147 protein-coding genes and 1 riboswitch (2 of these 148 only partly in view) are annotated in these 230,686 nt (G+C 47.1%); of the genes, 126 read left to right on the top strand and 21 right to left on the bottom strand.

Features of this window, described 5'->3' with window-relative positions; genetic code table 11:
• From J2Z66_RS00935 to J2Z66_RS00920, 4 genes are all read left to right on the top strand, one after another.
• On the top strand, positions 1-547 hold the end of the coding sequence (locus J2Z66_RS00935) for an ABC transporter substrate-binding protein (RefSeq protein WP_245375210.1). Its footprint begins 1,067 nt before the window's first position; only the last 547 of its 1,614 coding nucleotides appear in the window; its start codon lies off the left edge, out of view; the stop codon is at positions 545-547.
• A gap of 93 nt (positions 548-640) precedes the next feature.
• Entirely contained in the window at positions 641-2,623 is a 1,983-nt protein-coding gene (locus J2Z66_RS00930; RefSeq protein WP_209968708.1) for an ABC transporter permease subunit, read from the top strand.
• A 106-nt stretch (positions 2,624-2,729) separates the two neighbouring features.
• Complete coding sequence (locus J2Z66_RS00925) at positions 2,730-3,560, top strand: carbohydrate ABC transporter permease (RefSeq protein ID WP_209968705.1); 831 nt, start codon at positions 2,730-2,732, stop codon at positions 3,558-3,560.
• 387 nt (positions 3,561-3,947) lie between these two features.
• Positions 3,948-11,270 (top strand): DUF4838 domain-containing protein, encoded by a 7,323-nt coding sequence (locus J2Z66_RS00920; protein ID WP_209968702.1) that lies wholly within the window; start codon positions 3,948-3,950, stop codon positions 11,268-11,270.
• A gap of 159 nt (positions 11,271-11,429) precedes the next feature.
• Here the strand turns inward: J2Z66_RS00920 and J2Z66_RS00915 are convergent, their stop codons facing one another.
• Entirely contained in the window at positions 11,430-12,296 is an 867-nt protein-coding gene (locus J2Z66_RS00915) for a helix-turn-helix transcriptional regulator (protein WP_209968699.1), read from the bottom strand.
• A gap of 184 nt (positions 12,297-12,480) precedes the next feature.
• On the opposite strand from J2Z66_RS00915, the gene J2Z66_RS00910 reads away from it, so the two are divergent.
• The 10 genes from J2Z66_RS00910 (at position 12,481) to J2Z66_RS00865 (ending at position 28,756) form a co-directional block, all read left to right on the top strand.
• Positions 12,481-13,266, top strand: a complete 786-nt coding sequence (locus tag J2Z66_RS00910) for an amidohydrolase family protein (RefSeq protein WP_209968697.1) — start codon at positions 12,481-12,483, stop codon at positions 13,264-13,266.
• Positions 13,263-14,033, top strand: coding sequence for an amidohydrolase family protein (locus J2Z66_RS00905; RefSeq protein WP_209968694.1), 771 nt, complete (start codon positions 13,263-13,265; stop codon positions 14,031-14,033). The genes J2Z66_RS00910 and J2Z66_RS00905 overlap by 4 nt, the downstream gene beginning before the upstream one ends.
• A gap of 77 nt (positions 14,034-14,110) precedes the next feature.
• Positions 14,111-15,421 (top strand): neutral/alkaline non-lysosomal ceramidase N-terminal domain-containing protein, encoded by a 1,311-nt coding sequence (locus J2Z66_RS00900; protein WP_209968691.1) that lies wholly within the window; start codon positions 14,111-14,113, stop codon positions 15,419-15,421.
• A 111-nt stretch (positions 15,422-15,532) separates the two neighbouring features.
• On the top strand, positions 15,533-17,200 hold the full coding sequence (locus J2Z66_RS00895) for an extracellular solute-binding protein (protein WP_209968688.1): 1,668 nt from the start codon (positions 15,533-15,535) through the stop codon (positions 17,198-17,200).
• Positions 17,201-17,279: 79 nt separating this feature from the next.
• Complete coding sequence (locus tag J2Z66_RS00890; protein ID WP_209968685.1) at positions 17,280-19,175, top strand: ligand-binding sensor domain-containing protein; 1,896 nt, start codon at positions 17,280-17,282, stop codon at positions 19,173-19,175.
• A gap of 13 nt (positions 19,176-19,188) precedes the next feature.
• Positions 19,189-20,133: an ABC transporter permease gene (locus J2Z66_RS00885; protein ID WP_209968683.1), complete on the top strand. Its 945-nt coding sequence runs from the start codon at positions 19,189-19,191 to the stop codon at positions 20,131-20,133.
• An 18-nt stretch (positions 20,134-20,151) separates the two neighbouring features.
• Positions 20,152-21,033, top strand: coding sequence for a carbohydrate ABC transporter permease (locus tag J2Z66_RS00880; RefSeq protein ID WP_209968680.1), 882 nt, complete (start codon positions 20,152-20,154; stop codon positions 21,031-21,033).
• Positions 21,034-21,197: 164 nt separating this feature from the next.
• On the top strand, positions 21,198-26,297 hold the full coding sequence (locus J2Z66_RS00875) for an S-layer homology domain-containing protein (protein WP_209968677.1): 5,100 nt from the start codon (positions 21,198-21,200) through the stop codon (positions 26,295-26,297).
• 478 nt (positions 26,298-26,775) lie between these two features.
• Positions 26,776-28,140 (top strand): MATE family efflux transporter, encoded by a 1,365-nt coding sequence (locus tag J2Z66_RS00870; protein WP_376774351.1) that lies wholly within the window; start codon positions 26,776-26,778, stop codon positions 28,138-28,140.
• A 16-nt stretch (positions 28,141-28,156) separates the two neighbouring features.
• Complete coding sequence (locus J2Z66_RS00865; protein WP_209968675.1) at positions 28,157-28,756, top strand: TetR/AcrR family transcriptional regulator; 600 nt, start codon at positions 28,157-28,159, stop codon at positions 28,754-28,756.
• 239 nt (positions 28,757-28,995) lie between these two features.
• Here the strand turns inward: J2Z66_RS00865 and J2Z66_RS00860 are convergent, their stop codons facing one another.
• Both J2Z66_RS00860 and J2Z66_RS00855 read right to left on the bottom strand, forming a co-directional pair.
• Positions 28,996-30,393, bottom strand: a complete 1,398-nt coding sequence (locus J2Z66_RS00860; protein WP_245375183.1) for a right-handed parallel beta-helix repeat-containing protein — start codon at positions 30,391-30,393, stop codon at positions 28,996-28,998.
• A 768-nt stretch (positions 30,394-31,161) separates the two neighbouring features.
• Complete coding sequence (locus tag J2Z66_RS00855) at positions 31,162-32,031, bottom strand: AraC family transcriptional regulator (protein WP_209968672.1); 870 nt, start codon at positions 32,029-32,031, stop codon at positions 31,162-31,164.
• A 239-nt stretch (positions 32,032-32,270) separates the two neighbouring features.
• On the opposite strand from J2Z66_RS00855, the gene J2Z66_RS00850 reads away from it, so the two are divergent.
• The 3 genes from J2Z66_RS00850 (at position 32,271) to J2Z66_RS00840 (ending at position 36,320) form a co-directional block, all read left to right on the top strand.
• Positions 32,271-33,293 (top strand): helix-turn-helix domain-containing protein, encoded by a 1,023-nt coding sequence (locus J2Z66_RS00850; protein ID WP_209968669.1) that lies wholly within the window; start codon positions 32,271-32,273, stop codon positions 33,291-33,293.
• A 165-nt stretch (positions 33,294-33,458) separates the two neighbouring features.
• Positions 33,459-34,460, top strand: a complete 1,002-nt coding sequence (locus J2Z66_RS00845; RefSeq protein ID WP_209968667.1) for an ABC transporter substrate-binding protein — start codon at positions 33,459-33,461, stop codon at positions 34,458-34,460.
• A 144-nt stretch (positions 34,461-34,604) separates the two neighbouring features.
• Positions 34,605-36,320: an ABC transporter ATP-binding protein gene (locus J2Z66_RS00840; RefSeq protein WP_209968665.1), complete on the top strand. Its 1,716-nt coding sequence runs from the start codon at positions 34,605-34,607 to the stop codon at positions 36,318-36,320.
• Between the two features lie 513 nt (positions 36,321-36,833).
• Here the strand turns inward: J2Z66_RS00840 and J2Z66_RS43295 are convergent.
• Positions 36,834-36,968: a hypothetical protein gene (locus J2Z66_RS43295; RefSeq protein ID WP_281068771.1), complete on the bottom strand. Its 135-nt coding sequence runs from the start codon at positions 36,966-36,968 to the stop codon at positions 36,834-36,836.
• A gap of 288 nt (positions 36,969-37,256) precedes the next feature.
• On the opposite strand from J2Z66_RS43295, the gene J2Z66_RS00835 reads away from it, so the two are divergent.
• From J2Z66_RS00835 to dgoD, 24 genes are all read left to right on the top strand, one after another.
• Positions 37,257-39,710 (top strand): helix-turn-helix domain-containing protein, encoded by a 2,454-nt coding sequence (locus J2Z66_RS00835; RefSeq protein ID WP_209968663.1) that lies wholly within the window; start codon positions 37,257-37,259, stop codon positions 39,708-39,710.
• A 229-nt stretch (positions 39,711-39,939) separates the two neighbouring features.
• On the top strand, positions 39,940-41,496 hold the full coding sequence (locus tag J2Z66_RS00830) for an extracellular solute-binding protein (RefSeq protein WP_209968660.1): 1,557 nt from the start codon (positions 39,940-39,942) through the stop codon (positions 41,494-41,496).
• Positions 41,497-41,625: 129 nt separating this feature from the next.
• A complete protein-coding gene (locus J2Z66_RS00825; RefSeq protein WP_312894322.1) occupies positions 41,626-42,540 on the top strand; it encodes an ABC transporter permease in 915 nt (304 codons plus the stop codon).
• Between the two features lie 14 nt (positions 42,541-42,554).
• Entirely contained in the window at positions 42,555-43,445 is an 891-nt protein-coding gene (locus tag J2Z66_RS00820) for a carbohydrate ABC transporter permease (protein ID WP_209968657.1), read from the top strand.
• A 147-nt stretch (positions 43,446-43,592) separates the two neighbouring features.
• A complete protein-coding gene (locus J2Z66_RS00815; RefSeq protein ID WP_209968654.1) occupies positions 43,593-44,738 on the top strand; it encodes a trans-sulfuration enzyme family protein in 1,146 nt (381 codons plus the stop codon).
• Positions 44,739-45,038: 300 nt separating this feature from the next.
• A complete protein-coding gene (locus J2Z66_RS00810; RefSeq protein WP_209968651.1) occupies positions 45,039-46,136 on the top strand; it encodes a sialidase family protein in 1,098 nt (365 codons plus the stop codon).
• A gap of 47 nt (positions 46,137-46,183) precedes the next feature.
• Positions 46,184-46,921 carry a hypothetical protein gene (locus J2Z66_RS00805; RefSeq protein ID WP_209968649.1) on the top strand — a complete coding sequence of 246 codons (738 nt, stop codon included), beginning with the start codon at positions 46,184-46,186 and terminating at the stop codon, positions 46,919-46,921.
• A 158-nt stretch (positions 46,922-47,079) separates the two neighbouring features.
• Positions 47,080-49,413, top strand: coding sequence for an AraC family transcriptional regulator (locus J2Z66_RS00800; protein ID WP_209968646.1), 2,334 nt, complete (start codon positions 47,080-47,082; stop codon positions 49,411-49,413).
• Positions 49,410-51,680 carry a helix-turn-helix transcriptional regulator gene (locus tag J2Z66_RS00795; RefSeq protein ID WP_209968643.1) on the top strand — a complete coding sequence of 757 codons (2,271 nt, stop codon included), beginning with the start codon at positions 49,410-49,412 and terminating at the stop codon, positions 51,678-51,680. Before J2Z66_RS00800 ends, J2Z66_RS00795 begins: the two co-directional genes overlap by 4 nt.
• 244 nt (positions 51,681-51,924) lie before the next feature.
• Positions 51,925-53,538: an extracellular solute-binding protein gene (locus J2Z66_RS00790; protein WP_209968640.1), complete on the top strand. Its 1,614-nt coding sequence runs from the start codon at positions 51,925-51,927 to the stop codon at positions 53,536-53,538.
• Between the two features lie 84 nt (positions 53,539-53,622).
• The gene (locus J2Z66_RS00785; protein ID WP_245375182.1) at positions 53,623-54,537 is read left to right on the top strand and encodes an ABC transporter permease; all 915 of its coding nucleotides are present in this window, start codon (positions 53,623-53,625) and stop codon (positions 54,535-54,537) included.
• The gene (locus J2Z66_RS00780; protein ID WP_245375181.1) at positions 54,531-55,421 is read left to right on the top strand and encodes a carbohydrate ABC transporter permease; all 891 of its coding nucleotides are present in this window, start codon (positions 54,531-54,533) and stop codon (positions 55,419-55,421) included. Before J2Z66_RS00785 ends, J2Z66_RS00780 begins: the two co-directional genes overlap by 7 nt.
• A gap of 12 nt (positions 55,422-55,433) precedes the next feature.
• On the top strand, positions 55,434-58,187 hold the full coding sequence (locus J2Z66_RS00775) for an FG-GAP-like repeat-containing protein (protein WP_209968637.1): 2,754 nt from the start codon (positions 55,434-55,436) through the stop codon (positions 58,185-58,187).
• A gap of 30 nt (positions 58,188-58,217) precedes the next feature.
• Entirely contained in the window at positions 58,218-59,555 is a 1,338-nt protein-coding gene (locus tag J2Z66_RS43710; protein ID WP_209968635.1) for an amidohydrolase family protein, read from the top strand.
• A gap of 42 nt (positions 59,556-59,597) precedes the next feature.
• Positions 59,598-60,359: an HpcH/HpaI aldolase family protein gene (locus tag J2Z66_RS00765; protein ID WP_209968632.1), complete on the top strand. Its 762-nt coding sequence runs from the start codon at positions 59,598-59,600 to the stop codon at positions 60,357-60,359.
• 44 nt (positions 60,360-60,403) lie between these two features.
• Positions 60,404-62,113, top strand: coding sequence for a hypothetical protein (locus J2Z66_RS00760; protein WP_209968630.1), 1,710 nt, complete (start codon positions 60,404-60,406; stop codon positions 62,111-62,113).
• Positions 62,114-62,373: 260 nt separating this feature from the next.
• A complete protein-coding gene (locus tag J2Z66_RS00755) occupies positions 62,374-68,493 on the top strand; it encodes an S-layer homology domain-containing protein (protein WP_209968627.1) in 6,120 nt (2,039 codons plus the stop codon).
• 286 nt (positions 68,494-68,779) lie between these two features.
• Positions 68,780-69,877, top strand: coding sequence for a pyridoxal-phosphate dependent enzyme (locus J2Z66_RS00750; protein WP_209968624.1), 1,098 nt, complete (start codon positions 68,780-68,782; stop codon positions 69,875-69,877).
• A gap of 25 nt (positions 69,878-69,902) precedes the next feature.
• A complete protein-coding gene (locus J2Z66_RS00745) occupies positions 69,903-70,895 on the top strand; it encodes a Gfo/Idh/MocA family protein (protein ID WP_209968621.1) in 993 nt (330 codons plus the stop codon).
• Positions 70,896-70,955: 60 nt separating this feature from the next.
• The gene (locus J2Z66_RS00740) at positions 70,956-71,708 is read left to right on the top strand and encodes an MBL fold metallo-hydrolase (RefSeq protein WP_209968618.1); all 753 of its coding nucleotides are present in this window, start codon (positions 70,956-70,958) and stop codon (positions 71,706-71,708) included.
• A 67-nt stretch (positions 71,709-71,775) separates the two neighbouring features.
• Positions 71,776-72,780, top strand: a complete 1,005-nt coding sequence (locus J2Z66_RS00735) for a succinylglutamate desuccinylase/aspartoacylase family protein (RefSeq protein WP_209968616.1) — start codon at positions 71,776-71,778, stop codon at positions 72,778-72,780.
• Between the two features lie 174 nt (positions 72,781-72,954).
• A complete protein-coding gene (locus J2Z66_RS00730; RefSeq protein WP_209968613.1) occupies positions 72,955-74,346 on the top strand; it encodes an MFS transporter in 1,392 nt (463 codons plus the stop codon).
• Positions 74,347-74,791: 445 nt separating this feature from the next.
• Positions 74,792-74,929, top strand: coding sequence for a hypothetical protein (locus J2Z66_RS00725; RefSeq protein WP_209968610.1), 138 nt, complete (start codon positions 74,792-74,794; stop codon positions 74,927-74,929).
• A 429-nt stretch (positions 74,930-75,358) separates the two neighbouring features.
• Positions 75,359-76,522 carry a galactonate dehydratase gene (gene dgoD, locus J2Z66_RS00720; RefSeq protein ID WP_209968605.1) on the top strand — a complete coding sequence of 388 codons (1,164 nt, stop codon included), beginning with the start codon at positions 75,359-75,361 and terminating at the stop codon, positions 76,520-76,522.
• Between the two features lie 660 nt (positions 76,523-77,182).
• Here dgoD and J2Z66_RS00715 read toward each other — a convergent pair.
• Entirely contained in the window at positions 77,183-79,771 is a 2,589-nt protein-coding gene (locus J2Z66_RS00715) for a helix-turn-helix domain-containing protein (RefSeq protein ID WP_209968602.1), read from the bottom strand.
• A 287-nt stretch (positions 79,772-80,058) separates the two neighbouring features.
• On the opposite strand from J2Z66_RS00715, the gene J2Z66_RS00710 reads away from it, so the two are divergent.
• The 6 genes from J2Z66_RS00710 (at position 80,059) to J2Z66_RS00685 (ending at position 87,198) form a co-directional block, all read left to right on the top strand.
• Positions 80,059-81,033 carry an ABC transporter permease gene (locus J2Z66_RS00710; RefSeq protein ID WP_209968600.1) on the top strand — a complete coding sequence of 325 codons (975 nt, stop codon included), beginning with the start codon at positions 80,059-80,061 and terminating at the stop codon, positions 81,031-81,033.
• A gap of 14 nt (positions 81,034-81,047) precedes the next feature.
• Positions 81,048-81,917 (top strand): carbohydrate ABC transporter permease, encoded by an 870-nt coding sequence (locus J2Z66_RS00705; RefSeq protein ID WP_209968598.1) that lies wholly within the window; start codon positions 81,048-81,050, stop codon positions 81,915-81,917.
• A gap of 54 nt (positions 81,918-81,971) precedes the next feature.
• The gene (locus J2Z66_RS00700; RefSeq protein WP_209968596.1) at positions 81,972-83,534 is read left to right on the top strand and encodes an extracellular solute-binding protein; all 1,563 of its coding nucleotides are present in this window, start codon (positions 81,972-81,974) and stop codon (positions 83,532-83,534) included.
• A 282-nt stretch (positions 83,535-83,816) separates the two neighbouring features.
• Positions 83,817-85,532, top strand: coding sequence for an alpha/beta hydrolase family protein (locus tag J2Z66_RS00695; RefSeq protein WP_209968594.1), 1,716 nt, complete (start codon positions 83,817-83,819; stop codon positions 85,530-85,532).
• Between the two features lie 314 nt (positions 85,533-85,846).
• A complete protein-coding gene (locus tag J2Z66_RS00690) occupies positions 85,847-86,818 on the top strand; it encodes a Gfo/Idh/MocA family protein (RefSeq protein ID WP_209968590.1) in 972 nt (323 codons plus the stop codon).
• A 173-nt stretch (positions 86,819-86,991) separates the two neighbouring features.
• A complete protein-coding gene (locus J2Z66_RS00685) occupies positions 86,992-87,198 on the top strand; it encodes a twin-arginine translocase TatA/TatE family subunit (protein ID WP_209968587.1) in 207 nt (68 codons plus the stop codon).
• A 176-nt stretch (positions 87,199-87,374) separates the two neighbouring features.
• Here the strand turns inward: J2Z66_RS00685 and J2Z66_RS00680 are convergent, their stop codons facing one another.
• A complete protein-coding gene (locus J2Z66_RS00680; RefSeq protein ID WP_209968584.1) occupies positions 87,375-88,661 on the bottom strand; it encodes a neutral/alkaline non-lysosomal ceramidase N-terminal domain-containing protein in 1,287 nt (428 codons plus the stop codon).
• A gap of 169 nt (positions 88,662-88,830) precedes the next feature.
• Here J2Z66_RS00680 and J2Z66_RS00675 point away from each other — a divergent pair, with 169 nt between their 5' ends.
• From J2Z66_RS00675 to J2Z66_RS00525, 31 genes are all read left to right on the top strand, one after another.
• Positions 88,831-89,727, top strand: a complete 897-nt coding sequence (locus J2Z66_RS00675; protein ID WP_209968581.1) for a GNAT family N-acetyltransferase — start codon at positions 88,831-88,833, stop codon at positions 89,725-89,727.
• 94 nt (positions 89,728-89,821) lie between these two features.
• Positions 89,822-90,712 (top strand): AraC family transcriptional regulator, encoded by an 891-nt coding sequence (locus tag J2Z66_RS00670; protein WP_209968579.1) that lies wholly within the window; start codon positions 89,822-89,824, stop codon positions 90,710-90,712.
• 1,043 nt (positions 90,713-91,755) lie between these two features.
• On the top strand, positions 91,756-97,896 hold the full coding sequence (locus J2Z66_RS00665) for a DUF4838 domain-containing protein (protein WP_209968577.1): 6,141 nt from the start codon (positions 91,756-91,758) through the stop codon (positions 97,894-97,896).
• A gap of 439 nt (positions 97,897-98,335) precedes the next feature.
• On the top strand, positions 98,336-99,235 hold the full coding sequence (locus J2Z66_RS00660; RefSeq protein ID WP_209968574.1) for a GNAT family N-acetyltransferase: 900 nt from the start codon (positions 98,336-98,338) through the stop codon (positions 99,233-99,235).
• Positions 99,236-99,267: 32 nt separating this feature from the next.
• Positions 99,268-100,686 carry a hypothetical protein gene (locus tag J2Z66_RS00655; protein ID WP_209968571.1) on the top strand — a complete coding sequence of 473 codons (1,419 nt, stop codon included), beginning with the start codon at positions 99,268-99,270 and terminating at the stop codon, positions 100,684-100,686.
• A gap of 36 nt (positions 100,687-100,722) precedes the next feature.
• Positions 100,723-102,759, top strand: coding sequence for a hypothetical protein (locus J2Z66_RS00650; protein ID WP_209968568.1), 2,037 nt, complete (start codon positions 100,723-100,725; stop codon positions 102,757-102,759).
• A 100-nt stretch (positions 102,760-102,859) separates the two neighbouring features.
• Positions 102,860-103,201: an MlrC C-terminal domain-containing protein gene (locus J2Z66_RS00645; RefSeq protein WP_245375180.1), complete on the top strand. Its 342-nt coding sequence runs from the start codon at positions 102,860-102,862 to the stop codon at positions 103,199-103,201.
• 432 nt (positions 103,202-103,633) lie between these two features.
• The gene (locus J2Z66_RS00640) at positions 103,634-104,614 is read left to right on the top strand and encodes a LacI family DNA-binding transcriptional regulator (protein WP_209968564.1); all 981 of its coding nucleotides are present in this window, start codon (positions 103,634-103,636) and stop codon (positions 104,612-104,614) included.
• A 1,026-nt stretch (positions 104,615-105,640) separates the two neighbouring features.
• Positions 105,641-107,107 (top strand): ABC transporter substrate-binding protein, encoded by a 1,467-nt coding sequence (locus J2Z66_RS00635; RefSeq protein ID WP_209968561.1) that lies wholly within the window; start codon positions 105,641-105,643, stop codon positions 107,105-107,107.
• A 67-nt stretch (positions 107,108-107,174) separates the two neighbouring features.
• Positions 107,175-108,131: a carbohydrate ABC transporter permease gene (locus J2Z66_RS00630; protein WP_245375179.1), complete on the top strand. Its 957-nt coding sequence runs from the start codon at positions 107,175-107,177 to the stop codon at positions 108,129-108,131.
• 33 nt (positions 108,132-108,164) lie between these two features.
• Positions 108,165-109,004 carry a carbohydrate ABC transporter permease gene (locus J2Z66_RS00625; RefSeq protein ID WP_209968559.1) on the top strand — a complete coding sequence of 280 codons (840 nt, stop codon included), beginning with the start codon at positions 108,165-108,167 and terminating at the stop codon, positions 109,002-109,004.
• A gap of 32 nt (positions 109,005-109,036) precedes the next feature.
• A complete protein-coding gene (locus J2Z66_RS00620) occupies positions 109,037-109,762 on the top strand; it encodes an SDR family NAD(P)-dependent oxidoreductase (RefSeq protein ID WP_209968556.1) in 726 nt (241 codons plus the stop codon).
• A 306-nt stretch (positions 109,763-110,068) separates the two neighbouring features.
• A complete protein-coding gene (locus J2Z66_RS00615) occupies positions 110,069-115,426 on the top strand; it encodes a DUF4838 domain-containing protein (protein ID WP_209968553.1) in 5,358 nt (1,785 codons plus the stop codon).
• Between the two features lie 136 nt (positions 115,427-115,562).
• The gene (locus J2Z66_RS00610) at positions 115,563-117,449 is read left to right on the top strand and encodes a right-handed parallel beta-helix repeat-containing protein (protein ID WP_209968550.1); all 1,887 of its coding nucleotides are present in this window, start codon (positions 115,563-115,565) and stop codon (positions 117,447-117,449) included.
• A gap of 544 nt (positions 117,450-117,993) precedes the next feature.
• Positions 117,994-118,266, top strand: coding sequence for a hypothetical protein (locus J2Z66_RS00605; protein ID WP_209968547.1), 273 nt, complete (start codon positions 117,994-117,996; stop codon positions 118,264-118,266).
• Positions 118,267-118,722: 456 nt separating this feature from the next.
• The gene (locus J2Z66_RS00600; protein WP_209968545.1) at positions 118,723-119,715 is read left to right on the top strand and encodes a LacI family DNA-binding transcriptional regulator; all 993 of its coding nucleotides are present in this window, start codon (positions 118,723-118,725) and stop codon (positions 119,713-119,715) included.
• A 246-nt stretch (positions 119,716-119,961) separates the two neighbouring features.
• Positions 119,962-121,425, top strand: coding sequence for an ABC transporter substrate-binding protein (locus tag J2Z66_RS00595; protein WP_209968542.1), 1,464 nt, complete (start codon positions 119,962-119,964; stop codon positions 121,423-121,425).
• A gap of 85 nt (positions 121,426-121,510) precedes the next feature.
• Positions 121,511-122,467 (top strand): carbohydrate ABC transporter permease, encoded by a 957-nt coding sequence (locus tag J2Z66_RS00590; protein WP_245375178.1) that lies wholly within the window; start codon positions 121,511-121,513, stop codon positions 122,465-122,467.
• Between the two features lie 33 nt (positions 122,468-122,500).
• Positions 122,501-123,340, top strand: a complete 840-nt coding sequence (locus tag J2Z66_RS00585) for a carbohydrate ABC transporter permease (protein ID WP_209968539.1) — start codon at positions 122,501-122,503, stop codon at positions 123,338-123,340.
• Positions 123,341-123,423: 83 nt separating this feature from the next.
• The gene (locus J2Z66_RS00580; protein ID WP_209968536.1) at positions 123,424-124,152 is read left to right on the top strand and encodes an SDR family NAD(P)-dependent oxidoreductase; all 729 of its coding nucleotides are present in this window, start codon (positions 123,424-123,426) and stop codon (positions 124,150-124,152) included.
• Positions 124,153-124,367: 215 nt separating this feature from the next.
• Positions 124,368-128,195: an S-layer homology domain-containing protein gene (locus tag J2Z66_RS00575; RefSeq protein WP_209968533.1), complete on the top strand. Its 3,828-nt coding sequence runs from the start codon at positions 124,368-124,370 to the stop codon at positions 128,193-128,195.
• Positions 128,196-128,233: 38 nt separating this feature from the next.
• Positions 128,234-132,169: an S-layer homology domain-containing protein gene (locus tag J2Z66_RS00570; protein WP_209968530.1), complete on the top strand. Its 3,936-nt coding sequence runs from the start codon at positions 128,234-128,236 to the stop codon at positions 132,167-132,169.
• Positions 132,170-132,235: 66 nt separating this feature from the next.
• A complete protein-coding gene (locus tag J2Z66_RS00565) occupies positions 132,236-134,038 on the top strand; it encodes a putative phage tail protein (protein ID WP_209968526.1) in 1,803 nt (600 codons plus the stop codon).
• 19 nt (positions 134,039-134,057) lie between these two features.
• Positions 134,058-134,837, top strand: coding sequence for a creatininase family protein (locus tag J2Z66_RS00560; protein ID WP_209968522.1), 780 nt, complete (start codon positions 134,058-134,060; stop codon positions 134,835-134,837).
• Positions 134,837-135,958, top strand: coding sequence for a hypothetical protein (locus tag J2Z66_RS00555; protein WP_209968519.1), 1,122 nt, complete (start codon positions 134,837-134,839; stop codon positions 135,956-135,958). The genes J2Z66_RS00560 and J2Z66_RS00555 overlap by 1 nt, the downstream gene beginning before the upstream one ends.
• A gap of 25 nt (positions 135,959-135,983) precedes the next feature.
• Complete coding sequence (locus J2Z66_RS00550; protein ID WP_209968516.1) at positions 135,984-136,352, top strand: RidA family protein; 369 nt, start codon at positions 135,984-135,986, stop codon at positions 136,350-136,352.
• Positions 136,353-136,435: 83 nt separating this feature from the next.
• Complete coding sequence (locus J2Z66_RS00545; RefSeq protein ID WP_245375177.1) at positions 136,436-137,893, top strand: M81 family metallopeptidase; 1,458 nt, start codon at positions 136,436-136,438, stop codon at positions 137,891-137,893.
• A gap of 60 nt (positions 137,894-137,953) precedes the next feature.
• Positions 137,954-139,165 carry a glycine C-acetyltransferase gene (locus tag J2Z66_RS00540; RefSeq protein WP_209968514.1) on the top strand — a complete coding sequence of 404 codons (1,212 nt, stop codon included), beginning with the start codon at positions 137,954-137,956 and terminating at the stop codon, positions 139,163-139,165.
• Positions 139,143-139,898: an SDR family NAD(P)-dependent oxidoreductase gene (locus J2Z66_RS00535; RefSeq protein ID WP_209968511.1), complete on the top strand. Its 756-nt coding sequence runs from the start codon at positions 139,143-139,145 to the stop codon at positions 139,896-139,898. The genes J2Z66_RS00540 and J2Z66_RS00535 overlap by 23 nt, the downstream gene beginning before the upstream one ends.
• Before the next feature lie 174 nt (positions 139,899-140,072).
• The gene (locus tag J2Z66_RS00530; protein ID WP_209968510.1) at positions 140,073-141,059 is read left to right on the top strand and encodes a LacI family DNA-binding transcriptional regulator; all 987 of its coding nucleotides are present in this window, start codon (positions 140,073-140,075) and stop codon (positions 141,057-141,059) included.
• A gap of 216 nt (positions 141,060-141,275) precedes the next feature.
• Entirely contained in the window at positions 141,276-142,733 is a 1,458-nt protein-coding gene (locus J2Z66_RS00525) for a M81 family metallopeptidase (RefSeq protein WP_209968507.1), read from the top strand.
• Positions 142,734-142,926: 193 nt separating this feature from the next.
• Here J2Z66_RS00525 and J2Z66_RS00520 read toward each other — a convergent pair whose 3' ends face one another.
• The 3 genes from J2Z66_RS00520 to J2Z66_RS00510 form a co-directional block, all read right to left on the bottom strand.
• On the bottom strand, positions 142,927-143,544 hold the full coding sequence (locus tag J2Z66_RS00520) for a class D sortase (RefSeq protein ID WP_245375203.1): 618 nt from the start codon (positions 143,542-143,544) through the stop codon (positions 142,927-142,929).
• Between the two features lie 436 nt (positions 143,545-143,980).
• Positions 143,981-145,558 (bottom strand): hypothetical protein, encoded by a 1,578-nt coding sequence (locus J2Z66_RS00515; RefSeq protein WP_209968502.1) that lies wholly within the window; start codon positions 145,556-145,558, stop codon positions 143,981-143,983.
• Positions 145,559-145,577: 19 nt separating this feature from the next.
• On the bottom strand, positions 145,578-146,819 hold the full coding sequence (locus J2Z66_RS00510) for a hypothetical protein (protein WP_209968499.1): 1,242 nt from the start codon (positions 146,817-146,819) through the stop codon (positions 145,578-145,580).
• Positions 146,820-146,964: 145 nt separating this feature from the next.
• On the opposite strand from J2Z66_RS00510, the gene J2Z66_RS00505 reads away from it, so the two are divergent.
• The 5 genes from J2Z66_RS00505 to J2Z66_RS00485 all read left to right on the top strand — a co-directional run bounded on the left by J2Z66_RS00505 (position 146,965) and on the right by J2Z66_RS00485 (position 153,560).
• Positions 146,965-149,202 carry a helix-turn-helix domain-containing protein gene (locus J2Z66_RS00505; RefSeq protein WP_209968495.1) on the top strand — a complete coding sequence of 746 codons (2,238 nt, stop codon included), beginning with the start codon at positions 146,965-146,967 and terminating at the stop codon, positions 149,200-149,202.
• A 187-nt stretch (positions 149,203-149,389) separates the two neighbouring features.
• Positions 149,390-150,703 carry an ABC transporter substrate-binding protein gene (locus J2Z66_RS00500; protein ID WP_209968492.1) on the top strand — a complete coding sequence of 438 codons (1,314 nt, stop codon included), beginning with the start codon at positions 149,390-149,392 and terminating at the stop codon, positions 150,701-150,703.
• A 4-nt stretch (positions 150,704-150,707) separates the two neighbouring features.
• Positions 150,708-151,607 (top strand): carbohydrate ABC transporter permease, encoded by a 900-nt coding sequence (locus J2Z66_RS00495; RefSeq protein ID WP_209968489.1) that lies wholly within the window; start codon positions 150,708-150,710, stop codon positions 151,605-151,607.
• 12 nt (positions 151,608-151,619) lie between these two features.
• On the top strand, positions 151,620-152,444 hold the full coding sequence (locus J2Z66_RS00490) for a carbohydrate ABC transporter permease (RefSeq protein ID WP_209968486.1): 825 nt from the start codon (positions 151,620-151,622) through the stop codon (positions 152,442-152,444).
• A gap of 147 nt (positions 152,445-152,591) precedes the next feature.
• On the top strand, positions 152,592-153,560 hold the full coding sequence (locus J2Z66_RS00485) for an AraC family transcriptional regulator (RefSeq protein WP_209968484.1): 969 nt from the start codon (positions 152,592-152,594) through the stop codon (positions 153,558-153,560).
• 6 nt (positions 153,561-153,566) lie between these two features.
• Here the strand turns inward: J2Z66_RS00485 and J2Z66_RS00480 are convergent, their stop codons facing one another.
• The 3 genes from J2Z66_RS00480 to J2Z66_RS00470 all read right to left on the bottom strand — a co-directional run bounded on the left by J2Z66_RS00480 (position 153,567) and on the right by J2Z66_RS00470 (position 157,238).
• Positions 153,567-154,622 (bottom strand): Gfo/Idh/MocA family protein, encoded by a 1,056-nt coding sequence (locus tag J2Z66_RS00480; protein WP_209968481.1) that lies wholly within the window; start codon positions 154,620-154,622, stop codon positions 153,567-153,569.
• A 516-nt stretch (positions 154,623-155,138) separates the two neighbouring features.
• Entirely contained in the window at positions 155,139-156,209 is a 1,071-nt protein-coding gene (locus J2Z66_RS00475) for a copper amine oxidase N-terminal domain-containing protein (protein WP_209968479.1), read from the bottom strand.
• A gap of 141 nt (positions 156,210-156,350) precedes the next feature.
• On the bottom strand, positions 156,351-157,238 hold the full coding sequence (locus tag J2Z66_RS00470) for an AraC family transcriptional regulator (RefSeq protein WP_209968476.1): 888 nt from the start codon (positions 157,236-157,238) through the stop codon (positions 156,351-156,353).
• 159 nt (positions 157,239-157,397) lie between these two features.
• Between J2Z66_RS00470 and J2Z66_RS00465 the strand changes: the two genes are divergently transcribed.
• Both J2Z66_RS00465 and J2Z66_RS00460 read left to right on the top strand, forming a co-directional pair.
• The gene (locus J2Z66_RS00465) at positions 157,398-158,408 is read left to right on the top strand and encodes a Gfo/Idh/MocA family protein (protein ID WP_209968473.1); all 1,011 of its coding nucleotides are present in this window, start codon (positions 157,398-157,400) and stop codon (positions 158,406-158,408) included.
• A gap of 100 nt (positions 158,409-158,508) precedes the next feature.
• On the top strand, positions 158,509-159,333 hold the full coding sequence (locus tag J2Z66_RS00460; RefSeq protein ID WP_209968471.1) for a sugar phosphate isomerase/epimerase family protein: 825 nt from the start codon (positions 158,509-158,511) through the stop codon (positions 159,331-159,333).
• 90 nt (positions 159,334-159,423) lie between these two features.
• Here the strand turns inward: J2Z66_RS00460 and J2Z66_RS00455 are convergent, their stop codons facing one another.
• Both J2Z66_RS00455 and J2Z66_RS00450 read right to left on the bottom strand, forming a co-directional pair.
• Positions 159,424-159,813 (bottom strand): RidA family protein, encoded by a 390-nt coding sequence (locus tag J2Z66_RS00455; RefSeq protein ID WP_209968468.1) that lies wholly within the window; start codon positions 159,811-159,813, stop codon positions 159,424-159,426.
• A 123-nt stretch (positions 159,814-159,936) separates the two neighbouring features.
• A complete protein-coding gene (locus J2Z66_RS00450; RefSeq protein WP_209968465.1) occupies positions 159,937-161,547 on the bottom strand; it encodes a PucR family transcriptional regulator in 1,611 nt (536 codons plus the stop codon).
• 167 nt (positions 161,548-161,714) lie between these two features.
• Between J2Z66_RS00450 and J2Z66_RS00445 the strand changes: the two genes are divergently transcribed.
• Both J2Z66_RS00445 and J2Z66_RS00440 read left to right on the top strand, forming a co-directional pair.
• Positions 161,715-162,872 carry a serine hydrolase domain-containing protein gene (locus J2Z66_RS00445; protein WP_209968463.1) on the top strand — a complete coding sequence of 386 codons (1,158 nt, stop codon included), beginning with the start codon at positions 161,715-161,717 and terminating at the stop codon, positions 162,870-162,872.
• 591 nt (positions 162,873-163,463) lie between these two features.
• On the top strand, positions 163,464-164,720 hold the full coding sequence (locus J2Z66_RS00440; protein ID WP_209969477.1) for an ATP-binding protein: 1,257 nt from the start codon (positions 163,464-163,466) through the stop codon (positions 164,718-164,720).
• Between the two features lie 4 nt (positions 164,721-164,724).
• On the opposite strand, the gene J2Z66_RS00435 is transcribed toward J2Z66_RS00440, so the two are convergent.
• Positions 164,725-165,000, bottom strand: coding sequence for a helix-turn-helix transcriptional regulator (locus J2Z66_RS00435; RefSeq protein ID WP_209968461.1), 276 nt, complete (start codon positions 164,998-165,000; stop codon positions 164,725-164,727).
• A gap of 17 nt (positions 165,001-165,017) precedes the next feature.
• Positions 165,018-165,100: riboswitch (cyclic di-GMP riboswitch) on the bottom strand.
• A gap of 348 nt (positions 165,101-165,448) precedes the next feature.
• On the opposite strand from J2Z66_RS00435, the gene J2Z66_RS43705 reads away from it, so the two are divergent.
• The 7 genes from J2Z66_RS43705 to J2Z66_RS00400 all read left to right on the top strand — a co-directional run bounded on the left by J2Z66_RS43705 (position 165,449) and on the right by J2Z66_RS00400 (position 176,983).
• Positions 165,449-166,735: an RCC1 domain-containing protein gene (locus tag J2Z66_RS43705; RefSeq protein WP_312894341.1), complete on the top strand. Its 1,287-nt coding sequence runs from the start codon at positions 165,449-165,451 to the stop codon at positions 166,733-166,735.
• A 232-nt stretch (positions 166,736-166,967) separates the two neighbouring features.
• Positions 166,968-171,518 (top strand): DUF4838 domain-containing protein, encoded by a 4,551-nt coding sequence (locus J2Z66_RS00425; protein ID WP_209968455.1) that lies wholly within the window; start codon positions 166,968-166,970, stop codon positions 171,516-171,518.
• 216 nt (positions 171,519-171,734) lie between these two features.
• Entirely contained in the window at positions 171,735-173,072 is a 1,338-nt protein-coding gene (locus tag J2Z66_RS00420; RefSeq protein WP_209968452.1) for a neutral/alkaline non-lysosomal ceramidase N-terminal domain-containing protein, read from the top strand.
• Between the two features lie 29 nt (positions 173,073-173,101).
• Entirely contained in the window at positions 173,102-173,491 is a 390-nt protein-coding gene (locus tag J2Z66_RS00415) for a RidA family protein (protein ID WP_209968449.1), read from the top strand.
• Between the two features lie 11 nt (positions 173,492-173,502).
• The gene (locus tag J2Z66_RS00410; protein WP_209968446.1) at positions 173,503-174,948 is read left to right on the top strand and encodes a hypothetical protein; all 1,446 of its coding nucleotides are present in this window, start codon (positions 173,503-173,505) and stop codon (positions 174,946-174,948) included.
• Positions 174,945-175,136 (top strand): hypothetical protein, encoded by a 192-nt coding sequence (locus J2Z66_RS00405; protein ID WP_209968443.1) that lies wholly within the window; start codon positions 174,945-174,947, stop codon positions 175,134-175,136. The genes J2Z66_RS00410 and J2Z66_RS00405 overlap by 4 nt, the downstream gene beginning before the upstream one ends.
• A 935-nt stretch (positions 175,137-176,071) precedes the next feature.
• A complete protein-coding gene (locus J2Z66_RS00400; RefSeq protein ID WP_209968441.1) occupies positions 176,072-176,983 on the top strand; it encodes an AraC family transcriptional regulator in 912 nt (303 codons plus the stop codon).
• An 82-nt stretch (positions 176,984-177,065) separates the two neighbouring features.
• Here J2Z66_RS00400 and J2Z66_RS00395 read toward each other — a convergent pair whose 3' ends face one another.
• Positions 177,066-177,965 (bottom strand): AraC family transcriptional regulator, encoded by a 900-nt coding sequence (locus J2Z66_RS00395; protein ID WP_209968438.1) that lies wholly within the window; start codon positions 177,963-177,965, stop codon positions 177,066-177,068.
• Between the two features lie 224 nt (positions 177,966-178,189).
• Here J2Z66_RS00395 and J2Z66_RS00390 point away from each other — a divergent pair, with 224 nt between their 5' ends.
• The 17 genes from J2Z66_RS00390 (at position 178,190) to pyc (ending at position 203,924) form a co-directional block, all read left to right on the top strand.
• Positions 178,190-181,174, top strand: coding sequence for an extracellular solute-binding protein (locus J2Z66_RS00390; protein ID WP_209968435.1), 2,985 nt, complete (start codon positions 178,190-178,192; stop codon positions 181,172-181,174).
• On the top strand, positions 181,171-182,157 hold the full coding sequence (locus J2Z66_RS00385; RefSeq protein WP_209968433.1) for a carbohydrate ABC transporter permease: 987 nt from the start codon (positions 181,171-181,173) through the stop codon (positions 182,155-182,157). The genes J2Z66_RS00390 and J2Z66_RS00385 overlap by 4 nt, the downstream gene beginning before the upstream one ends.
• Positions 182,158-182,159: 2 nt before the next feature.
• Positions 182,160-183,029, top strand: a complete 870-nt coding sequence (locus J2Z66_RS00380; protein WP_209968430.1) for a carbohydrate ABC transporter permease — start codon at positions 182,160-182,162, stop codon at positions 183,027-183,029.
• A gap of 11 nt (positions 183,030-183,040) precedes the next feature.
• Positions 183,041-185,134, top strand: a complete 2,094-nt coding sequence (locus J2Z66_RS00375; protein WP_209968429.1) for a YIP1 family protein — start codon at positions 183,041-183,043, stop codon at positions 185,132-185,134.
• The gene (locus tag J2Z66_RS00370) at positions 185,118-187,382 is read left to right on the top strand and encodes a DUF5696 domain-containing protein (protein ID WP_209968426.1); all 2,265 of its coding nucleotides are present in this window, start codon (positions 185,118-185,120) and stop codon (positions 187,380-187,382) included. The genes J2Z66_RS00375 and J2Z66_RS00370 overlap by 17 nt, the downstream gene beginning before the upstream one ends.
• Positions 187,382-188,233 carry a carbohydrate ABC transporter permease gene (locus J2Z66_RS00365; RefSeq protein ID WP_209968423.1) on the top strand — a complete coding sequence of 284 codons (852 nt, stop codon included), beginning with the start codon at positions 187,382-187,384 and terminating at the stop codon, positions 188,231-188,233. Before J2Z66_RS00370 ends, J2Z66_RS00365 begins: the two co-directional genes overlap by 1 nt.
• The gene (locus J2Z66_RS00360; protein WP_209968421.1) at positions 188,214-189,161 is read left to right on the top strand and encodes a carbohydrate ABC transporter permease; all 948 of its coding nucleotides are present in this window, start codon (positions 188,214-188,216) and stop codon (positions 189,159-189,161) included. Before J2Z66_RS00365 ends, J2Z66_RS00360 begins: the two co-directional genes overlap by 20 nt.
• Positions 189,162-189,329: 168 nt before the next feature.
• Positions 189,330-190,697, top strand: a complete 1,368-nt coding sequence (locus J2Z66_RS00355; RefSeq protein WP_209968418.1) for an ABC transporter substrate-binding protein — start codon at positions 189,330-189,332, stop codon at positions 190,695-190,697.
• Between the two features lie 56 nt (positions 190,698-190,753).
• The gene (locus J2Z66_RS00350; protein WP_209968416.1) at positions 190,754-192,475 is read left to right on the top strand and encodes a putative phage tail protein; all 1,722 of its coding nucleotides are present in this window, start codon (positions 190,754-190,756) and stop codon (positions 192,473-192,475) included.
• Between the two features lie 48 nt (positions 192,476-192,523).
• Positions 192,524-193,633, top strand: coding sequence for a sialidase family protein (locus J2Z66_RS00345; RefSeq protein WP_209968413.1), 1,110 nt, complete (start codon positions 192,524-192,526; stop codon positions 193,631-193,633).
• Between the two features lie 73 nt (positions 193,634-193,706).
• The gene (locus tag J2Z66_RS00340) at positions 193,707-194,423 is read left to right on the top strand and encodes a hypothetical protein (RefSeq protein WP_209968412.1); all 717 of its coding nucleotides are present in this window, start codon (positions 193,707-193,709) and stop codon (positions 194,421-194,423) included.
• Between the two features lie 87 nt (positions 194,424-194,510).
• Positions 194,511-195,512 carry an alcohol dehydrogenase catalytic domain-containing protein gene (locus J2Z66_RS00335; protein WP_209968409.1) on the top strand — a complete coding sequence of 334 codons (1,002 nt, stop codon included), beginning with the start codon at positions 194,511-194,513 and terminating at the stop codon, positions 195,510-195,512.
• The gene (locus J2Z66_RS00330) at positions 195,509-196,663 is read left to right on the top strand and encodes an alpha/beta hydrolase family protein (protein WP_209968406.1); all 1,155 of its coding nucleotides are present in this window, start codon (positions 195,509-195,511) and stop codon (positions 196,661-196,663) included. Before J2Z66_RS00335 ends, J2Z66_RS00330 begins: the two co-directional genes overlap by 4 nt.
• An 81-nt stretch (positions 196,664-196,744) precedes the next feature.
• Complete coding sequence (locus tag J2Z66_RS00325) at positions 196,745-198,880, top strand: alpha-L-rhamnosidase-related protein (protein WP_209968403.1); 2,136 nt, start codon at positions 196,745-196,747, stop codon at positions 198,878-198,880.
• A 46-nt stretch (positions 198,881-198,926) separates the two neighbouring features.
• Positions 198,927-199,313: a VOC family protein gene (locus J2Z66_RS00320; RefSeq protein WP_209968400.1), complete on the top strand. Its 387-nt coding sequence runs from the start codon at positions 198,927-198,929 to the stop codon at positions 199,311-199,313.
• A gap of 234 nt (positions 199,314-199,547) precedes the next feature.
• The gene (locus tag J2Z66_RS00315; RefSeq protein ID WP_209968397.1) at positions 199,548-199,709 is read left to right on the top strand and encodes a hypothetical protein; all 162 of its coding nucleotides are present in this window, start codon (positions 199,548-199,550) and stop codon (positions 199,707-199,709) included.
• 747 nt (positions 199,710-200,456) lie between these two features.
• Complete coding sequence (gene pyc, locus J2Z66_RS00310) at positions 200,457-203,924, top strand: pyruvate carboxylase (RefSeq protein ID WP_209968394.1); 3,468 nt, start codon at positions 200,457-200,459, stop codon at positions 203,922-203,924.
• A 688-nt stretch (positions 203,925-204,612) separates the two neighbouring features.
• On the opposite strand, the gene J2Z66_RS42335 is transcribed toward pyc, so the two are convergent.
• Positions 204,613-204,699: a putative holin-like toxin gene (locus J2Z66_RS42335; protein ID WP_281068775.1), complete on the bottom strand. Its 87-nt coding sequence runs from the start codon at positions 204,697-204,699 to the stop codon at positions 204,613-204,615.
• Positions 204,700-204,907: 208 nt separating this feature from the next.
• Here J2Z66_RS42335 and J2Z66_RS00305 point away from each other — a divergent pair, with 208 nt between their 5' ends.
• The 3 genes from J2Z66_RS00305 to J2Z66_RS00295 all read left to right on the top strand — a co-directional run bounded on the left by J2Z66_RS00305 (position 204,908) and on the right by J2Z66_RS00295 (position 207,664).
• Complete coding sequence (locus J2Z66_RS00305) at positions 204,908-205,456, top strand: hypothetical protein (RefSeq protein WP_245375174.1); 549 nt, start codon at positions 204,908-204,910, stop codon at positions 205,454-205,456.
• Positions 205,457-205,583: 127 nt separating this feature from the next.
• Positions 205,584-207,032, top strand: coding sequence for a leucyl aminopeptidase (locus J2Z66_RS00300; protein WP_209968392.1), 1,449 nt, complete (start codon positions 205,584-205,586; stop codon positions 207,030-207,032).
• 179 nt (positions 207,033-207,211) lie between these two features.
• Positions 207,212-207,664, top strand: coding sequence for an OsmC family protein (locus J2Z66_RS00295; RefSeq protein ID WP_209968389.1), 453 nt, complete (start codon positions 207,212-207,214; stop codon positions 207,662-207,664).
• Positions 207,665-207,824: 160 nt separating this feature from the next.
• On the opposite strand, the gene trhO is transcribed toward J2Z66_RS00295, so the two are convergent.
• Positions 207,825-208,706, bottom strand: a complete 882-nt coding sequence (trhO, locus tag J2Z66_RS00290; RefSeq protein WP_209969474.1) for an oxygen-dependent tRNA uridine(34) hydroxylase TrhO — start codon at positions 208,704-208,706, stop codon at positions 207,825-207,827.
• 220 nt (positions 208,707-208,926) lie between these two features.
• Here trhO and J2Z66_RS00285 point away from each other — a divergent pair, with 220 nt between their 5' ends.
• The 5 genes from J2Z66_RS00285 (at position 208,927) to J2Z66_RS00265 (ending at position 211,151) form a co-directional block, all read left to right on the top strand.
• The gene (locus tag J2Z66_RS00285; protein ID WP_209968387.1) at positions 208,927-209,283 is read left to right on the top strand and encodes a HesB/IscA family protein; all 357 of its coding nucleotides are present in this window, start codon (positions 208,927-208,929) and stop codon (positions 209,281-209,283) included.
• 42 nt (positions 209,284-209,325) lie between these two features.
• Complete coding sequence (locus J2Z66_RS00280; protein WP_209969471.1) at positions 209,326-209,709, top strand: globin domain-containing protein; 384 nt, start codon at positions 209,326-209,328, stop codon at positions 209,707-209,709.
• A gap of 12 nt (positions 209,710-209,721) precedes the next feature.
• Positions 209,722-209,988, top strand: a complete 267-nt coding sequence (locus J2Z66_RS00275) for a HesB/YadR/YfhF family protein (RefSeq protein WP_312894339.1) — start codon at positions 209,722-209,724, stop codon at positions 209,986-209,988.
• Positions 209,985-210,245, top strand: coding sequence for a DUF1450 domain-containing protein (locus J2Z66_RS00270; protein ID WP_312894321.1), 261 nt, complete (start codon positions 209,985-209,987; stop codon positions 210,243-210,245). The genes J2Z66_RS00275 and J2Z66_RS00270 overlap by 4 nt, the downstream gene beginning before the upstream one ends.
• A 141-nt stretch (positions 210,246-210,386) precedes the next feature.
• Entirely contained in the window at positions 210,387-211,151 is a 765-nt protein-coding gene (locus J2Z66_RS00265) for a sugar phosphate isomerase/epimerase family protein (RefSeq protein WP_209968377.1), read from the top strand.
• Between the two features lie 526 nt (positions 211,152-211,677).
• Here the strand turns inward: J2Z66_RS00265 and J2Z66_RS00260 are convergent.
• Positions 211,678-212,133, bottom strand: coding sequence for a hypothetical protein (locus J2Z66_RS00260; RefSeq protein WP_209968374.1), 456 nt, complete (start codon positions 212,131-212,133; stop codon positions 211,678-211,680).
• A 500-nt stretch (positions 212,134-212,633) separates the two neighbouring features.
• Here J2Z66_RS00260 and J2Z66_RS00255 point away from each other — a divergent pair, with 500 nt between their 5' ends.
• Positions 212,634-215,882, top strand: coding sequence for an alpha-mannosidase (locus J2Z66_RS00255; protein WP_209968371.1), 3,249 nt, complete (start codon positions 212,634-212,636; stop codon positions 215,880-215,882).
• A 440-nt stretch (positions 215,883-216,322) separates the two neighbouring features.
• Positions 216,323-220,795: an S-layer homology domain-containing protein gene (locus tag J2Z66_RS00250; protein ID WP_209968368.1), complete on the top strand. Its 4,473-nt coding sequence runs from the start codon at positions 216,323-216,325 to the stop codon at positions 220,793-220,795.
• Positions 220,796-220,915: 120 nt separating this feature from the next.
• Here the strand turns inward: J2Z66_RS00250 and J2Z66_RS00245 are convergent, their stop codons facing one another.
• Positions 220,916-221,809, bottom strand: coding sequence for an AraC family transcriptional regulator (locus J2Z66_RS00245; protein WP_209968365.1), 894 nt, complete (start codon positions 221,807-221,809; stop codon positions 220,916-220,918).
• A gap of 340 nt (positions 221,810-222,149) precedes the next feature.
• On the opposite strand from J2Z66_RS00245, the gene J2Z66_RS00240 reads away from it, so the two are divergent.
• Together J2Z66_RS00240 and J2Z66_RS00235 are read left to right on the top strand one after the other, a co-directional pair.
• Positions 222,150-224,081, top strand: a complete 1,932-nt coding sequence (locus J2Z66_RS00240) for a hypothetical protein (RefSeq protein ID WP_209968362.1) — start codon at positions 222,150-222,152, stop codon at positions 224,079-224,081.
• 27 nt (positions 224,082-224,108) lie between these two features.
• Positions 224,109-225,482 (top strand): ABC transporter substrate-binding protein, encoded by a 1,374-nt coding sequence (locus J2Z66_RS00235; protein ID WP_209968359.1) that lies wholly within the window; start codon positions 224,109-224,111, stop codon positions 225,480-225,482.
• 67 nt (positions 225,483-225,549) lie between these two features.
• Here J2Z66_RS00235 and J2Z66_RS00230 read toward each other — a convergent pair whose 3' ends face one another.
• On the bottom strand, positions 225,550-226,434 hold the full coding sequence (locus tag J2Z66_RS00230) for a helix-turn-helix transcriptional regulator (RefSeq protein WP_209968356.1): 885 nt from the start codon (positions 226,432-226,434) through the stop codon (positions 225,550-225,552).
• 427 nt (positions 226,435-226,861) lie between these two features.
• Here J2Z66_RS00230 and J2Z66_RS00225 point away from each other — a divergent pair, with 427 nt between their 5' ends.
• From J2Z66_RS00225 to J2Z66_RS00215, 3 genes are all read left to right on the top strand, one after another.
• Positions 226,862-228,229 (top strand): ABC transporter substrate-binding protein, encoded by a 1,368-nt coding sequence (locus J2Z66_RS00225; RefSeq protein WP_209968354.1) that lies wholly within the window; start codon positions 226,862-226,864, stop codon positions 228,227-228,229.
• A gap of 242 nt (positions 228,230-228,471) precedes the next feature.
• Positions 228,472-229,608, top strand: coding sequence for an ABC transporter ATP-binding protein (locus J2Z66_RS00220; protein WP_209968352.1), 1,137 nt, complete (start codon positions 228,472-228,474; stop codon positions 229,606-229,608).
• Positions 229,605-230,686, top strand: the 5' end (the start) of a protein-coding gene (locus J2Z66_RS00215; protein WP_209968349.1) for an extracellular solute-binding protein. Its footprint extends 2,137 nt past the window's final position; the window shows 1,082 of its 3,219 coding nt (coding positions 1-1,082); its start codon is at positions 229,605-229,607; its stop codon lies beyond the right edge, outside the window. The genes J2Z66_RS00220 and J2Z66_RS00215 overlap by 4 nt, the downstream gene beginning before the upstream one ends.

Genomic DNA, 230,686 nt, shown 5'->3' with positions numbered 1-230,686 from the left:
ACAAATTAAAGATTCAGGTGCGTTGAAGCCATTTGAGTGGGGGACTTTTGAAAATCCACCTATGGTTGGCTCCCTTGTTCAAGGACCTGTACGCAGCGTGGAATCAGCAACAGGGGAATATATCAGTATTGTGGATAAAAACCAGGAGCAAAGCGACATGGTACTGGATTTCGTGATGTTCTGGCTCTCCAAGCCGGGGTACCAAGCATGGGTAGACGGTCAGGTGAAGGCCAATAAGTTTATCCCGGGCGGTCCTATTATGATCAAAGGTGTCGAGGTTCCAGAAGATATCAAGGAGCTGTTTGGTAATGTAAAGATGCTAGGGAATGCAGAAATCGTGCTGAATAACCTTTTGTTAACGAGAGTAGCAGATGTGGATAAAGCAAACTTTAATCTGTACAAGGAAGCGTTGGAAGGGAAAATAACCCCTGAGGATTTTGGCAAAAAGCTGCAGGAATCCTGGACCAAAAATTTCGACGAAATAATTAAACAAGCTGGTTTGACCGCAGATAATATTGAACATCCAGACAGAGCGCCAGGGAAGTAGGCTGGTCTGGTCAAATAGGTCATTTGCTCAAAATGGCCTATTTGATTTCATTGTATAGGAGCCTAGGATTGGAATTATGTGGAGGGGGAAGAAATGTCTAATCTAATGAAGGAACGCAGCTCATCACCCAACAGAAAAGGCAGCCGGAGGTTATGGATCGGAATCATTATTCTTATCCTGCTGGCGAGTTCGGTATATTTGGTGATGGATGCGTCAAAAGGCAGACCCTATGAGGTAGGCGGTTCCTTAAGCGGAGTGAAAATATTCAAGGCCGTAGAGCTGCAGGAGGGCACAACACTTGCGATAACGACTGACAGCAGGCTGCTCTTGCTTGATGGAACTCAAATTCAAATCGAAAAAGAAATAAAGGGTACAATCACAGACATGGCCGTGTCAACGGATCGCTCCCACATTTATGTGGGTACGAATGACCGGAACGTATATGTATTAGATCCTCTACTGCAAGAGATCGGCAGCTTTCCGGTGAATGGTAAAGTGATTGGGCTCGATGCAACGATAGATGGTGGCATTAACGTCGCATATGGAATCGGTCAGTATACGAATAAATTTTGGGTGGGGCAGTTTGATGAAGCGGGAAATGCCATATTCAAAACCAAAGTCGGCATTGATGTGACTACGATTACAACGGGTAAGGATGGCTCTTATTTTGGTACTGTGGATTCGAAGGTGGGGCTATTGTCTCCAGATGGAAAGGAGCTGTGGCGAACCAATTTAATTCAACCGATCACCCGGCTTAGTCTGAACGCCAACCAGGAATTGCTGGCAGCAGATGAGAGAGGGAATGTATCCCTGCTGTCCGCAAAGGGGAAGGTGATTTGGACGCAGTCTCTATCTGCTTATCCTATTACTATGCTGGATGAGGCTAAGCAATCCGGCCATATAATTGTAGGAGATAAGGATGGGAGCTTATTTATTCTTAATACATGGGGAAATGTGCTTTATCAAGCCAATTTCAATAAAGGTGCAATCAGCAGTTTGATCCATAATGATGAGAAGGAACTTATCGTGATAACGGATCAAGGCAGAGATTTGACGATTAATCTCCATCAAGCACTGCAGGCAAACACCCAAAATAAGATCAAAACAGGCTTGATCATCATGGATCTTATCTTAGTACTCACTGCTATTGGGATCAGCATTTCTTCGGTTCCTGCTTGGCGCAAGGCGGCTATTCAATTTGGACGAAGATTAAAGCGCTCAAGGACAGCCTATTTGCTGCTGCTGCCTTCCATCGCGCTTATTATTGTGTTTAATATTACGCCTACACTTATGGCGGTGTTTTATTCGTTTACTAACTTTAGTTTGAAGGAACCTCTTAAAGTGATTGGCTTGGCTAATTTTGTGAAATTAGGGTCGGATTCATTCTTTTGGGTCGGCATGTGGAACATGATCCTGATTATTGTGACATCCATTCTTAAAGAACTCACGATGCCGCTTCTTGCTGCAGAGCTAATCTTCTGGTTAAGAAGCAGCAAGTTAAAATATGTGTTTCGCACGGCTTTTGTAGTGCCCAGTATTGTGCCAGGAGTTGTGGTGGTTTTATTATGGAAAATGATGTATGAGCCCGAAACGGGTTTGATTAATCAGTTTTTAGGGGTACTTGGACTGGGCGCTTTACAGCATGCATGGCTGGGGGATGAAAATCTGGCTATCTGGAGTATTATCGCAGCCGGATTTCCGTTTATCAGCGTTTTCGCTTTTCTGATTTATTTTGGCGGTTTGATTGGGATCAGCAGAGATATTTATGATTCGTCTGCTATCGATGGCATCAATGCCTGGGGACGTTTTTGGAAAATTGATGTGCCACTCATTCGTCCGCAAATTAGGCTTATTTTATTTTTTACCTTCATTGGCAGCATACAAGGCTTTGCTAATATTTTCATATTTACACGGGGCGGACCTGGGACAGCGACTTATGTGCCTGGCCTGCAAATGTACAATCAAATTTCGAGCGCCAACTTCGGCTACGCTTCGGCCATCGGTGTCGTACTGGCCATTCTGGTTCTGGCTGGCAGTATACTCAATGTTCGATTCTCGAAACAGGAAAGGGAGTGATTGGATGAGTTGGAGTTCCGGCAGTAGTTGGGGTGAGCGTTCTGGTAAAAGCTCTGATAAAAACTCGGATAAAAATGTTGACCGTAAAAGGGGCAGGAAGCTTTACATGAAATCAGCAGTAAGCTATGGCACGCTTGTTGTGCTGTTATTGCTTTCATTTATTCCTATTTTCATGATGATCTCGATGTCCCTGCGTGACAGCTTGATGATCTATGGGGATTTTTGGAGCTTGCCTTGGCCGCCTAAATGGGAAAACTATTCTTTCGCATTAATTGATCTGACCGTACCGATTTTGCGCACGATCTATCTATGTGTAATCTCTATTGTGGGCATCATGATTTTCGCCACACTCAGCGGGTATGCTTTTGCCCGACTTACCTTTGTTGGCAGAAATATGTTGTTTTTCATCGTCGTTCTGATGATGACGGTTCCAGGAGTGCTGCTGCTGACACCTAACTTTATTTTGGCAGATTTCCTGCATTTGAAAAATAGCCTGGAAGGGTTAGCCGTGTTTTATATCGGGGGTGGGCAATTGTTTGCCATTTTCCTGTTAAGCACCTTTTTTCAGTCCCAGCCGGAGGAAATGTTTGAAGCTGCCAGGATGGAAGGGGCATCCGAGTTTCGCTGTGTATGGGCAATTGCCATCCCGCTAGCCCGCCCCATTCTGATTACGATCGGGATTATGAATTTCCTTTCGATCTATAACGATTTGATCTGGCCTATTCTGCTAATCAGCACGCCAAATCTGCAGACGATCTCCATGGCACTTGCGAATTATGCCCCGAATGCGGGGAACGCCGTGGGGCAAATGTCCCGTCCGGATCTTGGCATTATTACATCGGGGTATGCTTTTGCTTCGATACCGTTATTGTTTTTATTTACTTTTGGCATGAGATATTTTATTGAAGGGTTAACTTCAGGTTCGGTCAAGGCGTAAGCAATAAATGCAAATAAATCGGCTGACGTTGCAAAGCTTTAAACAAGCATTATCCCTATAATGAAAAGGTAGAGCAACGAAGAAACTAGATACCGCCATATAAAAACTGCAAAAGCACTTCATTTTCCAACTATGTGACTGAGTGCTACCAACCCCTGTAAATACCTTCAGGATTTAGAGAATTACGCGTTTTACGCAAGTGTGGGCTGTGCCTAGGTGCGCAGCTAAACACATTTAACCTACTGTCACTTTCCAAAAATTGTATGCGCTCTCAGGAGAGGTGTAGATTATGAAAGGAGTTGATAAAAAATGTAGGAAGAAAAATAACGTGATTTTCCTGTACGTCTAAAGGATTAGGATCGAAAAATAAAAATAAGGAGGCGTCCCATGGTTTCGAAAAAAAATAGCAAGAACATGTTTAAGCTATTTTTAATGTTTTGTCTAATTTTTTCTTCTTATGGTTCAGCAATCGCCACGGTATTTGGTGCAGAGGCTGGTCCGAATGCTGGTCCTTATGCTGCACTGGATACACCCTCCGCAGCTCAGACACGTTTTTCTGATTTGGAGGGCCACTGGGCTGCACCCATATTGACAGCCTGGACGAATTCGGGTTTTACCCAGGGTTATCAAGATGGTACATTTAAGCCGAATCAAACGGTGACCCGGGGTGAAGCGGCTGCTTTGGTTAACCGCTCCTTTGGATTTAGCGAACAGACACAGATTGATTTCTCTGATCTAACGGCTGCCGATTGGGCATATAATGATATTTCCAAAGCAGTAAAAGCTGGGTACTTGGAAGGGTATGCTGACGGCACAATCGGCTTCAAGAAAGCGATCAGCAGACAAGAAGCCGCTGTAATTCTGGCTCGTTTACTGCAATTGGACATCCAGGCAGTGAGCGATGCTGCGAATGTTTTTACAGATACGAAGCAGATGGCGTTGTGGAGCAAGGGAGCTATAGCAGCTGTTGCAGCCGCCCACCTCATGGAAGGTTATGAGGACGGAAGCTTCAAGCCGGAAGTCCTGATCACGCGTGCGGAGGTTATAGCGACCTTGGATCGCGCACTAAAGTCAAGAAAAACACAAGAATATGATAAAGCGGGCACCTACGGACCTGCTGCTGCCGACGTTGTTCAGACAATTAGCGGTAATGTTGCTATCCTGACTTCCGGTGTGACGCTGCAGAATATGAAGATTGCAGGAGATTTAATGTTAGCCGAAGGCATTAAAGAGGGAGAAGTTTTCCTTCGGAATGTAACCGTTCTCGGCAAGACAACCGTAAAGGGCGGGGGAGTTAACAGCATTCACGTTGACAACAGCGTGCTGGCTACCGTTACCGTGAATAAAGCAGCGGGCACTGTACGCATTGTTGCTGAGGGAACGACAACGATAGCTGAGGTGGTTATCAAATCTTCGGTTATTTTAGAGCAACCCGGCTTGAAAAGCACTGCTGCGTTCAGCTTGATTAAGCTTACAGATGCGCTTCCAGCAGGCTCAAAGGTCAAATTGATTGGCCATTTCGGCAAGGTAGAAGCTGCGTCAAAAGGGATTAGTATCGAATTCCCGGAAGGCATAATCGATCAATTCTCGGCTGGTGAATTAGCGGTGGATACAAGCATTCAAATCGGGAAAGAAGCCAAGATTATTTCCATGGTTTTGGATGCCATACTTAAGATAATGGGGCAGGGAGTTATCGAAAAGGCGACCTTGAGCGCGAAAGCGAAGGGGACTTCGTTCGAGACGCAACCTTTGAAATTGGAGGGCGCTGGCGCCCCTGTTGGAAATCGTGCAGGGTATGTAGGCAGTGGAGGCACAGAAGGCAGCGGAGGGAACGAAACGGAAGCGCCCGCACAAATTTCTTCGGTATCTGCAGTTAACGGGACTGTAAGCGTTACACTCAATAAGGTTCCGGATATCGCGCCAACGATCGGTGATTTTACCGTGCAGGAAGTTATCAACCTTACCGCTTCCAAATCGGTTAAACCGATTGTTGTTGAGTGGGATGCAAGCTCGATAACAGCTTCATTAACGATTCCGGCTGTCTCGACAAAGGCGTTCGAACAGTCCGTTGTTTATCAGGTAAGCTATAAAGGGGCCCAGGCTGTGGATTCCCTGGCTTTTACTGTAGAAGATGGCATTGTGATTGTCGAGAATGGGGAAGCAAGAGCCGTGATCGTCATTCCGACAGATGCCAGCCAGCAAATTGTTGGAGCGGCCAATGCGCTGAATGAATATGTGAAGAAATCCACAGGAGCGAATATAGTGACGAAAACCGTTGCGGAGATACCGGGCATGACACCATCGGTTACCGATGCTGTGTATATTTATCTCGGTGTTAGCCAGACAACGGATGAAGCAGCCCATAATGCACTGCTGCAGGGGCTTGATGGCGATGGCTTTATCATCGATCCGCAAGAGGAAGTCATTACGATCAAAGGGCCTACACCTTGGGGCACGGAATTTGGTGTGTATGAGTTTCTGGAGCGTTATGTCGGCATACGCTGGCTGATGCCAGGACCCGATGGCGAGGATGTGCCGCAGCAGCAAACCCTTGCCATTTCCCGGGATATCGTTCGTAACAACCCGGCAGCGACATCCCGATTATTTTTTGGCACGGAAATTCAAAGCTCTTATGTCAAGTGGGCTAGGTACAACCGGCTGCATGATAAAATTCGTTTTCATCACAATATGCCCTACCTGTTTGATCCGGTAGTGTTTGCCGATCGTCCTGATTTCTATCCGGGCGGGGTTATTCCTACACATCCTTACGCTTGGCAGCCTTGCTTCTCCAATCCGGATACGGTTACGGCTGCGATTAACAGAATCAATGATTATTTTACTGCGAACCCGAATGAAGTATCGTTCTCGCTCGGGATTAATGATAGTGAAAATTATTGTGAGAGCGATCCGAATCATCCGAATCACCCTGGAGAGTTGAACTCTGTAGGCAAGCAGAATATGTCCGATATTTATTATAATTGGGTGAATCAGGTGGTGGCAGGCGTACTGCAGGTGCATCCCGATAAATATTTTGGACTGTTGGCTTACTTAAATGTGTATGATCCGCCGACGTTCAGCCTGAATGCTCATGTCATTCCTTATGTGACATACGACCGGATGACTTGGCTCGATCCTACAGTTGGAAGTGCAGGTAAAAACCATATGGATAGCTGGCAGCAGAAGGCGACGAATATGGGCTGGTATGAATATTTGTTCGGCTGGCCGTATACACTTCCGCGGGTATACCCGCACGAGATGGCGGCTAATTACGCTTATGCCAAGGATAACGCGGTTATCGCACATGTAGCAGAGCTGGCTCCGCACTTCGGTGAAGGACCGAAAAACTGGCTGTCCACGAAGCTGCAGTGGGATCCGGATCAGAATGTCGATGTACTCTTGAATGACTGGTACGTGCGGGCGGTCGGTGAAGAAGCGGCACCGTATTTGCAGCAGTATTATGAGCATTGGGAAACGTTCTGGACGACACGCGTATTCACAACGAATTGGTATAAACAGTGGGCTGGTTCCGTGGATATGCCCCCTTATCTGCCTTTCTACGATTCTTCCTTCTTAACTGAGATTACCGCACAGGAAATGGAGGATAGCCGGGACCTGATGGAGCAGGTGGTGGCCAAAGCGCAGACGGACAAACAAAAGGCTCGGGCTGAGGTGCTGATGCGCGCCTTCGAGTACTACGAAGCCTCGGCGCTTAGCTATCCACGGGAGAATGGGGTGACGCCTCCGGCCAATACGACTCAGGCGCTTGCGCTGCTTGAAGAAAGCGTCGAAAGTATGGAGCTCGCGCAGCGGCGAGATGAGCTGCTGGAGCAGTTTAGATCTGATCCTGTATTGATGCCTCCGACGAATGGCTATAACGGTACAACTTGGTCGGGGATGAGCAACAGCATGTTCACTGCGTTAATAGATTGGGTGAAACAGGAAGCGGTTGGTGGAGCTGTCAGGCAGCGGCTAGCCCAGCTCGAAGCTACCAGCTTGATGCCGATCGTTCGCGACAACGCACGTTTGCTGTTGGCTATTGCGGGGGATGAACCGAATCTATTTCCCAATGGTTCGTTTGAAACCGGGGGGGCAGCAGATGCCCTTGCAGCTCCGCCATGGTGGTATTGGGGAATCGATCAACCCGGTGAAACGGTACAGCGCACGAATTCACTTGCCCATACAGGGGACTACAGTATCTTGACGACAGGACTATCACCCGGTGGTGTGGCCCTCGATGATATTGAGCTTCCGCTCGGCAAATATGCGGCTATTTATTATTACTACATGCCGGCCGAGGCAGAAACAACGGGCATGGTTTCCTTGTTTCACAACGTGCAGGGTGAACAGGGCGGCGTCATTGCCAACCTTGATGGAGCTCTGCATTCGCCGGAAGCAACCAAAGGACGCTGGGTAGCCTCCAGTTATATATTTGAGGTAACTGAACTGGTGAACGGGAAAATAGTCGGCAACCATCAGATGGGCATTAAGCAGATGGGATTTGCAGCGGGCGAGCAATTGTATATCGACGATCTGGCTTTGTATCGATTAAGCGGCCCGCCTGAGATTGCTTCGGTGCAAGCGGAGAATGGCAAGGTGCTGGCCGTGTTTGATCCAGCGTTATCGCAGACTCCACTCATCAGCGACTTTAATGTCCAATGGAAGATCAACGGCGGTGCAGCGGTATCCGTTACGCCATCTGCTTTGTCATGGGATGCAGCAACGAAAACCGTATCATTAACGATTCCCTTTGTTCCCTCAGGGGGAAGTGACAAGTCTGTCGTCATGAGTGCCGCCTACAAAGGCCAAACTGCTGTAGCTGCAGCACCATTCATCGTGACCGCAGGCAGCCAAATGAATCTGCTGCATAATCCGTCCTTCGAATCCGGCTCTGCCAATCATTTGGAGGAGGTGCCCTCATGGGCGTATTTCACCAATGCGTTTGGTACGACAAGCCGCACGAAGGAACAAGCCCGCACAGGTGCATACAGCCTGATTGCTACCGGCATAGCACCGGCAGGGGGAGTCATTCAGCAGGCTCTTGTGGAGCCTGGTGTGTATGAAGCCGAGCTTTACTTCTATACGCCGGAGGATTCCATAACAGAAGGAACGATCAATTGGTGGCATGATTTGAAGGATGACAACAATCAAATCGTCGGCAGGGTAATCACTGGGCAGACTTCCGCCATATCCGGCAAGGGAAACTGGACAGCACTGCGAACGACCTTCGAGATTACGGAAGCATCAAATGTGAGTCGTGTGGATTTTGGTTTTTATTTGTGGAACTTCAAGTCGGGTGAAAAGATGTATATAGATGATGTTTCCCTGCGTAAATTGAGCAGTCCCACAAAGATGGTTTCAGCACAAGCAGGCAATGGCAGCGTGCAGGCGGTTTTCAGTCCGGGGCCAGCGAGTCTTGCTCTTGAAGATTTTACCGTTCAGTGGACGATCAATGGCAGCGCTGCCGTGTCCGTAACGCCAACTGCCCTGTCATGGGATGCAGCCACTCAAACCGTAACTCTAACTACTCCTTATGTACCAGCAGGGGCGAGTGATAAGTCTGTGGTCGTTAGTGTAGCTTACAAGAGTGCGGCACCTGTCGAAGCTGCTCCGTTTGTAGTTCCAGCTGGCAGCAGTGACTTAAATGCACTTCATAACCCGTCCTTCGAAATCGGGGATGCGGGTAATATGAGTGATGTGCCGTCGTGGGTGTTTTTCACCAATGAACTTGGCACGAAAAGCCGGACAAAAGAACAAGCTCGCACAGGCGAATACAGTCTGGTGACAACCGGCATATCGCCTTCAGGCGGAGTGATCCAGAACGCATTGGTGGAGCCTGGCACCTATGAAGCTGAGCTGTACTTCTACACACCAGTGGATTCAGAGACGCTAGGAAAGCTGAACTGGTGGATCGATCTGAATGATTCTAGCAACCAACTTGTGAGTAGGGTGATTACGCCTCAAATTGCTGCCTCTACAGGTAAAGGAAGCTGGACAGCGATGCGGACGACCTTCGAAGTCACGGAAGCGTCGGATGTGAGCCAAGTTAATTTTGCTTTCTATATCTGGAATTTCAGTACGGGAGAAAAGCTGTACATCGATGATGTTTCCTTGCGCAAATTGAGCGGTCCTGAGCAGATCACCTCAGCACAAGCCAGCAATGGTAGCCTGCAAGCGGTTTTCGATTCTGCACCAGCGCAAAGCCCAGTGCTTTCAGACTTTATGGTGCAATGGAAGGTTGATGGGGGAGCAGCGGAAGTGGTAACGCCAACGTCCATGACATGGGATGCGGTTTCCCTCAAGGCATCGTTAGTGCTGCCGAACGTTCCAGCGGGGGAAAGTGACAAGAGCGTGGTTGTCAGTGTCTCATACAAAGGTAAGGCTGCAGTCGAAGCTGCTCCGTTTGTAGTGCATGCGGCTAGCACGATCTTGAATCTGCTAGATAACCCGTCCTTCGAAATCGGGGATGCGGGTGATCTGAGTGATTTGCCATCATGGGTGTTTTTCACCAATGAAGTAGGCACGAGAAGCAGGACAAAAGAACAAGCCCGCACAGGCGAATACAGCCTGGTGACAACCGGCATCTCACCTTCAGGTGGAGTGATCCAGAGTGCTTTGGTGGAGCCTGGCACCTATGAAGCTGAGCTGTACTTCTACACGCCAGTGGATTCAGAGACGCTAGGAAAGCTGAACTGGTGGATCGATCTGAATGATTCTAGCAACCAGCTTGTGAGCAGGGTGATTACGCCGCAGATAGCTGCTGTTACAGGAAAAGGAAGCTGGACGGCGATGCGGACGACCTTCGAGGTAACGGAAGCGTCGGATGTGAGCCAAGTTAATTTTGCTTTCTATATCTGGAATTTCAGTACGGGAGAAAAGCTGTACATCGATGATGTTTCCTTGCGCAAATTGAGCGGTCCTGAGCAGATCACCTCAGCACAAGCCAGCAATGGTAGCCTGCAAGCGGTTTTCGATTCTGCACCAGCGCAAAGCCCAGTGCTTTCAGACTTTATGGTGCAATGGAAGGTTGATGGGGGAGCAGCGGAAGTGGTAACGCCAACGTCCATGACATGGGATGCGGTTTCCCTCAAGGCATCGTTAGTGCTGCCGAACGTTCCAGCGGGGGAAAGTGACAAGAGCGTGGTTGTCAGTGTGTCGTACAAGGGTAAGGCTGCAGTCGAAGCAGCTCCGTTTATAGTGCCTGCGGTTAGCACCGTCTTGAACCTGCTAGATAACCCCTCCTTCGAAATCGGGGATGCGGGTAATCTGAGTGATTTGCCGTCATGGGTGTTTTTCACCAATGAACTAGGCACGAAAAGCCGTACAACAGAACAAGCCCGCACGGGCGAATACAGTCTTGTGACAACCGGCATCTCGCCTTCAGGCGGAGTGATCCAGAACGCTTTGGTAGAGCCTGGTGTGTATGAAGCTGAGCTGTACTTCTACACGCCAGTGGATTCAGAGACGCTAGGAAAGCTGAACTGGTGGATCGATCTGAATGATTCTAGCAACCAGCTTGTGAGCAGGGTGATTACGCCGCAGATAGCTGCTGTTACAGGAAAAGGAAGCTGGACGGCGATGCGGACGACCTTCGAGGTAACGGAAGCGTCGGATGTGAGCCAAATTAACTTTGCTTTTTATATCTGGGGTTTCGGTACCGGAGAAAAACTGTACATCGATGATGTTTCCTTGCGAAAATTAAGCGAGTTTTAAAAAGTTTTTTAAACAGTCGGATAGGCGTGCTGACTGGCCTCGATACGATTCAAATAAGCTTCATTAAAAGAGGACCTAGCCATATTGGCTAGGTCCTTTTTTGAAAAAAACAAAATTTGTATAATATGTAAGATTAAGAAGGTTATTTATTATCCGATCTCAGTGCTGAGTATTACGATATTCGCTAGGCGTGACCTTTTTCAGGTTTTGGAATACACGTGAGAAGGTACGGACGGATTCAAATCCGGATTCAGCGGCTATGTCGATAATCGACATGTGGGTGGATGTCAGCAGATTAACTGCAGACTCAATGCGCAGTTGATGAAGATAACTGAGAAAGCTTGTTCCCATATATTGTTTGAAAAGTCGGCTAACATATGAAACGCTTACATCGAAATGCTCAGACAAACTTTCCAGAGAAACCTTGTCAGTGTAATGAATATGCAGATAATGCAAAATGGGCCAGATAGGCTGCTTTATTGCAGGCTCCTGTAAAGTTTCGGCAGATTGCACATTGCTGACAGCACGTATGAATCTCAAGAGTGCTTCAAGTACCATGGCGCAGATAATGCTGTTGCGGCCTGGGCTGGGCAGTGTCGGGTTGCTTTCCAACAGAAGCTTGTGGAATATATCGCTCATCCATTTGGTTTCTTCTGAAGAAAGCTCAACAAAGGAAGGGAACTGTGAGCCGATTTTGTAAAGCAGGCTGCACCATTCGGAATCGTAGGAGGTGTTCAGCAGGATGTTAATATCGAACGTGCAGCAGTATTTCAGTATTGGATGTCCGGCATCGCACTGAATACCATGCAAATGATTTGGCAGCATAAAGGAGGCAACGCCTGGGCTGAGCCGGTGTGCTTTTCCATTCACGATTTCTGTACCGCTTCCTTCAATCACCAATGAGAGCTCCACATGTTCATGAAAATGCAGGGGAGTTGAAATGATTTCATACATCCCACAATATAATGGCAGAGGCCCCTGTTTCGGATTATCAGACAAATCCATGTGCTCTGGGATGTTAGTCATTTAATAAACCTCCAGTAAAATAATGGCCGATAAAATCCCATATTTGACGCGCTTCACATATACTTCCATTATATCATATAGGAAATGAGGAGGAAATGCTCCCCATTCGAAAAGCAATAAGCTTGAGGGGGTTAAAAGAAGAGCAAAAATAATAATAATAATTTATGGGGGAGTGTGTATACAGGTGAACAAGTTGATCATCGACAGTCATCTGCACGTATTTTTCTCGCAGTCACAGCCGTGGCGTCCGCAAGTGGAGGAGACGCTGCACCATATGGAAATGGCAGGAATCAAGCAAACGTGTCTTTTGCCAAATCCGCAATGGACGGGGACTTATTTTCCAAGTAAGGATGAGATGCTTTTTCAGGCGGAAGCGCTTTCAGAAATCACGAATGCCTTTCCCGGCCGCTTTCTTCCGTTGTTGTTCATTTGTCCGCTGCTGCCATACGACTTTACGCTTGATTTGATGGAACAATACATACTGAAGGGGCCGCTTATTGGGGCGAAATTTCACGTCTCTCTGTATGCGGATGATGACAGGTATGAACCCATCTACAACTATTTGGAGCGGCATGATCTCCCGCTGCTGTTCCACGCTTGGTATAAAACGGTCGAGAACTACGCTTACGAATCGACCCCTTCCCAAATCGCGGAGGTGGCGAGGAGGCATCCGGACTTGCGAATTTTGATGGCTCACCTTACAGGGAGTAAGCTGCGCGGAATTATGGATATCAAAAAATATCCGAATGTATGTATCGACACCTCGGGTTCGCAGCCGGAGGAAGGGTATTTACAGCGGGCGCTTGAGGAGCTTGGGCCGGATCGAGTGCTGTATGGTTCCGATTACCCGATACGTGCATTCTCCACGCAGCTGGCACGAATCGAGTCGGTTGATATGAGCGAGGAAGTGCGGGAAAAAGTATTGCAGTGCAATGCGCAGCGATTTTTCCACAAGGGGGCGGCACAATGAGAAAAGTCTCCTCGCTGATTGATATGTCCGTATGGACGGGACAGTGGCCGTTTACCAAGCAGCGGTTCACTCAGTTGGTAGAGCTTCGGGAGCGGCTGGAATCACTTCAGGTGGCAAAGGCTTTCGTAGCACCAACGGAAGCTATTCTGGAACAGGACCCGTCAAGGGCGAACAAGGAGCTGCTTGCAGGTGTCAAGGACGACTTTTTCTCTCCTGTGCCGATTGTAGACTTGTCCTATGCGAATTGGGATGAGAATGTGGCAAGGGCTGCTGACGACGCACGGGTGCAAATAGTGAAGCTGCTGCCGAACTACCACATGTATGAGGTGCATGAAAAAAGGTTCGAGCCGCTTGTAAAGCTGACCGGTCAGCATAGGCTGATCATCTCGATCCAAATGCGCGTCGAAGATATGCGCGGTCAGCACCCGCTTATGCTGGTGAAGGATATCGACATTGTACAAGTAGTTAAGATGATGGCTTATTTCCCGGAACAGCGCTTTATTGTTAGCAACCTGTACATACACGAGGTGCCGGAGGCGCTGTTGTCACTCGACAACGTCTGGATTGATATATCCAGCCTGGAGGAGCCCGATACCGTCAAGCAGCTGAAGCAAAACAAGAAGTTCGATAAAGTGCTGTTTGCTACGCATAGCCCGTTCTATATCCCTGAAGCCTCCTTCAGTAAGCTGAAAGTAACGGATGCGACTCAGGAAGACGTCGATGCAATTGCATTTGGGAACGCAGCCAAACTACTGAATTGGCGATAGGCACTGGGTGAGTGAGTCAACGCGAAAGACACCAAATCCACGCTGAAAGACACCAGAAGGGAAGCGGGTGGAAAATAGTGAAGGTGAACAACGCTCTTGATATCGGCACCGCCAAAATGGACATCACTCCTGACGAACCGCTTCATCTGATCATGACGAGCGATTCTCCGCGAACGAGTAAAGGAGTCAAGCATCGCCTCCATGCCCGTGTACTTATAATACGCGTGGAAGAAAAGGATGGAAGGCAGCACAACTCGATATTCATCTCTGTTGATATCATTTTTTTTCCCCAGTCATGTGTCGACAGCCTGCGCTCGCAAATTGCCAAGCGATGGGGGATTGACATGGAGGCGATCGTGCTGCATGCGACCCATACGCATTCAGCGCCGTATCCGGTATACGGATTCGATGCATCGGCCATAGACAGCTCGTATGATGCTGAATTTGATGGTTACATGGGCTTTGTCGAGAAGGCGATCATCGAAGGAATCGGACAGGCGATGACCGATATGCAGCCCGTGCTGGCAGAGCGGGGGAGCGGTACGTGCACATTCGCTTCGAACCGGCGCAAGCTTGTGGACGGACAGTGGCTGATGGCGCCGGATGAGAACGGGCCGATTGACCCGGAAGTTACGGTCATTCGGTTTCAAAAGCCTGACGGCGAGGTTAAGGCACTACTTGTCCACTACACATGCCACCCGACTACGACGTATGAAGATTATTATTCATCCGATTATCCCGGAGCGGCGATGGATGCTATCGAGCAGCAGCATGATGGTGACGTTGTATCTTTGTTTATGCAAGGCTGCTGCGGGGATGTTCGCCCTGGCCTCATCCGGGATGGTCTTTATTGCGAAGGAAGTGATGCAGAGGTTCGGAAATTGGCCAGTGAGCTAACGCAAGAGGTGATGGCGGTTGTCCGTCGTCCGATGAGGCGGCTCGAATCTGCTTCGTTTCTGGCCTGTCATCGAGTGATAGAGCTGCCCTACCGGTACATGCCAACTTTGGAAGAGCTTAAGGCAAGCGTGAATGATCCAGGCATGATGGGAAGCTGGAGCCGTTCTTTACTCGCTAATCCACAAAGCATGAAGCCCTTGGAAACATTAGAAATAACCTATATCCGTCTGTTTGATAAATTGGCGATCGTGGCAATGAATGCGGAGATGGTTATCGAATATGGTCATTTTATGAAGGAAATATCAGCAGGGGCCATCATTCCGCTCGGCTACAGCAATGGAAATATAGGCTATGTCCCGACTGAAAGGCAGCTGGAGGAAGGTGGCTATGAGGGTCGCAGTTTCTTTTTTATTCAAGGCAGACCGTCGCCCTTTGACCCCGTCATTGAACGGTTGGTGAAGGAGGCAATCGTTGATTTGATTACAGGATAGGATAATGACGATAAGTGAAAATCTGTGTTTGAATGCATTTGTTATTATTTTTTATAAATTTTAGTTATTATCTTGGTTGTTATTTCTAAAATATTGAAAGGATGTTGTTAAATGACAGGAATAAAAACAAATCTGTTCCGTTCCATGCTGTTAGCTATCACATTGCTTATGGGAGTCATAATTTCGGCCTGCTCAAGTGGCGGGGAGTCTGGCGATTCTGAGAAAAATACGGGAACTGTTGCTCCGGAGGCAACAAGCACATCTAGCAGCTCCGCAAAAGTAGAGGAACCGCGCATCAAGTTGAAAATGTTTATGGGTGATTCCGGCGTTCCGCATCCGGATGGCGTGGATCCAAGCGATAACCCGTTTATCAATATCGTTAAAGATTATGCGAACGTTGACCTCGACATGGAAGTGCCCAGTTATCAGGATTTCCAAACGAAGTTCAACCTGCTGCTCTCCTCTGGTCAGCTGCCTGACATTGTGCATAGCTGGTTCATTGACGAGACGGACCAACGTGCCAGAGAAGGCGCTTTTATCGACTTGAAGAAATATTACGATAATTCACCGCAGCTGCAGAAATACGTGACTCCTGAGATGATGGAGCTGGCGAAAGACAAGGTGTCAGGAAATTACTGGCGTATCCCGATGGCAGCGCAAAACACCCCGCAGGGTACCGGTATTGCCGTCCGTTATGATCTTGTTATGAAATACAATAACAACAAATGGCCAGAGACGATTGATGAATGGGTCAATATGATGCGTACGATGAAAAAAGCCGAGCCCGACTCGATTATTTTGTCCAACCGTGTCAGCGGTGACTACACATTCTCTTATGGCGGGACACCGATTTTTAACATGTTCGGCGCAGCTCCCTATACGTACCGTGTAAATGGCGGCAAAGCAGTCAGTACATTTACATTGCCGGAATACCGTGCAGCAGTCGAGCTGTATAAGCAGCTTTATGACGAAGGAATTGTGGATAAGGAGTTTGCCGTCAATGATAATGCTAAATATTACGAAAAGGTAAAAAATAAAAACGTGCTCTGGGAGTACAACTCGGCGGATCAATATGTTCCAGGCGGCGTACCGAAGAAGCCGGAAGATAAGACGAAGGAATGGCTTTGGGCGCCACCACTGAAAACATATCCGTCCGTATTAAAAGATGTGAAATATACGCTGCCATACCGCTGGATGCCAATCGCAGGCCATGGAGTCTACATTTCTGCTAAATCAAAAGATCCCGACCGGGCCTGGAAAGTGATCGAAGGATTTGCTTCCGACGAGCTTCATGAGGCGGTTTTCTGGGGGAAAGAAGGCGAGACGTATACGGTGAACGATGGCAAAAGAGTTCCGATCGTTGAGAAGCTTGCTGATAAAAGCCGTACTTGGGCGCTGCATCTTGGTATCGTCTTCGGGTTCGCAGATGGTAAAGAAGTGACGCAGGCACAAGCAGAAATGGTGCAGGACCCGGCCGAGCTGAAACGGATGTACGACGCGATGAAGATGCTGAATGATCAGGCGATGGAGACCGGACTTGGGTTAGACAACTTCGTTGTTCTATCTGACGAAGTGGCAAAAAAACGCCCTGAAGAGGCGAAGTTCATTTCCAAAGCTACAGTTGAAGCGATCATGGGCAAAATTACGATGCAGGAGTTCGATCAGCGGGTGCAGGAGTTTGAGAAGAAATTCGGATTTATTTATGAGGAATATACGAAATATTTGACCGAGCATAAGGAAGAATTACTGAAGGCTGGCGTGAAGGAAGCTGGCTGGTAGGATGAATCTGGAAGGTATCCGAAGTTAGAAGGTAAAAGGTAGAAGGTAGAAGGTATGGTTCAATAGGAGAATAGAATGTTTGGCTGCTGGCTGCGCGACCTTGAAGTCTCGTGCAGCCAGTTATGGCTCCATCGTAACAGACAGGATACCAATCACTACTATTATTTTTAATTTGCCTAAGAGAGGAATTAGAAGATTTATGGGGGCTAATGTTAAACATTACACCGCAGTAGCTGAGCCATGCCGCAATTTTAATATTTTGGGGATGACGGTTTTTATCGATCCGCAAGACGGGCGCGAGAAGTTCGTATTATCCAATTGCATCGAAGGCTCAACGGGCAATCTTATATTCATCGACACGGAGACAGGTAGGGGAGAGGTGCTGCAGCTGCCCGGGGATACCGGAGCATGGGCATTGTTATATCTGCCGCAGTACGGGCGGCTGCTTGTTGGCACCTGCGAGAGCTATGGCTACTTGCATAGCCTTGATCTGAAATCGCGAACGTGGGCAAAGCCGCTTCGGCATGAGAATGAGCTTTACATATGGAATTTGGCCCTTGGTTCGGACGGAATGGTGTATGGTGGCACTTATCCGGGATGCCTGCTGCTGCGGTACGATCCCGAGAGGCATACGCTTGATTCGATGGGCCGTGTCTCGGACAATCCACGCGACCAATATAGCAGAACCGTATATGGCGGGGTGCCGGGACATATGGTCATTATTGGAGGCTATGACAGCTCGTTTCTTCGTGCTTACCATATCGGGACTCGATCCTTTTTCGATTTTGGAACGCCTGGGGCGGAAGTGCGACAAATTACGGATGATTTTATTTGTACGGAATATAACGGCAGCTTTGAGTTTTTCGACCCCAAAACCTTTTCTCCTATATCGGGTGAAGGGCTGATCGAACAATTGGAAATGAACAGGCTAGCTCTTCCGGACGGCAGTAATCGTCCTATAATCAAGCTGGCTAGTGGAAGCTGGGCGGGCGTATGCGGACAGGACTACTTTCTTGCGGATGCGGATGGAGGAAGGCTTGATCTGCGAAGTATCCCCGTCCCCACGCCTCCAACCGCCATTCACACAGTTATCGCGGATGATAACGGAATGATCTGGGGGGCGACTGAGTTCGGCCAGACGATATTCAGCTGCAATCCGGAGGACGGCACCTACTGGAATTCATCTAACGTCTGCAATAGCGGAGGTGAAGTATATGGCATGCAGCTGTTGGAAAGCAAGCTGTATCTCTCCGCCTACGCTGGTGGCGATCATATTGTTTATGATCCGCAGCAGCCATGGGACCAGTTGAACAACATTAATCCGAAGACGCTGCGCTCAGTCGCTCCGGACCTGATCAGGCCGACCGGCCGGACCAATCTTGGACCGGATGGCGGCATATGGACGGGCTGGTCGGCCAGCTACGGCACCTACGGAGGCGGTCTCTCACGTATCGATCCAAGCACACAGGAGGTAAGTTCGTGGTACGATCCTATTCCCGGTCAACAGGTGAGTGGTCTTACTGCAGATAAGAAGCATATCTACTTTGCGACGAATGGATATGCAAGCGGGCTGCCGTATAACGACGATGTAAACTGCCATTTCGCCGTTTGGTCGCCAGAAGGCCGTGTTGTGTTCAAACACGCTTTCCCTCAAGGCGTTAAGCTCGGATTTGTGCTGGCCGTCGGCGGAAGAGTGCTCGTTCCTGCTGGTAGCGAAATGCATCTGTTCGACACTCACTCGATGGCCTTTGTTGATAGCATCGATATGGAGCAATCAAGTGGTGCGCTTGTCGCGTTGGACAGCGAACGTGCAGCCGTGTTTGGGAAAGATCTGCTCGTGCTTAACGTCCGAACGGGCCGGTTGGAGCGTAACTGTGAGCTGCCTGGGCATGTCCATACGGCGGCTTTGACGAAGAGCGGCGATTTGTACTTTGCTTGGAAAACCATTTTGTATAGACTAAACGCCAAACTATAGGAGGCTGTAATGTATGAATGTCGCGCTTGAAACATCGCCTGCACCACCTAAGAAGAAGCGCAAAAGAGTGTATCGAAAAACATTGTTTTCCCTTTATTTGCTGCTGGCTCCCGTATTTATTTTGTCATTTGTTTTTAAGTACATTCCGATTTACGGAATCATTATTGCATTCGAAGACTTTTCTCCATTTAAAGGATTTTTCAACAGTCCCTGGGTTGGTCTCAAGCATATTAAGTACTTTTTGACCGATGAGACATTTTGGATGGTGATGAAAAATACGCTGATATTGAACTTCTACGATATCGTATTTGGCTTTACAGCGCCGATCATATTCGCGATTCTGGCGAACGAGATCATGAACAAGTCGTTCAAACGGGTGACACAGACGATCTCTTATTTACCGCATTTTCTTTCGTGGGTAGTCGTTTCAGGTATATTTTATCAAATGTTGTCTCCATCAACCGGACTTGTGAATGAACTGATCAAGTGGTTCGGAGGTACGGAAATTTTCTTTATGACGGAAAAAGATTTTTTTCGGGGCATTCTCGTTTCTGCAGGCTTATGGAAGGAGATCGGCTGGTCGGCCATTTTATATTTTGCAGTCATCGCTGGTATAGACTCCAGCTTATACGAAGCTGCCAGCATCGACGGAGCGGGGCGGGTACGCCAAATATGGCATATTACGCTGCCGGGCATGGTACCGATGATTGTTTTACTGCTGCTGCTGCGCTTGGGAAGCATATTTGATGTTGGTTTTGAACGGGTTTTTACGATGCAGAATGCGCTCGTGCTTGATGAATCGGACGTAATGAGCACGTATATATACCGCTTAGGTCTCGAAAGGGCCCAGTACAGCTTGACGACTGCCATCGGATTTGTTCAAAGCCTGCTTGGTTTTTTAATGCTGGTTACGGCTAACAAGCTGTCGAAAAAAACGACAGGCATGGGACTTTATTAGGAAGCAGGAGGAACGGCTATGGTACACAGATCAACGTCAAGAAAAATATTCGAAGTAGTCAATTACTTACTCTTCATTTTGTTCTGCATCTCAATTATCGTACCTTTTATCAATGCAATCGCCATCTCGCTCAGCAGCTATGACGCTCTTGAACAGGGCAAAGTAGGGTTGTGGCCGAAGGAATTTACTTGGGAATCCTACAAAAACCTGGCCTACAGCAAGCAGTTCCTGCGGACGTTATTTAATACCATCTTTTTGACTGTAGTCAACACGACGCTTGTGATTATTTTATCGCTGGCCGCAGGCTATGCCATGTCGCATAAGCATCTGCTCGGGCGCGGATTCCTGTTCATTTATTTGATCATTCCGATGTATTTCAGCGGTGGCTTGATTCCTACTTATTTGCTGATTAACGGTTTGGGCATGAACAACACTTACTGGGCTCTTATATTGCCGGCGGTGGTAAACATTTTTTACATTATTGTTTTCCGCAATCAGATTAACCAGCTGCCACAGGAGCTTATGGAATCAGCAGAAATCGATGGTGCCAGCGAATCGCGCATTTTGTTCAATATTATCGTCCCGCTTGTCCTGCCTATGGCGATGGCGTTTGTCGTATTCAGCGCAGTCTCCTACTGGAACGAATGGTTCGGCGTGCTGATCTACATTCGTGACCGTTCGATGTGGACGCTGCAGTTCCAGGTGCGCGACATCTTGATTAACTCGGCTCTGGTCGATTCGACCACGCAGAAAGTGCTGGCCAGCCAGGCACCGAAGGTACATCCGGAAAACCTGAAGATGGCAGCGCTTATGCTGACTATTTTACCGATTATTGCGGTGTATCCATTCGTACAAAAATACTTCATTCACGGGCAATTGGTCGGTGCGGTGAAAGGGTAAGCAGCTCGCGGGCTCTATCTTAAGGGAAAGGAGGTGGTTTACGATCTGTTGGAGATAGATTCGCAAAAATGTCATCTATTCTTCAAATCACCAGGTCACCAGGTCACCAGGGAATGAGGCAAGCCCGGTTAGTCCTTATTTAAAACATGAAGGGAGTAGAGTACATGATGAAAAAGAAGCTGATCAGCCAATTATTGATATTCATGATTGTTTGTTCTTCAATGATTATTCCGGCAGGATCTGCAAAAGTTCAGGCCGCTGCCGAGCTTCTGCCAAACGCTGATTTCGAGGAAGTTGTAAGCGCCAAGCCCGGGCAGTGGGTGGAGGGAGCCAGCGGCTCTGTCACGTCCATTTCTGATAGCGTTTACGTTCGCAGCGGCAATTACAGCGTCAAACTGGACGATACCAGCGCTATCACTTCGACAGAAATAGAGAGCGCTCACATTCCAGTTACACCGGGGACAACATATCGTGCGAGTGTATATGCGTATGACGTGGAGGGAACATCCCAATTTTATCTGCAATATTGGAACAGTTCCAATGAGCGCATCGGTGCTCAGTACGTAAGCAACCCGTCACAGAACCAGTGGAACCGGCTCGAAATTGTGGGGGAAGCGCCAGCCGGCACTACTTATGCAACGCTGCTGCTTTATTTGCATATGACCAATGTGGGCACCTCCTATTTTGACAACGCATCGCTGCAGGCAGCGCTGTCTGCATCAGACCCGAATTTCGGCTTTGAGGATGTTATAAGTGGAAAGCCGGGCAATTGGAGCGATTTCGAAGGAAACAGTCTCTATCAATCCGTCACGGATATCGTCTACTCGGGAACGTACAGTGTTAAGCTGGATGATCCTTCACCCGTCCATGCGACTGGCATGCGCAGTGTACATTTGCCGATAACGCCGGGGGAGGCATATCGCGCCTCCGTTATGAACTATAACGTTTCAGGTGTATCCCAATTGTATCTTGAATACTGGAACAGTTCCGATGAGCGGATCGACGTGGTGGTTGGTACGAACTCAGCGTCAGGCAGCTGGCAGCAGCTTGTCCTTAACCGCGCTGCACCTCCGGATGCAGCCTATGCGACGATTCTTTTATATTTGCATGGTACTAACATCGGCAGTGCCTATTTCGATGAAGCTGTGTTCGGACCTGCCCCAACCGAGCCGCTTCGTGAATTTCCGCTTCTTGTGAATGATCATCCGCGTCTTTTTTTCACCAGCAGTGATCTTCCCGCTCTCCGCGCGAAAGCCAACGATGATGTCCATACTGCATTTGGCCTGACCGGCAAACAAATATGGACATCACTGGAAAACAAAGCCCGGCCTTACTTGGATGAAACGGACTTCACCATCCATTATTATGATGAGTTTAGAGTTACATTCCCCCTGCCACCGGAGCAGCCTGGACCGATTCCGAATCCGCCGGGTTTTGAAACGATCGGATACCCTTATTGGACAGCGATGAGCAGAGCGATCGAGGATCGGCTGGAAGCGCTCAGTCTGGCGTACGTCATTACTCAGGAGCAGGCTTTTGCTGATAAGGCCAAGCAGTACCTGCTTGCGATGACGACCTGGGATTCATGGACGGATGTTGGCAGTCAATGTGAAGGCATAACCTGTCTGGACACAGCTCACATCACACTAGGTGTCAGCATGGCTTATGATACTTTGTACGATTTGTTGACAGAGGTGGAACGGACGCAGATCGAAAACGCGCTGGAGTCCAAGGGATTGATTCCGCTTTACATCGATTCAACGGGAAGGGTAGACAACAATATTGAAGCCTTGCGCGCTATCGCTCTTGGTGTGGGAGCAACGGCCGTGCTTGGCAAGCTGCCAAATGCGAATAAATACTTGACCAGAGCGGCTAACTATTATCAGTGGTATATGGATTCACGGATGTCTTCCGGCCAACAGGAAGGATTAATGTATTCGGCCTATACTATGGATAATATGATGAGGGCGATCGACAGCATTTCGCGGGCAACAGGGCTTTCGGAGTTCATCGATCATCCCTACCTGAATGATTTTATCGTCCGCTGGCTGACTTATTTCCTGGTGCCGGGAGGCGGCGATTGGGCTAAATTCTCCGATTCGCAATATGGCAGCTATTCCGTGCCGACACTGAGTGTTATCAACAATAGACTTCAGGATGGCCATGCAGGCTGGTACATGGATGAAACGAGGACGGAATCGGATCTATTTATGCGCTTCCTGTATTTTAATCCGCAGCCAGTGATTACGCAGCCTGATGATTGGCCTGCATCTGCAGTGCTTGATGAAATCGGGTGGGCGGCACTCCGTTCAGGCTGGGAAAATGATGATACGCTGTTCGCCTTCACCAGCAACAATTCCCGGCTGGGGCACAATCATTACGACCAGAACAGCTTCCAGATCGGTATCAACCGCTCCTGGATTGCGGCTGATCCTGGATATCAGGATTATACGCCGGGTCCGGCGAATGATTTCACTGTGCGGATGGGTCATAGCACGATTCAAGTCGATGGCCAGGGGCAGTCGGAATTGGGTGGGGGCAGCTTAACGAAGGGCATGCTGTCTCCGACTTATGATTACGTGAAAGGCTCGGCTGCGGGGGCTTATACAAGCCCGAAGCTGGAGAAATTCGACCGCCATATCGTCTATATGAAGCCTGACTATTTCGTTATGTTCGATGACTTGAAAGCAGATATACCCCGAACATTCGATTGGGTGCTTTACAATGGCGGCCTGTCTGAAATGGCAGTTGATGGACAGACGGTGCCCTTCGGACAGACAACACAGGGGAACAATTTATATGTGAACAACGGCAGGGCGGCCTTAACGGCAAAATTTCTGAGCTCCAGTCCGATGCCGATTACGACACAGCTTTACCCGGGTGCGGAAAGCTACGGCTATTCCTCGAAAGTATCGAGCGGAGCCCCGGCAACTGATTTCCGGTACTTGACTGTGCTGAAGGCGGCTCCTGTTCACGTTGAAGGCCAGTACCGGGCAACAGAGCTGCTGCCGCCACTCGAGACATCCAGCAAGCTGGTCAAAGTCGTCGAGGCCGCCAACACACAGCTGGTTTTTTACCGGGCGGATACGGTTGGAGATTACATGACGCTCGAATTTAATGTCGATGAAGCCGGAACCTATGCGCTCGATACGATGTTCATTCAGTCCCCCTCCTACGGAAAGGTGCAGACTTATCTGGATGGCCAGCAGATTGGGGGCGTATATGATGGCTACAATGCTGAGGTTCAGGCGGCAGGCCCATTCCATCATGGCGATGTAACGCTTCAGGCGGGAACACATACGATTCGTTATGAAATTGTTGGCAAAAACGCAGCTTCCGACAACTACTTCTTGGGAGTTGATACGATCAAGCTTACCCTTGCCGGGTCCGGCGGCGATCCTGAGCCGCAGATCGAGAAGGAGATTGCTGCAGAGCGGGTACAGGGCATTGGGGCAATCGGTGCAAAAATTGAACGGGAAGACAATGATGCCACAACCGACTATGTCCTATTCAAAACAGAAGGCTCCGAGTATTTAATAGAAGGAATTCATAGTGATGCCGATCAATCGGTCGTTAGCCGCAAGGGAACCGGCGATGTCACGGGGTATAAATTAAGCGGCGGCACCTTCCTTCAAGATGACTGTGTCGTGCTATTGCAGGGAGAAGAGCCGTTCAATGCTGCCTTTGATTTCATCGCAGATACGATGGAATGGCAAGGAATCGTGGAGCTTAAGCAAGCTCAATCCTTGCAATTGCATGCCTCTTCTGCAGGGCAGGTTATGCTTGACGGTAATCAGCTTGGCAGTAGCGAATACAGCTTCGATCCAGCCAATAAACTGTTAACGATCCAGCTATCCGCTGGCGTATATCAGATCGTTGTGTCGGAGGAGACTACACCATCGCCAACAACAACACCGACTCCAACGCCATCACCAACTTCAACACCGGTGCCAACATCCACGCCAACACCATCGCCAACTCCAAGCATGCCGCCCGCGAACTCTTCATCAGGCAAAGGTATTGGAGAAGGCAGTGACCACGGAGCTGAAGGAAGAAGCAAAATACGTGATATTTCCACTGATGAGCTGAAGGCTGCCAAGGATGGGAAGATCGAAATCGTCTTATCAGCCGACACTGGAGAAATCATTCTACCCAGCGATGCTGGAAAAATGCTCAATGGGAACCGCTTGATGGTTACGGCTGGAGATGTGAGAGTAGAAATAACCAGCGAATTATTGATGCATGCAGCAGCAGGGGCGAGTGAGAGTGAGGGTAAGCAGGGCAGATTTTCGCTCAAAATGGCAGCCCTTTCGACAAGCGACGCTAATCAGATGCTGGGTAGAGCGGCAGGCAATATTTACGCTCAGCTGAATGCGGCTAGTCCGGTATATGACATCGCGGTATCGTTAATTACGGCTGATGGACGTCGAATTGCCATTGGCAAATTTGATCATCTACTGAAGGTCGGGTTCAAGATACCGTCGAATGCGGATAGGCAGCTGCTTGGTATTTACCTCGTTGGTGAAGCCGGGCAGCTGGAATATAAGGGTGGAGCAATTGAAGGAAATTGGATGGAAACGACGGGAATAACTGATGTGACCGAAATGACCAAAATGATGAAAAAGACGGAAACGAAAGAAGGATTAGCTGGTAGGTATGCTTTGTTGGAATATGATAAAACGTTTTTAGATATTCCAGCGGGTTTCTGGGCGGCGAAAGTGATCAAGGTGCTTTCCGCTCATCATTTGATCGAGGGAGTGGACGATGAGCACTTTGCCCCACAGCGTCCGATTACCAGAGCGGAGTTCACTGCGCTGCTTGTACGTATCCTTGGGGTGAATGAGCAGGCTGACGTGCCTTTCTCCGATGTCCAGCCTGGCGATTGGTATGCAGCTGCGATTGCTTCTGCGGTCAAAGCCGGCCTGGTGAACGGTGTAAGCGGCAACCGTTTTGCGCCAAATGAACCGGTTAGCCGCGAGCAAATGGCCGTACTGCTGCTGCGTGCTTATGAATGGAAAACTGGGAAGAAACTATCAAATGAAGTAAAGGTGACTGGTATTACAAGTGTGATTACAAGTGGTGCAGGATTCAAGGAATTTGTGGATCAAGCTGATGCAAGCGAATGGGCGCGGCCTTTCATCCAGGCAGCTGCGGAAAACGGAATTGTCCAGGGCAAGCTAAATAGCCGATTTGCTCCGAAGGATGCAACCAGTCGCGCCGAGATCGCACAAGCAGTTTACAACCTGTTGGAAAAAATCAAATAAAGCTTCATGAAAAAGCTGGGGCAGTAGAGTGAGATTGGTGGTAGAACGTAGAACCCTTTTGAACCCTTTTCCCTTGGTCAAAACAGATTTTAGATGGGGGAAAGGTTTGGTCGAGGTGTACTACCGCCGGTAACGATGTTTTTCATCGTTAAACGATGAAATTTTTAGGAAGAAGGCTCGTTAGTGATGTTTTTCATCACTAACGAGCCTTCTTGTCGTGTTTGAGGCCCTCTTCGGCCTCGATAACGATGTTTTTCATCACTAAACGCTACCGAAATTTTTAGGAACAGTGCTCTTTAGTGATGTTTTTCATCATTAAAGTGCGCACCCATCAGCCAAACATCGCTGAGCCAGATTCTGTAGACTGTACGGAGTGTACTCAGTCAAGATTTCAGTCAAGATTTGTATCTCTTTTGTTCTTATGCTATAATACAAACCGAACGTTCAGTATGTAATCGGAAAGCTACCGGGGGAGTGCATGATGAAAGAACAACAAACGCTACATTTACTGGATACACAATCCGTTGGGCAAGCATTCCTTCGATATTTGATCCCATCCATGCTTGGGATGCTGCTGGTTGCTGTCAATATTGTGGTCGATGGTGTAATGGTTGGCAACAAGCTGGGATCAACGGCGTTGGCTGGGCTAGGGATTGCAAGTCCTGTGTATTCGCTTTTTGTGGCGATGTCGCTCTGGATTGGTATTGGCGGTGCAACCGTGTATTCTCATGCCTTGGGGGCCAAGGATCGGCTTAGGGCGCAGACGGTTTTTACGTATTCGGTGACGATTATTTTTGTGGCTACACTGGTGATAGGAATCACTGCATTTATTTTTCGGGATCCGCTTATATATGGACTTGGGGCCAATGCAGAGACGTATCCTTATGCTTCCGCCTATATGAAGGTCATGCTGATGTTTGGCTTTGTATTTACGGTGGAAAATGCGCTGAGTGTATTTGTCCGCAATGACGGCAACCCGAATCTGTCGATGGTGGCACATATTACCTTTGCGCTGTCCAATATTGTTATCAATTACATCATTTTATATGTACTTGAATTAGGGGTTGCCAGTGTTGCATTCGGTACGATTCTCGCAGCTTTCCTGGGATTGCTTGTGTTGCTAACGCATTTTCTCAAAAAGGCAAATCAGTTAAAGCTGCGGCGTATCAAATGGGACAAGACTCTGCTGATTACGGTTATTGTTATCGGGTTTCCAAGCTTTTTGGCCGAGGTCGGGCTTTCGGTTTTTACGATATCTCATAATCTTTCGTTGGAGCGGATTGCAGGGACAGACGGGGTTGCCGCGTTTTCCATTATGAATTATATTCATAGCATTATTTTATTAACATTTCTGGGAATGGGCTCGGCGATACAACCACTGATCAGTTATTATCATGGCGGCAAACAGGACGAACGTAAACGGCGTACGATCCGGATCGCGGTCCAGACAGCGCTGGGGGCGGGAGTGGCCCTGCTATTGATTGTGCAAATGGCTGCTGTTCCGATTGTTGGTATTTTTGGCAGCTTTAGTGATGGAGTGACGGATCTTGCGGTGAGCGGATTGAGGATATTCGTGATGGCTTACCTGTTTATGGGGATTAATTTCGTGATGATGACCTATTTCCAATCGATTGGCAGCGTGAGAATGGCGACCTGGATTACAGCAGCGCGTGAAATGATTCTAATGCTAGCGATAATTTTGATACTTCCGAAGCTCATCGGGATTACGGGTGTTTGGCTGGCTGTTCCTTTGTCAGAATGTATGGTACTAATCACCATTGTCATTTATTATAAAAGACATGCACAATCTGAGAAAAATCCGTTACGCAAGGCCGATATCTGAAAAGGGGCTGGAGCAGTTGAATAAAAAGCAGTTGCAGAGCGAGCAAACTAAAAAAAAGGTGGCTGAAGCTGCGCGGGCATTGTTTGGTCAAAAAGGGTATGCAGCCACTTCGATTGAAGATATTGTAGCAGCTACCGGAAGCAGCAAAGGCAACATCTATTATCACTTTCAAAGCAAAGAGGGGCTATTCCTGCATCTTTTGGACGAATGGGACCGGGAGTGGAAGCAGCAGTGGAGTGAGAAAGAGCAGCTCTATACTACCATAGAAGAGAAACTGTATGGTTTTGCGGAGCACCTGGTTGCCAACGATCTAAATCACCCGCTGACCAAAGCGACGGATGAATTTATAACTAGTGAGTGGGAAAGAAGCGATGTGCAAGAAAATGTAGCTAATTACCTCACAGAGCATATTCAGTTCAACCAGGAGATGCTGCAGCAGGCGATGGAGGCGGGCGAGCTGAAATCTGATGACGCCTGGACGCTTGGTTTTATTCTGGAGGGGCTGCTTATGGGACTTGGGGAAATGTCCAAACGTACCTCAAACAACGAATCGACATTAAATATGTATCAAAAAGCGATTCATGTGTTTCTTCATGGCACAGTGGGAAAGAATTGAACAGTCATTAAGGGCCCGAATTAGTCCTGGACAGATTTAGGACAGATCTATGATTGGTCCCTGAATGGTCCAGGACAGATCCATGAATGGTCCAAGACAAATCCAAGACAGATCCAGGACAAATTCAAGAATGATCCTAGATTAGCCCTGGACTTGTCCTGCTTTTCCTAAATTCGTCCGGAATGTAAATAGTCCTGAATAGTCCCGAGAGGATAGCAGCTACGGCTATTACTGCCGGATTACATGCCGAACCAGGTCCAATACGGAACCGATGTATAATTGATCTGAATCGTCTCATTCGGCTCCAGCGTGATCGTACCGGACTGCATCCCAGCAATACCTTGCCCGTTTTTACCGATCCAGGTTACGCCTCCTCCATGAATCAACACCTGGCAGGTGGCTGAATATGAATTGGCAAAGACCACGCCCGATGCCGGAACGGCTGGCTGCGGACTGATGGCTCCTATGGGATTAAAGCCCATGCAGTCCTTTATTTTACCCTTTTTTCCCACTGCTGTATCCAGGTACACTGCCCCTGTCAAATTGTTCTTTAAATCGCTATCGGCTACCAGATATTCGTCAGCCCCCGCAAGCAGCTTTATGCCATATCCCTGTGTAGCAGCCAGATCCTGCGTATACCGGCAGGAGGAAACTCCACGTATGATGGTTCGTTTTACATTTTCCCCGACAACAATTCCGGCATAGGTCCCCGCATACAAAAGGGAATTCAAAGCATAGATGCCGCCATTCACTTTAACCCCGTCAGCCAGAATCGTCATTCCCGAACCCGCATTCCATACCACAATACAGTTGTTGATATCGACCTTCTGATTGTATGGGGTAATGTAAATCCCTTCGCGATTGTTCAGTGCAGTCTGGCTCGGATTGCTGCCGGCATATTCAATAAAACTGTCGGAAATGCAAATATTTGCACCGTTGGAGTCCAGTAAAATACCGTAACCCAAATTTGTGCCAATCGACAGCTGCTCCAGCAGCACATCGTAAATATGATCTGTCTGCTTGTCCAATGCCCCAATCCATACGCCATGTCCGCCATTGTTGAACGATTCGCATTTGGTCATGTACAAGCCGCCCGTTCCCCGGTAAAAATAGAAGCCGGACCCGCCGTTATTCATGGAGTACACGTTAGAGAACGTCATATTGCTAATCGCAACCCGCACACCGTCTCGCACATTGTCCATAACCATACTATCAACAAACCAGGCTCCCGCGATATTTCCTTCCAGGAGTAATCCGATGTCCTGGTTTCGAATATATAAATTTTCGAAATGAAATCCCATGCCCGATGCTGCACTGTATATCCCGTAACCTCCTGCTGTCGCGGGGACCGAGCGGTCTATGGTTATATTACGCAGCAGTACCTGGCTTAAATCGTTATTGTACGTAATGATTGGGGTTGTTGCATCCATTCCGATGAGCGCCGTATTTTGCGGGTCGCTGCCGACCATGGCTACCCGGCTGTTATTGACCAACCCTGTAACCATATACTTTCCGGCAGGAAAATAAACACTTCTGATCTCCGTTGGGGATACTACAGCAGCATTAAGCGCTGCTTGTATGGCCGCGGTATCATTTGTTACTCCGTCTCCTTTGGCTCCAAATTGCTTTACATCCATTAGCAGGATCATTCCCTTCTTGGTATGTTTGGTAGTCCAGGCAGCTTTAGCAAGTTGTTAGTAATAATATATAATTAGCGGTATCTATATTCAATTCCACTTTGTTGTGAGGAAAGTATACATTTTTGCGGTGGAGTATGAAAAGTGACTTGTGGCGCTCTTGAGGTGCGTGTTCGTGACGTGGGAGCGTTGCGGAGGTAAGGGGCGTGGGCTCCAGCCGCTGTTAAAGATTTGTTCCCTTGAATGAAATGGATGATGAGGTAGGAACAAATCTTTAAAGGCGGACGCTATTGCTCTTCCTCCCACACCCCTTACCTCTCTTTAGCTACAATCGCACGAACACCAAGCTCAAACGGACAACCAGCAAGGGTCTCCCTCTTGATTAGAGGAGATTTCCTAACGGGTGCAGGAGCTGGAGATGAAGAGCCCACGCAACTGAGAGAAGCTGATGCTTTAACGATGAAAAACATCGTCTTAAATGGCGTACGCTCATTTCAGCGGAGGGCGGGCTGCTACTAACCCGCATCCTCCCCTGATTCCTTTCCGCTCAGCCCCAAAGTGCCGAACCTGCCACGATCAAATGGATAACGAACTGCCAGTAGAAGTTACTTTCCTGGCCAATAGTTCATAAAAAAAAGACCCGGCTGCCTGCAGCCGGACCTGAACCTGATAAGTACCAAAGAAAGCGTATACATATAGCCCTGTGCAACACCGGGCACCGGCTCTCGCGGTATAAAATTTAGAATGTGTTTGAGACTCTGAATCTGTTTAGGAATTGAGGTAGATAGTACGATACTGGCCCGGAGGGATGCCAATTTGTTCGCGAAATACTTTGGAGAAATATTTGCCGTTCTGATAACCGATTTCCTGGGCGATGGACTCCAGATTTTCGTTCGTGTTCAAGAGCAGCTCGATGGCACGCTTCATGCGGGTTTTGGTAAAGTGCTGCATAATCGTGGTGCCGGTGTGTTGATGGAACGAGCGGGTGAGATGGAATTTAGACACCTGCAGCCGGTTCGCCAATTCATCTAGACCGGTTAAGGTCCGGTAATCGCTGTCAATAAGGTCAACCACCCGTTTAATCGAATCGGGTAAAGGAGAGGGGGTGCAGGTATTGTGATGGGCAGACCGGTATAATTCCGTCAGGAATTGGTAAGCTGCGCCTGCAGACTGGAAGCCGTCTACCAGATGACCTTGGCAGGCTTCCCAAAAAAGACGAACCAAATAGCGAATAACGAACGAATCGGGTTCGAATACGGTGACGCTGCCTAACTGCTGGCGGATAACGGACCAGCATTTGTTCACATGCTCTCCACTGAGAACGATAAAGAGAGAGAGCCAGCCTTCGTCTTCTCCTGGATAATAGTACTCATGATCGCTAGGTACATCTACAAGAAATGCTTTGCCTGTTTCAAGCGTGTAAAGCTGCTCCCCAATTCTGATCATGCCCTTACCTTTCAAAGTATATTGAAAGATAAAATTGCCTGCCTGCCCGCGTTTCAGCCCGTTCCATATATACGGAGTGAAATTCACCTCCGAGCAGCCAATGGATTTTAATAAAGCAGGTGCTCCGGGCGGAGATTCGCCAAAATTAAAAATATGGGCGTCCTGCGGAAGATCAAAGTAATGGGTTTTCAACGTTGTATACCCCCATTGCTATGAATTGAAATTGAAGGTAAATCAAACTGATTATACAATAGAAACAGGCAATTAAACAAGAAGTGCGGGACAAACACCTGTCAGCGGAGGGGAGGCCAATTTGTCCTTGCAACAATGCGAATCAGAGTTCAGTGTGGATTTATTTTGAATGAAGCTTGTTTCACTGCTGATAATCTTTTATAATGATAATCGTTATCAATTGAAAATGGGAGGTACAGATGCATCCATATGCGAAGTCTTCAACAGCGGCGGGTTCTCCTGATATACAGCGGCTATTTAACGTTTATTATGATTCCATGTTCCTGTCGCGGCAGCCATCGGCGGGCTCGGAAATGATGCAGATGGATCAAGCAGCTGGCGAAGGAAAGATCAGGCGAATGGCCACAGCTTCGGGCATGGAAATTGTCGAGTCCGATTTCTGTATGAGAAAGGATAGCCGTATTCAGATGCAATCTTCCGCTGCTATGGCAGAGTTAAGTTTTTGTATGCAGGGCAGCGGAGAGGTGGAGGTCGCGGAACACAAGAAGCACGAGCTGCTGCAGGACAGTTGTTCGCTCCAGCTGATCCGTGATTTTTCCGCTTCTTTTGGCTATGAAGGAGGAAAGGACTTTCGTTCTGTGGCCATTGGAATTCCTGTGGCATTATTCGATTATTATGTTGGCGGGTTTGAAAAAAAAGATAACCTGAGCTTCGCAGCTTTACTGCGTTCGAAATCGTTCAGGATGTTCCGCAAACCGGTGGATTCAGTAACCACCCGGCTGCTGCATGAGCTTATAAACTGTCCTTATACACATGGAATGCGTGAGTTATTTGTTGAGAGTAGAGCTCTTGAGCTGATTTACAGGTATCTGGAAATTTTCCTGCTTGAGCTGGACGGCAGCAGAAGGCAGTCATCACAGCTATCTCGTACGGAGCAGGGTAAAATTGGCGAGGCCAAGCAGCTGCTGCTGCACAGAATGGAGTCACCGCCCTCCTTACTGGAATTAGCGAGGCTGGTCGGACTCAATGATTACAAGCTGAAGGTGGGCTTTAAGGAGATGTATGGCAAAAGCGTCTACGCTTATCTGCGCGACAGGCGCATGGAGAAGGCCTGGGAGCTAATGAGCTATAGCGGGATGAACGTCAGTCAAGCCGCGGGGATGGTTGGCTATGCGAATTTCAGTCATTTCGCGGCAGCATTTCATAAGCAGTTTGGTTTCAATCCTTCTGAATTGAGCAGCGGGAAAATTTCGAAACCATAGCAGTGGAGGAGCGGGATCCGGAATTGTATTTCCGGCTTTTTTTTGCGCAAATAAAATCCGTCAGCCATCATATTCTCCGTTTGCGGGTAGTCCATAGCTTCCGTCAGATGATATTCTTATCCTCGTTCTAGTGAGAATAATTATCAATGAAGGGGTGGAATGGCTATGATTCAATTGAACAAAATTTCGTATGTGGGAATCTTTCTCTTGTTTGTTTTGCTGCTGGCCGGCTGCAGCAATTCAGAAGGGAATACGACACCAAAACAGGAACAAGAGGGGACAACTCCAGAGGCCACGGTTAAAGTGCAAGAAGCTGAGGGGCAACAAACTCGTAAGGTCATGGATGCCAAAGGGGAGGTCACTATCCCTGCCAATCCGCAGCGGATTGCGGATATTTCGGGTTCGACCGAAGAACTGCTGATACTTGGCTTCAAGCCGATACTGAGTGGCAATACCGACATGGCCGATCCTACCCTGCTTACACCTATTGTGAAAGAAAAGCTTGGAAAGAGTACGAGCACAGCAGGATGGTTCCAAACAGAGATTAATCTGGAAGCATTAGTAGCGGCCAGCCCTGACTTGATCCTGGCCGGACCGACCCAGGAAAAAGTTTATGAGCAGCTGGAGAAGATTGCTCCGACTATAAGAGTGCCCTTTGGCTTCAATGCGTTTCGGGACCGCTTCGCTTTTGTAGCCGAGGTTATGGACAAGACAACAGAGATGAAGAGCTGGCTGAAATCCTATGAAGAGCGTGCAGCCGATTTGCACAGCCAGATTGAGGCGGTTACCGGACAGGAGACGTTTGCTGTCATCGAAGCTACTCAAAAGGAAATTCGCATTTATTCCCGTACAGGCGTTGCCGCTATCCTATTTAATGACCTGTCTTTGCCGATGGCGCCGGGAACACCCGAGCCTGACCCATGGGGAGGAAAGGTGACGAGTCTGGAGGCTCTGGCAAGCTTTGATGCGGATCATATTTTACTGCTGGCGGAAAATGATCAGAATGTGCTAGAGCAGAATGACATCTGGAGCAATCTGAGAGCGGTCCGGTCCGGACACGTGTATCGCATGACTACCCGGCAGAACTATAATGAAGCCTTTTTCGCGCTAGGCAAGCTTGCTGTTATGGAGCAGATTAGCGGAGACATTTTGCAAAAAAAGAACTAAAAACGGGTAACACTCCAGCATTTCTTAAAAATAAGTTGACAATGATAATCGTTATCAATTAAATTAGGAGCATGGAGCAAATCTTAGCCAGACAGGCTGGTTCCTTATCTATAGCCCAAAGAACGAAGGGGGAGCTGACTCTGAATGCTGAGACGCTTTTATGCTTATTACCGTCCTTATAAAAGATTGTTTATTCTTGATTTCTCATGTGCCATTCTAGCTGCGCTGCTTGAGCTTGTTTTTCCGCTTGCCCTTAACAGGGTCGTTGATGATCTGCTTCCAAGCGGCAACTGGAAATGGATTCTGTTCGCTTGTCTGGGTCTTCTGGGTATTTATATCATCAGTTCGGCGCTTCATTATGTAGTGACCTACTGGGGGCATAAGCTGGGCATCAACATCGAGTCGGACATGCGCAAAAAGCTGTTTGACCGCATACAGAAACTGTCGTTCCGGTTCTTCGATAATAACAAAACGGGCCACCTCGTTTCCCGTATGACCAACGACCTAATGGATATTGGGGAAATTGCCCACCACGGGCCAGAGGATTTATTTATTGCCATCATGACCCTGCTGGGAGCGTTCGGCATCATGCTTGGCATCAACTGGAAGCTGGCGGTCCTGACCTTTATTATCGTTCCGTTCATGATTTATTTGTCGATGTATTTTGGCGGTAAAATGTCACGTGCCTTCAACCGTATGTTTAGAGATATTGCAGACTTTAACGCGCGTGTGGAGAACAATGTCAGCGGCATTCGTGTTGTTCAGGCATTTGCCAACGAGAATCATGAAATCAACCGGTTTGCGGAAAATAATGAGCGATTCCGGCTAACGAAGCTGCTAACTTACCGTATTATGGCCTGGAACTCCTCGATCAGCTTCATTCTGATGAAATTTGTATCGCTGTTTGTGCTTGTATGTGGAACCTGGTTTGTTATCCAGGGGCAGATGACTTATGGAGAATTTATTGCTTTTCTGCTGCTGTCCAATGTGTTTCTGGCACCGATCGAGCAGATCAGCTCCGTTATTGAGACCTATCCGAAAGGCATTGCCGGCTTTAAGCGTTACCTGGAGCTTCTCGAAACGGCGCCTGATATAGACGACCTTCCTGATGCGAAGCCGGCCTCCAACCTGCGCGGAGATATCGAATTCCACGGCGTTAGCTTTGGTTATGAGAACAAGGAGCAGGTACTGCAAAATGTCAATCTGTCTGTGCGATCAGGGGAAAGCATAGCGCTAGTCGGCCCATCGGGAGGAGGTAAATCGACGCTGTGCAGTCTGCTGCCGCGCTTCTATGATGTGGATAGCGGCTCCATTACCATCGACGGCATAGACATCCGTCAGATGACGCTGGAATCTTTGCGTTCCCATATTGGGATCGTACAGCAGGATGTGTTCCTCTTCGACGGGACGATCCGTGACAATATTGCCTACGGCAAGCTGCATGCACCTGAGGAGGAAATCTGGCAGGCCGCAAGACGCGCGCAGCTCGAGGAATTGATCCTTTCCCAGCCGGAAGGTCTGGACACGATGATCGGCGAGCGCGGCGTGAAGCTCTCTGGCGGCCAGAAGCAGCGTCTGTCCATCGCCCGGATGTTTCTGAAAAATCCGCCGATTCTTATTCTGGATGAAGCGACCTCTGCGCTTGATACAGAAACGGAGGCAGCCATCCAACTTGCCCTCTCGGAGCTGTCCCGGGGGAGGACGACACTGGTCATAGCGCACCGTCTGGCCACAATCAAGGATGCCGACCGCATCCTGGTGGTAGCTGACCAGGGCATTGCTGAGCAGGGAACCCACGAGGAGCTGACTGCTGTTGGCGGGGTTTACAGCCGCCTGCACCGGGCACAATTTGGGGCTTAAAGCTCCAGCATGAAGCTGAGTTTGTAGCCAAGCATTAGGCCAAGCTTAGGTCAAACTATCGGCCAAACTATAGGTCAAAGAGTGAATCTCATAGCACTTCCTCAACGGAGTTGTACAAGTCATCTTTCTGACTTAGGACAGCTCCGTTTTTGTGATTTTTTGATGCAGAGCCTCGATTAGAAGCATACATGTAGGGAGAGCGCAGTCAGTCTGCGAGTAGTTTTTCCAGTAGCCAGCGCCCTCGATCCGATTTGGGCAAGTTGCTCCCAAGTTGCCCCCGAGGTATTTCGAGTTGATTCGGGTGTCTCGGGTGTCTCGGGGTCGCTAGGTTGCCTGCTGCGCTATCGACTTAACGATGTTTTTCATCGTTAAAGTAAGTGTTCCAGGTCAATCCGTCACTTTAATGATGTTTTTCATCGCTAAAAGAGGCCGGATGGCCCCTCTGGGTGTACAAAAGGGATTTTAACGATGTTTTTCATCGTTATCTCAAGTTTGAGGAGGGGGCACAGCGTTTTAACGATGAAAAACATCGTTAAAGAAGCCGCTAAGCCGCTGTTCATCCCAAGAATCTGAAGATGCGCCCGGATCTACGCGAGCCCCAGCAACTACGCCTGCATCTATACCCGGATCTGCCCCCAGCCCCAGCAACTACGCCTGCAACTATACCCGGATCTGCCCCAGCCCCAGCATCTAAGCCTGCATCTATACCCACATCTACGCCTACGCTTGCCCCGCGCCCAAGTCAACGCCCAATGGGGAATCTCCTTCAGCCAAGGGAGAGAATTCTTGCTGGCTGCCCTTTTGGGATTTACCTGCTGGCTCTACCGAAACGACGCTCCGATGTGTTAGTATAATAAATATCTTGCGCTATCGGCCAATATAGATAGCGCTTACAATGGAGTGCAAGTAATGCTTTGGGAAAGAGGGACAAGTTACATGGAATTCTTGCGCAGGGTGAATCATCGGCTGCTGGCTCCAAGAAGAAGCCAAAATTTTTATTACAAGTTGATCAGCTATACGCTGCTGATTTCTCTTTTGCCTATTCTGATTATGAGTATCGTCATTTATCATAATGCCAAAAATACGATGCAGCAGGAGCTGCAGGTTGCCAAGCAGGAGTATTTGAAGCAGACTGTCAGGGCTATCGAAATGATTATTAATCAAATTAACGGAAGCTTTAAGCAGTTGGCTTTGGATAAAACGATACGCAACTTTGAAAGCTTTCCGCGCGGCTCCTATTATGAAGAGCTGAAAGGTGAGCTGATTGAGGAGGACTTGCCCATATTGGGCAGCTATTTGACCAGCAAAGCGACGATGTCGTGGAATTTGTCTTTCTTAAAGCAGTCTAACGATTTTATCAATTCGATTTATTTCTACGATAAGTGGAAGAATGTGCTCATTACATCCGAAGGTTTGCAGTATACGCGTGAAAGCTTTTACGACAAGGGTTGGGATGAATTCTCGGCAGCCGGGCATGCTTTCCCGATGTTTATGGATTTGCGCAAGGCCAGGCAGGATGACGGGAGATTGATAGAGGTGATTCCTATCGTTTATCGTTCGTCTGTGGATGGCAACTTTCTGGTCATTAATTTGGATGCGGGGCTGATTTACCAAAGCTTTGTTAATAAGCTGGAGCATAAATCGGACAATGTTTTTTTCGTTTTATCCGGCAGCGGCCAATTGATGCTGTACGACCGTTCGAGCGGACTTAGCCAGTCGGTGAACGAGGATGCTGGTTTGCGCGCCCGTCTCGGGCAAGCTTCTAATCAAGCTTCTGATCCTACATCTGGTCCTACTTCTAATCAAGCTTCCGCTCCTACTTCCGAGCAAGCCTCCGAGCAAACCTTTGAAGGCAAGTATGAAGGGAAACGCATGCTGGTCACATACATGACCTCGGATATACTTGGCTGGACCTTTATTTCTGCGACAAGTCTGGACGAGCTGTATAGGAGCGTCTCCAATATCAAGGGAATTATTGTTCTTACGTGCTTCCTGTTGGTTACGTTTACGATTCTGCTTGCACTCATTACGAGCAAAAGGATTTACAATCCGATTTTCCATTTGACCCAGTATATCAAAAATAAAGATCAAAACTTCAGCAATCCGGAGTTTCCATCGTCCAGAAGCTCCAATGAGCTTGCGATGATTCGCAGCAGTCTAGAGGAGGCTTTCGAGGATCGGGTAAGCTTGCAGGTGCGGCTCAAGGAGAGTGTTCCAGCTTACAGGGAAATTTTTATGCGTTCACTGATTTTAAAGCCGGGCAGCAGAGAAGAGATTATGGACCGTATGCAGTTTCTAGGCTTAAATCTGGCGCTTGATGGCTTGATGCTTATGGCTGTTGCTCTTGAGGAAACGGACGAGCTAACATCCGATGTGGAGCATTATAATATTAAAAAGCTGCAAATTATCGACATGATGGAAGCCATTATTCCGGCCGAACACAGCAGGCTTATAATGGAAATGTCGGACGGCTTCTTCGTCGGCATTATTAATTGCGATGAGGAAGCCTTCATGGAGCATATGCTTTTCGCCGAGCAGATGATTCAGGAGGCGGAGCAGCTTCTTGGGCTGAAATGCTCCATAGGCATCGGCACCTATTGCCGGGATATTTATGAGCTGAAGCATGCTTATCGCGAGGCGCGGGAGGCGCTGCGTTATCGCAGTATAACCGGGCTTTGCGAGGTGATTTATATTGAGGATGTCAGATTAGAGGGCACCCCTGTATTTGTTTATCCGAAGGATAAAGAAACGGTGCTGAACGGTTATCTGATCAATGGCGAGACCGAGCAGGCGCTGCGGGTTTTTGCGGAGATTACCCAGGAAATTCAGTCACAGCAGGGCAAGGTGCATTATCGGCAAATCCAGCAGGCATTCTTTCAATTGTTTGGCATCCTTGTTACAACAACGAGCGATCTGCGCTTGGATTTGAACCGTATTTTGCAGGAGAAAGAGAATTTGTACAGTGTGCTGCTGCAAAAAAAGGATGTGAGCGAGGTTGTCAGCTGGCTGGAAGAGGTCATTGGGCTGCTCTCCAAGCATATTGGCGGCGCATTTAAAGAGAAATATAATCGTCATGTCGATCAGGTCATAGATATCCTGGAGCAGGATTGCGGCAGCAATATGTCACTTGCCGTGGCAGCGGATAAGCTGCGTATAACCCCGTCCTATTTAAGCCGCATTTTCAAAGAAAAGACGGGAGAGTCGTTCTCTGAGTATTTGACCCGCAAGCGCATTGACAAAAGCAAGAAGCTTCTGCTCGAAACCGGGCTGAAAATTAAAGAAATCGGCGATGAAGTCGGCTATCACAAAACTACCTATTTCATTAAGCTGTTCAAGGATTTCACAGGAACAACTCCAGGTGAATACCGCAAAATGCATATAGAAGAATAAGCGAAAGCCGTGAAAGCCGCGGTATCTCTACCTGTGACATCATACCTTCTTTGATATGATGTCATAGGAATGGATATGAATGCCTAATATGAGGCATTTCCGATCTAGCCCGCTGGACTTACAATTAGAGTATTCAATTGCTGCTTTAGCGCCGGTCGGCCGAACGAACGGAATTGAACGATAGGATGGAATGAAACCGTTTTCTAATGATAGGGGAGGGGTTAAGTCAATGAACAAAAAGCTTCTAATATCCATCGCAATTTTAAGCCTTATGATCACAACTATGATCGGATGCTCGACGAAGGAATCGGGTGGTTCTACGCAATCACCAGAGACAACGGCCAAAGGAACGAATGGGGAAGAGAAAAAGATAGAAAAAGTATACGTTTACAACAATACAGGGGTGTTGTCTGTTACCTCGGATACGAGCAAACCGGAAGCGATCGAAGAGGTTAGACAATATATTAAGGAGAAAACCGGAATTGAAGTGATCGGGATTGTACCCCCGAGAGGCTCAGAAGCTGACAAATTAAATATTTTGCTCGCTTCCAATGAACCGCTGGATCTGTTTATGGGGTCCATGGCAGAGCATCAGGTAAAGGGAGCAGCCCAGCCGCTGAACGAGTTAATGGATAAATACGGGGAAAACGTTAAAAAGTTTTGGCCAGAAGAGTGGGCAACCTCATGGGATGCTGTATCCACAACGGACGGTAAAATATGGGCGATACCCGAGCTGCCGTCAATCGCAGGCGATACCGTACTGATCAGAACCGACTGGCTGAAAAAATTGAATCTGCAAATGCCCAAAACAATGGATGAATACGAAGTTGTACTAAAGGCATTCAAGGACAATGATCCGGCAGGAGCAGGCCAAACCATTCCGATGTTAACTAACCTGAGTGGTCTCAACAATGCGCTGGCAGCAGGCTTTATGGATGTGGGCTATGGCAATTGGCTGGATTCGGATGGCAAAGTGAAGCCGGTTGTGCTCAACCCGGGTTATAAGGATTTTGTGGCGAAAATGGCTGATTGGTACAAGAAGGGATACATCTATAAAGAAGCGTTCTCGATCAACAAAAATCAAATGATCGATTTGGTGAAGCAAAATCGCGTAGCTACGGGTGCAATCTGGTACACAAGGGTTTTGGCGAATGATAGTGTTCTGCGGGAAACGAACCCGGATGCCAAATATGAAGTGGCCGCTGATTTGCAAGGACCCAAAGGCCTGATTACAACAACTTCAAGCGTCAGCAGCAACGGGCAGATGATCAGCAAAAATGCTCAGAACCCAGAAGCAGCAATGAAATACGTCAATTGGATACAATCCGATCTGGAAAATTTCTTTATCGCCATGTTCGGTATTAAAGGAAAGCACTGGGAATACGTGGATGAAGAAAAAAAGATTATTAAAAAATTAAATCGCGATTACCTCGGCGAGCTGCTTGCTGGCTCCTCATTTGCCCAGACGGTGAAATATCAGCAGGAGGATCCGGTATCTGAGCCGCAATTCGTCTATATCCGTAATTATTTGACCGACATGTCACGGGTGAAAAAGCCGGCTACCTTCGAGGTGGATTTCCGCTTCGACCAGAAGGCAATATCCGATAATATTCCTACACTGGCTGATATCAACCGGATGATTGAAGAAGAAGTTGTCAAATTTATTATGGGGGCCAGACCTTTGGCTGATTATGACAAGTTCCTGCAGGAATTGAATAAGGCGGGGCTGGAGAAGTGGATTGAAGTGTACACCGACCAATACAACAAAGCTAGTGCATCCAAATAAGCAGTCCCTTCAATAGGATCAGACATGTATCAGGCATTGGGGCATGGCTCCAGATCACCAGATCTGCAAATCTCCATGCTGCAATGCCTGATACGGTGTGCAAATGACAGAAAGCGGGGCTGAACTTCCGTGAAATCACACACGTTGAGAAATATAAATAAGCATCGCTTATTTTATATGCTGGTAATACCGGGAATTCTATATTTTTTAGTTTTTCATTATATACCTATGTATGGAGTTATTATTGCGTTTAAGGATATTTCGCCCTTTGATGGGCTGAAGGGTATTTTTCAATCAGAATGGGTTGGGCTGAAGCATTTTAGAAATTTTATGGGCTCCTATTACTTCTGGAATATTATTGGAAATACGCTGACAATCAGCTTTTACAAGCTATTATTCGGCTTTCCTGCACCTGTTATTTTGGCTCTGATGATTAATGAAGTTAGGCATACACTGTTCAAAAAAATGGTGCAAACCGTCTCCTACCTGCCGCATTTTATATCGATGGTTGTGCTTGCAGGGCTTGTGACGACAATTTTGAATGTAGACGGGTTTATGAACGGGATTTTGCAGGCCGTTGGTTTGGAAAAAATCATTTTTATGACGGACACGCATTACTTCCGGCCGATGCTGGTCATTACGAGCATTTGGAAGGAGGTGGGCTGGAGTAGTATCATTTACCTGGCTGCCATTGCGGGTGTGGATCAGCAGCTGTATGAAGCGGCACGAGTGGATGGTGCGGGGAGATTTCGGCAAATGTGGAATATAACGATTCCCGGTATTAGCCATATGATCGTGATCTTGTTTATTTTGGCGATCGGTGGCATTATGGATGCTGGCTTCGAGCAGATTTTCCTGCTATATTCGCCTCCAGTGTACGGCGTGTCGGATATTATTGATACTTATGTGTACCGCAAAGGGCTTGTAGAAGTGCAGTATTCTTTTGCAGCAGCAGTTGGCTTGTTTAAATCTGTGATTGCTGTAGTGCTTATTTTGGGTGCAAATTACATTGCCAAAAAATTCGACCAGGAAGGGATATGGTAGAAAGGTGGAAATCGATGCAGCCAGGTAAAACAACCCTTAGTGAAAAAGTGTTCCAAACCTTCAATTATTCCGCTCTGTCGGTGCTCACCCTGCTGTTTATTATTCCTTTCCTGGTCGTTGTTTCTACCTCCATGGTCGGGGAGAGCGAATTGATTCGCAGAGGGAGCTTTATACTTATTCCCGATAAGCTTGATTTTGCTGCCTACAAGGTGCTGCTGGGGCAAGGCTCCGTTCTGTACAATGCCTACGGCATCACGCTGCTTAGAGTCACGATCGGGACGACGCTTAATTTGATTTTTACCTCGATGCTTGCTTATGGATTGGCGCGTAAATCGCTGCCTGGCCGGAATTTTTTCATCACGATGGTTGTGATTACGATGCTCTTCGGAGGTGGTCTCGTCCCGACTTATTTACTGCTGAAGTATTTATATTTGATCAATACGTTCTGGGTCATGATTGTCCCGAGCCTTATCAGCGCCTGGAACTTCATCATTATGAAAGGCTTCTTCTCGCAATTACCAGAGAGCCTGGAGGAATCTGCGACGATAGACGGGGCCTCCCCTTTGAAGATTTTGACCCGTATCGTAGTTCCACTGAGCATGCCGACGTTTGCCACAATTGGGCTTTTCTATGCCGTGGGGCACTGGAATGCCTGGTTCGATGCGACCATTTATATCAATGACGTGAACAAGATGCCGATGCAGGTGCTGATGCGGCGTGTCGTGCTGACGATGACGAGTCAGGATTTAAGCTCGGAGATTATGGGGACTTTGTCCAGCAAGCCTACCTCGCAGAGTTTGCGCGGAGCGATGATCGTGGTCACGACGCTGCCGATTATTTTTGTGTATCCCTTTTTGCAAAAGCATTTCGTCAAAGGGGTTTTGACCGGATCTATTAAAGGCTAGAAGGCTAGAAGGCTAGAAGGCTAGGAGACTAGAAGACTAGAAATATAGAAATATAATATAGAAAATGTTTAGATGTATATAAGGAGCAGGATACGTGTACAACAGGATAGAAGTATACAGTGGCAAAATAAATATGAAGGAGCGGGGATGTTGAATTCGTACAGCCGTAAAGAGGATATCTGCACGCATTTGGGCGATGATTATGAGCGTTATTTGGGCGCGATAGTTCCTCCAATTTTCCAAAATACGCTATTTACCCAGAAAACGTCCGATCAGGGTTATTCCTACACGAGGGAAAGCAACCCGACGATTGAAATCGCCGAGAAGAAAATAGCAGCACTGGAAGAAGGGGAGGCGGCCAAATGCTTTTCCTCCGGCATGGCGGCTGTAAGCGCCGCTGTTATGCACTGGTTGTCCAAGGACGACCATATCATTTGTATTAAAAGCGTCTACCCGCGGGCGAGGGAGCTGCTTGATAGCTACTTGCGGAAATTCGGGATTGAAATCACCTATGTTTCCGGCGCCGCTGTAGAAGAGTTCGAGCAAGCGATACAGCCTAATACGAAGCTTATTTATTTGGAAAGCCCCTCATCGCTTATTTTTGCGATGCAGGATCTGGCCGCTGTTGCCAAGCTGGCTCAGGCCTATGGCATTGCCACAGTCATCGACAACACCTGGGCGACTCCGCTGTTTCAGAATCCCCTTAACTTCGGGATCGACATGGTCATTCATTCCGCGACGAAATATCTCGGTGGCCACAGCGATATTCTGGGTGGGGCGATCGTAAGCCGGGCGGAGGTTCTGGAGGAGCTGAACTTCCGGGAAAGAGGCTTGTTCGGAGCGGTCATGGATCCTCATCAGGCATGGCTGCTGATTCGCAGTCTGCGCACGCTTCCGGTGCGGATGCTGCAGCACCAGCAAAGCAGCTTGGCGATGGCGACTTTTTTGGAGCGGCACGAGGCGGTTTCGCAGGTTTTCTATCCGGGCTTGCCCAGTCATCCGCAATATGAGCTCGGACAGAAGCAAATGAGTGGCTACTCGGGCGTAATGGGCTTTATCGTCAATCGCTCCTATGAACAGATTATGGAAGCGCTGCGCGGATTGAAGCTATATGAGATCGGACCAAGCTGGGGCGGCTTCGAAAGCTTGATAGGACCTATGAAGGTTGATGAGCAGCTCGCGTGGCATCTGGGCATACCGCAGGGAGCAGGCCTGGTCCGGATTTCTGTAGGACTTGAGCATATTGATTCTTTAATCGGCGATCTGGAGCAAGGCTTAAATGGTTTGGTTTAAATGGTTTGGTATAAAAACTAACAAATCACGGCTCTGGTGAGGCTGTCTGGCTGTCAATTAACTGTTAGCAACTCAAAAAAGTGTTCAAAGCAACCTCTACTGGCAGTCTGTTTGAGCGTGTGCTTCATTTAACGATGTTTTTCATCGTTAAAGTAAGGATTGGAGCGGACCTGGTGCTTTTAACGATGAAAAACATCGTTAAGTAGCAGATACTCTCGGTCGTGCGCGCTGGAGGGGGCGTTCTTCAGTCCTAGCGGAATTATCTTATAAAAAAATAGATATAAAAGGAGACGATCAGAAATGCAAAAAAAGGGCAATGTTGTGCTGGATCTACGTCCTACACCAGGAAATCCGCGTAATAGTGAAGGGGCTTTCCTCAATTTAAAGGATGGCCGGGTGCTTCTTGTGTACAGCCGGTTTATCGGCGGGTCCTACCATGATGACGCAAAGGCATGTATCGCCGCTCGTGTTTCGGAGGATCAGGGCGATACATGGAGCGACGATGAAATTATCGCCGTTCCAGAGGAATACAACGCGCTTAATATTATGAGTGTTTCACTGTTGAGAATGGGGAATGAAGATATCGGCTTGTTCTATGTTATTCGTCAAGGCTGGCACGACACACGGCTTCACTTAAGACGGTCATCCGATGAAGGGAAAACGTGGGGAGAGCCTGTCTGCTGTGTACCTTGTCTCGGATACTATGTGACTAACAATGACCGGGTAATCAGGCTGAAGTCAGGCAGATTATTGGTCCCTGCTGCTTTTCACAAGATCCGTGGAAACAACACAACCGATTGGAGCGGCTTTGATGAGAAGGGGCATGCCTTTTTCTTCATCTCGGATGATGATGGAACGACTTGGAGGCAAGGCGAGCAATCTTGTTCCATGCCGGTAACATGGTCAAGAAGCGGTCTGCAGGAGCCAGGGGCCATAGAGCTTGCGAGTGGCGTGGTCTGGTCCTGGTCCAGAACCGATCAGGGCATGCAGTATGAAATGTTCTCCTTGGACGGGGGGGATACCTGGACGCCGCCGGCGCCTTCCAAGTTCACTTCACCGGCATCACCATTATCCATGAAGCGGATTCCGGGAAGCGGACATTTATTGGCGGTTTGGAACCCGATTCCTAATTATCAGACCCGGCCTATTGATCATGTTACTTCCTGGGGACGCACTCCGTTGGTCGGGGCTGTGAGCAAGGATGAGGGCAAGACGTGGGAACAATTTTTTGCCGCCGAGCTGGAGGAAGAGCAGGGTGGAGGCTATTGCTATACGGCCATTCATTTTGTGGAGGATGCTTTTCTTCTTGCTTACTGCGCGGGTGAACCTGAGGATGGCGCCTGCTTAACGCGGCTCAAAGTCCGCAAAATTAATTTTACTGAAATGAGTAGTGAATAGCAGCTAATTGAAAAGTAATAAGAAAAGAAAAGGGGATAAGAGATCTTATGACTGATACTAAGAATGAAATGCTGCCCATACATTATGGCTTATCGTTTATTGCGGGGAAATGGACAGAGAATTCAGTTCGGCTGTGGATAGAATCCAGGGTGCGTCTGATCGATGAGGCGACCGGGAACGTGGAGGATTATTACCAGTGTGCTTCTTGTAAAAGTGAAGATACGTTTGCCGAGAAGGATTTATTTTATCAGGACAATTATGATTTCACGCCAATCTTCGGCCCTGAGTACGGGGTCATATTCCGGCGCAAGGCGTATTTAAACGATAATTACAGATCGGTTCAGAAGGTAGACAAAATGTGGGACGGGCCCAACTATAAGATCAAGCAGCCGCAATTTTGCCAGCTCTTGTTGACCAACGCGGAAATACGCCGTGCTACGAATGAAGGTCTGCCGCTGGTTGCGCAGACCGAACTATATAATCCTGCTCTGCAGCTGAGAGCCATCATCGAATATCCAGTGAAAACGATGAATATTCATGACAGCAAGGATTTATATCAGACGGACACCGGCCCGCTGCTGTTCCCTGATATTTCGGTTCGCTACGACCGGCTGGTCGATTCGCTAAGCTTGGCATATGCAGCATTTAATGTGGATCATTTTACTGATTTTGTGATTGAACGTCCTACAACGGTCTATGCCAATACGCAGCAGCAGTCTGAAGTTCACCATTACTCCGAAATAGTAAGCCTGCAGGCGGTTAACAGGCTGTATTCCGTTATATAGCTTTCGCGATACTGCTTCAATATGCAGAATAAGAATACAATTAGCTGGTGCCTGAAGAGGTGCCGGCTATTTGTTTTATGATTCCACGTATTTGCAGGATATGGTATAATAACTCTAAATTTCAATTAGTGCTTTGGCTCTTTGCCGGTGGGGGGAATATGTTGAACAGGTTCTTGTACACCTACATTTCTTACTTTTTGATTATTCTCATAGCGTCATCCATTGTAGTTATTAATTTGGCCAGAACTTCACATATCTCGAACGAACAAGATAAGGCTTATTACGAATCCAATCTGATCGTAGTGAAGGATATCATAGAAACTACAGTCGGCAATGTCAGAAATCTATTTCTGCAAATGGCCAACAATAACAGGCTTGAGAGCTTTAGATTTGAGCAGCAGCTCACTGAGGGAAGCGGAACTGGTGAAGACGGCTTGCAGAAAGAGCGCCTGCAATCATTTGCTGCCTACGAAGCGATCAATGAGCTCTTCCATTATAAAAATATGGTGAAGGGACTTCAACTAGCCGGGGTTTTTTATAAACAGGAGGATTTTGTTATTGATAATTTCTCCACCTATCCGGCAGACGAATATTTTAAACAAATACTGAAAATAACCGGGTTTGATAAAAATAATTGGTACGGCTTGGCCAGCTCCTATCAAAATTTTAACATCCTGCCTTATGATAGCGGTTTCTTTAACGGAAAAGCCTTTACAGGCACTACTTTCTACAAAACGATTCCTGCGAACGACTCCAATGTTCAAGGCATGATTTTTGCTGTTATGAGCAGAGACATTTTCACGAATGCCCTGGATGCACTGAGCACGGACGGGCAAACCTATGGTCTCATCCTGGATGAGAATAACCAAATTGTAGCAAGCACTGGCAATTACAGCGGGGCTACTCCCATACTGCCTTATACATCCCTTGAAGAACAAGGAGGTTCCGGACAACACGGAGCGGATGGGTATGATTACTACGTCGCCAAGATCAATTCCATTCCCTGGAAAGTGGTGTTGGTGAATCAGCCGCTTGCTTCTTCATTCAATGGACTGTGGTTTTCCCAGTCTTATATGCTGCTTTTCGCAATCATTTTGCTTGCAAGCCTGGCAATTGCTTATTTGTTATCCCGTTACAGCTACAAACCGCTGCAGCAGTTGTATTATTCGATGATCCCCACTTATGACCCTGCCAAGTCCCCACAGCGTATTTCCGGCAATGCCTTTGGTGAAATTGAAAGCCGGATAGTCGGGATGAAAGAACAGCAGGCTGCTCTGATTAAACAAATCCATCCGTACAACCAAAGCATTAAGCACAGCTTTCTATACAGCATCATCAAGAAGGAAGAGCTGCTCAAATATGAAGAGGTGCTGGACGATTTTGAACATAAATGGGCAGGCGGGGAAGCCGCCTTTACTCTTGTAATACGCACTTCTGTGCATATAGAAGAACGAGTGGCTAGTCAAATCATGGCCAAAGTTCAAAGATGGATTAGAACCAAGACCCTCATTTTCAATGCTGTACATGATTACTCAGGTCAGCTCGTTTTGTTAGCCTGGCTGCCGCAAGGCCTTGCGGATCAAGAGGGATACTATCGTGAATGGATTCAACAATTCAGCGAATACACAGGTAATTTGGAAAGCAAATACAAGACCCGGATTTTTATTGGCATAAGCGGACTTTGTTATTCGATGAATGCTATTACGCAGTCAGTTGAGCATGCCCTTATATCCTTAAGGAATAATACGCTGTTTAGCAAGCTTCAATATGTTGGCGGGGAGTCGCCAGAAACCACAGAAACCGGAGAAGCAGCAGAAGCAGCAGCAGAAATGGCATCTAGGCCGCTGCCGCTGCCAATCAAGATGAAATTATTGCATCATCTCAAGATGAAGGAATTTGAGCAGATCGCGGGGATGATGCAGTCACTTCTTCCTCAGTCTGGCGATTCCGGTGATGCTCAGCCCACTTATGCTGTCAACGGGCAAATGCTTTATTTCGAGCTAATTGCTATTGCGCTTAAACATATGGAGGACAGCCAAATGGACAATTCCATCATGGACAAGTCAAGGTTCAGCCGTGCGGAAAGCATTGAGGATGTCCTTCAGCTGTATAAGGAAATTTGCGCCAGCAACGCCGATATCTCCAGCAAAGATACGAAGAAGGAGATCATTGCTTTTATCAATGAGCAATTTGCAAGCCCGGATATGTCTCTGCAGATGGTCAAGGAGCAATTTCATATTTCCTTTGCGCTGATTACAAGAATGGTGAAAAGTGAAACCGGGTTTGGATTTCTGGAATATGTAAGCAGACTCCGGGTTGATTATGCGAAAGCACTGCTGAAGCAAAATGAAGGCAGCATCTCCAGGATCAGAGAAATCAGCGGCTTTAACGACGATAGTACATTTATTAAAGTATTTAAAAAATATGAAGGCGTAACACCTGGTGATTACAAAAGAAATCCAGTTCTTGGGGACAGGCAGGCCAGAAAATGAAACCATTCCAACGCTACTCCATAGCCAAAAACAAGCTGTTCGTTCAATTTTTTCTCTTTTTCACCCTGATGTTTTTAGCTGTGCTGATGTTGTTTGGCTCTTTTAGTTACCTATATTCCAAGCAGATTATTGATAAGAAGAATGAGCGGCTGTATCGAAGCATGATCACCAACGCTAAGGAGGCCATTGAGAGCAGGCTAAGAAGCCTGAATGATACATCGGTATTTTTATTGAGCGATAGAAGAGTTCAAAAGCTGATTCTGGAGAAGGATCTGGATAACAGCAGCTTGGACATTTTTGAAATTGTAAACGACCTTAAGGGAATCAGCTATACGAATCCTAGTATCGAGCATGTGTCCCTCTATTTGGGGAACGCCGATCGTGTACTCAAAATCTCGGGCATGGAAGCCTCAGCCGATTATTTGAAGAGCTTGTATCAGCAAAACTATGCCGGCTTTGAAGATATATTAAGCAATGTGCCGCTGTGGAACCATTTTTATTATTTAGAGCCGGAACAGGTCGTTGTCAACAACCGCCATACGAAGGCGATGACCTTCATAAAAACATTAACAACCGATACCTCGGTCATCCAGGCAGGGGTGCTTTTTATTATTAACAACAGCTGGCTTGATGAGATTTTGCCTGCGACGGACTTGAACAAGCACACCTATGCCTTTATTCGGGACAGTGCCAACCATACCATTATTGCCGGAAGCTCAGCACTTCCCGCGAAGGAAGACACAGATCCCCGCAATAGCTTTGTGTTCAGCGAGAAGATCAAGGATGCCCCCTGGGAAATGACGATGGTTTTTCCGAAAAGCTCTATTTTCTTTTTAAAGGAATATACACGTTCGTTTGTGATCGTTATGCTTTTATTTATTTTCGCAGGGCTCCTGTTGGCTTTTGGTCTATCCTTTAGCAACTACAGGCCAGTGAATAGAATTCTACGTTTTATTGAACGAAATCCCGATGAAAAGGCGACGGAGCTGCATCTGACAGATGAGTACACCCGGATAAGGAGATATTTGGAAAATGAGAGGGAACGGACAGCGAAGCTGAGTGGTAAGCTGGCTTTACATAGGGGGATGTACAGAGACAGCAGCCTGTCCCGGTTATTAACCGGTATGCCCATTGGACGCCAAGACTTTAAATTCATGACGGAGGAGCACTCTTTTCCGGAGCATCATGCGGGCTTTCTGGTGATCGCCTATCAGATCAGGCAGGAGCCGGCTGAGGAGTCTGTGCTGACAGCCGAGTTTGCGGAGACCTTCCCGTCAGCGGGGACTTCGGGATCAAGCAATGATCAAGTAGGCTGGGCCTTGACCGAATATGCCCAAAGCCATGCTATCCATACTTATCAGCTGGCAGGGGACACAGGCAAGCAGCTTGTACTGCTCTGCTTAAGCAAAGAGGAGCAGCGTGCTCAGCTTATTAGCGATTTGCAAGCGATCCAGAGGGGCTTCGTGGAAGAAAAGGGTATCGGCTTATATGTAGGCGTAGGGACACTTGTCTCTACTATGGATCATATTTATTTATCCTGCAGGCAGTCTGTGCATGCTCTGAGCTTTGCTGCTGCAAGTGGTATTCACCAAGTCATCGAATACGAGACATTGTCTGGTTTGCCACCCTTGCATCCCGAATTTATGACTTACCCGCATGAATTTGAGGCCAAGCTGTTGAACGGCTTTAAGATGAGAGATGCTGCAGGGATTACAGAAATGATAACTACTCTGGTCCAGGAGCGGTTGCAAGATGTGCAGGATAAAGCCTTGAGCTTGTTCGCATTGCAGTGTCTGTACTATGAACTATGCGCAGCCATGCTACGAGGGGTGGCAGCTCTTGATCCCGGTTATGCAAAGCTGGATATCAGCTATATAGAACAGCACTATAGTCTCATGGAGCTTCATCTGTATGCGGCCAAAGCTTTGGAGAAAATAGGCCATAGCCCAAACAGTGAAGAGGGCGATGCGATCGAGCATCAGGTCTATCAATTTATCGAAGCTAACTACTGCAAGCCTAAGCTGACTTTAAATTACATAGCTGAGGAATTGAACACTTCACCTTATGTAATTTCCAAAAGCATGCGAATCGACATACAAGATTATGTGAACCGGAAAAGAATAGATTACGCCCTGCATCTGCTGAAAGAAGGCTCTTACTCAGTCGGTCAAATTTCCACGATGTCCGGCTTCACCAATGAGAATGTGTTTATTCGAGTTTTCAAGCGTTATGAAGGGATAACACCAGGCCAATATAGGAAAAAGTAATCCAAATAAGCTGTTTTTGCAAAAGTATATAAGTAAAAAATAGTCGATTCAGCTCCGGATCAAGTGGAGTTTTCCCTTGATGGAGCAAGGAAATGGGATGATTTCACCTATCAAATTACCCTCATTAACAAAGGTTAGACGGGGGTGATACAATCATTCGTGAGAGCGCTCTCAAAACGGATTGATGCTGATTCGATCCATTTTTCGATCCATCCCAATAACTTTAATAAAGGGGTTATGTCCGATGACAAGAAGAACACCTATTATCAGGCTTTCTGTCTTTATGCTAGCTATGTTCATCCTGCTGGCAGGCTGCAGCACGGCAAAAAATCCGGGCGATAACGCAAGCAGCAGTCCCGGGAGTTCAACAAAGCCTACAGCAGGCCAGTCCGCTGAGCCGGCAGAAATCAGTATCTTTACCATTGACAGTCCTTATGTAAAAAAGAATTATGATCAGGATTTGCCCGTATTTAAAGAAATTGAAAAAAACTTGAATGTCAAATTGAAGTGGCAGCTGATGCCATCCGCAGGCTTTGAGGATGCTTTGAAAATCAAGCTTTCCGCGGGAGCCGACATGCCGGACATCTTCGCGACCTGGCAGCAAAGCCCGGAGGAGCTTGGGAAAAATGGGGCGGTGGTGGCCTTGAGTGATTATTTTGACACCACCATGCCGAATACGAAAAAAGCGATTGAAAGCAATCCGGTTCTGAAAGCGGCTGTCACCTCGCCTGACGGGAAGGTCTATTTCCTGCCCTCTGTCAATCAGCCTCCCAAAATGGGCTGGTTAATCAGGCAGGACTGGCTGGATACGCTGAATTTGAAGGTACCGGAAACGATGGACGAATTCTATGAAGTGCTAAAAGCGTTCCGGGATCTAGATCCGAACGGAAATAAGAAGAAAGACGAAGTACCCGCAGCCTTTAACTATGTGAATTACGTCTGGTTTTATTTGATGCATGCTTATGGGATTAATACCGCACAACCATGGGATTATCTCGGCCAAGACGAGAATGGTCAATTTTACACTTATTTGACAAGACCGGAATTCAAGGAAACAATGGCCTTTGCAAGCAAGCTGTACACAGAAAAATTAATGAATCAGGACATTCTGAATGTGTCGGCGGAAGGCTATCAGAAGCTAATTACGGATAATAGAACAGGGGTTATTTTTGATGCTCTCGGTCCCGACTATCTGAACAAGATTAAAGAAGCCAATCCCGGCCTCGATGCCAAGTGGACCGTAATGCTGCCGCTTAAGGGACCTCGGGGCGACCGGGGAATGCGCTCCTACAGCGGATTAGACGGGGAGTTCTTTGTCTCCAAAAACAGCAAAAACGTTGAAGCTGCCACCCGGTTTATAGACTATATTTTTGCCGATCCTGAGGGATCGAGCTTAGTCAATTGGGGAATTAAGGGGATGTCTTATGAAGAAGAGGGGGGTGTCAAGCAATCTACTGATTTTGTATTGAACAATCCGGAAGGCCTAACTCCAAGTGATGTGCTTCTTTCCCTGGGGGTACAGCCTGTACTTCCCAAAATTATTGATCCTTCGGCACATGAGAAAATTTCGGAAATACAACTAAAGGATCATCCCTGGATAACAGAGGGGATAAAAAGATATGAAGAGGCCGGGGTTATCCGGGATCCGGAAAAGAGATACCGCTTTACTTCTGAAGAATCGGGCCAGATCAAAGATATACACACGCAGCTGGAAACATATATTAGTGAAACATTAGCGAAAATATTAGTTGGCAACAAACCGATTGATGAGTTTGACAGCTTCGTTAAGACGTTAAACGACAAAGGTATCGACAAAATGGTAGAAATTTACCAGAAAGTTGATGCCAGAAGTAAATAAACACTGCTTGAAAACATCTATGGAATGCTGCTGAAGAGCAGTATTCCATAGATGAAACTAAAGAGAAGTCAGGGAGAAGCCCATATGAAATTGCTATCGATGCGGTTCAAGGAAGTTTATAGAGAGCGTGAATTATTTTTCTTATTGGCTCCTGCGATACTGCTTCTGATCCTATTTTCTTACATTCCAATGTATGGATTAATTATAGCGTTTAAGGATCTGAAGCCCGGACTTACGATATTTAACAGTCCTTGGGTCGGCTTGAAATGGTTCGATCAATTTCTCCATTCTCCATATTTCTGGAGATCATTAAAAAACACCTTTGTGATCAGCGTATTATCTTTGCTGGTTCAATTTCCTCTACCCATTATCTTTGCCTTGGCCATCAATGAAATCAGAGGGAAGTACTTCAAGAGAATTACACAGTCGATTAGCTATTTCCCCTATTTTATGTCCACAGTTGTTGTTGTAGGGATGATGTATAATTTTCTAAGCGTAGATAGCGGCATCGTCAATACGATACTGAGAGAGCTCGGCATGGAGCCGATCAATTTTTTTAACAGCGAGCAGTGGTTTAAGCCCTTGTACATTTTTTCGGGATTATGGCAGAATCTCGGCTGGAATGCGATTATTTTCCTGGCAGCATTGACCGCCGTTGATCCAACCTTATATGAGGCTGCGAAGATCGATGGTGCAAGCCGCGTGCAGCAAATGAGATACATTTCAATCCCGGGCATATTTACTACAATTATGATTCTTCTGTTGTTAAACCTGGGCAGCATTTTAAATGTCGGTTTCGAGAAAATTGTTTTGATGTACAATCCGACGACTTATGGGGTCGCCGATGTAGTGTCGACGTATGTTTACAGGCTTGGCATTCAGGGCGGAGAATACAGCTTTGCTACAGCAGTCGGCCTTTTTAATCAAGTTCTGAATTTTATGCTGCTGTTGTTTTTCAATCATATGAGCAAAAGAGCAGGAGCGGAAAGCTTATGGTAATCAACAAACGAATACGTACGGATGCAGGGATGGATATTGCCGTTTATTTCATAGCCATAGTTACTATTATCCTAACATTTTACCCCTTTCTTTATGTGTTCAGCATGTCTGTTAGTGATCCCGGAGCTGTAGTTTCGGGCAGGATCAAGCTGTTCCCTGTCGGATTCAGCCTTGAGTCGTATAAGCTGATTTTTCAGAGTGCTGAAATATGGAGAAAGCTTGGCAACACGATCTGGATTGTTGTTGTAGGTACCTTATTGAACATTATAACAACGGTGCTTGCCTCGTACCCCTTGTCGAGAGATGAAATGCCATTTAAGCGATTTTTTATGGTTTTGATCACATTTACGATGTTTTTTAGCGGAGGTATGATCCCTTCCTATTTGTTGATTAAGTCTCTGGGCCTCATTAATTCCCTGTGGTCTCTGGTACTTCCTGGAGCGGTAAGCGCGTGGTATATCATTATTGCGAGAACTTTCTTTAAAACCATACCCGCCAGCCTGATCGAATCAGCAAAAATCGACGGCAGTAGACATATAGGCATCTTGATTAGAATCATTATCCCGCTGTCTATGCCCATTATCGCTGTTGTTGCTTTATATGGGGCGGTTAGTTACTGGAACTCTTATTTCTCTGCCTTAATCTACATCATGGATACGGATAAGCATCCCCTGCAGCTGTATTTAATGAAAATACTTGTGTCCGGAGAATCAGGCAAAATGATCAATGAGATGCAAAGCTTGTCCTACGGGGAAAAGGCCTCCTACCAGGAGCAATTGAAATACGCCATCATTATTTTCTCTATTTTGCCAATCATTGGCCTCTATCCCTTACTGCAAAAGTATTTTGTCAAGGGAATGATGGTGGGGTCTGTTAAAGAATAAGAAATTGACATTATGGAAGGAATGACAGAAGTGCTTAACAGGAAAATAACAGATAGCGGATTTGACCAATTTAGGCTTGGCACATTTGGCAATGCAGGCCACAATCTCTATGTATCAAAACAGGGAATCATTCAGCGTATCCATCATTTCGATATGAACGGAGACGGCTACGTCGATCTGCCCTTCGTGAATTCCCATGATGACGAAACGCGGGTTCCGGCCTACCTGTATGTGAATCCGCTGGAAAACGGGGAGCGGATTGAGCTGCCGACTGATGGCGCTTATGCGGCTGCGGTGGGCGATCTCACGAATAACGGCTTTGACGATGTGGTCATTGCCAATCAATACGATGGCGTGTCCAACGAAGTCTACGCTCAGATTTATTACGGCTCGGAAGAAGGACTAAGCTCCAAATACAGACTGCAGCTGTGGGCGCCAGCCTGTAAAGATGTGGAGATCGGCGACTTCAACGGCGATGGCCGGAAGGATATTGCCTTCATCAGCAGGGAGCAATTGCGCATTTTTTATCAGGATGAGCATGGCTTTAAGGCGAACGGGTTCGTTGATATCCCGCTGTCTCATGATCTTGATTCGCTTGCTGCGCAGGATCTGGACGGAGACGGGTATGAGGAGCTTGTTATTCGCTCCAAAGACAATTCGGTCCGGGTGTATTGGGGTGGACCTGACGGCATACAGGCGGACCGCCATACCCGGATTGATCCGGAGCTGACGGGTTCGGGAAGCATCGAAGCAGGCATCGATCAGGCCGCAAGCGGAGCCGGCGCAGGAACGCTGACTGTATATGCGGTGCCTGAGGCTCTGCGTCTCAAAATCGTGGCTCTGCAGAACAGGCCGCATCTCTTTCTTGGCCAGGAAGACAAGGCCTTGTTCCTCTCTTGTGGGGCGGATAGAACGCTGAAATGCGTGCTGGCGCTTGAGAGTGGCTCCTGCATCAGTGCGGCGGTCGGTGACATTAACGGCAACGGCTATGAGGATATCGTGATTGCCTCCAGACAAGCGGATGAAAGCGGCGGACAGTTCTCGTGGATTTACTGGGGCTCAGAATCCGGCTACTCCAATGAACGCCGTACAAAGGTGGCGACAACAAGTGTCAATGATGTCAAGCTCGGTGATCTAAGTGGCAGCGGCTGCAGCGATGTGGTCTTTTGTCAGGATAAAACAGAGCGGATGTACAGTTTCGAATCGCTGATTTATAAGGGCACAGCGGGAGGAATTGATCCCGAGCCTGTACGATTGCCAACGCATTGTGCGATGGATGTTTTTATTATGAGAGCTCCGGCACAGGACAGATCCCAGGTGTTGTTTATCAACCATTTGTCCAACCGGATTCTGGGGGATGTCCCCACTTATTTCTATACCGGCGGGCCTGATGGCTTTAAGGCGGATCGCCGTACGGAGCTGCCTAGCTGGGCAGCTACGGAAGTGAAAATGGCCGATTTCAATGATAACGGGTATCCGGATATTTTTATCGCCAACTGCAATGAGAACGCCATGCACCTGGAAAGAGGGTCCTATATTTACTACGGCGGTACGGATGGCTATACGGAAGATCGCAGGATTGAGCTTCCTACGCGCTTCAATATGAGCGGCTGTGTGGCGGACTTGAACCAGGACGGATATCTGGATCTTGTGACCGTAGGCCATAACAATGATGAACTGCTTATTTTCTATGGCAGTGAAGACGGATTTGCTTCCGAGCCTACGCGGATCAAACTAGAATTTCCGGGCTTTCATATGACACAGCCAAGATATATGACGCTTGGAGACTTCAACCGGAATGGCTGGCTGGATATAGTCGTGCCGGATTGCGGCAATTCAGGGCGGACCCTTATCTTGTGGGGCGGACCGGATGGATATTCGAATGATCGCTTCACCGCGCTTCTGTCCGGGCCGACCGTATCGTCAAGAGCGGCCGATCTGAACGGGAACGGCTGGCTGGACCTTGTTGTCGGCGGGACTACCGGCGACGATCCGGGGGATCCGTACCGGACCTTTGTGTATATTTATTGGGGAGGACCTGAAGGATTTTCCAATGCGCGCAGGACGCAACTGCCCGCAAACTTTGCGGTTGATATGACGATTGCCGATTTTAATAATGATGGCATTCTGGACATTTTCGTCGCCTGCTATCATGGGCTGCGGACGCGTGATTTGAACTCTTATTTATATTGGGGAAAGGAGGGCGGTTATTACTCGGCTGATAACTGCACCCGTCTATTCCATCATTCCGCTTCGGGAGCGCTCGCGGCAGATTTCAACGAGGACGGCTACATCGATCTGGCTGTTACGAATCACAAAACATATGGCAATCATCCGGGACAGTCCTACGTCTGGTGGAACGGACCCGAGGGCTTCTCCGAACGGAACCGCACGAGTCTGCCGACGCTTGGGCCACATGGCATCACCCATTCCGATATCGGCAACCTGATGGATCGGGGGCCGGAGGAAATATATGAATCCCGGTATATCCGGATTCCTGATGGCGAAGTGGTCACTGGGATAGCCTGGACCGGTGAAATCCCGCACAAAACGTGGGTGAAGGCACAGCTCCGTACCGCTGATCAGCAGGAAGCGCTGCAGAGCGCAAGCTGGATGGGTCCTGATGGCGAGGGCACCTGGTTTGAACAAAGCGGCGATAGTCTCCAGCAACCGTGTTCTGGACGCTGGTTGCAATACCGGCTGGTGCTTGGCGCTGTCAATGACTGCGGTACTCCTCGGATTAGCAGGGTGGACATCGCTTTGTAGGAGGCTATTAGAATAAGGAGGTATGGATAAGTGAGCAGCCATTATGATTCACTAAGACTAATAATTGAGTCGTTACCGGTAATCGATAGTCATGATCATATCATACATCCGGATATTATGACTCATGGAAGAAATCAGGATATGAGTATCCCAATTTCTTTACTGATCGAAACGATTACTGGACCGGAAAATCGTATCGCTTTGTTATCGTCAGGCATGCCCGCAAGCCTGCTCAATGATATCGTCTCTGGACGGATGGAAACGATAGCTTCGCGGAAGTCTTTGCTGCATTATATGCATAATATTGAAAATACCGTGTCCTATAATTGGATGGCGCGAGGTATGGAGGAGCTCTACGGCTTTGATGTACGAAAACTGAATGAAAATAACTGGGATTCGTTAGAGAATAGGATGCAGAAGGCTTATGAAAACCGCTATGAATGGATGGTCGAGGTGTTTGACCGATTGCAAATCCGTACTTCCCTATTGAATATGGGGACTGACGCAGGTGCTTATTACTACGGAGGTTATTTGCAGCAATTATCGCAAGCAGATTTGGCATCTGATCAGCGCTGTTTTACGCGAATTGCTACTTTCGATTCATATGCCATGGATCCTTTTGCAGCAGTCACGGAAAAGTACGCTCAACTCGTTAACGTTTCCTACAACTCTTTGGAAGAATACGAAATATTTTTGGAGAAACTAGCTGATTTCTTTGTTACAAAGTACAGCGTCAAAGGATTTAAATTTAGTGAAGCCTACTTCCGCCGGTTAGATTACGATGAGATCGATAAAGAAACGGCTCGCAAAGCATTCAAGAAAGAACGAACAGAGGAAGAAAAGAAACAGTTGAGCAATTACATTTCTTATCGAATATTGGAACTCGCTGAAAAACACCAGATTCCTGTCCAGTTTCATACTGGGATGCGCTGGGGAGAGCTGTCATTGCAGGATCTCAACCCCATCTACATGGAAGGGACTCTAAAACGCTTTCCCAATGTCAACTTTGAATTCATGCATGGCGGGTATCCGCATCTTGGAGAAATGTCGGTAATAGCAGCCAACACACCTAACGTATTTATCAACATGAGTTATTTGACGATAATTTCTTACGAGGCGGCTGCGCAGTGGCTCAGCGTATGTTTGGATATGGTGCCGTCCAATAAAATTACATTTGGCTGCGATGTTTTTCATTTGGAAACCTTGTATGGCGGCACTATGTATGTCAAGGATTTGATCGCTAAAGTATTGATTCAAAAAATTGAAAATCGTCTCCTTACAGAAGAACAGGCGGTGTCAATAGCAGGGAAATTATTGCATGACAACGCTAATCGTTTGTTCTCACTTGGTTTCACATGCCTAAATTAATAGTATGCTTTTCTACTAAGAAAACGGGAAGGGTGGTCGAGAGTGGCAGGAATTGACTTGGCGGCTAAGCTGAATCGTAGGGAAAAAGTGTTTACTACCATGATCTCTCATACGACATGGACAGGAATTATTCCGGTATTGAAGAAGCGAAACCTAGATTTTGTCTTGTTCGAGATGGAACATAGCCATTACGATTGGCGAGATTTAGAGGGATTGTTACGAATGTGCAAGATGCTTGATCTGCCCTCAGTTGTTCGAGTCACGGACATTGCTTATCATCAAATTTCGTTATTTCTAGACATGGGTGCAACCGGTGTTCTTATTCCGCGCATTGAACGGTTCGAACAGCTAGAACAGGTGATCAATATGGTTAGACTGCCCCCTGTAGGGCAGAAGGGGGTAGGCGGCTATGATTTCTCCGTAGGTGATCTCACTGCCAAACTGGCTAATTACAACAAGGAAAAACTAATTCTGATTCAGATTGAACGGGAAAAAGCGATTCCTGAATTGGATAAAATGCTGGCAACAGGGGAAGTTGCTGGAGTCATCGTTGGACCTTTTGACCTGTCCGTTTCCCTTGGTATTCCTGGAGAATTCGATCATCCCCAGTTTCTCGAAGCCGTTCAGAATGTAATACGAATTTGTGATGAAAGAAAAGTTTCCTGCGGTATGTTTTTGGGAGAAGAAGCCAATATTCGACACTGGCGGGGTCAGGGTATGAATTTGATTTGGAGCGGAAGCGACATGAGTTTCTTCATAAATGGTTACAATCAACTATGCGATACGATCGATAGTATAAAGTGATATGAAGCTAAGAAGCTAAGCTAGTGGAGGGGGATTTCACAAATATGGGACACGATTCTAGAGAAACGGTGATCTTCTCGGATATGACGCAAGTCATTCCTGAGAGCGGCATAAGTTATCGTGTGAAAGCCGAGGCGTGGCAAGCAGCTGAGTATACTACCGAGGAATTTGATGGAGTGATGCTTTGGGGGCATGGAACGATGACCTTGCCAGAACTGCAGCTAAAAGTTAAATTAAACGGTTGGTACAACATATATATTGGTCTTCTCAACACCGTATCTACTGAAGGGACACTGTCACGAACGATCTTTCGTCTGACTGATGAAAGATATGGTGAAACGTTAAGCCATACATTTCATGGTGATTTCGCTTCTGCCCCGTATGTGCTGGAAAGCGAATGGAAGTGTGCAGATATGACGGATCAAGACATTTTTATCAAGCATCCTGAAGAAGGTACTCCCTCACTTTCACAGATAGCTTATTTTAAATTTGTACCTTTAGATGGGGAAGAGATTCGTGATGTATGTCAACGGGCAGCACACGGGAAGACGGTTATCGCCTTGCATGACTGTCATTCCGCCTTATGTTACAACAATCCGCAAAGTTCAGCGGGTATGGCTAGCGAGATTGAGCCGTTTGCCCACAAAGATTTCACTCATGTGATGTTGGAATATTATTTGGATTTGGAAAATTCGCAAACCAATCAGGATATGTTTTGGAGCATGCGGGACTATGAATGCTATGCCGGGTTTGGCGATCAAAACTTTTTTAATTCGATCGAAGGGTTTAAAGACCGGGGTGAGAACTTCTACAAGGAAGTAGCAGCATATGCACATGAATTAGGTTTGAAAATCGGCTTTTCATACCGTATGAACCCTTTCGGTGCACAACCACCTTGGGATATCGGATTTAACTCTCCCTTATTTGCTGATCGTCCCGATCTTCGTTGCGTGGATTATAATGGCGAACAAATAGGAAGGCTGAGCTATGCTTACTCCGAAGTATGTGATACAGTGGTTAACTTATTTAGAAGCATGATATTGTCTGGTGCAGATGGTGTGCATATGTTGTTCTGTCGCGGCGTCCCTAACCTGCTATATGAACAGCCCCTGGTTGATGCTTTTGTCAAGGAGACAGGAATGAACCCCTTCTCTTTGGACGAAGAGGATCCTGTTTTTATCCAATTTAGGGCCAATTATTTTAGTCGTATCTTTATTGAGCGCGTTCGGAAAGTGATTGATGATACGGCACTCGAAATGGGACGAAAAGATCGTCCTTTTCTCTCGATTTCTGCACTTGCAGACCGGCGTACAAACTTGTTTTTTGCATTGGATCTAGAAGATCTTGCCAAACGTAAGGTGATTGATATCGCTGTCGGTTATCCATCCATTATGCGTACACCTGATGATTTTAAATATAATGAATTTGGTACTGTCGATCTGGATTTTTATGCAAGTTTGGCTCAGACTTATGGGATTATTAGTTGTGCAGATCTCATCCCGCGACGTGACGGACCCGATGATACGCGGCGCAAAGCACTCGAAGCATATGATAAGGGGCTATCCGGAGTAGCCATATGGGACTGCAATAGTTATATGAATAGACAGAATTTCCGACCCGTAATTTCGCGGCTAGGCTCCCCTGACAAGCTTATGAATATGAAGCCCAATGGATCAGAGTATATGCGATATACACGGATGCTGCGGCTCAATGGTTTGAAATTGGATAAATACAACCCTTGGTGGGGACTCTGATGCGAATGTGTTTATCCGGACGTTCAAGCGGTATAAAAAGATGACGCCGGGTCAATTCCGGAAAAAGTATATGCGTAAAAAATAGACGATTTACACCCGGCCGAGCCGGCAGTCCGATGCATGAAAAACCGCGGTATATCAACGAAAAAACGGCCGCAGACGATAAGTTTATCGCGCAAATCGCGCGCATTAACAAAGGTCTGCGGCGATGATAAGCTGGAACCTGTAAGCGCATTCAAAAAATAAAAGGAGGAATTAAAATGAAAACGATGACGAGGAGACTCCTGTCTCTGCTTCTCATCACCGCCATGTGCCTTCCCTTTCTGCCGACGGCCATGGCAGCTGTCCGTCTCGAGGAGACGGAGCTGCACAAGCTGGTGGGGGCCTACGCTACCACCGGCAATCCCGAGACCCAGAGCGCCATCTTCCCCGAGGCGCAGATCGCCAACCAGGCATCCAGCTATACGCTGGACGCACAGCCCGGCACTCTTTCCCTGGACTTCGGTGTGGCCGCCAATGTCCGCCGATTGGAGTTGACGGCGGCTTCCGCCGGCAGCCGTCTGACCGGGGAGGACTACGAGATCTGGCTGGGCACCGAGAACTTCGGTAAGCATTACTTCGGCTCCGCCGTCCCGGAGAAGCGGACCCAGACCGCCCGGCTCTCTCCGCAGGACTACAGCTTCCGTGCCGAGACGCGTGACGGCCGGACGGTGCATGTGTTCACCTTCAAGCACAACGCCGCTGCCCGGTATCTGATCGTCCGGCAGACAAAGAGCTATACCCCCGCCGCCTTTGTGCTATCGAATTTGGGCCGGGACGTGCGAGCCTTCGGCAATTATGCCGTCACGGGGGAGGACTTTGCGCGGACGACCGCCGCTTCCGTCCCGGTGACCACGGATTTCCTGGAAGACGATGCGGGGGGAGCGGGCGGCTTTTCCCAACTGGGAGCGGGGGCCTTCACCGCCCTTGATGTGCCTGGCGCCAGCCTCACCCTGGATATGGGCGGGCCCATGGCCGTTAAGTCACTGCTGCTGCGGGCAAGCGACGAGGCAGCGCCGGTCGACGGGGCCAGCCTTGCGCTCTACGTGAGCGACGACGGGAAGCTGTACACGCGGCAGGAGCGTTTCACGACGGAGCAGGAGGTCACGGCCGGCCGCCGGACGCTGCGCGTCACGGTTCTCTCGGATGCGGGTGTCCCTGCCACCCTCGTCGGCCGCTATTTCAAACTCTCCTACATAGGGGGGACGGGGGGCGGGACTTTCCGGATTCTCAATCCCCGGCAGGACATACAGGCCGCCTACGACCCCTTCGGACTGGCGGGCTCTGACCCTTTCCGGCGTAATATCCACAACGGCTCCATTTCCGTCGCGTATTTCGACGGCCGTTTTAAGGGTGAATACGGACAGGCCGCGCTGGACAAGCGCAACGAGCTGTCCGTGGAGGATTTTATCCCGTGGTATCTGGACAATCTCAACAACAACTTCAACTACCTGTACCGCTGGGACAACCTCGGGGAATCCTACGCGGCTGACGACAGGAACATTAGCACGGCCATCAAGCTCCCCTCCGAGCTGCCGGTGAACAACGTCACCATCATCGGCACCCGAACCCTGCCCTCCCGGCTGACGACGGCGGACTGGCGGATTTCCTACTCCACCGACATGCGCAATTTTACGGTCATTGATCCCTCGCAGATCGACGGCGAGACGGTGACGGAGAACGGCATGCCCGCCTTTCTGCTGCGCTTCCCGGAGATACAGGCCAGCACCATCCTGGTATATAACGTCTACGCCAAGAACGGCGTGCCCATCGGCAGCGACTATTTTCCGGTGAAGTCGGACGCCAGCTCCTTCAAAGCCGGGCTGACCGTTCCGACGGACGGGGTGTTCTACGCGCCGCCCACTGCCGTCACGGGCCGCACCGGGGAGCCGCTGTCGGAGCAGCCGCAGAACCGTCTGCTGCTGGACATGGGGGAGACTGTCTGCCCCCGCTCCTTTACGCTGCCCGTCTCTGACGGGGCCGCGCCGGATGACATGGATTTCGCGATCTCCTATTATGACCAGACCACAGGAGATTTCCTGCCACTCACCGGCTGGACGGTGACGGCGGGGGAGGGCGTCCACCTCTTCACCTTGCCCGAGGGGACGATGCTGACCCGCTATCTGCTGGTGCAGGCAGCGGACGGGGCTTATTTCGACCGGCTGACCGGAAGCGCTACGGTGAACACCGACCCGTACGCCCTGCCCGGCGTATCTCGTGTCATTCCGCGGAATCCCGACGCCCGCGGTGGTTTCGTGCAGTCTTCGGGGCTGCTGCCGACGGGACTTTCAAAGCCCGCCGGACAGATTTGGACCGAGATTACGGCGGAGACGACGCCCGAAGCGATGTTCGCCACCGCTTTGGCAAACGGTGTATCCATCGGATGGGCCTACCGGGTTAAAGATGCTTACGATCTGGACGATGCTTCCTTGCGCCAAAGCGCCATGCTCTGGTGGAACAGCGGCACCAAGACGTTCAGCCGCGTGGTACTGACCGCGGCACAGGCCGCCGATACCCGCCTAACTGCCGACGATTTCTATGTCTCCACTTCCACTGACGGCAAGAATTTCACACCTGTGAATCGCTCCAGCCTCACCGTAACCCCGGAAACGTTGGAGGGAGACATCCACCGGTTTACACTGGATTTTCCCAGCATCAGCGCCAGCCATCTGATGATCTACACCAAATATTCTCTGGGAGAGCTGGAGGCTCTGCCTGCGGGGAAAAATCACTTCAAGGCACTTCCCCTGCCGGACAACATGGCCGTGTACGATGTGATTCCCGAGGACTACACCGTCCCTGTGACCCCGACCGCGAAGCTGCTGGCGCAAAACGAAGCGCCGCTGGGGGAAGATCCCATCAAGCGGAGCCGGCTGATCTTCGACCGTCAGAATCTCTCGCTGGGACTTTCCAACAGCGGCGGTGAGCCGATATCCCGCATCCTGCTATTGGGAGCGGGTGAGGGCGTGCCTGTCTCTGCCTCGGCCTCCGACTATCGCGTCTGGGTCAGCGACGACAATCTGAGCTTCCGGCCCGTGACATTCTTTAGCGTATCCGTCGCGTCCGCAAACGGCAAAACCCAGCTGAATTTTGACGTAAACAGGCTGACATCGCCCTACATCAAGCTCCAGTACACAGGTCCCACCGGCGACAGCTTCCTGCTGGCCGACCCGGATACAGACATACTGGCCTTCACCCTCACCGAGAAGAGCATGGTGGATACCATGTACCGCCATGCGGCCATGATCGGTTACGCGGAAAACGACCGCCTCCCGGCCTCAGGAACCGGGGAGCGCTTCGGCAGCGATGAGGCCTTCGCCTTCGACTGGAATCTGCGCAGCCTCGTGGCCGATCTGGGAGAGAGCCGTTCGGTTAACTACATCAAGCTCTTCGATCTGGATGGAGAGAACCGGCTGGCCGCGCAGGATCTGAGCGTCTGGCTCAGCGACGACAACATTCACTATGAAAGGGTGAAGGATTTCGCCCTCCGCCGGAGTGGCAACGAGTACCATCTGTACAATTTCGAGGGAACGGCTCGCTATGTTAAGGTGCACCAGACCCATTTCGAAACCAATGCGGCCATCCCCGGCATGAAGGCGTTTGATTTTTTCGCCACCTTCACCGGCTCCAACCTGCAGCGGATGATGGAGGTGTACCGGATGCCGCTGTTCTCGAAGACGAGCCAGACCAATGTATTCCCTTATGGTCAGGGACAGTGGAGCGACTATAAGGACATCTACCTGCAAAGCGACAACGGCGCTATGGATACCGGCCTTGCCTATCTTAGCTACGAGGAGTTGGGGATTCCGGCTCTAATATCCCAGGGCAAGCTCCGGGCGGATCTCGCCGACGTGCGTTTTGCCGACACAACCGGACGGCTCCTGCCCTGCTACGACGACGGGAAGGGCTTCTTTGTAAGGCTGTCCGCCATCCCGGCGACCGGCGCACAGATTGTTTTCTACTTCGGCAATCCGCTGGCCCAGAGCGTCAGCGATGGCATGCAGACCCTGCAGGTGGACTTCGGCGGCAGAACCATCAGTTTCGCCAACTTCGGCATGGGGGACAGCAAGGCCGCGATGCTGGCCGACGGGCGGATGATGATTGCCAACCACGGCTGGCACACCGAGGGTGCACCCCGCGAGGTGCAGGTGGCCTTCTCGGAGAATAACGGTCAGACCTTCGGGGCGTATCAACGGGTCACCTTTAACGGCAATGACGCGATGGACGGCCTGCTAGCCCTCCCGAACGGCGAGGTGATGCTGACCTATACGTGGTTTGAAAAGGACGGCGGCTACGGTCACTATACGAACGCCGAGCTGACCAATTTCCAGGTTTACGCCATGACTTCCAAGAACGGTGTCACCGAATGGAACGAGCCGGTCAAAATCGACACCGGCTATGCCTACAACCTGGCCACCTCCAATCCGATCCTGGCGTCGGACGGGAGCATCTATGTTCCCGTGGCGCCGATGATCTCCGACCATGGCGCGGGCGGCATCTGCCTGATGCGCTCTACCGACGGCGGACAGACCTGGACGAATGTCACCGGTATTGTCAAATCGGATTTTGAAGGCTTTGAGTCAGGCTTCAGCGAGGCCGCGGTAGTGGAGCTGCGCCCCGGCGTACTGCGGATCTATTACCGTCAGGGCGCGGACGAGAGCATCAACAGACTGGGGGAGATCACCTCCTACGACAATGGGGATACCTGGACGGAGCCCGGACAGTCTCCATTCTATGCAACTGCAACCCAGCCCGCCCTGTATCGCGCCGAGAGCGGCCGCATCTATCTCATGTGGGCGGGGCACAACGGTACCGGCTCCCACACGTATCAGCGTATGCCAATCACCATGGTCTATTCCGATGACGGCGGCGAGAGCTGGCAGGGCTACCAGGAGATTTCGGGGCGCATGCTTTTCAATGTCCCCTTCGGCTCTCCGCAGGCGATGCAGCCCGACTTCAGCATCGCGCCCGACGGCAGCCTGTACGTTATGATCTGGATGCGGGGCACCATCTACAGCAGTGCCGCAAACGGAGCCTGGTTCGCCTTCCGGATGGAGGACTTCGACCGCTGGGTGGCGGAGAACACCGGCGCGTTCGACGACTTTGAACAGCCCTCCTCCGTCAAGGGCAACTACTGGTACGAGATCGGCCCCAGCGTGGGCGTGTCCGACCTGAGGGCTGCGTCCGGATTGCGCGCCCTGCGCGTATCCGATACCAGCACCATCGACAATGCGATGGCCGCCCGGAACTTTATGGGTGTGCACAAGGGTGAGGTTCGCTTCTCGCTGAACTTTCATTCCGCGGACAGCGGGCTGCGGCTGGGACTTTGGGAGAGCCTGCCCTCGTTCCCCGACAACGCCGGGTTGATGTTCGAGATGGATGTGGACAAAGCGGGCGCGCTCTCCATGCGGCTGCCGGACGGCAGTCTGGCTCCCACGGGGGTGACCCTTACCCGGGACGCCTGGCACACTTTCTCCCTGCGGTTCGACGTGTCCGCAGCCAGCCTGGCCCTCTATGTGGACGGCAAGCTGGCCGCTCAGCTGCCCGCTGTGGAGCAGCAGAGTGTCATCGCCTATTTCGCGGCCTATTCCATGAGCGCTGCAGAAACCGGCACGGAATTTTATCTGGACAACTTTATGGTCATCGATGGGAGGGACGCCTCCCTCAGGCTGGCAACGTCGACAACGCCAACCGAACCGGTCGAGCCGACCAAGCCAACCGAACCGACCAAGCCGACCAAGCCGACAGAACCGGTCGAGCAGACCAAGCCAACCGAACCGGTTGAGCCAACCAAGCCGGCCACCCCGGGAAAGAAGCCCGAACCGCCTGTCACAGCGCCGGACGCTCCCGCGAAAATGACCGACACCGCTGGTCACTGGGGCAAGGAAGCCATTGACTATGTGCTTAGCAGAGGTTTGTTCACCGGCGTCACGGGGACGACCTTCTCCCCCGATACCGAGATGACCCGTGCGATGGCCTGGACGGTGCTGGCGCGGCTTGACGGCCAGACAACAGAAGGCGGAGAGAGTTGGTATGCATGGGCGCAGGCCTGGGCTAAGGAAAACGACATTTCCGACGGCTCCATACCGAATGGGAACGTCACCCGCGAACAGCTCATTACCATGTTGTATCGCTATTTCGGTACGCCGACCGCAAGCCGTGACCTGAGCGGATTCAAGGATGCGAACCGGGTCAGCGGCTGGGCTTCGGACGCGGTACAGTGGGCTGTACAGAACGGTCTGCTTGTCGGATACAACGGCGCGCTGAATCCCAAAAATAACATCACTCGCGCCGAAGTCGCGACGATCCTGATGCGCTTTATCAAGCTGACCAGAAGCTAAACGGTATAGGGATACTGAGAAACGCAAATGCGTTTCTCAGTACGCCCGGGCGTTCAAACGGTATGTGACGCGATGCCTGCTTATATTCAAGGATATGAATACGCAGGGGTCAAATGGGTTGCCGGCTCAAAGCACAACGACACGAAGCCCACAAAGGTTATTGACCTTTTTTTAGGCTTTTGCTATACTTTAATTGAATTAATTGGTTAGACCATAGTATATATTATTTGACTTCCAGACTGGTGTGCAAGAGAAATTAACGGCGTAAAGCAAAGGATGGAGACCGATGATAAGAAGCAATAAAAGCGGCATCTGGAAATACGAAGCTCTGCTTCCGAACATTTCCACAGACAATCAAGTGACACTTGGAGAGGGCAATACACCGCTTGTCAAAAGCCGGAATATCGGGCGTGAGCTTGGCTTGAATCATTTATATTATAAATTGGAATCTGCGAATCCGACCGGTTCTTATAAGGACCGCATAGCGGCAGTAGGGGTGTCATGGGCTTTGGAGCAGGGAAAAGAAGCTTGTATTGGCACAACCTCTGGCAATGCGGGTGCTTCTATTGCTGCTTATGCAGCCAGTTCGGGATTACCATACCATTTGCTTGTACTGGAAAGTATTCTTGAAGCTAAGCTGATGCAGGTCGTTGTGTACGATGCACAGGTTAAGAAAATAAAAGGCTTCGGCGAAAGCGCGGCGGTTGGAAGTAAAGTATTTACCTATATAGATGAGCAGTCTGTTAAGAACAATTGGGAAGTGCTGATTACGGCCTTTAAATTCAACCCGACTGCTATGATGGGCGTCAAAACGATTTCCTACGAGTTGTTTAATGATTTCGGCGGCCAATCTCCGGATGCTGTATTTATTCCAGTTGGCGGAGGAGGCTTGTTTACAGGTATCGCCAAAGGGTTTGAAGACGTAGTCCAGCATGAGAAGGACGCACGATTCCCATCGCTCGTGGCTGTACAATCAGCGGGCTGCTCCAACATCGTGCAGGCTTGGAAGCTGGGGGAGGCAGAGCCTGTTCCGGGTGATTCAACTTCGCAGATTTCCGGGCTTCAAGTGCCAAACTCGCTGGATGGCAAAGAGGTGCTGGAAGTGCTGAACGCGGGCAACGGATGGGGAGAATCGGTACCAGATACGTCAACATGGAGCTGGCAGGAGCGGTTGGCGTCACGCGATGGCATTCTTTGCGAGCCGGCATCGGCGATTACGATGGCTGCGGTGGAGCAGGCCCTGCAAGCAGGACGCATTCATAAGGATTCGGTTGTCGTTTGTGTCATAAGTGGCGCTGGATATAAAGATATGGGCCGTGTTCAAGCGATCGTAAATACCAAAAATGAGGTCCCACTGGTTGAGATTGATTCTTTATTAAGTTGATTAGGAAGCGGAGGGGAAGTTCTAAATGAGCGAAATCAAAATAGGCATCATCGGTTTAGGGCGGTTTTCCCGGCTTCATTTTCAGTGCCTGAAACAAATTCCGGGTGTTAAAATAGCTGCCGTTGTCGATCTGGATCCACAAAGAGCTAGTGAAACAGCTGCCGAATGGAACTGCAAGGGGTACACGGATTGGTCGGAAATGCTTGCGGAGCAGCAGCTTGATGCCGTAACTGTATTAACTCCGGAAGCCTATCACGTCGAGCCGGTTATTGCCGCGCTGCAGGCAGGCTGCCATGTTTTTGTCGAGAAGCCGCTTGCTCTTGACGAGGCTTCTGCACAGGAAATGATTCGTGTGTCCGAGACGACTGGCAAGGTGCTTACGGTCGGGCATGTGTGCCGGTTCGATTCCAGATTGATTTCAATCAAGGAAGCCATTCAGGAAGGCCGGCTTGGCAAGCTGCGTTCCATCTATGCGCGCAGAAACAATCCGAAGAAATATTTTCCGATCTACAGACGTACGGACCCGATATATATATTAGGTATTCATGATATCGATTTACTGCACTGGTTTACCGGTTCACAGGTGGAAGAAGTGTATGCAAGACGATCCGGACCGGGAAATAACGAATACGATTTGATCTGGTCGATGCTTAAATTTGCTGACGGTACGATCGCAGTTATCGAAAATAATTGGCTGATGCCTGACAGAACGCCTGCTGAGCAGGATGTGCGTATGGAGATTGTGGGAGAGACAGGCACGGCTCATTTTCAGGATCCAGATCAGACGCTGACCTTTTGGGACAACGCTGCTGTGACAACGCCTGCTTCTTATGCATGGAGCGAGACATATGGAAACATTTCCGGAGCTTTGCTGGAGGAATTGAAGCATTTCTATGCATGCGTTCGCGAGAACAAGACATCGGCTATTTTACGGCCAGAGGATGCCCTCTCTGCAGTTAGGGTAGCGAAGGCCATTCTTCAATCCTGCGATTCGGGGCTGCCGGTGAAGCTGGGATGAAATGCTTGATGATTTTAGGATGTATGGATAAAAAGGAAAAGAAAGACGGTGCAGTGTAGCATGCAGATGAAAGCGCAAATGCAAATGCTGGGTCGCGTTTATTTGGTCGGAAGCGGTGCACTCGGCTCCAATAAAACGAATGATTACGATTGCAACGTGTATTTGCTGGATGGGGGCAGCTCCATGCTGCTGATTGACTGCGGCGCTGGAATGGGTGCTGGACCTATTGCTAAGACGATTGAGGAGCTTGGGTTCCAGCTCAGCGACATTAGCCACATCCTGTTGACCCATGGACATGCCGATCATGCTGGCGGAGCCAGCAAGCTTCAGCAGCTTACTGGCGCTCAGCTCGTTTGTTCTCCTGCCACCGCACGCATTATGCGGGAAGGGGACGAAGCGGCGATTGGCCTGCCTGGGGCCCGGGAAGCAGGTATTTATCCAGAGGATTATAAGCTGATTCCTTGCAGTCCTTCTATTGAAGTGCAGGAAGGGGACCGGCTGCAAGTAGGTGATCTAAGTATCGAGTTTATCGAGACCCCTGGTCACAGCTTTGATATGGTCTGTGCCTATTGCCCTGAGCTGAAGGCCTTGTTCAGCAGTGACACTGTGTTTGAAGGTGGGCGGGTTGCGGTGATTGACACAGCGGATTTTTCCATGACTGATCTGGAAAGCAGCATGCAGAAGCTGGCAAACCTGGATACTGCTGCTTTGTTTCCAGGGCATATGGACCCTGTGCTGGAAAACGCTCGCGAGACCGTACTTAAAGCAGCTGCGATATTTGCCCATGGGCTGGTTCCGGAGAGCATTGTGTAGTTCTGGTGAAGCAGAAAGCAGGTAAATTTACACGGTTTGCAGATAATTAGGAAGTGAGGGAATAAGTATGCACAAAAAATTGCAGGCAGAGCTATTTGATGCCGGGAAAATTGCCCCAGGAACGAAGGAAAGCCTGGTGCTCAGCTTTTCAACGGTGGAGGGGCCGGACGGCCAGATTCCGCTTCATATCGTAAAGGGCAGCGAACCTGGACCCACGATGCTCGTACTCGCCGCGGTGCATGGTGATGAGTATGAAGGTGTGCATACCCTTATCGAGCTTTGCCGCGAGCTTCATCCCAAGGATATTCGTGGCACGCTGTTGATGGTTCCTATTACGAATCTTCTTTCCTATTACGGGGCATCACGGGAAACTCCTGAGGATGGCTGCAACCTGGCGCGTGAATTTCCCGGGAAGCAGGACGGTACTGTGACACAGCGATTAGCTTGGCATCTTGACCGTTCACTTATTGCCAAAGCAGATTTTCTGCTGGATTTGCACAGTGGAGGCGCTAATTATGCTGTACCTGAGCTGGTCGGCTATTACCATAATGATGATGATGAGGTAGGAAGACGTTCGAGGGCTGCTGCCGAAGCGTTTGGAATGGAAATTTTGTGGGCACATCCCGAACTGAATCCTGGACGGACGGTTTCCGCGGCTACGGAGCATGGGGTTCCTTGGCTCTACACAGAGGGCTTCGGAGGAAAACGAATTAAGCCTGAGGAGCAGAAGCGGTACCGTTCAGGAACATTGCGGATCATGAATCATCTAGGCATGCTGCTGCAGCCGGAAGAGTGGATTCAAGAAGAGGCACCTCCGATCCGGTACAGGCTGATGGGTGACGGCAACTTTGACCTGTCTGTAACAGCAGAGGTTGAAGGTTTCTTTATCCCAACGGTCAAGCTGCTTGACCAGGTTGCGGAGGGAGACCGGATCGGCGCAGTGTACGATTGGTTTGGAGAAGAGCTTCAGATCTTCAAGGCATATGGAGATGGTCTTGTAGTGGGTATGGCGGGAACGCCGATGGTTCAAAAAGGATCTGTTATTTATACATTGACTACCGTACACAATTAATATGTTATAGGTCAGCTTTGATGGAGTGTCAGCATGTTTTGCTGACTTTTCCTTGAAGGCTGGCCTTTTCTTTTTAGCCGAATGATCTACAAAGAAATTTGTAAAAATTGTGCTATACAAAAGTATGTCTAGTGTCTATTATAGGGAGAAGAAAAGCAGTAGAAGGGGAGAACCATGTATACAAACCGCTGGCGGATTTTGCATATTGTTAATTTAGGTACGTTCGTTTCGACCTTGGATATCGGTATTGTGAATGTTGCATTGCCAACAATGGCAGAGCAATTCTCGGTTTCGCTGGCCCAAATTCAATGGGTCGTGACTTGTTATTTACTTACAATGGTAGCTTTACTCCCGCTTATGGGGAAGCTGTCAGATCAGGTTGGCCGAAACAAAATTTATAGTGGCGGTTTTCTCGTTTTTGGCCTGGGTTCCTTAGTTGCTGCTTTGTCGGGCAGTTTGACCTGGATTATCATCGCCCGCTGTATTCAAGGGGTAGGGGCTACGATGATTATGGCTAACAGTCAGGCGATGGTTAGGCAGATTTTTCCGGATAACGAAAGGGGCAAAGCGCTCGGTCTTAATGCTGTTATTATATCGGTTGGAACATTGGCGGGCCCGGCAGTTGGTGGGATCCTTATGGTATACACAGGCTGGGAAGGGCTGTTTCTGATTAATGTCCCGCTCGGTATTTTAGGTCTGGTGGCTGGATTACGGATGTTTCCGAACATTAAGCAGGCTGCTTCCAAAGGGCTCGATGTGATTGGTATTGTCGCGCTGGCTGCGGCAACTGTACTCTTAGTGCTTGCTGCTGAGGGAGGCGTCGACGTTCGTCAGGTATGGCTGTTAACTGGGAGTGGTGTGGCGCTGCTGGCCGGATTAATCTATTATGAGACGCGGATTTCGAACGGTATTCTTGATAAAGAGCTGTTTACGAACCGGACGATAGCTATCGGAAACACATCTGCCTTCTTTTTTCATCTCGTACAGATGGCTACGCTGATTCCGATTACGTTTTATTTACAGTACAAGCTAGGTTATGAACCCTGGTTAACAGGATTGATGCTCAGTCTGCAGCCGCTGTTCATGGGTATCGTAGCGCCTATTTCCGGATGGTATCGCGACAGGTTTGGAGCTTTTGCCTTGCTGGTCGCGGGTCCTGTCATCGGGGCTGCTTCCTTGGTGGTCGTGGTTGTGCTGCCAATCGGCTCGGCGGTGGCCATAGCTGTTCATCTAGCGCTATTCGGCGCGGCGATGGGTTTCTTCCAGGCTACCAATAATGCAGAGATTATGAGTGCAGCACCTGAGCATAAAATTAGCCATACCGGCAGCATGCTGGCCTTAATCCGTTATCTCGGCATGATCGCCGGTATTGGTTTGGCGGCAGCCTTCGTCGGTAACCTGGGAGGAGCGGATGGCCCAACGCCAGCGGATTCCCAGCTTCGTTATTTGTTCCTGCTTTGCTTCGTGTTTTGTTTAGTCATTTTGGGCGCTTCTATGCTGCGGAGGCCGGGCAAAGTATCTCCCGTTAATTCTTCTAAGGGAAGTGCTGCCGGAAGAAAGGGATAGTAAAGCTGTATGGAGTCAATTTAAAATAGTGCCAGGAGGCTTTCATCAAAACTTAAACTTTCTGGCGTGTTAAAAAAAGACCATTTCATCTTTCGAAGATGGAATGGTCTTTTTTTGCGGATGCCTGGAGTGAATAATTATCAATATAGCCACTATCTATTTCCCTCAGGAAAGCAACCTCTGCTGGTAGTCCGTTTGAGCGTGCGTGTCGGCACTTTGATGCTGAGGGAAGTGATGTGGGAGGTAGAGCGGTAGCGGTAGCAATAGCAATAGCAATAGCAGCGTCCCGCCTCCCCCACATTGAGATTGCTTCTTCACTTTAACGATGTTTTTGATCGTTAAAGTAAGGGTTCGAGGGCAATCCGTCACGTTAACGATGATTTTGCAGCTAAAGAAGAGGGAAGGGCTGTAGGGGGAAGAGCCTTAGCGGTAGCAGACATGGATCGTGAACAATCTGGTGGAGTGGAACCTCCCGGATCATCTTACAATGCGTTTGGAGGAGATGCGGCATCTGCATGCAGCAGGACAATTGCAAGAATCAAGATTACTCTGTGTACCGGATGTGCCGCTACTGCAGCTTTAGCTATGCTGCTTTGACAGGGACAGAAGCGAAAGTAATTTCCGGGGAAATAGTATGGGTACTAGACAAGCATAATGCCTGCATTAAGCAGGTATGTTGTAAACGAGTAAGGAGGCTATCTCAAGAGGTGAAGACTTTGTGAGATAGTCTTCTTATTTAATTGACAGATTGCTGGAAAAGGGATAATCTGGGTTTGAATTTATTTTATATAAGTTGAACATAAGAATCTTATTATTGCATGGGTACCTTTACGACTCTGTCTTTGTTTTATTTGTAAGCGCTATCTCATCCCGGCGAACCATGGCTTCGAACAGCATCTGAATGTTAGGAAGGATCAGCCGCATCGTCTGTGATCATCCAAGAGCAAGAATGAATTTGGGTTTTCCTTGAAACATTTATTTATGAAACATTGGAGAAGAGAGGAGCTTTCTTATGATCATTTCTGATATCAAAACAGTTATTGTCAACGCCGAAATGCGAAATTGGATTTTCGTCAAGGTGGAAACTGACGAAGGGATCATCGGGTGGGGGGAAGCCTCAGTCGAGTGGAAGACGCGGAGCGCAGTGGGGGGAATTGAAGATTTGAAGCCGTTTATTCTTGGCTTAGACCCTACCAATATAGAGCATCTGTATCAGGTGATGACGCGCCATCCTTTTTTTCGCGGCGGGATCGAGCAGTTCAGTGCAATCAGTGGGATCGAGATGGCGTGCTGGGATATTTTTGGGAAAAGTCTGAACTTGCCTGTGTATAAATTGCTGGGCGGGAAGGTGCGGCAGAAAATCAGGATGTATGATCATTTAGGCGGCGGGAACATGGATAGCTTGTATAATTCGATTCATGATGCCGGCAGTATGGCTGAGAAGGCCATTAGATCCAAGGAAGCCGGTTTTACGGCGCTCAAGGTTCTAGTCGTTCCCCGCTCGGAGCCTTTGGAAGGCAGTAAAGTATTAAATCATGCCGCCAATCTGATGGGGGCTATTCGCCACGCTGTAGGTGATGACATGGATATTATGGTTGATTTCCATGGCCGCACAACACCTGATATGGCTATTCAATACGCCAAGGTGTTGGCTCCTTATCGGCCATTCTTTCTAGAAGAACCTTGTTTACCCGAAAATGTGCTTGGCATGGTGAAGGTATCAAAAGCGGTTGATATCCCCATTGCAACGGGAGAGCGCTTAAACACACGCTTTCAGTTCCGGGAGCTGCTGGAAAAGGGGGCTTGCGCCATTGTTCAGCCAGACATCTGTCATTGCGGGGGACTGTGGGAAGCCCGGAAAATTGCGGCTCTTGCCGAAACTTACTATGTGGGCGTGGCGCCTCATAACCCGATGGGACCTATTGCAACCGCTGCGGCGATTCACTTTGCAGTATCGACGCCTAATTGGCTGATTCAGGAATCGATCACCTCAGATGTTCCCTGGCGCTATGATGTGATCGAGAATCCGGTTATCGTGCACAACGGATATGTGAATCCTATTGAGCGACCCGGATTAGGCGTTGAGGTGAACGAAGCGGAGGCTGCCAAGCATCCGTTCAAACAGGAGGTTTTGGCCCGTTATTGGCATGAAGACGGTGCTGTTGCCGACTGGTAAGCGTAATGGAAGCATTGCGGTTGCGGTAAGAACATTGGAAGGAACTATGGTAAGCCAGACAGCTCATTTACAATGCAGCTTTGCAGTGACAAAGCAACCGATATTACCATTCATTCACCAAGGGATCAGTAAGGAACCACAATTTTTCCCTATCGCCGCTATCCCTTTCCATCAGGGAAGCAATGTCTGCTGGCTGTCTGTTTGAGCGTGGCATTTTCGGCACTTTGAAGCTGAGAAGGAATGGAGGTGGGAGGAAAAGCGATAGTAGCAGCCCGCCTCCTCCGAATGTAACTGGGCGAGTGCTTGACTTAACGATGTTTTTCATCGCTAAAAGAGGATGCATGGCATCACTGGGGGGGAAAAAGGGATTTTAACGATGTTTTTCATTGTTAAAGTAAGTATTTGGAGACGGCCAGTGCTTTTAACGATGAAAAACATCGCTAAAGTAGCAAGCGGCGAAGCGCGGCGCGCTCTTCATCCCCAGCGCCTGCGTTTGCTAGGAAATCTCCTCCAATCAAGAGGGGAGGGCTGTGGATGGAAGAGCGTTAGCGTCCGCCTTTAAAGATTTGTTCCAACCCCAAATTCATTCATTCAAGGGAACAAATCTTTAACAGCGGCTGGAGCCCACAGCCCTTCCCTCCCGACAAGGCCTCTCTCTCATCAGCCTAATAAAGGTTCATCCATTCCCACATCCCCACGCTCCTGCAGAGAAAGCTTGCGGTATTCTCCGGGAGTAAGGCCACATATCCGTTTGAACATGCGAATGAAGGAATTTACATTCTGGTAGCCGACCTGCAGGGCAACATCCTGAATACGGCCATCCGTCTGATTGAGCATTTCCTTGGCATGACGGATTCGGATTCGATTTAAATAATCACTGAAGGTTGTACCTGTGTTTTCATGGAAATAGCTTGATAAATATCCCCGTGATAAGTTTAGTTTATCAGCCAACAGCTCGAGGGAAATGTCTTCCCCGTAATGCTCAGCTATATATTCCAACACAAAATCTTTGATGGGATCCTTCTCCAGCATGTTCGCTCTAATCAATTCGGCGGTTTCATTTACAATTTGACGGAAAAATTGCTCATATTCCTCTCTGGAGGTAAAGGCCTCCATACGTGTATAGGGGGAATGAGTGTTCAGCAGCGGGCTGAAATCGATGTTGTACGCAAGCAATGATTTCACGACCTTGACCATGACTTCTTTGCCGAAGCCGCGGAACTGATCGGCTGTTGCCTTTTTTTGCTCCATATGATGCAGGAAGCGGGCGATCGGTTCCATCGCTTTATCTCCACAGCCAGCCTGCAGGCAGGTAAGCAGCTCCTGCTCCTGGATTGCTGGCAGCCAGAGCGGGCGCTTTTCGGATTGCAATTCGGTTATGATTTGGGTGTCGGCATTCAGCAGTCGCTGCCGCAGCATCGCTTGTGTATGCTTATAAGCGGCGGAAATTTCCGTAGCGTGATGTGGTGCGGGATGGAAGGCAATAGTTAGAAAGGAGTATTCCTTATCGTGATCAAGGATTTGTTTTAATTGTCGCATACAGCTCATAACTGCCATAGCATCTTCAACGTTTCCTCCATTTCCAGCAAATCTTCTACTGTCTCCATGTGCACCAAATCCGGCAATGTTGCCAACGCCTCCATTTGTTCCAAATCCAGCACTGTCGCTAACGCCGCCATGTGCACCAAATCCGGCACTGTCGCCAACGCCTTCATTTCTTCCAAATCCTCCACTCTCACCAATTCCACTCATTTCCCCAAATTCCCCGCATCCACCATGCCCGCAATCTCCGTAACTTCCCTCGTTTTCCCCAGTGAAAATAAGCGATAAGATCTGCTCTTCCTCCATCTGAAAGGTGACTGACTCTGTAAATCCTTCCTTCACATGAAGCGTAATAAATTCCTTGATATAGAAGGATGCTTTCTCTTGCTCCTCCTCCATCAGACTGTGGTATTTGTCGGTAAAAGCCAGCTGAAACACAACCAGATAATAAGGTTTGTTTGTCTCGATTAAATCATCTGTATGGTTATTTGGATAAATATTTTTTATTTTATTGATATAACCGTAATCCTTGAGCAAGCTGTTTTTATCGTTCAGATCAAGGTGGAATTTATGATTGGCACGAATAATATCGGTGATGTTTGTGCTAATCAGGTTGAATTCATGAATTTTGCTGGGAAGCTTTCCGTGATGTCCGGCTTTCTGTACAAGTCTGACCATCGTTTGAATCGGATTATTGATTTTCATGCTAAGCAGGATGGAGATGGATACGCTGAGCACAAGCGATACAGCCAAAATAACGATCAGCACCTGATTAAGCTGGGCTACCTGGGAAGCTATGCGTACATTAGGAATAACCGTTACATAGGTAAGGGAGGAGTGGCTGCCTTTTTTATAGAAATAGTACTGATTATTTTTGGTGAAAAAGCCTTCGTTTGCAGGAAATGGATTGAGCTTCATAATAGCTTCATCCCTGATCTCATCAGCATGCTTGCTTCCATTGTCGTCCAATTCTGTCTGGCTGCTTTCAGGTGGTGTCCGATACATGGTTTGGCCGCTCTCATCCAGAATAAAGAAGCGGTCTTCCCCTTTTCCGTTCAGCAGGAAGGCTTGCCTCATTTGTTCCGCGTCGATCAGGGCTACGATGATGTATTGGGGGTTGTATTTGTTTCTGACGATGAAGGGCATCAGGTTGCCTTTGTCCAGAATGCCTTTGTCGTATTTGATTTCCTGAAAAGGAGACGCAGGGAATACACGGAAAGGGTAGTTCTCTTTGAACTGCTCTATCCAGAAGGAAGTATTGTAGTAAGCGCTGACATAGTATTTGGTGAACATTTCTGACGAAGAGTTGATCCCATCCTTCTCCAGCACCTGGGGATTATCACGGGAAATGACAAGCAGGTTATTGATATAAAAGAGCTCGTTGGAAAGCAGCAGCTTCATTTCCTTATGCAGCTGGTTGGCAGTGTCATAGTTTAGTTGCTTGTCATCCTTAATTAAAGAAGTAAATCTTTCGTTAAAATAAAAACGCAGCACGACACTGTTGACGAGGCGCAGCTGCTTTTCGTAATTGTCGACGGTGTGGGTGAGATTTAGCGCATTGTGATCAATAATTTCCTGCTGAATATTCGTTTTAAAAAATGTGAATGACAACAGATTAAACGAAAGCAGCAGCACAATGACGATAAGGAATCCGATGAGCAGCTTAACAAATAAGGAATTCCAGCGAAAGGCAAACGGACGGATCAAGTAATTTCCCCCTCACTAATAGCTTCATGAATAGTGTAAGCAGGCAGTCTGCTTAAGTAAATATGCAAATCTTCAGGTTTATACGCCATATGTCAGATTCAGCCCAACGGATGACAAAGGTGAAAAACAGAATATATACAAACGGCCGCAGTTACCGCTAATATTCGATGTAAGCCCGGTACAATCCCAGTACAATCCTAATGCAATCTCAGTGTAAGCCCATTGTAGCAAAAGGTTGTACGCTAGCAAAGCAGTAATTACAGAATCAGAAGAAGGGAGGATTAAACATGCAATTGAATAAAAGCGGCGGCTTTCCCAAGGCGACTGTACAGAAGCAGAAGCTGAATGCGGATAAAGCCACGAGCTTGGCCAAGCGGTTTAAAGAGAGCAAATATTTATTGCTGCTTGTGCTGCCTTGTTTGGTGTATTATATCATTTTTCATTATATTCCGATGTTTGGTATTGTCATTTCATTTCAGAAGTACAATCTCTTTAAAGGCGTGTGGCAGAGCGAGTGGGTCGGATGGAAGCACTATATCATGTTTTTTCAAAATCCGGATTTTTTTAAGCTGCTGCGAAATACGTTTCTGCTCAGCTTTTATAGTATCGTATTCGGCTTTCCTGCACCGATTGTGCTAGCGCTATTGTTAAACGAATTAAAGCATGTCATGTTTAAAAAGTTCGTACAGTCTGTCAGCTACTTGCCGCATTTCATTTCCACTGTTATCGTAGCCAGCATGATCGTTGTTTTCCTCTCTCCGTCGGGGGGGATGATCAACCGTTTTATAGAGGCGGTGGGACTAAATCCGGTCAATTGGCTGATGCAGCCTGAATGGTTCCGCACCATTTATGTGTCGTCTGGTATATGGCAGGGCATCGGCTGGTCATCGATTATTTATTTGGCTGCGCTTACGGCCGTTGATCCGCATTTATACGAAGCTGCCGAGATGGATGGTGCAAGCAGGCTTGGCAAAATGCTGCATATTTCTATCCCTGGCATGATGCCTGTTATCGTCGTCCTGCTTATTTTGGAGATTGGCAGCGTGCTTGGTGTGGGCTTCGAGAAGGTATTTCTGCTCTACAATCCGGCAACCTACGAGACAGCGGATATTCTCAGTACCTATGTGTACCGGGTTGGCCTAGGACAGGGCAATTATAGCTATGCGACAGCAATCGGACTTTTTACCGGGGTCGTTAACCTTGTGCTTTTGGTGGGGGCTAATTATTTCAGCCGCAAAGTGGGGGAAACGAGTCTATGGTGAGGGGGGCGCAGCGCATGAGAAAAAGAACTTTCAGCTTGTTTGATGCCATGTGCATAGCAGTGATGCTGCTGCTGATTGTAGCCACGGTATATCCTTTCATTTATATGATCGCCGTATCGTTCAGTGAGGATGTATATGTGCTGAAAGGTCAGGTCTCGATCTGGCCGAAGGGCTTTAATGTACGGATGTATGAAATTGTGCTGACAGATCCGCGAATATGGAGCGGGTATAGGAACACGGTGCTTTACACCGTAGTAGGAACAGCGGTATCGCTCTCATTCACGGCGATGGCGGCCTATGCTTTATCGAAGAAAAATCTGTTGTTTCACAAACAATTTACGATCCTTATCGTCGTTACGATGTTTTTCGGCGGCGGGATGATCCCGACCTTTCTGGTTGTGAAAAGCTTGGGGCTGGTCGATACGTTCTGGGCGATGATTTTCCCCGGTGCTATTAGCACCTGGTACTTAATAATGATGCGCACCTTCTTTGCCGGACTTCCGCAGGAAATGGAAGAGGCCGGGAAGCTCGACGGCTTGAATGAAATAGGTCTATTTTTGCGGCTTGTCCTGCCGTTATCGAAGGCTGTACTGGCTACCATCGGTTTATTTTATGCCGTAGGCATTTGGAATAATTTTTACACACCACTGATTTATTTGCGAAACCCGGACTTGGTTCCTTTGCAGGTCATTTTAAGAAATATTGTGTTGTCGGGCCAAATGGATCTGAACGGAAATCACGGTTTGGGCAAAGATCGGCAAATTATTGAGGAGTCGCTGAAATATGCCACTATTTTGGTAGGGACCCTGCCCATTCTTGTTGTGTACCCCTTCCTGCAAAAATATTTCGTCAAGGGGGTGACCATCGGTTCATTAAAGGGATAAAGGGATAAAGGGATAAAGGCCATAAAAATGGAACATACGAGAGGAGGGAGGCGCATGCTCCCGGATTGTCTGAGCGGGAGATGTGCGCCGCATAGTTTGAGAAAAATGATGATATTTATGCTAGTGTCCCTGTTGGTTGTGCTGGCTGGCTGTTCGGGCAAGGAGGCAGCTCCACAGGAAAGCTCAAAAGCAGAGACAGAGGAGGGTACCTCAAAGCCGGCCCCTGTAACGCTCAGTATGCTTGTTAATGCACAGGCGAACTGGTCTTACAGCAAAGATAAACCCATTTGGAAGGCGATCACCGAAAAGACGAACGTAACGATTAATGGACAGATGCCGCCAGGGGATAACTATAATGAAGCTTTAAATCTGACCATTGCCTCGGGCGAGATGCCTGATCTGATGTACATGTTCGACTTTGCTGTAGCGAATAGATACGGACAGCAGGGTGCTCTGGTTAACATTCTGGACTATCTCGATTTGATGCCGAATTTTCAGAAATGGTTAGAGCAATACCCGGAAATCAAGGAAAGATATTTGTCCACGGAGGGTGAAATGTTTATGTTCCCCAACCAGGGCTTCGGCGAAACGGAACGGATTATCTGGTTGTATCGCGAAGATATTTTCAGGAAAAACGGGCTTGAAATACCAGAGTCTTACGAAGAGTTGTACAGCGTGCTGAAGAAGCTGAAGCAATTGTACCCGGATAGCTATCCATTTGCTTCACGTGCCGGGTTCAACACACTTTCACGCATGGCGCCGCAATTCGATACAAGTAACGGGGCCTATTACGACTTTGATAAAGACGAATGGCGCTACGGTCCGATCGAGGAAAACTATAAGAAATTAGTTGTCTTCATGAATACCTTATACAAGGAAGGATTAATTGCTCCAGATTGGCTGTCTGCCAACAACAAGAAATGGGAGGATTCGATTGCCAATGACAAGGCGTTTGTATTTCTTGATTATATGGTGATGGATTATTATAACAGCCCGCTGCGCAAGGATAATCCTGAATTTAATATGTTATTTATGCCGCCTCCGGCAGGTTTTCCAGGGGCCCCCAGACAAAATCTGAATCAAAATGTTGTTGATTTGGGCATGACCGTCGCCTCCACCTCGTCCAAAATTAAGGAAGCCATGAAATATATGGACTTTTTCTATACGGAGGAAGGACGGGAGCTGTCGAGCTGGGGCATCAAGGGCGTGACCTATGATGTGGTGGACGGAAAGAAAAAGTTCCTCGAGCAATTCAAGACCTTATCTGACCTTAGGGAGAAGCCGGGCCTGCTTAATTCCGGAACCTACACGTGGATTGATTATGATTCGAGTCTTTCGATTTCAGCTAAAGAGACCCAAGACGCTTACGTGGAAGCCCGCAAATACGATTCCAAGCTGCAGCCTAAGCCGGCCTATACGGATAAAGAGAACGACGTTATCAATTCTGTAGGACTGACGATTCAAAAACACCTCGAAGAGAGCATTACGAAATTTATCCTGGGCGACCGGAATATAAGCGAGTGGGATCAGTACGTGAATGAAATGAATAAGCTTGGAGTGGATCAGATTCTCGCAATTAACAAAGAAGCCTATGGCAGGGTGCAACAATTAAAATAAGAGGAACTCACATGATAAAAATACGCAGGGCAGTGTGAAGCCGCTGTGCATACTTACGTGTTTATCCCAAAACCGTCGTTTTCACTATGAGATGACGGTTTTTTGGTGTTCTGTTATAGAACGACAGCACCTTTTAATAGAAGAAGATGAGTATTGCTTCGAGCCACATCCGAATGTTAAAGTTAGGAAGAATCTCCCACCATACTGTCTGAGGTATGGAACGGGTAGGATGTAAATTGTTTGATGAAATTTGTTTGATGAAAATTCCAAGAGGTGATGTCGATGAACATGGATTTTACAAAAGCACTTACATCAATGGACAAGACGATGAAGTGGGATATGGAACTGTTGGAAATGGAAGAAACCGTAGAGCACAGCATAAGAAAACTGTATGTAAATACGGTATTGTTAGGTGAACCCATTCAAATATTCGTCATATATGGAACTCCCATAAATACGGAGAGAGTCCCTGCCGTCTTGCATATTCATGGAGGGGGCCAAACGGCAGATGTGAAGCATGTCAAACATTGGGTGAAACGTGGATATGCATCTGTTTCCTATGATTGGACCGGCCCCTGGGGAGACAGAACTCAAGTGTCGACCTTGGGAGGGTTGCCGGACAAGTTAATCACTGATGGCTTATCGCCAATGCAGTTGATGATGCTGACTAGGGTGGTAGTAGCCAAAACGATTGTTAAATGGATGAAACAGCAAGCGGAAATTCAATCCGATCATATTGGTGCCTACGGAATATCTTGGGGAGGAGCTATTACATGGCTCTTGAACAGATATGAAAGCGGGCTCCGTGCCGTTGCTCCGATTTATGGATGTGGTGGACATTTTCGCACGGATCGCAGCTATGGTAATGCAAGTGTCCCCCATACTGCAAAAGAACGGTTTGCCGGGGAGCAATGGCTCGATGGTATTCAGGTGGCCGCCAAGCAGCAGTCGCCGTTGTTGATGATTGCTGCAACGAATGATGACTGGGGTTGGATGGATGCGGTGGAGGAAGCCCTGGTGCGAATCAATCAGGTGACATGGAGCTTGACCACATCTGTTAACCAGAACCACCATTTGGATGAATGGACAGAAGTTACTTTGAATGCCTGGATGGATCATCATTTGAGAGGAAAAGTAAAGGAATGGCCAAGGCTTCCTGAAATTCAGCTGGAGGTTAGAGAAGGCAATGGATTATATGCAAGGGTGATTCCAGATGCAGTTGCAGATGCAGTTGCAGATGCTAATGCTGAAGGTAATCCATCCTACCGTTTATGTTGGTCGTGGGCAGATTATTCGGAGGTTCCACCGCCAAGCCGTTATTGGAATGTAGCCCCGCTGTCAAGCGGAACAAGTGACGGGATACATGAACTAAGGGTGCCGGTTGTCAATCCGCAAACAGCACTCTACATATATGCGGATGCTATTTATCCAAACGGTATGAAAATAAGCGGGTTGCCACTCAGGGCACTGCCTCAACAACTCGGGATGCAGCAGGCAGATGACGTTTCCAGTGATGTGTTAGCGGATTTTCAAGAAGGGAATGACGGTTGGTACTGTCCGATCATGTGGACGGAGCCGATAGATGCAGAGTTTCGTTATGATTTTGTACCGGATCCGCAAGGGGGAAGAGGGGTAGCTTTACCCGATTTTCAAGGCTTATATCACTGGACGACTTTCAAATGTGTAGATCCGAAGTGGCAGTCAAGTCCAGAGCATATGGGACTGAGCTTTCGTTTCTATGCTGCGACCGAAGGGGATTGGGTTTGTAAGGCAATTTACCGGACTGCGGTCGCAGGAGAACGGAGATGGGCATACAACGTCAGCCTTACCCAGGGATGGAATACTATCGATGTTCCTTTCAAGCAATTGAGAGATGAAGCGGGCAATCCTCTTCCCGGCTCGTTTTTTATTCAAAGCTTATTGATTACATTTCAGGAACAGGAGCCGGACAAAGCGGTGGGAAAATCTGCTCTTGGTTCCGTGCAATGGGTTAAATGAAAATGCTTATGGTCCGTTTCGATTACCGATACGGGCTTTTTTTATTTGTTGTTGATGAACTGGAAGGCATTCGAGCAGAACAAACAGGAAACAGCGGAATACGGCTGTTCAGAACCTGCAGAAAACGGCTGCAAATTATAAAAACTTCCATGGATCGTATACGTTCAACACTTCTTTACATACAAAGTATAATTGGAAATTTTAGGTAATTTAAGGCATTGAAAATAAAACACTTGACAAAACCTGGATTAATTTGTTTAATGCAAGTGAACAACCTAATTTAATCGAGAATTTGAAAGGATTGTGGAATAGAAATGACAGTGAAAATCGGATTTATCGGGGTAGGCGGTATTGCCCAATTGCACATTGATAGCTTGCTGAGAATTAACGACGTGAAGATTGTCAGTGTCTTTGATGTGAACGGGGAAAATGCAGCTGCAGTTGCTGCCAAGACGGGTGCAGAGGTTGTTGCGACAGCGGATCAAGTGCTGGATCCAAGCCGCATTGATGCTGTATTTATTTGTACGCCGCAATTTGCGAGAGAAGATCTGGAGGAAGTCGCAGCTGGCCGGGGCATCCATTTGTTTGTGGAGAAACCGCTAGGTCTGGATGTGGACGTAGTCCGCAAAAAGGAGCAAACCATTCGTGAAGCGGGAGTCATTCAATCCGTTGGTTACTGCCTGCGTTATCTGGACACCGTACAAAAAGCGAAAGCGTATTTGGCAGGACGCTCGGTACATCTCATCCAAGCATTCCGTTTCGGTGGAGCCCATCCAGCAAGATGGTGGAATCGCCTCGAAACTTCAGGCGGGCATTTGGTCGATGCGGTTACCCATCAGATCGATATGATCCGCTATATTTCCGGTGAGTTCAGTGAGGTTGAAGCTAAATTCGGAAGAGTCTCCTTCGAGAAGCTGAATCCGGATGTAACGATCTATGATGCAGGTGCGATTACCTTTACTATGGAAAGCGGGGCTGTCGGCAATATTACCGAATCCTGTCTTTCACCTCACTATTCGGCGTCAGATATCAAAGTATTTGGTCCTGATTTTTTCCTTCATCTCAGCAACAATGGTCACACGCTTACAATCATTGACAGTACACAGAATATAACTGAAACGACGAAGGTAGAAGCCTATTTTGAACAATCAAAAGCCTTTATTGAAGCCGTAATTTCAGGTTCTCAGGCTCCAATCTTAAGCAGCTATGCTGAGGGTCTCCAGACGTTGGCGGTTACACTTGCAGCTAATAAGTCGTTTGAAGCCCGGGCTACGATCAGCGTATAAGTAATGTAAGGTGAAATAGCAAGAAATAGTAGAATTATCATGCAGAAAGTTCGTATATACGGGCTTTCTGCAGCTAGGCAAGGCATTTGCCACTTTCTTTACAAAAACTATTGACAAAATGGTTTGCAATTATGAAGCCCAGCAGTTAGAATGAAGAAAAAGGAGCTGATACTATGCTAGGAAATATTGGTCTTTCTGGTTTTCTGCTAATAGCTATTTTGGCTATCGTGTTGTTTGGGCCATCCAAGCTGCCTGAGCTAGGACGAGCAGTCGGAAAAACGCTCAGCGAATTTAAAAAAGGTACCAAGGAATTGCTAGACAGTAATGAAGGCTCTTCCCAAAAAGAACGTACAACGATTGATGTTGAGAAGCAAGGATAAGGAAGTTTCCTTGTTCTGATCTGATTGGAAACGCTTACTCGTAGGTGAGGGCTGCTTAGTGCAGCTTTCACTTATTTTTTTATATCGAACAAGACTTTAACAGCGGGAAATGGCAAACGGCAAAGGGCAAATCCAGCCCTTTGCCGTTTGTATTTCCATGTACCCGTGTAATCAAGTTAAATCAGCTCATGCAGCGCCTTCAAAGCAAACTGGACGAATTGTTCGCCGGTTTCCACAGCAAGCTTGCTGCGCGCCGTTATTCGTGGCTCGTATCCGCCCTGTTCGTAAGCCTCACGGGTAGATATGTAGCCGGTAGCAGAGCCGTTGCATAACTCATTGATAATGGTATATTTAAATGGTGATTTTTGTTTAATTTCAAGTCCGAATTCAACAAACAGCTCACAAGGCAGGCCGACTACTGCAAGCTCACCGATCCTGAATACTTGAAGCTCAACCTCGGAGTGGTTTTCTTCGCTGGCTACCACCTCGAGAGCCTTCTGGGCAAAAAGCTGCTCCGTCAATGATTCTGTTCCAGCTTCTAAAAGCTCATGGGCTGCTTGAACATCTTGTTCGGAAGGCTTCCTGTGCGCCACGGAGAAAAAGGTTTGTTTAACTGCCAAGGGTATCACATGCTCAGAAGGAATAATAGCTTCACGTACCTTCACGACTTCCCCGGCAAGGATTTTGCCCATCGTAAGGTAATGGTTGGGGACTCTGGGGAAGCGGCCGCTGACATCAATGTGATTGATGTTCCCTGAAGCGCCCATAAGGAACAAGCTGGCTGTCTGTCCCCCTAACAGTCGCTTTAATTCGGCTGCAAGCTTGCCAGGATAGTCAGCGCTGTATTCTGTACCCCCAACAGCATCTGTATGGCAGGCATAATTCGTTACTACGCCTAGCGGATTTCCTTCTATGTCATCGATCCGGATGACCGCAACCTCAGGGTCAATCGGACCTGCCGCGCGATCAATGAGCGGGTTAAGTATGCCTGGATTCGTTGCAAAGCTGCCATCCTTCAAGAAAAAACGGCGATTAAAGGCGATGCTGCTTTCTTCTCCCGATCCGAAGCCGATTTTTGCCTCGCGGCGGCTGTTGAAAGCGAGAATTGCTGCATCAGCTGCTTTTTGCACCATGAAAGAAAGATAATGTTCATCGCGACTATCAATAAAGCCACTTTGTACGGGAGGCCCGGTGTGGGTGTGAGATGCTGAAATCATAATAGAGGATTGAGGAATGGCGGAAAATTGATGAACCCGGTCCCGAATCCGCTTCACGATGTCGCTATCCAAATCAATGCAGTCCATTGCAATAAAAGCAAGCGTCACTCCCTCTGATTCGATGACAAGCGATTTGGCGAACAGCTCGTCTTTGATACCTGTAGATTTTCTGTCTTCAAAATATCCCGGGATCGAGTTACCCAAGGGAGGCGTGATGATCTGTTCACTAACACCGCATTTGATCATTCAAGTCATTCCTTTCATTATTTTTATTCTTCATTATATCCCTTGTAAGTATAGAAGGTATTTGTCTCTTTGATCTTTTAATTTGCACTTTTTAAATCAGCTATGTTTTATGACGCGAAAATGAGTTAAAATCATAATTAATGACAAAGAACTAGGAGGCAAATCGGAAATGGAAAGACCGCAGGTACAAATTAAATCACTTAGTGAGTGCACTTTTAATGAAACTCTGGAATTATGGAACAATGGATTTCAAGGCTATTATTCCGACATGACGCAATCAATGCCCGGAATTATTTCCCATTTGGGAAATGCCAGCATTCACCCCGGGTTATCTGTTGCAGCATTTGTAGAAGGAAAGCCTGCCGGTTTCGTTCTGACGGGTATTAAGGAAGTGAATGGAATCAAGACGGCCTGGAACGGCGGAACTGGAGTGTCACCCGAGTTTCGCGGCATGGGAATTGCCAAGGCATTAATGAAGGAAATGGTACATAAGCTGCGTGAGGAAGGTGCTCATATAGCTACACTGGAAGTGGTAAGCAAGAATGTCGGAGCTATAGCAGCTTATGAAAGCGGAGGCTTTGAGTCAGTAGATGGCTTGACCGGAATGCGTCACGAGGGAGCTTTTGCAGAGGTGCCCTTCCGCCGGAAAAGCAGCACTCCATATTCCTATCATACAGGTAAGCCGAATGAGGTAAGCGGTCTTTCCTTCTACAGGGACAAGGCGGCCTGGATGACGCAATGGTTCAATTGGAACGGAGGGGAGTCGATCCTCGTTTACGATAGCAAAGGTGAAGCGGCAGCCTACGTACTGCTAAGACGCAGCTACAACGATGACGGCTCTGTATCTTCCATTACCATCAGTCACTGTGAAGCAAATCCACAGCGGGAAGATGCGGATGAAGTAGTGCGGTTCGCACTCGCCAGAGCATTTGAACCCTTTAATCTGTCTTTTGTACGCGCTACGGATAATTTATCTTTGTCGAGCACGTTTGCTGTTGAAGCTTTAGTGGAGGCTGGATTCACTCAAGTATATGAACAAAAGCTGATGATGATTGATCTTGCATAATGCTTCTCTTTTGAACAACATAAGAGGTCAGACATTGTAGCTTGTACAATATTTGGCCTCTTTTTTTCGGTTTCGGTAGAGAGGAGGGACGCTGGTGCATGTCGAGTTTCATTTTTCAGATATGACCCATACGCTGCAGATTGCAGGCTGCCACTTTGGAGTCAAACCGGCGGGCTGGTTATACCCGAGACACCATCATCATTTATTTGAAATTCTGTATTGTTGGGAAGGCACTTTCACGCAAATCGTGGATGAGCAGAAAATCAAAGTGCGTACAGGAGAATTAGTCCTGATAAAGCCTGGAATCAAACATTTGTCACATAACGATTCTTCGGAGCCGCACGCTTATTTTAATATCCATTTCAATATAGATGATCTGGAGCTGCGTAATTTACTCACCAATTCCTCCTACCAGCATATGGACTATGAAGGTGTGCGTCAAACCCGGCTTCCGGCGTATTTAAAAGAGCTTGAAGGCCTGCTGCAGCAGGGACTGATCGATCCTGGCAATCGTCAATGGATCAACGACTATCAATTTATTCACTTGAAAAAGATGGAGAAGCTATTTCTACAAGGCCATATTCTCTTAATTATTCAAGAGGTCGTTTCATTTCTGACCTCCAGAGCCGAGGAAGATGAAGCAGCATCTCTGTTCGGATCTACCCTCCAAATAGATATTGCCCATGCCATTGAGTCCAGACTTCAAAGCACAGTTTGCGCCAAGGGCGCTATTGCTCAAATTGCCAAAGAACAAAGTTTGAGCCGCAGCCACTGCCATAAAATTTTCACCAAGGTGTACGGCAGGTCTCCACGCCAATATTTGAGCCAGCTCAAGCTAAACCAGGCCAAACAACTGCTGCTCAGCAGTGAGCTAACGGTAGATGCTATTTCCAGGGAGTTAGGCTTTGCTTCCAGCAGTCACTTTTCACGGCAGTTCAGGAGATGGGCAGGCATCTCTCCTAACCAATTTCGGCCAAAGCCTTGAAAGCCGTGAATGGAGTGAATAGTATATAAACCCAGCTAAACCCAGCTAAACCCATTTAACCCCAGACACCCCAGACCATCCCCAACTATCTATGGTTGGTTTTTTTTGCTTTGCAAATCCTTACGGACATGAGAGCCGTTATTTGTGGCAAATCCCCTGTTTAAGGAAGCTTACGGACACCAGAGCCGCTATTTAGATCAAAAGAAGTCTAAAACCCACTAGCCAAGGCGAATAAGGGATCTGATGTCCGTAACGATCCCAAAAAGACGTTAATTGTCACAAATAGCGCATCTCATGTCCGTAAGCTGCTTTGGGAAGGGCTCCGTCATGATCTGAGCACCCAGCCCCAGTACCATAGCAGATTTGATATGAACGTGGCAGGTTCGGCACTTTGAAGCTGAGAGGGAAGGTATGCGGAGGAAGAACGAGAGTAGCGATAGTAGCGCCTAGTAGCGCCTAGTAGCAGCTTAGTAGCAGTTAGTCCTCCGCAGAATGAGCGTGTACTCCACTTAACGATGTTTTTCATCGTTAAAGCAAGTGTTCCAGGTCAATCAGGTACTTTAATGATGAATTCATCGTTAAAACCGGCCGGATGGCCATTTTGGGTAGCTAAAAGAAGTTTTAACGATGTTTTTCATTGTTAAAGTAAGGTTGTGGAGACGACCTTGTACATTTAACGATGAAAACATCGCTAAATGTAGCAGTTCTTCATGCTGGCTGCCCGTTTGAGCTTGGTGTTCATGTGAATGTAGCTGGAAGGAGGAAACGGGTGTGGATTGCGTGTGAAAGAGCGGCGGTAGCGTCCGCATGTAAAGGTTTGTCGCACTTCTGCAGCCATTCCCTGCCCAAAGCATCCATGTCACGAACACGCACCTCAAAGATGTCCCCAAGCATTTTTCTTATTACTGGTTAATATGTTATTTTCTAAGCATCATTGGCGACAAAAGGACAAACAAAGGACAGCTTTGACAATTGTCCCCAACAGCAATAATTCATATGATTAAGGTGTAGTAGGCCATAAATGAGAGGGAGATGAATATAGAATGAAGCAGGGATTCAAGCGCGTTTTGTCACTTGTGATGTCACTATGTATCGTGATCACGGCTGTGCTGCCTTTTAGTTCGACTGTATTAGGAAGTGGTCCTGAACTAGAAAAGTCCGATCTGGCCGGACATTGGGCGAAGCCTGTTATGAGCAAATGGATTTATCAGGGTCTTATTCAAGGTTATGGAAATAATGAGTTTCGCCCGGAGCAATTAGCTACAAGAGCTGAATTTGTTATGTGGATGGATCAAATTTTTCAATTTGCACAACATTCTCCGGGCCAGTCATTTGTGGATGTGAGAGCAGATGCCTGGTACTCCGATGCTGTTTCGAACCTGTATCAGGCAGGCATTATCGAAGGTGTAGGCGGTGGAAGGTTTGAGCCTGAAGCACAAATATCCCGAGAGGATGCGGCAGTTATAGCAGTCAGAGCTTTTAAGATAGCTCTTAGCAATCAGGGGAAGGCAGAAGCTGTGGGCCTTACGGATTACAACCTAATTTCCTCTTATGCGCTTGAAGCTGTGTCCGCTTTGTATGCGGGAGGTTATGTACAGGGGCGGGGAAATCAACAATTTGCCCCAAAAGGTAAAATCACCAGAGCAGAAATTGTCCAGTTAATCGATAACTTAATGGGAACGCTTATTAACGAGCCCGGAACGTTCAGTAGTAATGCAGCCAAGAATATGCTTGTAAACACCGATGGCGTTAAGCTGCAGGATGTTGTTATATCTGGTAATTTATTCGTGACCCAAGGTGTAGGAGAAGGGAACCTGATTTTGGATGGGGTTACGGTGAAAGGCAGCACGTATGTAATGGGGGGCGGCAAAGACAGTATCAAGCTGCGTAATTCGAAGCTGCAGGGTCCCTTGATCATAAATAAGTGGAATTCCCAGATTCGTGTAGCTGTCTCAGGAGCAACAGAAATACCGCAAACGATCATGCTCTCTGGAGGGATTCTGGAGGAAGAGGAGCTTGCCAGCGGCAGCAGCGGATTTAACGAAGTTGATGTGAACATGACGGACAATTCGGAAGGGCAGGATGTAACGCTTAGCGGAGTATTTGAACAAGTACGCAATCACACGAAGGGAGCTAAATTTAAGCTGGGAAAAAACACAGTCGTTCGCATCATGAATTTCGATGCACCGGCAACTGTGTCGGATGAAGGGGCGATTGAACTCGCGAATCTGAATGTGAGCGGTGTCATTCTGAGCAAATGGCCTGTGAAAGCTAAGTTTGGTGACAGGGTTTCGGCGACTATTGCTTCGCAGCTGGTGACAGAAGATAATCGGAGTACGTCGTCTACCACGCCCCCTGGCGATTCTGGCAACGTTGTTTATACCCCCGCGCCGACATTAACGCCGACATCAACATCAACACCGACGGTCACACCAACAAACACGCCTGTGCCAACAACAAGGCCTGGCGAAGGTGAAGAGGCGCTACAAATTGTGAACAACGGTAATCCTGCAGCTACTGTCGTCATCTCTATAGAAGCGGACAATCAGACCAGAGATGCAGCGCTTAAATTGATTCAATATGTAAAAAAGTCTACCGGAGTTGAGCTGCCGCTTGTTGTCGATGTCACCTACGCAGATAATGTGATAGCGGAAAATGGCAGCGTTCAAATTCAATTTGCCAATGAGCCTGACACGGTACCGGTAAAAGAAGATTTCACTGTTCAGCCGATTGCAGATGGTGTCAAAGCTTCGATCGCACGCCCCAGCTCCGTAGTGTGGGATGCGGCAAACCTTACAGCTATACTAGCGGTGCCTGCTGTTGAACCTGCTACCATCCAGCAGAGTGTTTCTTACGCCATCCGATATCGACAGGGCGCTGCGATGCACAGCCACAATGTAATTATTGCAGCAGATGCACAGGCGCCATTGAATTTAAACGGATCGTTTGAAATTGGTTATGCGGGTGTTGGAGAGACCGCGCCCTGGATGTATTGGAGTGCAGCTATGAAGCGCAGCAATGAGCAAGTAAGAAGCGGCAGCTTCAGCCTAAAAGCCACTGGAAGCGCTCAAGGCTGGCTAGTGCAGGAAATTGCGATGACACAGTATGGCCAACACGATTTATCGGCGTACCTTTATTTTCCGCAGGGGATGCAGACGAACGGCAGTGCCAGGCTGTTTATAAATCTCTTGGGTACGGATGATGCTGTACTGGGTACCCCGGTGAGCGGATCCGTCCTATCCTCAGACAGCAATGGCAGTTGGGTAAAACTAAATTTGAGCACCGATATTCCGGCAGCTATAGATGGAAGGCCCGTTCGTAAAATTAGAATTGGGGTTGATCTAAATGGCTTTGCAGCTCAAGAAGCTGTGTATATCGATGATGTTCAGCTCATCAAAGTGAATCCAGGATATGATTACGCTGGCAAGGGTGAGGTAGCTGACCAAAACAACGGTGAGGGGCATGATCAGGCGAAAACACAAATTTATGTGGGCAAAGAAGGCCTGACTGTCCAGGAGCAGGCGGAGCTGCTGGATGGGATGGATAACGATGGTTTTGTGATTCAACAAGTAGGCGGGGGCATTACGATTGCCGGACCGACCTCGTGGGGGACAGAATTTGGCGTCAATGAATTTCTGGAGCGTTATGTGGGAGTTCGTTGGCTGATGCCAGGGGATGACTGGGAGGATGTTCCCGTACATACGAGTCTGGCCATACCTGCAAATGATCAGGTACGCCAGGAGCCGGCATTTTTTTCCCGGGCATTCGAGAATTTGGGCAACTGGGCTCATGAAGCATGGAAAAGAAACAATCGAATGCACGGTGAAGTGCAGTTTGCCCATAATTTTTTCAATTTATTTCCGCCGAAAATATACAAAGATACGCACCCGCAATTTTATCCGCAAGGAGCGGATTTGGAGCTTGATCATGGCTGGCAGCCGTGTTTTACAGCGGAAGGTATTGTAGAGGAGGCGATCCAAAATATCAACGCTTATTTCGAAGCGAACCCGGATGAGAAATCCTATTCCATTGGTATAAATGATACAACTAACTTTTGTGAAGCCAATCCGTCGCATCCTAATTATCCGAATAAGCTGAATTCCATCGGCATGGTGGATATGTCCAACATCTTTTTTACGTGGGTCAATGAAGTGGCAGAAGGGGTGTTTGCGGAGCATCCGGATAAACTTTTGGGAACCTATGCTTATTACAATGTGTATGACCCGCCATCCGGTATTCAAATTGATCCCCGCGTAGTCGTCTACATTACGGATGAGCGCTTGTCCTGGGTGGACCCGGATTTGCGTAATGCCGGACATTCGCTGACAGAAGCATGGGAGCACACCGGAGCAACGATAGCTTTTTATGAATATTTATACGGCTCGCCTTATCTGATGCCAAGAACCTACTTTCATGTGATGGCCGATAATTACCGCTATGCAGCGGAAAGCGGAGCCGCAGCCTATTATAGTGAATTGTACCCGAACTTTGGGGAGGGTCCCAAGCCTTGGCTTTCTGCCAAGCTGCAGTGGAATCCGTTCCAGGACGAAGACGCGCTGCTGGATGAATGGTATGAGCGGGCAGTTGGATCAGCGGCGAAATCGGACCTGCGAGCTTATTATCAAATTTGGCAGGAATTCTGGGAAGAAGATGTGCTGGCAAGCAGCTGGTATACGACTTGGAGGTACAGCCTGCCACGAGCTAATTTTATGCCATTGTATGTGCCCACCTATTTAAAAGACGTCTCTGCCGCTGATATCACTGAAAGCCGAAGGCTTCTTGAATCCGTTGTAGACAAGGCGGGGACGCCGAAGCAAAGGAAACGGGCTGAGGATTTACTGCAATTGTTTAGCTTTTACGAAGCGTCTTATTTAAGCTATCCCAAATATAACGAAGAAGTGACTGCCCCAGGGAATGTGGCGGAAGCTATGACGCTATTGGATAATTATGTGCAGCGGCTGGAGCTGATGGAGGAGCGCTTCCGGATTTTTGACCAAATTGCCGCTAATGTTGCCCTGGAAATCGCAGTGGCCCCCATTAATTGGAATGTGATGTCCAACGATGAGCTCTGGTTGATGGCCAGATGGATAGCTGCCCATCCTGGGGATGCAGTTCAAGCGAGAGTCGATGACCTCGCCATGTCCTCCTCATCTTTGAGGATTCGGGAATTTATGAACAATGTGTTATCGGCATCCTATGGAACAGGGGTCAGAAATCCCGGATTTGAGGATGGGATGAACGGTTGGTTTGATTGGCCGGATACGCGGGCGGAGCTGACCGATGAAGCGCATAGCGGCACCAAAGCGCTAAAGGTAAGTACGAGCAGCCGGGAGCAGACGGTATTTATAGAGGCAGGCAAAACCTATGAAATTTCGTTTTATGGCAAACGTACGGGCACGGAATTAAACTTGGTCGGCATCAACTATTGGGATGTTCCAGGCATTGGGCTGAAGGGAGACCGTGTTGCGGTTGATTCGGATGCCTACAAAAAATATGTGATCAGGTTTACAGCACCTGCTCAATTCTCCCATGCGACCATTGTTGTTTATAAGGATGTGGGGACAGGATCGGTGTTTGTAGATGATTTTACACTGCGCGAATGGAGCGCTGATGAGGCCGTGCTCAGCGCAGTGACGGCAGAGAATGGTATGATTCATGCCAAGTTGAGTCATGAGCCTGCTGTGATTCCGACAGTGGCAGATTTTACGGTGAAGCCGCTCGTCAATGGGGTAGCTGCGCAGGAAGTGCACCCTAATGCGGTCACTTGGGATGCAGCAACGCAAACGGCGACATTAACCGTGCCGGCTGTTGCTGTGGCAACTGTCCAACAGAGTATTGTGTATGGGGTTTCTTACAACAATGGGACTTCCATGGATAGCTCGAATGTGGTCGTGGCAGCGGATGCGCAGGCGCCATTAAACTTTAATCCCTCGTTTGAAATCGGCTATGCAGGCAGAGAAGATGCTGTGCCGTGGATGTATTGGAATGCGACAATTATGCGCAGCAATGAGCAGGCCAAAAGCGGGAATTCCAGCACGAAAGCTGTTGGAACCGTCGAGGGCTGGTTAGTTCAGGAAATGGCAATGACCCAGCATGGACAGCATGAATTATCGGCGTATGTGTATTTTCCGCAAGGGGTGCAGACGAATGGTGCGGCACAGCTCTTTATCAATCTGATGGATGCTGACGGCAATGTGCTGGATACTCCAAAAAGCGGGACCGCAATTTACACGGATAGCAACGGCAGTTGGGTGCGGCTGAGCTTGAATACTGACATTCCGGCAGCTATCAATAGAACACCGGTAAATAAAGTCAGAATCGGTGTAAGTCTGAGCGGTTTCGCTGGTCAGGAGGTCGTGTATATCGATGATGCTCAGCTTATCAAAGTAAGTGAGGCGGGGGAAGCTTCACTCTCAGAGGTGACAGCTGAGAATGGTGTGATTTATGCGAAGCTGAGTCATGCTCCTATGGCTATACCGACTGCAGCGGACTTTAAAGTGCAGCCGTTCGTCAATGGGGCAGCTGCGCAGGAAGTGCATCCTAATGCGGTCAACTGGGATGCAACAACGAAAACCGCGACCTTAACCGTGCCGGCTGTTGCTGCGGCAACTGTCCAACAAAGTGTTGTGTATGGGGTTTCCTACAACAATGGGGCTTCGATGGACAGCTCGAATGTGGTCGTGGCAGCGGATGCGCAGGCACCATTAAACTTGAATCCCTCGTTTGAAATCGGCTTTGCAGGCAGAGAAGATGCTGTGCCATGGATGTATTGGAATGCGACAATACTGCGCAGCAATGAGCAGGCAAGAAGCGGTAATTCCAGCCTGAAAGCTGTTGGAACCGTTCAGGGCTGGTTAGTTCAGGAAATGCCGATGACCCAGCATGGACAACATGAATTATCGGCGTATGTGTATTTTCCGCAAGAGGTACAGACGAATGGAGCAGCACAGCTCTTTATCAACCTCATGGATGCGGAGGGTAACGTGCTGGATACACCCAAAAGCGGCTTTGCAACATCCGTAGACAGTGGTGGCAGCTGGTTTAAGCTGATTTTGAATACGCATATTCCGGCAAATATAAACGGGACGCCAGTTAGCAAAATCAGGATAGGGATGGATCTGAGCGGCTTCACAGGTCAGGAAGTTGTATATATGGATGATGCTCAAATCATCAGAGTAGACTGATCTGATTTATTAGCTTGTATGAAGGGTAAAAGGGTATTTTTCCGAATGGTCAATGTCGATTGCTGGCATTGGCCATTTTTTTCGCGTGTGTTCCACTTAACGATATTTTTCATCGTTAAAGTAAGTTGGTGGAGACGACCTTGTACATTTAACGATGAAAAACATCGCTAAAGTAGTAGCCCTACACCCCCAGTGCCTTTTCTTGCCATGCACCCAAGTCAAAGTGCAACTTGATCCAAACTTGCACAGTAAAAAGGAATGTTTGCCGAGTGAGTGAGGCTTTTTGCCCAAAAAAGGACTCTACAAAAGGATTGTTGACAATCAAACAACCCGGACGTATAATGATCTCGTAATAATATTTGTTGTCATCCAAGAAGCAGGATCCTAATCATTTGGCAGCGTCACCATACTTATTAGAAGGACCAATTGGAGGGATACAATGTCTGTAGAAGAAGTGCAAATTAAAAGCCTTAATGAGTGCACCCTTGATCAAATTAACGAATTATGGAACGTAGGTTTTCAGGAGTACTTTAACGATATGACCCGGGGAGTTGAGCAGACGGTAAATCATTTGGGAGCGTGCAGTATCAAACCTAATTTATCCGTTGCGGCGTATATTGACGGGGTGCCTGCGGGTTTTGTTTTTATCGGTCTGAAGAATGTCCACGGAGTGAAGACAGCATGGAATGGCGGTACGGGTGTTAATCCTCTCTTTCGCGGTAGGGGCATCGCCAAGATTCTGTTACAGGAAGCGATTGCGCGATTGCGGGAAGCGGATGTAGATATGATTACTCTGGAGGTAAGGACTGAAAATTCGAATGCGATTTCTGCTTATATCAGAGCGGGATTTCAGAGCATCCACAGTTTGCCTGTCTTGGTTCGTAACGGGGCATTTGAACAAGTACCTTTTCAACGCTCGAGGTTTGATGATTATTTAAATGTGTATGGAATCCCGGAGGACGTAAGCAGACTGCCTTTTTATTTGGAACAATCAGCATGGATGATGAATTGGTTTAATTTGACGGCAGGAGCCCAGTCGCTCATTGTCTATGACCGGAGTGGGGAGGTCGCTGGCTATTCTCTGTTTATTAGAAGTTTTACGAAATCAGGCGAATTGTCTGGCATAACTTTGTATCATTGTGAAGCGAATCCGAAGCGTGAGGATGGCAGTGATGTTGTTCGCTATATGCTGGCCCAGGTTTACGGACCTTTTGACGTCCCGGTGAGGCGCGTAGCCCATTATCTCCGATCTACGAATCAGGCGGCGATAGATGCTCTAGCGGAAGTAGGTTTTACCGTGGATTATGAGGAGCAGTTGATGAGGCTTCATCTAAAATAGATATATATTAATGAAAGTGAGGCTATAAATTAATGGACACGATTAAAATAGGTTGGAGCTCCAAAAGCATAACACCTGAAAAGCCAATATCTTTGGCGGGACAGTTCCATGAAAGAATTACAGATCATGTGCGGGATCCGTTGTTTGCTACAGCAATGGCTTTGGAAGGCGCTGAAGCGGAGGGGAAAGGGACTGTACTTGTAAGCTGCGATCTGATTGGGATCGATACGCATATTAGAGATGGTGTCCGGGCAAAAGTCAAACAAAGCGTACCTGGTCTGGATCCGGAGCATGTCATCCTGAACGCGTCACACACACATACGGGACCTCTTCTTGTTGAGGAAACAACACGTTTTCCCAATCTCGGTTATCACAAAACGCATACGAATGTTATGACTCCTGAACAATATTCAGATTTTGCCATTGAGAGAATCGCTGAAGCTGTGAAGGAAGCATGGGAAGGGCGGACAGCTGGAGGCATCAGTACGACACAAGGGTATGCGGTGCTTGGTCTTAATCGTAGAGTGGTTTATGATGATGGAACTGCTGCCATGTACGGTAATGTGAATACCGTTCATTTCCGCGGAATAGGAGGACCTGAGGATCCTCGCGTGGAAATGCTGTTTACTTGGAATGCCAATCGTGAATTAACGGGCGTTCTATTTAGTGCTGCATGTACCGCACAAGTCATGGAGGGCATCTCCGATATATCTGCTGATTATTTCGGCGAATTAAGAAGCATGATCGCTGCGCAGTGGGATCCTAATGTTCATGTTCTTGGCATGATTAGCGCAGCCGGCGATTTGGCACCCCGTGATACCCTCACGAAGCATCACCGTGGATATCAACCTGACAAAGAGCTTCGTCAGTTAACCAAAACTTTGCTAAGGACCTTGGAAGATGGGCTGGAAGTGGCGAGAGAACAGATTCAAACCACACCTATGTTCAAGCATGCCTATAAACAAATCAATCTGCCGCTGAGAAAAGTAGTGAAATCTGAAGTTGAATTGGCCAAGCAGGAATTAAGCGGCTTTCAAGAACAATTGGAGCGAGCGGAGGATTCGGTTGCTTATTTTACATCCCTGGATTTCAACCGGCAAAGAAACATATTTAATTACTATGCGATCGTAGACCGTTATGAACATATGCAGAGAACCTCTTCTTTCCCGATGGAGCTGCATGTGCTGCGTCTTGGAGACGTTGCGTTCGCAACGAATCCGTTCGAATTGTTTACGGAATTTGGCTTGCAAATTAAAGCGAGAAGTGCTGCCAAGCAGACCTTTATTGCCCAACTGGCGTGCGGTAACGACGGATATCTTCCATCCGCTGAAGCGATTGCTACTGGGGGCTACAGCACACAAGTATTCAGCGGGTATGTGGGAGCCGAAGGCGGTCAGGCGCTGGTCGACTACACCGTTGAGATGATTCAATCACTTTGGAGTGAGGAATAGGGCTTAAGCAAAGTTAGAACGAAGGGGAGTATAACAATGACAATGGGAAATTATCCTGCAAAAGTACAATATATTTTACGCCCGGGCTATCAGATGGTACGAGACGATGAACTGTGGAATCCATTCATGGCGTATGCCAAGGCGATCCGTGCAGATGCGATCATGCCTTTTAATTTGCATATTGAGGCGAATCATCCGGATCTGCAAAGTCTGCGGGAACGCCTTCCTATATTCGCAAAGCGGTTTGCTGAGGTACGTGAAGCAGGCATGAGTCCGCAGATTAACTATTATACGACAATCGGTCATGGTCAATTGCTGCCCGAACCGCACGCTGAGAAATTTACCACGATTATGGATGGGTACGGCAATCGGCCAACGGGCTGTCCATGTCCGTTATGCCCGGATTTTCGTTCCTATATGAGGGAAGCCTATGCGCTATTTGCCGGGCTCGATATTGATGCCATGTGGATCGATGACGATTTTCGCTTGGCCGGGCGCTCAGGGACAGAGACCTTCCAATGCTTTTGCGAGCTGCATATGCAAGCTTTTGAAGAACGGACAGGTCAAGCTTACAGTAAAGAGAAAATCATGGAGTTGCTGCTTAAGTCTCCACAGACATGTACCGAAGCTGAAATCGCGCTGCGCTCGAATTGGAGAACGTTCCAGGAAGAAGGGCTTGCCGGTCTGGCCAGTGAGATTCGTGAAGCCTGCTTTGCTGTGAATCCAGCGGTTGTGATGGGGATTATGACAAATTCCATCGAATCTGTTCTGCATAACGCCCGCGATCTGAATGCCGAAATTCGGGCGCTGCGCACACCGAAGCAAGCGGAGCCTTGGGTAAGGGTAGGGGGAGCCGCGTATACCGATGATAATTTGCTGGATCTTCTTAGCCGCGTCCATTCATTCGATATCCTGGCCTCTATGATTTCAGAGCCTTGTCGTCTAAGCTCAGAGATCGAGAATTTCCCGTGGACGATCGGCGGCAAATCAGCACGCGGCTTAAATCTGGAGCTATATTTGCTAACAGCAACGATTGGAGGCCATTTAACGCTTTCCATCAATGATACGTTTTTTGGGTTCGATGATGTCTCTGGCAACATTCAGAAAACGCTTGGCCCATTGAAACATTACCTGCAGGCTGTCACGGACGCTGTACATGGCAAATCAAGGCGGGGGGCTTCAATTCCTTTTCCATCCCAACCGGAGGTTACTGCGCGTTATGATTTAAATAAGATTCCGGGGTTTTCTTTCAATGCCCAATTATCTCAAATTGGCATTCCGCTCGCTCCAAGCGATACAAGTCCAGCCTTGATTTCGCTGAGAGAGGCTAGTGCTTTTGCAGAGGAAGAGATCCAGTCCTGGCTAAATAAGGGGGCGGTTCTGACATCTGAAGCGTACTATCACTTAAGAGAGCATAGAGGCATGCTGCAGGATTGTCCAATCCGTGTAGAAAAAGGGGAAGAAATTCCTCAGACTTACTTAGTATTCGAAAAGGTCCATACGCCGCGCGCTCCGAAATGGTTAAAAGACAAGGATATGGTGAATTGGGTCTGGATCCCCGTGCATACGGAATACCAGATCATCGCGGATGATGGCGCCGAAGCATGGTCAGGGCTGTATGACAACTTGGGGACAAGGAGAAATGCGGGTGTGGTAGTGAGTGAACACCCCTACAGAATTGCTGTTGTTGCCCATGAAGGAAGCATGCTGAAGGAAACCGGCCTGCAATGGCTGTATCAGCAAATCCTTGCTTTTGTGTCTGGCGGAGAATATCCGGCGATGGTCGAGCTCGGTGTTAATATGTACCCGGTATGGTGGGAGCAGGATAACCAGGCTAAAGAGGCGATTTTAGGTTTAACAAATTTCAGTCTGGAGACGTATCCGTCGCTTGATCTATGGATTCCAACCGGACGAAAGCTTGCCGGTCTGGACATCCTTTCCCGCGAAGGCGTTTGGAACGAAGCTGAGTATTCGGCAGCAGAGCATCCGAACGGCGGCATTCGTCTGACCCTTCAAGGCAGCAGTGTGCCTGACCACGTCTCGTTCGAGACGTTCCGGGTAAAGTTTGTGTAGAATCGATCTGACTATGCATATGCCTATGTTATCCTTGTAGAAAATGCAGAAGAGGGTGGACCATGCGATTCGTCATCGGGCAAATCATTCATGAAAAAGTTTGACGGATGTTAAATTTATTACTTCTTCGCCAATGGGAAAAGGAACGAAAATCGATTCCGGAAAATCGGTGAGGCTCCAGGTAGACGGTATCGATATTATTGTCTGTTCGGTCAGAAACCAGGTATTTGATGAGCAAATATTTGTGCTTCACGGCATTGACATCAGGCAGATGAAAATCGTTGCGCTGAAATCCAGCATACACTTTCGTGCGGCGTTCGAAGCTCTGAGTGATCACATCATTACCGTTGATTCTGCCGGGCTGTCGATGATCAATTTTACTGAATTCTCCTATCAGCGTGTTCGCAGACCCATCTATCCGCTGGATGCTGATGTGGAGTGAGGCAGGAATAAAGCAGTGATAAAGCGTTCAGGTTGAATTTTATAGAAGTTGAATTGCCCCTTACCTACTTAGGAGGGGCAGTTCGGCGTTCCTGTATGGTGATCCTTGAGAAGGATGCCAACAGGGAATTTTTCAGTGCTGAACCCGGTAATATTGTTTATCACACCTCCAATGAGGACTGCGTCATTCGTCTACGTAAAGACCCTCTGCTGAGAGTGAGACGTGGAATATGAAGATTCACTATGAAGTGGATATGGAGTGATATGGAGAAGCTGGAGCTTTACTCGGCTCACTCCACGAATTAGCTGCAACTTTAACAGTGGTTTGCACTCTTATTCTTTATTTTAAATATAAAATATTTTATATAATGATTTGACTAACTTTCTCTTTCTAGGTATGCTATAAGAAAAAAACTACTAAAGGGGCATATCCATGACTGTAAGAAAGCAAGATATTGCGGAATATCTGGGCGTATCGCGGGCGACTGTCTCTCTGGCCTTGAATAATACTCCCGGAAGCACGATTTCGCAAGAAACACGAAGCAAGATCCTTAGAGCGGCTAAGGAGCTTGGTTATAAGGATTTAAATGCAACTCCGAAAATCGGATTTCTCTTATATAACCGGACCACGGATGACCCCAGGTATGTTCCGGATTTGTCTACGACTGAGAAGGCTGTCAGAGATGTAAATTACAATTTTATGTTTATGGCTGTAAGCTCGTTGACAGAAGAACTGTATAATCTTCAGCAATTTTTGAGTGCAAAGGAATTGAAGGGAGTTATTGTTACGGGAGATATCGACGAGGCTATTACTAAAGTCATCGTAGAGGCAGACATCCCGTATGTTTTCTTTGGGGGTAATGCGCGTGACAACCTGCATATCGTGCTGCCTGATCACAGGAAGGGTGGCTATGAGGCGGCTAAACATTTAATCGGGCTTGGGCACCGCGAGATCGCTTTGCTATGCGGAATCCTGGATCTCGATGTGCACCGCTGTTTCCTTGAGGGCTACCAGCAAGCCTTGGAGGAGAACGGAATCCCCTTTAACAAAGAACTGGTCCAAGTGAGCAATCAGGAAGACGGATATGAGATGTGCGGACGCATGCATTTTCTGAACATTAACTATTCAGCGGCTATTTGCAGCAATACGATTATTCAATTTGGAGCCTTGCAGCGGTTAAGGGAAATGAGGGTATCAGTGCCCCAGGACAAAAGCTTGATCGGTTACGGCTATACGCAGTTGATGCAAGCCAGCATCCCTCAACTGTCGACGGTGTATCTGGACTTTTCGGAGAAATCCAGGATGGTTCGCCGTTTGCTAGCTGTTATCAACGACCCGGCTCGCCCCAAAGAGATCCTATATCTCGATGATATGCGTTTATTTGAAGGAGGCACATGTGCCTTGCATGTGTAATGCAGTGCATGTAGTTTAGTGTAGTTTAGAGGGGCGCGACATGTGGCATGGCAACTGCTGTCCCGAAGCTTTGCTCCAAAATCTTGTAGCCCATGACCCCAATTGATGGACCTTAGCAGCTAAGCAGCATAGGTCTTTTTTGGTGTTTTTTGGCACTGATAAGCATACATACCAAGTGAGGAAAAGCCTTTGGAAAAGGGAATGTCGTTTCCCCACGATAGGACCTAAGCATTAAAATAAAAAAATTTACTGAATTGCTGCATTACTTAAGCGTGGCACCAAATATTGCTATCATGAAATCCCGTGCTGCTGCCCTATGGTTGGTCCACTCACTAAGCGTATAGACGCCAAAATAATCACATTTCAACTGTAGAAATCTGCTTTGTTGATTTTCTCCATACCCCTAAAATTATTCGGTGCGGACCTTACGGACCTCAGATCCTTTATTTTAGAAATTCAAGGGGTTTTTGTGATGCTTACGGACATGGAGGCCGTTATTTATGCTGAAACCTTCCTAAAAGCATGAATTGAGTGCAAATAGCGGAACGTATGTCCGTAACAGTCGCGAAAAAGGGATAAATGGCAAAATAGCGGATCTCATGTCCGTAACCTATTTTGTGTCCATAAATCTTTAACGTGCTTGGAGCCTACACGCCCAATATTGTCAGGTTAACATGCAAGTGGAGGTTGGCTTTCCCCAATTAGAAGGCAGGCCTAATCCGAAGCAGAACGTAGTCGAAAAACCACCCACAATGCGCTTGCGTGTAGCCGAAGCAGCAGAATGTAGGCGGAAAACCACCCACAATGCGCTTGAGTGTGGCCGAAGCGGCAGCATGTAGCCGGAAAACCGCCCACAATTGGCGCCCACACGTTATCCCTTCCCAAACCACCTTAGTTATGAACACGTATCTCAAAGACGCCGCAAGGCATTTGAAATAAAAAAAAGAATGTTGTTGACACCAAATATAAAATATTTTATATTATTAAAGTGATTAATAAAATAAAGACAAACAAGGAGGGTTTATATTGAAAAGAAATGTGAAATGGTTAGCCGTAATGTTCGCACTTATCCTTATGATGTCAGTAGCGGCTGCTTGCGGCAGCAAAGATGAAAAGACACCGGAGGAAACGGGCGCAGCGGGAAGCACGCCGGCTGCTACAGGTGATAGCGCAGGAGACGTTTATCCAGAGAACGGACTTTCTAAAGCAGATAAAGTAAAGATAAAACTTGCCATCGATGAAAACGGTTACGGAAGAGCGTGGGTCGACAATGCGATTGAGATCTTCACGAAGAAATATCCGAACGTCAGCTTCGATATTACCTCTTCTCCAAAGATTGGTGACATGGTAAATACCAAGGTTGCTGCGAATAAGGATAGCGATATGTTTGATATTTTCCCGGGAACAGCAGCTGCGAGCACCAAATTGATCGAAGGTGGCAAGCTCGAAGCTATCGATGATTTGTGGGAACGCGACGTACCAGATGAGGCAGGCAAGAAGTTGAAGGATGCACTTACAGCTGGAGTTTATGAGAATCATGCCAGATATAAGGGTAAGACGTATAATGTTCCAGTCGGTGGTTACACAGCAGGTATGTTCTTCGATATTAACTTTTTTGAAGAAAATGGCTGGAATCAGAACCCGCAGACTTGGGATGAGTTTGTACAGCTTCTAGCTGATATTAAGGCGAAAAACATCACACCAATTATTTACGCGGGCGTTTATCCGGATTATTTATACAATTTTGGATTTGGGGCAAAGCCGTTTGAGCTTGCTGAAATTAATGGAACACTGGATGCTTATCTGGATAATTACCGGAACTTGAAATTGCCTACATATACGGCGCCTGAATACTTGGAAACTTGGAAACGCATTTCGGAGTTGGGCAAAAAAGGATATTATGCCGATGGCGTAGCGGCAATCAATCATACGCAGTCCCAGATGCAAATGCTGCAGCATAAAGCTGCTTTAGTGCCAACTGGAGATTGGGTGCAAAACGAAATGAAGGATGCGATTCCAGAAGGCTTCAAATGGGGCTTTATGGCGGTTCCTTTCGGTGACAAGCCGGACCAGACCAAGTGGATTATGGGTGACAATGGATCTGGTGGTTTGGTGATCTGGGCTAATGCACCTGATTTGACGAAGAAATGGGCCAAAGAATTTTTACTTACTTTTGTAACTTTGGAGGCACAAACCTTTAATGCGGAGCATGCAGGCATATTCCCGATTCGTGCTGATTTCTCAGACGATCCGGAGCGTTTGGCCAAAATGCAGGATGCGCCAAGAGCGATTGTGGAATATATGAACAATCATAAGACCAGATTTGAATCCATGAGAAAAGACGTTGTGATTGATCACCCTGCTATGGCTCAAGCAACCCAGTTATTAGCAGAGTCGGCGAATGAGATGATACTAGGAAAGAAAGACTATTTGCCAGTTTTTGAAAAAATGGATGCATTATTAAAGCAAGCTATTGAAGCTAATAATAAATAAGGTTAGTTAGTCAAAAGGATTGGGGGAGCGCAGCTCCCCCAAAAGCTTTGGAGGAAAGGGGAAATTCATGATGAATGATGCTGCCGGATCAAAGGTTGAAGCGGTCATAACCCGATCATCGGGTATGGGTATGAAGGGGGTCAAGCGGCAGAAGTGGATCTTTTTGCTGCTTGCCGTAGGACCTGCTTATGCCGGATATTTATTGTTTACGCTATATCCCAATTTCATGTCGGTGTTTTATGCATTTATGAAATGGGATGGCATATCGAAGAAGGAGTTTGTCGGTCTGGACAACTTTGTATTTATGTTCAAGGACGAATTCGTTTGGCGTGCTTTGTATCATAATCTGTTTTTGATGATTACACTACCGATCCTTACGACCGTGATTTCCCTCGTATTGGCACATTTGCTTATTAATAAAGGCTACCGGGAAGCTCCATTTTATAAAGTGATCTTTTTTCTGCCGAATGTGTTGTCGAGTGTTGTGATTACGCTGCTCTGGATTTATATCTACGATGGCAGCAATGGGCTGCTGAATGGCATGCTCCGCTTATTTGGTTACGATAATGGAAATTACTATTGGCTTTCAGATCCGAAAACTGCCCTTTGGCTGCTGCTCCCGCCCATGATTTGGGGAGGCGTCGGATTTTACGTCATTATTTTCATGAATGCCATGAAGGGGATTCCGAAATCGATGTATGAAGCGGCGATTCTGGAAGGAGCGAGTCATTTTACCCGCTTGCGTACGATCACGATTCCGCTCATTAATCCGGTCATTCGAATCACGCTGCTCTTTTTATTTTTGGGCGGTATCAAAAGCTTTGAAATTATTCTGATTATGACCAACGGCGGGCCATCCGGTTCTACGAATGTGATCGGGCTGTATATGTTCAACCAGGCTTTCGGTGCAAATACACAAAACTATGGATATGCCTCCGCGATCGGATTGTTCCTGTTCGTTATCCTTGTTGGCGGGAAGCTGCTTATTGATAAATTAGTGCCGAAAAGTGATTGGGAATATTAACAACGTGCGAATAAGAATGGGGGTGTGCGGGCTGTGAAAGAGAAAACATCGTTAATCGGAGATACGCTATGGAGAATTTGCCTGGTCGCGTTTGCTATTTCGATTATTGTCCCGCTGCTGTGGCTGTTTTATGAATCGCTCAAAACGAACCGGGAATTTTTCCGGGATATTTGGGCGCTGCCGGAAGTGCTTCAGTGGAAAAACTATGCCAAGGCGTGGGAAACGTTTAAATTTGGTCAGGTGTTCTTTAATACGCTGTATTATGTGGGCGGAAGCCTGCTGCTGGGTACGTTCCTGACAGCTATTAACGCTTTTGCATTAACGAGGATTCAGTTCAAGGGAAGAGCCTTTATTTGGTCGACCATTATGCTATCGCTATTTCTTCCTGGTATCAATGCTTTGGTGCCGCAGTATGTATTGATGCGCGATTTGCATCTGACGAACAGTCTTACCGGACTGATTATTCTTGACAGCCTTGGCGAAAGTGTGTTTTTCCTGCTGCTGCTTAGCGGATTTATGCAGTCGCTGCCGAAGGAGCTGGAAGAAGGTGCATTTGTCGATGGGGCTTCCTTGTTTCAGGTGTTCTGGAAAATTATTATGCCATTATCGATGGCGGGCATTGTGACGGTCGGTATTTTTAAATTTATTGGACTTTATAATAATTTTCTCGGGCCGTTTATTTATCTGGGTGATGAGAGCAAGTATACGATGGCGGTCAATATGTTTTTTGCGAATGCGAGAATGCAGTACAGCTCTGACTGGGTTACGTTATTTGCTGGTGTCGTGATTTCGATGCTGCCGCCTGTCATCCTTTATATATTGTTCCAACGGAAGGTAATGGAAGGTGCTACACTGGGCGCAGTTAAGGGATAGCCATTCACATAATAGAATCGAGGCCATACAACATGAATGATATGCTGCAAAATAAAGTGATTTGGGTTACCGGAGCTATGGGGTTAATCGGCATGGCTTCGCTGGAGGTGTTTCTTGCCAAGGGGGCTCTCGTCTTAGGAACGGACATCCGTGAAGATGAGGCGAACCCTGTTATTCAGCGCTTGCGGGAAACCTATGGAGAGAAGCTTGTGCTGAGTGTTTCGGACGCTACAGACGAGCAGCAGGTGAAGGAAAGTGTACTTTCAATCAAAGAGGCATTCGGGCGGCTTGATGGCCTTTTCCACAATGTGTATACCCAAATCTGGAAGGGCGTGCTTGAACTGACCCTCGAGGAATGGAATGCAGTGACTACAGGAACGCTCACAAGCACCTTTTTGGTCAATAAATATGCGATTGAAGCCATGATTGAAACTGGAGGGGGCTCGATTGTTAACACGTCCTCCATATTAGGTAAAATACCTGTAAAGAACACATCTGCAGCATACAGCTCAGCGAAGGCGGCTCTCAACCATTTGACCCGGATTATTGCAGTTGAATATGCCAAGTATGGATTACGTGCTAATGCGATAGTTCCCGGTGATATCAAAACTGCTGACCATTTGCAAGATGTTAATAATTTGCTGGGACGCAGCGGAAGACCGGAGGAGGTTGCCGAGCTCGCCGCATTCCTTCTGTCTGACTCTTCTTCTTATGTGACAGGCTCCTTGTATCCGATTGATGGGGGCTTTAATCGATAAAAGACTCGATAAAATACTGAACATAATCAGCGATAAGATCTTGCTTTGAAGGGAATTTCTCAGGCAAGATCATAATCGCATTGATATAGATGATAAGCATTGACGGAAACTTTGACATTGGCTCAGAAAAGCTACAAATGGACAAATAGTGGGAGGTTCTGCTAATTGTCAGGGGACTTCATGTTTTCTATGATGAAGGTAGAAGTGAAAGGTAATAAGGAGTTCATGAAAGGGGGCTAAAACGAAATTTAATTGAAAGCGCTGTTATATTTGGAGAAATAATTGAACCAGGGAGATGAAAGTAGCATGACTAGAAGATTCAAACGCGGCTTGTCCATCATCATGACTATTTGTATGTTGATAAGCATGATTCTGCCTTTAAGCTCCACGGCTTTGGCCAACAACTCTGAGCCGGATGATAATGGTCTCGACCGGTCTGATCTGGCAGGACATTGGGCCAAGCCTGTTATGGGCAAATGGATTGATCAGGGGCTAATTCAAGGCTACGGAGATAACGAGTATCGTCCGGATCGATTAGCGACAAGAGCTGAGTTTGTTGTGCTGATGAATCAGATTTTTCGATTTACGCAAAGCACAGAGGGCCAGCCCTTCACGGACGTACAAACCAATGCATGGTATGCGGAAGATGTATCCAGGATATATGCCGCAGGTATTGTTGAAGGCTTAGGCGGTGGTAAGTTCGAGCCTGAAGCGCAAATATCGCGAGAGGATGCAGCGGTCATTGTGGCCAGAGCCTTCCGCATCGCTTTTGCCAGTGAGGATAATCAAGGATCTGCTGGGGCTGGTTTTACAGATTACGACCAGATCTCTTCCTATGCGCTTGAAGCTGTAGCCGGATTACATGCAGGGGGCTATATTCAAGGGCGTGAGAACCAGAAGTTTGTTCCTAAAGGCAAAATAACCCGGGCAGAAATTGTGCAGCTGATCGATAATGTGATGGGTACTTTAATCAATAAGCCAGGAACGGATAGCATTGAAAAATCCGGAAATTTGGTTGTAAATACGGATGGCATTACGCTGAAAGATCAAGTTATATCCGGTGATTTGTACGTAACCCAAGGTGTCGGAGAAGGAGACCTGATTCTTGAAGGCGTAACTGTAAAAGGGAAAACGTATGTGATGGGCGGCGGTAAAAACAGCATTAAAGTGAAGGATTCCAAGCTTCAAGGTGCGCTGATTGTACATAAATGGAATTCCCTGATTCGCATCCTGGCTTCAGGAACAACAGAAATACCGCAAACTCTGATGCTTTCCGGAGGCATTCTGGAGGAAGAAGGACTTGCAGGGGACTCAGCTGGATTCAAAGATGTTGAGGTCAAGATGGTGAGCCCCGCCGACAACTATGATGTTACATTTATTGGTAAATTTATGCAAATATGGAATCAAAACCAGGGAGCCAGGTTCCAGCTTCCGCTTCATACGATGATCAATAAGTTCATTTTCGATGAAGCAGCAGATGTAGGTGGAGAAGGGGAAATTGAGCAGGCCAATCTGAATGCAAATGGCGTGAGTCTTAACAAATGGCCGAAAAAGGTTGAATTTGCAAAAGGAATATCAGCCAAGATTGAGGGTAAATCCGTGACGGAAGATATCCGTAACCAGTCATCCGGTTCGGGTGGTTTTATCAGCAATCCACCGGATACTGGAAACCCATCAACTGGAGTATCCATCGTGAAGTCAGGTATACCTAATGCAGATATTATTATTAGTCCTTCTGCCACTGATTTGGAGGAGCTAGCTGCATCCGAGCTGCAAAGTACGATTAAGATGATCAGCGGCGCGGAGCTGCCGATTGTGGTTGCGGATTTGAACAACGTTGTCAGTGTAGAACTCCGGCAGAACGAACTGAATGTAACGAAGAGCGGCAAGTATCCGCTGCAGTTCCAGCTCCTTAATAACTCCAATGCTCCAATTAGCGTGGATCTGGTGAAGAGTGATAACGGGCCCATTATGTTGGCAGCAGCTAATGGAATTGAACTTTTGGCAGGTCAGAGCAAGACAGTAGACAGCTTTGTGCATGTATCTCAGGCAACTCCGGATGGAAATTACGTGATGACGATTCGTGTCCAAGTAGATGGCAGCGAGTTAGATGCTTTGAACTTGACCGTGAATCTGAATCGTAATCTGCTATTTAATAGTGGGATGGAGCTTCATAACGCTGGGGCAGCTACGCCTGACGGCTGGTATGCGCCAGAGAACGTGGGTTCAGTAGATAATACAGTTGCCTATAAAGGTAATTCTTCGATGAAAATGAACCTTGGCAGCTATGCATATACCCATAGCCGCACGAATCAGGAACTGCGGTTAAAGCAGGATACGGAATACATGTTGAGTGCATGGGTCAAAGGCACATCATCAGGACAATCGGTTCTGGTAAGCATTGAGGCTGGGGAGGATCTCAGCAAGAAACAGCAGACCTTCGCGGTAAGTGATGATTGGACGCACTTGGAGATGCGGTATACGCCGGATGCCCAGCATGCCCTACGATCTAACGGTATTTATTTCTTGATCTCAGGCAGCACTAGTATGTTGTGGATCGATGAGGTTGCTTTGGCCGAGGTGGAGCCGGTAAGCGTACATTTGCAGCAGAGTGAACTGAATGTAACGAAGAGCGGTAATTATCCCGTTCAATTCCAGCTTGCTAATACAAGTGATACGCCAGTTACGCTGGATTTAGTCCAAACAGATAACAGTTCTCTGACGTTGTCTTCAACAACTGGAATTGAGCTTGGGGCCAACCAAAGTAAAATTGTGGACAGTATGGTGAATGTTCCGGCGACAGTTGCAGATGGAACCTACAAAATCACCGCTGCCGTTAAATTGGATGGACAAATGCTGACTGAATTGACCTTGACCATTCACGTAAAGCGCAACCTGCTATTCAATAGCGGCATGGAGCTTCAGAGCCAGGGAGCTTATATGCCGGACGGCTGGTACGCACCAGCGGATGTGGGTTCGGTAGACCACGTTAACTGGCATACGGGCAGCAGCTCTTTAAAGATGAGCTTGGGCAGTAAAGAATATACGCATAGCAGAGGAGATCAGCAGCCCCAATTTGAAGCAGGTAAAGAATATTTGCTGAGTGCCTGGGTAAAAGGTACGTCACCAGGGCAAGGGGTACTCCTGAGTATTGGTGAAAACTTGAAGCGGCAGGATTTTGCTGTTGGCGAAGAGTGGGAGCTCTTAGAGATGCGTTTTACCCTGGATGCTGAACAAGTCGCTGCTTTTACCTGGATTTACTTCTTTATAAGCGGTGCTACAGATACATTGTGGATCGATGATGTTACCTTGGTCGAGGTGGAGCCTGAACAACAGCTGGAACGACAGCTGGAGCAATCGCTGGAACAACAGGTTGAACAGCAGCCGGAACAACAGGCAGAGCAGCGGGTTGAAGAGCAGGGTGGAGCTGATCAGCCGCTGCCAACTAGTCCGGATAGTGAAGACGTAACGATTCTTAGTTCGGATTCGGACGATAGCGACCGTATTCAAATTATTCTTGGAACAGCTGATTCTTATCCGGAATTATTGGGAAGCTATGCAGCCGACCTGGATTTCCTCAAGGATTCCGATGGATTTGCAGTTAGAAAAGCGGGCAATCGCATTTATATTTTAGCAGCTGAGCCCAAGGGAGTTCTGAACGGCGTCTATGACTTTCTGGAGAAAAATGCCGATATCTTCTGGACACGGTCTGTGGAATCTGGCACGCTGTACGAACCACAATCTACCATAAAGGCATCGAAAGTCGATTATCGGGAAAAATCACCATTTGCTGTGCGTGGATGGCATCTTACAGGTGTCGGTGCGAATAAAGATCCTCACTCCGATCTGGAGACCGAGAAATTGATGGCGCGCAACAAATTAAATGCCAAATTTGCAGAAACTATGAACATGCATTTATGGCAAAGGTATGAAAAAACAGGGCTAAATGCTGTTAATCTGGGCCATAATTTGGAGTTCTGGGTGCCGAATAATGTGTATTTCGCTGAGCATCCTGAGTATTACAGTACGGATCTGAGTGGAAATCCACTGCCTGTTGCCCATGATACGCAAATTAACTTTTATAACAAGGATTTACCTGGCGTTATCGCAGGAAGAGTGAAGGAATTTCTGAAAACTCAACCGATCGAATATGTGGGAATAGGAATTAATGATACCCATAACTTCAATATGGGAGAACTAAGCAAACAGGAATTTATTGCGGATAATGGTGTTGTAGTTCAGCCTGATGATCCTGCCTATAAATCTACCGTCTTCTTTAACTTTCTGAATCAAATAGCTGCCAAGGTGAAGGTGACAAATCCGGGAGTGAAGATTGTGACTTTTGCTTACTTCTTCACAGATACGCCTCCGAAGGTAGCGTTGGAAGATAATATTGTGATTGTGATGGCGCCAGCGAATGAAGATGGGAGAACGCCTCTGAATTCGAATAATCCAGATAATCCTAACTCTATGTATAAAGTCAAGTTGGAGGACTGGGCCAAGAAAACCAAAAATGTTGTGATGTACAATTACTATGGCTGCTGTTATACACACTCCTATGAAAGACCGATGGCAGAAAAGGTTCAGGCGGATGTGAAGTTCTACAGGGATTTAGGCATTATGGGCGTCATGCCTGAGGGCTCAGTCGATTACGGTATCGTAGATACGATTGGAATGAATATGTATCCTGGTGTTGCTCCTTCATGGGGGGTTAATGCGCTGCAGTTCTGGTTATACCACAAGCTCTTTTGGAATCCGGATGCCGACCTGCAGAAGCTGACGAGAGAATTTATGAATAAAGCTTATGGAAAAGCCGTCGTACCGATGCAGAAGTATTATGATCTTATCAAGCAAGGATGGAATTCTGATCAGCAGGTGATCAACTTCTATTCCAGTGAAAGTCAATTAATAGGAAACTATATTATAAAAGCAGGAATAAAGGATGCTGCACAGAGTGCTCTGAACGAAGCATGGAAGCTGGCCGATGCGAAGGAACGGGCAAGAATCGAGCCGATTAAAAAGACTTTTGAAATGATGACATACTTAATTGGAGGTATTCCCAAGCTTTCCGCTAATGCGGTTAAAACGACTGCAAGTAAAGCAGATATTCTGCAAGCTCTTGATTTCAGTCAAGGACCTTGGGTCAAAGCTGAAGCGTTTAATGACTTTAGGGTTCAGAAAACGAGAGCGCCTGTAGACGTTGAGACAAAGGTGTATCTGCTGTGGGACGATGAGAACCTCTACGTTGGCTATGAGAATTTTGATGATGATGTCTCGAAAATGATTGTAAGTGACAGCGCCCCTAGCAACTGGTGGAGCAGCGGAGCGGATGACTCCGTAGAAACCTATATCACAGGGGACATCAACGGAGACTTTTACGCCTTCTTTTCTAACCCTAAATCGGTTCGAATTACTTATAAGAAAGGGGTAATACCTATACCTGAAACGCCATGGGAAATGAATGCCAATACGGAAACAGATCGTTGGAACGTTATTCAAGTCATTCCATTCGCAAGTATAGGCGTAGATATTACCAAAACAGATACATTAATGGGCTTCTTCTTTAGAAATTATCATGGAGCAAATGGACTGTACGGCTGGGGAGGCGGTTCGGTCTGGAATTCATCCGACTTTAGCCCGATTCATCTTATCACGAAAGACTAGCTTGCTTTGAAGTAAGTGAAGTGTATTTGTCCAGGAATGCCGCCCCAAACTCAATGAGGAGGGGCGGCCCCTTTTCAAAACAGGTAGTTCCTTTTCACAATATTCAACATATTCAACATCCAAGGAGGCTAAGAAGATGAACAAAGAAGAAGCTTTTTTTACCGCTGAAAATGAAAGCGTTCTATCTGAAAGCGAGGGATTTATTAGCAGGCGAAAATTACTTGTCTCACTAGGCGTAGCGGGGGCTGCATTATCGGTAGGCAGCTTGCTGCCTATGAAGGGAACCATGGGCGTTGCGCATGCTGCAGTGGGTAGTGTGGAAACGGTGACGATTGCTGATTTAAGGCTGACGACGAGTCCAAGCACGCTGACGATTTATTTTGTAACGGATTATGAAAAGGAAGGGTATTTTTATTATACGCCTGCAGACACGACCTCTGCGGATAATACAGGAACCGTGGTCGTTTCTTCATCGGGAGCGCGCTTTAAACGAATTACAGAAGAGGACTGCGTGAATGTGAAGTGGTTTGATGCGAAGGGGGACGGAGTAACGGACGATACAGCTGCGATGCAGGCGGCTTTATATGCTGGATTAGGTACGGTGTATGTACCTGAAGGCACTTATATCATAGACGGGGTAGTGACCTGGGCGAATCGGGATGCTCCGAACCGGGGGTTGGATATTCCGGATCACACCCATTTGCAGCTATCTCCGAAAGCCGTGATTAGAATGATCACGAATGCTTCAGATTCTTCAACGATTATTCGCATTCAGGATCGCACCCATGTGAAAATATCCGGCGGCACCATTGAAGGCGACCGCAGCACCCATACAGGCGTAGGTGGTGAATGGGGCTATGGAATCTGCCTGAACGGGGCGAAGAACGTAACGATCGAGGATGTCATTGTCAAAAACTGCTGGGGGGACGGCATCTTTATTAGTCAAGGCATTGCTACAACTGCGCCATCTTCAAATATCAAAATCATTGGAGTCACCTGTGACAACAACCGCCGTCAAGGAATGAGCTGTCTTGCTGTAGACGGTATTTACATTGCTGGCAGCAGCTTTAGAAACACGAACGGCACACCGCCCCATTCGGGTATTGATTTCGAGGCAGAGATCAACATGGAAAATAAAAATATTAAAATTGTCGGCTGCGAGTTTATCAATAATACCGGGGATGGCATCCAGTTAAACAAATCAGCGGCGCATTTTGTTTTCAGCAGCAATACTTTTGTGGGGAATGGCGGCAGGGGGATTTCCACTTTTTTGAATGTACACGGGTCGATTATTGGAAATACGTTCATCGGCCATACAGCTAACAGTGCGATCATGGTATTGAATTGCAATTATGTTACAGTTTCGGAAAATCAATGCAGCGGAAATAATACCGGTATTTATGTGGGAGTGTCTGCTCCTCATGTTTCTATTAGAAATGGGGATAATAATGTTGTTTCCAATAATACACTAGATTCCAATATATCATTGGGCATTATCGTGACGTCTGCGAATAATCAAATTACAGGTAATCAATGCCATAACAACACGGATTACGGGATCTACTTATATGCGGCAGCGAACAATATGGTTTCCAATAATAAGGTGAACCAAAACGGCACAGGTATTCTCGTGTCCGACGGCTCCAGCGACAATACCATTAGCGGCAATATCGTTGAATTGAACAAAAAGGATGGCATTTATATCAACGGTGGGGCGAATTACCTGGTAGCCGATAATTACTGCATGGGCAATGGACAGCTGACAAACGCGACCTACAGCAATATACAGCTGAGAGCATGTACACTCTCGTCGTTCCAAGGCAATGTTTGCCGCAGAGGAAGTCAGTCGAACAAGCCTGCACTTGGCATTTTGTTAAGTGGAACGGGCAGTGGCAACCTGGTAACCAACAATGACTGCTACCAAGGCGGGACCCTCTTCGGGATCAGCGATTTGCATACGGCCACTCTATTTGGAGCTGGTAACCGCAATAATGGGGGAAGCTTTTCTACTACGCCTAGTTAAAGTAAATAGAACATAGCTTGCTTATGGCCTGGATATTATTCCGGGTCTTTTTTTATTGAACTAAAAGACCCGACCTGTAGCCGCCATGGAGCAGCCATGGAGCAGCCCCCCCTCCTCGAGTGGAGCGTGTGCGTGACTTAACGATGTTTTTCATCGTTAAAACAGGTGTTTCCAGGTCAATCAGCACTTTAATGATGTTTTTCATCGCTAAAAGTGGTCAGAGGGCATCTCTGGGTGGTGAAAAGGGATTTTAACGATGTTTTTCATCGTTAAAGTAAGGTTGTGGGGACGACCTGGTACTTTTAGCGATGAAAAACATCGTTAAACTACGTTAAAGTAGTAGATTCCTCCCATCTCTTTATCGTGCTGGGCCGAAGTGGCAGAATGTATGGGAAAAACCGTCTACAATGTGCTTGAGCGTGGCCAAAGTGGCAGAATGTATGGGAAAAACCGTCTACAATGTGCTTGAGCGTGGCCAAAGTGGCAGAATGTATGGGAAAAACCGTCTACAATGTGCTTGCACGTGGCCGAAGTGGCGCAATGTATGGGAAAAACCGTCTACAATGTGCTTGCACGTGGCCGAAGTGGCGCAATGTATGGGAAAAACCGTCTACAATGTGCTTGCGCGTGGCCAAAGTGGCAGAAAGTATGGGAAAAACCGTCTACAATGTGCTTGCGCGTGGCCGAAGTGGCAGAATGTACGGGAAAAACCATCCACAATGTGCTTGCACGTGGCGAAGTGGCAGAATACATGAGAAAAACGGCCACACTTGGCCAAATTGATCTACTTATTATAAAGTTTAAGTTTTTGGCATAAGTCTAACGTCGATTGTCTAAGCATAGATTTAAAGTGATAAAGTAGTGAAGTGGTGAAGTGTTAAAATATTTAAATTCTGAAATCTAGATAAAACTCCATGTTTTCCTAATGTACATTCTTCCTTACGCTAAGGAAGCATACGTCTGGTGGCTGTCCGTTTAAGCTTGGTGCTCGTGCGATTGTAGCTGAGAGAGGTAAGGGGTGTGGGAGGAAGAGCGATAGCGTCCGCCTTTAAAGATTTGTTCCTACCTCCTTATTTATACCATTCAAAGGAACAAATCTTTAACAGCGGCTGGAGCCCACATCCCTTACCTCCCAAGCACAAGCATTAGCGTTACGAACAAACTCCTCAAAGGATGCCCTACGGAGTATTGTTTTTAAATTAATTTAAATTTAGTTTGACGAATTAATTGATTTTATGTATGCTGAACGTAATACTTGTGAAGGGGAATCCTGATGACCGTAAGAAAGAAAGATATTGCTTCCTATTTGGGAATATCGCAGGCAACTGTTTCCTTGGCACTTAACAATCCGCCGGGCAGCAAGATTGCGGAAGAAACGCGAATTAAAATCTTGAAAGCAGCCAGGCAGCTTGGTTATAAAGATTTAAATGCAACGCCGCAAATTTGCTTTATTATTTATAATCGGGAGCCTGAGGACCCCGTCTATTCTTATATTTTGTCCTACATAGAGAAGGCAGTCAGGGAAGCTCATTTCAATTTCATGTTTATGATCATGAATTCGAAGAGTATGGCGGAGTTGAACCTGGGGCAGTTTTTGAGCTCGAAGGAGCTAAAGGGCGTGATTGTAACAGGTGATATTGATGATGCGATAACGAAGGTGATTCTGGATGCGAACATTCCCTATGTATTCTATGGGGGAAATGCCCGTGAAGGTTTACATATTGTTATGCCGGATCATTGGCGGGCCGGATACGAGGCAACCCGTCATTTAATCCGCCTGGGCCATAAGAAAATTGCTTTGTTTTGTGGGAATCTGGATAATGATGTGCATCGATTTGTTCTGGAAGGTTACCGCAAGGCGCTAGAGGAGCACGATATTGTGTTTACTAGTGAACGGGTTCAGGCCAGTAAGGAAGAGGATGGCTATGAGATGTGCGGGCGGGCACATTATTTGAATGTAGAGTATACGGGGCTTATTTGCTCCAATACGCTTATCCAATTTGGAGCTTTGCAGCGGCTTAAGGAGCTGGGGGTTTCCGTTCCTGCTGACAAAAGCTTGATTGGCTACGGTTATACAGTGCTGAATAGTGCAAGCATTCCAGAGCTATCGTCCGTTCATATGGATTGGATAGAAGTTAACAAGTTGATCCAACAATTAATTGCTATTATCCATGATCCGTGTCGTCCTAAAGAGGTGATCTATCTTTCCGAGATGCTTGTTTATCATGGGGGGACTTGCGCAAATGCGAGCCAAGGGGAGCTGTGAAGGGCTGTGAAAGGCTATGAAGGCTGTGAATTAGCTGTAAGAGGGTCTTGTGAGGATCTGTTTTGATGGACATATTTCATCTATTCCGTCGAAACAGATTGCTTTTAATATACGAACAAAATGAAAGCGCATTCTCAACTCGATTTATTATCATTTTTAAATAAAATAAATATATTGACATTAAACTTAAATTAATTTAAATTATAGGAGTTGGCAGTTAAAAACAATCATCAAGGAGGGTTTAGTTTGATTAGAAATGGAAAGTGGTTGTTGGCATTCGCACTTATACTTATGATGGCAGTGGTTGCAGGGTGTGGAGGCAAGGATAACAAACCGGAGGAGACAGGAGCTGCGGAAAGCACACCGAAAGCTACAACGGATAGCGCAGGAGATGTGTACCCGGAAAACGGGCTGTCCAAAACAGAAAAGGTAAAGATCAAACTTGCGATCGATGAAAACGGTTACGGTAGAGCATGGATCGACAATGCAATCTCGATCTTTACCGAAAAATATCCGAATGTCAGCTTTGATATTACCTCTTCACCAAAAGTTGGCGACATGGTTAATACAAAGCTTGCAGCGAACAAGGATAGTGACATGTTTGATATTTTCCCTGGGACTGGAGTATCCAGATCCAAACTGGTCGATGCAGGAAAGATTGAATCGCTTGACGACCTGTGGGAACGTGAAATACCGGATGCAGGGGGCAAGAAGCTGAAGGATGTGCTGGTTGGAGGAGCTTTCGAGAACCATGCGAGATATAAGGGCAAATCCTACCATGTTCCCATTGGCGGGGGCTCAACAGGCATGTTTTTTGATGCGGTCTTCTTTGAACAAAATGGTTGGAACGCAAACCCGCAAACATGGGATGAATTTGTTCAGCTTCTCGCTGATATTAAGGCGAAAAACATAACACCGATTATTTATGCAGGTGTGTATCCGGATTACTTATACAATTTCGGATTTGGTCCTAAACCTTTTGAGATTGCAGAAATCAACGGAACCTTGGATACATACATCGATAATTACCGCAATATGAAATTACCGACGTATACAGCGCCAGAATACCTTGAAACATGGAAACGTATTGCCGAGCTTGGCAAAAAAGGATACTACGCAGACGGTGTAGCTGCCATTAATCATACACAGTCCCAAATGCAAATGCTTCAGCATAAGGCAGCCTTGGTACCAACGGGAGACTGGGTGCAGAACGAAATGAAGGAAGCTGTTCCGGAGGGATTCAAATGGGGCTTTATGACGATTCCTTTCGGTGACAAGCCAGATCAAACCAAATGGATTTGGAGTGACAGCAGTGGTGCAGGTGGTATGGTGATCTGGGCGAGCACACCGGATTTAACGAAAAAATGGGCGAAGGAGTTTCTGCTTTCCTTTGTAAACCTGGATGTACAAACCTTTAATGCGGAAAACGCAGGCATATTCCCGATCCGTGGTGATTTTGGAGACGATCCGCAGCGTATTGCCAAGATGCAGGATGCACCAAGAGCGATTCTGGAGTATATGGGTAAAAATAAAACAAGATTTGAATCGATGAGAAAGGATGTAACTATCGATCATCCGGCGATTGCTCAAGCGAATCAGTTGTTAGCAGAATCAGCCAATGAAATGGCTTTAGGAAAGAAAGATTATCTGCCTGTTTTTGAGAAAATGGATGAATTATTGAAACAAGCTATTGAAGCAACTACTAAATAGGTTATGCAATAGGTTATGTGTATAAAGAGGTACGGGGGAGCTATGCTCCCCTTCATGCTTTAGCTTTAGGGGAAAGGGGAAATTCATGATGAATGATGCAGCTAGCTCAAAGGCTGGTGCGGCCATACCCAAATCATCGGGTAAAGGAATGAAGGGGATCAAGCGGCAGAAATGGATCTTTTTGCTGCTTGCCGTGGGACCAGCTTATGCCGGATATTTGTTGTTTACGCTGTATCCGAATTTCATGTCGGTTTTTTATGCGTTTATGAAATGGGATGGCATATCGAAGAAGGAATTTGTCGGTCTGGATAACTTTGTATTTATGTTCAAAGATGAATTCGTGTGGCGTGCTTTATCTCATAACCTGGTTTTGATGATCGTTTTGCCAATACTTACGACAGTCATCTCACTCGTACTCGCGCATTTACTTATAAATAAAGGCTTCCGTGAAGCTCCTTTTTATAAAGTGATCTTTTTCCTGCCCAATGTGTTGTCCACCGTTGTCATTACGCTGCTCTGGATTTATATCTACGATGGCAGCAACGGGTTATTGAACGGCGTATTTAGATTATTCGGATACGATAATGGTGGATATTACTGGCTATCAGATCCGAAAACAGCCTTATGGCTGCTGCTTCCGCCCATGATTTGGGGAGGCGTCGGATTTTACGTCATTATTTTCATGAATGCCATGAAGGGGATTCCGAAATCGATGTATGAAGCGGCGATTCTGGAAGGAGCGAGTCATTTTACCCGTTTGCATACGATTACGATACCGCTGATCAATCCTGTGATTCGGATTACACTGCTCTTTCTATTTCTTGGCGGCATCAAAAGCTTTGAAATTATTCTTGTTATGACCAATGGCGGTCCAGCGGGATCCACGAATGTCATCGGACTGTATATGTTCAACCAGGCTTTTAGTCAAGCTACACAAAACTATGGATATGCTTCCGCAATCGGATTGTTCCTGTTCGTTATTCTGGTAGGCGGCAAGGTGCTTATTGACAGACTGGTGCCAAAAAGTGATTGGGAATATTAAGTTAGCGTCAAAAAGAATGGAGGTGTACGGGTTATGAAAGAGAAAACATCATTAATCGGAGATACGCTCTGGAGAATTTGTCTGGTTGCTTTTGCCATCTCTATTATTGTACCGCTCCTGTGGTTAATCTATGAATCGCTCAAAACGAACCGTGAATTTTTTCAGGATATTTGGTCCTTGCCGGATGTACTGCAATGGAAAAACTACGTAAAGGCATGGGAAACGTTTAAATTTGGCCAGGTGTTCTTTAATACGCTGTATTATGTGGGCGGAAGCCTGCTGCTCGGTACGTTCCTGACAGCGATTAATGCTTTTGCGTTAACAAGGATTCAGTTCAAGGGCAGAGCCTTCATTTGGTCGACCATTATGCTATCGCTTTTTCTTCCCGGCATTAATGCACTAGTTCCACAGTATGTGCTGATGCGGGATTTGCATCTGACGAACAGCTTAACCGGACTGATTATTCTTGACAGCCTTGGCGAAAGTGTATTTTTCCTGCTGCTGCTTAGCGGCTTTATGCAGTCGCTGCCGAAGGAGCTGGAAGAAGGCGCATTTGTTGATGGGGCTTCCTTGTTTCAAGTATTCTGGAAAATTATTATGCCGCTGTCAATGGCAGGGATTGTGACGGTTGGTATATTTAAATTTATTGGACTTTACAATAACTTTCTGGCGCCATTTATTTATCTGGGGGATGAAAGCAAGTACACGATGGCTGTCAATATGTATTTCGCCAACCAGCGCATGCAGTACAGCTCGGATTGGGTCACGTTATTTGCCGGTGTCGTTATTTCCATGCTGCCGCCTGTTATTCTTTATGTATTATTTCAACGGAAGGTCATGGAAGGAGCTACGCTTGGTGCTGTTAAGGGATAGCCGGTTAGAGAACTGCAAATATGGAATAGAAGCTGTGGGTACATAAACAGATAAATGCTTAGCAGGCTAGGAGGCCGTACGAAATGAAAGATATGCTGCGGGACAAAGTAATTTGGGTTACCGGAGCCATGGGGTTAGTTGGCAGAGCCTCGATGGAGGCGTTCCTGGCCAAGGGCGCCTTCGTCTTCGGGACAGATATTCTGAAGGGGGAGGCAAGCCCTGATATTCAGCGGCTGCAGGAAGCTTATGGTGAGAGGCTTTTTCTATCCGTTTCAGATGCTACGGACGAGCAGCAGGTAAAGAAAAGTGCATTTCAAGTCAAAGAGGTATTCGGCCGGATAGATGGACTTTTTCATAATGTGTATACACAAATCTGGAAAGGTGTGCTCGAGCTGACCCTGGAGGAATGGAATGCAGTTACTGCCGGAACGCTCACAAGCACTTTTCTCGTCAACAAATATGCGATTGCTGCAATGATTGAAGGTGGAGGTGGCTCGATCGTCAACACGTCCTCCATTCTGGGGAAAGTTCCGACGAAGAGTACATCCGCAGCATACGGCTCAGCGAAGGCGGCTGTCAATCATCTCACCCGCATTATTGCTGTGGAGTATGCCAAGCATGGATTACGCGCTAACGCGATTATACCCGGCGATATCAAAAATGCCGATAGCATCATCCAAGACGTTGACAACCTGATAGGACGCAGCGGGAGACCGGAGGAGGTTGCCGAGCTTGCGGCTTTTCTGCTGTCCGACTTATCTGCCTATATAACAGGCTCCTTATATCCGATCGACGGGGGTTTTATGCGCTGAGTGCGCAAGCTGTTCTGAAGTTCTGAACCATCTGCAACTCCAGCTTCAGGCGCTTTACAATTAATGAGTGAAGTGCCTGGCTGCTTGCAATATTAAAGTAATCGGTTTCTATTTGGGGAGGGAGAGGATAATGAGAGAAGCTGCAGGTTTTGTAAACGGTATCAAGCGCTGTAGTCAAAAACAGATAGATGAAAAAATGTTTAGGAGATGATGAAATGAGACACAGGATGCCTAAGCGGGCTTTGCCGCTATTGTTGACGATTTGCTTGCTTGTTTCAACTTGGGGAGTGTCCACGGCTTTCGCAGCTGCGGAAGTGGGGCACACGAAGACACCATTGTCGGCTCATTGGGCGGGAAAAACGCTCGGAGATTGGTTGGCCAAAGGCTGGATTCGCGCGGATGCGGACGGCTCTGTACAGCCTGACCGCCCAATTCTTAGAGGAGAAATGATGGCATTTGCGAACCGTGCTTTCGGTCTTACCGCAAAAGCAGAGGTTGCTTTCTCCGATTTATCCCGATCCGATTGGGAGTATGATGAAGTGGCTATCGCCGTGAAGGCTGGTTATATCCAAGGGTATGAGGATGGCACGATTCGTGTCAGAAACCAGATTACACGGCAAGAAGTAGCGATCCTGATTGCGGGCATGCTGCAATTAGAGGCGAATGCAGCTCTTGATTCAAGCGGTTTAGGCGGGGAGACGACTTACAAAGACCAAGCCCAAATAGCAAGCTGGAGCGACAAAGCTATTGCTATGATGACCGCGCATAAAATTATTGATGGTTACGAGGATGGCAGCTTTCGTCCGAAGGATTGGGTGACCCGTGCCGAAGCGATCGTTATGCTGGATCGGGCAAGGGTCCGTCAAGGTGATCAGGTTTATGATAAGGCAGGCACCTTTGGACCGAAGCAGGTAACTCAAACGGTGAATGGCAATGTCACTATAAAGGCTGGCGGAGTTCATCTTAGAAATTTGATCATTAACGGAGATATTTTTATCGATGGAAGTGTTGGCAATGGCCAAGTGACAGCGGATGGAATTGAAGTTACCGGTACCGTATTTATCCGTGCAGGCAAAGTGAAGCTGAAAGGCACGATAAGCAAGCTGGAAGCTGATTCTTCAGCTGTTGAAATCGATATCCAATCAGGATTGGTCAAAGAATTGCTTGCAGCAGCTAAAGCCGCCGGGTCCAAAGTAAACGTGAATCAAATGGCTCGTATCAGCAGGCTGGTGCTGGATGGAAGCATCCAAGTAACAGGTCAGGGAGAAATTCAACAAGCAGTCATTCATAAAGGCGCGGAAGAGAGTACTTTTGAACGAAAACCGAATCGAAAGGAATCGCCTGCAAGCAGTTATGCACCTTCCTACAGTTATGGTGGTGGTGGTGGATCAGGGGGAAGTAATCCAGTCATTAATCCTGATGAACAACCTATCACTCCTGAGAATGATGAAGGGATTATGAATAGCAACAGCTCATTTGAAGAAGTAACAGGTGCTGAAGGGGCCCGCTTTTGGACGCCATTCCTGAAAAATAATTCTGCTGGCTCCTCCATTAAGCGCAGCAGCGAGCAAGCTCATTCCAATAGCTCCAGCATGAAGGCCATAGCGGTACAATCAGGCGGGTTGTATCAAAATCTTCATCTCCAGCCAGGCAACTACGCCATGTCGACATCTTACTATGTGCCTGCAAATTCCTCTACAGAGGGAACGCTGCAGTTGTTTGTACAGTTCATGGATGATCGGGGAATGTGGCTTAGTGAAGCGGTATCAGAAGTGTGGCCATCCCAATATGACAAGGGACAGTGGAACACGTTTCACTGGACACTGCAAGTGCCGGAATCCGTTTCCGGAAATGAAGTCAAGATTGCGCAAATCGGAGTGGACCTAAAAGGGTTCAACCCGAATGAAATCATTTATTTGGATGACCTTATACTTAGAAAGTCAAGCAAAGCTCCCGTTTCTGTACAAGTAGCCTCTATAAGTGCTGAAAATGGCAGGATGCGAGCGGTTCTTAATGAGATACCCGACAATCAGCCGGCCATTAGAGATTTCAAAATAATAAAAAGGGTAACAGAAACGGACTTTGGTACTAGTATAACGATTGTTCCTGAACATATCAGCTGGGATGAAACAACAAGAACGGTTGAATTGACGCTTCCAATTCTGGATACAGCAGCAAACGAACAACGATTTATGTATCGCGTTGCGTATAAAGGAAAACCTCTAAATGACCCTGTAGAAGTCGTTATACCAGCGGATACTACGAAGCCGATTAATAAAAACCCATCGTTCGAGGGGTATATGGATGGGAGTTGGATCAGGTGGTTTGAACCAGCGGATAACTTAGCCAGTACGAAGATGGAACGCACGAATGAGCTGGCGGCAACCGGTAAATACAGCTTTAAAGCAAGTGATGTCAAACATGGAGCTCCGTATCAGAATGTATCCGTAGCTCCGGGGAGTTATAAGCTTTCAGTTTCCTATTATACAGCTGCGGGTACGCAAACGGACGGTACGATTAATTTAACTGTCAATTATCGTAGCAGTACGAGCTATATTGGTACCATAGACGACGTGAAGCATCAAGTTCAGGAAACTTCGGGAGTATGGAATACGATCGAGTGGACGTTCGAAGTTCCAGAAACGTTAAACGGCATGTCCATGGATCACATTCAGATCTCGGCCTTATTGGACGGCTTCGCGGAAGGTGAAGTGGTGTTTATAGATGATTTTAATTTGATTACACTTGGCTCTGTGCCTAATGTTCAAATATCGAACTTAGCTGCAGAGAATGGAACGATTCGGGCAGTGCTGAGCACGATCCCAAGCGATCTGCCTGCTCTAGGAGATTTCGCAGTAAAGCAGCAAGTGAACGCGGATGAAGAAGTGGTTGTCGTGCCTACCGCTATCGCATGGGACGAATCTACCCGGACAGTAACATTGACGATCCCGCAAGTAGATGCGACAGCAACCCAACAACGTGTAGTCTACCGTGTTGCCTATCAAGGAAAACCAGCGATTGAAGGTGAAGCGGTTGTGATTCCGGCAGATCTAACGAAGCCGTATAATCGGAATCCCTCCTTCGAAACATCGTTGGACGGCACTTGGTACATGTTCGCCGAACCAGCGAGTAACTTCGCGCTTACCAAGATGGAACGCAGTACAGAGTTTACTCTGACAGGTGAACACAGCTTGAAAGCAGCCGGTGTGAAATTTGGAGCCCCCTATCAGAATATAACGCTCTCTCCGGGTAATTATAAGATCTCGGCCTCCTACTACACACCTGCTGGTACGCAAACAGAAGGCACGATGAATTTAACTGTCAACTATCGCAACAGTAGTAATGGCTATGTGGGTACTGTAAGTGATGTGAAACATCAGGTCAAAGAAGCTTCAGGAGAATGGCATACGATAACGTGGCCGCTCGATGTTCCGGAAACCTATAACGGCATGGTAGTGGAGCAAATTCAACTTTCTGTGTTGTTGGAGGGTTTCTCAGAAGATGAAGTGGTGTTTATAGATGATGTGGATTTGATTAAACTTGCTCCTCAGCCGGTTAACCAGAACCCATCCTTCGAAACATCGTTGGACAGCACATGGTACATGTTCGCCGAACCAGCGAGCAACTTCGCGCTTACCAAGATGGAACGCAGTACGGAGTTTGCTCTGACAGGTGAATACAGCTTGAAAGCAACCGGTGTAAAATTTGGAGCCCCCTATCAGAATATTACGCTCTCTCCAGGTATGTATAAGATCTCGGCCTCCTACTATACACCTGCTGATACGCAAACAGAAGGCACGATGAATTTAACTGTCAACTATCGCAACAGTAATGGGTATGTCGGCACTGTAAACGATGTGAAACATCAGGTCAAAGAAACATCAGGAGCTTGGCATACGATAACGTGGCTGCTCGAAGTGCCGGAAACCTACAACGGCATGGTAGTGGAGCACATTCAACTCTCCGCGTTGCTGGAAGGTTTCGCAGAAGATGAAGTGGTGTACTTGGATAATCTGATTGTACAAAAGGATTTGGATAATTAAAAGATTTGGATAATGAAGGTAATGAGGAGGAACAAACCATGAATAAAATCAATGCCATGCTTGTTAGAGGGATTGTGTTTGCCCTTATTATTCAATTATTCATCTTCCCTGCTGTCCGGCCTACAACAGCAGACGCGGCTGGGGGACAGGAGTTACTGCTGCCAACAACGAATCTTGTGACTAATCCAGGCTTCGAAGAAGATAAAGCGGGCTGGGATGTCGAATGGGAAGATACTAAGGCCGAAATTACTACCGATGCTCATAGCGGTGAGAAGGCTTTAAAAGTACAAGCAAGCAGCTTGGAACAGACGCTGCCGATTCAACCGGGTAAGAGCTACAAGTTGGAGTTCTTTGCAAAAAGAGAAGGACCACCAGATAGTAATGCGCTTGGCATTAATTTCTGGGATGTCCCGGGGATGGGCCGCCAAGGTGTATTAACGGAGGTAGATTCCGAAGGATACCAGCAATATGAACTGTTTTTTGAAGCCCCAGCCCAATTTTCCAGTGCCACTCTTGTCATTTACAAGATTGCGGGAGAGGGTTCTGTGTATGCCGACGACTTCCTTCTTACGGAGCTCACAAATCTTGTGACCAATCCAGGCTTCGAAGAAGACAAAGCAGGCTGGGATGTCGAATGGGAGGATACTAAGGCCGAAATTACTACGGATGCCCATAGCGGCGAGAAGGCTTTAAGAGTACAAGAAAGCAGTTTGGAACAGACGCTGCCCATTCAGCCAGGCAAGAGTTACAAGTTGGAGTTCTATGCGAAAAGAGAAGGGCCGCCAGATAGTAATGCGCTTGGCATTAATTTCTGGGATGTCCCGGGGCTGGGCCGCCAAGGTGTATTAACGGAAGTGGATTCGGCAGAATACCAAAAATATGAATTGTTTTTTGAAGCCCCAGCCCAATTTTCCAGTGCCACCCTTGTCATTTACAAGATTGGTGGAGCGGGTTCGGTATATGCCGACGATTTTTATTTGACAGAAGCACCTAGTCAGAAGGATGACGATCTCCCGGCCGTTGATAAATACATCCCTGTCGAGGAGAGCAAAACTACACCTAAATTAATTCTGATGGAAAAGGCTTTCGTGGACAACTCGGGTACCCCGGCTCAGATACAGAAAAATATTGACCATATCGATTCACTGCCATTCGATGGCATATTGATTAGTCCTGATATCCGGCTCGGTTTAATGCGCGGTAAAGAGGTCACCTATGAAGAGATTTATGAGGAATTAAAGGTTTTGAAAGGGTTATTCAACAATTTGAAAGATAATTATCTCCAAATTAATATTAGCAGACCTTACCATGAATCCGATCAAACGGATGGTTGGGGAGATGTATTCGTGGATGAAGCCTGGGATATTGTGGAGCAAAATTTCAAAAATTATGCACGGGCGGCGAAGGAAGTGGGCATTCACAATTTCCTCTTTGATAATGAAGAGTATTGGTTTCCATTTCTGGATCATCCCCGGCTATCCTTTTACAAAGATAAAACATTGAAGGAATACGAAGATAAGACCCGGCAGCGGGGGAAAGAGCTTATGAACGCTATTTTAGGTGAGATTCCGGATGCAAGAATCGTACATCTGCACGGTCCTTATCTTTCTGACAAGAAGATGCCAACCTGGTTCAACAAAGGGGAGCTTCCTTATTGGAATCTGTATGGTCCTTTGTTTGTAGGCATGATGGAAGCTGTCGTAGAAGGGGGAAACCAAGGGGCGGTTATAGATGGGGGAGAGTTGTACAGCCGGCGGTCAGAAGGGGATTTCATGGATGCTTACCAATATCGCAAATATGAAATGCCCTCTTTCCAGGAAAATAAGTTTATTCCCGAGTATTTGCGAGAAAGCTATCCAAGTACAGTTAAAATCAGTTTTGGTCTTTACACGCATCACGTAAATAATGCATATCCGATGAGCCCGGAAATCATGCGCTCAACACTGGAGTACGCTCTACGGACGAGCGAGGAGATGGTCTGGTTTTATCACGAGCCTGAAGATGATTATGGAAATTGGTTAGTCCCAGGTGATGTGGATGAAACATGGTTCAATTCCGTTATTGAAGGAAGGAAAGCAGTCGAAGAAAAGCTATTGGGAACGAATCGGATCTATAACAGCGGATTTGAGCTGGGGAAAGTGAATTGGGACTTCTATGGCAGTGCTGAGAGAAAGGCAACAGTAAAATCAATGAAAGTATCCTATTCGAGTGCAGTAGGCTTGTCATTGAACCAACGTGTAGGAGGAGCAAAGCAGCAGTTGACTAATTTGCTTGGAGGCAGAGCGTATGAATTAAGCGCTTGGGCGCAGGTATTGAATGCGAACGACAAGGCCCAGATCGGTATTATTTTCAAAGATGACCAAAGTCAGATAATTACTGAGCATTCTTTCGACATAAACACATCGGCATACAGCAAGGGAAGCATGACTTTTATAGCTCCTGCACAGTTCAGCGAAGCGGAAGTTTATGTGAAACGCGAGGCCGGCAGTGATTACATATTTGTCGATGATGTATTTTTACGGGAATGGATAGGGGCACCGACAAGCATGAAAATAAACATGGACACAACCAACTTGAAGGTTGGAGAGAACCTGCCCATGGTGATCAGCGGTCTGGATGCACAAGGCAAGGAAATTGCTTTGAACAATACGGACATTCAGTTGGCAAGCACGGATGCTTCAGTGGCTGAAATTAGTGCTAAAGGTAAATTGAAATCCGTGAAGGCCATTAAACCTGGGAAGGTCAAAGTGGTGGCGAATACCGTTTTAAAAGGGATTGCGCTTCAAGCAGAAGCTGAAATTACTGTGAGTGAGCAGAGCACAGGTTCTTATGTACCCGTAACGTCTGGACCTGGTGCCCAGCCCCAAGCGGAACCCCAGGTCAAACCCGTGTCTGATGCAGAAGGCAATCTCGTTGTTGATCTTGGCAAGGACCTGAAAGAGGCGCTTGTGTCTTGGGATCAGCTCGGTAAGCTGGCTGCAGAAGGCCGCTCGCTGATCTTTACAGATGGGGAGATGACAGCAACGTTAACGGCTGATGGAATAAAGGCGTTATGGAATCAAGTAGCGGAAAAGGATCGCAATCAGGCTGGTTTATGGGTATCGCTCCAAGCACTGCCGCAGCAGATCGCATCGAAGCGGCTTGCACAAGCAGAGTTAAACACGAACGCCAAGTTAACGCCGCAAGGTTCAATACGCGAGCTGAGCTTATCTGTCCAGTCTAATGGGAAAGAAGTGACTGCGGTTAGCTTACCGCAAGTGCGGGTCTCCTTGCCTCTCCAGCAAACTGGAAATCACAAGCTGACTGGCGTTTATGGAATCGATGACAAAGGAAATCTGGAATTCATGGGTGGGACTGTTCAAGGCGGCCGCATTGAAACGCAGCTTGCGAATGTCAATAGTTCGTTTGCTGCTATACTGCTGGATAAGCAGTATGTTGATGTACCTGCGAGCCATTGGGCCCTAAATGTTATCAAAGAGATGAGTGCCAAGCATTTGCTTCAGGATACGGGCGCCAAATTATTCCCTGAAGAGGAAATGACGAGAGCGCAGTATATAGCTATGCTCGCTCAAGCCTTAAACCTGGGGGAAAGCACGACCATTCCGTTTCACGATGTAGCTGATGGCGCCTGGTATGCAGGCTGGGTAGCCAAAGCAGTAGAGGAAGGTCTGGTGAATGGATATGGGAACGGTGCATTCGGCCCTGATGATATCATCCAGCGGGAACAAATGGCTGTGATCCTGGTGAGGGCGTACGAATGGAAGACAAAAAAGAGCATCCAAACGTCCGGTTATTCGGATTATTCGGACAGGGAAAAGATTAGCAATTGGGCGCTAAATGCTGTTGATGCAGCCACTGAAATTGGATTGCTGCAAGGGAAATCAAACCGAGTATTTGATCCACAGCATGCGGTTACCCGCGCGGAATCGATTATGGCGATTTATTCCATGTTACAGAAATTGCAGTCGAAATGATTACCGCAAGCCCTATCTTTGAGCATGGTGGATAGGGCTTGCTCCAAAAAAAGGAGGAATGAACCCATGTTTGATGAAAAAGAACTGACGAGTACTCCCATTCCGGAACCTGCAAAAAGCGCGATAAGCAGACGGAAGCTCCTTGCTTCGTTAGGGCTGGCGGGAGTTGCGTTAGCATCAACTGGTTTAGTTAGGGGAGGGATGGATAGGGCTTATGCCGACCCGGTTTCAGAGTTTGTTACGATCACGACAATTGCTGCTTTGCAAGCTGACACAGCTCCTGATGCAGATCTCATTTATTATGTGAAGGATAGGGGTTTGGAAGGTCACTTTTATTATGATGCTCTGGATACGACGTCCATGGACGACATGAAAAACGTCTTGGTATCGACATCGGGAGCGAGATTTAAGCGTATTTTCGAAGAGGTGAATGAAAACTCGTTGCAAGCCAAGCTTAGCGAAGATGGTTTATACGAGTATGCGAGAGTCAAGCCGACTCCGCCAGCGGGTCAGAACGCGGATGAAGCAGAGGCAGTGATTCCCTACAAGGGGGCAATTTACTGCCTATTCAAAGGTAGCTATTCACTGGATGATCATTCCTATATTTGTGTAATAAGACCTGTAGGGAATGGTATACTCGAGGTCGTATTCAGGGTGGATCTGGGCATCGGGGCTGATGCAAGAGCCATGGCTATTTATAACGATAATCTCTTTGTTTTTACTAATGATAAAATTAAAGTTTTTCGTATTATTGACACAGCCTTACAACCGAAGGTTGAATATACGCGTAAATTTGGGGGATGGATGCAGACCTGCAAAGTGATCAATGGCAGACTCTACGCTCCCAATTGGGGCATGGGTACGATTGACAGATTTGATCTCGTGAACGGAGTGCCTTCTAATGAGACTCAATTCAGCATTGGGGCGATAGGCAATGCCTCCATAGCTTCCTACGGATCTATTCATTTTCTGATAACGTGGACAGAAACAAATAATATTACAAGGCTCGATATAGATGAGCACGGGGACGTTTATAATAGAGGGGTATTTGCTATTCCCGGGATTTACTTGCCTCGTTATGCGGATATTTACAACGGCGTTATGACGGTGGGCGGTTACAGCACGATGAGCGCCAAAACAGTGGCCTTGGATATCACTTCTTTTACCCCTGTTAAAATTGGTGAATATTACAACATGTCAACACATATTAGGGTCGGAGATTATCTTATAGGTAATGCAACGGATCAGTCGACGCCTGAATATGCGAGCATGTATGGAAAGACGGTTAAAGTTGCTATTTCGGATGGCTCAGTGGAAGTTCTATCTGACAGGCCTCTCATATATCCGGTTCGATATCAATCTACCATTTTTGGTTTTTTGGGTTCAAGCTCTTATCCCTCGTTGCTGCAGGAATTTGTATGCTACTCAACCAAAAGCCTGCGAGAAGGCATAGAAATACCAATGGATTCGCAAGTGTATACACATATGGATACTATCCGATATACCAAAGCTATGAATTATGCTTCCGGTGAGGTTATCGCCAGATTCAAAAATTTTAGCCCGGACAGAATCGGCTGGTTACGGGTGAATCTCTCCTATACAATCATCAATAATCAAAATGTGCCAGGAGAGGCAGTAACCAGAGAATCTGTATATAGCGCATTTAAGCATTCAACAGGCAATTGGGAAATGATCATACCACGGGCTGACGTAGTGGATACTGGAGATCTGGCGGTGACGTTGGATTTTGTAGTAGCTGGTCCTGATGCTTATGTGTCTTGCAGTGGATTACTTACTAACGCACTGATTAATATGTCCATAGATTTTTATTTGTCAGACAATAATATGGGCTCATTTTATTACGTGTAGTGTCTGGAGGCTTGTAATTATGAATGAATTTCATATGCATCATCTAACACGGGAAATGATTTCACAGAGGGCGAAGGGCGGATGTGCCATTGTCGTTCCGCTTGCTGCTACAGAGCAGCACGGTCCTCATTTGCCTGTGTATACCGACAGCCTGATTTGTGAGCATGTAGTTTCCGGAGCAGTTCGTCAAGCGGCCGAAACCGTAGACATTCTAGTGTCTCCTGTCCTCACGATTGGCTGCTCGGAGCATCACCTTTCCTTTGGAGGTACGCTATCCTACTCCTCAGCCACGTATTTGCAGATGCTGCGGGATGTGGGAGAAAGCTTAGTGACAGGCGGCTTCCGCAAGATTATTTTTGTTAACGCGCACGGCGGGAACGCCCCGATGATGCTCCAGACTGTGAACGATCTGGTCGTGAAACACCCTATATGGGGGGCTTCTACTTCTTACTGGAGCGTATCCGGCGCTGCGCTGGATGAGCTGCAGGCATCTGAAGTCGGCCTCGTTCCTGGACATGCGGGTGGCTTTGAAACGGCTGCTGTTATGGCGCTTCGGCCCGACCTGGTACGAACTGACCGCTTGGAGACCGTTCATGTAATCCGGGATTGGATTCACACAGGGGCACCAGGCACGTTTATCGGGAAGCACGGGGAGCTTACCGGCCAGGATGGTTACACAGATGCTCCGTATCAGGCGACAGCCGCTGCGGGCCGCATTTATTTGGATGCCATCACGAAGTGTGTAGCGGATTGGCTGGTAACTACTATACAAGCGATGGAAAATGGAGGTGAAATCTGATGGTCGTGTGGCATCCTATTCCGAAAGAAAAGGCCAAACGAGTAGCTGTTATTGTGACTGAATATCGGTTTAATTCCCATGCCGACGTTATTCTGGGCCGATTGTTAGGCGATCATGAGTATAAGCCGCAAGTTGAGGTCGCTGCTATTTACACCGATCAGGTACCGGAGAATGATATGAGCCGGGAAGCAGCGGCCCGCTGTCAAATTCCCATCTATGCCACGATTGAAGAAGCGATCAGAGCTCCCTATGCGGATGGGGGTCTGGACGGGGTTATTATCATCGGTGAGCATGGGGATTATCCTGAGGATGAGCTAGGGCGGAAATGGTACCCTCGCCGCCGGTTTCTGGAAGAAGTTCTACTTGCGCTCGATGATTTGCAGCTCAAGGTTCCCATATTCTCAGATAAGCACTTATCCTACAACATTGCGGATACAGTATGGATGTATGAGCAGCTCCAGAAGCGGAACCTTCCGTTCATGGGTGGTTCTTCAATTCCCCATACGCCGCAGGTTCCCGCATTTGACCGGAAGCTTCTGGAAGAAACAGACGAGATACTTGTCGTTAGCTTTTCGGATGTTATGGAAGCGTATGGATATCATGCGCTAGAACTGCTTCAGTCGCTTGCCGAGACCCGTGCCGGTGGTGAGATGGGCGTTCGGGCTGTTCAGGCGCTGCGGGGAGCACAAATCTGGGCGGCGCTGGCTCGCAAGGAATGGCCGGAGGATCTGTTGACCCATGCATATGCCTGCTATGACAAAGCAGAGGTCTACCCCAAAAGTATGAAGGATACGGCAGTGCTGTTTATAGTCGAATACGCGAATGGAACGAAGGGATATGTTCTGCAGCAGGAGGATTGGATCAACCAATGGGGCTTTGCGTTTCGTCATAAGTCGGGCGAGTCGGGCGAAATTACAAGTGCGATGTGCGTGGGTGATCTGGAGCGCCCGTTCCGGCATTTTGAAACATTAACAAGCATGATCGAGAACTTTATCATCACCGGGATAGAACCGTTTCCGGCAAAACGCATTCTCCTGTCCAGCGGACTGATCAACTATATCATGGAAGCTTTGCATCAAAATCAAAAATTGGAAACACCAGAGCTTCTGTTTGATAAATAAAAGAACACACGGAGGGAAGATCCAGATGAAAGAGCAGACAGTTTTTACGGTATTGCCAGCATCCCGTTCATTCGAAACGGAAAGCTGTATGTATGTGTCAGGCCAAGGAGGTCTGAATACGGTCACAGGTGAAATTGTGGGTCCGGATATTGAATCACAGACGGTGGCTACGATGGAGAATATTCGGGCTATTTTAGCGGAGGGCGGGCTGGACCTGGATTCCATTGTTAAAGTGAATGTGTATTTAACCGATCGTGATCTGTACGGGAAATTTAATGAGGTATATGGACGATTCTTTACAGCGCCGTACCCGGCACGTACGACGATTTATTGCGATTTGAATTATGATCTGCTCGTTGAAATTGATGCGATTGCTGTGCGCAGGCCGAAGTAACGAAGTAACGAAGCGCCGCTGAGCCGCTGAAATAACGAAGAACAGGTCTAAGCAGGCAAAATAACGAACGGAGGGTCGAAAGGATGAAAGGAAAGGGCTTGAAAATCGCTGTCACAGGTATTTTTCATGAAACCAATACGTTTGTTCCTGCTCCGACGTTGGAAGAATCGTTTCGTGAGCATTGGTTAAGCGGCAACGACCCTATTTTCGATTTTTATGAAGGGACCACAACGACGATGGGCGGAGTTATCGATTCCGCAAAAGCTCATGGCGCGGACCTTGCAGCAGGATTGTATACGGAAGCCCCGCCCGGCGGCATTATTTCCGCTCTGACTGCTGATGTGCTGCTCGATGCCATGATCGACTCGATCGATGCCACTGCAGATGGGCTAGTTCTGCTCCTGCACGGGGCGATGGTAGCGGAAAATTACCGTGACTTTGAAGGCGAATGTCTTCGCCGGGTTCGTGAACGGTTCGGAGATAAGGGGCATTTCCCCGTGATTCTGACGCTTGACTTGCATGCCAATATTTCCAGGCAGATGGTTCAGCTATCCGATGTGATCATCGGCTATAATACGTATCCGCATGTGGATATGTATGAATGCGGCGTAAAGGCCGTAGAGCTGGCCATCCGCCTGCTTCGCGAGGAAATGGCTCCTCGTCAAGCGCACGCGCATACCGGCATGCTGGTCGTTCCTCAAGGCATGATGACCGCAGAAGGCAGCATGAAGGCGCTGATGGACCGTGCATTTGACATGGAGATGGACGACAAGGTGCTAAATGTTACAGTGGCCGGCGGCTTTCCTTACAGCGATGTGCAGGATGCTGGCATGTCATTCGTGGTCACAACGGATGGGGATGCTGAACTGGCGGAGCGCTATGCCAATGAGCTGAAGGCATTCGCCATCGAACAAAGGGAAAGCTTCAATGTGTCGTATTGCTCCCCGCAAGCGGCGATTGAACAGGCTTTGGCACAACCCGAAGGTCCGGCTATTTTGGCTGAAGGCTCGGATAACGTAGGTGGAGGCGGACCGGCAGATGCTACGCATATCCTCAAGCACCTGGTGGATATCCCGGAGAGTACTTTGATGGTGATCTGTGACGCTGAAGCGGTTCAGGCTGCCGAAGCGGTTGGTGTTGGCGGGGAGTTTAGCGGATATGTGGGCGGAAAGACTGATAAGCTTCATGGAAAACCAGTGCTGATTCAGGGGAAGGTCCGTCATTTATATGATGGGATTTTTCATAACGTAGGCGCTTATCGCACCGGACAGCAGGTGGACATGGGAAAAACCGCAGTTATCCAGTGCGGTCATCTGACACTGATGCTGACGACGAAGCGGGTGCCGCCATTTGATTTGGGCCATGTGCGCTGCGTCGGGCTGTGGCCGACGGACTTCAAGGTAATCGTTGTGAAATCTGCAGTGGCTTGGCAGGCTGCTTTTGGTGCTTTTGCCAAACAGGTTATTCATGTGGATACACCTGGCTGCAGCAGCGCAAATCTGCTTCATTTTGAATATCAGTATGCAGGTCAGCCAATATAGCCTTAATAGCCTTAATAGCCTATATAACCTTAATATCCTTAATAGGAGATGGAAGAAACAATGTTCGATAGAGAGAAGGAATATTACCAGTCCGAGCTTGAAAATATGAAGAAACAGGGTTTGTGGAAGGAAGAAAGAGTGATTACAGGGCCCCAGGATGTGCGGATTAACGTGGAGGGGCATGAGGGCGTACTCAACATGTGTGCTAACAACTACCTGGGACTCTCGAATCATCCGGAGGTCATCGCAGCGGCGAAGGCCAGTATGGCAGAGTGGGGCTACGGACTTTCGTCCGTCCGTTTCATATGTGGTACCCAGCAGATTCACACGCAGCTCGAGCATGCCTTGTCTGAATTTCTGGAAACCGAGGACACCCTGCTGTACAGCTCCTGCTTTGATGCCAACGGTGGCCTCTTTGAAACGCTGCTTTCCGAGACGGATGCTGTGATCAGTGATGAGCTTAACCATGCAAGCATTATTGATGGTATACGGCTGTGCAAGGCGAGTCGTTACCGCTACAAGAACAATGATATGAAGGATTTAGAGCAGAAGCTGAAGGAGGCACAGCATGCGCGGTTCAGGCTGATAGTGACCGATGGCGTGTTTTCAATGGAAGGTTCGCTGGCCAACTTGAAAGACATCTGCGATCTTGCAGATACCTACAAGGCGATGGTGATGGTGGATGACAGCCATGCGGTTGGCTTCATCGGAAGCCGCGGCCGCGGAACTCCGGAATACTGCGGTGTGTCAGGAAGAGTTGACATTATCACGGGAACGCTGGGAAAAGCATTAGGCGGGGCAAGCGGCGGCTATACCAGCGGCAGGAAGGAAATCATTGCGCTGTTAAGGCAGCGGTCGAGGCCGTATCTTTTTTCGAATACGCTGGCGCCGACGATTGCGGCAACGTCCTTGAAGGTACTGGAGCTTCTTTCAGGATCTACAGATTACAGAGACAAGCTGCACAGCAACACGATATATTTCAGGGAGGGCATGGTGCAAGCCGGGTTCCCAATCCCGGATGGCGTGCATCCGATCGTGCCCATCATGGTAGGGGAAGCCGCGGTTGCCCAGGAAATGGCGAAGCGGCTGCTGGAGAAGGGCGTCTATGTCATTGGCTTTTTCTATCCTGTCGTTCCCCAGGGAGCGGCCAGAATTCGCATCCAGATCTCATCCGCACTGTCGATAGCGGATTTGGATGCGGCCATACAGGCATTTCGTGAGGTGAAAATGGAAATGGGGGATGCTTTTTATGGAACAAAAACTGCAAGGTAAAGTTGCCTTGATCACGGGGGCTGCCCAGGGAATGGGCAAGGACATCGCCAGGCTTTTGGCCCGGCAGGGTGCGAAAGTTGTAATGAATGATCTGAGCGGCGAGGCGCTGCAAGCAGCCGCGGAAGACATCAGGAGAGATGGAGGAGAGGCCATCTGGGTGAAAGCCGATGTCAGCAAACGTGAGGAAGTAGCCTCGATGATTGATCAAGCGACGGAGGCTTATTCCACGATTGATATTTTAGTGAATAATGCCGGCTTGCTGCGTTCAACTCCTTTTGTAGATGTGGAAGATGAGGAGTGGGACCTGGTGATGGAGGTCAATTTGAAAAGCGTGTACCTGAGCACGAAGGCTGTTGTGCCGTTAATGATAGCCAATAAGGGCGGCAAAATCATCAATATGTCTTCCTCGGCAGGAAGAAGTGTCAGCACACTCGGAGGCGCGCATTACACGACTTCAAAAGCGGCCGTTCTCGGTTTGACCCGTCATTTGGCGAAAGAACTGGCGTCCCACAACATTCGGGTTAATGCGGTATGCCCGGGATTAATTGATACGGAAATGGTCAGAAAAACGTGTCCGCCGGAGCAAATCGCAGCTTATGAAAGCAGCTTTCCGATCCAAAGACTGGGCACTACCCGCGAGGTTGCCGATTTGGTATTATTTTTGGCAAGCGATGATTCCTCTTATATAACGGGCGCATCGATAGATATTAATGGCGGAGATTTAATGATATAGTCTGCGGGTTAGTTGGTGTTAGAAATGCCAGCCCTATCCTTTCAGTTGAAGGGGTAGGGTTGGCTTTTGTTGATTTTAAATAGGGAAGATAAAAATTAAATAAATTTAAATTCAGTTTGACGAACTAATTAATTTTATGTATGCTGAGGGTAATAATATTGAAGGGGAATTCCAATGACTGTAAGAAAGAAAGATATTGCTGCATACTTGGGAATATCACAAGCAACCGTTTCCTTGGCGCTGAATAATCCCCCGGGAAGCAAGATTGCGGAAGAGACAAGAATTAAAATCTTGAAAGCTGCCAAGCAGCTTGGCTATAAGGATTTAAATGCAACGCCTCAAATTTGCTTCATCCTCTATAATCGTGAATCTGACGATCCCATCTATTCTTACCTTTTATCCGTTATAGAAAAGGCGGTTAGGGAAGTTCAATATAACTTTATGTATATGAACATTAATTCGTCGACTATGGTTGAGATGAATCTGGAACAGTTTCTGAACTCGAAGGAGTTAAAAGGTGTGATTGTCACAGGGGATATCGATGAGGCCATTACGAAAGTGATTGTCAATTCGGATATTCCGTATATTTTGTATGGTGGAAATGCCCGTGAGAACTTGCATATCGTTATGCCTGATCACTGGAAGGCTGGCTACGAGGCAACCCGTCATTTGATCAGTTTGGGGCACCGCAAAATCGCTTTTTTCTGCGGCAATCTGGATAATGATGTGCAGCGATTTGTACTGGAAGGCTACCGCAAGGCGTTGGAAGAAAACGATATTCCGTTTCAAATAGAGCGAGTTCAGGCCAGCAACGAGGAAGATGGCTATGAGATGTGTGGGCGGGCCCATTATCTGAACATTGAGTATACAGGGCTTGTATGTTCCAATACGCTTATTCAGTTCGGAGCCTTACAGCGGCTCAAGGAACTTGGGGTTTCTATTCCCGCTGAAAAAAGCCTGATCGGCTATGGACTTACAGTGCTAAATCATGCAAGCATTCCTCCGCTATCGTCTGTTCATCTCGAATGGATAGAATTAAAGAAGTTAATTGGACAATTAATCTCTATAATTAATGATCCTGAATACCCAAAAGAAGTTAAATATCTTTCTGATATAAGTCTCTTTCAGGGAGGGACTTGTGCAATTGCGAACCATAGTTAAATGGAGAACCGGAAGCCAAGTGGATCATCTAGGAGTCAATTTCGACGGAAGTACATAAGTACTCTCATCGGAATGAGACTCTTTTTTGCTATCATAGGCAGAATCGAAAAAAATGAACAATACGTAAGTAAAAAGGGTTAAAGAGCCCGGATTGCTTTTGTGTTAACATTATAGAAAGTTTAATATAGTTAGGAAATGACCATAGGAGGGAAACCGATGAGAATAGGAATTATTGGTTTAGTTCACGAAACAAATACGTTTGCTCCTGGGAGAACGGAGCTTTGCCATTTCCAGGATGAATGGATTGTGGGGAATGCTCCGTTTATTAAACGTTATGAACATACCCGGACGTTTATGGGGGGCGTTCTCTCTGCTGCTGCGAAGCTGGATGTGGAAATAGCAGTCGGCTTGTATGCTGCGGCTACTCCAAGTGGAATGGTGACAAGGGATAGTATGGATTCAATAATCGAACATTTGGTAGATTCCATTCCGGATCCTATAGATGGACTTGTGGTTATGCTGCATGGTGCTATCGTATCGGAAAATTTCGATGATGTAGAAGGTCAATTATTAAGACGTATCAGGGAGAAAGCCGGATCCAATCTTCCTGTTGCCATTACTTTGGATTTACACGCCAATATAAGTCCGCAGATGGTGCAGCTCGCTGATATTCTAGTTGGCCAGGATACATATCCCCATGTGGATTCCTACGAGAGGGCGATTGAAGCTATTTATCTACTATATCGATGTATGCATTCGGAAATTCGGCCGACCCGCTCTTATAGGCATGCCCGCATCCTTGTTGCTCCACAGGCAATGGTTACCGATAAGGGATTTATGAAAGAAATCATAGAAGCGGCATTTGAAATAGAGAAGGATGTGAGGGTGCTTAATGTGACAGTGGCAGGGGGATTTCCGTTTAGTGATGTAGTGGATGCAGGGATGTCATTTGTGGTCACTACGGAGAATGATCTTTCTTTGGCTGAAAGTTATGCGGAGCAGCTGTGTCAATTGGTTTGGGACAGGCGCGGCGAATTTGAGGTGACAGGGTTTACTGCTGAAGAGAGCGTTGCTTTAGGCGTTCAATCTGCTGTGGCTCCGGTCATTTTAATTGAAGGCTCGGATAACGTGGGTGGAGGCAGCCCTGGTGATGCTACTTTTTTGTTAAAGCATTTAGTGGACGCACCGGCCAAAAGCCTGATCGTCATCCATGATAAGGAAGCAGTGACAGAAGCTTGTAGGTTAGGAGTAGGAGCTTTGTTTCAAGGTCTTATTGGGGGTAAAACGGATACTTTCCACGGGCCTCCTGTTTGGATAAGCGGGGAAGTACGTGTTTTATTCGATGGCAAGTATCGCCACATAGGTCCGTACATGACAGGCCATTCGGCGGATATGGGACCTTCAGCGGTCATTGAAACAGATACTGTCACCGTGGTTTTAACGGGAAAAAGAGTGGGACCTTGGGACGTTGGCCACATTACTTCTGTAGGCTTACAGCCAAATGATTTTAAGCTGATTGTCGTGAAATCTGCAGTTGCATGGCAGACTGCATTTGGTCCCTTAGCTAAAGCGATCATTCAAGTGGACACTCCGGGATGCTGTGGCTTTAACTTGCATGAGCTCCCGTACGAACATATTCAACGGCCCATATACCCGCTTGATGATTTCGAGTGAAGCAAGCAAAGCTAGTGAATAGCAAGTAAAGCTAGCGAAGCAAGTGAATAAAGTGAAGCAATGAAAGCAATGAAAAAAGTGAAACATGAGAGGATATAGGACTACGATGTTGGAGCGTAGGAGTAACATATATAATTGAATGCAAAGCCTCTATACCAAGGTGTAGAGGTTATTTCCTTTTGTGACCTTAGATTTAACTGGTTATAACCCGTTCTGAGGTAACAATCAGGCGCTGTTTATTTGAACGGAGAGGATGACAGGTAATCAAGGTCAGGAGTGTTTTTCCTGATATAGGTTTTAAAACGGACATATCTGTTGGTTTGACAATTCTTTTTGTGATTACACGATATGTAAATGTGTGTGATTTGGTAGTTACGGTGAATTCATCGTTGACTGAAAGCTCGTCCAGACGGTTGAAATATTGCCCAAAGGTCCAGGAGCGATGGCCAGCAATAGCAAAATTATTATCTTCCTTCTCTATTTCACCACTTTCGGGGAGGTGTCCTACTGCATGCTTTAATTCTTTTTCGCCGACCCCTTCGATGATAGGAACTGTGAGTTGGATCGATGGTATTTCAAGAATCCCTATGAGCTTATCCTCATTTGATGTGGAAATGATTTTGTTTGTGTTGTCATATGCATCCATTTCATTAGAGGTGATAGGTTCAGTTTGGCTTTGAACATTTAGCTTTTCGAACGGCAGTTCCTCAAAACTACGCAAAAGTCGATCGGTTGCTCGCTGGTTTACATAGTTTCCATACCCCAAATAAGCAATTATTAAAATTCCTATGCAAATAAAGATGTTACCCATGTTCTTCAATTTAAGTCCCCCTATAAGCATGATATAGAATAAAGAGTCGGAGTCGGAGTTGGTAACGGGCACATTTAACTTGGAAAAGCTCGCTCACCGAATTGCTAACGGACCTCACTGACGCTATTTGTGACCAAATCGCATGATTTGAAATGCTTACGGACACAGAAGCCTTTATTAGGCTATTTTTCTCCTGATTTATCCCTATTTAGGGTAAATAAGGGCCCTCATGTCCGTATGTATTAGAAACAGCCTCATTTTGGGGAAATAGCGGAACTCATGTCCACAACGGCTTCGCTCCAACTAGTAAAGACCTGTCTCAGCAAACTTCATCATTCATCGGGCTCTGGCTATATTCTTCTGTGCATTCACTCCAATTCGCCAAGCCCTGATTTTGACTTTGAACGTAAAAGAAAGGGAGAAATCTCCCTTTCTTTTAGACTTGTGAAGCTTTACGTCTAATAAGACTGCCGATAAGAATAAGAAAGGCTGCTATCAGCAATAATGATAAACTATCAAAAAATCCACCGGTTACTGGAAGTTGTTGTAGCGTCATGTTTCCTGAAGCATTGGGACTTTTACTTGTAGGAGCTGAGACAACACTACTGGTACTGCTACTGCTAATAGGTGTTACTGAGGCATACTCGCTGCCTGGTGAAGAAGAAGCTACTTTATCTGGAGACACAGCACCGTCAACGCCACTTTCAGATGGAGAAGTAGAACCCTGGCCCCCATTAGGAGATGTAGAACCACCACCGCTACCTGGAGATGCAGAACCGTCTCCACCACCTGGAGAAGTAGAGCCGCCGCCATTAGCTGGAGGTGTAGAGCCATCGCCACCACTTGGAAGTGTAGAACCGTCCCCATCATCTGGGGAAGTAAAGCCATCGCCACCACCTGGAGGAGTAGAGCCGACACCATCAGTTGGCGGTGTAGAACCGTTCCCATAACCTGGGGGAGTAGAGCCACCGCCATCACCGGGTGAATCAGGGCCATTTCCGTTATCAGGAGATGCAGCAAAGGAGTTGCAATTACCATTATTTAAGCCTAGCACCCCAAGTTGAACATCTAGCAAAGGTTCTAAGCAAATATTGGCGTTAATAAGTGAATGTTCATTTTGATTCAACGGTATGTCCAAATCAACAAGAATAGGGCGGATGTCCATAAGTCCATTGTTTGGTAGATTGAATGAAATGCTACAATCGTCTTTATTACCTAGTAAACCAATATAGCCGACTAAAAGCGGTTCAGCGCATATATTAACAGCTAGTATTTCATCCTGAGTAGCGTCGGTTTCGTTGTTTACTCTATTGTGCGGCAGTAAACCAACATCCAAATCTAGAAAAGCATCCTTTTGATCTTTAAGCAGATTGAGATCGATAGTGGCAACAGCCTCATCATGCGAAGCATCACTTTCACCCTTCACTTGCTTGCCCGGCAGCAAATTCACATCGATCTCAAGAACAGCACCCTCGTCCTGCCCCTTGAGCAGATCGAGATCCACAGTGGCAGCAGCCTCGTTACGTGAAGCGTCACTTTCACCCTTCACTTGCTTGTCCGGCAGCAAATTCACATCGAGCTCAAGAACAGAATCGTCCTGCTCCTTGAGCAAATCGAGGTCGACAGTGGCAACTGCCTCGCCATGTGAAACATCACTTTCGCTCTTCACTTGCTCGTCCTGCAGCAAATCAACATTAAGCTCAAGAACAGAGTCGTCCAGCTCCTGATCCTTGAACAAATCCAGATCCACAGTGGCAACAGCCTCGTCACGCGAAGCGTCACTTTCGTCCTTCACTTGCTTATCAGGCAGCAGATCAACATTCAGCTCAAGAACAGAATCCTCGTCCTGATCTTTGAGTAAATCCAGATCCACAGTGGCAGCAGCAGGATGTTCGTCTTTTTGCAAAATATCTAAATTAAGCTTAAGAATTTCCGCATGGACCTCTTTGTGGCCGGATACGAAAACTAAGATAAGTGCAAGTGTGAACAGAGCTCCAATAAGTTTTTTTGTCATTTTGTAACACTCCTTTTGTTTAGATAGTTGTACGTTCAACTTCTAAGAAAAGGAGGTACTGCGGAGGAGCAAACGGTGGAGCGTGGGAATATTGATCTTTTAAGAACAGTTCTTTTTTCCAGGTTATATTTCGTTCTTTCTGGATATCACTTTGAATGTCATTGAGTACAGCATTTAACCCCAAATCTCCCCCAGACAAGCTGGGACCGCTCGCGCTTCCATTTGGTTGATTCTGAAGTGTGCCCTGAATATTATTAATACCTGCACTGTAAAGTGGCGTACCTTTGAACGGTGTATGCTTCGTGAGTGGGAGTAGCGATTTATGCTTATCATCTGGGGCAGAGATCGTGTTTAAAATCTTTTTACTTTGAACAATTTGTAATTTTTCCAGCTCTGCACTATTCACTGAGAAAATATACTTACAGCAATAAAAAGTCGGAACAGTATTGGGTACGTTCTTGACTAAGTCCTCGTCATATTCGTTGATCGCGGCTGTATGGTTCACGGTCATATCCAAAGACGGAGGGATTTTCCTTGTCTCTGCCCGATCCATCTGCTTCTCGGAAACTTCCTCTTTTAAAACGGGAACATTGGGGACAGTAGGATTGGAAATGCTATCCGCAATATCATCAGTTTCTTCATCCAAATTAATCTCAATGTCGTCTATAATTTCGTCTTTTTTCTGAATGATATTTTCAGTTGACTCGAGAACGGGCTGCACGACCTTATCCAGTAGTTCCTTAACTGGCGTTGTCAAAGGCTTCAATGTATCTGCAGCCTTTTCTGTCACAGGTGCAAGAGCTTGCCCTGTTTGAGCTGTGATTTCTTCCGTCAGCTCTGAAGTTCTGTCAACGATCGTGCTAACAGTTTCCGTGATGACCCCGAGAACAGGCTCAGCGGCAGGCTGAAGAACAGGCTCCAAAACAGGCTCAACAAGTGACTCCACTACTGTCCCAATAACAGTCACAGGTTCCAAAACAGAATCCACCGTCTCAACAAATGGTTTATATGAATCAACCGATCCAGATAGAATGGAAGTTACGGAGGATAAGATTCCTTGTTCCGCCCTGCATTCATTAGCAAAGGAGAAGGTCAATAGGATGGCAGCTATCCCTAGTAACCAACCGTGTTTATGCATGAGTTCACCTCCTTTCATAAAAAGGAAAAGAATAACATATGATCCATTACCCATAGTCACCGCTTTATTAACATAATTAACCATAAAAAATAATTTTTTGAGAAAGTTAGCACAAATAAGCAAGAGGGTAAAGTCATCCCGTTAAGAGGTAAAAAGCCCGTGAATTCGCTTTCAGGCGTTCCTTGCAGACCTGGAAGCATTCTGATATTCTGTTAGCAAGCGGAACTGGGCATGATGGATCTGCTGTTCCAGCATAGGGAGGGGCTCCATGACAAATAATTGGTTTCATCGTTTGATTTTGTCATATTTGCCGGTGTTTATTTCGATGGCTGCTCTTTTGCTGCTGCTGGTTTATTTTATTGGCAGTGATTTATCCCGTAAATCTGCGATTCGGGCGAATGAGGTGTTTACCGGACACGCCGCGCAGACGCTGGATAATCAACTGCAGACTGTGGAGCAGGCGGTTTTGCGCAAGATTTTCTCCGAAAATACGATTGAGCAGTATCTTAAGGTAGAAATTAAACCTTTGGATCCCGTGCCCTATGAGGTATCTGTCTCATTGGCTGAGCTGAAGGATAGCTTCCCGCTCATTGATTCGATTTATGTCGTACGTGATCTGGATTCCTCCTACGTGTCAAATACGACGATTGGCAAGAGCGGCGAGCTTAGTGATAGCGCTTTCGTTGAAGCGATCCGCAAAGATAAGAATCCTTATTTGTGGACGGGAGTGCGTGAATTTCAGAGCTTCGCTGGTAACCGTAAAGTTGCCGTCATTTCACTGGTCAAAGCTGTACCTTTCTTTTCCGGTGGTTATGTGGTTGTGAATGTGGATGTTGAAGCAGTGCAAAATTTCCTTAAGAATATGTCCAGCTCAAGCTTCAATTATATGCGGGTGCTGGATCGCGATAAGCAAGTGATTACGGCAACTGAGCCTGGTGTGGGAGAAGGCAGCTTCAAGGAAACTTTGACGAAAAAGGTTTCTTCCTATACGGGCTGGGAAATTCAATCCGGTGTTAAATATTTGGGCTTACTGCATTCGATCTCCAACTTTACTTTGATCTGCATCGGTATAGCTGCAATGACCTTTGTCGCAGGGATCATCTGGATTGTTTATGTAAGCAGGCGCAATTACAGACCGGTGCTGCAGATTTTGGCCAAAATTAATTCGATATCCTCCATGCCCTGGAGAAATGGGCCTCAGCAAGGAGACGAATTCGCCCAGATTGAATCAGCCATAGAGCAAATGGCCGAGGATACGACCAAGTTTACGACTAAGTACGAACAAATGCAGGAAGAAAGCATGGCCATCCGGCGGCAAGCGGGCCTTAAGGAGCTGCTTGAAGGCATACGTCCGGTTGATGCTGAGGAATGGAAGCGAAGGCTGGAAGCTCTGCAGATGCCGCTCACTTTTAAGCCTACTGCCGTTATTGTTGTGGAGATTGATGCATTTACCGGGTTTCGTTTCGGGTATTCAACCCAGGATCAGGCTTTATTCAAGTATGCTCTGCGTATGATTGTTGCAGAAATCGCGGACCATCACCGGGCTGTGCAGTGGATCGAGTGGATCGCCCCAAACCGCTTGGGCATGATGCTTGAAGTGAAAAAGAAAGCGGAGGAAGGACTTTCCCAGCTATACTCGCTTTGTGAGGAGGCCAGACTGTGGACCGTACAGCATCTGCCTTTTACCATAACCATGGGAATTGGCAAAGCGACTGGTGAAATTACTGATATTCCGCAATCGTACGAAAGCGCACTGCGTGCACTTGCCTGCAAGGCCTCACTTGGAACAAACAGGGTCATTGAAAGCAACGAGGCGCAAAGTGATTTTCAGCAAAATGTATTTAGGCATATTCAGGCGATACAGCCGCTTGCTATTGCTTATAAGCGTGGTGATGAGAGCTGGAAGGCGGCCGTTGCTGATTTTTTTGTAGAGCTTCGCAAGGTTTTGTTGACCCGCGAGGATCTGATAGGCGTCATGAATTACATGATCTATTATTTCCATAAAGAAATGAAAAGTCTGTCCGGTAGTCTCGACGATAAGTGGGAGCTGGAAAGTATGCCTCAGCTCACAGCCATGCTCGAATGGATTGAAACACTGGATGAGACAGAAATCTGTTTGCTGCGCATTTTGAACGAATATGCAACACATGCTGTTGAGCAGCGGGAGCAGAGTAACCACTATGCGCTCCTTGGACAAATCCGCGGCTATATTGAGGAGCACTATGCCAATCCAGAGCTGTCCTTGATTTATATAGGCGACAAGTTTGATATGAATCCTAATTATTTAAGCCGTCTGTTCAAAAGCGAGCACGGTGAGAATTTCGTCGATTATTTAATTGATCTTCGGATGGATCATGCCAAGCGGTTATTAAGCGAAACCTCAAAGAGCGTGCAGGAGATTGCGACATCTGTAGGTTATACGACCTCTATTGCTTTTATCCGGATGTTCAAGAAGACATACGGCTATACACCCGGCGATTTTCGGAAAAAGGCCAGTTTCCGCTAGCTGTGGGCGCTAATTGCCAGAACAGTTTACTTTACAGATTCAGTTTATTCCAGGGCTGTCTGCGCTTGCAAGCGTTGGCAGCTGTTTTTTTGCAATTCGATTTATCCGGCAAAAAGTGTTTATTGACCCCTACCCTTGTCCCAACTTACATTAGGACGTGAGAACAACAAAAGGAGAGTGGACAGCGTTGAACAAGCATCGGTTTCTTCGTACAAAAAGGTGGGGCATCCTGCTGCTGGTCATGGCGGTCATCCTGGCAGCCTGCTCAAACAGCGGAACGGATCAAGGCAAGGAAGGTGACAAGGGCGGCAGCTCAGGAGGTGGTAAGAAAAAGGTTGAATTGATTTACCAAGCCTGGTATCAACCTTATTTGGATTATGTGCAGCAGAGTGCAGTGAAATACCAAGAGCTTCACCCGGAGCTGGAATTCTCAGTGAAAGCGGAAATTTTACCTTTCGGCAAGTATTGGGATAAGCTGCTGACACAAGCGGCGGGCAATGTGCTGCCGGATATCTTTGATATGAATGGTCCGAACTTCTATGATTATGTGACCAAGGATTTGCTTCTATCGCTGCAGCCCTATATACCGGACAGTGAATATAAAGAAGATGAATTTGTGAAATCGATTCAGGATTTGTACAGGTACAAGGATGAGCTTTATGGAGTCAGTGCAGCGATGGATGGCAACGGCATTTTTTATAACAAAAAAATCTTCGATGAGAACCATGTGCCTTATCCTGATGATACCTGGGACTTAGAGAAGTTCCGCTCGGTTGCCAAGCAGTTGACCAAAGCCGGGAGCTATTGGGGAGCTTCAATTTCTTTAAATATGCTGATCGCGCAGCCCTACCTGCTCTCACAGGGAGGTGCCTTCTACAATGAGGATAAAACCGAATCACTGCTCGATTCCAAGGAGAATATCGAGACGATGCAGTTTCTCCAGGATATGATTTTCGTCGATAAATCAGCGCCTGATAAGACGGAAATTCCGAACGATAATCCGGAAACGCTCTTTGTTGCTGGTAAAATCGCGATGCATCCGTCCGGCAGCGCTTTGTCCGCCCTGCTGCAGCCGGAAAAAAATCTGGATTGGGATGTTGCTCCTTACCCGGAGGGCAGCAAGGGAAGGATTGTCGTTACGCATGGTCCGGCAAGGGTCGTATCGGCTAATAGCAAGAATAAAGATATTGCCGCAGATTTCGTGCTGTTTCTCGGCCTGAAGGACAGCTTGGTGGAGCTCTCCAAAAATAATATCAGCAGCCGGAAGGATTTACAGCAAAATTTCATTGATACTCAGCCGGATAAAAACTTGAAGGTACTGGTCGAATCTACCTCCTACGCAGCTATTTATCCGTCGACTGCGAATTTTAAAATCTGGAATAATGAAATTACGAAGCAGGGGGATCTGCTAATGCTGAATCAGACCAAGCCCAAGGAGGCCCTGCAGGCTGCGGCAGCCAAAATGAACGAGGCATTGAAGAACGTGCCAAAGGGGAAATAGACGGATGACGAATCTTGCAAAGCCTCGTATATCCGCATTCCGCCAAGATTCTCTGTGGGCTTGGGCCATGATTGCGCCGGCTGTTCTGGGTTTGCTCATATTTATGTGGGGACCTGTTGTTTATGTGATGGCTCTTGGGTTTTTCGAATGGGATCTGATTACAGCGAAGCAATTTGTGGGGATAAGCAATTATGCTAGGCTTGTTAAGGATCCGATGTTTTATCATTCACTGAAGGTCACCTTCCAGTATGTGTGTTTGTTCGTTCCGGCAACGATTATCGCTTCGATGTTTCTGTCCATCCTGCTGAATCGTATCCGTTTTGCAGTTTTGTTCCGCACTTTGTTTTTTTTACCTGCGGTCTGTATGACGGTTGCTACTTCGCTCGTATGGACGCTGATTTATAACCCTCAGACTGGACTATTCAATGCTTTGCTCGGCTTGCTCGGCATCCCTGGTCTGAAGTGGATCTATGATCCAAGTACAGCGGTGGCTTCCATCGCGTTAATGGGCATCTGGCTGCAGGCTGGCTACAATACAGTATTTTATCTGGCTGCTCTGCAGAACATTCCCAAAACGATCTATGAGGCTGCTGAAATTGATGGGGCGACCTCTTGGAAGAAGATCCTGTATGTGACGATACCGCTGCTTTCACCAACGACATTTTTTCTGCTGATTATTAATGTGATTGGATCCTTTCAGGCCTTTGACCAGCTTTATGTCATGACGAAGGGTGGGCCGGGAGATGCTACAACTACGCTTGTATATTATATTTATCAACAGGCGTTTCAGAATTACTCCGTTGGTTATGCGAGTTCGCTGTCGGCTGTACTGTTCCTGCTCGTCATTATAGTGACTATCGTGCAGTTTGCTGTGCAGAAAAAATGGGTGAATTATGAACGTTAGGGGGATTCCCTTATGAAAGCAATGAAATGGGGCGGAGTAACCTTGATGTATGCTTTTGTCATCCTGCTGGCTGCAGGAATGACGGTTCCATTTGTGTACATGCTGGCTACTTCGCTAAAGACGCTGCCAGAATCGATGCAATACCCTCCTACATGGATTCCACGACTATGGGTTTGGGACAATTATGTTCAGATTTGGCACCAAACCGAGCTGCTGCTGTGGCTGAAAAACTCTTTCGTAGTCGCGATTGCGCGCGTGGCCTCGCAGCTTGTGCTTGGCATGCTGGCTGCTTATGCCTTTGCCTTCTTATCCTTTAGGGGCAAACAGGTGGTGTTTATTGGCATGCTGATGGTTTTGATGATCCCTCATCAAGTAGTGATCATCCCGCAGTTTTTGCTGATGAAGCAGTTGGGCTGGCTGGATTCGTATAAGGCATTGATCGTTCCGCAGATGGTGTGGCCCTTCGCGATCTTTTTGTTTCGCCAGTACTTCCTTACGCTGCCGCTTGAATTGATCGAAGCTGCCAAGATGGACGGCTGCAATCCGCTGGGGACCTTGCTGCGCATTGTGATTCCGAATGCCAAGCCTGTCATGATGACAATGATTCTGGTTACCTTTCTCTCCCATTGGAATGACTTTATGTGGCCTTTGATCGTAACCAATTCACAGGAACGTATGGTGCTGCCTGTTGGCATGGCAAATATGGTGGGGGAGTTCAGCACAAATTGGCCCGTTTTAATGACGGTAGCCACTTATGCAACTTTACCGGTCATTGCGTTATTTATTGGAGGTCAGCGATATTTTATTGAAGGTATGACAAGTTCGGGGTTGAAATAACTATCGTCTAGAAGTTATGATGAACAGAGGGAGGGAAGCTCCCTCTGTTTGGGCTTTATGTGTGGAAATCAGGTGAAATCGGGCCCCATACTGCATACTGTTCCCTGGGCGGGCGTTTGAATCATTAGGATAAGGGAGATGTTCGCTTTGAATTATGAGAAGCTCGAGCTGCAGGAGCAGCTGGTCGTGCGTAAATTGATCTCGTTCTATTACTTGGAAATGTCTGCGAATTTCATGAGCAGCGGAGAGAAGCATCATTTCTGGGAAATGGTTTTTATAGATAAAGGAAAATTAGAGGTTGAGATCGATGGAGAGGCATTTCTTCTGGAGCCGGGAGAGCTTGTTTTCTATCGTCCGGATGAATTTCATAGTGGCGGAGCGGCCGGGAGGACGGCCCCCAACGTGATCATTCTGTCTTTTGAATGTGATTCTCCGTCCATGGAGATGTTCATGGGGCGCAGAATATTTGTTCCTGATGAAAAGGAACGCGGGCTTTTTACACAATTGGTAAAAGAATGTCTGGAAGCCTTCGAGCCCAGCTCGAGAACAGCCGAAGGCAAGCTGCTGCAGAGAAAGGCAGACGCTCCATTTGGCTGTGAGCAGCTGATCCGCAACTACCTGGAGAGCTTCCTGATCCACCTTATTCGCCGGGAAAGTACGCTTGGCGAGGAGTCGAAGGCGAAGCCTGCTTCTATGGTCAAGGAGAACCGGGATCATGCTATGGTGATGGAGATCATGCTTTATCTGCAGCAGCATGTGTCAGAGAATCCTACGGTGGACAGTGTATGCCAGGCGTTCAGTATAAGCCGCACCTATCTGAAAACGGTATTTCGCCAAGTAACCGGACATAGTCTGCTTGCCTATAACGCAAATCTGAAGGTCGAGCTGGCGAAGACGATGATCCGCGAGGAGCAGTTCAACTATACAGAAATCGCCGAGAAGCTTGGCTACAGCAGCATCCATTATTTCTCGCGCCGCTTCAAAAGTGAGACGAATATGACGCCTACAGAATATGCGCGTTCCATTCAGCCACGGGCTGCGCAGGATCGTTCGAACACTTTGCAAAAAGCAATAGTAATAAAGGAGCCGAAATCGGCTCCTTGGTTGGGCTGTTGATGTAAACTAGATGCTGGCGCTTATTTCGTCCAAACCTAATCCCCGTAAATCGGCAATTGTGTTATTTTCTTCAGCTTCATACAGCTTCCAGATGACACGCAGACCCTGCAGGCTGGTCAATCCGTCAGTGATAGGACGCTGACCTGTGTTGATGCAATCAAGGAAGTGCTCGATTTCAAAATGAGTGAATTTCCCCTCTGTATTGAAGTCCATCAGCACAGCCGTCTTCGAATCTGTGTCCAGATTAGCCTGCTCTGGATTCATTTCGGTATGGGCGTAAAGTTTGCCATCTTTCAGATTAATTTCCAGCATGCCCTCTGTACAGTGGGCGTGAATGCTCCAGCCCAAGCGTGATCCCCGAGCTCCCCAAGTGCCGAAGTGGTAACCTAGTGCACCGCTTTCAAAGACGATACTTACGCTGCTGGTTCCTTCTTTTTCCATCCATGGTGTCCCGTAGTTTGTCCCAAGGTGGGTTCCGCGCACCGGATTTCCAAGAAACCACAGCAACAGATCTACATAATGGCAGCCATGGCTGAAAAATTGACCGCCGCCAAGACGCTTGGAGGAAAGTGCCCAGTGCCCTTCTTCATAGCGTGTATACTGCTCTGTCCATACAGACATCTGGAAGCAATCGCCATACGCCTTTGAGTCGAGAAGTTCCTTCAACTTCAGTACGATTGGCCAGAAGCGTACCGGATAGGCGGTCATCAGCACCTTGCCCTGCGCTTCAGAGGTGCGGATCAGTTCGATGCACTCTTCCTCCGTATTGCACATCGGTTTTTCCATCAGCACATGCTTGCCTGCTTGCAAGAAATACATCCCCACCTCAAAATGCAGGTCGTGAGGCAGAACAACGAGGACCGCATCGACAAGATCAACGAGGTCTTGATAGTTCTCAAAAGCCTGCGCGCCTTCGATTTTTGCTGCTGCTTCCTGCGCACGCTCCAGGATGATATCACATGTTGCGGTAATGTCCATACGGTCCTTCAATTCCAGAAAGCCCAATGCATGGCTTCCGGTCATGCCCCCGCATCCAATGATTCCTAAACGAATTTTACTCATATCGACCATCCTTTTCCCTTTAAGTTAAATAATTAAGTCTACCTCCTCATTATAAAAGCATTCTCTCAGCGCGGCTTTATCCTCCTGGTCCGTTATTTTGCACATCGCGAAGAATGAATAAGATTCAAGCTTGTGGTCTTGTTTTGGGCTCAAAGCTCATACAAGGCTTTCCCGAAGAAGACAACACAGAAAGACTGGGCATTGTAGCGGTTTTAAACCCAAAAGCTCTACAGCCTTTAGGAAACTTAGGATCCCATGTAATATAAAAATGTTGGCATTTCATACAATTAATTCGCTGATTTTCGTTCATATCCCATTCCTCGTATCTTATGATAGGTCCATTATACCTGAAAGCTATTTGAAAGCTATATCTTTGTAGTTAGAATTTGATCATAGGGATAGACCTCATTGATTCCTCACAAAAAGAGAGACCTTCCATATCAGAATGGAAGATCTCTAAGTTTATTCATAGCAGCCTAGGCATAACGGAGCATAAATGAATTAAGAACATGCACCTTATTCTTTATCCGTATCTTTATCTGCATCTGTGTCTTTATCTACATCTACAACAATTTTGTAGGCTTTACCGATTGGCGGCAAGCTTTTTGTCATTGTCGGGTTATAAAAGCCGATTACTTTTGTGCCCTTCACAAGAGCACTTTTCTCAATGCTTTTCCCATCTTTGTTGATTAGTGAGGTTTCATCGGTTAGCTGAAGGACGATTTCACTTTGGGACTGATCATTGAGACCAGTGCCTTTAATAAGGAAGCTGGTATTTCCATCATCATCGATGCGCACTTCTTCAATTTCACCTGCTGTTCCTAACAGATCTGCCTGCTTCTTTGGATCCAGAACAGTAATTTTGTATGTAGGCGTTTGTGGTGGCAAGCTGAGCGTAGTAACCATGGAATGCTCGGCTTCCACTGTCAAGCCAATATGCAGATCGGAGAGGCTGAGCTTGGTGCCGTCAAGCATTTGAATAGGGGTATCTTTTTCTAAATTAAGTACGATTCCGTCTGGGCCGACACCTTGGATATGAATGGACGGGTAATCCTCAGCATGATTAATAGCCGTTATGACGCCTGCCGACTTTATACTCTTTTGCTGTTCCTCGAGTGTTATGGAAACCGTTTTGCCCTCGATGGATAGGGAACCGTTCAACACCTTGCTTACGAAGGATGCGGGCACATATAGTTTGTTATCCACTAGCTCAGGTGCTGTGCCAAGCGTTGTAAACATTTTGTTGATGGTGTAGCGATCTTGGCCTGTAGTTACAGTTGTGAAAGTTGCGTTTTTGATCAAATCAACCGAGAGGTTTTCTTGATGCCAGGTCAAATCGAACCCTAAACTTTCAGCAACAGCACGAAGAGGAAGCATTGGTTCTGTATCATTCGATTTTTGGTAACCATTCCCCGTGATCGCTTCTCCGTTTATTTGAATGGAAATGGGCAGCAAAGCAGATTGAGAGGTAACAGATGATGACGTATTTACAGGGGCTACAGGAGCCGTTGAAGCATAGGCCGCGCCAGTGGTCATCAGCATTGATAGGGATAGGACGACAAAGCTTTTTTTCATTTTGGGGTGCATGTGTGTAATTCCTTTCTGGATGTAGGTTTTTTTTGGTTCTGTTGTCTTTGACGAGACGATTTCTAAATTTGTTGCAGAAAGTATTATTTATCCCGCAATCTGTGGCTCTAGTTATGAGAGATCAGCCTGGAACGGGATTACCTAGGTCGACTCGGAAGTGATCCTTGCTTTAATCGTCCTGGTGTATTCCGAAGGCGTCATGCCGACCATCTTCTTGAAATGCCGTGAGAAGTAATGGACGCTGCTGTATCCAAGCAGATTCGATATTTCCGTCAGGTTGTAGATCTCCTCGCGGATGTATTTTTTGGCGTGTTCAATTTTTGACCGATTAACATAAGTAATAATCCCGATGCCGACCGTCCGCTTGAACAGTATGTTCATTTGGGTTCTGCTGATGCCGAATTGCGCACACAAGGAGTCCAATGTCATTTTGTTAGACAAGTTCTGTTCGAGATAGGCGATAATTTGCTTGCTCAGCTGTGCATTTTGATTTTCTTTTGTAGTTGACAACAGCGCTGCCCGCTGTTTGTCTGGCCGTCCATTGCGGATGATCAGAATAAGCAGCTGCTCCAGGTAAGTTTTGAAAAGCTGCTCCGAAGCGAATGGGGCATCCTGTCTGGGATTAATCGGGAACATATTCAGAGCAAAGGAATGAAGGCTTTCCTTCATTAATTGCGTCAACACCGCATGCTCAACATGTCCAATACGAAACAGCTTATGTTCGTCAAAAAACGTCATCGCTTCGTTATCGCAGCGAAAGGTGATAATGAACAAATTCGGCGCCTGGTTGCCGGTGCTCTCCAACTGGTGATACTCATTAGGACTATGAATAAGAATATTGCCCTGATGGAGCCGGTAATAGCCGGATTCGGTATTGGCGTTCACCTCCCCTTTATCCATGTACACCATTTCCCAGAAATCATGGCTTTCTCCGCTAAAATTCTGCCGGTTGGACAGCTCGAAATAAAAACAAGTGTATATGTCATTCACGATAAGCTGTTCACGAAGTCTGTAAGGTATAAAATCCATCGCCAATCCCCTCCGATATAAAGTATAAATAAACGGTTCTATAATGCAAGTAAAAGTGCAAATAAACGGATTTATTATCCAAATCAAGCGAATGGATGAAGCGATATGATGGAAACTGTAAGATTAGTAAAGAGGTAAGAGAGAGGAGATAGCTATTCGATGATAAAAGTGGGACTAATTGGTTTGGGATCGATGGGGCATGTGCATCTGGATACCTACTTGCGGTTGGAGCGCGAGGGCTTTCCGGTTAAGCTGGTTGCCATCTGTGATATCGATGAGCAGAAGTTTAAGGGGAAAACCCAGGAGAGCAACGTAGCTGATTTGAGTACGGTCCATGACTTGTCCAACATTCATACTTACACCGATCCGGAGCTATTTTATCAGGAAGAAATGGATATGGTGGATATCGCGCTGCCCACTTATTTGCATGATGTATTTACCATCCGGGCGCTGAACCAGGGATTGCATGTGCTGTGCGAAAAACCGATTGCACTGGATGCGGACAAAGGGGCTGCTATGGTGAAGGCAGCGGAGGCAGCGGGGAAAAACTTGATGATCGGCCATTGCCTGCGTTTCTGGCCTGAGTATGAGTATTTAAAGGATGTAGTGGATAGCGGGAAGTATGGAAAGGTGAAGGCTGCCACATTCTATAGAGGCGGCAATGCGCCGCTGTGGTCCTATGAGAACTGGATGCTGCAGGTGGATAAAAGCGGTGGTGCACTCGTTGATTTGCACATTCACGATGTTGATATGATCCAATGGCTGTTAGGCAAGCCGGAAGCGGTATCAGCGTTATGCAGTGAGCGTTATGATATTGTGTCTGCACACTTCCGTTATTCGGACGGGGCCATCATTCATGCCCATGCCGACTTGTCGCTGCCGGGGGAAACCGGATTCGAAATGAGTTTCCGGGTGCATCTGGATACAGCCACACTTATGTTTCAAGCCGGTCAATTAACGGTGTATCCCGCAGATGGACCGGCCTGGATCTACGAGCATCCGGGAGATTCCGGCTATTACCGGGAAATCAAATATTTCGCTGAACGATTGCAAAATGGAGAGGCTGTAACCACATCGCGTCCGGAGGATTCCCTTCTTACGCTGCAAATCGTGGAGGCTGAGCGGCAATCCTCAGGTCAAGGCGGTCAATTTGTATCGATCGGTAAATGAATGAGAGCCTAACATCAACAATTAAATATGTCAGGGCACAGGAAGCGATTCTAGCCATTCAGAGAAACGCTAGCTTAATGCACTTAAGGAGGCAGCTAATATGGAAATCGGTGTTATACATATGCTGGATACAAGCGGGAAGGAAAATATGTTCCATAAAGTCAGTGAATATGGCTTTGGTGTCTGTCAGCTTTGCTGTTGGGACAGCGGGCTTTGTACACCTGAAACAGCGGAACGCGTAGTCCGGGAAGCGCGTGAGGCAAGCGTACGCGTTTGCGCCGTGTGGGCTGGCGTTCCAGGACCGTCAGAGTGGAATTTCACAGAGGGCCCCATCACACTTGGGCTTGTACCGGAGCAATATCGCGAGGAAAGGATCAAGGCGCTGAAGGGATGGGCCGACTTTGCCGTATGGATCGGTGCGCCTGCGATTATTACCCATTGCGGATTTATTCCCGAGAATATGACAGATCCGGAATATCCGAAGGTGGTAGCTGCCATTCGCGAGGTCGCGGCATATTGCGAAAGCAAGGGGATCGGCTTCTGGTTCGAGACCGGTCAAGAAACGCCGATCGTGCTGCTCCGCACTATCCAGCAGGTTGGCACTTCCAATCTGGGCATTAACCTGGATCCGGCCAATTTGATCTTGTATGGCAAAGGAAACCCTATTGATGCGCTTGATGTCATTGGTTCTTATGTGCGCAACATTCATGTGAAGGACGGGCTGTATCCGACTGACGGAGACCGACTGGGCGAAGAAGTGAGGGCAGGCGCGGGGAAGGTCAATTTCCCCGTGTTTATGCGCAAGCTTAAGGAAATAGGATTTACTGGCGAATATATTATCGAACGTGAAATATCGGGTGAAGAGCAGCGTCAAGATATTATGCAGACGACAAACGATTTGAAGCTGTGGATGCAGGGAGAATAAAAACAAAATCATAGTGATACGGAGAGAACCGTCAGGAGTCCCTGACGGTTTTGCGTGCAAAATCTTTTCGTCATGCGTTTGGGCAGTTTGTTAATCTGCAACGTATGCGAGCGCTTCCACCTCAACGTTAATTCCGCCCCAAAGTCCGGCAACCTGGCAAAGTACCCGGGTTGGCACATTTGTGGGATCTGGGAAAAATTCTGCGTATACCTGGTTGAAGCGATCAAAGTTGTTGATATCGGTAATATACACATTCACTTTGACCAATTGGCTCATGGAAGAGCCGCCTTCTTCAACGGATCTTTTTAAATTGTTCATGGTAATGCGGACTTCTTCCTCAAATTCGCCCCGGTACACTTCCGATGTAATGGGATCCAAAGGCCCTTGACCACCGCAAACTAACAGGTTTCCCACTCTTACCGCATCCGAATAAGGTCCTACCGCATTAGGTGTGGATTCCGCAAAAATAACTTTTCTCATAAAAAAAACCTCCTTCTTATCTTGTCACCCTCATATTAAACGAATGCAGCAGGGGAATCTATTGACCAAATAAATGAAAATAGTCCCCACTATTTGTATGTATGGTACAAATGCTCTATGAATTCACTTTGACAAGGGCAGCAAGAGGAGGGCGATTTGCAGTTGAAGCTTTGTTTTCGTATCTTGAATGACACATTGTAACTCTCTGTTGATAGTCTGAATGCGATAACGAACGGTGTTGTGATGAAGGTACATCCTTGCGGCCGTTTTACGGTAATTTCCGTCACATTCCAAAAAAACACCAAGCGTTTGAATGAGGTCAGCCTCATGTAAGTGGTCGTAATCGATCAACGGCTGCAGCCACTGGGTAACGAATTTTACAATTTCCGGCTGCATCGCTGGGTGGGAGAACAGTCTATATACCCCCATATCCATGTAATGCTGAGTTTGGCCGTATCCGGCAATTTGGATTCCGTGATAAAGCGCCTCAACCGCCTGATGATACCCTTCCTGCAAATCGGTGATGGCTTGCTGTTGGCTAATTCCCGCGGCCCATTCGAATGGCCCGTGAATATGAATTTGCTGCAATTGTTCAAACACTTTATGAAGGATGTCGTTATCATTTTTCGGGCTATCCTGTTCGTGTATGGGCTTCATCAGGATAATCTGATTTTTTTTGTCCAGTCCAATAAGAGAGGAGGCCGGTAAATGCGGATCACCGCTCATTTCATCGACGATTCGATATAAGAGTTCCACCGATTTATTGTTGATTTTACAGGCAGTCACCACGTAGCGTTCCTTAAGCTCGATGCCGAGCTCCCAAGCCTTCCGCTGCCATTCTGTCAGGTTTTCTTCTTCTATTTTTTCATAAAGCAGTCTGAGAATAAAATCGTTACGATAACGCTTTCTATGCTCCTGCTCAGAGCTGATCTGCAACGTTTTCAGTGAAATGGCATTTTTCCCATGCAGTAGACAGTCTAAATCGCCAGACTTAAACCTGCGGTGACTTTCTTGAATGCAAATATAGCCGGCAAGCTCGACATCCTTTTGAAATGAAATGACGACATAAGGTACATCCTTCAAATGGATTCGAAAAACATCATGCCCCGGATGCATGATTTCCTTCTCATGCTCCACTTTTTGTTGAATAGAGGTAAAGAGTGCTGAGGAATTGTTGATGGTTGGGTCCTGAATCTGTATAACTGTATCATTCAGAACGATGGTCACCGGATTTTCCACATAATGCTGCAGTAATTGGCAGATTTGCTCCAAATTCGAATTGGAAAGCAGTACTTTGGTGAAGTTTCGGTTGATTTCTTCAGAGCGGATCAGCCGAATGGAACGGTCATTCAAAATTTCTGACAGGATGGGATTCGTATATTCGATCCATGCTTTCTCAAAGGGAATAGAAATAATCGGAAAAGCCAGATCGTCGGCAGCTTTCAGCATGGCCGCGGGTATTTCCTTCATGTAGCGGTTTAGCTTAACTCCTAATCCAGCAACGTTTCGCCGGGCCAATTCCTCGATAAAATGGTTTAAATTATGTGCTGTTTCTTTGTGAAACGGGTAGGTGGAAGTAAAAAGGAGCTCCATGCCTTTGATCCATGGCATCCCATCAGGCGCATCCATGACAGTTGCAGAGGTCACTTGGCGATGTAGACCCTTGTGTCCGGCGAGCACCTCGGTTCCATCCATAATATCCATTTTCAAAATATCGCTTAAGTTTAGAGCCATAACTATCCCCCTCGAATCAGAATTTTTGAACCCGTGTCATTCCTATCATAAATAATAGCATAACGACCAGCCTAATCGATCTGTATTATACATAAAAAGGAATCTCCCTAAAAGTAGCGAATGTAAAGAGTGATCTTCAAACCTTGAGCATATAGGAGGCTGAGAAAATGATTCTAAAATTGGGTTCTCCTGAAGAAGTAGGAATGTCATCGGAAAGAATAAAGCATCTTGAGGACTTAGTGTCAAGTTGGGTGGACCAACAAGTCTCGCAAGCTTTTGAGTTTGTTGTTGCAAGAAGAGGCGTTATTGTAAGCCATAAAGCTGTGGGTTACCATACGCCCGAACTGAATCTCCCTCTTGTAAAGAATACAATATTTCCGCTTGCTTCTCTAACAAAACCGATAACGGCAGCAGCAGCCATGATTCTTGTGGAAGAAGGCGCATTGAGTCTGAATTTTCCGGTAGTGCAATATATTCCGCAATTCACTGGCAAAGATAAAGAAAAGGTTCTGATTCATCAGTTGATGACCCATACCTCAGGACTAAAGGACGAGGATGTTTATGCACATTCCAAACAAAAACAAAAAAGTACCGACATCCCTCCGGCAGAAATAACTCAAGATTTTGACGTACATAGCAAGCTTTTCCTGGGGTATGATGCCCCACTTTCGAATCCGCCAGGAACTGTAATGTCTTATTGCAATTATGGAGTTGAGCTCTTAGGTGAAATCGTTCGGATCGTAAGCGGAACATCTTTAGATGTATTTACCCGGCAAAAAATATTCGACCCACTCGGAATGAATGACACTCACTTAATCGTCCCCGAGTCTATGCATGACAGAGTAATAAGGAGATCAGAAGAAATAAGTGGTGGAAAATGGTTTTCCAGCAGAGAAGCTTTACAAAGAGCATCAGCCGCGGGAGGTGCTTATTCGACCGTTTCGGATATGGTTATTTTTGGCCAAATGCTGCTTAATCGTGGGAAATACGGGGATGTCCGCGTATTAAGTCCTTTATCCGTAATTGAAATGACTCGAAATCAAATTCCAGGTGTTTCTTCAAGTTATGGTCAGGAACATTTTGCAGAAGCAACGTACGGATACTGCTGGCCTGTAAACGGAAATAAAAAAGATTCCGGAGATTTATTTTCAAAGCATGCTTATTCATGTGGAGGCGCAGGTGGAGTCATTATGGCAATTGATCCCGTCTATGAAACCGTACAGGTCATTTTCTCGATTACAGAAACACCAAACGATGGCAATCAAATATGGTTTCCTAGCAGATTTTTGTTTAACAACGTCGTGCTAGCAGCGATTGAAGAATAAGGGGGAAAAGTTAAGAGTACATCTGGAAATATAGGTTATTTGGCAAGCTTCGTGAATGTTTAAACAATAATGGGACTTCCTGAAAAGGGAGTTCTTTTTTTTGAAATGTTTGATTAAAAGGAAGTCCAAATTTTCATTGTATTCACTATCCCTTCCGGTCAGGAAACAGACGTCTGCTGGCTGTCCGTTTGAGCATGGGGTGTTCTGCGCCTGTAGCTGGGAGAGGGAATGGCTGTGGGAGGAAGAGCGGTAGCGTCCGCCTTTAAAGATTTGTTCTTACCTCCTCATGTATACCATTTAAGGAAACAAATCTTTAACAGCGGCTGGAGCCCACAGCCATTCCCTCCCATGGCACAAGCCATCACAAACACGCTCATCTAAGGACACCACAAGGCGTTTTTCTCATACCTTAGGCATAGGCAAGAATGCTTCAAATGATGTCAGTAGAATCGGTTACAAGCCTGTTGTCAATTAATGCTAGAAATCCCCTTTTTATTGAAGGATTCCTGTGTAAGAATGTCGAATTGAATGCGATGTGGAACTGTGGATGGAAGTAAAAAGATGGTACAAAGAGGAGAACCTTGTGTGACGGTGACTATAATCAAAGAATTTTTACTTCAGCTCTTTTTTACTCTTATGCCCTTTGTTATGTTCAACGTCTATTATCGGGATAAGGCGCAAAATTATAGTCAGAAATTTATTATGGTCACAAGCGCCTGCTGTCTGTTTCTCTCTATGACTTTTGGTTCAAGTGTGAAAGAAGGGATTTTTTTTGATATCCGCTATATTATCATGTATTTCGGGATTGTTTTTGGCGGGACGAGGACGGGGATCATTCTTCTTCTTGAATTTGTGGTTTACCGTTTCTTTTTGGGTGGAGAGGGCAAATGGATCGCGATGGTCATTATGCTGTTTACGTTCCCTTTATCATTACTTTTTTATAAAATCTATCAGAAAACTTCCCGCGTTGCCCTAGTAACTTTTATAGCAGGAATCGTCTTTAGTATCGTGCCTTCGATCATTACCTTTTCTTATTTTGATTCGAATTATTTTACAGATGACCTTGCCTTTCACATGCTTGTTATACCTGTTCAAAACTCCTTTGGAATTTGGCTGCTTATTTCCTTATTTAACAAGTCTGTATCGGATAAAGTTCTATTTATTCAATTCGCTGAAAATGAAAAAGTAAAGGCAATCAGCCATGTAGCGGCCTCGCTGGCCCATGAAGTCAGAAATCCGCTGACAGCGGTGAAGGGCTTCCTAACCTTAATCCGCGAAAAGCCGCTGGAAAGACATAAGCTGGAGCAGTACATTGATATTAGTATTGATGAAATTCAGCGCACAGAATCGATACTTTCCCAATATTTGTCTATTTCCAAACCTCTAAGCACACAACGGGAACAGACGGAGATGTCTAATGTTTTGCAAGTGATTAAGGATGTCATGACACCCTTTGCCAATATGAGCAATGTTCAATTAGAAATAGATAAGCCGGCCTTTCCCGTATGGATTCTGGCGAATCAGGATGGGATCAAGCAAATCCTCGTTAATTTTATCAAAAATGCGATTGAGGCTTGTTCCGATATCCCCAAAGCCAATGTATCACTTCGACTTAAGGTAGAAGCTGGTCATGTCATCCTTGTTATTAAAGACAATGGAATCGGGATGAATGCAGATCAGATAAACCGCTTGGGGACGATTTATTTTTCTACCAAATCAAGTGGTACAGGCTTGGGGTTAACGTTCTCTTATAAAGTCATTCGTGCATTAGGCGGTACAGTGTCCGTGCAGAGTGGCCCTTTGGAAGGAACTGTATTTACGATTACTTTGCCTATGCTTGAAAAATAGCGGATCATCTGGCGTTGTATTGATAAGATGTAGCTTCTGCCTGGAAATTGATCACCATAGATAGAAGATGTCTTGTAGAGCTGCTGTTGGTTTTGAATTGTATGTTGGCAATGTGATTTTTTAACGTCTTTTCAGAGACGAACAATATTTCAGCAAGCTTCTTATTGGTATGGCCATAGAGGGAGAGCAGTAGTATGATTTCACTTTCGCGAGGCGTCAAGCTGAATAGATGACTCATTTCTACGATCGTTTTTTTAATTTGAGTAGTGAACATGTTCATTTGATTTTATCCCATCCTTTGGTAATCCAGCCGTCATAGCCGAAGCTTTAGACCTGTGACTTTGCGTCCTTGCCTTTCAGCAAGTTTGCTATTTTCAGTGTATGTAAAAATCGCCAACTAATAAGATACTAACTTAAACTCATTTTGTCAAATATTAGTCAAATATTCACTTTTAATTCAGGGAAATCTGTGAAAACTGGTTAAGTATTCCCTCCTCCTCAATCATGTCATAGTACTTTGTAGAAAATGTAATAGTACTTTTGTAATATGTATTCGTCATACCATTTTAAAACCCTTCTATTGTATAGGACTAAATGTGGCGTTTTTTTGATGTTGGGAACATGATTTTAACTAAAGGGGATGCTAGATTTGTATAATTTTATTAAAAATGTTTTTAAAGGGAAAATATCCAAAATGCTATTGATCGGAGTCTCTCTTTTTACATGCCATAAAATCACCTGTTCAAGTTAAAGGGATTAGCGATGTTATTTCTGTTGCTGCCGGAGATGCCCATTCATTTGCGTTGAAGAAGGATGGTACGGTCTGGGGGTGGGGCGATAATACGGATGGGCAAGTTGGTGATGGGACAGTCACTACTAGAGAAGTAGGATCTGGTAAAGTGCTGGAAAATAACAACCGTGCTGAACCTGTTCAAATCAAAGGATTATCGAATATAAAGGAAATTGCTGCTAATTTTGCTGCCAGCTTTGCCTTGCAAGAGGATGGGACGTTATGGGGCTGGGGCTTTATCAGTGTTCCTTATACGACAACCCCAGTAAAGTTTAAAGGCGTAAAAAACATCGCCTCCATTGCTACAGGCTATAGCAGCAATTTACTGTTAGCTAAAAAAAATGGAACCGTATGGACATTAGAATCTGAGCTTAAGCAGGTGAAGGGACTTGCCAATATTACAACGGTTGCAGTGAGTGCCGGAAGCATGTACGCCTTGCAGGACGATGGAACGGTTTGGGCATGGGGCCAAAACAGCAGCGGACAGCTTGGAGATGGGACCCATATAGACCGCAAAAATCCTGTGAAAATTACTACAATTAAGGATGTAATGGCGCTGACAGCTAATGCAGGAGGCCCCTTGTATCTTAAAAAAGATGGGACAGTATGGACAAATGGCAGCAATCTTGGAGGTCAGCTCGGCATTGGGTCGTATGAAAGCAAGAACGTTCCTGTGCAAGTTAAAGGATTAACTCATGTCAAGAAAATATCTGCAGCGGGAACAGGCTACAGTGCCATGGCGCTCAAGGAAGATGGTACGCTTTGGTCATGGGGAGGCGGCTATGTTGGAGATGGAACCGAATGGTATAGAACCGTTCCAACGATGATTAAAAGCTATGATACGCAGATCCTGCAGGATATAAATACGATAAAAGTAGATCTAGACGGCAAAGCACTCACATTTGATCAACCCCCCATGTTGATTGCAGAGCGGACGATGGTTCCGCTGCGAACGATTTTTGAGTCTATGGGGGCTGACATTGAGTGGAACAATGCTACATCTACGGCAACTGCCATAAAGGGACAGACTGAAATCAAGCTTACAATAGGCAGCGATATTGCATATGTAAATGGTCAAACCCTCAAGCTGGACGCACCACCTGTTATCATTCATGAAAGAACCCTTGTTCCTGTCCGATTTATTGGCGAATCCTTTGGGGCCAGCGTTGGTTGGGACGAGGTTACGAAAACGGTTGTAATTAAGACGGGGGAACCCGGCTCGTAAGCGTCTGAAAGACAGTCCCTCATTACATTTGGCCCCTGATTCCAATTGGGGCTTTTTTTGTGTTTACCCTGAAATGTACAATACGTCCATAAAATTATAGCTTTTATCGATGTTCATGCTCGTTCTATTTCCTTAAAATGAGATCGACATAGACGGTAAGGCGGTGATAAAGATAGTGTAAGAAATTGGAGTTATTTTAAGTGGAATTATGGATAAAAAAAGGAGGAGCAATATGGTTTCAATTAGAAATCGCAATAGCATATTCATTCTGTTTTTGACGGCTTGTCTCATTTTTTCTACATTTGGTTCAACTATCACCACGGCTTTCGGAGCAGAGACGAGCCGGAATAGTGATTCCTCTCCAATATCCATCTCTGCAGCCTCTCCCCAGTTCTCAGACATGGAAGGTCATTGGGCAGAGAAGTCTTTACAAGAATGGGCCGCATCTGGGCTTATTCAAGGTTATCCGGACGGTTCTTTTCAACCGGATCGTACGGTAAGCCGGGCAGAGGCAATTGCGCTGGTCAATCGCTCTTTCGGGTTTAATGATAGCGCATTCATCACATTCTCCGACCTATCCGACTCGGACTGGGCATACGAAGATGTGTCGAAGGCGGTAAAGGCACAATATGTCGAGGGTTATTCGAATGGCACAATTGGTGCCAATCTTCCAATCAGCAGACAAGAAGCGGTCGTCATGATCAATCGTTTATTGGAATTGGATACACACGAAGAGGACATCGATGTGAATGTCTTTACAGATGCGAAGCAAATTCCACAGTGGAGCAGGGGAGCTGTTGCAGCCGCTGCAGCCCAAAAAATAATGACCGGTTATGAAGATGGAAGCTTCCGTCCGGGAGCCTTTATTACACGTGCGGAACTTGTGTCAACACTGGATCGTGCTTTAAAATCAAATACTTCATTTACATACAAGGAAAAAGGCATATACGGTCCTGCGGAAGGCGTTCGAATCATTAACGGAGATGTGACGGTAGCTGCAGCTGGTGTAACGCTTCGGAACTTGAAAGTAACCGGTAGCTTGCTTCTGGCCGAAGGGATCAAGGAAGGCGATGCTTTTCTCAAAAATGTAACCGTGCTTGGAACGACAACGATCCGGGGCGGCGGAACGGAAAGTATTCATTTGCAGGACAGCAGCTTGACCGGGATCATCATTGAGAAAAAGGATGGAACCGTTCGAGTAGTTGCCGAGGGGTCTACCCTTGCGCAAATTGTTCACGTGAACTCTAATGCGGTACTGGAGGAGTCGGCTTTGACGGGCCAGGGCTTCGTAAAGATCGTGGTCAGCGGCGCGCAGCTGGAAGGTCTGAAGCTGACACTCAAGGGGACATTCGAGCAAGCGGATATTTCTTCTCCGCAAACGGCAATCGATCTTGTTTCCGGCAGCGTTCAGTTATTGCAGCTGTTTGAGGGGGCCGATGGATCGACGCTCCATATCGGTGCAAACACGGTGATCGGCAAGCTCGTTCTGGATGCGCTGCTCAAGGCGTCCGGTCAAGGCACGATTCAAACCGCCACGATAAACGACAAAGGAAAGGGATCAACCTTCGAGAAGCAGCCTGGCACGGTGAATGGGATCGGTGCGCCGACGTCTTCTTCATCGGTAACTGTTAATGGAGGGAGTTCCCCAGGAACTGCAACGCCAGCTCCTACACCAACGTCTACACCAACGCCAACACCAACGCCAACACTTTCGCCATCGCCGACACCAACATCTACACCAACGCCAACGCCAACTCTTTCGCCATCGCCGACACCAACGGATAACAACGAGGATGGACTGGCGATTGTGCAGAACGGTCAGGCCAATGCTATGGTTGTCGTCATGGATGAGCATGCGAACGAATCGTTGAATCCAAGTCCTGCCTGGACCTATCTCACGCCGGCCGTGCTTGCGCAAAAGCTGGTGACCTATATCCAGAAGTCGACAGGAGTCACGCTTCCGATTGTAACCGGAGAACCGGCGGAATATGACGGAGTGAAGATCTATGTAGGCGGCAGCAGTGCCGGGGAGCGCAGCCAGCATCAGTTGGTGCTGCAAACGCTGAATGAACAGGGCTTTATCATCGATTCCCAGAACGATCACATTACGATAGACGGCAACAATTTGGGCGGGCTGGAATACGGCATTTACGATTTCCTCGAGCGGTATGTAGGGATAAGCTGGCTGATGCCGGGACCGGACGGCGAGGATATTCCACAGCATACGACGCTTGTGATTCCAAACGATTTGGTTCAAGATGAGCCTAAAACACTTTCGCGTTATATGTATTCGACCTATACCCCTTCGCTGAGAGAATGGCAAAGAGTGATGCGGACGGATAACAATATGATGATGCATCATAATTTGTACGAACTGTTCGACCCGCAAGTTTTTGCGGATCATCCGGAGTATTATGTGGGCGGGGTTGTTCCGACCAGTTTGGAAAGCTGGCAGCCGTGCTTCAACGACGATACAGCACAAGCGGCGATTGCGCGGATTGTCCAGTATTTTAATGCAAATCCTTCGCATTCTTCCTATTCTTTGGCGATTAACGATTTGGGATACGAGTACTGTGAAGCGCCGACAAAAAAGAATTCGGTTGGGGCTTGGCATATGTCCGATATTTACTATCCTTGGGTGAACAAAATTGTCGAGGGCGTGCTGACGCAGCATCCGGATAAATACTTCGGCGTGTTAGCATACAGGGAGATGTATGACCCTCCGATGAAGGAGGACGGTACCCCGTTCAAGCTTAATTCGCATGTGGTTCCTTTTATTACGGACGATCGTTTGACATGGCTGGATCCGGATCTGGGGGCCAAGGGGACTCAATTGACGGAGGACTGGCTTGAATCGGCAACGAATCTTGGCTTTTATGAATATTTGTACGGTTCGCCGTACAACTTGCCCAGAACGTACGTTCATAAAATGGCAGCCAACTATAAATACGAGCAGGATCACGGCGCGATTGCGCATTTTGCTGAACTGTATCCCAACTTCGGAGAAGGGCCAAAAGCGTGGATTGCCGCCAAACTGCAGTGGAATGCGGATCAGGATGTAGACACGTTATTGCAGCAATGGTATGAGCGGGCGGTGGGTGCCGACGCTGCGCCATATCTGGAACAATATTATGATCATTGGGAACAATTCTGGACGGATCGGGTGTTCCAGTCGGCGTGGTATCTGGATTGGAGAAACAAAGCCAAGAGAAGCAATTACTTGAACTTGTATGAACACTATTATCTTAAAGAGATCACCAAGGAAGAGATAGCGGACAGCCGCAGCTTGCTGGAGCAGGCCGTAGCCCATGCGGGGTCGGATGCTCAAAAGACAAGAGCTCAGCTTCTGCTGCGCGCATTCGAATTCTATGAAGCTTCTGCGCTAAGCTATCCGAAGGATCGACCGGCGACGCCGGCCAATGAGCAGGCCGCTATGGAACTGCTCGCTGATATCGAGAAAAGCTATGATATGGGACAGAAGCGCAAGCAGCTGATAACTGAATTTGCCGGCCATCCCGTGCTGGATATGCCTGCAGTCAGCGGCACATGGGACGGCGTGCAGAGACAAATGATTGTTGCTTTGCAAGCCTATACAGCAAATGAGCCTGGGAATGGTCCTGTGCGTCAGGCATTGAACGAGTTTTTGCAAGGGGTCCCTGAATACCAAGGGCTCACGGAGCATTTGTCCGCTTATGCCGTCAAGACGAATGCTGGCAAAGCAGCGATCTTGCAGTCTCTTGATTTTAGTTCCGGTCCGTGGACTGCTGCAGAGCCTCTCACCGATTTCCTGACGATGGAGACAAAAGCGACTCCGTCTGTACAAACGAAGGTTTATCTGCTGTGGGATGATGAGAACCTGTACGTGGGATATGAGAACTTTTTTGACGATGTAAATGATCTCGTAATAAGCGACGATGCAACCGGTTCATGGTGGAGCAGCGGCTACGATGATTCGAATGAGACTTACATTACTGCGGATCCGAATTCGGATTTCAAAGGTTACTTTACCAACCCTAAGGCCGTCAAATTTGTGTATCAGTACAGCCAAGCTGCCGGAGCCCCGGCTCCGGCGAACGACCCGAATTGGGAGGCAAATGCTAGTCTTAAGTCGGATCGCTGGAATCTCGTTCAGGTCATTCCTTTTGCGAGCATTGGCATTAACGATCCGAAAAATAGCCGCAATCTGCAAGGCTTCTTCATGCGCAACTACATGGGGGCTACCCACTATATAAGCTGGGGCGGAGGAAATCCATGGACGCCTAAGGACTTTAATTCTGTACAATTGGTAGAGAGCAAAAATTTGATCGGAAATCCGTCGTTTGAAGAGGGTACAGGAAATATTCCTGCTCCTTGGAATGATTATGTCATTAGCCCCGCGGTTGAGAAAAGGTCGGATGTTATAGCGCATTCGGGAAGATACAGCTTGCTGGCAGATGGCTTATGGGGAGGAATGGGGCCTTATCAGAACTTGCAAATGGCTGAGCCTGGCAAATACAGAGCATCCTTCTATTACTTTATGGCCGGTAGTGCGCCAACCGACGGCAAAATCCAATGGTTCTCTCTTGTAGCTGATGGTTCGGGCATACTGGAAACTCTGAAATCGGAGCAAGTTCCGCTGGATTGGACCAAAGAAATGTGGAACTACTTCGAATTTGAATATGAGATCAAAGAAGATTATAACGGACTAGTGCCGACGAATCAGGGATTGGGTATTAGCATCTGGTATATGAATCCGGGCGAGAAGGTATATATCGATGATGTGAGTGTTTACAAGATCGAATAGGTTTTAGCTTAAAGCGGCCGGGTGAGCAGGTTGGATGCCCGGTTGTTGTCCCGGAAATAGGAGAGGAGCCGCTTCCTGATATAAGGACGGCTCCTCCCGGGATTCGTTGCGATTCGAAGGAGGCAGGGTAAGCGTCGACATTACGTTGACAGGTATGTTGATTAAGCTTATTCTGGGTTCAACTCATGTATTATATTGTATGTAGGAGGGTTCTTCTTGAAATTCTGTATGGGCAAAGACAACATTACACCGGCTGAACCCGTCTTTTTGAGCGGATTCGGAGATCGGGATCACAAAAGCGAGGGCGTGCATGATCCGATTTATGTAAAGGCGGCTCTGATGCAATCGAACAAATCCTTGTTGATCGTAACTATTGATGCATTAGGCTCTGACCGGAGTTTTATTCAAGGTGTTAAGGACGAGCTTGAGGCGAAGTTTGGTCTTCATCATGATGAAGTTATGATCAATTTTTCACATACCCATGCATCCGTCTACCTCACGGGCAGAGATGTTCACTTACGCAACGGCGGGTACAGTATGGGACAGGATCAGTGGACGGATCAGGAAGAAGATCTTGATTATGCCTATGATGAACACTACTTTGATCTCGTGAAGGAAAAGCTGATTCGTCTTGTACAATATTGTTTTGACCATCTTGAGGAAGGAGAACTCCTGATTGGACGCACCGCTTCCCATTTTGGCGTCAGCCGGCGTTATCTAACAAACCAAGGGATTGAATGGAGACCTAGCTATGATGCGGAAATAGATCAAGATTTATTGGTTCTAAAGGTAGTGGATGCAGAGCGCAAAGTGAAAGGCATTCTGTACGCCTATGGTTGCCATCCGACGTCGCTGGGATCAACAAATTATCTCATATCCGGTGACTTTCCCGGCGCAACATCCCGTTATTTGGAACAATCCTGTCCGGAAGCCGTCGCCATGTTTCTGCAGGGTTGCGGCGCCGAGATCAAACCGATGAAAAGTGCAGACGGCGACACGTTTAAAGAATGCAGCATCGAGGAAATGGAAGAGGCGGGCGCTGAACTGGCGAATGAAATCATAAACTTTATGGAGAAGGGCGCGTTCAAATCGGTAAGCTGCAATTTTCGCACCGTGCTCCTGGAGCCCAATCTTTATACAGAACGGACTCCTGTGGAACATTATCAGCAAATACTCGATGACCCCGAATCTTCTGAATTCAATAAAGTAAGGGTAAAAAAATTATTAGGAAAATTTGAAGATGGATCGATTAAAGATCGGGTGCCCTTGTATATCGCAGTCTGGCAATTGGATGAATCGACCCGGATCGTGGCGATAGAAGGAGAAGTATCGACAGGGTATTCGCGAATGATCAAGAAGCTGTCCGGCCCTGACCTCACCATGGTGCTTGGCTATACGAACGGGATTTATTGTTATATTCCTACCCGCCAAATGATTCATGAAGGCGGCTATGAGGTGGATAACTTTTACTATTACGGACATAGAGGGCCTTTTGTTCCGGAAATAGAAGATATCATCATCGGGCAAGTCGCGTCGGCATTTGGAACACTGTAACTGAAACCTGAGAGGGGGCAAAAACCACGATGCTAGAACGTAAAAAAGCAATGTCAGGAGCGCCATGGGAAACGATTTTTGGTTATTGCCGGGCGTTGCGGATCGGAAATGTGGTGGAGGTATCCGGTACGACGGCGATGAAAGATGGGGAAATCGTAGGGATTGGAGATGCGTACCAGCAAACGAAACGAATTCTGCAAATTATCGAAGAAGCTTTGGAGGAAGTCGGAGCCAGCATGCAGGATGTTACCCGCACGAGAATTTTCGTCACGGATATTAAGTTATGGGAACAGATCGCCAAAGCTCACAGAGAAGCTTTCAGCGATATTATGCCGGTAGCCTCCATGGTGGAAGTCTCGGCGCTTATGGATCCTCGCCTGTTAGTCGAGATTGAAGCGCAAGCTTATTTGGAAAAGTAAGGGTGGGAAAAATGACAGAACACCATTTGCGGGTCGGAGCAGCCGTTCTGCCGATTACCCCGCCGCTAGGCATCGATATGCTGGGCTTCGTTAATCGGATGAGGGCGGGCACAGGCTACGGTGAACCTATGGAAGTCGGCGCTATTGCCGTAGAAAGCGGCGGACAACGCGTCATCATCGTTTCGATCGATATGGCTGTCTGCCCTCTGGACAGAGCCGAGGAAATCAGAGCGAGCCTTAGCAGAGCTGGTTCGTGCCCGAAGCACGCGGTATTGATAAATTTCAATCACAGCCATGGCTTGCCGGGTTTTCCTGCTGCGGTCAAGCTGGGCGGACAGTACCCGGAGTACACGCTTAAGGAGCGCATGTTTGCCGACTATGTAGCAGAGATGGCCGTCTCGGCGGCAGGGCTTGCGATCTCCAGACTTGAAGATGCCGAAATGGAATTGGGCGTTTCAGCCGTAGAAGGGCTGTCTGTCAACAGACGGGAACGCACGAAGGATGGAGGAACCATACTTGGCTGGAATCCGGACGGAGTTTGTGATCGCAGTGTACAGACGGTTTGCTTTAAACGAAAAGACCAATCTGTCATTGTGACCGCCGTTAATTTTGCCTGCCACCCTGTCGTATTGGGAAAGGACATTTCGGAGTATTCCTCGGATTTTGTCGGCCCCCTTAGAAAAACGGTTAAACAAGTATTAGGCGGGGAATGTATATTTCTGCAAGGGGCTGCGGGCAACATCTTGCCTTTGGAAGGTTTCAACCAATCGAAAGGGAAGGAAGTGGAATTCGGAACGAAATTGGCTATGAAAGCGATCGAGTCCGTATTAAACCCGGTTGAGCCTGCAACAGTTATGGAGAAATTCGATTTCGCCTCGACGACGCCGATTTCTCTCTATCGCAAGAAAGTGATGAAGCCGGCTTTTGCCGAGGCGCAGCCGGTCATTTCAGCCACGGAACAATGGATTTGTTTACCGTATGAAAAGCTGCCGGCCCGTCAGGATCTCGCAGCCGAAATCGAGCGGCGCGAAGAGCAATTGGCCGAAGTGCTGGCAAACCCCGATCCCCTTACTTCTCCCAATACGGTTCGATATCACATCGCATGGGCGAAAGAGATAGTAAGAACCATAGACGAGGGTTCATTGCAAGCAGATGTGGAAGCACCTTTGCAGGCGATCAGAATCGGGAATCTCGGGATTTGCGCCGCGCCTGGTGAAATTTTCAACGAGATCGGTTTAGCAGTGAAGGAAAGATCGAAAGCGAAGGTGACTTTTTACTGCGGGTACTCGAACGGGGTTCTTGGATACTTTCCCACTGCCGCCGAATATGCTTATGGCGGATACGAGCCGAGCGTTTCCCATCGAGGATACGGCCAGCCGTCAGCCTTTGACCCGCAATGCGAATCGATATTGGTCGAAACGGGCACCCGTTTGTTGAATGGATTATTTAATGAATGAATGAATGCAAGGAGGAGCGCTATGAGCAGCATGCGCGAAGGCAAAGCAGCTTTAGTTACGGTAGAGGCTGGCTGTGTATGGAAGGTGCTGGCCTGGTAAGAGCTTTGCAGGAGCTGAGACAACTGGGAGCCGAAGCGACGCCGAGCCGATTTAAAGAAAACCGAATGAAAAGCGGTGGGACAGAGTAAGTTTTGTTCCACCGTTTTTTTATGAACTTATTAGCGTATAAGTTTTTTGGGTGATGCCTGGAATGAAAAATTCCCGAATACACAGTGTAGCTTTACAGTGGGAAAGTGGACGGTGTGACTCTTCATCCTGCGAGGGAGTCAGGAAGGAAGCTCAGATTATTCTATCGCCACTATCCCTCTCCCTCAGGAAAGTAACTTCTACTGACAGTCCGTTATCCGTTTGATCGTGGCAGTTTCGGAACTTTTTAGTTGAGAGGGAAGGGATCAGGGGAGGATGAGTGGTAGTAGCAGCCCACCCTCGCTGAAATGAGCGTGTACTCCAATTAACGATGTTTTTCATCGTTAAAGTAAGTGTTCCAGGTCAATCCGTCACGTTAACGATGTTTTTCATCGTTAAAAGAGGCAGGATGGCCTCTCAGGGTGGTTAAAAGGGATTTTAACGATGATTTTCATCGTTAAAGCAAGTCCTTCTCAGCTGCGCGCGCTCTTCATTCCCAGCGCCTGCGCCCGCTAGGAAATCTCTACTAACCAAAAGAAAAAGCCTTGCTGGCTGTCCGTTTGAGCGTGGTGTTCGTGTGATTCGTGCGATTGTAGCTAAAGAGAGGGAATGGCTGTGGGAGGAAGAGCGGTAGCGTCCGCCTTTAAAGATTTGTTCCTACCTCTTCATCGATACCATTTAGGGAACAAATCTTTAACAGCGGCTGGAGCCCACAGCCATTCCCTCCGCAACGCACCCAAGTCACGAACATGCACCTCAAAGGACGCCGCAAGGCGTTTATCTTATTTTGCCTTCTCCTAAACAGCTTTCACTAAGCCTAAATCAGCTGAAAAAAAAGCAATTCTGTGATAAAATATGAGTAGTATACACTATATATAAAATAAAGTAACTTGCAATCAGGCAATAAGATGTAAAAATATCAGTCAGAGGTGGTTCCATGTTATTCGAGCAATTTGACATTGAGGAATATCAGGATATATTGCTCTATACACTTGACGAAAACGACCATGGCGATTACCCGTTTTTTATTCAAAACGTAATTTATGATCATTTTGAAAGTTACCAGCACAGACATGAATATTTCCAAATTCAGTATATTTCTAAAGGTAAACTGAAACATTACATTAATAATAAAGAATTTGAGTTGGTTAAAGGCGACTTGTTTATCATTCCTCCGTATATCCCTCACAGTACTGCCACGTGTGACAATATGTCTTGCGAAGTCATCGAGCTTGAATTTAAACCGGAATTTATCAATCAGAGCTTCGGAAGCGACACGGATGTCAAATCGTTCATGGATTTTATGTATATTGAGCCGTTTATGATAGCGAGACCGAGGCTGAGCCTTTCCGGGAAGATTGAAATCGATGTGGAAAGTCTATTGAACGATTTTATGTACGAGTTTAATGAGAAAAAGCCGGGTTTCGAGCTTATGACCAAATCCATGCTTCTTAAATTGCTTGCAATGATAGGAAGGGAAACAACCAACGAATATACAGAGTCCGAGAAGGCAAAGCTTGTCGAAAAGCAGAGGGAAGCCGTGCTGAGGGTTGTTAAATATGTTGAAGAACATTATGCTGAAAAAATATATTTGGAAGATGCCGTGAAAGTATCCCTGCTTTGCCATACTTATTTTTGTTCGGCATTTAAAAGGTTTACAAATAAATCTTTTACCCGGTACTTGAATGAGCTCAGGGTATCCAAAGCTAAGGAGTATCTGAAAAAGACGGATATCAAAATTTTCGATATATGCAGTAAAACGGGTTTTGAGAATATTACCCACTTCAACCGGATGTTTAAAAAGATCACAGCCATGACTCCTAAGGAGTATAAGCAGGCGAGCCGTTAATTACTTGAATAAATCGAATAATAAGAGGCTGCGATAACTTTGCAGCCCCTTTGGTTGGGCAATTGGTTGATCCCCCATGAAGCTAGGCATTTTTATGCTGATCCTCATGCCCCACAGTCTTCCTCCATTCTGACGGACTAACCCCATACTTTTGCTTGAACGCTCGGCTGAAATAATGAATACTCTGGAAACCCGTTGCTGTTACAATTTCTTTAATCGGCAGGTGGCTGCCTGATAAATAGCTATAAGCGGCTTGAAGGCGGATTTCCTGCAAATATTGAAAGGGCGTTATTCCCTTATATTCTTTAAAGATGCGAATTAAATAATTGGCGTTTAGATGAACGTACTCGGAAAGAGTGTGTAATGTTATGGTGTTTTTGTAATAACATTCCATAAACCTCATTAATGTTTCTACAACTTCCTTCAAAGACGAATGCGTGTAATTGTAGCTGGGACGTTTATCTTTCTCGACGTCAGGTAAAGGGAGCGGACTCTGACTCTGGCTAGAATGCAAAACATGTCCCACCAGCAGCAAAACTTTATGGAGATCGTGAGAGGCAATCTGTTCGACCAGCTCGCGGTGAGCCGGAAGCTCAGTCTCCATGATCCGCTTCAAAGAATCCATAGTTTGAAACAGGACTTCCACGCTTGGCGCCTGATTAAGAGCCTGATGAGCTATGCTGCCTTGCAGTCTGTTCCAGCATTGTACGACGGATAGATCGGGAAATGTATCATTTTCCTGAACCTCGAACTCGAAATAGAAGTACAAAAACCCTCCTGAAAAGGTGAGAAGCTCGTGCGGAACATTGGATGGCAGTAAGAATAAAGCCCGTCCATCGGTATGAATCTCCTGATCCAGCCACGTAAGCCTGACCTTTCCTGATGAAATGTACAAGATCTCATGATGATATGGGTGTATTCCCCCTAATTTTCTCTGCTCTTGGTAAAGGGCTTGCTCCATGCCAAAATTGCGTAATTTCATTGGGAATGACTTCCTTTGCAGAAAAAGTGGATCTAGTGCAAGCAGGTTATTTAGGTAAGCGATTACACTAGGAAAAATAAACGCTGTAAATCCGCATAAACAGTATTGGCTGCAAAGACGGATGCTGTTCTTATGTTGTATTATAAGTCTACCAGGCGCATAAATACAAGAAGGGGTTGGAAAAACTGGAAGAGTTATAAAGTATAAGGGCAAGGTGATAGAAAATGAATATAATAAATAATTTTAACTCTAAAAGAACCATAATTGGACTTTCTATCTTTGCTTGTTTTCTGGCTATCTTCGTTGTTGAATTATTTGACACACAGTCTGCAGGTCAACAATTTGGGCAGCAGGTTAGCAGTGATGTGTTTCCTTCTGCACGCTGGAATGTTCCTGAGGAATCCCAGAATTCCACTCTGCCTTTGTACGGTAGACTGCTTGGACAATATGAGAAGATGGAGTACAAGGATTACTCAGGTCAGGAGCTTATTTATACTTCTGAAAGCGCATCAAGCCAAGCGGGTCTGGATAAAGGGATTGATGGGGAGCAGCGTGCTGCGGCAGTTACTAGAGGGGAAAATGGATGGATTGAATGGAAAGTGAATGTGAAGGAAACCGCACTTTATCAAATTGAATTGATGTATGATGCTTTTCCGGGTACGCGTTCGGCCATTCATTCCAGCTTAACGATTGATGGCAAGCAACCCTTTGAAGAAGCCAGCCGTTTCGTGTTTCCCCGGATCTGGGAAGACCAGAGGGGCCAGGAGGGCGCTCAACTGGACAATCAGGGCAATGAAATGCGGACACCACAAAAGGAAATTGCAGCTTGGCAGACTATACAGCTTGAGCACCCGGAGGCCTTATACAAAAGACCATACAAATTTTTGCTGGAAAGTGGTGTTCACACGATCCGGTTTGCCAATTTCAGTGAAGCGATGGCTATTGTTCAACTGACACTGAAACCACCGTTAAATCCTCCCCTTTACCAGGATGTACGGGAGGACTATCAAAAGCGTGATTTGCAGTCGGCTACTGATGGAATCATCAAGATTCAAATGGAGCATCCATCGTCTAAATCGGATCCGATCTTGCGCGCCGAATGGTCCGATGATGCCTTGGCCGAGCCGAGTGGAGTGAAAGAAATCCGTTTCAACACATTCGGCGGCGGGCGATGGATTCGGGGAGGGCAGTCCGCGACATGGAAGTTTGAGGTTCCAGAGGATGGTCTGTATAAAATTGGATTTCGATACAATGCTTCAGGAACGAATCCTGTAAGCCGGCGCATGATAGCGATTGACGGAAAGATTCCATTTATGGAAATGGAGGAATATGCTTTTCCGGCAGCCGAAGGCTGGCATGCGGATCCGCTGAAGGATGCAAACAATCAACCGTACCTGTTTTATTTGACCAAAGGCTCTCATTCAATGAGCATGAAGGCAGTATTGGGACCCTACCGGCAAATTATCCAGGATTTAAATGAAGTGGTTCAAGAATTAAGCTTACTGACGAGGGAAGTGCTGCAGGTGACGGCTTCCTCGCGTACAGCAGACGGTTCGATCCAGAGTGACCGCAACCGCGATTGGGAGCTGGAACAGCAAATACCGAATCTCATTGTAAGGTTGAGTAAAGCGCAGGAAGTGCTTCAAAGCAGTGAAGACAATGTGATTGAGCTAAACGGGGGGAAAAGGCCCTCCTATGTATCAGCGATTTCGGCGGGGATTGGTCTGTTGAATCAAGTGATTCATAATACGGAGCTGATACCGCAAAAATTAAACGAGCTCGGCAACATGCAGTCGGCAATCAGCAATGCCGCGATTACGATGAAGGAACAACCGCTGCAATTGGATTACATGCTTGTAAGCTCGCCAGAAGCGGTTTATGAACGCAGCACGAGTACATATGGGGAAAGCTTATGGATAGCAGCCGGCAGGTTTGTGCGATCCTTTACGAAGGATACTACGAAACTCGGAGGCATAAACACCGAATCGCAGACAATTGTCGAGGAAAAGCCGGCATTGAATGTATGGGTGGCCCGTGGACGGGAATGGGTAGAAATCATGAAGCAGATGATCGATGAAGATTTTACAGCAAGCACTGGCATACCGGTCCATATTAATACGGTACCAGGCGATGCGGAGCATTTGCTGCTGCTGGCTTATACAGCCGGGAAAGCACCGGATGTCGCGCTTGGCGTTGGTGCACGTATACCTGTGGAATTTGCCGTAAGAAATGCCATTTACGATCTGAATCAATTTGCGGATATCGATAGCATTAAGCAGAGATTTTTGCCCCAGGCTCTTATTCCTTATCAGTACACAGATGGACTGTATGCGCTTCCGGAGACTCAGGATTTCCAGATGTTATTTTATCGGACGGATATTCTGGAAGGCCTTGGTGTGAAACCTCCCCAGACATGGCAGGATATTTATGCGCTGATGCCAAAGCTGCTGGAAAATGATATGAGCTTCTATTATCCTGATGGCGTTGCCGGCTTCTATCCCTTTTTGTTCCAGAACCATGGAGAGGCCTATAAGGACGATGGAAGGAAATCGGGGCTGGATTCACCAGAAGCTTACCAGGCTTTCAAGGAATGGACGGACTTGTATAACAATTATAAGCTGCAAATGAAAGCGGACTTCTACCAGCGCCTCCGCACCGGGGAAATGCCGATCGGTATTGGCGGCTACGAGCTTTACGTTCGTTTGGCCACTGCTGCCCCTGAGCTGAAAGGGCGTTGGGCGATGATCCCCTTGCCGGGTAAAAGGCAAAGTGACGACACTATCAATCGCTCTGCCGGCGGCTCCAACAATACTGGAATCATTCTGAATGCAACGAAACACCCTGATGACGCCTGGGAGCTATTGAAGTGGTGGACATCGAAAGATGTACAGATTCGGTTCGGCAGTGAAGTGGAGGGTTTGATCGGCGTAGGCTCGCGATGGAATACGGCGAATGTCGAAGCGATGGAAGGGATGCCTTGGTCTGCCCCGGAGCTGGCCGCCATTATGGAACAATGGTCGTGGTTTAAGGAGCTGCCGGTAGTGCTTGGCGGATATTATACGGACCGCCACTTGATGAACGCATGGAACCGTACCGTGCTTCTGGGACAAAGTCCGAGGGTTGCGCTGGAGGATGCGGTGAAGGAAATTAATAAAGAGCTGCTGCGCAAACAAGAAGAATTTCATTCAGATGGAGGGAACGAGCCATGATGCCTGCGGCAGAAGTAAAGGTGAACGACATCCAAAAGAAGCCGCAAAGAGTATCCAGATGGGTTTCCCTTCGCTTGAACACCAAAGAACTCATCAAAGAAGTGTGGAAATTCAAAGCGTCCTATTTATTTTTATTTCCTTTCTATGTGCTTTTCATTTTGTTTGTTATCGTTCCTGTAGTCACTTCGGTGGCTTTGAGCTTTACCTATTACAATGTGCTGGAGCCGGCAACCTGGACAGGGTGGTCCAATTACAAGCTGCTGTTTGTCGATGACGACATTTTTATTACCTCCTTGAAAAACACCTTATATTTCGCCTTGGTAACCGGTCCGCTGAGCTTTTGCCTGGCTTTCTTCTTTGCTTGGCTGATTCATCAAATTCCGATGCGGATGCGCACGTTTTATACGACTGTATTTTATGTGCCATCGCTTACTAGCGGGGTAGCTATGACTGTCGTTTGGCTTGTTATATTTGCAAATGACAGCAACGGTTACTTGAACCAGTTTTTGATGCATTTCGGATTCATCCAGGAACCGATGCAATGGCTTCAGGATATTACCATGATTATGCCTGTCATCATTATCATATCGTTATGGATGAGCCTCGGAACCGCATTTCTTGCTTTTCTTGCCGGTTTTGAAACGATCAATCCGGATCTGTATGACGCAGGTAAAGTAGACGGCATTCGCTCCAGAATTCAGGAGCTGTGGTACATTACGATTCCAAGCATGAAGCCGCAGCTATTGTTTGGAGCAGTCCTTTCCATTGTGGGTTCTTTTAAAGTTGGCGAAATAAGCAAGGCTATTGCAGGTTTTCCAAGTCCCCTCAATGCCGGCTTGACAGTCATCCTGCATTTGCAGGATTATGCGGTTCTGCGCTATGAGATGGGCTACGCTTCGGCCATTTCCGTCGTCTTGTTTGTGCTCATCTTTGGAGCAGGCAGACTCTGCTTCAGACTTTTCCAATCGAAAGGGGAATTGTAACTATGAACTGGTTTTCCTCCCGATTGCGGCTGCGGAAGAAAGTGGATTACGGTCTTATCAGCATTATTTTGTTTCTCAGCTTTCTTGGTGCATTTATGTTCCTGCCATTGCTATTCTTGGTAAGCACCGCATTTAAACCGATGGAGGAACTGTTTCTGTATCCGCCCCGGTTTCTGGTTTCAAATCCGACGTTGGATAATTTCAAGCAGTTGATTCTTGCTACTTCCATGGACATGATTCCATTCACGAGATACGTATTCAACAGCTTGTTAGTGGTGGGTGTCACAGTCGTTTTCACCATCCTGCTCGGGTCACTCGCCAGCTATCCGCTGGCCAAACATAAATTTCCCGGACGCGGCTTTACTTTCAGCCTAATCGTCACTTCGCTGATGTTTGCTCCTGAAGTGGTGGAAATCCCGAGGTATCTGGTTGTGAATTATTTGGGCCTGGTTGATACGTACAGTGCATTGATTTTACCCAATCTTGCTTTTCCAATCGGATTGTTTTTGATGAAGCAGTTTTTGGAGCAGGTGCCGGATGAAATATTTGAAGCAGCCAAAATCGATGGTGCGAATGAGTGGACAATGTTTCTTAAAATTGCGCTGCCACTGATTCGTCCGGCATGGGTGACAGTCGTTATTTTAAGCTTTGTGGGCGTATGGAATGATGCTTCTTCTTCAACTCTGTTCACCCAGTCCGAAGCTATGAAAACACTTCCCTATTATATGTCAACGATTAATGGACAAGGGGCGGCGAGAATTGGCGCGAACGCTGCTGCGACTCTCCTGATGACACTGCCGGGCGTGTTGATCTTCGTGCTCTTTCAGCGCAAGGTAATGTCGACGCTAGCCTATTCTGGCATCAAGTCGTAAGGGGGTGAACTATGAATACCAGAAAACGCAAAATTCGATATTTTTGTTATCTGCAATTGTTCAGGAAAGCCATTCTACTGCTGTTCATTGGCCTTTTGCCTGGAATTTGGCAGCAAGAAGCACATGCGGAAACGAACTATTTCAACTATTACATGAATCCGGAGAACATGGTTTTACCCGTTCCGGCTCCTTATGAACCGGACCATTACTTCAATATGGCTCAGGAACCGGATGGTGCTATGAAAAATCCACAGGATCTGTTCATTGACACTAAGGATCATCTTTATATTGCGGATACAGGTAATCAGCGGATTCTTGCGGTCGATCGCTCCGGAGTCTTACTGAACATTATAGGCCAGGGGAAGCTGAATCAGCCAAACGGCGTTTTTGTAGATGACAACGAACAAGTATATGTGGCAGATACGGGAAATAAGCGTATAGCTGTATTTGCCGGGAATGGGGATTTTTTGCGGGAGTATCCGGCGCCTGCCTCTCCACTGCTGGGTAAAGATTTTGTTTACCAGCCGATCCGGGTCATAGTGGATTCACGGAATTATTTGTACGTCGTGAATAAAGGAAACCAGCAAGGACTTGTCATGCTGGACTCGGAAGGACAATTTCGCGGATTTTTCGGTGCCAACCGGGTACAAACAACATTCACGGACATGCTTCTGCGGCTTGTTTACACCAAGGAGCAAAGACGGGGGAACGTAGTGAAGCTGCCCTACTCCTTCAATAATGTGGTGCTATCTGACGATGGCTTTGTATATACAACGACAACAGGACTCAGCAGCAAGCAGGTGCGTAAATTAAATGCCGTCGGTAGTGATGTAATGCCGGGAGGAGGAAGGGATTATGCTGACCCTTCGCTGACAGATAAGACAAAGAAACAAAATTTTATGGATGCAGCGATCGATCAGTCGGGTAATATGACTGTACTTGATAAGGAGTATGGGCGTATGTATCAATATGATGTGAGTGGACGGATGTTGTTTGCATTCGGGGATCGGGGTTTCGATTTCGGCAAAAGTGCTTCGCCCGCTTCGATTGATGTCGATTCGCAAGGCGTGCTGTATGTGCTTGATGAGACAAAGAATGGCATACAGACGTATATGCCAACACGATTCACCAAGCTTGTGCATGAGGCGAATCAATTGTACAACGAGGGACGATATGAGCAAGCCGTGAAGCCTTGGAGTGAAGTTCTCAAGCTGAACAGTTATTACGAGCCGGCACTTCAGGCTATAGGTCAGTCTCTGCAGCGTCAGGGCAGAAATGCCGAGGCGATGCATTATTTTCAACAGGCGCATGATAAAGCTGGTTACTCTGATGCTTATCACGAAAAACGCAGACTCTTAGTCCGTACTCATTTCGAACAAGCAGCTACGCCAGCTGTGGCCGGCATAGCAGTCCTGTACATCCTGCTTCGACTCATGCGGAGCAAAGGGATTTCCATCAAAAAATGGCTGGCCGCATCTCCATTAGGATGGTTCCGGCTGCCGATATGGGTGATGTTTCACCCTGTTCAAGGCTTCGAAGCGCTGCGTTACGAGAACAAAGGGCGGGTCCGTGATGCGTTTATACTTGTAATTCTCTACTTGGCGGTCAAAGTGATGAGCATAGCCTTCGTTGGCTTCCTGTATGAGGATCAGCAGATCGCCTTTGTAGATTGGACGAATGTGGTGCTCGTATCCATTGTACCTTGGCTGTTGTGGAGTATTTGCAACTACGGGTTGACAACGATCTCAGGAGGCGAAGGTCGATTCAGAGACGTACTGGTGGGAACTGCATACTGTTTGACACCCTGGATCATTTGTTCGCTCCCGCTGGCCTTGCTTTCACGTATATTGACCTTGCAGGAACAAAATTTTTATGAGTTATTTGAGCGGGCTATGAATGTCTGGGTATTGATCTTGTTATTTTTCAAGGTAAAAGAGACTCACGATTACAGTGTGGGCAAAACCTTATGGATCATGTTCAGTACTTTGGTCGGTTGTCTGGCGGTGTCTGGCTTGTTCCTGATTATTACCGGCATGTCGGCACACATTATCGAATTTGTCAGGCAGCTTGTTAAGGAGGTGATAGGCCTTGGCTTTCAGAAGTAATATCACGAGACTAGGAAGCAAATGGGCTGCCTTGTTGCTCTTTCTCCTTCTTTTTTCCTGGTTGATTTGGAGTGTGGTGCAGTCGGATGAACGATCTCTTCAATTCGCATCAACAGCCTCTTCCGATCAGGCACCCATGAAGCCCACAGGGGGAGAAATTCCGATTGAGGGAAAGCTGCAAACGGTCGCTGAAGATGAAACTTTGAAGTTGACGGTGGATCTCACCAACCAGTTGTTTATGATTACCGATAAGCGAAATGGCATGCAGTGGCGCAGCAGTCCACTTACATCCGGGCAGCAGGATATAAATCCATTAGGGGAACAAATCGCGGCCTCGCCGTTCGCCATCGCCTACAGCAAAAATGGCAAGGATGAAATATCCACAAGCTTGCTTACAGAGAAGGCTGAGTGGACAGCTTATCCCATTTCAAACGGAATTCAACTTCTATATAACATAAAAAGCATTGGGATTTCATTTATTGCCGAGTTCACCTTGATCGATGGAGCCTTTCATATCCGCATACCGGAGCAGGGGATCAAAGAAGAGGAGCAAAGCCTGTTAACGAACATTCAGGTGTTTCCCTTCATAGCTTCAGCCAGACAGGGAGATGCAGGCTACATGGTGATTCCAGATGGATCTGGAGCGATTACCTATTTTAACCGCAGCCATCCCAATTTTAATGAAACAGGTTACAGCAAATGGGTATACGGATCAGATCCGGCCTTTGAGCAGATGACGAAACCGCTGATTAGCCAGCGTATCACCCTGCCTGTATTTGGCTTGATTAAGGAAGAGGGAGGATTCATCGCCCGAATCGTACAGGGAGCTTCCGATGCTCAGGTTGTTGTAAGCCCGCCCGGTGTTCTTAATCTGAATTATTATCGTGGAGGTCTTAAATTCGTTTACAGAAAAAGCTATGCGATCCAGACGAAAAAAGATGCTATACCTGTCAAACGGATTGAAAAGAACAGGATCGCTGGCGACAGAGAAATCCGCTTTGATTTTGTAGCCAAGACGAATGCAAGCTATGCCGATCTGGCAGAAACGCTCCGCAAGCAGTACGAGTCGGAATGGGGCTTGTTCAAGCAGACGGCAAACGCACCACTTATACGTGTATTCACTGGAGCCGAAAGCCGCAGTGACACCTTGCTTCAGAAGATGAACGTCACTTCGACTTTCGCTGAAATGATTCAAATGGGTGAGGCTTTCAGGCAGCAGGGCATAGCCGACTTTGCATTCAGTGTTGCGGGGTGGTATCAGGACGGTTTGTATGGCAAGCTTCCCGGGAGCTTGTCAGCGGACAGCCGTTTTGGAGGGGATGATGGATTGAAGCAGCTGCTGACATGGGGTGAGCAACAGAGTGTACCGATTTCCCTGGAGCATGATGGTCTGGATATTTACCACAAGGAGAAGAACGGAGTTACCTTGCGCCAAGATGCGGTGCGACAACCGAATGGTGAGCTATATACGTATCATCCGATCAAACCTTCAGGTGATTATTACAGTGTGGAATGGCATTTGCTGAGTCCACGTGTGGAGGAGCAGAAATACCGTAAGGGATTGATGGATAAATGGGATGAGATCGGTCTTCAAGGCGTGGATCTGCGTTATGTTGGCGATACGTTGTTTAGCGATTACAATCCCGAGGAGCCACTTCGACGCCTGGATACAGCCAATTATTACAGGAGCTGGATCAAGGAGTCAGCGAGCAGGCTGGGACAGGCAAGCATATTTTACGGATATGATTATGCTGCCCAATTTGCCGATCGCATACTTGAGACTCCAATGGATACATCGAGCGACTATTTGCTTGATGAGGCGATTCCGTTGCTTCAAATGGTGTATCACGGCCTCCGTCCCTACTATTCGATTCCAGTGAATCGTGGCAGTGATCCGCAAAAGCAATTGCTGCGCTCGCTGGAATTCGGAGGCATTCCCAGCTATGAATTAACGTTCCGTTCCTCCATCGATTTGAGCTTTACTTATTACGACCGTCTGTTCAGCTCCCAATATGAAGACTGGATGCCGGAAATTCAGAAGGCTTATGAGATGTGGAAGGCCATATTGCAGCCCCTGCAGGAATTGCCGATGATAGAACATCAAAAAATAACAGAACACGTATTTCGTACGACTTATGCGGACGGTACGGTGGTCTGGGTGAATTATGGTGAACAGCCGTTTTCACCAGAGTCTGGAATCACCATAAAAGCGCTGGATTATGTGATGCGGAAAGGAGATGGTTGGTGATGGGGGCAATAAGGCAGGGCACGGATCAGGGTGGCAAGAAACGATTCATTACTTATGAAAGACGAAGGATGTTTGAAGGCATAGGATTCATTTCATTATGGCTCCTCGGGGTTCTCTGCTTTATGCTGTACCCGTTGGCCACTTCTCTGAAAATCAGCTTTACGAAATCTACTTTAGCCGATCTTTTTAATGGTGAATTTGTTGGATTCGCGAATTACAAGGCAGTCCTTGTGGATCCGGTCTATAGCCAAATTTTTGCCGAAACTTTGCTTCATGCAGGGATGGATATACCGATTATTGTGATGTTTTCACTTTTTGTCGCCGTGCTGCTCAATCATGCACTTCTCGGAAGAACTTATTTCCGGGCGCTCTTTTTCTCGCCAGTCATCTTGTCGGGAGTTGTGATGGGGTTTTTGCTTAATCAACAGGTCGGTGACATTACTATGTTTGACCAACTGGGGACCGGTGAACTGATGAGTCGGATAGGCCTGCTTATGTGGCGCAGCAGCGTGGAAATACTTATATTCCTTGGTGGGCTGCAGGGAATCCCGCGCTTGCAGTATGAGGCTGCGGAAGTAGACGGGGCTACCGCATGGGAATGTTTTTGGCTGATTACGCTGCCCTACTTGTCACCTGTCATTTTACTAAATGTTATTTATGCAACGATTGATTCCTTTATCGATCCTTTGAACGAATTAATGGTGAAGATTAAAGATATCGCTTTTTATGGTTTGAATTTCGGCAATGCCTCTGCGCTCGGCTGGATGTACTTTGTCGTTGTTTTACTCTTTGTAGCCATTGTCATCAGCTTGGGGAGGAGGTTTGTATACTATGGCGGAGACCGGACGTAACGGCGCGGTCAGGCGAGCTGGATTTCATAAGAATATGGCATTAAACCGTTATATGCGTCAAGGAAAACGGGTATTGCTCAAAGTCCTGATTTATGCAGCACTTTTTGAGCTTTCGTTCCTGTTTCTGCTTCCGTTGATTTATATTTTGTCCAATTCTGCGAAATCGATTGAAGATTATCTCGATGCAACGGTGATGCTGATCCCTAATGCCGTTCATTGGCTGAACTATCAGGAAGCGGTAAAGGTGCTACAGTATTGGCCATCACTGAAAAATACATTGGAAATCGTCATTCCTTCCAGTATTGGGCAGCTGCTATCTTGCGCTTTAACCGGATACGGCTTCGCACGCTATCATTTTCCGGGTAAAGGTATGTTGTATGTGATCCTGCTGATCGGTCTGATTGTGCCGCCACAAACGATCATCATTTCACTATACTCATTGTTCCATCAGTTAGGCTGGCTGAACAGCAATCTGCCTTTCACGGTTCCTGCCTTTTTCGCCCAAGGCCTTCGGGGGTCGCTCTTTATTCTAATTTTTTTACAGTTTTTCCGCACCTTGCCGCGTGAGATGGAAGAGGCTGCTCGGGTTGACGGTGCTGGTTCCTTTCGTGTTTTTTTCCAGATTATGCTTCCATTAGTGAAGCCCGCTATCGTTCTTGTTGGGGTTTTCTCATTTATTTGGCATTGGAATGACTCTTTTGAACCGTCCATTTATTTCAGCAGTATGGAGAGCACGACGATTGCTACCGTTTTGAATGCTTTGATCTATGCTAATAGCAATATAAACGGAATTATACCGTCCGATTATGTAAATGAGCCTATTCTTTTTGCCTGCTGCCTATTACTGGTGTTTCCTTTATTCGTTCTCTATATTTTTGCCCAGCGGTTTCTGACGGAAGGGGTGGAAAGAACCGGATTGGTTGAATAGACCAAGCGGGATAGCTGCGAAGCATGAGCTGTGAAGGAACAATATGCAGCAAGAGTAGAGCCTTAAAGGAGGTGGTTGTATAAAAAAAATCATTTAAAATCGGGTTTCTGAAAAGAAAGCATAAGTACTTTTTTTTGGAAAAGAAAATAAGAAATTTGGAGGGTTCAGATGAAAACCAGGTTTAGTCAATGGACAGTAGTTACCATGGTCGTGATGCTTATGCTGCTGACGGCGTGCTCCGGGGGAAGCGAGAAGCCAGCTGCAGAATCACCGAAAGTGACAGAGAATAAAGGTGCAGAGGCGACGGAAACACCGAAAGTAGAAGTTAAAAAAGATCCGGTTGAGCTCCGTTTTACGGTTATTAATGATGGCGAAGCGAAGAATGTTGAACCGATTGTTGAGGCATTCCACAAAAAGTATCCCTATGTTACGGTGAAGGTTGAGACTTTACCAGATTATAATGCTGCAGTAATTACGAAGGCTGCTTCTGGTGATCTGGGGGATGTGTTCCAAGTTCTTGACACGCAATTACAGAATTTTGTGGCAAATAAAATTTTGTATCCATTAGATGATTATTTAAGCGCTAATCAATTTAAGTTCGATGATATTTATCCAGCTATGCTGAGGTTATCACAAGTGGATGGGAAAACGTATATACTTCCCCGTGATTACAACCATATTGTCATTTATGTCAATACTACGCTGCTAAAGAATGAAGGCATTCCGATGCCGGGCAATGATTGGAAATGGGATGACTTTGTAAATATTCTGAAGCAAACGACCAAAAAAGATAGCTCTGGTCAATTTATTCAGGGAGGGCCCATCGTTGATCCGTTCTTCGAAGCTCAGTGGACCGGGATCGTTCGAGGTCACAACGGTTCTTTAGTGGACGAGGAGAACAAGAAGGTTACGCTCTCCGATCCCAAGGTCCTTCAGTCGCTGAAGGAATACTTCGACCTGTTCAAGGAGGGGTATATGTTTGACGCCTGGTCCAAGGAGCTGCCAAAGGTGGATTGGACAGAGGGGAAATCTGCTTTCATGATTGCAGTAAGGCCAGGCATCATGAGTATTGAGGAATGGGCGGCAACAGCAGGATTCGAGTGGGATGTGCTTCCCTTCCCGGAGCTGCCGGAACGGCGGGCGGTTGGTTCAGGAATGAGCGGTTATGGGGTATTTGCCAAATCCAAGCATACGGAGGAAGCCGCTGCCTTGGTCAGCTTCATTACAAGCGAGGAAGGGCAAAAGCAATTTGAAACGTCGGGCAACTCCATTCCGGTATTGAAATCGATGGCAAACAGCCAAGTTTGGAGAGACCTTCCTGTCCCGGGGAAAAATATGGATGCCTTCGTTATATATCCCGAAGCGGATGTGGTATCCGAATTAATAACGGAGCTGCCGCTTGAAGTGGCTAGTATTGTAAGAAGTAAGCTGCGTGAAGGGTTTAATAAGTATATAGACAATTCATCTTCGCTTGAGGATGCGATGAAAGCAGTTGACGAGCAGGCTAATGCGAAATGGAAAGAGCTAAGCAAATAACAGAAGGCACCCCTACTCCAAGAGGTTGATCACTTATACCAAGGAGGAATTTAATAATGCCAAATGATGAGAAAAGTTTGCTGAGTAGAAGAAAATTGTTGGTCTCTATGGGGATGGCAGGTACAGCGATGGTTGCTGGTGGGTTGCTTCAGTCCACAGCGTTTGCATCTCCTTCTGTGACAGAGGCGGTGTACGGGAACCAGGGGGAGGGGGAGGAGGAGAAGAAAAAGAAGAAGAATTTGAATGGCTGTGATTGCTGTGTACAGCTTGCAACGATAGCTGAACTGCGGGCAAAAACCAATGCGCAGCCAGATGATATTTATTATGTAACCAACCATGGACAGGAAGGGCATTTTTACTACGATTCCACAGATTCTACTTCACTGGATAATACGGGAACCGTTCTTGTTTCAGTCTCCGGGGCAAGATTCAAAAGGATTTATGAGGGCGAATTGAATATTCAATGGTTTGGAGCCAAAGGGGATGGTGTCACTGATGATACGCAAGCTGTCCAAGCTTGTTTTGATACCGCGAAGTATGGGACCATTTTCATTCCCGAAGGCACTTTTATCCTTACATCACCCATAATTGTGCCGGAAGGAACTTCTATACGCGGTAATGGATATGAATCCAAGCTTAGAGCGATAGCTTGCGATTGCCTGTCATTTGCCATATCGAACATTATTTCGCCTATCGTTGTAGAGAAATTCGCCATATTCGGTGATCAAGCGGATGATTATGCAGCCATTAAAGTAGCAGGCTCAGCAAATACAGCGCATAGAACTACCGGTATTACCTTCAGCAATATTTATATTTCTTTTTATGGTACAGGAATGAGCTTGAGAAGTTTATGGCATTCAAGGATATATGGATGTTACATCAATAATGTTTTTGCGGGGATAAATGTGCATGGACAATGTGTGAAAAATGTGATAGACAGCTGCCAGATTACAAGGGGAACGGGTACGATTACGGGTACCGGAGATTCAATGGCGATATCTGTGGATGCGGGCTTTGATTATGATCCTGGCGGAACGACTATACATAGGCCTGAGGATCTGATCATAACCAAAACGCTTACCTATGGTTTTGATATTGGTGTCAATTGGAGAAGTTGCTTATATGGCAGTATATCGGATTGTGACCTGGACGCCTGCTTGAAGTATGGTATTCAGTACGTTCAAGCGGATGGAGGTCTAACGATCAGGAACAATTACATCGCATTGCTTTTAGAGAATGCATTGGGAGCCATATCCGCTATTAATTTAAGTGTGCCTGGAAGTAGTGCCTTTTGCAGCATTGAGAACAACAATATAACACATTACAGCGTTGAGGCGAACTCAGAATGTATCGGAATTCGTCTTGGATGGAATCAGGATAATACGATTATCCAAGGTAACCGTATTACCGGGATGAAGAAATATGATATTTTCGTGGAAGCCTGTGAAAATGTGAATATATCCAGCAACACCTTGCTCTCAGATGTAACCACTTCTATATATGTAAGCATCATGACTGGTGTTGTCTACATGAATGAAAACCGAATGAGCGGCAGCATGTTTTGTCATCCTGCCAACGAGAAAGTGGTTGTGAACAGCGTCTATGTCAGAAATTTACTGCCGACTACGGCCAGCACATGGAAAAAGGGGGATACCGTTTACAATTCGGATCTTACCTTGATTAGCGGTCTATATTATGTACTCAGTTGGTTGCGATTGACGGATGGTACGGGTGACGTGCTAGGTACGGATTGGGTTGAAAATCGTATTAACATCTAGTAAATATTAGTTAATATCAATTTGAACGATTTGAAGGAGTTGAAAGATTTGCTCAAACATGCAGGAAGTGTTGTATTGGATTTGCGTACAGGTCCGAACAACGCGCGCAACAGCGAGGGAGCATTCCTCGACATGAAGGATGGCAGACTGATGTTCGCCTACAGCCGATATACCGGGAATTCAACCGATGATCACGCAGAGGCGTGCGTTGCTGCCCGCTATTCCGCGGATAAAGGCAATACTTGGTCGGAGGATGTGATCTTAGCCAGATCGGAAGATCATGGCACTCTACAAAACATTATGAGTGTTTCACTCCTTCGGATGCTGGATGGCGACATTGGACTGTTCTATGTGCTTCGTTATGGCTTTCACGACACACGTCTTCATCTCAGGAGGTCAACTGACGAAGGAGAGACATGGAGCGACCCAGTGTGCTGTGTGCCCGGGCAAGGCTATTATGTAACAAACAATGACCGCGTCGTACGTCTGTCTTCTGGAAGGCTCGTTGTCCCAGCCTCATTTCACAGGATGAAAGGGGATATTTCGGATCCGAGTGCATTTATGTCATTTTTCGATTTCAGGGCTATCGTTTACTTTTTCTTGTCAGATGATGATGGGTTGACCTGGCGGGAAGCAAAGAATTTTTCTACCCTGGAATCGGCGAATTGCTGGAGCGGCCTGCAGGAGCCGGGTATCATCGAACTGAACAATGGGGTGTTGTGGAGCTGGGCCCGCACCGATTTGGGCCGTCAATACGAAATGTTTTCAATGGACGGAGGGGAAACCTGGGGAGCGCCGCAGCCTTCCCGATTTACATCGCCATGTTCGCCATTGTCCATGAAACGCATGCCTCACTATGGTCATTTACTGGCGATTTGGAATCCAGTGCCGGACTATGAAACCAGGCAAACCAAGGAACAGTTCAGGCTGGGAAGCACATACGGCTTGATGGCCGGTGGACGCGCGCCTTTGATCGGAGCGATTAGCAAGGACGACGGAAAGACGTGGGGAGACCATTTCCTGGTGGAGACGGAGGAGGCTGGCGATTGTAGTTATCCGGCGATCTTTTTTACCGATGAAGCTGTGCTGCTAGGCTATTGGGTTAATGCCGGTGCCAGGGTACGGAAAATAAATATCTCAGAGATAATCAAAGAATAAATCGTTAAGGGGACGGCGGTTGAGAAAAATCTCGACCGTCTGCCGAAATCAATGGAAAAGAGGTAGACGATATATGCAACCAATTCAATACAACTCATCATTTATTACAGGCAAGTGGTCGGAAAACTCGGTACGTTTTTGGGTGGAATCCCGCACTCGCTTTATCGATGAGCAATCTGGACGTTCGGAAGATTATTACCAATGCGGTTCCTGTAAAAGTGAAGATACATTTGCCGAGAACAACTTGTTTTATGAGGACAACTATGATTTTACACCTGTATTCGGGCCGGAGTACGGCATCGTATTCAGACGGCATGCCTATCTAACTGGAACTTACAAGCTTTGTCCGGAAGCTGTGAATATGTGGGGAGGGCAAACGTATAGACTGAAGGAGCCTGCTGTTTGCCGATTGTTGAACACAAACGAAGAGATTCGCAACGCGACAAATGAAGGATGGATGCTGGTTGCACAAACGGAAATTAGCAATCCGGACTTAGGACTAAAGGCTATTATCGAATATCCGGTAAAGACGATGAACATTCATAATGAGAAAAATTTATATCAAGTCGATACGGGCCCTGTTTGTTTGCCGGATCTTACGAGAAATTACGATCGCGCCGCGGATTCGATCCGTCTGGCTTATGTCGCTTTCAATGCTCCTCATTTTGCCGATTTTGTCGTGGAGCAGCCGACGCCGATTGTCGCGGACGGTAATGAAATATGTAAAGTCAATCATTATTCCGGCCCCATCAGTTTGACAGCGAGCAACAGGCTGTTTGCGATTGAATAGGAGCAAGCAGGTACAGGTTCAAAGAGGAACGGCGGCTCAGGGAAAACCTTGGCCGCCTGTCTCTTTGAATGCTAAAGGAGGTATTGTATGAAAGCAAAGGCTGTTGTATTTACGGATAAGCTTCAAGTGAGCTTTCAAGATATTGAGATTCCCGAGCTCGGTAGTGATCAAGTGTTGATAGAAGTGGAATATTCTTGGATCAGCATTGGAACGGAATCTTCCTTCCTGCGAAAGGAACGAATTTCAGGAGAGGTTATGTACAAAGAAGGAGATCCATCGCCTTTTCCACATGTGCCTGGATACCAAAAGGTAGGTGTGATTCAAGCGGTTGGGGCAGATGTACACGGACTTGCTGTGGGCGAACGGGTATTCACCTCATTGAGTATGGTGATGGGCATGGTATTTCCTTATGCCGGTCATGTCAGTCTAGCTGTTACGCATGCGAGTCAGGTATGGAAGCTGCCCGAGGGATGCGATCCGATCACGTACTCCGGGCTTGTATTGACACAAGTCGGCTATAACTGTGGATTTCGGGCCCCCATACAGCCGGGTGACTTCGCTGTGGTGATCGGCGATGGTCTGGTTGGCCAGTGGACTGCGCAAACTTTGCTGCATCGCGGCGCCCGGGTTGCTGTGCTTGGCCGCCATGATGAGCGCCTTGGCTATTTGCCTAAAACGATTCACGGCATCAACACGCAGAAGAAATCAGCTTCTGATGCGTTGTCAGCATATAACGGAATTAAAATCGTCGTGGATACTGTAGGGGATATGGCTACCTTCCGTAAGATACAGCCCATGATGAAGTACAACAGCCATTTCATCTCCGCAGGATTCCTGGGGGAAACTGGGGTGCTTAACATTCAGTCGCTCCGTGAGCAGGAGATAACTCTTCATTGTCCGTCTGGATGGGATAAAGCGCGGATGGATGCGACCTTGGAAGGAATTGAAGAAGGATGGCTGAAGACGGAGCCTCTTATTACACACCGATTTCCTGCAGAGCAAGCGGATGAGGCTTGGAAACTTATTCTTGATAAGAAAAAAATGTGCTTAGGGGTTGTATTGGTATGGAAGGGGAGTAGATTGGTATGAAACAAAACGGCAATAAGCGACCTTCCCAGGGTCCATTGTATACCGGGCCATGGGACCTGGAAGCGCTGCAGCAAAGCCCTGCTATAGAATGGGGTGCAGAGGTTGATTATCCAGGTTATACATTGAAGCAGCTTTACTACACAGGTGAGTGCTATCGCGGACAGCCGACGCGAGTTTTTGCTTACTATGCGGTTCCGAAGGGGATAGCTGGCAAAGCCCCAGCAATCGTTCTCCTTCATGGCGGCGGGGGAAGAGCATTCGCTGATTGGGCCGGACAATGGGCAGAGCGGGGATATGTTGCGATTGCGATGGATCTGTATGGCAATGGCCCTGATGGCGAGAGGATGGCTGATGGCGGGCCGGCCCAGGGTGTCTTCGAGATCTTCAAGGTACCCTTAACGGATATGTGGGAATATCATGCTGTCTCCAATGTGATTCTCGCCGTGACCGTCATAGCGGCACAGCCTGAGGTGGATGAGACGACAATCGGAATGATGGGCATCTCCTGGGGCGGTTATGTGGCTGATATTGCTACCAGCTTTGATCAGAGGTTGGCTTATGTCATGTCAGTTTATTCGGCAGGCAGCTTCGCCACAGGTTCCTGCTGGATGGCGGAGCTGGAGAAGCTGGGGGCAAGTGGGCTTCAGGCATGGGAGGAGCAATTCGAAATCATGTCTTACATGGGCCAATCGACCATTCCGACTTTCCGTGCCACAGGTACGAAAGACAATTGTTTTTATTTGCATAATTGGCAGCAAACCTATGAGGCAGCAAAGGGCGAGCGGACACTAAGGCTCGCTAATGGCTGGCAGCACGGTTATACTGTGCCTTGGGAAGCGCAGGAATTCTTCACATATGCCGACTCTCGGGCAAGAGGGGGGACGCCCTTGGCGGCCATCACAGCCCTAAGGATAGCAGATAATGAGGCAGGGGCAAGCTATAGCAGCTCCAGTCAAATCAAGCGAGTAAATTTTGTCTATTCATCTGATACAGCTTCTTGGCCGGACCGACTATGGCATGAGCAAGAGGCGAAGCATGATGCGAATCGCCGGGCATTCTCAAGTCACTTGCCTCCGGGGGTGACGGCATATTTCTTTACCCTGGAAGATGACAGAGGCAATGTCGTCAGTTCGGACCTCGTTATTCTGTAGCGGTCCAATAAACGAAGGAAAGCATCTACCGTGCAGCAAGAACGTAAGGACAAGGCAACGAAATTGGAGGGTGGGAAGGATATGGACAAGAATCACAATCAGGCGACATGGATTTGGTATCCAGACGATTATGAGATCTGGCTGCACCAGAAAGTATCTGTTTTGAGGCAGTTCAGGGGCTACATCTGTCCTCCGTCATGGCGGCTGGATTCGGCTTATACCAGTGTTAAATTTCGCAAAACCTTTGATTTCGCACAACCCGAGCTGTTGACCTTATCGGTTCAAGGCACGTACGTCCTGCATATGGACGGTAGCATGACACCGGTTCCCTACGAAAGGAGACCGGTCACTTCCTTGCTGATTCCTGCAGGCAAGCATGAACTGACAGTAACGGTATATAATGATCAGACGATACCGGCTGTTTATGCGACAGGCGGCGCGAATTCCTGCACTGACAACACTTGGGAAGTGAGCGCTTATAACGGCAAATGGGTGAGAGCGGCATCATGGAATTTCCATGATATTTGCTGTCCGCCCTCCGGATTTCCTTTTTCTTACGAGACTGTGAGGCCGACATCCATTTCCACAGTGAATGGTGCAATAATCGTTGATTTCGGCCGTGAAACATTCGGATACATAAAGTTTCTTGGAGCTGCCGGGAAAGGAACTATCCGGCTATATTACGGTGAATCCCTGCAAGAAGCAATGGCTGGAGAATTAGCTGAAACATTTGATGAGTTGGCTATTGAAAGCGATACGCCTCTGGATTATACGACCTCCGTAACCAGAGCATTTCGTTATATTCAGCTTAGGGCGGATGAAGGCATTTCGTGGAGGGAGCTGATTCATGAATATGAATATGTTCCCTTGGAGAAGCACGGATCCTTTAGCTGCTCGGATGAGCGAATCAACCAGATATGGGATGTATCTGCCCATACGCTGCACATGAATATGCGGGAATTTATTTTTGATGGCATGAAACGGGATCGTTGGGTGTGGAGCGGGGACGCGAATCTGGGCTTTTTAATTAATAATTATGTGTTTTTCGAACAAGACGTAACGAAGCGAACTTTGGTCGCCCTGCGCGGAAAAGAACCCGTCGAAATTCATATGAATACAATTATGGACTATACCTTCTATTGGTTTATCAGCTTATCCGAATATTACCTCTACACAGGTGACATCGCATTCATAGAAGCGAATTACGCGAAGATGTTGTCGCTGATGAATTTTTGTTTGAAACGCTGTAATGACGATGGCATGATGGAAGGCTACCCTGACGATTGGGTATTTGTTGATTGGGCACCTATGGAGCGGCGCGGCGAGCTTTGTTTTGAGCAGCTTCTATTCTGCAGGAGTATGGAGACTATGGCGGGCTTTGCCAAGGAGCTGGGAGATAAGGAAGATGAAGAGCGGTTTGTGAAGCTTGCGGAGAAGCTCCGGCAAACGATATTCAGTCTGTTCTGGGATGAAGAGCAGGGCGGTTTGATTCATGGCAGGCTTGATGGTGAGCTCAATCAGCAGATGCTGAAGTATCCGAGTATGTTTGCCATGCGCTTCGGGTACCTGGATTTGGCGCAGCAGGAGATGGTCAGGCAGCATGTTCTGTTAAATGAAGGGATTCAGAAAATCAGTACGCCGTTTATGCGTTTTTTCGAGTTGGAGGCGCTGTGCCAAATTGGTGAGCAGGAGCGGGTGCTTCAGGAAATCCGTGATTACTGGGGAGGCATGCTTGATCTCGGGGCAACGACGTTCTGGGAAGAATACGATCCTTCTTTGCCGGACGAGCTTCAATATGACATGTACGGCGATAAATTCCGCAAAAGCTTGTGTCATGCCTGGGGAGCAGCACCGATTTACCTGACCGGCAAATACGTCTTGGGTGTGAAACCGCTGAAACCAGGTTACAAGCATTATCAGGTAGAGCCTCACCTCTGCGGCTTGGATTGGATCAAGGGAGCGGTTCCAACGCCGGATGGCGAAATTGTCGTATACATGGATAAATCACGGATAAATGTGACGACGAGCAGCTCTGGTACTGGAGTTCTTTCATTCACAAGTGAATGGCCGCCTGAAGCTAACGAAGGGGAATTAAAGAGAGTCAGTGAATTTGGATATGAATTGATCCTGTCGCGGCTGAACTTCCAGTATGAAATTATTTTTCGTCCCCTAATACAGCAATCCATAAGAAACTCCACCACTTCAGAAATGCTATAATAGGGACGAGTATAAAATAATTGGATGGATGGAAGGATGATGGAGGATGGCAACAATTAAACCTTTTCTATTTTCGGAGGATTCCAGAGCTCAAGCGCAGTTCTACGTTGAAGCGCTCGGGGGGGAGATCAACTCCGTCATGACGCATGCACAGGCTCCGGAGCCGAATGATGCGTTCAAAGACAAAGTCATGCACTTGTGTCTGACGGCTGCAGGAATTACCCTCTTCATGGCTGATGCCTTGGATACCCTTACGCGTGGGAACGGTATCAGCCTGAATCTGGAGTTTGAGTCTGGGGACGAGGGCCGGAAAGCGTTCGATAACCTTGCCGCAGGAGGCAAAGTGTTGCATCCGCTTGAACCCGTATTCTGGGGCGGCATGTATGGGCAGCTGGAAGATAAATTTGGCGTCTCATGGATGATCAGCTGCTAGGCTAAAGCTGTTAAACTGAAGAATACTAGTCCTGACTGGAGCCAGAGCCAGAACTTCCAATAAGAATATACAATCGAAGAATAGGGCGGATGATGCTGCCTTATTCTTTTTTGTTCTTAAGTTACTGATCCCCATGATCCCGTTCCCTCAGGATAGCAATAAACTTCTGCCAGCAGTCTGTTTGGGCGTGACACGTTCGGCACTTTGCAGCTGAGAGGGAACTGGGTAAGATAAGTGTTAGTAGCAGCCTGGGAGCAGCTTAACCTCCGCCGAAATGAGCGTGTGCTCCACTTAACGATGATTTTCATCGTTAAAGCAAGTGTTCCTGGTCAAGCCGTCACGTTAGCGATGATTTTCATCGTTAAAATTGGACAGATGGCCTCTCAGGGTGGTTAAAAGGGACGATGTTTTTCATCGTTAAAGCAAGGATATGGAGCGGACCTGATGCTTTTAACGATGAACATCATTAAAAGCATCAGGTCCTTCTCAGCTGCGCGCGTTCTTCATCCGCAGCGCCTGTACCCGTTAGGAATTCTCCTCTAACCAAGAGAAAATCCCTTGCTGGCAGTCTGTTTGAGCATGGTGTTCGTGCGATTGTAGTTTGTGATTTGTATAAGTGCAGCGGCAATGCGGTGAAGTGATAAATTCATAAAATCATGACATCTGTAAAGAAGTCCAAATGTTCATTATAGTCACTATCCCTTTGCCTCAGGAACCAGACGTCTGCTAGCTGCCCGTTTGAGAATGGCTTGTTCTGCACTTTGCAGTCGAGAGAGTGAAGGGGTGTTGGTGGAAAAGTGGTTGGAGCCCCCACATCCCTTCACTCCGTAACGCACCTCAAGTCACGAACGTGCACCTCAAAGGACGCCGCAGGGCCGTCATTCCAAGTGAGAAAAAACTTTTTTTCATGTGAAAAAAAGTTCTGATGAATTAATACGACACACTATATAGGTTTTGTGTTATTATTATACAAGTGCGGTATTTTCGGAAAAGTTTGTCGAATGACTCTGATTACGAGGGCAATGAAAAGTAAATTAGACATGGTCAACAAGCTAATTGACAGGCAGTTATTTCCGGATGAATGCGCTATTTTAAAATTTAAGCAAATTCGCCTAGTTAGTAAATAAAGGCAGAGGAGTTCCTATGAGAGAGATCAGAGCGTTTAAAAAAATACTGGTAGCCAACCGTGGTGAGATTGCGATCAGGGTTTTTCGGGCTTGTACGGAATTGAACATTCAAACAGTGGCTATTTATTCGGAGCAGGACAACTTGTCACTGCATCGCTTTAAAGCGGACGAAGCCTATTTGATTGGCAAAGGAAAAGGCCCAATTGAAGCTTATTTGGGAATTGAAGAGATATTGGAAGTAGCCAAGCGTTATGATGTGGATGCGATTCATCCCGGATATGGCTTCCTGGCGGAGAACGAGGAATTTGCCAAACGCTGCGAGGAAGAGGGCGTCGTCTTTATCGGGCCTAAATCGGAGCATATCCGTATGTTCGGGGATAAGGTAATTGCCCGTCAAATGGCGATTGAGGCTGAAATTCCGATCATACCGGGAACACCGGAACCAATCAAATCGCTTGAGGAAGCGATGCTGTTCACGAAGGAATACGGATACCCGGTTATTATCAAAGCCGCTTCAGGTGGTGGCGGGCGCGGGATGAGAATTGTTAAACAAGCGGATGAGCTGCAGCCTAGCTTGGAAAGAGCTCGTTCAGAGGCGAAATCTGCGTTTGGCAACGAAGCGGTCTACTTGGAGAGATTTCTGGAAAATCCGAAGCATATCGAGGTTCAGGTACTTGCGGATAGCTACGGCCATGCCGTTCATTTATTTGAACGCGACTGTTCGATCCAACGCCGTTACCAGAAAGTAGTTGAAGTCGCTCCAAGTCTTACCTTATCTGAGGAGCAGCGGAATGAAATTTGTAATGCTGCGTTAAAGCTTGCAACCAAGACTGGTTATATTAATGCGGGAACCGTAGAGTTTCTCGTTACGAAAGATGGAAGCTTCTACTTCATCGAAGTAAATCCGCGTATTCAAGTGGAGCATACAATCACTGAGCTGATTACCAATATCGATATTGTACAATCGCAGATTTTAATTGCCCAAGGTTACGCATTGTCTGATACGGAAGTTGGCATTCCTTCCCAAGAGTCGGTTAAAATTAATGGCTTTGCGATTCAAAGCCGGGTAACGACTGAAGATCCGGAGCGCGGATTCGTGCCCGATACAGGACGGATTGTCGCTTACCGCTCTGGCGGAGGATTCGGCGTTCGTCTCGACACAGGCAACACAGGGGTTGGAGCTAACATCACCCCTTATTACGATTCGCTGCTCGTGAAGCTATCCACACATGCAGGCAATTTCGAGCAAGCTTCGAGAAAAATGCTGCGTGCACTCCGTGAATTTCGGATCCGCGGCGTAAAAACGAACATACCTTTTCTGGAAAATGTGGTGCAGCATCCCGACTTTTTAACTGGGGCCTATGATACCTCGTTTATTGATACGAAACCAGAGCTGTTCGATTTTGTACAAAAGCAGGATCGTGGAACGAAAATCTTAAAATATATTGGACTCACTATGGTCAACGGCCACCCGGGCATTCCCAAGCTGGATAAGAAGCCTGTTTTTGATGATGTGCGGATTCCCAAAATTTCTGTCAAACAGCCATACGTCCCAGGGACGAGACAGATTTTGCAGGAAAAGGGCGTTGCCGGCTTACAACAGTGGATCCAGGATCAAAAACGCGTTCTCGTGACAGATACCACCTTCCGTGATGCCCATCAATCACTGCTGGCTACACGTGTGCGTACTTACGATCTGCTGCAGATCGCCGAGGAAACCGGAAAAATGGGACATGATTTGTTCTCTCTGGAAATGTGGGGAGGAGCAACCTTTGATACGTCCATGCGTTTTTCAAACGAAGACCCGTGGGAGAGATTGATCAAGCTGCGCCAAAAGATTCCGAACATTCTTTTTCAAATGCTGTTTCGTGGTGCGAATGCGGTTGGTTATGCGACCTATCCGGACAATGTGATCAAGAAATTCATCCATACCGCCGCGGATACGGGAATCGATGTTTTCCGTATTTTCGACAGCTTGAACAGTATCGACAATATGCGGTTAGCTATTGAAACGGTATGCGAAACCGGGAAAGTCGCCGAAGCGGCCATTTGCTACACCGGAGACATTCTTGATCCGAATCGTTCGAAATACAACCTGAAATATTATATTGAAATGGCCAAGGAATTGGAAAAAGCAGGCGCTCATATTTTGGCGATCAAAGATATGGCTTCACTGCTGAAGCCGTATGCCGGCTACCAATTGATTAAGGCGCTTAAAGAAGAAGTAGGCATTCCGATTCATCTCCATACGCATGATACGAGCGGAAACGGAGCGGCTCTGCTGCTCAAAGCTGTTGAAGCGGGTGTCGATATTGTGGACACGGCGATCGGTTCGATGTCTGGCCTGACGTCTCAGCCTAGCTTGAACTCGCTTATTTACTCCGTGGAGCATGAAGAGCGCGCTACCGGGTTGAATGACCGTGACTTCCAGAAATTATCCGATTACTGGGAAGATGTGCGTCAATATTACTTCCCGTTTGAGTCGGGTATGAAAGCAAGCAGCGCGGAAATTTACCGTCATGAAATGCCAGGCGGGCAGTACAGCAACTTGCAGCAGCAGGCTAAGTCTGTAGGACTCGGCAACCGTTGGGAAGAGGTCAAGGAGGCTTACAGCACTGTCAATCAAATGTTCGGAGACATTGTCAAAGTAACGCCTTCTTCTAAGGTAGTTGGAGACATGGCCTTGTTCATGGTGCAGAATAATTTGACGGAAAAGGATGTATTCAATCTGGGGGATACGCTTGATTTCCCGGAATCGGTCATCCAGATGTTCCAAGGTTACTTAGGACAACCGCAAGGTGGCTTCCCAGAGGATCTGCGGAAAATCATCGTCAAAAAACGCGAATATTTCACGCGCCGTCCGGGCGAGCTGCTTCCGCATATCGATTTGGAAGAATTGCGCGGTAAATTGGAAAAAGATTTAAGTCGTGAAATTACCGATTTCGATATCTTGTCCTATATTATGTACCCTAAGGTATATGAGGATATGATGAAGAAAGTAGAGGAATTCGGCGATCTTTCCGTGCTGGATACACCGACCTTCTTCTACGGTCTGGCTGTTGGAGAAGAAGCGGCGGTTAGCATCGAGCAAGGGAAAACGCTGATTATCAAGCTGGTTATGATCGGGGACATTCAGCCTGACGGACAGCGTACGATCTACTTTGAGATGAACGGTCTGCCGCGGGAAATTATGGTCAGAGATTCATCAGCCAAAGTAACTGTCCAACGCAAAGCGAAGGCTAACCCGCATGAAAAGGGACATATCGGCGCCAATATGCCGGGTACTGTACTGAAGATCATGGTTAAACAAGGGGATGAAGTCCAAAAAGGGGATGCACTCCTCGTCAACGAAGCCATGAAGATGGAAATGGTTATTCAGTCTCCATTTGCCGGAACTGTCACTGAGGTTGTCGTCAAGGCGGATGAATCCGTTGATTCTGGCGATTTGCTGCTCGTGTTGGAACCTAAAAACGAAGGCTTCTAAAAAATAAAGTCATTCGAACCCAGAAATCGTAGTGTTAGTTGCGATTTCTGGGTTCTTTGCACATTTAACGATGATTTTCATCGTTAAAGGAAGGGGTTCCAGGCCAATCCGTACGTTAATGATGTTTTTAAATCGTTAAAAGAGGACAGATGGCCTCACTAGGTGGAAAAAAGGAATTTTAACGATGTTTTTCATTGTTAAAGAAGGATGTGGAGAGGACCAGGTGCTTTTAACGATGAAAAACATCGTTAAAGTAGCAAATCCTTCTCGGCTGCGCATGCTCTTCATCCCCAGCGCCTTTGCCCGCTAGGAAGTCTCTTCCAACCAAGAGAAAAACTCTTGCTGACTATCCGTTTGAGCTTGGTGTTCAGCTTGGTGTTCGTACGATTGCAGCTGAGAAGAGGGAATGGCTGTGGGAGGAAGAGCGTTAGCGTCTGCCTTTAAAGATTTGTTCCTACCCCCTCATCTACACCATTCAATGGAACAAATCTTTAACAGCGGCTGGAGCCCACAGCGATTCTCTCCCTCCATGCACCAACGTCACGAGCACGCACATCAAAGGACGCCGCAAGGCGTTTTGGTTGTCAAAAGAAAAAGTCAGATCAATGAATATGACCTGACTCGTACGGCGGCTTGTAATTGGCGGATTTAATTAGTATGGTTTCAAACCAAGACTAGAGCCAGTAGATCATTTCCTCTTGTCAATGTAGGTTAACAGTGTGAGTATAAATAACCCAAATGCAAACATGATTGTAAGAGATTGAAATATATCCATGTTCACAGCTCCACCTTTCCAGTGAGGTGCCCGCCTACGTACAAGTCGTCTCATGTAAATGATAATATAATATGTAATAAAATGGAAGTGTCAATAGAACTACTTTCACCGCATATTTTCTTGCATAATTCGATAAAAAGGATATAAAACGTATGTAAAACGTGCATAAAACATATGTGAAACATATGTAAAACAAACGGAGGAGATTATGATGCTTATTGACTTTGAAAATACCGCAATTACGGATATTCCTTGGCAAAGGCTGACGACGCCTTATGGAAGAGGGAGCGACCTGCCTCGGCTTATGGCTGATCGACAATATGACGAAATAGCGCAGTTGGTTGAGCATCAAAGTACGCTTTGGCAGGTAACGCCGTGGGTGTTGTCTTTTTTGCTGCGGGAACTGAAGAAGAAACAACCACAAGAAGTAGCTCTTTTCGAGTTGAAGCTGTATAGCGCAGTTGCGGATTCATTCATCGGAAATAAGCTGGGATCTGCTCCGCATGTAGAACGGCCTGCGCTTTTGTTGGACGAAAGCTATTTATGGCCGGAAAATGACGATGAGGACGAGCTGTTGTGGGAGGAGCAAGAGCCGCCGGGCTACGCGGAGCTGCCTTTTTCCAGTTATTATTATTACAGTGACTTGTTATTAAAAGAAGCGATCCCTGACTTCAAAAGACTGCAAGCTGGCAATACTAAGTTTTCTGCGGAGGTAGCGGAGTTGTTGGCAAAGCTGGAGCCAGATGGCTCTGAATGAGTGCTTGAGCATTTGGAATCAAGATTCATTACCAGGCCAGTTGGTTTCACAATTTCGTTCATGGTATGATGGGATTAACTGACAGCTCAGGCTGGATAAAGCGAGTATGATAATTGGGAGGGAAAATATGAATTTTGTAGTGGGAGCATCTGAAGCAACTGAAGGGTCACAAGTGAAAGTGATTGTGATTTTTAAGGATCGTATGGAACTAAGTATACTGGATGGTATTGATTCCAAAGAAAGTATGGGTGAAAAAGGGGTCATTACTTGGCAGTATGGCCGCCGCGGTGAACCACATTTGCTGCTTGTAGGACTTGGCGATGAAGCTAAATTGACGACGGAGATCATTAGAGCAGCTGCAGGCTCAGCCGGAAGAGCTGTAGAGCAGCAAAAGCTGGAAAGCGCTGAGGTTGTCTTGGAAATATTGAAATATGGTGAAGCTTTAAGCGAAGCCACAGCCCTTACGGCTTGGGTGGAAGGCTGGCTGCTCGGTACATACGCGTTCGACAAATACAAAACAAAAAAGGCACCTCGACATGTTCAAACGGTTCATCTGCAAAGCGCTGAAGGCGTGGATGTGGACAAGGCTGTAAGACTAGGGGAGATTCGTGCCGAAGGCACTATATTAGCACGTGATCTGGGCAATGAACCACCCAATCAATTACGTCCAGATACACTGGTACAGCGTGCTGTGGAGCACTTTGCCAAGGAGAATAAGAATGTGAAGGTCCAGGTGTATCAGGGTGAACAATTGGCCGAGAAGCAGATGAACGGTATTATTGCTGTCGGCAAAGGAAGTGTGCATCCGCCTGCCTTGCTGGAGCTTAGCTACTGCAGCGATCCGTCCAAACCATTAATTGCGCTGGTTGGCAAAGGCATCACTTTCGACACAGGTGGAATCAGCTTGAAATCGGGCCGTGATTTGAGCGATATGAGAATTGATATGGGAGGTGCCGCGGCAGTTCTAGGGGCACTGCATATTATTGTGGCTAGCGGGATAGCTGTCAATGTCGTCGCGATTGTGGCAACAGCTGAGAACATGCCGGATGGAGCGTCCATGCTGCCAGGTGAAGTGATTCAATATGCAAATCAGATCACCGTACAGGTGAAAAATACCGATGCGGAAGGCAGACTCGTGCTCGCTGATGCACTTATTCATGCGGCCAACCTGGGTGCAGCGCGAATCGTAGATATTGCCACGCTAACTGGAGCATGTGCGGTTTCTCTTGGGGAACGGATGGCCGGAGTCTGGGGCGATGATTCGATGACGGCAAAGCTGCAAAGCATTGGGCGTAGTAACGGAGATAAGGCATGGCCGATGCCGCTTGAAGACGAATATGAAGATATGCTAGAAAGCCATTACGCCGATCTGTCCAACATCAGCATGGGGCCATATGGGGGCGCTATTACGGCAGCACTGTTCCTTCGCAGATTCGTTGATTCTTCGATTCCATGGGCACATGTCGATATGGCTGGTCCAATGGAAGCCGATGCGACCAAGGGCTATATCGCTGCTGGAGCTACTGGCTATGGAGCCAGGCTATTGGCTGATTTCACGGCTGAATACTCGGGCTGACTAAGAGCAGACTAAGAGCAACGGGCAGATCAAGACAGATCCAGGTAGATCTGCCTTGGATCTGCTCCGTTCCGTGTTAATAAAAATTCATAATTCCAATTAACATTATAGGAAAAGTATGTTATTATATTTTTAGTTCATAACGATTATAAATCATCCAAGGAAAGAAGTGTACAAATATGCCACCAGAAGTGTTTAAAGCAACCGCTCATTTGCAAGAAGGAGTTGTAGTTAAGGCTAGATCCAGAAATTTCGAAATTACGATTGATGAGCCCAAAAATTTAGGTGGAACGGATACAGGGATGAATCCTGTAGAAGTTGTTCTTGCAGCACTAGGAGCTTGCCAATCCATTGTTGCCCGAGTATATGCCAAAAAGTTCAATGTTCGTCTTGATGATTTTTGGGTGGAAGTCGAAGGAGATCTGGATACAGACGGTTTCTTTAACAAGTCCGACGTACGCCGCGGCTACTCCGAGATCAGGTATACGTTTCACATCAAAACAGACGCATCCAGAGAACAAGTTGAAGAGTTCATCGAATTCCTGGAGCGCACCTGCCCGGTTGGAGATACAATTGCTAATGAAGTCAATCTTAAATTAAACGGCATCATTATTGAGCCCATAGAAGTCTAATTCTTTTAATAAGACTTATACTTTATAGCATCAATACAAAAGAATCAATGCAAAAGCATCGAAACAAATACTTGTAAACATGTACAACCATCCTTTTTCAGGGTGGTTGTATTTGCATTTTTGCTTGGGTTGCAGATTGTAACAAGATTGCAAATGTTCACTAATTCGGCATGCACCGCTCAGAACAATGACCGTTGTGAGCAGCATCGCATTCTTCACAAGAAATATGCTGGAGGTCACAATCGTTATTTGCACAATTAATGAACCGCTCTGAAGGATTTCCACAATGGGAGCATTTCCCGACAACAATGTCTTCATCTGTATGATTAATAGGTACGATTATCCGTTCATCAAAGACGTAGCATTTGCCGTCAAAAAGCTTTCCCTGTACGTCCGCATCTTTTCCGTAAGAGACGATACCGCCATCCAGCTGGTAAACTTCCTGAAATCCTTCCTTCAGCAAGTAGCCGCTCAATTTTTCACAACGGATTCCTCCCGTACAATAGGTCAGAATGGGCTTGTCCTTGAATTCGTTCATATTTTCTTGTATCCATTGCGGAAATTCTCGGAAGCTATCGACATCTGGTCGAATCGAATTGCGAAAATGGCCAATGTCGTATTCATATCCGGTTCGCCCGTCCAGCACGATCACATCGTCACGTTGAAGCTGTTCGTAGAATTGTTTGGGAGCAAGCCTTTCACCACTGATGACATTAGGATCAAGCTCCTCATCAACCCGAAAAGTAACCAGTTCTTTTTTGTAACGGACAAACATTTTTTTGAACGTATGCCTGTCGGAATCATCTACTTTAAATACGATATCGGAGAATAAAGGGTTCTGGCGTAAATCACGCATGTATTGCTCCGTTTGTTCAAAAGAACCGGACAATGTCCCGTTGATGCCTTCGTCTGCAATCAAAATTCGGCCTTTGATTCCAAGGTCGTTACAATAAGCTAAATGATCTTGCGCGAATTGCCGGGCATCGGGAATCTTCACGAATTTATAAAATAGCAATACAGAGTATTCTAATGTTGGGTTCATGTTCATGTGTGGATTCATTGTATTCACCTGACTGATTATGGATTAAATTGCTGAGCATAAAAAAAGAAAGCATACTTTTATCTTTATAAAGTATTTTAACACAAGATAACTGGTTGACAAGGGGGACTTCATTCTTCATACTTAGTATATATAATAGTATAAAAAGTTTTGATAATTAAAAATGCGTGTAAATATTAGTCCATACAGGGAGGGAACACCCATGATTCAAATTAGCGAGACTGCTTCGGAAAAAATTGCCGGAATGCTCAAAGACATTGGTATTGATCATAATTTTCTGCGTCTGGGGGTCAGTGATGGTGGATGCAATGGTCTGTCTTACAGTATGCGTTTTGACGATTCACTGGTAAAGGATGATCGGGTGATCGCTTGGAATAAATTTCAAGTTGTGATTGATAACACAAGTGCAGAGTACCTTGAAGGTGTACAAATTGATTATGAAGAAACGGGCATGACTGGTGGTTTCACGATAAATAACCCCAATGCCAAGTTCACATGCGGCTGCGGGGCCAGCTTTCGGACGGCAACCTACCGTGGTAAAGCCAAAAAATGCGACTGATTGTTGAGTAAAGAGTCCAGGAGCTAAGGAGCTATGAATAAAATGGAGATTGAACGAATAACTTTGTTTGAACAGATGGGTGGGACCCCTGCGCTTCATAATCTCGTTGAATTGTTTTACCAGCATGTATTAGCTGATCCCATATTGAAATCTTTGTTTCCTCCAGATATAAAGCCTGTTATGATAAAACAAGAACAGTTTTTGACCCAATTTTTCGGTGGCCCGCCTTTATATACGAACGAGTATGGTCATCCAAGGATGAGGGCGCGCCACTTGTCTTTTCCAATCACACGGGAACGGGCAGACGCATGGCTGGCATGTATGCACAAAGCGCTGCAGGAAACGATTCAAGATGTGTCACTTCGGGAGGAGATTTTGGAACGTTTGTCTATAACGGCCTATTTTTTTGTTAATAAGGAGGAGTAGCTCTTGAATTTGATGGTTACACATGCCGCAGTGGATTGCTTTCAAAAAGTCTGGGGATACCGCCAGGGAGAGTTTATACGCATTTATGTGAGATATAGTGGCGGTGCAGAGGATGCCTTCGCTTTTGGTATTATGAAAGACGATCCGCAGAACCTTGCAATTTCGTATGTCGATGGCGGAATTACATTTTTTATGGAAGAAAAAGATGCATGGTACCTGAGTGACCGGAATTTAACGATCGATTGCCGGCATGATGAAATTGTATTTGACCGTGGGTGATTGTTGTGGCACTTGGGCTTGTCGTTGTTGAAGTGTGTGAGCGAAACGCCATAGCATCACTTCCATTGGAGGATTTAGAAGCAGAGTATCCGGAAATTGCTGTTTTGAGGACGAATTGCTTGACGATGTGCCATTTATGCGGGGCATTACCCTATGCGATGGTGAACAGTAAGAGGGTTTTTGCCAAAACGGAAGTACAATGCCTAAGCTTAATGAAGAAAGCCGTTGAAGAGGAAATTAAGGTTTGGCAATGTTGATCAAGATGACCGTCAAAAGAATAATACAATAATAGAATGCCGTGTGTCCAAATGAAGTCCAAATAATGACAAGCAAAGCTCTGTTCAGCTATAATTTGTTCTGAATAACGATTTGTTCTTAACAAAGAGGAGTTGATTCGGATGAAAAGCGGATTATTATCGGTTACATTTCGCGAAATGTCCCCTGAGCAAGTCATTCAGCTTGTCTCACAGGCGGGTTTACAAGGGATAGAATGGGGAGGAGATCTTCATGTTCCTCATGGAGATTTCAAGAAAGCTGCACAAGTCGGTGAATTGACTAGAGAAGCGGGAATTGAAGTAGCTTCGTATGGTTCTTATTATCACTTAGGCCTATCATCCCCAAAGGTGGCTTTCGAGGACGTCCTAGGGAGCGCACGTGCGTTGAAGGCTCCAACTATCCGTGTATGGGCAGGCGATCGGGGTTCTGATGCTGCAAGCCCGGAATGGCGCCGGGAAATAGCGGCAGATGCTATACGGATCGGAGACTTGGCGCAAGAGCATGGAATTACGATAGACTTTGAATATCACGGCGGAACGCTTACGGATTGTACGGAATCCACGCTCAGCTTGTTAGAGGAGATCCATCATCATCCCAATGTACGCTGCAACTGGCAGGCACCGGTTCCTGCCAATGTAGAAGCTGCTATTCCCTCTTTGAAGGCCATTCTTCCTTGGCTGGCTAATGTTCATGTGTATCATTGGATAGCCGATGAGAGAAGACCACTCTCTGAAGGGAAAAATGACTGGCTGCAATATATGCCGCTGATTCAGCAGACAGGCAGAATGCACTATACCATGCTGGAATTCGTTAAAGGGGATGATCCTGGGCAATTTTTTGAGGATGCCGGGACGCTCAAGGATATTTTGAACCTTGCAAATGCTTGATAAGCAGCTGCAATATAAATAGAACCTGGCCTGCGGCCAGGTTTTTTGTGTTGTGAAATGCTAGTCAGGCAACATGCAAGTGGAGTCCGAAGCGGCAGAATGTATGCGAAAAACCGCCCACACGTGCTTGCGCCTGACCGAATTAGCAGAATGCATACGAAAAACTCCCCACATGTGCTTGCGCCTGGCCGAATCTGCAGAATGTATGCGAAAAACTGCCCACAATATGCTTGTGCCTGTCCGAATTAGCAGAATGTATGCGAAAAACCGCCCACAAGTGCTTGTGCCTGGCCGAATCTGCAGAATGCATGCGAAAACCCGCCCACAGGTGCTTGTGCCTGGCGAATCGGCAGAATGTATATGAAAAACCACCCACAATATGCTTGCGCCTGGCCGAATTTGCAGAATGTATGCGAAAAACCGCCCACACGTGCTTGTGCCTGGTCGAATCTGCAGAATATAAATGAAAAACCGCCCACATGTGCTTGTGCCTGGCCGAATTAGCAGAATGTATGCGAAAAACCACCTACAATATGCTTGCGCCTGGCCGAATTAGCAGAATGCATGCGAAAAACCACCTACAATGTGCTTGCGCCTGGCGGAATCGGCTGAATGTATATGAAAAACCGCCCACAATATGCTTGCGCCTGGCCGAATCGGCAGAATGTATGCGAAAACCGCCCACAATATGCTTGCGCCTGGCGAATCGGCAGAATGTATGCGAAAACCCGCCCACAAGTGCTTGTGCCTGGCCGAATCTGCAGAATATAAATGAAAAACCACCCACAATGTGCTTGTACGAGGCCGAATCAGCAGAATGTATACGAAAAAACACCCATATTTGTCCGGCTTGGAGCGTGAGTTTTGACTTAACGATGTTTTTCATCGTTAAAGTAATGTTGTGGACCCGACCTGGGCTTTTAACGATGAAAAACATCGTTAAAGTAGCATCTCTATTCTCTTCATCTTTCCAGCTCTTCATCTCTTCATCTCTCCAGCTTTCCAGCTCTCCATCCCCAACGCCTTTGCCGCTACGAAATCTCGCTGGCTGTCCGTTTGAGTTGGCTCCCGGTTTGAGTTTAATGTTCGCTTGATTTGCTTGATTGGTGCGATTCGCGCGATTGTAGCTGGAAGAGGGAATGGCTGTGGGCGGAAGAGCGGTAGAGCGGTAGTGTCCGCCTTTAAAGATTTGTTCCTACCTCCTCATGTATACCAATCAAGGGAACAAATCTTTAACAGCGGCTGTAGCCCACAGCCATTCCCTCCGCAGAGCACCCAGTTCAAGAACACGCTCCTCCTGATATTATCTTATATTACCTGATATTACCTTTTGCAAAGGCTATTTCAGATCAACTCTTTACTTGTCATGCAGATATCCATATAATATATTTAATCAATAAGTTAATTCCCTGAGGGTCAGGTGTGGACAAGTCCATGCCCCCTTAATTTGCAAACGTTAAAAACAGAAAAGGAGAAATATCTATGTTTATGACTTTTGAGAAGCTGAACGTCCGGATTCAAGAGCTTGCGGAATATCGTTACCGGGAACGTATGCCTATCCAGGAATTTGCCATGCAGCCGGATTTGAATGCTGAAATTGGCGGGGCACCGCCTCAGGATGGGGATTGGCAGTCGATCCGTTTAGGAGACCGGTGGTCTGGATATGACGCCTATGTATGGCTTAAAGCTGATGTTCAAGTTCCTGCCGTTTGGAAAGATCGCCGTATCGTTGGATGCTTCTACTTCGGCAATACGGGTATTTCCAATATTTCGGGCTTTGAATCTCTGCTGTATGTCAATGGAGCTGCCTATCAAGGGGTTGACTCTAATCACCAAGAGGTTTTCTTAGCTGACACCTTTGCAGGGACCTCGCTATCTCTTTGTTTCCGGCTATGGTCTGGTTTGCAAAACCATGCGCCACTTATGCTGAATAATTGGGATGTCACCGGCCCCACACGTCATAGCTTTTATGCCGATCCTACTCAAGCGGGTCAGCCGCAAATGCAAGAGCATATCATTGGCAGGGCAGAAATAGCATGGATGGATGAGGCAGCGGATGATCTGTATTTTTATGGAAAAGCAGTTTTGGAAACGCTCCAGGGTCTGCCAGACAACGATCCGAACCGTCATCATTTGCTTGCGGCTTTGAATCGCTCCGTTCTGCAAATCGACTGGTCTAAACCGGGCTCGCAGTCCTTTTATGACTCTGTCGCCTCGGCTCAACAAGTGCTGCACAGCGAATTGGAGCGTTTGGAGAAGCATTCATCCGTTACATTCACTTGCATTGGACATACCCACATTGATGTGGCGTGGCTCTGGCGCCTGAAGCACACCCGGGAAAAAATAGCCCGCTCGTTCTCTACCGTACTGCGCCTGATGGAGCTGTATCCGGAATATATTTTTCAAGAATCTCAGCCGCAATTATATGATTATATCAAAACCGACTATCCGTACATTTATGAGCAAATGAAAGCAAGAATTCAGGAGGGGCGCTGGGAAGTTGAGGGCGGGATGTGGCTTGAAGCAGACTGCAATCTCACATCAGGCGAGTCGCTGGTCAGGCAGATCCTTATGGGCACGCGTTTCTTCCGCGAAGAATTTGGCAAAGAATGCAAGTGCCTGTGGCTTCCTGATGCATTCGGTTATAGCTGGGCACTGCCGCAAATTATGCAGAAGTCCGGTCTGGAATATTTTATGACGATAAAAATTAATTCCACGACTCCTTATAACAAGATGCCTCATGATACGTTCCGTTGGCGCGGTATCGATGGCACGGATGTGCTGACTCACTTCGCCGGGTATGCCTATAACTACAATATCGATGCTCCAACCATCCAGGATCTATGGAACCGTTATAAAGACAAAGAATTGAATCAAAACCTGCTGCTTATATACGGGCATGGCGATGGCGGTGGCGGCGTCAACCGTGAAATGCTGGAGATGCGGCGTAGATTAGATGCGCTTCCAGGGATGTTTCATGTGGAAACAGGGGGAATGGGGGACTATTTCGACAGGCTGCAGCAAACCGTAACGCATACCGATCAGTATGTTCCTACCTGGGAAGGCGAGCTTTATTTTGAATATCACCGGGGGACTTACACGAGCCAAGCTTTTATTAAAAAGTTGAATCGATCCTGCGAGTTAGCCTTGCGTGAAACCGAATGGTTAAATATTGTTCAGTGCTTGCTGCAAAAGGATATGTCGCTCTATGCCAGCGAATGGCTGCACGAAGCTTGGAAAATTGTACTGCGCAATCAATTCCACGACATCTTGCCAGGGTCATCCATACGAGAGGTTAATGAAGACTGCAGGCTGGAATATGAGGAAGCTGTCCGTTTGATTAGCCAAGCAAGGAACCATTCTATTGCCGGGCTTTATGACCATTCATCTGCCCGACTGCCTGAAGACAGCTCCTATTTCACTTTATTTAATAGCGCACCTTGGAGCCGGAATGACTTGATCCGAATTCCCATGAAGTCCATGAAGTCCATGAAGTCCGTGGAGTCTAATGAGTCCAATGAGTCAGCTGAGTCCGTGAGCCATCAAGGATCGTGGCAAGATATGGAAGGTAAGATGCTGAAAGCAGAATACCTGGACGGCGAGTGGCAGATTTACGCAGAAGAAATACCTTCGATGGGTTTTACAACGATCCAGTGGATTAGCGGGGAAAAGGTGGAAACGAAGTCAGAGAGCTTTACCATGCCTGATAACAGCAGGATCTTAACCCCGTATTACGAAATTGAATGGAATGAAGCTGGGCAGCTGACCCGCATTTACGACCGTGAAGCCCAAAGAGAAGTGCTGGAGATGGGTGCCCGGGGCAATGTACTGCAGGTGTTTGAAGACAAGCCCTTGGCTCACGATGCTTGGGACATTGATATTTTTTATCAAGATAAAATGCGTGAGGTTTCTGATTTAATAAGCTTTGAGGTTGTAGAATGTGGAGCCTTACGGGCTATCATCCGCTTCGAGTGGAGCTACAGTGATTCTGTTATCCGGCAAGACATGACCCTGTATGCACATAGTCGCCGTATTGATTTTGTTACTCATGTGAACTGGCACGAACGCCAGCAGCTATTGAAGGCTGCCTTCCCAGTTGCCGTCAAATCAACGGAAGCGACCTATGACATCCAGTTCGGCAACGTGAAACGACCGACACACTGGAATACAAGCTGGGATTATGCCCGCTTTGAAACGGTTGGACAGCAATGGGCCGATCTTTCCGAGCGTGGATACGGTGTAAGCCTGCTTAACAATTGTAAGTACGGGTATGATATCAAGCAAAATATGATGCGCTTGTCATTGATCAAATCAGCTATTTATCCCGACTATGCTGCCGATCAGGGGGAGCACACCTTCACCTATTCCCTGTTGCCTCACATGGGGGATTGGGTGGAAGGAAATACCGTACAAGAAGCCTGGCAGCTAAACAATCCATTAACCTATACAGCATGCTCTCAACCGCAGCCTGAGCTGTCCTTGATCCGAGTTTCTTCAGCAAACATTATGATCGATGCAGTCAAAAAAGCAGAGGATGACGATACCGTTATTGTGCGTGTCCACGAATTTACAGGCTCACGCGGTACGTTCGAGCTGGCAAGTGATTTCCCTATCCTTAGCTGGCAGGAATGCGATTTACTGGAAAGGCCGGAAGGCAAGCTGTCTAATGCTCCTGTGATCCAGGCTTTTATCAAGCCTTATGAAATTAAAACCTTTAAGCTGACATTTTAGTTAATCGGCAGGCTTCTTTATTCGAACTTATAAAACCTATTCGAACTAATGTTTGATGGAAACATACAAGCATTAGTTCGAAGCTATTTTTTAAAACAGATTATAAAATAATTCCAAGGTTTTTAAAGGAAGCGTTCTCATTAGACGCTTTAATTGGCATGGAAACATCATGCTACCAATTTCGCGGGATATTGAATCCACAGTTCTTTTAAGGGGGTGGTCACCGACAACCTAACTGTTAGAAAAGCCATGAATTTGAGTCATGCAATTGTTTGAAAACGAAATTTGAAAAAAGCAGATCAAACTTAAGGGGGCTGATAAATGGGAGGCAGTGTATTCTAAGATGCAGACTTGATGAAACGTAAGCGATAAGCCTTAAACGATAAACTGTAAGCGATAAACCGTAAGCATAAACCATCATATTATACGAGGTGAAATGAATGAGAAAAACGATTTTATTTTTAAGTGTACTTACAATAGTTATCGCTATTTGCCTGAGCAGCAAGGGGGTAACCTATGCGAATGCTGGGGTACCCTCGGTTCCCGTTTCTGGCACAGATCAATTTATGGGAGAGATGAATACGAACAGGGCACCCTTCGACCCTGCTGCTCCTGGAGCAGGAGTGACGTATAGCGGCAATCAGGTTACGATCACCGCACCAGCCAATCCAAGTCCCTTTGTCTGGGAAGTTGGGCAGCTGGTAGTGCCAAGCAAGGCCAAAATCGTCCTTGAGACAGAAGTTAAGAACGGTGTTTACTCCCCTGGTCTCCAGAAGTTTGGCGGAGGCGGCATGCCTGCTCCGGACCTGACGATCAAGAACGGGGACCGTGTTACGTATGTTTGGTATGTCAACGAGCGGGAGAATTTCCTTCTGTCTGCACTGGGCATGCATGGGAGCAGAACCGGCAGTGATCCTTGCGTAATTACCATTCATAGCCTTAAAGTGTATAAAACTTCGGAGAAAGTCGTTGGGGAGATGGATACGAGCAAGTATCCGGTAGATCCGGCAACTCCACGTGATCATACGACTTATAGCAATAGCAGTATCACGATTAGCGACCCGGCCTCTGACTCAGGATTCCTCTTTTGGGATGCAGGGCAGATCCAAGTCCATGCTCAGCCTGGAACCCGTGTGGAGCTTGATGCGACTTTGACCAATGGTTTGTTAGCGGACATCGCGCTATTTAAATCGGGCTTTGTAGCTCTGCCGGACCCGGCTCTCGTCGTACAAGGAGATTCAGTTAAAGCGACTTGGGTGGCTAATGATACTGCAGATTTTACGATTTCGACGCTGCGGTCTAAGTTTGTCCGGTCTGGACCTGCTCCTGCTGCATTGAAGATCAACAGCCTGCGAGTGTGGCAGCCATTGGTGAGTGCACCGCTTCCCACTAACGCGCTGGATGCTGATGAAATTCTGCAAACACCTCCTGTTCATGATACCAAGCTGCGCATGCATAATGGTGCCATGACCTTATTTTTGGACAACAATCCGATCAGCGGACAGTCGTGGACATCCATTCTGCCGTTCAACGTGAGAGATCAATATCTGGACGAGGTAGTAAATGGACTGGATTATCCAATTGTCGGCCTCCCTTTTGCTGTCGGACAAAATACATTAAATAATATGTATCCAACCACTTGGCTGGCAGATAACGTATACGACTGGACATCCCTGGATACGCAGGCACAGCGAATTTTGGGCGCACGTTCCGATGTTAAAATTATTCTGTTCCTTGCTCTTGACGGGGCCACCTGGTGGACGGACGAAAATCCGGATGCTGCTAACCCCGATGTGGATCAAGAAACGGCTCTTGTAAATAACAAGATTCCGGGATCAAAGGGGATACCGGATTATTTAAGCCCCAAATGGAAGGCGGCTTCCCGTGAAGTTCTACGACAGCTGATCGCTCATGTGCAGACGAGTGAGTGGGGCAAATCCGTCATTGGGTACGAGCTGTTTAATGGATTTTCGATGGATACTAATTTCTTTATTCCACATAACAATGATCGGGTGATTGCAGATTTCCGGACCTACCTCACAGATAAATATGAGACGGATGCTGCGCTGAGACTTGCATGGAAAGATCCCAGTGTATCACTGAATACTGCACTGCCAGTCTCAGCGCTGCCAGCAGCGCATGCAGTTCCGCCTGGCCTTATTCTGCAGCCTTCTGAGAACCAACGCTTTCTGGATACCCGTGCGCTTATGTTAGGCCAGTTTCGGGAGGTCTTCTCCGACTTTGCCAAAGTAATCAAAGAGGCGACAAGTGGACGTGCTTTGGTTGGAGCCCGAACAGGCGACTTTGTCGGACAATTTGGATGGGATGAAACTACTTTCACGATCGGGGAGGATTCTGGCTGGCTGATGCCTCTTCTTCAAGATCCGAATTTTGATTACTTTGATGTGCAAGAGCCCTATGTAGGCAGACATTTGGGGGATGGCGCCAATGTTCCTGTTATCCCGGTTAAAGCTGTCAACCAATATGGGAAAGCTGTTTTTATTGAGAATGATGTGCGGACATACTTATCCGCTGAAACCGAAGGCTTCGGCCGTACGCCGGATCTTCCAACGACAATTCAGAAGCAAAGGCAAATATTTGCTAATGCTTTAACGAATGGGACGAACCCGACTCTCTTTCAACTGAGCTTTGGCTATGATAATACCGAACTGTTAGCCGAATATAAGCGCCAGGAGGATATCTTGAGAGAAGCTCTGCAAAAGGATCGAAATTCTACGGCAGAAGTCGCTTTCGTCTTCGATCCTGATATGCGCCTTTATTTGGGTAAGGATGCTGAATACTCGGCACCGTCCCGCTATTTTGCCCTGTTTGATATGGCCAAACATATGTGGCAGCGTGCTGGTGTTCCATTCGATATGATTTTTCTGGATCAGATTGAAGATATGGATCCTTATAAAGTATATGTGTTCTTCAATACATGGAAATATAGTACGGAGCAGCTTGATATGATTCGCAGCAAAGTTTTCAAAAATGGTCAAACAGCCATATTCCTCTGGGCTGATGGCGTTTTATCAGGCACGGAAAGCTATAATGATCAGACGATCAGCGATCTGACAGGAATGGATATAAGGCTGTCGAATGAAGAACGTTCCTGGGCGATGAAGGCAACCGCGGAGCTGGCAAGTTTGACAACTGCACAGGAAGGTCAAGAGGTGGGATTGGTGCCGCCGGATAATATGCATCCAGGGCTTACGGATGCACGCACATATAAATACGGTCCATCCTATACGATAACAATCGATGATAACGACAATGTGATTCCACTTGCACAAAATGAGCATGGACAAATAACTGCAGGGCTTTTCGAAAGCTCTGACTACCAGGTTATTTATTCGGCATCAGGCAATCTGACATTACCTCTTTTTGAATTGGCTTTGCAAAAGGCAAATGCTTTTCAATACACGGATTCAACAGCACTGTTCATGATGAACAAGTCCTATGTTGGTGTTCATGCAGATAAAACAGAAACAATCAGACTGCAATTTCCAACCCCAGAAATTCTTACGGATTTGTTTAGCGGTCAGGTTTATCCTGCAAGTACGGTACATGAGATTCCTGTTGAAAGGAGCCATACGTATCTGTTTGCCCGTGAGAGTGTGCCACCCGCATCACCTGCGAATGTAACGGCAACAGCGGGTAATGGTAAAGTCACATTAAATTGGGAGAGTGTAACAGGGGCTACCTACTATTCGATTTATTATGGAACCACAACCGGTACATACGGCGCTGCTCCGGTTGCGACGGTTACTGGAACAACGTATGACGTTACAGATTTGACAAACGGAACTACCTATTTCTTTGCAATAAAGGCAGGCCATGCAGGCGCAGTCAGTGCTTATTCGAATGAAGTAAGCACAGCTCCACAGGCAGGAAGCTACAACAGTGGTTCAACAACAACAACATCATCATCTACAAGCGACAACAAAGTGATCGCAACGGATGGTAAATTAACGCTTCCCATAGGTAAGACGGGCGAAGTCAGCTTGGGAGATGCAATCATAATCGCTATTCCTGCTGGTGCTACAAATAAAGAGCTGAAAGTAACGATAGAAAAAGTGCTCGATACTCAAAAGCTTCTAACTGGTAAAGAAGTTCTTGTTAGTCCGGTCTTTGAGATTTTGAAAAACTTCCCGGAGAACTTTCTTAAGCCGGTAACGTTGAAGTTTCTTTTCGATCCGGCAAGTTTAAAGAATAATCAAACAGCAGCTGTATTTTATTATGATGAAGTGAAAAAAGAATGGGTGAAAGTGGACGGCGGCAAAATAAGTGGAAATCACATAACTGTACAGGTAGACCACTTCACCAAGTACGCGGTACTCGCTGTTGACGGAGCGGTTGACCCTACAACAGAAGTTAACTTTAGCGATATCTCTGGACACTGGGCAGAGGCAAATATCAAGCAAGCATTAAGCAAAGGAATCGTGAGTGGTTATCCAGACGGTACCTTTAAGCCGGACACTACCGTGACCCGTGCTGAATTTTCGGTTATGCTAATGAATGCGTTGAAGCTGGAAGGAGAAGGAGTGGAGCTGACTTTCAAGGATACAGCGAAGATCGGGTCTTGGGCTCTTAAAGCGGTTGCGCAAGCCGTGCAAGCAGACATTATTACAGGCTATGAGGACGGCAGCTTCCGTCCGGATGCAGAAATCACACGCCCTGAGATGGCAGTGCTGCTCGCTAATGCACTTCATCTAACGGGCGAAGCGAATGCAGCAACAGGCTTCGCCGATGACAAGGACATTCCGGAGTGGGCGAAAGGTGCAGTAGCGGCAATCAAGAAAATTGGTGTTGTAGAAGGCAGAGGTACTAACGAATTCGCTCCAAATGCGCAAACAACAAGAGGAGAGGCCGTAACCGTTCTACTGAGAATGTTGGCTCAAATGAACAAATAAACAATATGCAGAACATGCAGAAGAGGCCCACAGTATGGAAACATACTTTGGGCCTCTTCTGTGTGAAAATGGAAGCATAAGGATCCATAAACATGAACGTGGTAGTGAAACAATTGCATGTTACAGCGTGGGGATTTTATGCTCGATTCGCCATTGAACAGGGCTTTTGCCATAGGTTTGTTTAAATAATCGGCTGAAATAGTGAATACTTTGATATCCGATCGTAAAGGCAATTTCCTGTACACTCATATTGGTGTTGGCAAGGTAGCTGATCGCAGCATTCATTCTTAATCTGTTCAAGTATTGGAAGGGGGTTTCGCCTTGATACTCCTTAAACATGCGGATTAAATAAGAGGGGTTAAAATGAACCATGTCTGAGAGCGTTTGTAGTGTAATGTCTTCCCAATAACTAGCTTCCATCCAGCGGATCAACATTTCTATGGTTTCTTTGATGTGGGGCAACCGGTCGATCTGCTGAGAAACCAGGTGTTCATTATGCTGCTCATGAGGCTTCACGATATGACAAATCAGTGTGAGCATGGTTTTAATATCAGAGAGGCAGATATCACGAATGAGATCTGGCTGCTGCTGCGCCAAATCTGTATGCATGAGTTTATTGAGCTCGTTCGCTCGTTGATAGACCACATTGATTTCAGACAAGCTGACGTCCAGCTTAAATTGGAGATCATTCCAGATGGTACATTGACGGGGTGTCGGAAAGGTTGAGAACTGCTCATCCTCAAGCTCCCAATAGGCATAGCTGTATTGCTTGGAAATATGAACTAGTTGGTGGTAGGTGTTGAGGGGAAGCAGGATCAATGCCGGACCTTCAATTTCATAAACCCGCTTTATTCTATGTAATTGAACGGTTCCTTCTATGATATACAGGATTTCATGGTGATCAGGATGAATGCCTCCAAGTCTATTCTGAAAAGGGGGTGTGTGCCGATAATCCTGCATGTAATGGACAGGTAAGCTTGAATCACTGTCGTAACCATAAGTACGAATATGCATATGATCATCTCCCTTTTTTTGTTTAATCTTATTTCTCTATATTCCATAATTTATGGTAATTGTATCATGAAAATCAAAGGGCGGTAAACAGTGACTCTTGCGAGTACACAGTAAGAAAACGGATATCCCTCATATAAAAGACGATCCAATGGCTGAGGAAAACGGAATAAGTCAATAAAATGCAAACGCTATCAAAAGTGGGGGATTATCACAAGGGAAACGAGAAAATAAAGAGCAATAAGATTTGCAAAGACGATGCCGTCCTCACTCTGTAAACTAAGAGTAACGAAGGAGGGGGCAGAGCAATTAATCCGCAAAAACATTAAAGGAGGAATTGTGTATGAGAAATGATGAGGAACAAAGTGGAAAGACATTAAGCAGAAGAAAGATGCTGACAGCTCTTGGAGCAGGCAGTTTAGTGTTCATGGCAGGTGGTGGTATCCCTTGCGCAGCATCCCCGTTATCGACAGCCTATTTAAAGCTAAGCAAGTCGGATCCGCTTGATCCCATTGATGTTAATGGCAACTTCGACCGGATAGATGCAGAATTTGGCGGCCGGGCCGTAACTCCCGATTTTTACAAGGTGGGCACTGGGCCTGATGATACGGCAGCTGTGCAGGCAGCGTTCGACTCCGGGCAAACTGTTATTTTTACCCGCAATTATTATGTCAAATCCGTTGAAATGAAAGGGGATGTGCAGACGATCGATTTTAACGGGTACTTTCTGATAGGTATTTCTAAAAGCAGTGATTCGGCTTCCGATAAAGATGCCATCCTGAAAATAACCGGTATTTATCTGCATCTGCTTAATCTCAAAATAGAAGGCCAATTTAACACCAACTACAAAGCAGCCATTCATTGGTATTCACGACCCGGCTTTCCACATTCCGGTTATGTCAATATATTCGGCTTGTTTATCAGAAATATACTGGTTGGCATCCAGTACGGGGCCTGGCTTGACGATCCGAATCCTTATGACACCTCGCAAAGTGAAAATTATTTGTATGGTTATGTTACAAGAGGCATTCAGAACTGTGTGATCAGCAACCAGCCGAATGGATTTCTGAAAATATCGGGGAGCACGCTGGATTGCCATGAGCGAGAGTGGTCGCTGACAGAGGGAAATCCATTTCAAACAGCAGCTTCTAATTTGATTTATTGCAAAATTGGTCAAGTTTCGGTGGAAGACAGTGAGCTGCTGAAGGTGATTTATTTAGAAGGCTGTGGGCTTAAGGGGAAGAACATCATTATAGCTAACTGTGTGATGGAAATGCCCTGTACATGGGTAGTTGCCGAAGGCGATGTAACGATTGATGGTGTTCATGGCGGATTTATGGGAGGGAATTCCGGGCTGCCGATGTTTGAAATCGCTGCCAATGCAGAAGGCTCCTTGCGTCTGGAACATATAAGAATGAGCAGAAGCGCAGGAGTAGGCGGTTATTTAACCAATTATATGATTTCGGGTTTGACTCAGGCGCCTCATTACCACGTCAGCGTTGGGGGCTGCGATTTAGGGGAGTGGAATCCGCAGAAGATCGCTATACCTAAAGAAAGAAGCCGGGTTTTTGTGGCCGATACGCACTTTGCTTATACACAGGATAGTAATGTGAAACGATACACGATTCATGACAAGCGGGATTACACAAACCTGATCTCTTCAGTTGACACAACGGGCGAGAATATGACGACAGCACATAATACGAACGATAAGTCTGGCTGGGCCTGGACTAATCTGTATGGCTCCGGAACGGTCTACTTCAGCAAAGCGGTTTCAAGCCTTCCTCAAGGATACAGCAGTGCTATTGAGGTTTGCGCAACGGGTGAGGCTTATATCCTGTCGAAACCGTTTGCTGTAACTGCGAGTGCGGAGGCTGTCTTTCAGGCAAAAGCGAAGATCAGCAATGGCTATGGGCAGACAGGCATTAGAATCGTCTGGTACAAAGCGAATGGGACGGCTTCTTCTACAGCGGAAACCAGATTGTTCGGGACCGATGACATGGCTTCTGACTGGTTGGATTTCATGGTGTCCGTGAACATTCCCTCAGATGCAGCTTACGGCAGGATTAAAATAACGGCTGAAGCGGGTTCCACCTATGTAACCGGCATGGAGCTGTATACGAGGATCGACAGTCATTTCAGGAATTCATTCATTAATGAGTTAAACAGATCCCTCGATGTCGAAGGGGAAGGAATTGTTCTCAAGGCTCCTAACGGTTACCGTTATAAGGTGACAGTCAATAATAGCGGAGATTTGGTGGCAAGTCCTTATTAATCAACCTATAAAAAAGGGGTGTTAGGCATGAAAAGGAAGGTTTTTATTAGCCCGTTATTTACGGTAATGCTAGTATGTCTGCTGGTTATTACGGCGTGCACGAAAACAGATTCCAAAGAGATTAAGGACACTGCTATTCCCCAAGAAACTAAGCAAACGGATACTGAAAAAGCCACAGCTGCACCGCCGAAAGAGGAAGAAAAGCACGAACCTGTAACTTTGAAATTGTTAGCTTGGCACGTAGGGGCACATCAGGAGTTATTTGATATGTTTCATGAAAAGTATCCATGGATTACGATCGAAGTGGAGGAATGGGGCATTGATAAAGCTGTGGCTATGCAGGCTGCCGGTGAACCCGCAGATTTGGTCTGGATTACTGGGCTAAGCCCCTGGCTGAAGGACGGTATGCTGGAGGATTTGACTCCTTATATCGCGAAAGACCCCACCATTCAAAATGCAAAAATCATTGATGGCTTCCTGGATGCCTTTAAAACACCGGATGATAAGCTTTGGGCGATTCCCTACACGGCTATTTCGGAATGGATTGTTGTCAACAAAGATTTGTTGAAAAAACACGGTATGGAAATGCCTTCCTATGACTGGACCTATGACGATATGCTGGAAATGGCCAAGAAGGCTACAGATCCTGCGGCAAATGAATATGGCATTTCCTATGATTCCTTGATGGCTTCTCATTTTAACTGGATTCTGCCTGTGGCTAATGGGCATGCCCCCAATTTACGGTTTTTCAATGAGGATTTGTCACAAAATTTATTGAACACGCCAGAAGTGCTGGCAGATATGAAGTGGCTGCAGGATTTAACGACCAAGTGGCACGTCAGACCTAGTGATGAAGAAGCAGCAAAGCTAGGCTGGGAGAAGGCGAATAACTTCCTTACCGGAAAAGTACTGTTTACGCTGGGCGCAGACTGGGTAATTCCAGGCTACAATGAGCTCGCCACATTCGAATGGGATCTGCTACCGCTGCCAAGAGGCAAAGTGACGCAAGCAACGGTTCAGCTTCTCGGCCCGATCTCGATTCTTAGTGCATCCAAGCATAAGGAAGAGGCGTTTAAATGGATCAGCTTCCAGTTTGAATTAGAGGCACAGAAGTGGAATGTGAAGAATGGCTCCAATACATTTGTGATTCATCCTGAAATTGATGCTGAAATTGACCGCACCCCGACATGGAAAGGAAAGGATACAGAGGTCGTCAAAATGACCAGAACGATGTGCTGCAACTTGCCGGGTCCAACCATTCCAGACTTTGATGAATTCCAAAATATTGATGCAGCATTGTTTGAAAGCATGTATACAAATTTCGATATTACTTCCCTTGTTTCTAGGGTAGATAAATTTAATGAAGATACATTGAAGCTGCGTAAAGAGATGGGCTGGTAAGCTATATGTTAGTTACTGCTCTTGCACTGTCGCTTAGAAGATGGGGTGCAAGAGCAGTATTCTCAGCTCAGTTACCGTTTTGCTGCACGGGGATTTTGTGCTCTATTCGCCACTGGGCGGGGCTTGTGCCATAGGTTTGCTTAAATAATCGGCTGAAGTAATGAATACTTTGATACCCGATCGTAAAGGCAATTTCCTGAATACTCAGGCTGCTGTTAGCGAGGTAGCTGATCGCAGCATTCATTCTTAATCTGTTCAAGTATTGGAAGGGAGTTTCTCCCTGATACTCTCTAAACATACGGATTAAATAAGAAGAATTAAAGTGAACTCTTTCAGAAAGTGTTTGCAAAGTGATATTGTCCCAATAGCTTTCCTCCATCCAACGGACCAGCATTTCGATCGTTTCTTTGGTAGGGGTGATCCGGCTGTTGGTCAGAGGGGTTATTTTTTCACTGGGCTCATAAGGTTTCACAGCATGCCGGGTTAAGGCCAGAATGGCTGTAATATCAGAAAGAGTTATTTCATGAATTAATTCAGGATGCTGCTGCATCCAGTCCGTATTCATTAATGTAATAAGCTCATTCATTCGCTGATAGAGCATGTCTACATGGGGGAGAGTCCGGTCTAATGTGCTCTGAAGATCGTTCCAGATCGTACACTGATGGGGCTGTGGAAATGATCCATTTGCATCGTCTTCAAGCTCCCAGTAGGCATAGCAATAATGCTTGGAAATATGAATCAGTTGATGGAAGGTATTGAGGGGAAGCAAAATCAGAGAAGGACCTACGATTTCATACTGATGATTAATGCTATGAAGTAGGACGGTTCCTTCGATTATATATAGCATTTCATGGTGATCGGGATGAATCAGAAGCGGGGAGAACTGGGATGCCTGTAATTGGTTTGCAGGTCGATTATAGTCGCAGACGAAATCAAACATACGGATGTGCATACGATCATCTCCCTTGAGAAAGGTTGTTGAATTTATTCCAAATTGTACCATGGGTGTCTGGTGTCAGTAAACAGGCAGTGTGTAATGGATGAACAAGTCAATAAAATGCAAACGGTATCGAAATTAGGAAGCTATCACAAGGAATACCAAATGGGAATTAGAGGAAAGACCAATATGTTCTGCAAAGACGCAGGCTGAGTTAAGCTGTACACTAGAAAGCAGTGAACAGCATCCAAGCTGGATGAGCAGAATTCGCATACAAAAAAAGACTACTTTTTCGTAAAAAAGTACTCCAGTTATCATCAAAAGCTGCTGCTGCACTAAAACTAAGTACATGGTAAGGAGGAACTTTCACCAAGAGCAGGATTCGAAAAAGCACTAATGAATTGTAAACGCTATCTAAAACTGAAGAAAAAGGGGGAATAATATGAAAGGAAAATCTTTAGTTCTATTGCTTACTATTGTGCTTGCAGGTTTGTTAGTTGTTACAGCATGCTCCAAAACAAATTCCACTGAGGAGAGTACGTCCCCGGAAGGCACACAACAAGCGGAAAAGACGGCTGCGCCAGAAGCACCACCGAAAGAGGAAGAGAATCGTGATCCGGTTACCTTAAAGCTGTTATCTTGGCATGTTGGGGCTACTCAGGAGTTATTTGATCTTTTTCATGAGAAATATCCATGGATTACGATTCAAGCAGAAGAATGGGGCGTCGATAAAGCTGTTGCCATGCAGGCGGCAGGGGATCCAGCGGATTTGGTCTGGATTGCAGGGCTAACCCCATGGCTGAAGGATGGCATGCTGGAAGATTTAACACCCTATATTGCCAAAGATCCCAACATTCAAAACGCCAAAATTATCGACGGGTTTGTGGATGCGTTCAAAACACCAGACGGAAAAACGTTTGCCATTCCATACACCTTCATTTCGGAATGGATGGTAGTCAACAAAGATTTATTAAAAAAACATGGCATGGAAATGCCTTCGTATGATTGGACTTACGACGACATGCTGGAGATGGCCAAGAAGGCTACAGACCCTGCGGCGAATGAATATGGATTATCCTATGATTCTTTATTCAGCTCGCATTTTAACTGGATGCTGCCAGTGGCGAACGGCAATGCTGCTAACCTGCGTTTTTTCAATGAAGATTTGTCCCAAAGTGTATTCAATACGCCAGGCGTTCAGGCAGATCTGAAATGGCTGCAGGAGCTAACGACCAAATGGCATGTTAAGCCGACGGACGAGGAAGCAGCAAAGCTGGGCTGGGAGCAGGCCAATAACTTCTTGACAGGCAAGGTGCTGTTCACGCTTGGGGCAGACTGGGTCGTTCCGGGCTATAATGAGCTTGCAACGTTTGACTGGGATATTCTCCCCGTTCCAAGAGGAAAAGAGAAGCAAGTAACAGCGCAGCTGCTTGGGCCGATCGGGATTCTAAGCGCCTCTAAGCATAAAGATGCAGCCTACAAATGGATCAGCTTTCAATTCGAGATGGAAGCACAGAAATGGCATATTAAGAATGGCTCGAATGCATTTGTCATTCACCCTGATCTTGATGCTGAATTGGAAAAGACACCAACTTGGCAAGGAAAGGATCTAGAGGTTCTTAAAATGAGCAAAAATATGTGCTGCTTCTTGCTGGACCCTATCATTCCAGATTTAGATAATTTCAATGCCACTGTTGATGATCCGCTTTTTAGAGCTATGACCAAGGATTTCGATATTACATCGCTCGTTCCTTTAGTGGATAAATTTAATGAAAATTCACCGAAATTACGTAAAGATTTAGGCTGGTAACCGGCTGGTAAGCTATCCGCAGCTGCTTATGGCTCTCTTGCGCCGGTGCTTATTATACGGTGCAGGAGCGCCTGTAGAGCTTAGAGCTTAGAGCTTAGAGCTTAGAGCTCAGAGCTTAGAGCATAGAGCATAGAGAATAGAGAATAGAGAATAGAGATTAGAGATTAGAGCTTAGAAAATAGAGATTAGAAAATATAGCTTATAGTGTGGTTTTTGGCAAGTCGAAAGGAGGGTTTTGAAAAGTGGGGAATGTGGTCTTTCAGCACGTATATAAATATTACAAAGGGGAGCCGAATCCCTCGGTTAACGATTTTCATCTCGACGTTGCGGATGGGGAATTTCTTGTGATGGTTGGACCGTCTGGCTGCGGCAAGTCAACGACGCTGCGCATGCTGGCTGGACTAGAGGACGTCTCCCAAGGTGACATTTACATTGACGGGAAGTTTACGAACTATGTATCGCCGAAGGACCGGGACATTGCCATGGTGTTCCAAAACTATGCATTGTACCCGAACTTATCGGTCTATGACAATATGGCGCTGGGGCTGCAGCTCCGCAAGGTAGCCAAGCACGAGGTAGAGCTGCGCGTAAGCCGGGCTGCCAAGATGCTGGAAATTTCGCATCTGTTGACGAAGCGGCCGGCTCAGCTGTCCGGAGGACAGAAGCAGCGGGTGGCGCTCGGGCGGGCACTGGTCCGGGAGCCGAAGTCGTTTCTGATGGATGAGCCGCTCTCGAACCTGGATGCGAAGCTGCGGGCGCAGACGCGCGCTGAAATCATTAAAATTCACAGTCAACTGCAGACAACGTTTGTGTATGTCACCCATGACCAGACAGAGGCGATGACCATGGGCACGCGGATCGTGGTGATGCGTGACGGCAAGATTCAGCAGGTAGCTGCGCCACAGACGCTCTATGACGAGCCACGCAACATGTTTGTAGCCGGATTTATCGGGACACCGCAAATGAACTTCATTGAAGGGGCGATTGCTGCTCATTCCGATGGCATTTACTTTGAAAATAAACGGTTAAAGCTGCTTCTTCCTGAGACGTACGCCCAGTATGTACGGGGGATGAATACGAACCTGCGGCACGTTGTGCTGGGCTTGCGCCCCGAGCATGTGCTGTGCGATGGGGATGCGCTGCAAACCGATCTATATGCCGGCTGGCAGGTGTCGGTGACGGTGGAGATGAAAGAGCCTATGGGCCCTGACACGTATGTACACGCCAATTTGGGCGGGAATACGATTTTATCGAGAGCTGATGCACATACGCCTGTGCGCATGGGAGATACGATCAAGATGGTGCTGCGGATGGATAAAGCGCATCTGTTTGAGCGGGAGAGCGGGGAATCGCTGACAGGGCGGGAGGCTTCGGGATGAGGAACGTAAACAAATTTCGGGGAACGCTCATCCTGGGCTTGATGCTGCTGCTTGTTGTAGCCGTGTGGGGAATAAGAGATTACTTCCAGGAGGAGCGCGTATTTCCAAAGCTTCAGGCCAGCGCGATCCAAATGGGAAGCACGCTCGAGGCATCGGCTGCCAAGACGCAGACGATTCCAGCCTACGTGCAGTGGCTGCGGAGCGAGCAGGTTCAGGCGCTGCAGGGCTTGCTGACTTCGGAGACTTTGGAGACATCAGAGTCATCAGAGACATCAGAGGCATCAGAGACTTCGCAGACATCAGAGACTCCAGGGACATCAGAGCTTACAGTCCGTGCAGCAGAATACTCGGCAGCTTCGACAGATGCCCAAATCGTGCTGCGCAGCGATGAACAGCAGAGTGAGGTCATCGACTGGACGGATGCCGGAGGCTGGCTCGAATGGACCGTGGACGCGCCGCAAGACGGATTGTACACGCTGGCGGTGGCGTATAGACCGCTGAAAGGAAGCTTCGCCAATGGAGTACGTGGTATCCAGATTGACGGGAGATACCCTTACCGGGAAGCGGAGCGGATTACCTTGGAGCGGCTGTGGAAGGACAGCCAATATCCGTATGAGCGCAATGGACTGGGCAACGAAATTCGTCCGGTACAGATGGAGCTGAGCGAGTGGCGGACGGTACTCGTGACGAATTATGCGGCGTCATCGGAGCCACTCTTGTGGCCACTGACGAAAGGGCGGCACACGATCCGGCTGACGGGAGGCAGGGAGCCGCTATCGCTCGCTTCGCTGACGCTGGCAGCTCCGCAGCCGATTCCCGTGTATGCGGATTATGTGGCTGCTGGAGGAAAGGATAGAGAAGCAGGTAGTGAGGCAGGTAGTGAGGCAGGTGTGGTTGCAGACTCGGATTCAACTGCGGTGACGGGCGTGGAGACAGAGGACGATGCAGGCTTGGAAACAAAAGCAGAGACGAATGCAGAAACAGCCGCAACAGCGTCCCCGCAATCAGGTACAGGCTGGTTTACCGTCATGGAGGCGGAGCAGTATAAAGCCAAGTCGGCGATTGGGATTCAGACGCA

This window comes from Paenibacillus eucommiae, assembly GCF_017874215.1.
GTDB classification, from domain to species: domain Bacteria; phylum Bacillota; class Bacilli; order Paenibacillales; family NBRC-103111; genus Paenibacillus_AI; species Paenibacillus_AI eucommiae.
Note: the sequence above shows the minus strand (reverse complement) of the source record. Positions and strands in the feature narration are given on the sequence as shown.

Coding starts and splice junctions, on each gene's coding strand:
- J2Z66_RS00930 (WP_209968708.1), top strand. CDS start 641: ATGTCTAATCTAATGAAGGAACGCAGCTCATCACCCAACAGAAAAGGC.
- J2Z66_RS00925 (WP_209968705.1), top strand. CDS start 2,730: ATGAAATCAGCAGTAAGCTATGGCACGCTTGTTGTGCTGTTATTGCTT.
- J2Z66_RS00920 (WP_209968702.1), top strand. CDS start 3,948: ATGGTTTCGAAAAAAAATAGCAAGAACATGTTTAAGCTATTTTTAATG.
- J2Z66_RS00915 (WP_209968699.1), bottom strand. CDS start 12,296: ATGACTAACATCCCAGAGCACATGGATTTGTCTGATAATCCGAAACAG.
- J2Z66_RS00905 (WP_209968694.1), top strand. CDS start 13,263: ATGAGAAAAGTCTCCTCGCTGATTGATATGTCCGTATGGACGGGACAG.
- J2Z66_RS00895 (WP_209968688.1), top strand. CDS start 15,533: ATGACAGGAATAAAAACAAATCTGTTCCGTTCCATGCTGTTAGCTATC.
- J2Z66_RS00885 (WP_209968683.1), top strand. CDS start 19,189: ATGAATGTCGCGCTTGAAACATCGCCTGCACCACCTAAGAAGAAGCGC.
- J2Z66_RS00880 (WP_209968680.1), top strand. CDS start 20,152: ATGGTACACAGATCAACGTCAAGAAAAATATTCGAAGTAGTCAATTAC.
- J2Z66_RS00875 (WP_209968677.1), top strand. CDS start 21,198: ATGATGAAAAAGAAGCTGATCAGCCAATTATTGATATTCATGATTGTT.
- J2Z66_RS00870 (WP_376774351.1), top strand. CDS start 26,776: ATGATGAAAGAACAACAAACGCTACATTTACTGGATACACAATCCGTT.
- J2Z66_RS00860 (WP_245375183.1), bottom strand. CDS start 30,393: ATGGATGTAAAGCAATTTGGAGCCAAAGGAGACGGAGTAACAAATGAT.
- J2Z66_RS00850 (WP_209968669.1), top strand. CDS start 32,271: ATGCATCCATATGCGAAGTCTTCAACAGCGGCGGGTTCTCCTGATATA.
- J2Z66_RS00845 (WP_209968667.1), top strand. CDS start 33,459: ATGATTCAATTGAACAAAATTTCGTATGTGGGAATCTTTCTCTTGTTT.
- J2Z66_RS00840 (WP_209968665.1), top strand. CDS start 34,605: ATGCTGAGACGCTTTTATGCTTATTACCGTCCTTATAAAAGATTGTTT.
- J2Z66_RS00835 (WP_209968663.1), top strand. CDS start 37,257: ATGGAATTCTTGCGCAGGGTGAATCATCGGCTGCTGGCTCCAAGAAGA.
- J2Z66_RS00830 (WP_209968660.1), top strand. CDS start 39,940: ATGAACAAAAAGCTTCTAATATCCATCGCAATTTTAAGCCTTATGATC.
- J2Z66_RS00820 (WP_209968657.1), top strand. CDS start 42,555: ATGCAGCCAGGTAAAACAACCCTTAGTGAAAAAGTGTTCCAAACCTTC.
- J2Z66_RS00815 (WP_209968654.1), top strand. CDS start 43,593: ATGTTGAATTCGTACAGCCGTAAAGAGGATATCTGCACGCATTTGGGC.
- J2Z66_RS00810 (WP_209968651.1), top strand. CDS start 45,039: ATGCAAAAAAAGGGCAATGTTGTGCTGGATCTACGTCCTACACCAGGA.
- J2Z66_RS00805 (WP_209968649.1), top strand. CDS start 46,184: ATGACTGATACTAAGAATGAAATGCTGCCCATACATTATGGCTTATCG.
- J2Z66_RS00800 (WP_209968646.1), top strand. CDS start 47,080: ATGTTGAACAGGTTCTTGTACACCTACATTTCTTACTTTTTGATTATT.
- J2Z66_RS00795 (WP_209968643.1), top strand. CDS start 49,410: ATGAAACCATTCCAACGCTACTCCATAGCCAAAAACAAGCTGTTCGTT.
- J2Z66_RS00790 (WP_209968640.1), top strand. CDS start 51,925: ATGACAAGAAGAACACCTATTATCAGGCTTTCTGTCTTTATGCTAGCT.
- J2Z66_RS00785 (WP_245375182.1), top strand. CDS start 53,623: ATGAAATTGCTATCGATGCGGTTCAAGGAAGTTTATAGAGAGCGTGAA.
- J2Z66_RS00780 (WP_245375181.1), top strand. CDS start 54,531: ATGGTAATCAACAAACGAATACGTACGGATGCAGGGATGGATATTGCC.
- J2Z66_RS00775 (WP_209968637.1), top strand. CDS start 55,434: ATGGAAGGAATGACAGAAGTGCTTAACAGGAAAATAACAGATAGCGGA.
- J2Z66_RS00760 (WP_209968630.1), top strand. CDS start 60,404: ATGGGACACGATTCTAGAGAAACGGTGATCTTCTCGGATATGACGCAA.
- J2Z66_RS00755 (WP_209968627.1), top strand. CDS start 62,374: ATGAAAACGATGACGAGGAGACTCCTGTCTCTGCTTCTCATCACCGCC.
- J2Z66_RS00750 (WP_209968624.1), top strand. CDS start 68,780: ATGATAAGAAGCAATAAAAGCGGCATCTGGAAATACGAAGCTCTGCTT.
- J2Z66_RS00745 (WP_209968621.1), top strand. CDS start 69,903: ATGAGCGAAATCAAAATAGGCATCATCGGTTTAGGGCGGTTTTCCCGG.
- J2Z66_RS00740 (WP_209968618.1), top strand. CDS start 70,956: ATGCAGATGAAAGCGCAAATGCAAATGCTGGGTCGCGTTTATTTGGTC.
- J2Z66_RS00735 (WP_209968616.1), top strand. CDS start 71,776: ATGCACAAAAAATTGCAGGCAGAGCTATTTGATGCCGGGAAAATTGCC.
- J2Z66_RS00730 (WP_209968613.1), top strand. CDS start 72,955: ATGTATACAAACCGCTGGCGGATTTTGCATATTGTTAATTTAGGTACG.
- dgoD (WP_209968605.1), top strand. CDS start 75,359: ATGATCATTTCTGATATCAAAACAGTTATTGTCAACGCCGAAATGCGA.
- J2Z66_RS00710 (WP_209968600.1), top strand. CDS start 80,059: ATGCAATTGAATAAAAGCGGCGGCTTTCCCAAGGCGACTGTACAGAAG.
- J2Z66_RS00705 (WP_209968598.1), top strand. CDS start 81,048: ATGAGAAAAAGAACTTTCAGCTTGTTTGATGCCATGTGCATAGCAGTG.
- J2Z66_RS00700 (WP_209968596.1), top strand. CDS start 81,972: ATGCTCCCGGATTGTCTGAGCGGGAGATGTGCGCCGCATAGTTTGAGA.
- J2Z66_RS00695 (WP_209968594.1), top strand. CDS start 83,817: ATGAACATGGATTTTACAAAAGCACTTACATCAATGGACAAGACGATG.
- J2Z66_RS00690 (WP_209968590.1), top strand. CDS start 85,847: ATGACAGTGAAAATCGGATTTATCGGGGTAGGCGGTATTGCCCAATTG.
- J2Z66_RS00685 (WP_209968587.1), top strand. CDS start 86,992: ATGCTAGGAAATATTGGTCTTTCTGGTTTTCTGCTAATAGCTATTTTG.
- J2Z66_RS00680 (WP_209968584.1), bottom strand. CDS start 88,661: ATGATCAAATGCGGTGTTAGTGAACAGATCATCACGCCTCCCTTGGGT.
- J2Z66_RS00675 (WP_209968581.1), top strand. CDS start 88,831: ATGGAAAGACCGCAGGTACAAATTAAATCACTTAGTGAGTGCACTTTT.
- J2Z66_RS00665 (WP_209968577.1), top strand. CDS start 91,756: ATGAAGCAGGGATTCAAGCGCGTTTTGTCACTTGTGATGTCACTATGT.
- J2Z66_RS00660 (WP_209968574.1), top strand. CDS start 98,336: ATGTCTGTAGAAGAAGTGCAAATTAAAAGCCTTAATGAGTGCACCCTT.
- J2Z66_RS00655 (WP_209968571.1), top strand. CDS start 99,268: ATGGACACGATTAAAATAGGTTGGAGCTCCAAAAGCATAACACCTGAA.
- J2Z66_RS00650 (WP_209968568.1), top strand. CDS start 100,723: ATGACAATGGGAAATTATCCTGCAAAAGTACAATATATTTTACGCCCG.
- J2Z66_RS00640 (WP_209968564.1), top strand. CDS start 103,634: ATGACTGTAAGAAAGCAAGATATTGCGGAATATCTGGGCGTATCGCGG.
- J2Z66_RS00630 (WP_245375179.1), top strand. CDS start 107,175: ATGATGAATGATGCTGCCGGATCAAAGGTTGAAGCGGTCATAACCCGA.
- J2Z66_RS00620 (WP_209968556.1), top strand. CDS start 109,037: ATGAATGATATGCTGCAAAATAAAGTGATTTGGGTTACCGGAGCTATG.
- J2Z66_RS00615 (WP_209968553.1), top strand. CDS start 110,069: ATGACTAGAAGATTCAAACGCGGCTTGTCCATCATCATGACTATTTGT.
- J2Z66_RS00610 (WP_209968550.1), top strand. CDS start 115,563: ATGAACAAAGAAGAAGCTTTTTTTACCGCTGAAAATGAAAGCGTTCTA.
- J2Z66_RS00605 (WP_209968547.1), top strand. CDS start 117,994: ATGGGAAAAACCGTCTACAATGTGCTTGCACGTGGCCGAAGTGGCGCA.
- J2Z66_RS00600 (WP_209968545.1), top strand. CDS start 118,723: ATGACCGTAAGAAAGAAAGATATTGCTTCCTATTTGGGAATATCGCAG.
- J2Z66_RS00590 (WP_245375178.1), top strand. CDS start 121,511: ATGATGAATGATGCAGCTAGCTCAAAGGCTGGTGCGGCCATACCCAAA.
- J2Z66_RS00585 (WP_209968539.1), top strand. CDS start 122,501: ATGAAAGAGAAAACATCATTAATCGGAGATACGCTCTGGAGAATTTGT.
- J2Z66_RS00580 (WP_209968536.1), top strand. CDS start 123,424: ATGAAAGATATGCTGCGGGACAAAGTAATTTGGGTTACCGGAGCCATG.
- J2Z66_RS00575 (WP_209968533.1), top strand. CDS start 124,368: ATGAGACACAGGATGCCTAAGCGGGCTTTGCCGCTATTGTTGACGATT.
- J2Z66_RS00570 (WP_209968530.1), top strand. CDS start 128,234: ATGAATAAAATCAATGCCATGCTTGTTAGAGGGATTGTGTTTGCCCTT.
- J2Z66_RS00565 (WP_209968526.1), top strand. CDS start 132,236: ATGTTTGATGAAAAAGAACTGACGAGTACTCCCATTCCGGAACCTGCA.
- J2Z66_RS00560 (WP_209968522.1), top strand. CDS start 134,058: ATGAATGAATTTCATATGCATCATCTAACACGGGAAATGATTTCACAG.
- J2Z66_RS00555 (WP_209968519.1), top strand. CDS start 134,837: ATGGTCGTGTGGCATCCTATTCCGAAAGAAAAGGCCAAACGAGTAGCT.
- J2Z66_RS00550 (WP_209968516.1), top strand. CDS start 135,984: ATGAAAGAGCAGACAGTTTTTACGGTATTGCCAGCATCCCGTTCATTC.
- J2Z66_RS00545 (WP_245375177.1), top strand. CDS start 136,436: ATGAAAGGAAAGGGCTTGAAAATCGCTGTCACAGGTATTTTTCATGAA.
- J2Z66_RS00540 (WP_209968514.1), top strand. CDS start 137,954: ATGTTCGATAGAGAGAAGGAATATTACCAGTCCGAGCTTGAAAATATG.
- J2Z66_RS00535 (WP_209968511.1), top strand. CDS start 139,143: ATGGAACAAAAACTGCAAGGTAAAGTTGCCTTGATCACGGGGGCTGCC.
- J2Z66_RS00530 (WP_209968510.1), top strand. CDS start 140,073: ATGACTGTAAGAAAGAAAGATATTGCTGCATACTTGGGAATATCACAA.
- J2Z66_RS00525 (WP_209968507.1), top strand. CDS start 141,276: ATGAGAATAGGAATTATTGGTTTAGTTCACGAAACAAATACGTTTGCT.
- J2Z66_RS00520 (WP_245375203.1), bottom strand. CDS start 143,544: ATGGGTAACATCTTTATTTGCATAGGAATTTTAATAATTGCTTATTTG.
- J2Z66_RS00515 (WP_209968502.1), bottom strand. CDS start 145,558: ATGACAAAAAAACTTATTGGAGCTCTGTTCACACTTGCACTTATCTTA.
- J2Z66_RS00505 (WP_209968495.1), top strand. CDS start 146,965: ATGACAAATAATTGGTTTCATCGTTTGATTTTGTCATATTTGCCGGTG.
- J2Z66_RS00495 (WP_209968489.1), top strand. CDS start 150,708: ATGACGAATCTTGCAAAGCCTCGTATATCCGCATTCCGCCAAGATTCT.
- J2Z66_RS00490 (WP_209968486.1), top strand. CDS start 151,620: ATGAAAGCAATGAAATGGGGCGGAGTAACCTTGATGTATGCTTTTGTC.
- J2Z66_RS00480 (WP_209968481.1), bottom strand. CDS start 154,622: ATGAGTAAAATTCGTTTAGGAATCATTGGATGCGGGGGCATGACCGGA.
- J2Z66_RS00475 (WP_209968479.1), bottom strand. CDS start 156,209: ATGCACCCCAAAATGAAAAAAAGCTTTGTCGTCCTATCCCTATCAATG.
- J2Z66_RS00470 (WP_209968476.1), bottom strand. CDS start 157,238: ATGGATTTTATACCTTACAGACTTCGTGAACAGCTTATCGTGAATGAC.
- J2Z66_RS00465 (WP_209968473.1), top strand. CDS start 157,398: ATGATAAAAGTGGGACTAATTGGTTTGGGATCGATGGGGCATGTGCAT.
- J2Z66_RS00460 (WP_209968471.1), top strand. CDS start 158,509: ATGGAAATCGGTGTTATACATATGCTGGATACAAGCGGGAAGGAAAAT.
- J2Z66_RS00455 (WP_209968468.1), bottom strand. CDS start 159,813: ATGAGAAAAGTTATTTTTGCGGAATCCACACCTAATGCGGTAGGACCT.
- J2Z66_RS00450 (WP_209968465.1), bottom strand. CDS start 161,547: ATGGCTCTAAACTTAAGCGATATTTTGAAAATGGATATTATGGATGGA.
- J2Z66_RS00445 (WP_209968463.1), top strand. CDS start 161,715: ATGATTCTAAAATTGGGTTCTCCTGAAGAAGTAGGAATGTCATCGGAA.
- J2Z66_RS00435 (WP_209968461.1), bottom strand. CDS start 165,000: ATGAACATGTTCACTACTCAAATTAAAAAAACGATCGTAGAAATGAGT.
- J2Z66_RS00425 (WP_209968455.1), top strand. CDS start 166,968: ATGGTTTCAATTAGAAATCGCAATAGCATATTCATTCTGTTTTTGACG.
- J2Z66_RS00415 (WP_209968449.1), top strand. CDS start 173,102: ATGCTAGAACGTAAAAAAGCAATGTCAGGAGCGCCATGGGAAACGATT.
- J2Z66_RS00410 (WP_209968446.1), top strand. CDS start 173,503: ATGACAGAACACCATTTGCGGGTCGGAGCAGCCGTTCTGCCGATTACC.
- J2Z66_RS00405 (WP_209968443.1), top strand. CDS start 174,945: ATGAATGAATGCAAGGAGGAGCGCTATGAGCAGCATGCGCGAAGGCAA.
- J2Z66_RS00400 (WP_209968441.1), top strand. CDS start 176,072: ATGTTATTCGAGCAATTTGACATTGAGGAATATCAGGATATATTGCTC.
- J2Z66_RS00395 (WP_209968438.1), bottom strand. CDS start 177,965: ATGAAATTACGCAATTTTGGCATGGAGCAAGCCCTTTACCAAGAGCAG.
- J2Z66_RS00390 (WP_209968435.1), top strand. CDS start 178,190: ATGAATATAATAAATAATTTTAACTCTAAAAGAACCATAATTGGACTT.
- J2Z66_RS00385 (WP_209968433.1), top strand. CDS start 181,171: ATGATGCCTGCGGCAGAAGTAAAGGTGAACGACATCCAAAAGAAGCCG.
- J2Z66_RS00380 (WP_209968430.1), top strand. CDS start 182,160: ATGAACTGGTTTTCCTCCCGATTGCGGCTGCGGAAGAAAGTGGATTAC.
- J2Z66_RS00375 (WP_209968429.1), top strand. CDS start 183,041: ATGAATACCAGAAAACGCAAAATTCGATATTTTTGTTATCTGCAATTG.
- J2Z66_RS00365 (WP_209968423.1), top strand. CDS start 187,382: ATGGGGGCAATAAGGCAGGGCACGGATCAGGGTGGCAAGAAACGATTC.
- J2Z66_RS00360 (WP_209968421.1), top strand. CDS start 188,214: ATGGCGGAGACCGGACGTAACGGCGCGGTCAGGCGAGCTGGATTTCAT.
- J2Z66_RS00355 (WP_209968418.1), top strand. CDS start 189,330: ATGAAAACCAGGTTTAGTCAATGGACAGTAGTTACCATGGTCGTGATG.
- J2Z66_RS00350 (WP_209968416.1), top strand. CDS start 190,754: ATGCCAAATGATGAGAAAAGTTTGCTGAGTAGAAGAAAATTGTTGGTC.
- J2Z66_RS00340 (WP_209968412.1), top strand. CDS start 193,707: ATGCAACCAATTCAATACAACTCATCATTTATTACAGGCAAGTGGTCG.
- J2Z66_RS00335 (WP_209968409.1), top strand. CDS start 194,511: ATGAAAGCAAAGGCTGTTGTATTTACGGATAAGCTTCAAGTGAGCTTT.
- J2Z66_RS00330 (WP_209968406.1), top strand. CDS start 195,509: ATGAAACAAAACGGCAATAAGCGACCTTCCCAGGGTCCATTGTATACC.
- J2Z66_RS00325 (WP_209968403.1), top strand. CDS start 196,745: ATGGACAAGAATCACAATCAGGCGACATGGATTTGGTATCCAGACGAT.
- J2Z66_RS00320 (WP_209968400.1), top strand. CDS start 198,927: ATGGCAACAATTAAACCTTTTCTATTTTCGGAGGATTCCAGAGCTCAA.
- pyc (WP_209968394.1), top strand. CDS start 200,457: ATGAGAGAGATCAGAGCGTTTAAAAAAATACTGGTAGCCAACCGTGGT.
- J2Z66_RS42335 (WP_281068775.1), bottom strand. CDS start 204,699: ATGGATATATTTCAATCTCTTACAATCATGTTTGCATTTGGGTTATTT.
- J2Z66_RS00305 (WP_245375174.1), top strand. CDS start 204,908: ATGATGCTTATTGACTTTGAAAATACCGCAATTACGGATATTCCTTGG.
- J2Z66_RS00300 (WP_209968392.1), top strand. CDS start 205,584: ATGAATTTTGTAGTGGGAGCATCTGAAGCAACTGAAGGGTCACAAGTG.
- J2Z66_RS00295 (WP_209968389.1), top strand. CDS start 207,212: ATGCCACCAGAAGTGTTTAAAGCAACCGCTCATTTGCAAGAAGGAGTT.
- trhO (WP_209969474.1), bottom strand. CDS start 208,706: ATGAACCCAACATTAGAATACTCTGTATTGCTATTTTATAAATTCGTG.
- J2Z66_RS00285 (WP_209968387.1), top strand. CDS start 208,927: ATGATTCAAATTAGCGAGACTGCTTCGGAAAAAATTGCCGGAATGCTC.
- J2Z66_RS00280 (WP_209969471.1), top strand. CDS start 209,326: ATGGAGATTGAACGAATAACTTTGTTTGAACAGATGGGTGGGACCCCT.
- J2Z66_RS00275 (WP_312894339.1), top strand. CDS start 209,722: ATGGTTACACATGCCGCAGTGGATTGCTTTCAAAAAGTCTGGGGATAC.
- J2Z66_RS00265 (WP_209968377.1), top strand. CDS start 210,387: ATGAAAAGCGGATTATTATCGGTTACATTTCGCGAAATGTCCCCTGAG.
- J2Z66_RS00260 (WP_209968374.1), bottom strand. CDS start 212,133: ATGAAGAGCTGGAAAGATGAAGAGAATAGAGATGCTACTTTAACGATG.
- J2Z66_RS00255 (WP_209968371.1), top strand. CDS start 212,634: ATGTTTATGACTTTTGAGAAGCTGAACGTCCGGATTCAAGAGCTTGCG.
- J2Z66_RS00250 (WP_209968368.1), top strand. CDS start 216,323: ATGAGAAAAACGATTTTATTTTTAAGTGTACTTACAATAGTTATCGCT.
- J2Z66_RS00245 (WP_209968365.1), bottom strand. CDS start 221,809: ATGCATATTCGTACTTATGGTTACGACAGTGATTCAAGCTTACCTGTC.
- J2Z66_RS00240 (WP_209968362.1), top strand. CDS start 222,150: ATGAGAAATGATGAGGAACAAAGTGGAAAGACATTAAGCAGAAGAAAG.
- J2Z66_RS00235 (WP_209968359.1), top strand. CDS start 224,109: ATGAAAAGGAAGGTTTTTATTAGCCCGTTATTTACGGTAATGCTAGTA.
- J2Z66_RS00230 (WP_209968356.1), bottom strand. CDS start 226,434: ATGCACATCCGTATGTTTGATTTCGTCTGCGACTATAATCGACCTGCA.
- J2Z66_RS00225 (WP_209968354.1), top strand. CDS start 226,862: ATGAAAGGAAAATCTTTAGTTCTATTGCTTACTATTGTGCTTGCAGGT.